This window comes from Acinetobacter sp. V89_7 (assembly GCF_029967895.1).
In the GTDB taxonomy this organism is placed as follows: Bacteria; Pseudomonadota; Gammaproteobacteria; order Pseudomonadales; family Moraxellaceae; genus Acinetobacter; species Acinetobacter soli.
Genome location: NZ_JASCAJ010000031.1, coordinates 115,343 through 293,301, shown reverse-complemented (window position 1 = coordinate 293,301; position 177,959 = coordinate 115,343). Strand labels below are relative to the sequence as shown.

The following is a 177,959-nucleotide window of genomic DNA, read 5'->3' as shown; positions in this document are numbered from 1 at the left end:
CTATCGTCTAGAGGCCTAGGACATCGCCCTTTCACGGCGGTAACCGGGGTTCGAATCCCCGTAGGGACGCCAAATTCGATCATTAAGATCATAAAAAAAGCCTCACAAAATGTGAGGCTTTTTTATTTTAGGTTTTAAATCTTAATTAGACCTAAAACCCTTAACTATGACTTATGCAGATTTTCTCGAATTCACACGTCCCTGAATTACCGCTTTAATATTGCCTTTGGCATAATTTAGAAAGACCAATAAAGGCGATAGTTTTGGATTTGGCGTTTTGCCTTTTCCAATGGTTTTAAACTGCGCGGCGTACCAGATAATTTCCATAATGGCCATTTTATCAACAAAGGGTAAGCCAGTTTTAATCGGTTTCACTGCATATCTTACATCCTGCCCTGCAATAAGACGCTGCGTCAAATCAGGCTCTACTGCAAACGGACGCGCAATCCCGATAAAATCACATGCACCGCTTTTTAAAGCTGCATTCATTCCCTCAACTGTACGAAAGCCACCAGTCACCATGAGTTTGCATGACACATGCTGACGAATTTTTTCTGCAAAATCTAAAAAGTAAGCTTCACGTGCAATGGTACTGGCTTTACGTTTATCTGCTTTTACTCCAGCCATTGCGGGTGCTTCATAACTCCCACCAGAGATTTCAATGATATCGATACCCGCAGCATCAATCGCCTTAAAGACAGCAATTACATCCTCTTCTGTAATACCGCCACGCTGGAAATCTGCTGAATTGAGTTTGACTGAAATAATGAAATCTTCAGATGTGGCCGCGCGTACCGTACGATAAATTTCAAGCAAGAAGCGCATACGGTTTTCAATGCTGCCTCCCCATTGATCTTGGCGTTTATTGGTGAGTGGCGATAAAAACTGACTGATCAAATAACCATGCGCACCATGTAGTTGCACACCTTCAAAACCTGCTTGCTCACACACCGAAGCTGCTTTGGCAAAGCGCTGTATAATCTCTTCAATTTCGTCGTGGCGAAGTTCACGCGATGTTGCAAAGAGTGGTGCCAATGCGGCGCTAAATGGCACTGCCGATGGTGCTACGGTTTCTTTGTTTAAACCTTTTGGACACTGACGCCCCGGATGCGAAAGTTGAATCAACTGCACCATGCCATATTGTTTACCAATTTGTGCCCAGTGCTTAAGCTGAGCCAGATCACGTTCATTTTCAATGGCCACAACGCCTGGCTCATTCTTGGCACGAATATCAACCATCACATTACCCGTTATGGCACAACCCAACTCACCTTTGGCCCATGCTTCATAGAGTCCGTAATGTAGAGTATTGGGCTGACCTGCCTCATTGGCCAGTGCTTCACTCATCGCACCTTTGATAATTCGGTTTTTAAAAGTGGTATTGCGTATTTTAAGTGGCTCAGCGATTCGATTCATGACATTGCTCGGCAAGTTGTAGCTGTTTTCTTATCAATTTAGTTTAAACAGGTCTACTGTCAAGCCAAAACCGACAAACTGACAACATATATTGTCAAATTATTAATACTGACTGGCTTGAATCAACTGCTGGGTATAGTCCGTTTGTGGTGAAACAAATAAAGTTTCAGTGTCTTGAAATTCCATCACGGTGCCATGCTTGAGCACCATCACCTGCTGGCAAAGCGCTCTGACCACTTGTAAATCATGACTGATAAACACATAGCTGATGTGTTCATCTGCTTGAAGCTGGCGCAGCAACTTTACAATCGCGCGCTGTGTGGTGCGGTCTAAGGCTGAGGTCGGTTCATCCAGCACAATCAGTTTTGGCTGAAGTATCAAAGCTCTTGCCAAAGCGATACGTTGTCGCTGCCCGCCAGATAACTGATGCGGATAACGATGCTTAAACGCTGGTGTTAGCTCAACCTTCTCAAGCGCAGTATCGATCAATGCTTCTCGCTCATGTGCGGCAACACGCTTTAATGCCAGCCCCTCTCCAACAATTTGTGCAACATTCATTCGCGGATTCAGGCTACTAAACGGATCTTGAAATACCATCTGGATCGATTGACGAATAGGCCGCAGTTGGCTTTCTTTCAGTTGATTCAGATTTTCTCCAAGAAATACAATCTCGCCATCACTTTCAATCAATCGCGTAATCGCCAGTGCCAATGTGGATTTACCCGAACCACTTTCTCCCACAATCCCAAGGGTATTGCCTTGCTGAAGCTGAAAACTCAGCGGTGCCAGTGCACTAAAGTAATTTTGAGTTCGCCAGAATAATCTGTTCTGAAGCGGATACTTCACCGAAAGATGATGAACGCCTAATAGCTCTTGATCAGATGACATCGGAAGTGCGCGTCCAAAGTCGTGATCAAGCAGATGACGTGTATAGGCTGTTTGTGGTCGCTCAAACAATTCTTTCGCTGTAGACTGTTCTTCGACCCGACCTTGATTCATTACAATCACGTCATCGGCATAGCGTTTTACCAAGTTCAGATCGTGACTGATCAAGATCAATCCCATACCAGATTGGCGCTGCAATGACTTGAGCAAATCCAGAATTTGCGCTTGTAAGGTCACATCAAGCGCTGTGGTGGGTTCATCGGCAATCAAAATTTCAGGCTGTTGTGCCAGTGCCATGGCAATCATGACGCGCTGGCGTTGCCCGCCAGACAGCTCATGCGGATAACGTCTAAGCTTTTGCTCTGGCTCTGGGATTCCCACATCATTGAGCAATTCAATCACACGCGCACGAACACGTGCTTTTGACCAGCCTCGAAGTCTGAGCATTTCACCCACGATTTTTTCAACTCGATGCAACGGATTCAGTGCAGTCATGGGTTCTTGAAAAATCATGGCAATTTTACTGCCCCGAAGCTGCTGTAACGCTTGAGTTGTGAGCTTAAATAAATTCTGACCGTGAAAATGTGCAGTGCCCGAAACTTGAAGATGCTCTGGAAGTAAACCCAATAAAGCCAGACTGCTAATCGATTTACCAGAGCCACTTTCCCCCACGATCGCCAAGGTTTGCCCGGCGTGTAAGTCGAAGCTTAAGTCATCGACTAAAAGCTGATGAGCATCTAGCGCAATGCGTAAATGCTTAACCTGTAATAATGGGGTATTAGCGTCTTGGGTCGAATGCATCACGCGTGGCCTCTCCGACATAAATCAATAATGACAAAACCAGCGCCAGCGTAAAAAAGCCAGAGAGCGCCAGCCACGGTGCATTGAGATTATTTTTCCCTTGTAGCAGCAGTTCTCCCAATGATGCAGCATCTGGAGGTAAACCATAGCCCAAAAAGTCCAGTGCCGTTAGCGCAGTAATATTGGCAGTAAGCATAAACGGCAATTGGGAGAGGCTTGAGCTGATGGCATTAGGTAAAATATGCCGGAAAATGATGGTCCGATCAGCTACGCCCAAAGCACGTGCAGCGCGTACATAGTCAAAATTTCGAGCACGCAAGAATTCAGCCCGCACCAACCCCACCAATGCCGTCCAGCCAAACAGCAGCATGATCACAAATAACCAGTAGATACTTGGGGTAAACATACTGACCAAGATCATGACCATAAACAGCATGGGTAATCCGCCCCACACCTCTAGCACCCGCTGGCCAATCAAATCGACCCAGCCACCATAATAGCCCTGTAGTGCCCCAATCAAAATTCCGATAAAGGCGGCACAGAGAGTCAAGGCAAATCCAAATAAAAGAGACACGCGCAAGCCATATAAAATACGCGCCAATACGTCACGGCCCTGATCGTCTGTCCCCAGCCAGTTTTGCTGCGACGGAGGCGATGGCACAGGCACAGCCAGCTCCAGATTAGGCGTTTGATATGAAAATGGAATCACAGGCCAAAGTGCCCATCCATCACGATCGATGAGTTGCTGTACGGCTGGATCTTTATAATCTGTTTCGGTTTCAAAGACCCCACCAAAAGTTGTTTCTGGATAGGACTGGATCACTGGAAAATAATAGGATTGTTGATACTTCACCACCAAAGGTTTGTCGTTGGCAATTAATTCAGAGAAAATCGCCAGTACAAAAATCACTGCAAAAACAATTAAGCAGATAAAACCTAACCGGTTTTGTTTAAAACGTGCAAGACGCTGCTGCATCACTGGAGACATTATTTTGCTCCTCGCGCGTCGAAATTGATTCTCGGATCGATGATTTGATACAGCACATCACTGACCAGTCTGAGCAGCAGCCCAAGTAAAGTAAATAAAAACAACGTGCCAAAAATCACCGGATAATCGCGCTGCGTAATCGCTTCAAAACCCAATAAACCAATTCCATCTAAATTGAAAATAATTTCAATAAACAGGTTTCCCACAAAGAAAATACCAATCAATGCTTCAGGTAAACCCGCAATCACAATCAGCATGGCATTTCGAAAAACATGCCCGTATAAAACCCGCGTTTCACTTAAACCCTTGGCGCGTGCTGCCAGCACATACTGCTTTCCGAGCTCTTCCATAAAGGCGTATTTGGTTAGATAGGTTAAACCCGCAAATCCGCCCAGCAACATGGTGGTTAAAGGCAATGCCATATGCCAGAAATAGTCTTTTATTTTATTGAGTAAACTCAAATCCTGAAAGTTTTCCGAAACAAGTCCTTGCAGTGGAAACCACTGAAAATATGAACCGCCCGCAAAAAATACGATCAACAGTACCCCAAATACAAAAGTAGGTACCGCATAACCAACCGCTAGCAAAATAGATGTCGACTTATCAAAGATTAATCCATGCTGGCGTGCCTTTCGAATGCCAAGCGGAATTGAAATCAGATAAATCAGCAAAGTACTCCATAACCCCAAAGAAATGGTGACCGGCATTTTCTCAAATAGTAACTGCGTAACAGGTTTATCTTTAAAAAAACTGGTACCAAAATCAAGACGCAAATATCCGTTCAACATCAGCCAAAAACGTTCTGGTGCAGACTTATCAAATCCATATTGCGCCTTAATTTTTTCGACCATTTCGGGCGTCAGACCACGCGCACCCTGATAATGGGTATCTGTACTGACAGAAGCAGTTTCTCCCCCGGTTTTTACACCTGAAAAACTTTCTGCCTGCTGAATAGCTTGCTCGACTGGTCCACCCGGTGCAATTTGCACCACGACAAAATTGATCAATAAAATCAGAAACAATGTCGGAATAATCAAGAACAGACGTTTAATAATATAAGCACCCATGCGCATACTCCTTGATTATTCTTGTTTACGCAAATAGCGGGCAACACGCTGTGCTTTTTCAGGATTGGACCACCAGTAATCATAACCTACCGATAACGCTGGCTTCACTTTAGGGCGTTCATACATGTCCCAGTATGCATACCAGTTACCCGCTTTTCCATAGGTCAAAATCTGGTAATAACCAGCGCGAAGCAACCGATCCAATACCTTGGTACTGACCACCAGCTCATCTCGTGAATTGGCATGAATTACACGCTGAATCACCGCATCAATGACAGGATCCTGAATTCCAGAATAATTATAATTTCCAACCTGATTGGCCGCTGCACTTCCCCAAAATTGCGCCTGCTCATTGCCCGGTGTTAAAGATTGTGGCAAGGCCATTGTGGTTAAATCGAAGTCATTGCGGCGCATGCGTTCCACATATTGTGGCGTATCGACCAAACGGATATTCACCGTAATGCCCAAGCGCTTTAAATTGCGAACAAAAGGCATCAGGGTGCGCTGTAAACTGTCCTGATGAATCAACAGCTCAAGCTGAACAGGACGCCCCTGTTTGTCTTTTAAAGTCTGATGCTGAACCGTATAGCCTGCCTCAATTAGTAACTGTCTTGCTTTAAGCAAGCTATTACGATTAAAGCCACTGGCATCGGAAACAGGATAACGCCAATTGGCCAAAACACCCTCACGCACAATCGGATCAAGTTTGGGTAAGAAAGGCGCTAGAATTTTTTGCTCTGCCGCAGATGGCGTTCCTGTTGCAGCCAGCTCACTGTTATTAAAATAACTCTGTAGACGTTGATATTGACCATAAAACAAAGCTTTATTTTGCCATTCAAAATCGTAGGCATAACTGATGGCACGTCTTAACTTGATATCGCTTAAAGGTCTGTGCCGCGTATTCATGACAATACTTTGTGTCGTCATGGGATTACGGTGCTCAAAGACATATTTTTTAATCATGCCGGACTTAAACGCCGGGAAGTCATAGCCTGTCACCCACTTACGCGACATAAATTCTTCATGCAAGGTGTATTGGCCCGACTTAAACCCCTCAAATGCAATGTCTAAATTACGATAATAGACATATTTTAAGCGATCAAAATTGTAGCGCCCCTGATTCACGGCTAAATCTTTAGCCCAGTATTTAGGATTACGTTTGTACGTAACACTTCGGCCCGGATCGATGCGCTCAATCAAATAAGGCCCCGACCCTAAAATCGGCTGGAGCGTGACTCGAGTGAAGTCCTTATGCTGCCAGTCTTTTTTTGAGTAAATGGGTAGGCTGGCCAAAATCATCGGCATTTCAAGATTACTTTTGGACTTAAAACTAAACTTGATGCGGTACTTCGACAGCACCTCGGTTTTGGCCAGATCTGCAATGTACATTTGCAGGCCCGGATTGGCCTTGGTTTGATACGTATCAAAGCTAAATTTGACATCTTCGGCAGTCAGAGCAGAGCCATCACTAAAACGTGCTTGCGGATTTAAATCAAAAATCACGAAGCTTGGATGCTGTTGATCAAAGGTGGCCGTTTTAGCCAGCAAGGGATACATCACCCCGGGTTCATCTAACGAGCTAGACATCAAACTGTCAAAGACATAATTAATACCGTCGGTCGAACTGCCCTTGCCATTCATGCTATTCAAATTATCGAAGGTGCCATTACTCGACTGAATTAAGATTCCGCCTTTGGGTGCCTTGGGGTTGGCATAAGGCATGTGCGTTAGCGTTTGATACTTGGGCTGGGTACGAATGGCGATATAGGGTGTGGTGGTAACGGCGGCAAAACAACTTAAAGAAAAAACACAAAGCCCCAATGCGAGGCTAAGTGTTTTCATTACATATGCATTCTTGGCGTGCATTTATCGTCCAGTAAAATTATAGATTGGGAACCTTAATCACATCTCCAATACGAAGTGAACTTGAAGGACGTAAATCATTTAGATCGGCCAGTTCAGCCAATGCCATGCCATACTTACTGGCAAGTCCAATCAGGGTATCACCGCGCTTGACCTTATACTCCGTGATTGTTTTTGGAACTTGTAAGGTTTGACCACGCTGTAAGCTCGCGCGGGCACTCAAGTCATTTAAATCGGCCAGCTCTTTAGATGACATGCCTAAACGACTGGCAATACTATTAAGCGACTCACCCGACTTGACCGTATAAGACTCGGTTTTGGTCGAGGCTTTGGCATTGGATTTTGCTTTTGGCTCGGCTTTGGCACTGACTTGTTTTTCAGTTTCACCGCTTAATTTGAGCTTTTGTCCTGCTTGCAGGCTAGAACTGCGTAGACCGTTGAGCTTCATCAAATCATTGGCATCGAGGTTATAACGGCTGGCAATGGCGCCCAGCGTATCACCTGATTTAACGGTATAGACCTCAGGAGCAGCCTGCTCCGCAGATTTCTTGCTTGAGCTTGATGGTACATCGCCCGTGAGTTTTAGCTTTTGCCCAACGCGAAGCCCTGCTGTACGGTTTAATCCGTTCAGCTCTGCCAAGTAATCCAGTTGTAAATTAAATTTACTCGCTACCGCATTTAAGCTATCACCCGATTGAACCGTATATTCTTCAGGTGTGGTCGAACCAGCCGGAATCTTAATGCTTTGACCAGCTCTCAAGCCAGAAGCAGATTTCATATTGTTTAGCTCAAGTAACTCACTCAAGCTCGTTTTTGTAGCGCTGGCAATACTCGATAAGGTTTCACCGCGCTGTACTTTATAGCTTTCGGTTTTAATCGAAGGAGCATTTTTGCTTGCCTTGGCCGCTACACTGCTCTCTTCCTCGGCAACTTCGTGCAATGGAACATTAATTTTCTGACCAATATATAAATTACTTCCTGCATTCAATCCTGTGGTCAGATCCGCTAGTTCCTGATTAGAGAGTCCATAACGATCTGCAATCTGTTTGAGATATTCACCACGTTTTACAGTGTAGAGTTTGGTTGGCGTGCGTTTGGTCGATTTCGTATCGCTATTGTGCTTAGCCGAGGCCGTCGTAGGATTGCCTTTTTTCTCTTTTAAGCTTAGTTTTTGGCCCACAAACAAACCACTGGTAACACTTAGCTCGTTTAGATCGGCCAATTGCTTAACACTCAAACCGAACTGTTCTGCCACTGCGGTCAGGCTGTCATTGGCTTTAACGGTATAGGTATCTGGAATCGTCTCGGTTTTAGAAGCAGATTCTGCTTGTGGTTTGGCATCATACAAATACAGTGTAGTGCCTGCATACAATGTACGATTCGGATCGATCTGGTTCCAGTTTGCAATGTCGCGCCAGCTCACACCGTTTTTCATGGCAATGATGGCCAGCGTATCGCCTGAAACAACCGTATAGGTAGAGCGCTTTCCTTTCGGCTGAACCACAACAATATCGGTATCCGTTTTGATATACGGCTTGTTGCTATTACGCTGTACATCCTGATCGCTGGCACTGACGGTTTCTGCCAATGCTTTCGGATACGCAAATTCTTTGGTGACTTCTTTGCCTTGCTGATCGGCAACGGATTGACTGGTCTGAATCGCGGTGAGCTTAATCTTACCATCTAGCGGATCGACAATTTGAGTGCCTTTCGGTGCCAATGCAGAAAGTTCGGCAACCACTTGATCTTTTTCTGCTTGAGTTGGTTGTGGCTCCAACGCTTGTGCAACAGTCTCCTTCTGACCTTCAGAACGAATCGCAGCAACAATATCAGCACGTTCGGTTTTTGAAATTGGTGGTTCAGTAGTCACAGGCTTCACATTGGCTTTTTGTGTCACTGCAACTGGAATACGCGGTGCACTCGGTACATCAGCACTCGCTGCAAAAGCAGCCAGTTCGTCTGCACCACGCGGAGTACTGATACGGCGCGTGGTTGTTGAAGCGACTGTAGTGGTCGTATTCTTTACCGCTGGCTTGGTGTTACTGGCAGTCAATACAGGGGTGGTCGAGGTGGTCACCGAGGACGTTCCTGTATTTCTTGGTGTTGTAGTGACCGTGACAGACGCTGGAGGTGCTGCGGTATTCGCGGTCCACATACCAGATGACGATGAAGGTTTTAACGCTCTGAGTTTGGTGTCAATCGATGGGCTTAAATCGGCCGGAATCAAAATCCGCATTGGGCTGGCTGGATCGATCACATCCCCCCGGTAACCTGGGTTAAGAGCATATAGCTCGGTACGGCTTAAACCGGTTACCGCTGAAATTTGATTGAGGTCTACCGGACCACTTAAGGTGACTTCACGAAAGTGCGGACGATTGGCAATTGGCGGCAATGACACACCATATGCTTTTGGATTTTTAATAATCTGAGCCACCGCAAGGAACCGCGGTACATAGTTCATAGTTTCCGCAGGCAGTTTCAGCGACCAGTAATCGGTTGGTAAGCCTGCCGCCTGATTTCGGTTAATGGCTTGTTGAATACGTCCCGGTCCGGCATTATAAGAGGCCAGTGCCAGCTCCCATGAGCCAAACTGGTTATACAAACTGCCTAAAAATTCATAAGCTGCACGTGTCGACTCAACGACATCACGACGGCCATCGTAGAGACTGGTTTGACGCAAGCCGTAAATACGGCCGGTACTTGGGATAAACTGCCATAGTCCTGCCGCCGCCGCACTACTGGTCGCAGCTGGATCGTAAGAACTTTCAATGACCGGTAACAGTGCAAGCTCGGTCGGTAAACCACGGCGTTCTGCTTCTTTTACGGTGTGGTATAAGTAGCGACTGGCACGTGCGCTCAAGCGGTCTAAATAAGGCTGACGCGAAATAAACCAGCTACGCTGTGCTTCAATACGTGGGTCCCAATGGGTTTCGTCCATCTTAAATCCGACGGTCATGCGTTTCCAAACGTCACCGTGCTTTAAAATTAATAGACGGTCGCCCTCTACTGCTCGCATGTCAGTCGCCGAAAGTAAATCTTCTAAAGAATCCAAGCTGCTGGCATCTAAAAAGCCTGAACCCATTTTATGCGTCGATTTGCTGTGTGTTTTTTCTGGAGTTGAAGAACATCCGGCTGTAAGACCTATGGCTGCGATTGCAGAACCAAGAACCGTATATTTGAAAAGTGAGGCGACTGAAAAAGGCCACATCATTGTGGTAGATTTATACATATAGATGTTCCAAACAACTCGCGTAAAGTTTAATTCTTTAAATATGCCATTGTAGTGAAGCATGCCGTCGAGACAAGGCAATAATTTAGCGTGATTTGAGTGGAAATGTTACAAGAAATTAAAAAAACACCCCTTAGAGCGCAGAGAATCGCTTCGTTTGCGTATACAATACCCATTGTTCCCTTTGTTTTACGTGTCGAGTCTGGTTCTTATGTCACAAACAATCACCCTTTATGTTGATGGCGCCTGTAAAGGCAATCCCGGCTTAGGTGGCTGGGGTGCGTATATCATTACCGAGCAAGGTGAGCATAAACTGTGTGGTGGCGAGCCAACCACCACCAACAACCGCATGGAACTGACCGCTGCAATTGAAGGCATTCGTTTTTGTCCACCAGATGCCAGCTTGATTATTTGGACCGATTCAAACTATGTCAAACAAGGCATTACCGAATGGATTCATGGCTGGAAAAAGAAAAACTGGAAAGATGTTAAAAATCCTGATCTTTGGCAGGCACTTGATGCGATCTGTCAAGGTCGTCAAATTGAGTGGAACTGGATTAAGGGTCACGCTGGCCACGCAGGAAATGAAATGGCCGATACGCTCGCAAACCAAGGGGCAGCCCAGATCGCCGCTGAGCTTCACACTCAATCTAAAACCACTGAAGATACTAAAAAAAAACCTGAAAATGACTGGTTGCTCGATGATCCGTTCGGTTTTGACCTCGATCAGGTAGAACCTGAAGAGAATATTGAGGCAGACGACGAGTCAGAACTGGACAATATACCAAGTGAGTCCGAGCAAAATCAGGTTCACCCGTTTATTGTTGTCACGCCTGCACAGGTGCATGCACAAGGCCCGCGCCAGCTCATTCTAGATACCGAAACCACAGGTTTTTATTATCAAGATGGCGATCGTATTATCGAGGTCGGTGCGATCGAAATGATCAACCGTAAACTGACGGGCAGCTCGATTCATATTTACATTAATCCAGAAAAGCCGGTAGGCGATTCGGTTAATGTCCACGGGATTACCGACGAGTTTCTTGCAGATAAACCCAAGTATGCCGAGATTGCGGACGTACTATTTGAATATCTGAAAGGTGCAGAGATTATTGCACATAACGCCACCTTCGATATGAACTTCCTGAATATGGAGTTTACCCGTGCAGGATTACCTGCATTGTCTGAGGTGTGTACAGTCACCGATACCTTGGCACTGGCCAAAAATAAGCATCCGGGGCAAAAAAACTCGCTCGATGCCTTGGTCAGACGCTACGAAATTCCGGCAAGAGACCGTACGTTCCACGGCGCATTACTCGATGCGGAAATTTTGTCGGATGTCTATTTGGCCATGACCGGTGGTCAGGTTTCATTTGATATGGATGCCCTATCACAAAGTGAAAATGAGCAAGGTCAGTCAAAACGTGCACGTGTCGATTTTCAGCTTCCAGTGATTCAACCCTCCGAAGAAGAATTGGCACGTCACAATGAATGGGTTCAGCGCTACGAAGAAAAAAATGGGGCCGCCTGCTTGTTTGCAAAATAAAACCCAAAAGTTTTTAACAACAGATGATGCAAGCCGATCAACTTGAGGTATAGTCAGGTTGATCTTTTAGTCGCGCCGTCTGGACGCTCATAACATTATAAAGTGGTGCAGTTTTTATGTCTTCACAAGTTTCTATTCGCTTCGACCCTTCTGCATTGTTAACGATAAAAAAAGAAATTGATGATTCAGTTCGGCGTGTTGAAATCGCAATCCAAACACTTCACGATGAGCAACAGATTCCATTTGAACTTGAAGAGACGCTTGAGCACTTTGACCAGTGTGCACAAGTTTTACAGCTGATTGATATGGGACATCTGTCGCAAATGATCGGCTATATTTCATTATTGGTCCGAAAAATCATGCAAGCGCCTGCCCTCACCGACGCCACCACGATGGCGGCACTTAGTGAAGGCACCACCATGTTAAAGCGCTATATCGAATTTACCGCTTTGCATGAAGTTAAAGCACCACAATTTCTGCTCGATACGCTGAATCGACTTGAGCTTGCTCTTGGCAAACCGCTCACGCAAGAAGGTCAACGACTCATTACCCGCTTAAATGCATTTAAAAGTGATTTATCCCTGCCTTTACCGCCTAAACTTGAGCAATCCGAATACGTGCACCAGTTATATAAGCACGCTTTGCACAAGCTCATCCAGCACAGCGAAACCACACTGGATTTACAAGCAATTAAGTTGATTGGTGCATATCTGGCCAACGCCGCTAAAAAACATCATACCAAGCAATATTGGCAACTGGTTTATGTGGCACTTGATCATATTGATCAGCTAATCTTGAGTGATGCGCGTCTAAGAATCTTGATTCAACTCGAAAGCAATATAGGTAAATTCTTTGAACAGCCAGATGAATTTCGAGCTTCTATCACCGATTTGGCCAATATTATCAGCCTGTGCGTGAGTCAGGACGATGCGATTTCCGAACTATTACGCCGCCAGCTACGTATTGGAGATGATCAACTGACCGATACCCAATTACAGGTCTTGAGTTCACATTTGTATGGTCCTGACTATGACACCATTCATGCAGTGTGCCAGTTAATCAATGAATCAATGACACAAATTCGCAACGAAATCGAATACAACTATTTAAGTATGACACCTGAAAAAATTCAGGAATTACAAGCTCAACTGTCTCATCTGGCTAATGTGTTTAAAGTATTAAACCTACACGAAGCCAATCGTGCACTGGCACAACAGGCCGAGCACCTTAATCAGCCAAATATTCTGACTCACGATGGCTATGCCCAGCAGCTAATGCGCAGTATTTTATCTGCCATGAATTCGATTGGTATTTTAGAGCGGAACTATACCTCTAATCGTTTGCAGCTACGTGCGCACAATATGAATATTTCACTCGATCGTTTAGATGATGCGCATGCCGCGCTGTTGCACGAAACCAAACTGGTGGTCAATGCCGCGGCACATGCGCTTGAAGCGACCCAAGCCACGGAGTCTACAGCACTGGACCTTGGCACCATGCAGCAGCAGTTAAATGAGCTTGCAGGCGCAGCACTCTTTTTAGGTGCAAAAGAATTACACAAGGCCTTACATGACAGTGCACAGTTTATGGGTGCGCTGCAAAGCAATCACAGCGATTTAAAACACGATGATATGAGCCGTTTACTGAATATTTTGGCCTGTCTGGATCTGTTCATCGATAATTTAAAAACCAAACAACCTGTCTTACGTGCCACCTTTGAGGTAGCATTAAGACACTCCTCTCACTTTCAATCAGCGGTTGCCTAATGTCTGAGTTATCACTAGCTTACATCTTTCATAATCAACAACTTCTCGTTGATGAAAACCATAAACTTCCTAGCGTTGAGGCCATGACTGGCGATTTAAAGCTGGGCACGGGCGACAATGTTATTGCGCGGGATTTAAAGACTGACGATCAAATTCCTGCCGGATTTAAGCTGGTGCCGATCCGTCAACTGGTTTCGACATGGTCGACCGACGAATTTTTGCAGGCAAGCCGTGCGGTCCAACTCCTTGAATGGCGCCGCAATCACAAGTTTTGTAGCCGTTGCGGGCATGAAACTGAACAGCATGCTACTGAATACACAATGACTTGCCCGTCTTGTCATTACAATCAGTATCCACGAATCCAACCGTGTGTGATTACGGTGATTACCCGAGGCGACAACGAAATTTTGTTGGCCAAAAATGCCAATAACAAGACCAATATGTACAGTCTGATTGCAGGCTTTGTAGAAATTGCAGAAACACTTGAAGAAGCTGTTCAACGTGAAACGCTTGAAGAGGTCGGACTGAAAGTTAAAAATATTCGTTACTTATCGAGCCAGCCTTGGCCTTTTCCAAGTAATTTAATGCTCGCCTTTCAGGCGGAATATGAATCGGGCGAGATCAAATTACAAGAAGAGGAAATTAGTGACGCACAGTTTTTCAAGTTTGATGAACTGCCAGAAATTCCATTTAAAGGCAGTATTGCGTACGCCATGATTATGCATGTGATTCATCAACAGCCAATGTAATTGGCTGTTTTTACTCAACGGGATGTGTCTCTTTAAGCAAATTGAGTAACGTTCGTTTGGTCTTGAAATAACGGCTAAACAAGCTCGACAATGTTGCAATGATGGTGATATGTCCCGTTTTAGGAATCACACTGATATGACTGTGGTTTCCAGCCTGTACCAACACTTGCTGCATATCTAAGCTATTACTTTGCTTGACGATATGATCGTTCTCAGCCAGAAACATATAATGCCGAATATGATTTTTTTTCACAAAATAATACGGCATGACCTCCTGATAGGGCACCGACTGATCAAAGGCATCTTCAGCGAGTGGGTCGCCTTTATAATCAAAATGATAAGGCCCAGCAAATCCAACAATTGCTTTGATCTGCTCATAACACTGAAGCGCAAGCCTCTGGGGATGGTACACCAGCGACATAATATTAAATGCGCCAGATGAGTGGCCCATCAAAATGATCTGCTGCGCTGAAATATTCAAACGCGCTTGATGTTGATCAAGATATTGGAGCGCCACGGCTAAATCATCGACAAACACAGGAAAAATAGATTGTGGCGCCAGATGATAATTGATGATCGCGACGTCGTACCCTTCACGCGCAAGGCTTTCACCTAAAAACACATAATCTTTTTTATCACCGTGCTGCCATGCACCACCATGCACAAAAACCATCAGTGGACGATGTGCTAAAGGTTTGTTGGCTCGGTACAGATCGAGTCGCTGACGCGCTTTCAAGCCATAAGCAATATTTTCAGTACAGCTATAGCTCGATTTAGGCGTAAGTCGGTTGAGCGCATAACTTCCAAGATCATAAACACGCACCGACTTACATTGCTCTTTCACCCATTCGACCTGCTTTCCAAGTTGCTCCAAAAGCTGATGTGGTTTATTGAGCATTGGTGGTTCCGTTTTGATTTGGATCAATCGCCACCGGCGTCTGTACTTCTGGCTGCACCGAATTGACCAGTGGTGTCGCAACAGTCGAGCTGGCAACTGTACCGGCTGATTGTTCAATGTTATCGATCAGGGTTACGATTTTAGTCACATTCCCGACTTTTTGTAGTACATCATTCAGATCATTAATTTCTGCAGTATTTAAACGCCCCATCACGTATAACACGCCATCTTCGGTTTGAACCAAGACTTTAGAATCTGAAACTACAGGTGCACGCACCAGTAGTCCACGGGTGTTTGCGGTCACGGCAGTATCTTGCATAATGGTACTATAGCCAATTTGCGGGCCAACCGTAATGTAGTTATGGACAGTTTTGACATCGCTCATGGCTTTAACATTGTCTTCAGCCAACTGACGTAATGATTCATCGGGAACTTGCCCTGTCAACAGTACATTGCTATGGAAGCTTTCAATGTTGACGCGTGACTGTTTAAAGCGAGGGTCTAGCTTATACAAATTAATGGTCGCTGTGCGCTTGATAGAAGAATCAATAAACACCTGCCCTAAGCTGCGCGCACCGCTCTCTGTGCCTACAGGTGCTGAACCTGTTCCACCCGAAATGAAACTTGCACATCCCGATAAACTTGCTACGCACAACATCAGTATTGAAATTCGTTTAACCACTGAGCAAGACTCCCTATACACTCTTTTTTAAAACAATCGGCGAACATTTACGGCATTTACATGCCCAAAGAGTAAATAACTCCAGTTACAAAGTAAACGCATTTTCGATCCACTGTCGATCATAGCGAAGATTAGAAAAATCTTGCTGTACTGTTTTTGCAATTTTGTAGGGGAAATCAAAACAAATCACATCGAAACGACAGTAAAACTGCTGATAATGTGGATACTTATTCAAAAAATACTGCGCCGTCTTAATGATTTTACGCTGTTGTGAGTACATGAGTACTTCGTTTGCCATCGCATAACTCCCTTGGGTGCGTGCTTTGACTTCAACAAAAACCAGCTCATCCCCTTTGGCCACAATTAAATCAATTTCACCACGGCGCGAGCGAAAATTTTGCTGCACCAACTGAAATCCATGGGCTTGCAGCAAGGTTAAAGCCGCTTGTTCTGCCCATACGCCCAAGTGGTGAGCATGCGGCTCAGCATGATGTGAAGACTGTGTCATTTGAGAACCACAAGCGAACGCTTGGTTTTTTGATAACAATGCACATTACGCTTGATCCGATCGCCCTGTGCAGTTAAATCGCCCGTACGGCCCTTGAGTCGAAAATCCTGTATGGCAGGATTAAGTACATATTGTTCAGTCAGCATCCACGCGTCTCCACCAAAGGCGATTAAACGCTGATACGGCATCGGTTCAGGTTTTTGCAAATAGGCATGGTACACGTCGTTCCATTGATGCTCGTATAAGGCAGGTACATCACAAAAGGTTAGCCCTTCTGGAATTGCTTTATTTTCTTCAATGGCAATGGCTTGTGCATATACCCCGCGTTTGGGTAGCTTGCCCAGTTGGTTGAGCCATGCAGAATCGCCCATCAGCATTAAACCCTGACCTTTTTTAAGCTTGGCCGGTAACGTTTGAATCGGTTCTACACGATGACCAAATTGCGAAACCAGCGAGATGTAATACAGTTCGGTATCGGCTTCTCTGCCATTTTGACGCAGCACCAAGAGATCCGTGATGTTATCTTTTTGCAATACATCGACCATCGAGCCTGCGTCATCTTGTTTCGACAAACTAAATTGAATCACGTTTTTTGCTTCGGCACCCACTTCATTGAGGGCCAACACTTTTACTTTGGGGTTGAGCTTCATCACCTCTTCAACATCTTGCCGAGCCAGTGGCCCAACCACCATTTCAGTTTTTTTGCCTACATGCTGCCTGAAAATAGACTTCATGTTTTGCTGATCTGAGTTAACAAATTTGATGGGTGTTTTGTGGTTTGATTGCGCGTAAGCGCTCAAAAAACCGTGCTTAATACTGGTCGCGGCTCGCGCCATAGGTCCGGTTTCAGGTAGAATGACGATCACTTCGGCGTGTGCCTGTGAAACAAAAGCTGCAAAAAACATCAGCAGCCAAGTCTTTTTATTATGTAGCATGGAGTAAAACCTTATGAGTGCTCAGTTATTTGTTGTAGCGACCCCAATTGGGCACTTAGATGACATGACGTATCGCGCCATCGAAACTTTAAAATCGGTCAGTTTGGTTGCCGCAGAAGATACGCGTCAGTCTGCTCAGTTATTTAAGCATTATAATATAACAACTCCATTGACAGCATGCCACGATCACAATGAAAATCATAAAATTAATGAACTGATTCAACGTTTAAAAGCGGGTGAAAATATTGCCCTGATCAGTGACGCAGGTACCCCGCTCATTAGTGACCCAGGTTTTAAACTGGTTCGTGCTGCCCAAGAGCACAAGATTCGCGTAGTACCCGTGCCGGGTGCCTGTGCAGCCGTTGCAGCCCTGAGTGCTGTCGGACTTCCGAGTGATCGCTTTAGTTTTGAGGGTTTTTTACCGTCTAAATCTTCTCAGCGCATGCTTCAGCTTGAAAAGCTAAAAGATGAAACACAAACCCTGATTTTTTATGAAGCACCGCATCGTATTCTAGATTGTGTCAAAGATATGATGCAGGTTTTTGGTGCCGAGCGACCTGTCGGATTCGCACGTGAAATCACCAAAACATTTGAAACCATAAAAAAAATGAGTTTAGGTGAGTTGGTCAGCTTTGTAGAGCATGATCATAATCAGCAAAAAGGTGAAATTGTACTGATTGTAGGCGGTAATCCAGTTGAAAAAGACATGGAGCAAGAAAAACTGGATCAGTTACTGACGCGTCTTTTACAGGATCTTTCTGTGAAGGCTGCCTCTCAGCTTGCCGCCGACCTGACCGGCATCAAGAAAAAAATTGCCTATCAACGCGCTTTAGAACTGACCCAGACCGATCTCAATTAAGCATAAAAAAAGCATCAATCATGATGCTTTTTTTATGGATTCAGATTAATCTCGGGCGTCTTCATCTGGCGGAACTTGGGTAATACTTCCGCCTTTTGCTAGAAATGCCGCAATTTCATCTTCAAGCGCTTGTCTTTGCTTTTGCTTGGCTGTCACTGTCAGCGTTTCAGCTTCTGCAAGATCTGCATCGTTTCCGCTTGATTCTTCATCGTTGGCACCATGTTCAGCAGCTTTGGCTTCATCTTCATCGACTGCCGCATCCTCTGATTCATCGTATTCATTCATATCCGTCATTTTTTTCTCCCCTCAATGACCGATTCATACATCATGAACGTTACTCATAAATTACGAAGAAATTTAACAATCTCTTGCGTATTCGCAAAGAGGCTTTTACACCAATTTCGTATTTTTTTAAACTAATTTGTAATCATTGATCAATGACTGATTAAAAATTACCGTTTAAGTCCTAATGTGCATAACGGGTTTTGGCGAGTAAACTCAATCCTGTGGCCTGCTGTAGGAAAGCATTTTTCAGATTTTCATGCTCATCAACAAATTTTAAGCCCGCGTTACGCGCTGCAATCACTGGAAATAGCGTTTGAGATTCCAGCCAGCCAATCACAGACATACCATGCATCATGGCATCGTTTTGCCCTTTACGCGCATGTTCATAACGTCGCAAGGTTTGTTCATGTGCCCATACACCTCGCGCCCGGTCATGTAGCAGCACATCACAGAGTAGTGCTGCATCTAAACAACCGATATTGACGCCCTGACCAGCCAGAGGATGAATCACATGCGCTGCATCTCCAACCAAAGCCAATCCCGGTTTGATGTATTGTTTTGCAGCACGGGCGATCAGCGGGAACGTTGCACGCGAACGTACCTCATGCACTTGACCCAACATATGCTGACTTTCTTGTGTAAGTAAATCCGCAAATGTCTGATCGCCTAATGCAGCATATTCCTCGGCATAATCTTCTGGCAATGTCCACACAATCGACTGCCAAAATCCCTTTTCATTTGGCTCGATACTGGCCATCGGCAAGAATGCCAATGGCCCGGTCGGCAAAAAGAGCTGGCGAGCCACATGCTGATGTGGCTGCGCCGTCTTCACGGCACAGCTAATCGCAGCCTGACGATAATCCAGCACATCCAGATCAATCATGGCTTGGTTACGCACAAACGAATTTGGACCGTCTGCACCAATCAGCAAACGAGTCTGCAAAACTGAACCATCTTCAAGCTCAAGCTGCCAGCCCGACTGTACAGATTCGATTCGCTTGACACGAATCTGCGTCCGATAATCTGCAATCACTTCACGCATTTTTTGCTGGATTGCAAAATTAACAATACTCGGTTCCACCATCGAACCCAATGCCTGATCCAGATGTGGTGTCTGCTCGCTCGCATGTCCGAATTGAATTTCACCGTAGCCATTTTTATTCCACACCTGCATGCCCGAATACGGCATATGACGTGAAATAGCACTCCAGACTCCAACGGTCTCTAACAAATGAATGGTGGCCTGACTCAAAGCCAATACTCGTGGATTTACTTCACGCTCAATGTGTTCACGTGAAAGTACAGGAGCAGCATCGAGGACGGTGACACGAACGCCACCTTGAGCCAACAATAGCGCTGTCAGTCCGCCTACCAGCCCACCGCCGACGATCACAACATCGTGCATTTGTGTCATGCTTTTAACCCCATCGCGTAATTGGCAACTAATGGCTTAATGCCCGGAATAACATCAAAAGCCACCAGCCCGGTATTTCGCAATAATTTGAGTACCGGATTTTGGTTACTAAAGCCACGCACCACCGAATCACAGAATTTAATCACGCGTTGCTGATCTTTTAATCGGGCTTGTTCATAAGCCAGCAGATTTTCTGGCTCACCGATATCGTCAGACTCACTCAATTGTTGTAACAGATGGCGCACCAGTACTTCAGCATCTCGTAGGCATAGGTTAAAGCCCTGCCCAGCGACCGGATGAATCGTATGCGCAGCGTTACCCATGAGTACCACACGACCTACAGCCTGCTTATGTGCCAATACTTGTGACAGCGGGTAACTAAAACGTCGTCCAGTTTTTTCAAAAGTTCCTGCCCGATCCCCATAGGTTTTTTGTAAAGCATCTAGAAAATGCTGATCGTTGTGCTCACCCAACCATTCGTCTTCGGTGCCTTTTTTTACAGGCCAGACCACAGAGCGTCGCGACTCGCCAGGCAAAGGCAATAATGCCAGTGGACCTAACGCACTAAAGCGCTCAAATCCGACCTGTTCGTGTGGTTTGGAGGTTTGTACCGTGGTCACAATGGCCACTTGATCATAATCTCGAACATCGGCACCCACGCCTAAAGCCTGACGACAAAATGAATCACGACCATCGGCGGCAATGACCAGTTTTGCTTGTAACTCAAGCTGCTCGTGTTCACGCTCGGCATTTAAATAGACAAAGTCCTGATCTTGTTTTAATGACGTTACTTTGACGCCATCAATCAGCTCAATGAGTTCATGCTGGCGTACCTGTGTAAGTAGTACACGCCCCAACCATGCATTTTCAATGACCTGTCCAAAGCTTTCGACTTTTTCTTGTGAGGCCACCAGTCTTGCTTTGCCAAAACTGCCTTCTTCGGTAATATGAACCTGTAAAATAGGCGTTGCGTGTTGCTGTAGCGCATCCCAGAGCTGTAACTTTTGATAAATTTGTACACTTCGGCGTGATAATGCCGTATTTCGTGCATCGAAACTTGAGTGATAGGGAGCCAGATTTTCGTCGTCGTAATCTGGATACTGAATGGCTTCAAGCAATTTTACTGCAATATTTTGTTTTGCCAGCATGAGCGCGAGGCTCAATCCCACCATTCCACCACCGACAATAATCACATGTTGCACTGCGATTTCTCCTTTACTCGATTTTTATCGTTTCGCTTGAGCCATAAGTGTTTCAATTGCATCGATTTCTTTAACCACATTTTGCGTCAGAATTAGTGGGCCATCTTCGGTCACCACGACATCATCTTCAATTCGAATGCCGATACCGCGCCATTTTTCATCCACCGTTTCATCATCAGGCGCAATATAAATACCCGGCTCAACCGTGACCACCATACCTGGCGCATAACTTCGCCATTTGCCAGCCACTTTGTAGGCACCCACATCATGCACATCCATCCCCAACCAATGTCCGGTGCCATGCATGTAAAATTGACGGTAGGCTTCTTTTTCGATGAGTTCATCGATTGCGCCGCGCATCAGTCCAAGCTGAAGTAAACCTTGTGTGATGATACGCACTGCGGCCTCATGTGGATCACGATACGACCGTCCGACTCGCACCTGATCGATCGCGGCATACTGTGCGTCTAGCACGATTTGATAGAGCGCGCGTTGCTCTGGACTAAAACGACCATTGACTGGAAAAGTACGCGTAATATCAGATGCGTAGCACTGGTATTCACATGCTGCATCGATCAGCACCAAATCACCATCATTGAGCGGCTGATTGTTTTCTACATAGTGCAAGATACAGGCGTTGGCTCCACCACCAACAATGCTGTTGTAAGACGGGACACAGCCATTTTGATTAAATACATAGTTCAATTCAGCTTCAAGTGCATACTCCTTCATACCCGGACGAACCTTTTGCATGGCACGAGTATGCGCTTGTGCACTGATGTCCGATGCGATTTGCATCAATTGAATTTCTTCTTCTGACTTAAACAGGCGCATTTCATCTAAGAGACGATCGAGTTGAAGCACTTGAGACGGCGCACCGTCGCCGCGTTTGTCTTGATCTTGAGCCTGTTTAATCCATTGACTTACGCGCGCATCAAATTCAGCTCGATGCCCGATTCGATAATAAATGGCGCCTTTATTGAATAACTTCTCGATGATTTCTTCGTCAAGCAAATCAATCGCAAAGGCTTCGTCTGCTTCATAATCTTCAACCGCACCATCGACACCTGCACGATAACCATTCCAGATTTCAAGCTCACGATTACGTTCACGACAAAACAGGCTATAGGTGTAATCTGCTGTACTTTCACCCGTTTCAATCACTGCTACAGCTTCAGGCTCGGCAAATCCAGTTAAATAAAAGAAACTACTATCTGCACGAAACTTATAATCCGCATCACGATTTCGATACGCCACTGGACTGGTTTCAATAATTGCAATACTGTTTGGCCCCATCTGCTCAGCGAGGCGGTCTCGACGACGTTCAAAATCTGCTTGGGTCAGTTTCATGTGCTCTTATAATCTATATGGATAATGTCTAAATGGTAAGGCAGCGCCCAAGCATTAGCTTGGACGATGTGGTGTAAACATTTCAACAATACTCTGATTTTCATCAGATTCAGATGTATTTTTCAACTTTGACTGAAAACTTTTAATCAATGAGCTTTCTGAAACAGGGATTTTTTTACGGCCAATCGATAAGCTGACCGGAATCAAACGAACGAACTCATACAGTTCTTCGTAACCCATTTCGCCTTCTTCATCGTTGTCTGATTCGTCAAATTCGACTGCTGCAACATCTTGGAGATGCTCAATCAATTCAACTTCATCTGAACGGATGTGTCCAGAAGCCAAACCAAAGCCGAGTACCACGCCAGCACACCAATCTGCAAGCGCCTGTACCCGCTCTTGCAAAAGATGCTCTGAATCTGGAAGCATAGGTAAATAGTCCAGCTCATCTTCGGCGAGCGCATGCGCAACGTCTTCAGCTTCATCGGACAGCACAGACAGCGCCTGATCGTTTAAAGTCGGTACATTTAGCGTTGCTAAAATTTGTAACCATTCATCTCTGGTCGGTGCTTCTGTCACACAAACTATACCTGTAAGCAAACCATGTAACTCACTAGGGCTTGAAATTTCCTCAATTCCTTCAAAATTTTGGTTCCACTCGTTCCAACCTGAAATATCGTCTTGCATTCGCTTATCCAATCTCTATACTTCGTATATATTACCTTTGATTGCAATTCTGTGCGACTACGTTATGTTAGAACAATTACAGCGACTTCAAGCGCATGTTGGCGTTTTAAAAACGCGTTTACTTCATTTAGAGCGTGACAACGAAGCGCTCGTAAAGACGAAAGATGAAACTGAAGCCCAACATCATAGTCAAATCGTGCAAAAAAATAGCATCATTACGGCCAAGCAAGAGGAAATTGAGACCTTAAATGATCAGCTTTCCCAACTTCAAGGCCAGTTTAAGCAACTTAACACAGATGCCACGGCACTTGCAGACCGATACAGCCGTTTGGAAAAAAGTTGTACAGATCTGAAAAATCGTTTTCAGGAAATTTTGGCAGAGCGCAACGACTTACGTGTTACAAAAGAAAAGTTACAAGCACATCAGCGCCAAACCCAGCAAGAGATTCAAGAGTTACAACAAGATCGTGATCGGTTGCTGAAAAAAAATGAACTGGCCAAATCAAAGGTTGAAGCGATCATTCAACGACTTGCAATTTTGGGTACGGCACAAGATCAACATGCTCAGGAAATCCAGCAACTCGCCGACCCTACTGAGGAGATTCATCCATGAGCGATCAAGTGGTCGTCGAACTACGTTTAATCGAACAAATTTTTCGTCTAAATACCACAGTTGAAAAACGTGATGAGCTTGAACGTGCTGCTGAAGTACTGAATGAGCGTTTTAATGAAATGCGCCGCAGTGCGCCGCGCGTTGAACACAACAAGCTGGTCATCATGGTCGCGCTTCAATTGACCCAAGAAGTACTCAGCCTCAATAAATCATTGCAAGAGTATGAACATTGCGAGCGATTGTTAGACGCAATTTTACAAGATGTAGAAAAAAGCCTATAGAACTGTGCATTTTCGCGCAAACGTTCACCACTTGAAAACTAAGTTTACATAACACTGTGGCAAGGGAATTGCCATTGAGTTCAGATCGGTTATACTGAATCTGTCTCTGGGATGCTCGCCAGCGCGTCAGAATCCCCTGAGCCGATACTATCACTTTAGGATAGCGTTCTGCATATTTAGAGTGTATGCCTACCGCGAGTAGGAAACCCAGCAAGTATGCGTCGCTTCCACCTTGAACTTAAGGGTTCAAGGGTAATGACAGGCAGCGGCATCTTCGGAGGCATTTATTTTTAAATTATAATAATAACTTAGCTTCAAATCGCACTTCCATTACCGTCCCTTAAATTTCGAATAGTCTTCTGTGTATGCGCTGTGTATACTCTAGAATTAGTGCTATTTGTTGTTTAATATGCGCTATTAGTGCAAAGACGGCGAAATGTTTATGACCAATGAAAAAATCAAAATTACCAAAACTTTCGTAGACAACGTCCCTCTTTCGCCTGAAAAACAGGTTATTTATCGAGATTCTGAGCTCACTGGTTTCGGTTTACGTGTTAAGGGCGTCAAGACCTTCATTGCAGAAAAGAAGCTCCCTAACGGCATGCCATGCCGCGTTACCATTGGCCAGTATGGTCTATGGACAGTCAATCAAGCCAAAGAACAAGCTAAAGAATATCTTCTCATGATCAGCAAAGGCATCAATCCTAATGCTGAGAAGAAAAATATACGACTCGCCGCAGCCGATCAGTTACTAACATCCAAAAGTATACCGACTATTGCAGAAGTATACTCACTCTACAAAGAGCGAAAATCATTATCCAGAGATTCAATCATCGCATATGACATCTGCGTAAATGATTATTTTGAGGACTGGCAGAACCTCAAGATTACTGACTTAACTCAAAAAGCATGTAGAGATCGTTTTGTTGTACTTACTGAACGTAGCCCAGCTCAGGCCAATCTTGCATTTAAATTCCTAAGAGCATTGCATAACTTTGCAAAGATCAATTATCTCGGGCCAGAAGATAAACCGTTAATCTCTGGCGAGAATCCCGCGGCGTTCATCGGATCTAAAAAGAATCAGAACAAGATTAAGAGACGGCGCACATACATTCGGGCCGATCAACTTCACGACTGGTCATATCATGTAGCAAATACTCACTGGCTTGGAAGCCAAAAAGACAACATGCATGCATACACGAATCAGGATTATTTATTTCTTACGATCTTAACCGGTTTTCGTAGAAGTGAGGCCGAAACCGTAGAGTGGAAAAATATTGATTTGAAGTACGGCACAATCAAAATCACTGATACCAAAAACGGCGAAGATCTACTTTTACCTTTGGGTGATATGTTGTGGCACATTCTCAGAGAGCGTAAGAAAAGAGCCGGTGACAATCAGTATGTTTTCCCTGATAAAACTGGTAAATCACATATTGAAGATCGTCGAGACGTACGCAAAAAAATTACTGAATTGTCGGGTATTGAGTTTACGTTTCATGATTTGCGCAGGACGTTCGGTACGATTGCAAACAGCTTGGCCATCGGTAGTTACACGATCAAGCGACTTATCAACCATACACTTGAAGATGATGATAACGATGTCACAGACGGTTATATTCAAGTCTCATTCGAAGAATTACGGAAGGCTATGAATATGATCGAAGAGAAAGTATTGTCTGAAGAAGTTACGCAATTAATTAAATTTAGAAAGTATATTTAACTTTTTTATTTATTCGAATCAGTAGACTTACACAAATAGTTATTTTTTATATATGAGATTTTAATTGAAAAAAATTAAACCTATCAGTTTCAGCTTTATCATAAGCCTTACAATATGTTTTTTATTCCTACTAATTACATTTTGGATTTTCTACCAATATTCTTGGAGTGCTGCCGCTGCAAAAGATGCATTAAGTACGACTGGGAGTTATTTTGGTGCAGTTGCAACGTTAGGCGCATCTGTCGTTGCTGCTTATCTATTTAACGATTGGAGGGAGCAAAAAGTATTTGACCTTAAAATTGAAGTTATCAATGAAATATTGACGATGATCGATCATTTAGAAAAAAATTTAAATGTGTTTTACAATGGAAATATTGGTGATTTTAATCGAAGTCTAAAGTATTTTTTTAAATTATATAAGATCATAGATCATAATAAAATCGGTTTAGATATTGATAAGAAATATAACGATCTTCATCAAGACGTATCTAAAATACTTTTAAACTCTCAAATTAACGGTCACAGGGAATTATGGATATCTGAGAGACATAAAATAATGGAATATAGAGGATATATAACAGGAAATTTAAGAAAAAATATTAGTGATAAAAAATTTGAAATTCTTGATGAAATATAAATTCCCCTTTTATTAAATGATCAAATTTAGAATCTCATTTCTATTTCTAAATTTGATATGTAGATTTTCCGACCAAATACACTCAATCCAGCGACAAGTTTTGACTTCTAGCTGTTTATCCACAATTTTTTAAATTTGAATTTGTTTTGACCAATTCTTATCATTAACTTGATTTTGTAACGATATCAAGATTGATATGAAAGAGCGTATTTTTCTTCTCATTGATGTGAACAATATGTATGTGTCATGTGAGAGAGTATTCCAGCCGCAACTGAACAATAGGCCCGTCATTGTTTTAAGTAACAATGATGGCTGTGCTGTTGCGCGTTCTCAAGAAGCCAAAAAACTTGGCATCAAGATGGGTGTCCCGCTTTTTAAGATTCGAGATATCATTCAGCAGCATAAAGTCGTTGTTCTATCGAGCAACTACGCTCTGTATGCTGAGATGTCACGCCGATTTCATAACATTCTCAAAGCAATGGTTTCAGAAAGGGATCATGAAGTTTATTCAATCGATGAGTGTTTCCTAGAACTGACAGCTTACCGTGGCCTTTATAATTTGAATGACTTTGCTCGGACTGCTAAAAAAAGAATTCTAGACTGGATCAATCTCCCAGTATGCGTTGGCATCGGCAGATCTAAAACTGAAGCTAAAATGATGAATCACATTGCGAAGACATATTCGCATTTAGATGGCGTTTGTAATGTGTTTGATCTGATGCAGGATGGTGTCCGGGATGTTCTGTATAAGCAGACTGATGTAAGTGAAGTATGGGGCGTGGGCAGGCAGAATGCGAAGAAACTTGAAATGATGAACATCACTAATGTCTATCAGCTGATGAATGCCCCGCCCTCATATATTGAGAAGATGTTTTCTGTAGTGCTTAAGCGCACTGTGATTGAACTCAACGGCACAGCATGTATTGACATTGAGCATACGCAGCCGACTCGTAAGCAGATCGTGGCTTCTCGGTCATTTGGAAATCGAATCACTGATAAATATGATTTAAAAGAAGCAATATCAAGGCGTACTCAAGAAGCATTTATGCGTTTACGAAAAGAACAGGTTTTATGTGGGTACATGATTGTTTTTGCTTACTCAAATCCATTCGATACAAAGAACAAGTTCTATAAGGGCGAGAAATCCACAGCTTTTAGTGTGCCCACAGATGACGTACGAAAACTCGTAGCTGCTGCCAATACGCTTACTGAGCAGATTTATATAAAAGGAATTGAGTTTAAAAAGGCGGGAATCATTTTAAGTGCATTAGAGCCTAAGGCTTCATACAACTATGATTTGCTGACTGACTATGCACAGCTCGAACTCACTGAGCACTTGATGAAATCTATTGAGAAGATACAAGAAAAGTATGGAAAAACAAAAATTGGATTTGGCGCGAGTATGTTTGAAAATAGAATCTGGACAATGACAGCGACATCAAAAACACAAAATTATTTTAACTTTCACAGCTTATTGTGTATTAATGACGCTCATATACGAGTGAAAATTCATTGAGAGGTATCGCGCATGCATCGTTATCAAGTCTGTTTTTACGCTGATGATTCTAAATTGACTTTAGAGAGAAAGATTTGTGTCTACGCTAATGATGGCAATAGTGCACTGAAGATTGCTAAGGAACAGTTTAATAAAAAAACGAATGTATCTCGCACTGTAATGCTCTGGGAAGGTCCAGATAAGTAAGCCCTCTAGCGAGGGCTTTTCTTTAATTAAATCACTACCCGATTATTAATCCATCCATAGAAAAACTGCTCTTGGCTTGGATTGCGTTCACAAATTTCAATGTAGCGCTGGCCTTGCATGATATTTAAAACACGCAATAACACACGCTCCCCTTCTTTGCCTCGCTTAACATAGTAAGTACGTAATGCATTCAACGTTGCAGGCCCATATATCCCGTCCACCGCAATGTCTGACCAGCCGCCTTTTCCTTGATTATTCAGTAAATTTAATGCGCGCTGTAATAACGGTCTTGCAAATGCTACGCCACAGTTTACGCCTGTATCAAGTAGTTCCTCTGCCACTGCAGATGTGATTGCATTCACATGATCAAATCGAGGCTCTATCCAGTACCGCTTCTTGTAAACTGAAACTGCAAAATCTAGGGGTAAATCACGCATATTACCTTTGTAGCCGTTTGCTCGAGCTACAGCTTCTGTAATGCCATATTTTGTTGGTCCACCACGATCCGCTGGATTGTTGACATATCCACCTTCACGGTCAATGAGTTCTTTTAAATATTGATCAACATTCATTCATTATTTTCCTATAGACAATAAAAAACCCCGCAATTGCGGGGTTTTTTACGTGAAAAAGTTACGACACTTTTCGCAGACGCGAAGCGTAGATAGTGTTGCGCATATCTCCTTTGAGGACTTGTCGCATACTTGGGGTTTTAGCACAAGCAGACAATACACATTGTGCAACCAATTCATTAACCTTTTGTTGTTTTCTTTCAGTTAATTGAACATGACTTTGCAATGAAATAACGTTCATAATTCCCACACCCGTTTAGAAGGTTTATTGACGTCTAAAGGCAAGCCAACGCTTACCTTCAAAATTTACTGTCAAACCAGCTCTATCTAATTCTGATTTAATTGACTCTGCTGCTTCATGCATTCTTTGTAAGAATGCCTGACTGTAGTCAGTACGTGCATATATCTTAGTAGCACTACCTGAACCATCAGCATGTTGCAAGAATTTTTGAATAATGAAGATCAAATATTCTGCGTATTTAGAATCATATTCCGAATCTTCTAAACTATCAAGCTTTGGACTTATGTAGATATCAAAAATCTTTAACGTTAGTTCACGGCCTCGTCGATGATAACCAACCTCAACAATCACGTTTGGATGATCGCAATCATCCTCGCAAATACCAATGTATGTATTTAGACTTTCTCTTGTTAAATAGTCTCCGTAGTCTTTACTTGCATGAATATGTTCGAAAAATTGCTCATTTAATTCAATTAACTCATCATCAAGATTTAGTGCAATTCCACAATCAACCCAATGTCGTGCAGTTGTTTTTAATAATTCTTCATCAAATGAAATGATATTCAATTTTATTCGTCTCTTACAAAGTCAAGACAAAATAAGATAACAAAATATAAAAACAATATAAAGAACGACATGATCGAATTATAAAAGTTCAATACCCCGCAGTAGATAACCTATTTAATATCTACTTAAAGATCGACCTGAACGTTTCCCTGACCTCAAGAACAATTTCAGCGAGTGACTTGCCTTTCATTAATTGTACGGCTTGGTAAACAATGCCGATGCATAGCATGCCAAATACCGCAAAGATCAGCATGACAAAGCCTTGGGCCATGTGTGAGTACATACTCAGGTCGTAATATTCAATGAATGCGGAACCACCGTACAGACTGATTGAAACGCTAAAAGCAAACTTCATAATCACACCAGGTGTGATTTTGATTCTTCCTTGCGTATCAATATCGCCGGAAAGGGTTAATGCAAAGATAGCCCCAACAATTGCAGCAAGAATTTTTAAAAGCCATGGTAGGCTTTTAAGTGAAATCGGATCATTCATATAATTTGTTCCCATGTTTATCTCCTTTTTCAAGGCAATAAAAAACCGCCAGAATTGGCGGCTTCGTTGTTTAAGTACTGCTAATCGCTTGTTGTAACGTTAATCTGATTTGAATAGTTCCAAGTCGCCTGTTTCCATTTATCACGTGCAGCCACACGAATATAGTAGTTGGTCGTTGTATCAAGTCCTGTAATCGTCGTTGCTGTTTCAGATCCAGACCAAACCGGCTGCGTAGTATCTGGATTGAAGCCTGCTGTCTTACTCAGCCAGATTGCGTAATCTTTCAGATCTGGTGCGTCTGAAGGATCCCAATTCACTGTGATTGAATCAGCACCTGCAGAAGCATGGACATTAATCAGTTGTTCAGGTACCGGATTACTTATGTTTAATTCAGTGAAGCTGCTCATCTTATCGTTAGCATAAGAAGCTACTCGGATCGTATAAGCACGTTGAATACCATCAATGGTGGCCTCTTCAATTAAATATGAATAATCTACATTCATGGTTTCAACTTCACGAAGCTTTACACCATTTGACCAGACTTGAACGATATATTTTGACGCACCTTGTACTTGCTGCCATTGAATTTTAAATGATGTGCCAATAAATGGCGATTGCAGTGATAAGCCAAGTACGCTGGCAGGCTGCCCACCGTTCAACGTATATGTATACGCTGCTACTTCATCAAGTCCCTGCTCTTTGGCTTGTAGTCCATTAAAGCTGGTAAATTTTAAGTAGATCGGTTTACCAATCAGATTTTGATTTAATGTATACCGAAAAATTGCTTTATCGAGTCGTACAAAGTTTTCACCTGCAGCATGCACTATCGGATCCTGAAAGCGTCCACGGATTACATTAGATAACTCATACAAACCAGGGCCAAGCAATGTTGCATCAACATAGTTGGCATATTCATCACCAACTTTGAAAAGTGTTGCATCGGCCTGAGCATCAATGACAGTACCAGAGAACATCTGATTATTAGATGTATTCAACTGTACTTGCAGAGCTGTTGCACTGGCATTGATCGAATTTACTAAATTGCCGTATCTCGCTGATCCATATATCGTTCCAATGCTTTCGTATGTCGTATTATCAAAACTGGCCCATACATTACAACCGCCCCAATCAGAACCGCCTGCAACGGCTATCCAAATCTGATTATCACCATTGGTTAAATCAAGTGGTGGCTCAAAAACAACTGGTGCAAACACATCGCCTGGTTCTTCACTACCACCTTGATAGCCATCGGAAGACTGTAGATCATATTCGATTGCCGAGCGTGTCCCTACGGCCAACTCTTCTGCAGATACATCCAGATAACCGTCTGCATCTTCTTCTATTGCTGTAATACGAACAGGAAATTGATTAAGTCCTAACGAATAATCGGTTAGAGTCACTATATCCATCGGCTCTAGGCGACAATGATTCCAGCCAAGCCGAAATTGATACGTATTGCGAACATACAACAATCGTTGTAACCGCAACTGAGCAGCATGACGCGCTATTTTAGGAACACAAAAGAAATCAAACTTGACGCTTTCTTCACTACGCAAGCCGAACATTTCGATATTCGCTTGATCCTTGGCTTCAACCGTTTCTGTATTGTATTGATTGTGACGATTTACATACTCGAGCTGAACATGATTGAAAGCATCTGTGTCACGACTTCGCTGCACCCGTAACGGTTCATTGTTATCCATAAAATCATCATCAGTTAAATGCGCGACGGGTGTTAGATCCGGTACAAATGTTACGCCATTGCCTGTGATTGCTGCATCACCATAGGTTTTGATTTTAAGGCCATCAATACTTGGAACGATTGCACAATTTACCGCTTCCACAATTTCATTGATAATCTCATGGGCGGGACGCTGCTCTGTGATTGCCGGACTAATCAAAAGATTTGCAGCTGCACAGTAGGTTCTAAACTCTTCAAGATTATTAATTTTAATGTCTGGTGCTGCGCCATAATGTGGATTTGTAATCAAATCATGAATGACATCCGCAGGATTCGCATCATGCACTGTTTCTGATAATGTGATATCTGAAATAATTTCAAAACTATGATTGGCAAGGCTTGCGCTATCACCCAGATCATAATTTGAAGCAGCAACAAAAGCGGTAAAAGGATAGTTCAGTGCCTGATCAGGATGATAGGTCTGTAAGTATCCCCATTTAGGATTATTGTCACCGTCAAAAAATTCAAAACCAAGTTGATCAATTGGTGAGAAAGTTATACCGCTTTCAATTTTATCGATAATCTGCTCTTTATCTTTCCAGATTAAACCGATCTTTCTGACTTTGTTGGCACACAAACCAAGCATCAAAGAAGCTGAATATGTATAAGTCGTATTCTGGGTTTTAACTTTGCCGCCTTTACCACCTGATTTCGTTGTTGTTGTATGGGCATTTGCTTTGAAATCCGCATACCAGAACATATTGGCCGAGATACGGTTTTTCCCATATACCAAGTATTGTGGTACGCCATAAGCCGAGGTTTGCACACGCATCGAATTGATACGTGTGTCTGAAGTGCTGATTGTCGGACTTTTAAATAATCCACTCATTTTTACAGCCCCTTAATACGATAAAACCCGACGATTCGCCGGGCTAAACTTCCTTTTGTGCCATCCGAGAGAATGACACCTTGCTTTAAATAAGCATGCACCATCATGGGCCACTCAGTGATAATGCCCGCATGACTGATACATTTTCCAAAATGATAGAGCACGATATCGCCTGGTTGTGGCTCATCAACTTTGTAGAAGAATTGCTCTACCCAATAGAGATATCGTTGCTCCATTTGATGAAGGTGCCAATCAGGTGGGTAAGGACGTGGATCAACATAAGGCATCAAACCAAGTTTATGAAAAACTTCAAGAATGATCATGCCACAGTCCGTACCAACCCCTTTGACACGGCCTTGATGATGATAAGGTGTTCCGAGCCAAGTCAGGGCTTCTTGAACTGCAAGATCGTTTTTCTGCATAGACTCACCTAAATTTTGGCAATAAAAAACCGCTTAATGCGGCCTTTTACATCATCTTCGTTTCAGACAAAGCTTCAGGCTTCGGGCGCTCAGCTTCATACTGCTCTTCTGAGATGAACTCGACGTTGTGAACTGTATTCAATTCATTTGATTCATTCAGTTCACCGTACATCAAAGTCGCACCCGAACTTTTGTTTGTGACTTTGAAGTACTGACCATCTGCTTTTGTATATTTTTTAACGCTCATTAAACTAATCCTCCATCCACAATTGTCCAACCCGCACCGATCAATCCGCTCACTGCTGCTTGACTGGTTGTCGATCGTTTTACCTGTGCATATACAGTTTTCGGACTTGTGCCGTTTGCCCATTCGTTTTGCCGTGTTGTTCCGACATCGAGCCAAAGCGCATTTAAATATTTATCGTAGTTTTCGGTTGACCAATTTGGTGCCGATGACACATCTGCCATATTAGAATTAACGTTGAATTTTGCAGCCCATGGCGACAAATCCTGATTGAACGATGTCGCGCCCTGTAAAAAACCTGTAAAACTCATGACGTTTCTAATATCCCAGTCATTGATAGGTTTATTAAAAGATGAAGCATTCCAGAAAAAGTATGCCATTGATACTACTGATCTAAAGCTCCCAGTGATTGTGTTGTTGAATTTAGGGTTATTAGAGAACCATCCAGAAACATCTCTTAGGCTAGGGGCGTTAAATTTAACGGGCGCATTGAAATTATTGTCAGAAAACAAATAGTATGCTTCTACTAAATTGGGCGTATTTCCGAAGTCCACAGGTTGGTTGAAAGACTTAGCGTAGCCAAATATATTGTTGATAAACAACGCTTTACTAAAATCAATTCCGATTAGCTGTTTGTTGAACTTCGCTGCTCCGAAAAACATCCCAGAAAAATTATCACATTCTGATGTGTCAATATTTAATTCAGAGTTGAAGGATACAGCCCCCTCAAGCATGAACGACACATTTTTTAATTTAGCCCCCCTGATATTGATATCCTTATTGAATTTCGCAGCATTCATCAAAAAATGATTAATATCTAATAATTTCGGGGCATCCCAATCCACCCTGCGATCAAAATTACCAGCTCCCGCAAAAGCATAAGCAGCATCAGTAACTTCACTCACATCCCATGAATTTACCCTCTGATTGTAGCTCCCCATTCTTATGCAAATACCATTAATCGATGTTACGCCATCGGCATGAATACCTAGAGAATAATCAGGATAAGCTCCAAAGAAATTTGACGCATCAGGTGGGTCAAACCCTAGGATTCGATCTTTGTCTTTCCATGATAAATAAGCGTAGTCGCGACCTTCATCTATTTTGAGAACAATTTCACTGGCTGAATTGAAGACCCCCTCTGTGGTCGGGTTTGTGATCCCTAGGGATGTACAAGTAAGTGTCCCGCCAACAACTTTAAACTCTTTAGCAAAGTCGTTACGAAACTTAAAGATATCGCCATTCTCGACATCATAATTTCGTACGATGCGGACGTTGCTAATATAGCCTTTTGGTGGAAAAACGTTGATCGATTGATCGACTGTATTTGTCGATTTAAACACTGTGCATGACATGATTGATTGCTCCTGCGCTTAAGCTGTGTAATTAAAATATGTGTCTAAAAATGCGATACGCTTTTTCGTCCATGTCAGAATTTGTTCTAAGCTGGTGATATTTAAAGAAGGACGAACCGGCCAACGTGCAAGTTCAAGATCGTAAACATCTCTTGAATACTTCAAAAAAAGATCAGTCGATAAGTTATAGATGTTCTCAACTGAAATGATTTTCAGATCACGCAATTGTTTGTATCTTGCTTCAACATCTGTGTTATACGCGACTTTGACTTTGCGCCAGAACGAACCAGATCCCGTTCCAATTGTCTGTGTACCACTGGTGTTGTCATACACAGCACCACCTGTCCAGTCCAAACCAAAAACGGTATCAAGGTCATAAGGCATAAACATAAAGCGCTTGCCGTCGTAACTCATGAATTGAAAGTTTTTTGCACTGTTGCCACCAGCACCATCCGCATATCGAACAAACTCAGCAAACAGCATAAAATCAATCGCGTTTTGCTTGTCGAGATAGACATTCGCTTGTGCTGTAAAGTTCGCATCGCTGAGCTGTGTAAATGCGTTCCAATTTGAAATTGCGGCCCATGTATCTGCTGTTGGGCTGCTTGGTGCTTTTAGTTCATAAAGCGTTGGATTGTTGACTTCAAGATTTGTGATGTCATTCCATCCGTCCATGCCAATTAATATCTCTTTCGGCTTATTTTTGGCAATGTTGTAGTTGGCACGCTTCTTTGCAGTTCCGAACGAACCAATGCCGTAGAACTCATCATTGATATACAGCAGGGCTGAGTAAAGACGTGGCACTCCGTTGGCACCATTTTGGAGTGCATCTTTACCCGTTTTTCCGATATAGACTTTTTCAGTCTCTAAACGCGGATAACCTGTTCTTGATGCTGTAAATTGTTCCCACAATCGATAGCACATTGCATTGCGAATATTAGTGTGATCAATCCAGTTTGATTTAAAAACTAACTCGTCGTGCGGCAGTAGATCACCGATTTTGACGTTCAGCGCTTTTGTTAAAGCTTGGTCTGAATAGAATGCGATGTTCCAGTTTTTCTTTGCATAAGCAGCGCTTGATGAACCTTGCACTTCCATTTTTACAAAGCAACTGAAAGACTGGCCGTCAAAATGAAACTCGCCCTTACATGAAATCACAGTGCCTTTTGCCTCAGGCAGCGCAGGCACATCTGTCAGATAGATCTGAATAACCGACTCAGGTGCTTTTACTGCGATTTGCTTGAGTGCTGTTACCGCTTGCGCTTTGTTCTTAAACTTCTTCAGCTCATTGATTTCATTTAAAACATCGACACCGTTAAAGACCCAATTGCCATATTTGTCGACGTAGCCCAAAAGATTCTTTTCAGCATCTTCAAATCGAATCAGTTTTGTGTCATCTGACTGCTTTGTTAGCTTTTTCAAATACTCAAGTGCATCAACAGCATTGTGAAGCCCATCGATCTGGCCAGAGCGCAGCATGCCGTTTTTTGTTAAACGTAGGACGATATTTCCGTCGCTATCGTCAAACGTATATAAATCACTTGAATCACTTGTCGCAAGCAGCTTTAACAGTACGCTGATATTGTTCAGATTCAGTTCATCAACAAACTTTTGGAGTTCTTTGATATCTTCTTGATTTGTGAGCAGTATCGAGCGTTTTGTATCTTCATCATATGAGACAAGCTGGCCTTTTTTATTAAGTGCAAGTACGACATTTCCAGCGTTATCTTTCCACTCATAGAGATTTTCAGAGTTTGAACTTTCAAAAAAATTGCTTTCCTTCGCTGGTGTGATGTTCAAGCCATCCCAAACATAAAGCCCAGCATCGTCCCCCTGTGCGATACGTATAGTAGAATTTGCCGGTACATTTATTTTATCTGCATCAAATAAGGCCATGGTTGCATAGCTATAGTTGCCACCTTGCGCCTCGACTAAATCAAGTGACATTTGACGAATATGATTGAGCAAAACGGTTAATGCATTTTTAAACTGTGATTCGGTGATGGTGTTCCCGATAAAATCGTAATCGCTCGGTACAGTCATTGGGTTACCCTCAAGAACAAAAAACCCCGCGAATGCGAGGCTTGAATTCATAAATATAATTAGACAGCGGTTTCTGGTACAGGTACAAAGGGCTCTCCACGAAACCGTTCAAGATTATTAAAACGGATACTGCAGGTATCCATGGTCTTATCACAACCAGGATAAACCTTGATGGATTCACCTACTTCGGGCATTTGTGTCAACGGCAATGTCAAAAGTAACGATCCATTTTCATGCAGTCGAATCGTACGCTTAATGCCTACATTTAAGCCAGCAGTGAACTCCACAACGCCTTGCGTAAAATAGCCTTGAGGTTTGGCAATATTGCAGACAATACGACTAAGTGAAGAATCTTGATCAACACTTGCTAAAACAGCATGTTCTTCACTAATTAACCCACAGCGCATATCAAACAACGTGTTTTTGCAAGAAGGTTGATACAGGTCTCGCGGCATTTGTACGCTCAAAACATCAAGATCAGACTTAACTGAAAACTGTAACTGATTGCGCGTGAAGTCTGGTTCAACAATCAAGCCGTCAAACAATTTGATTGTGCCAGCACTGGTATCAAAGGGATGTTTAGGATCCATAAATATCCTTTCGAGTTTGAATCTTGCACCATCCAACTGACCGTTGTGAACCGCTTGAAGAAACGGTAAAGAGCCAAGCATCACATCATCATTGATACTCACTGTTACGCTTAAGCTATCGAGCTCGATGCCAATTTTATAGCTTAAGCTGTCTCGCTCAATGATCGGCCCGTCAAACAAATATGCTTTTCCATCAACGATTAATGAATAATCATAATTTGTATAGCGATACTCGCTATTTTGTACCGTGGTGATTGTATAAAGCTCTGCAATAACAAACTGATTAGATTCAAGCAATGCAGCCATTTTGTCTGATACTTGTCTCATATCTTATTCCCAAATGAACCGATTAGATTGACTTGACCGCGCCACAGTTTGTATGAAAACAAGGTAAATTCTTGGCTGTCTTCTGCAAATCTGCAACGGTAGTAAAATGTACCCGTAATTTTTACAACTTGCCCCAACGCAGGTGGTGTATTGAAAATGACAGTACCGTCACTATTGACTTGATAGTAGTCATTTGACCACATCAGCATTTGAACATCGGTACTCCACATCAGCATTTGGTCGTTTGCATTCCACATCGACACTTTGCCAAATGCTTCAACGTGTGCAATCGGAATTCTTTGTTCACCGGTTTGCTTGTAAAGCTGAAAGATTGTTGTTACACCATCGCCTACAAACTCGGATTCAAATTCGTTATCCAGCGGTGCCTTAAACAAAAAACTATCGAATGAACCAAACCGATCTAAAAAGAAATTTTCAATTTTCTGAAGTTCTTTTTTACTCTCCCGCAAAATAGGTATCTGCAAACTGAACTCGTAACGCGGTACTGCATAGTGTCTAGCACGCAGCTCACGACCCGAAATAGAAGTCATGATATTTGTGCTAAACACTGGTTTGCGAACGAAATCATAGCCGATGCAAATTTCAGGAAATAAAACATCTGACATATTTTTCCCCTTATTTGCCGAAGTTTCGATTGTACTCTTTTAGTCCGTTTGCCAAGGCCTTACCTCGTTTCTTAAGCCAACGATCTGCATCTTTAGTATCAATAAAGCTGGCAGTTAGATGATAGGTATCACCAGTAGATCCATTTGATGTGCTTCGACCAGATGAACTTTTTGCTTCTGGAATATCTTTCGTAGAAAGGTACTTCTCAGGCGCAATCAATCCACCGTCTGCATACATATTTGGAAGCTTTCCTGTCTGATTCATGTAGTTCAAATTATCTAAACCGATCTTTTGAACAGCAGCTGCTTTTAACATGAACTCACCATTTGATGCCCAGATCGGGATGTCATCTGATGTGCCTGTGCCTGGTCCGGTAATGTGTCCACCAGTTGCAAATCCTGCGACACTGACACTTCCAACTTTTGCAGCTTGCGCTAATTGCAAACCAACAGCTGCACCAGCAAGAAGTGGCGCCATAAGCCAACCAACTAATGGAATTTGTGAAACAGAGGTATAAACGTTAGAGAACGTTGTAGGCGCATTCATTAAAACTTGCGCAACTGCATACGCTCTCTGCATTTCAAACATTGCTTTATAAGCTGTAGATTGTTCCCCAAAGATGGATGCCATCATATCCGTGGTAGTTTGAACTGCTGTAAATGCCTGATTTTGTCTCAACTGAAGTTCCGCTTGTGCGTAGTTCTGATCAAGCAGTGCTTTAGCCTGTAGATATTGCTCATGCACAGCGAGAAGTTTTTCATTTCTTGCTGTCTCATCATCTACAGTTTCAAAGATCCCCGTACGCTGTTCACGGTATTTAGAATCAAGATTTTCTTGGGCACCAAGACGACTATTTTCTAAACCCATTCGTGCAGCAGAATTTGGGTTATTTCTTTCGACTATAGCCTCAAGATTCTGCCAGCGGATATCGTCTATCGATTGCGTATTTTTTGTTAATACACTCGCAATATCCATATCCTTAGCTCGAAGTAGCTCGTCTCTGTATTCTTTGGCCAACTCATGATTTTCTTTAATTGCATCTCTTTCACGTTTATAACGCTTGAGAACAATTTCAGTTTCATTCATATATGCTTCAAACGCAGATTGAACTTGTTCTTGCTGCTCACGGCGAACTTCACTGATTTCAAAATCTCGCTTACGTTGTAAAGCTGAAATTTCTTTTGCACGCTCTTTATCATTCAATTCAGTATTGGTTTTAGCCAATTCGATTTGACGTGAATAATAATCTTCAAGCTGCTTGATACGATCAGTTTCAAATACTGTTAGATTTGCATAATCTTCTTCACGTTGAACTTTAAGTTTCGTAGTTTGATCAAGATAAAGTGCTGACTCTTGAGCTAAACGAACTTTAAGTTCCTTTGTTCCGGCATATGCATTATTAATCGCTTCAACTCGATCCTTATGCTCCTCAGCAAGTTTTTCAGACTCTTTGTAATACTGGGCATCAATTTTTTTTCGCTTTTCATCCATATCCTTCTGAGATTGTATAAGAGCAATCTCTTGGGACAATTGATCAGCTTGGGTTGGCATCATCAACGATGTATCTATAGTAGTCTTGCTATTAGCACCTGCCATATATTTCATTACACGTTGTGCATGATCCTGCATTTCTTTCGCTTTTGCTGGGGAAAGATATCCAACACCATTAATTTTTTGATATCCACCTCTCGCAGTTACTTTTTCAGAAATTCTCCCTTCCTTAAGTGCATCAACACCACCAGTTCCTCCATTGTAAGCCATGATTGCATCAAGCCAATTTCCATATTTCTTGAAGTTTTTTGCTAAATCATCTGATGCAGCTGCTGTTACTTTAGCTGTATCTTTAAAGTTGTCAGCAATGGTTAGACCATATTGGTTTCTAAAACCTTGAGTCGTCTGAAGAAAACCCTTCGCGCCAGTAGGACTTTTTGCATTAATATCGCCACCTGATTCAGTAGCGATCAAACCAGTGATTAAACCTGCTGGCAAACCACGAGTTTTTGCAACTTCTTCCAGTTTATCTTTGGCAACCAATGCTACTGCACCCATCAATTTCTTATTGTCATTAGCACTAAAGGAGTAATTTTTAGAATTAAAGTTTTTGATAGCAGCATCAACGACAGCCTGAGGCAAAGCCTGTTTGAATGCATTCGCACCATTTGCTTTACTTTGAGCATCAGCTAGAACATTTGCTTTATCAACACCTACTCCACGGTTAACCAATTCTTTGATGTAAGAATCGCGTAATCCATCCTGTTTTAGTTGGGTGATATATTCACGTTGAGTTTGAGTAAGGCTTTGCCAAGCTTTTGCTGACTCATTGACTAATGAGATCTGAGCTTTCTGTGAATTATTCACCTGATCTGCGGATTTCTTTAAAGCATCTTGAGCAACTTTCACTTGGTCATACTTAGTTTTACTTTCTCCATATACGTTTATCAAAGAACGAACTTTTTGCAGTTGATCATCTGTCATCCCATTGACATTTTTCACAGACAAATAAAATGCATCACTTGAAAGTTTTCCTGAGCGAAATTCTTGAGCCAATCTTGTATAGGTAGCTATTTTTTCATCTGAAATCGGCAAAGCTTCCATAAATGCAGATAAATCAGAGGAAGCAACCACAAATTTTGTGCGCAAATCATCAAATTGATCAGACAAGGCTTTAGTTTCATTATCTCGCTGTAACGTATTAAGTGATTTGTATTTACCAATAAGACTATCTAAGGATACTCCTTGCTCATCAAATGCAATAGTGGCTTCATTTGTTTTACGCGTCATTGCATAGTACGTACCACCTGCAATAGTGACTTGAATGCCAAGTGCGATTAAGCCTAAAGGCCCACCCATTAATCCAAGCATGGCTCCAGCTAGCCCACGTGTTGCAGTGGCTAACGTAATAGTTTCCCCAGCCATTCTTGCTAAAGCGACCTGGTAGCGACCATATTGGATCAGACTTAATGCAGCTTGTGTTCCTGCGATACCAAATGACAATGCTAATCTAGTTCCAAGAACTGCACTTAATGCTATAGCACCAGCCTCAACTTTATCCCAATTTTCAACAATGGTTTCGACGACAGGTATTGCACCATTAATAAGAGTTGCCTGCAGTCCTTGCCATTGCAGATCCATCAATTGAAGATTCTTTTTAGCTTCTGTAAGGCTGTTCACCATGTCGTTAGACATAATTGCACCAGCTTTTTCTGCTGCATCACCCCAGTATTTAAAGCCCTGACCATTTTTCTCAAGTAATGGGATTAACAAAGAAGAATCTGAAATTACCGATTCCATGTAAAACTTCATATCATTCGTGCTTGCACCGGCTTTTTCTAATGAGTTATAAAAAAGCTGTAGTGCTTCAGGTCCAGATAACTTCTGAAACTGCTGAATACTTACACCTACAAGGGGAGCAATATTCGTAAAGAAATCTGCTAGAGGCCCTCCACCAGTTTGCTGAAAATCACCGATTCGATCTTGCATGTCTTTCATCTTGTCTGCAAAAGACTCAAGTGAAATTCCAGCTGTTTCTGCACCTTTCGCATAGTATTGAAACTGACCTACAGAAGCATTGGCTAATTTCGCAAAGCGTTGAATATCATTTCCAGCGGTAATGACTTTTTCACTGTAAGCAATGACACTTCCTACGGACAAACCACCAAGCACTACGCCAAAACCTTTTACTGCTAGACTTGCTAAGTCAAAAGAATCAGTAATCGCTTTAGTAGACTTTTTGGTTTCACGCTCTGCACGGCTCAATGGCTCTGTGTATCCCGCTACTTTGGCAACAAGATCAAGTGTCAAGCGGCCTAATGATGCTGTTGCCATGGTCTTCTCCAATTTTTAGGCATAAAAAAACCCACCAAAAGGTGAGTCAATTTAAAACTTATAGTCAATTTTGGTCTTTGGACACTTTTTCTTGTTCCAAATCACTTATTGGTGCAGCAGATAGTGCGTCTTGTGCTGCTGCTTTAGCTGCTAATGCTGCGTCTTGTGCTGCATCTTGTGCTGCTGCTTTAGCTACTAATGCTGCATCTTGTGCTGCCGCTGTTGCTGCATCTGCTGCTACTGAATAATTCTGCACTGGATATTTAGCTAAATAATCATTATGACAATATTCTTTAGCTAAAATATCGAAATATTGATTATCAGGTGATTCATAAATAACTGCATTAGTATCCGGCCTTACTATGAACCTGCTGAAACCAACATATGCCCCCATTGCATTCTTTGCATTAACCTCGCCACAGTTTTGAATAACATTTCTAAATCGGGCAGATTCACCATCTCTAAGATTATATTTAACTAAATCCTCAATTCTTTTCATTTCAGCCTGCTGCTTTGCAAGCAGGGCTTGTTGTTCTTTTGCTTTTTGGGCTTGTATTGCAGCTTGTTGTTCTTTTGCTATTTCCTCTTGAGATTTACCACATGCAACTAATCCTAAAATAACAATCAGTAAAATTATTCTTTTCACAAAATACCCCCTAATAAGTACATATGCTGAGGGTAGACGAATTAAAAACCTAAATCTAGTTTAAAAATTATCTTGAACAACTTGAATTAATTACAACAGACTAAGTTTTTTTAATAAAATTATTCTTGATCAATTTAGAATACAATATGAATGAGTGAAATAATCAAAGACTTTGCAAAGCCAGAATTCAAAGATCCAATCATGGACATGTGGGAATTTTTCAACGACAACACCCATTATCGCCTTATAAGGTACGAACCCATTAAAAATGGAATTCGTACATTTTACATAATTGTAAATTAAAGTCCTTTTTCCATTGCCTCATCTAAAGACAATTCAATTTCTTTTGGCTTGTCCTCGTGGGGCATAAACATCACCGAGTCGACACGATCCTCAGGCTTAACTTTTCCGTTGTGATATAAGGCCATCAATCCACCAATAGCCTGTTCTATCCTTCGACCAATAAAAAGAGAGCCTCGCTTTTCCCGATATGCTCTCCACAGCATAAGCTCTTTATGACTTAGGTTTCGTTCGGCTTCTTCAAGTGTTCTTCCGCCGATTCCACAGGTAACGAGCTCGAAGAGGAGTTCATATCGCTCGAGCTCTTCTTCTGAGACTTTCCCATAAAGTTGTTAATCTCATCAGCCAATTTATACAGAGCATTAATAAAACTTGGCTCAGAGTCATAAACAGCTTCGAGATTATCAAAAAACGGCGTCCCGGCACTATCTACACAGATGGTTCCGCATAAATGTGAGGCTTGCAGTCGATCCGCATCAACTGATTTGATCTCGGATGCCTCAATATCTTTCACATTAATTTTCCAATTAAATGATTTTGAAGCGTCTCGTGCTGCCTTAAAGCTGAGTTTTTTGATGTAAACCTCAGCCTTGATATCAACTACATCACCGATTTGAACATCAGGATCGCCTGAAGTTTCACGAAGAAAATCTAAATTGTCTTCATTTGCGGCCTGCTGCCAGACCAACTCACGGCGAATGGCAGCACCAATTTTAGTTACGCGCTTAAGATCCTTAATATTTTTCATATTTCACCTTAAGGAGTAATCGTACGAATGGTTTCTTGCACCGAAGAACGGCGTTTTAGTGGGAATGAATAACCCACATGCTGGCCCTTTTCAAATGTTGGAGCTGCACGTTTGAGATAGCCGTCAAATTCCCACCAAGTACGTGTTGTCGGTAATGTAACTGTTCCTCCTGTTACTGTAGGCGGGGCTGCACTGTGAGATGAACCAAGGTACCAATGAACTGTTTTTTTCGGTACCGTTTTTGAGAGTTCAAGAATTTTAAGATGTGAAGAATTTTCATCATCAAAATCTACAGCCAATGAACCTTCACCCGGTGTAACCATACCTGCTTCAGTGTCGCCTTCTTCTTGATCAAGGCAAGTCACTTCAATATCTTCTTCACTGTCTTGACCAAGATCGATTGTCTTCGCACAAATAACAGGAACAATATTGGTACCATCAAAATAATACAGCTGAGTTTTTTGAACTTTAATACGCGCCATGAGCTTGCTCCTCATTTTTTTGGCAATAAAAAAGGCGCACAAGGCGCCATTAATTGGATTTTTTTTAAGCTTCAATCAACCAGCTACAAGTAAAAGTACCTCTGTACACACCTGGTATGATTGAACCGATATTCGGAAAGTTTTCGATAATAGAATGATGCTTGAGTACGTTCCGTACAGCTTTAAAAACAGTATCTCTTTCCTGCTCTGATTGGGCATACACATCTATCTGAACTTCAATGCTGTCATCAACTGCAGGCACATCTACATTATCAATTGCATAACCTGAAACAATGGTCCAGACCACATAAGGCAATTTAATCCCCTCACTTGCTTGATCTCTGTATACCCGCAAAACTCCATCACTTGCTTTTAATAGTGCAGTTACACTCGAAGCGCTGTTCAGAATTGTTCGAATTGGAATCATCAGACTTTATTTAACTCCTCTTCAATGCCTGCTTTGAAAACACTCGTGAATGTATCAGTGACGGAATCAATATTGTTATTCATCGCTGGGCGTAAAAAAGGAATCGCTCTTGAATGATCAGTACCGAGTTCTACGAACCACCAATACCAAGTATCGCCACCAGGATTATCTTTACTTCCGAGTGTCTTGTAACTTTTTCCAGCTCTGCCCGCTCTGACATTTTCTTTTGAAGAAACATAATGTCTTGCACCGCCACGGACACCGACCTTCATCACAATTTCATTTGAATTTCTGACTCGACCTGCGCGAACCATAATATTTTTAGAAATCTGTTCAGAAGTTTCTGGATCATCAATCAATCTGGAATTGCTGACAGCAGCCTTTTTGACAATATTCATTGCCTTTCTTGCTGCTTTGGATGCCAGTCTTTTTGCTATCTTGGGACTGGCCAGACGTTCAAGCTTTTCAGCAACATCATCAATCCCACTCAAATGTGCTATTGATTCCATTCTTTTAAACCCTCACTGAGTTCAATAGTGATATACGTCTTGCGATTGAACAAATCACGCTTTGGCTGGCCATTAATTTGGTAATAAACTCCAGCAAATACAACGCGCATATCACTCGTAATCGTTGCCGAAACACTACTAAAACGAACTACTGCACGTGCTTGAAGTGATGAGCCAATGGATTGTGCTTGTATGCTGTCCCGTGTTGATAGATCCTGAACGTCTGACCATAAGGTACAGTGATCAATCCAACCTCTTATAAGATATTCAGGATTACTATCATCCTGCGTTTCAACATACTTCTGAACAGTGATGCGATGTTTTAACTTTCCGAACTCCATGCATCACCCCACATTTAAAAATCGATGCCGATTCCATGCCCACAATGTAGATTTTGGCAACTTCTCCATGTTTCCAGTGGCTTCTGGATTTTCATGCCAGTAGCCGATTAGTGTGAGTGCGCCTTGAACAATCGAAGGCGATGCATGAATACCGTTAATTACTTCATCCGGTATTGAAGCACCAAGTTCAAATAATTTTCGATTTGTCACTTCTTCAAAAGTTGATAATGCAGCATCGATCAATAATTGAAGATCATCGTCCTCATCATCTGCATCAATTTTCAATCGGGCTTTGACTTGGCTGAGTGTCAGTATTGGCATTAGCTTTCACCTTACGCTTAGATACAGTTTTTGGCTCAGGCTCAGGCTCAGGCTCAGGCTCAGGCTCAGGCTCAGGCTCAGGCTCAGGCTCAGGCTCAGGCTCAGGCTCAGGCTGTTGCGAATTGGTTGGAGGGTCAATGTTTTCAGAATTAATTTCTTTGTGCGTTGCTACGCCTAAGATATCAACAGCAACCACGGCAATACGATCATCGACATCGTGCTCGCCCGGTTCAATTTCTATCACTTTGTTGCCGTTTTCTATCGCAATTTTGAATGTTTCATTCACGTAAATAATTGGTGGCATGAGAATCAATCCTTCCATTAAAAAAGCCCCGAGATTATCAGGGCTTTTGTATTGGTTAAGCGGCTTTAAGCGTTAGCACCTTGATTGCATTGCTATCAGTTAGCAAGCCACCCACACGCTTAGTTGTGTAAAACTCGATGTAAGGCTTCGCAGAATACGGATCGCGTAAAGTACGAACACCCATACGGTCTACAACTGCATAACCACGCTTGAAATTTCCGAACATAACTGCATTTGCATCTGCAGCGACATCTGGCATGTCTTCATTTTCAGCGATTCCATAACCCAATAAGCGTGATGGTTCATCTTCTTGAAGACCAGGTTGCCACAAGTAGTTACCTTCAGAATCTTTGAATTTACGAACTTTGGCTACCGTTAAACCATTCATCATGAATTTGGCACCACGGCGGTAGCCTTTTTTCAATCCATAAATCAAATCAAGAATGTCATCTGCATCAAAATTACCAGCCTGTCCAGACAAAAATTGCTGAAGTGTTCCGAATTGGCGTGTTTTATCATCAGTAGTGGCTAAGTTGTGTGCCAAGATGCCCTTTGGCTTTTTCACACCATTACCGAGCAAGAACGCATTGCCTTCTTGTTCTGAAAATTCTCGAGCAACTTCTTCTGCAAGCCAGTTTTCAACATTGAAGAACACATCATCCAAAGCCGTCTGTGTTGATTTTGGCTTGGAGTAAATCTCACCCATGGTTGCAATAATTTCTGCAAGCTTTGGTGAATTGGTTTCAGGTCGGTCTTCTGTTTCACCAACCCAACCCGAGCTGGCTCCACCTAAATTGACCAACTTTTTATAACCAGAAGCACTGATGATGATGGATCCACACTCTTCACGCATTGGGCTTTCGTCATGTAAGAGCTGAATGATATTTTTGTCGAGTTCTTCAGGAGCCGCAAAACCACCATCGGCATCAACACCCACCTGAACAGCCTTTTGTTGTAACTCGGCTAACCCTTCGTCTACACCCTTGCGAATAAACTGAGAGTAGGCAGCTTTGTGTTCATCGACATCTTTGCCACTGGTTGCACCTGGTCGTTTGGCTTGCTTAAGCTCCTTTTCAAGCTCAGTTTTGAGCTTATCAAGTTCACCCAATTTTTCGTTGAGTTTGTCTACGGCACCAGACAATTTACTTTTTTCGGCCTTAATGCCTTCAAGCTCTTTGTCATTTTTCTTTTTGAAGTCTTCAAAAGTCCCCTTGAGGTCTGCTGCAACTTCTTCGATGTCTTTCTTTTCAATAGGCATTGTCATGCACCTTCTATAAAAATGGATTTTAAGTCTTTAAAGGATTGAAGCGCGTCATTAGTCTGCTCAGTATTTCTCTGAGAACTAATTGCACCGTAGCCTTTCGCCATAAAGGCTTTGGCTTGAGGGAGAGAAAAACCAGCCTCTCTTAAGGCCCGTTCAACTTCAATTTCAGAAGGGATTTCCCCTCGATCTAACGCTGATTTCACTTCTGAAACTCGCGCCTCATCATTTGCGGGAAATGTCACAATCGATACTTCCCACAAATCAATGTCTGTTAATTTGTAAACACCCAGTTGTTTGTCATATTCGTAATCACGCAGGATGAAACCAATTGACATTCCACCAATGGATTTTGCTTTTAGATGTGCATGAGCACGGCGGGCCAAAGGGTCATCTTCAATAAGAAAACGGCCTCTTACAAAGAGGCCTTTTTCGTCTTCTTTCATCTCGGTGTAGGGACCTAGAGGTTCATCAGATTTGTGTTGCCAGAGCATCACGGGTAAACGTCCCTTTTTAGACCACTCCTCTAATGTGCGCTTGAACGCACCAGGCATTACCACATCACCATAACTGTCTTCTACTCCAAATACAGATGCATATCCTTCAAACTCGCCTGTGTCAGATACAGATTTGATTTCAAAAGGCACATTAAGACGCTTTATCTGCATCATCATTCTCCTCAGGTTTTGTTGTCATATTCATTGGAGTCAAATAAATGTCTCCACCCTCACGTGGATTAAGGTCCTCAAGCTCACGGCAGTCATTAGGGCTCAAGAAGCCCCATTGAATGCCTTTCCCATATGCCTCATAGCGAGTTTTCAAATCGCCACGGAGTAAAGCCCCAGCGTTAAACTTGGCATAGTGCGTTTTTCGATCTTCTTCATTTAAAAGACCTACTCGGATTCTCGATTCAATACGAGTCATATAAGGCACAAGCGAATAGTTCACAAATGACATACCCATATGCTCGATATTGTTCAGAGTCATTTTGTCCATGGCAGCAACAAGATGCGGTGGTACACGAAATAAGCCGCAGATTTCAGCCTTTTGATATTCACGAGTTTCTAAAAATTGAGAGTCTTCTAAATTCAAAGCAGTCGGTTTCCATTTCAGGCCCTGCTCTAAAATCATTGGTTTATATGTGTTGGCCAATCCCGTGTAGTTTTCGGTGAATTCATCCTTTAAACGATTGAAAGCAACATCCGAAAGACTTTCATCGGTTTCAAGAACACCAGAAGTGACGGCCCCATTTTTGAACAATTTCGAGCCATGCTCTTCAGTGTCCAGGCCGAGCGAGATACTCTTTCGCGCAAATGCGATAGGATTCAAGCCATTCAATCCATCTAAGGTGAACAGACGTACATGCCAAATTTCATTCTGCGAGAGTGTCTTTAAACCACCATTTTTGAAATTGACCTGATACTCAACTTCCCAATTGTCATTGAGTTTTGGCGTAACGGATGCTGGATCAAGCGGTAGTAACTCGACAACCTGACCAAGTGCATATACTTTGTAAGCATAGAAATTTCCACGTAAACAAAGACAGACCATTAAAAGCTCCCAGAACTCTTGAGGCGTCATGTAGTCATTTGGAGCCAGAGTTAACAAGTCATAAAGCTTATGATTTATTGCTGCTTCTTTCGTATTGCCCGTCTGTTTATACAATCGACAAGGCAGCATGCCCATCGATTCAGATAAAACCCGCACACATGAAAATACAATAGCAAGTTGCATTGCACGGATCGGCGTTACTGGTTGCCCGGTGCCGGTGACAAATTCAGCTCCAAAAATTCTTGCCAATTCGTCTGGGCTAGAAATGATTTGGGGAGTTGACTTGAAACCAAGTAACTCCCCAATTTTTGATTTTAGATTCATTACAATCTTCTAACCCCGTGTTTCTCCAAATGATCAGATAAGGATTCTTCTTTAATCGTACTGGTTAATGCCAAAACTCGACTAACCCCCATCATGCAGGCCACTGCACCATCAATCTTTTTGAAGGACTTTTCTTTATCTGGAAACTCAGTATCGTTTTTTCCAGTTTTTGAAATCACATTGCCGAACATCCAAGACAGTATTGGATGCCCATCATGGTGAAATCGTCCTGCAGCAATTGCCGCTTCCATTTCCTTCATCGCTGGTGAAAAAGTCTTGGTATTTTTTGGGATCTTGATGGAGGTATAACCAGCTTCATCAATCTGTTTAGATATTTGAAATCCACCCCATTCATCGTATGGAACCTCTTGAACCTTGAGACTTTCAGCATCTGAAGTAATATCCTCAGCAATTTCGTTCAAATCGTTTTCATATCCATCACAAACCGTTAAAAGATCTTGGTTAAGCCATTTCTGATAACGCTCAATTACCTGCTTTTCATCTCCGTTATAGACAGTGTCGTAAGGTAAATAGAACCTCGGTGCAATTGAGTAATAATGAATTTTTCCGTCGATGATCCTGTAAAACAGGTTGATACGTGCTGCGATATCGATCTTTGAAGATAAGTCGACACAGATCAAACATGCATCATTTATGAAATCTTCAATTTTCAAACTTGTGTCTTTGCATTTATTCCACTGTTCCATGTTGAAAAATGCAGATTTTGCAGAAACCCAAACGTTTAAATGCTTAGTTTTAAATGCATTTTGCTTTGCAGCGTTTTGAATTGCTCGACGCTGCTGTGAAATTAGATAGTCCTCATAAACCGAGACATCATAATTTGGGTTCGCTTTTACTAAAACTTTGGGATCAGTCCAATCATCACCCTCATCAATGGTCCATATCCATCCAAAAAGCTCATCATCAGGTACCGTGCCTAAAAGCATTTCCTGAACACGGATGCGCAAGTCATAGCATGGGCCCTCAATGTTGAAGCCTGCAGTCGTAATCGTAAAAATCAGAGGTTGACGGCGCGCACCCATTCCCGTTTGCATCGTGTCATACAGTCTCGCATCAGGATGTTCATGGTATTCGTCTACGATCGCACAATGTGGTGATTGGCCATCTGGTGGATCACCGATAAGCGGTTCAAACAAAGAGCCATCGGTTGGTATTTCTAAGCTACCTGCATTTACCAATATTCCAGCTGCTTCAATTAAATCTGGTGATCTGTTCACCATCAAACGCGCAGGCTTAAAGACTTCCCATGCTTGTTTTTCTGTAGTGGCACCTGAATAAACTTCTGAGCCGAACTCTCCATCATTGGCAAACATATTAAGTGCAACGCCAGCTGCAATTGCTGACTTACCGTTTTTCCGTGGCACTTCCCAATAGCTTTCACGAAAGCGACGATAACCATCTTTTTTACGCACCCAACCAAACGTGACAGCAAGCCCGAATTTCTGCCAATCTTCCAACTTAATTTTGAGTCGTTTTAGTGCCCATTCACCTTTTGTGTGTGGCAATAATTCAACAAAAAGTATCTTTTTTTCAGCTAATTTGGGCTCAAATTTGTATGGATAATCTCGTTTTTTTGAGTTTTTTAAATCATTAATGTGCCTTTCGCACGCCAATTTAACCCATTTACATGCTGGGACTTTTCCTGAGATAACAGATCGCGCCCATTTGTTGGCAGCGTCAACATTTGGGTAGCTGTTAGCCATTTAAATCCTCACATATCTAAAACTCCTGCAAATGAATTGCCTTTTTTCTTTTGGCCACCGCCTGTTAAACGTGCTCGAGAAGAAGGATCAAGTCCAAGCAATGAACCTAACGTCGCCATTTGCCGAACCGCTTCATTCATCGCAGTTAGAGCTGGATTCTTTACCGGTCCACCTTGAGATCCGGCAACAACGATGCCGTGCAAAGCTACTTCTTTCTGAGCTTTACGCCAGTTTTCATATGCAAGACAGAATCCTTCTACATTGTGCATATCAGTGATTCTGAGAATCTTATTTTTTAGAAGTTCTGGAACAATTGATTTCCAGATCATCGGTGCATATTCCAAGCTTTCCATGTAATCGGGGACATCAATATTTGTCACCTCTGAAAACTCTGGAACATGGTTATTGAGGGGACGTTTACCAGGATTGCCATTAGCGCGTTTTGTTTCCTGCGGCTTAGGCTTACGTCCGCGTCCTGGAACAGATGCTATTCCACCCATAATGTCAATCCACTAAATTTTTAATTTCGCGTGCGTAAAAATTTGACTTGGGGGTCGGTCATTTAGGCAAAAGGCCTGAACTTTTTTACCCCCCACTGGGGTATTTCAGCTCAATCTAATCGATCTGACTTATCCCTATTACATTTTCGGCACAAACATTGAGTATTGTCACGTGTGTGACATCCACCTTTAGATATTGGAATGATATGATCCAATTCTGGCGCGCTATCTTGATAGCTGCCACGCTCATGTTGTGGGGTTACACATCCACATATTTTGCAATGCCAGTCGTCGCGAGTAAAAATTTCAAAAGGATCAAAACTTTCAAAGTAGCTTGCTCCTCTTATTTTTGCCCGCCGTTTTGACTTACCTCGTCGCCTTGCTGCTTTGAACGAATCACTTAGCCTATAAATTTCTCGATAATTTTTTACTCGTTCGCTAACCCTTCCAGTAGCACAATCTTTGCATCGAACAATATATTTTCTAAGAAGTATGCTTCCACAATCTTTACAGCGTCTTTGCAGTCTGATTCGTTTTGAAATTGATCTTAATGCTTTAATCTCAAGTTTAACTATTAATTTAAAAACAGCATGGTACGAAGAAAATGTATATGAGCAGTTTCTAGAGCAAAACTTACCAGCATCATTTGTATGCCTTACTTTTCTATTGATGAGTTTCTGACAGTTTATGCAAGTAAAGCTTTTATATGCACTCACGTCTTACTATCCTCTTTTGCTGTCTTCTCTTTATGACACGGCGAGCATAGGCTTTGCAGGTTGCTCAGCTCATCAGTGCCGCCTGCATGCTTTGGAATGATGTGATCCACATCGGTAGCTTCAACAACCAAGCCAGCTTGTGCACACTTAACGCATAGATACTCATCACGGCGCAAGACTTGTAAGCGCAGCTTACGCCAGTCATGGCCATAGCCTCTTGCAGTAGTTGATCCGTTACGCTGTGGTCTATTGTTCCAGTTACTACGCTTATCTGCGTGCTCATCACAGAATCCTTTTTGATGCTGTGATGTGACTAGATTCGGGCAACCAAACTCTCTGCACGGTCTGGCCATAGTTAATCATCCAAAGATTGATACTGTTCTCGATCTTCATCATCACTCAACAAGCAAAGCAGCTCTTGAATCTGAGTTGATTGATTAAGATTGACTTGGATCAGTTTGTTGATTGTTTCGAGCAGCGCGTTTTGGTTTAGCGTTGCCTGTGTCATCTGCTTCTGAGCCTGTCGATTCTGCTGTTGTATCAGCTTCATCATCTGGTTGTTTTGCTGAAGCACCTGAGAGAGCTGCAATTGCTCGCTGGATTGAACTGATAGATTCTTTTGCTCGTTCACTTAACCATTTCCTCCGCCCATCACAGCCTTGGCAGTCGATAAACTTCATTGTGATTACCTCATCTGAGAATAAAAAACTATCCTAAGGTGGTTATTAACTTTATATTTAGATTAATTGGTGGTTCTGGCTGGATTCGAACCCGCATCAATCACACTAGAATTATGATGTCTTATCCAGTTAGACGAATGGCGTATAAATTAAAAAAGGGCGTGGCAAACTGCCACACCCTCGCCTTAGATTACGATGTTGATCAGCTCGGCAACTGACCTATCGCTACTCAACACTACAAACATTTCAAAGTTAGCTATTGATTAGTCCTGTGTCTTTCAAACTCTCATATTCGGGGAATCACCCCAACTTTTGACTCTATGGCTAACTCAGTGCTTGATGAGGTCACACTGGATTCAAACCGATTTATACGGCTGGTTTCTGCATCCCACCGTTTGTGCTTCTAGCTCGCCCTATTAGAGGAAGCGTCACAAATCGAAGTTGCCGAAATTTGGCTAACGTTCTTTCATGGCTTTACCCCACGCATAAAAAACCCCACCAGTGGCAGGGCATTCATTACTTAATCAGATATAAGTTTTAATTACTTAAAAAGTTATCCAAAGCTTTCTCTAGATGTGATATTTCCTGTCCATTCAGTACTCCTAGATCACCTTTAAGGTAGATCAAATATCTTGTATCAGCTCTGTCTATATGGTGAAAGTATTTTGAATTTTCACTAACTGTGCCAATTGCTAAATCATTTTTTGATTCATCAACTGTATTAGGATATTCAGGCGTTACCCCATTTTTTTCATTGAAATTTAATTGAAAATTATTGTACTGGTCACACGTTGCCTCGAGTCGAATGATCTTCATTTTCTATCTACTTTTGATTGTAATACTTTAATGTTCCATATCTGCTGTTCAAAATCAAATTCAAAAAAACAAAAAAGCCCGCAAATGCGAGCTTAATTATCAATCTGGTGCAGTACGACCAGTATATTGAAAATATACATCTATTTACGTTTAAACGAAATAGGCAGATTGTAAAAACTTTCTCATCAGTTTTTTAAAAGTTTTCGATACTTCTCAACCGCCGTTTCAATCTCCCAGCGAGCGCTATAAATCGCAAGCTGCATCTGCTTTTCGTACTTGATCCAAGACATTCTGTAAGCATCATACGATAAGCGTCCTTCTCCAATACCTGCAAAATATAGCCGGCCTTTAGCAGTAAAGTTAGATTCCAAGTTCTCATCTAAAGCAAACTCAAGAACCATACGAGCCATTAACAAACTAAGATCTTTCAAGGGAATATTTTTGGGGTCGCTTTTGCGATCCTTCTTTACTTGATCCAGCATGATGTTTGAAAGATTATCTATCAAATAATCGTATGACTGTTTGTCTTTGTGGCCCCAAACAAATAATGCCGCAAGACTTTTTGCTTGTTCTGTTTGAATGTGAGTGAATGCCCCGCAACGATCTTCCCAAGTGATCGGCTTTAAATTAGTGTCTTGAGTACACTGTTCTAAATTTGCTGTCTTTGCACGCATCTGCGCACCAAGCCATTCGATATTAGAAACTGGATTTTGCTTTAACTCTTGATTCATCGAAGGCCCGCCTTATTTAAAAAATTTGCATGAGTATTGAGTTCCCTTTACCCAATACACATCATGTGTTTTACATACTTGAATGGTGTTCCATCCATTTATCAGACCTGCTGCCAGTGCAAAAACAAGAAAGACCAGCACCCACAACCAATTATTATTTTGATGTCTCATACTTGGCCTCACATTTTGATTACGCATAAATCAAGCAAACCACCTTTAACAATCGGTCTGGCATGAACTATCAGGCTTTTTACTTGTGAGTCATCCCCAATCAAACCGCACTTTGTTAAAGCATCAAGACAAGGTTTTACGATGTTATCGATATCACGCACCTTGTTATCTGGCATGTGATAGTTAATCTCTACTCGTACATCACCACCATAATTAAGTGGTTGAGCAAATCTTTTGATTACCTCTACAAAATGATTTGCACGTTTGCTGAGTCGTTTGCATGCCTTACCAGAATCAAGCCAATAGTTGTTGATTGACGGCGGTACGATTTGAATACTGCAATTAAGTATTTCACCCCCTGAGCATTCAAATGTTTTGCCTTTAACCAGGAATGAAGGCACCGCTGGAATGTGATCTTTTTTTACTAACTTCTTACTGTCTTTTTTGTCAAAACTATGGCGATATGTTCCCCATTTTGGCTGTAGCATCATTTCACCCCTATTGGATTTTTATTGTTTAAGAACATTTGATTAACTGGCCCGATGTACCCGCACCATTCAAAGATTTCATCCCAGTAGTACCAATAGCCGTCGTTGTCCTTCCAATAGGTACCATCGTTATCTGTATGTGTTGCATCAGCTGGGATCGTCATACAGCACACTCTCTTAAGTTGATATAACGACAATCAAATTGATCACCATTAATGTGCTGTATGCGATGTATTGGGTTAATTCCTGTCATGTAAAAAACAGCAAGTCGTGAAGCTGTCCATTTTTCTCCTAACAACTGAATTACAATTCCCGTTTCACATCTACACCCTGCAACTTTTCCAGAATTTTGAGTATTTTGCGGAATTGAACGCCATCTAAAGATTCCAGTTAAAGGTGAGTAAGATAGTCTGCTAACAATAAATTGATGCGTTACTAAGCTATGCTTCGTCATACTTCACCACCTTTGAGTGCTTGTTCAGGCTCAAAACCACAAAGTGCATCATGTAGTTCATCAAGCTGTTTATAAATCACATCTGGCACATTTGATTCGGTAATTGCCAATATTGAAGCAATAGAAATCCATTTTGCTGTAGCTGCTTGAATTCGCGCCTGCAACTCATCAACTTTCGCATTAGCTAAAACGAAAGATCGTTCCATTGCTGCAATAGTGAAATTCCTTCCTTCTATTTGTTTTAGTTTTTCCTGAATAATATTTTTCACTCCCTTCTTGTAAGCAGCATGATCAAGTCTCAATTTCTCATTATTTTGATTAAGTTCATCAATCTGCTTTTGCTGTTCTTGCCATGCCCAGTCAAACCAGACTTTCTTACCATCAATATGAGTAAATCCACAAATTAGACATGCGTGATCAAAACCATGTTTACACTTATCCATTTCTCACCTCACACACAGCATTTAACTGATTTGAGAACTTATTAATTCCTTTTAATTGGCTCAAAACTTCAGGCGGACATGGCACAGTTTTTCGAGTAGTTGAAATAGCTTTAGGCTTTTCAGGTTTCACCCACATTTCTTGTGTTTTGCCCTTTTTTTGCGCTTGAGCAAGATAATCTTGATAGATATCTTTAAATGCGTAATGCGCAGCCTTTTGCCCTTCGTTGTCCAGAATGTGTTTCACCTCATCAAAAGCAGCCTTTGCCAATGTGGTCATCGGTAGAGAACTGTCATTGATAAAATTTAAAGCTTTCGCCCAGGCTTGATCAGCAGTCCACCAATCACCCGCCTGAACACACCAAGAGCGAAACTCTGGCAGCTTCGGGCACCACTTCTCAGTATTCATGCGCTGAATGCCGCGTTTAAGTTCAACTGGTGAGATACCATCGAGCACTGTGCATGCAAGCTGTGTAAGCTCATCATTCGACAAATGACCGTAGAGCTTTTGAAAATCAGCGCCGTGAATCATCTCAATGCGTGAAAGAACCATCTCAGCAACGTCAACTGGAAATGAAACAGTGAAAGCATCTTGGAAAACTTGAATATTGCTCATGCATGCTCTCCCGTTACATCGCGGATCTGTGGCGCTTGAGGTTGTGAGTTACCAAAACGGCGTTGGTACGGCTGATTTGTTTGCTGTGGTTGTGAAGAACGATTCTGTTCGTTGAAATACCATTGCGCCTCAAACGCTGCCCAAGGCTTTTGACGGTTCAAACAAAACTCAATCGCTTGTACGAAATTGAGATTCGCTTTATCGATCTGTTTTGAAAGAAGTGAAAATGCACGTTCTGTGTTTACACCGCCTTTGGCTTTGCGAACTTGCATGAACTCAGTAGCGAGTTTTTCAGAAACACCGTTTTCAATGAGTGCGTTTTTAAAATCAAACTTGTCTGATTTCTGACTCACTGATTTTTTAGATTCAGGTTGTTCAGCTGAATCTTTTTTATTTATTTTTTTATTACTTTGAGAGTTGTTTTTGATAGTGATACTTTGTGTGTTAAAAATTTTTACTAGCAGCGGTAAAATATTTTTACTAGCATGGTTAAAATTTTTAACTAGCAATGGTAAATATTTTTTACCACTCGACTTTGATTCATCTAGTAAAAATTCTTTACTAGGAAACTTTAAGACACAACCAATTGAAGTTTCATTTCCAAGTTTAAAAGTGTTCCCATGGATCGTGCTCTGCTCTTCCATAACAAGACCAACTTTGATCAATTCCTTGAGGCATTTCACAATTGTTGGACGACTTTTACCGGTGATTTCCTCAAACTGAGTTAGAGAAATTGAATCCATTTCTTTGTTCCAGCCGCGTGTCTTACGACAGATCACAAGGTAAATTTTGCATGCAGAGTCGGATATTTTGTCGAGTACTTCATCGACAAAGGCATTTGGCACCTGGAATGAGTTAGGGATAAATTTGCTCATACCACCTCGCTAAATAAATCATATTGATTTTCAGCCTGTGGATTAATCCAAAGAACTTCCTCACGTAGAACTGATCCAGACTGCCCAGCAGCAGCTACGGACTTTTTAACTTTCTTCCAATTCAGTGCTTCATAAATAGGGTGCTCGTATCCACATAAAATCACCATGCCCTTGCAGTGTTGTAATGTGCTTACAAGTTGCTCATGGTCTACATTGGTCATTTCATGTCGGTATGCTTTTCCACCCATATTTCTTGTGTCTAAAACATAAGGGGGATCCACAAAGAAAAGCGTGTCCTCTCGATCATGATCTTCAATGACTTTAAGAGCATCACGATTTTCAATAAGTACCTTCTTTAAACGAGCAGCAGCTTGAAGTATGACCTCTGGCTGTCGTTGCCAAATGGTCACGATGTCACTGCCGCCTCGAGCTGTATCTAACCGAAACCCAGTATTCCCTTTTGTGGCACCTGCCGACCCAAAACCCATTTGGGCGCGAATCACTAAACGTCTGGCCTGTTCTACTTTATTCAAAGTTTCAGCTCGAGCATTTAAAAACTCAGTTCGTGAATATGGGGTAAGTTCAATCTGCTTGGCCAATGCAATAGCAAGATCAGGATCTCTTAAAACTTCAAAGAAATTGACAACATCACTATCAAGGTCGTTATAAACTTCCATCCGACTTTGCTGTTTAGATAAAAGTACAGAAGCGCCGCCACCAAATGGTTCAACATAAGTTTCATGTTTTGGAAAATGGGAAATAATCCAGTCGGATAACCTAAATTTTCCGCCATGGTATCGAATTAAAGGATGATTCATTTCAAACCCGCCTTTTCAATAGCCGCAGTTAAGCGAGTCAAACCAAACGCCGTAATACGTGCCTGAGTAAACACTTTGTCACCATCATCACAAGCAACCACTTTTGAAACCTTATTGATCATGACTTTTTGTTCTACTCGATGAGCATAAGCGCACAAACGGCGATGCCTGCTGTTCTCTCGATACACCCACTGTTTTTTGAGCATGAAATCAATCAGCTTGGTTTCTTGAATGCCAATCGTTTTGGCACACTCACGGATGCTATAAGTGTTTGTCGTATCCGCAATCACATCTAATGCCTGCGCCTTAGGTTCAAGTACCTTGACTTGTTGCTCTAGCTCAATGGCTTTTTTCTCAGACTCCAAAGCAAGTTGCAGAATCTCCAACCGAGTTAATTCACGAGTTTGATTTTGCTGAGACTCAAGTTCATACCAACGCTTTACCAAAGCTGCTGTAAATTGAGGGCAAAGTTGTGCAACTACAGTAATGCTATCTAGTTTCCCAGTTTCACCAGAAAAGACATATACACCTGTCGGACGTGTCGCCGTTTTAATTTCCACAGACTGTGGAGATTCGATAACACCTTTACTTGCAAGCGTTTCAATAGTTCTCTTAACGCTGTCGTGACGTGAATGAACAAGCTCTGAAATTTCTAAGCTTGTCATTTGCATTTCGGTGTGATTAAATTTAGCCAACATGTTCATTTGATTTCCTTTTGGTTATCAACGTTAAAAGCCTGACTTCGCGGATCAGGCTTTTTCTGTTTGTAGGGCCGATAAATATTTTCCTGCCTCTGTTTCAATCGCTTTACGAAAGCTGGCAAGTTCTTGCTCAAGTGATTCAACCAAATGCAATGTGTCCGCAAGTTCTGACGGCGTGACCACACCATCTTCTAAAATGTCATGTACGTGCTTATTCATTTGACCGTTGCCAATATTCAAATGAAGTAGTGATTCAAGTACGCTCACTTGATGTTCTTTGTCTGTCGCCTGCTTTACCGGTACCAACATCAAACCCAACTTGTGCGCCCAAACCTTAATCACGGCTGGGTTTTGTGTGTACACAAGCGACGCTTCAAATGCCTTAAGACTCGGTAAATGCTGGTCCATGTTTGGATTTGCATAGTTCAATACCGTTTTGTGAGATACGCCCAACACATCTGCCACATCCTTAGGTGTGACGCCCTCAGAGTGATGAATCATTTTGTGCAGTGCGTTTTTTGTTTCTTTTGAAATTTCCATATGTGAATCCTTGATTTTTTTCACGTTTACCGATGCACGGCGTTTTGTGAGAATGAGTTATGCATTTCATCTTTAGAATTGCGCAGATAGGCGAAATCAGCATTAGGGCATAGTTCTTCACAAGCCACTTTTCCTTCGCTTTCACGGTCAATATCGATGGCAAGAGTTGCGCTACATTGACGAACACCAGACGTGATTAATCGCAAATATCCCAAAGATGTTTTGCAACGCTTGGCAAAATTCTCTTTTTCTTCTTTGCTTGATAGAGAATTTAGGTAGCTTGAAAGTGATTGCTTAGACGCAGTCATTGCTAATCCTATTGATAATTAATTTATCAAATTAGTTTATCTTTTGATAAATATATTTGCAATAGGATAATTAGCTAAATTTATCTTCGGTTGTTATCATTTGATAATTAGTTGGCTTATGAATATTTTGAACATGAACTTAAAAGAAATACGTCGTAAAAATCTACGTAAGCTTATAGATCAACTTACTTCTGATAGGATTTTTGATCGTCAGGAGGACTTTGCTGTAGCTGTTGGAATCGACAAAACTTATCTTTCTCAGATGCTTATGGAACCAGACCAAAAGGGATCAAGAGGTGTGAGTGAAGCTAAAGCTAGACAAATTGAAAGAAGCTTAGATCTTGAACTAAATTCTTTAGATGCACTTGATAATTCAAGTCCCTTTGGTGAAAGTAAGATTGAAAATGGCATCATTAAGCCGAGACAAATTGATGAACAGTCTGATTATGTAATTATTCCGATGTATGACGTACGTGCTGCTTGTGGTAATGGATATACCAATGAAGATGAACTCATAAAAGGCGGCCTTGTTTTCAAACAAAGTTTTTTAAGAAAGCATAATTTATCACTGAATCATAATGAGACTGGAATTCTCTGTGGTGATGGTAAGAGTATGGAACCAACTATTAATCATGAAGATGCTGTATTAGTGGATCTAAGAGTCAAAACAATAGAAGAAGTTCTCAGTGATAAAATTTACGCTTTCATAATTAATAAGGAATTGCGTATAAAGCGTCTATTTAAACTACCTAATGGTGATTTAAGACTTGTAAGCGATAACTTGGATAAAACTACATATCCTGATGAATTTATTCATGCAAAAGATTTAAATTCTGTTCAGATAACTGGGCGCATAAAGTGGCGTTGCGGAGAAGTATAAAAATTTACAAAATTTTGATAATTTGCCTGGCGAAAAGTCAGGCTTTTTTTTGTCATTAAAATATCTTTTAATTATCAATATTTAGCAATAAAGATAATTTAATTTATCAAATGCTATTGATAATGAAATTATCTTTTGATAAATTCATCTCACAGACAACAAATCCTCGCCACAACGATAAGCGAGGTTTAACTCAAGTGAGGCAATAACATGTCAAAACAAACTGATGCACCTCAATTCGTTGCTGATCTATCTGGCGGCAACTTCTCTCAGCAGCTTGGTATCGCTATTTCAGAAGTAGCCCAAGGCGTCGTAGCAAACGGCAAAAAGGGCAAAGTCCAAGTGACCTTGGATATTTCCAGAATCGGTGAATCGAACCAAGTCAACATTTCTCACACCTTGGCCTATGTGGAACCTACTGCAAAAGGCAAACGTTCAGAAGATACAACCTCAGAAACCCCTATGTATCTCAATACTGATGGCAGCGTGACAATCTTTGCCAATCATACAAGCCAGCTATTCAAAGAGCATGAACGCGCGTAAACGGCGCGTTTCAACCCCTCAAATCTATTTTTACAACAAGTAGGACAACTACAATGGAAAACACAGAAGCAAATGCAATCGCGACCTTGAGCACCCCTATCAAGCAACTTGCACGTGGCGATCTGATTGCTATCAACAAGGATTATAAAATTGCTGACCTTGAACAGTTCTTAGGTGGCCGTAATCGTCCACGTGGATTAATGCAAACATCTTCATTTGAAGACTTTCGTAAATATGTATTAGACAACACATTGATCGATCAACATGCACCTGTCTTCGTGAACCACAAAGATATGGAAGCGCTGGCGATTCTTAATTATTACGATGATGTCTACGATCAAGGCCATTGCGACCATAAAGCCAACTTAAAGCTTGAGCCAACAGTTGTTTGGACCAAGCTGCAAAATTTGAAAGATCGAAAATTGTCTCAGCGTGACTTTGCTGTTTTCTTAGAAGACTGGGTCAGTGTTTTAGAAATTACAGATGCTGAAGGTACATTGATCGGCGGTAAAGAAGCTCTGTCTGCTGTGCGCAACATGCAGGTAGGTGCATCTGTGAAGGTCGAAGCGAATGTTGGTAATTTATCTGAAAGTCGCTCTCGTTTCGAACAAGTTGAAGCACGTTCAAATGAAGCAGCAACACCAGCCTATTTTAAAATCATGGATTCAGCTTACAACGGCCTTGATGAACGCCTGATTGTTTTACGAATCATTGTTAATACAAATGATGAAAAGCCAGTGTTTGCCCTTCAAATTGTTAAAGAAGAATTGATTCTTGATGAAATTGTGCAGGACTTCAAATCCAAAGTGATTGATCTCCTACCAGATAATCAAGTTCACATCGGCACATTCACAGCCTAACAATAAAAAAAGCCCCTTCACTTGGACGGCGTAGGGGCTTTCTAAATAAACACTTGCATGTTCATGAGGCGATTATGAAACACAAAATGATTGAAAGTCAAACTAAACCGGTTCTGTATCAGCATCCAACCCAAGCCGAGCAGCGCCCATCTCGTAAACAGGTACTCATTGCAACAGCCAAAGAATTTCTAATATTTGTGCTTATTGCATTTGTGATATTTGCGGTAATCAACTACTGCATCAATTTAGGTAATTGAAACCCTTTAAAAATCATCAAATGTGAAATTATTTGCTCAAATTTGTTAAATATTAAAGATTTTGTGCATATTTATGCTCAAGGAAACAATCATGAAACATGAAATCAAACTTCCTATAGCTTTGTTAAAAGCAGCTCACTTATGTGCCTCAGATGATGATTTTATACGACCCATGCTTGAAAACATTGCGAATGCATCAGAAATCGAATCATTGATTTGCGATGCAAAATTTAAAGAAGCACGTTGGAGAAAATGAGCAACAATTTGCGCATAAATTCAAATAAATCATATTTATGCGCAAAATTATTCTCAAAGGATGAATTGATGGAAAAGTTATGGGCGGTAAATATCCCCGAGGAACCTGATTCAGCAGAAATGCTTTATCCAGTACCATGTAAAGAAGTTGGTGAAAAATTGGTTGAACGACTGAAGAATGAAGCACTTCAAGTATTTCCAAAAGTGGGCCAATGGATTGCAGATTCAATCACTTTAGAAGAGTGGAACGGCTCATCTGAAGAACACACTAAATACATGCTTGAAAATCAAAACTGGTGGGATGAAGAAACTTTTTTGGAGCCGAGCAATGATTGATTTAGAACTTGAACGGAAGGCTTTTGAAGAATTGTCATATAAAAATGGCGTTCGAAATTTCACAAAAGATGATGTAGATGGCGGGTACTGCTCTGCCGAACTAAATTATAACTGGCACATTTGGATTAAGTCTGCTGAATCAAAACAAGCAGAAATCGACTCACTCAAAGCTCAGCTTGAGCAATTAGACAAAGTCTGGATAAGTGTTGATTTTATGCTTCCCAATGAAGGTGAGAAAGTTCTTATCATGATTGGTGATGAGCAGACAGTCGCTGAAAAATGCAATGTTTTCGGATTTATTGACGTTATAGATCGAGAAGCATTACGAACAGATTTGATTACTTACTGGATGCCGCTACCAAAGGAGCCGAGACATGATTGATTTAGAAAAAGAGCGTGAAGCGTTTCAAGAACATTTTAATGGTGAGTATGAGTATTTTTTTGGAGAGTGCTTTAATCAAGAAAATGGATATTTTTATGAAGGAAAGCACGACAAATCTGCATACTTTGCTTTTGAAGCATGGAAGAAATGCGCAGAATCAAAACAAGCCGAAATCGACTCACTCAAAGCTCAGCTTGCGAAGATTGAGAGTGGCGAGTTTGTAGTTGTGCATAAATCAAAACTTAATACATGTTATTGGGATGAAGCTAATAATAGTGTTGGTTATTACGAACTGTTTGACACGCTCGAAGAAGCTAAAAAAGCAGCGGCACATTATAAAGCCACTATCGAAGCAGGATATTAATTAGCATGATTCCAAAATATTGCGATCATTGCTGGAACGGCGATGATGATAGCATTTTTCCATATTACGGCTTAGCCCCACACACTCATTACAAGCGTAATGGAAATATCATTAATACCGTATTTTTAGATGCTTCTGAATACCCTTCCAACTTTGAGCCAGATGAGGAATCTGGCAACGACCAAGGTATGTACACGCACTGTTTGCACTGTGGTGCTGGTGACTCTGAATTGATTAATAGTTTGAAGGAGATATCATGAATAAACGCCCTACTAAAATCGATAGAATGACACCAGAAGAAAAGCTGGTGCATACAAAACAGTTTTGGATCGCGCCGAATGATGCCGTCTTTCCACCCGAGACAATTGCAGTTGTTTTTAATGTCTCACTGTCCTGGTTACAGCTAAAAAGATGCACCGGTGAAGGTATCCCCTACACCAAAGGTGCACGCAAAATTAGCTATCAAAAATCAGATGTGATTGATTATTTTGACCGGCAAAAACTAAACAGTACCTCTATGCAAGCGGCCAATTGAGCCGCTTTAATTTTGTCGTTAGAATGCCAATTATGTGTATGCGCTGTGTATACCCAAACGTTAAATATCCGTGTATACCTCGTGTATACTAAAAAAATATTTATAGTTATATCTTATTGTTGTCAATTGTTGCTAAAACCAATAAGATATTGATTTTAATAAATTAAATATTGTCTAATGTTGCTTAATAATGTCATTAAATTATGGTAGACTTTGAACTTAAGGGTTCAAGGGTAATGACAGGCAGCGGCATCTTCGGAGGCATTTATTTTTAAATCATTTAATTATAATTTTTTTACGTTTAGTTCCTCTTTATTATTTTTCTTTATCATCGCAGCAATACCCAAATACAGGTTTTAAGCCCTTAGCCTTTTGTATGTAGTCAACATCTCCTTAAATCATTCCTTAATTGAGCGCGACATGCTCGCTTAACAAGCAAATATTAATTTCAGCTTTAATATCAAATTAAATAACACTTCTCATTAGATTCTATAAAGATTCAATTTTTTGCACTTAATTTAGGCTTAAGTCTTTGCCTCGATAGTCATCATTATACAAAACATGTCAGGTAACCCTGCTGCACATGTTTGACCGTTAAGATGAGACGAAGCAATGGCTAAAGTATGTTACTGTGCCGACGATTTTTCTATGCGTCCCGAAATTTCATCGGCGATTTTATCGTTGCTTGAAAAAGAGCGCATTCATGCCACCTCATGCATGACTCAATCACCCTCTTGGTTTCAAGATGCCAAAGTATTAACAAGTCTTGATACAACTGCCGAAATTGGATTACATCTAAATTTTACTCAAGCTTTTGGCGTTCAGGATTATACCGAGCGATTACCGAAACTCATGCTCGGCGCATGGACTGGCCAGCTTTCACAAACTAAAGTTCGCGACAGCATTGCTCGTCAGTGGGAATTATTTTGCTCTGCGACAGGTCGAATGCCTGATTTTGTCGATGGGCACCAGCATGTACATCAGTTTCCCGTTATTCGTGAAGCTTTATTTAAATTTCTCAATCAACAGCAATTTAAAGGCTGGGTACGCAGTCTGCGCCACCCTGTTTTAACGCCAAATACGCGAATCAAAGTCACGCTACTCAAATTACTCGGTGCTACACGTTTTAGCGAAATGTGTCAGCATTACAATATTCACCAAAATTCTACCTTTGCCGGTATTTATAGTTTTGATGCCCAATCTTATGCGCTTTTGAACCAGGAGTGGCTTGCTCAAGCGCAAGATCAACTTTTAATCATGTGTCACCCTGCACTTTCCCACAGCCAGTCTAGTCATGACCCGATTCATGCTGCACGTGTACGCGAGTTTGAATACTTCGACTCAGCACAATTTCAGCAAGACTGCCGACATCACCATATCCAGCTTGGTCCATTAGGAGCAATCTAATGCACACTTCTCCTTTTTTGTCTTGTGTTGTTCCGGCTTATAACGAAGCAGAGAACCTAAAAACATTTATTCCCGCGCTGGCAAAATCGCTGGATCAGCAACAATTGCATTATGAAATTATTGTGGTCGATGACGGCAGTCAAGACGATACGCTTCACGTCTTACAATCTATGGTGGATCATTACCCACTGATTGTACTCGAACTGTCGCGCAATTTTGGTAAAGAAGCCGCATTGAGTGCAGGCTTAGATCGGGTGACTGGTGAAATTACTTTGCTGATCGATGCCGATTTTCAGCATCCTCTAGATGCCATTCCGACCATGATTAATCTTTGGAAGAATGGTTACGATATGGTGTACGGCATTCGCAATCGAAGCAGTGAGTCTTGGTTAAAACGCATACTGACCAATCACTACTATAAAGTTTTAAATCTTAGCTCTCCAATCGATATTCCTGAAAATGCAGGTGACTTTCGATTGATGGACGCCAAGGTCGTCGATGCCATCCGCCGCTTACCAGAAAGAAATCGTTATATGAAAGGCTTGTATGCTTGGGTTGGATTTAAAAGTATTGGTATTCATTTTTCAGAACAAGAGCGTCAGCATGGCACGTCGACCTTCAATGCCAAGTCATTATTTCGTCTTGCCATGTCTGGTTTGACCGGGTTTTCAGATCTTCCCCTTCGTTTGAGTATTTATTTAGGGGCTTTAATGGCGCTCATTGCCATGAGTTATGGTGGATGGATTCTGATTGAAACACTGGTCGAAGGCGTTCGTGTACCAGGCTGGGCAACACTGGTCATTGCACTCACCTTACTTGGTGGCATTCAGTTGTTATTTTTGGGAATTGTAGGCGAATACATCGCCCGTATTTATGCCGAAGTTAAAAACCGCCCACGCTATATTGTGTCTGGCGAATTCTCGCAATTTAAGCATCCCCACACGTTACCCGAAATTAAACCGCATGCATCTGAACCCTAAAAATCAACATATCAGTGCGCAGTTTATTCGTTTTTGCCTCATTGGGCTGTGTGCTGCCGCCATTCATGTGGCAGTCGTGATCATACTTGAAAAGACACGGCTTGCGCTTGCTTGGTCGAATTTGGCTGGCTTTGGCGTGGCTTTTTGGATGAGTTATTTTGGACATCGCTATTTTACCTTTGCGACTTCAAATGCCCAGCATCGCCAAATGATGTTTCGTTTCTTGATGGTGGCCTGTAGCGGATTTTTATTGAATGAAGCACTGGTACTTAGTCTGAAAGAAGCCTTTCACTTGCCCACCGCTTTCAGTGTATTGACAGCAATTGGTTTTAGCTCAGTCTTTACTTTTTTATTGAATCGAATTTTTGCCTTTCAGCCAGAAGGATAGCCAGTATGCCGTCATGGTTACGTACCTCACCGATCAAGCTCGGTTTAATTTCTGTTTGGCTATTTGTATGCGCCACGGTCCGCTTTTTATCAATCCCCGATGAAGGCCGTTATGCAGATATCAGCCGCCATATGTTTGAGTCTGGCGACTGGCTTGTTCCACGTTTGGATGGTCTGCCCTTTATTCACAAACCCCCTATGCTGCACTGGTTGAGCAGTATTGCGATGCATATTTTTGGTGTGCATGTCTGGGTGGTGCGCTTGGTTCCTGTACTGGCGGCAAGCTTGCTTTTGATTGGAACCTACCTGTTTGTTCGTAAATATCTCTCTCAAAAAATTGCCGAACTGAGCATCTTGATGATGGCAACCAATTTGCTTTTCTTTGGGAGCAGTCAATACGTTAATCATGATTTACTGCTGGCAACAGGCATCACCTTATCGGTATTTTGTCTGGTCGATTTTAGTTTGTGCAATCGAAAAGCCATGCTGTTCTTGGGGTACTTTTTTGCCGCCTCTGCCTTTTTAACCAAAGGGCTGATCGGCATTTTAATTCCCGGAATGATTCTGCTTCCATGGCTGCTTTACACCCGGCAGTACAAGCGTATTCCGGCATTTTTTAATCCTTTTGCTTTGTTGTTTCTGGCGGCACTTACCCTACCGTGGCTGTATCAAATGCAGCAAATTTATCCAGATTTTTTGCATTACTTTTTTATCGATCAACAATTTAACCGTTTCCATTCTAATCAGTTCAACAACAAGCAATCGTGGTTTTTTTACTTGGTCATTTTACTGGTGAGCCTATTGCCATGGTTACTCACCTTAAGATGGACAGGCCTTCGCACCATGCTGCACCAACAGCGATTAAACCCGGTTGGGCAATTACTGATCTGGTGGTTGGTGTCTGTTGTCATCTTTTTTTCTATTCCACCGTCAAAACTTGCAGGCTATATTTTACCGGCACTCACACCACTGATTATCTTGTGTTCGGTAGCTTTTGAGAAATCAACTCTGAATACTCAACAACTGACCCGCATGCAAAAATACGCGCCAGCAGCTTTTGTTGGTTTGCTGGGATTTGTTCTGGCCGCTACGTTGTACTTCATTCCACTTGATTTTAATTTATCGAGTGTACAAAAGTGGCAAATTACCTTGATGGCAGCACTGCTGGTGTATTCTCCACTGTTATTTCTACAGCTACTCCATCGGCATAAACTCGAATATGCACATTATGTGACTGCCTGCCTGATTGTGCTGTGTAGTGTGGTGCCCTTCGCCACACGCATTTTTGATATTAAAAATAATCACGATCAAATCAATTTCACGGCGTACATTCACCCCAACACAAAAGTGGTGTTTTACGATCGTTACTACTACGACCTGCCTTTCTTACTCGACTTGAAAAAGCCTGTGTATGTGGTCACTGACTGGCAAAGCAATGTATCGGATAATTACGCACAGGAGCTCTCGGATGGTTTGCAATTTGAACCAGAGCGTCGGGCTTACTTATGGACTAGAGCGCAACTAAATGGCGCAATTGACCGTAAAGCGCCGATGATTGTGATTAGCTCATCGCATGATAATTCACTTGAGCAACAAGCCAAACAGATTATTCATAATCGAAATTTTGATGTGCTGATTTTTAATGAATGACATAACTAAAGGCACGCTTGATCAAAATGAATAAATACACGGGTCTGCTCACTCAGTGGCAGATCCAGTTTTAACGTACTTTAATTTTATGTAAGAGCCCGCTAAGCTATAAGCAATTATATGGCATGGCAAGCTGATCAAAACCTAAGCTCGGGATACATCCAATGACATCAGTTATGCCTCACGCTACAGCACCACTTTCCGGTTCAGCACTACAGCAACTACGCCGACACATTGCCAAACAGCGTCGGCAAAGTTCACGCTTTGCACAGCAACGTGCAGCGCAACGTGTACTGGCTCAGTTACGTTTTTTTCTTGATCGAACTCGTCAACCCATTATGCGTGCAGGCATTTACCTAGATGCCTTTGGAGAAATTCGAACACAAGCGCTGATTCAAGAGTGTTTCAAGCGAAACATTAAGGTGTTTCTACCTAAAGTCTGCGCCATGAATCAGCGACTGGTTTGGGTTGAAATTTCTAAGCATCAATATCAAAACCATCGTTTTACAAAGCATCGTTTAGGTATGTACGAACCTATGGCAACACGCGGGCAACCGATCTCCAAGCTTGATCTGGTGATAATGCCACTGGTGATTTGTGACACTACAGGCTCACGCGTGGGCATGGGTGGCGGGTTTTACGATAAAACATTATCCATCGCACCGAAGCGTCCAATCCGTCTCGGACTGGCACATGAGTTTCAGTATATTGCTGAAAATATTCAACGTGCACCGTGGGATCAATCACTTGATGCACTGGTTACACCCAAAAAATGCTATATTTTCAAACGCCCATTCAAAAAAACTATCAGCTTGATAAAAAAAATCTGAGCGATTTGCTCAATTTTTTGACATTTTCGATTGTCATGCCCTTGTAATTTTTAAAATACCCATCACTATAAAAACATGGCAACCTCGTTGTCACTCATTAGGAGTGCCCATGTCTGAAAATATTATGAATGTAGAAACCTTAGAGCCTCAGGTTCCAAGTGTATTACCGCTCTTAGCACTACGTGATGTGGTGGTGTATCCACACATGCAAATTGCGCTATTTGTAGGTCGTGAAAAATCGATCAATGCAGTTGATGTGGCTCGTAACAGTGACAATTTAGTATTTGTAGTTGCACAAAAGGATTCTCTCACAGAAGAAATTGATCACGACAACCTTTATCAATACGGTACCGTCGCGAAGATTGTGCAAGTTGTGAATCACGAAAATGATGAAAACTGTATCAAGGTTTTGATTGAAGGTTTATACCGCTCAAAACTCACAAAAATTATTGATGAAGACAGTTATTTGACTGCCGAACATCAATTGAGCCCAATGACGGTTGATAGCGATTCCGCGACTCAAGAAACGCGTTTGCAGGAATTACGTACTTTGTTTGCTCAATATGCTGAAGCAAAACTGCGTAATGCTCGTGAACTTGTTGCGGCAGCAAATAAAATTGAAGATTTGCTGCAACTGATGTTTTTTGTGGCAACACGCGTGCCATTAAACATTGATGTAAAACAAAAGTTTCTCGAGCACAACGAATTTGAAGCACACTTGCAAGAGCTGACCAGCTACTTGGTACAACAATCTGCCGAGCAGCAAATTGAGCAGACCTTGCATGACAGCGTCAAACGCCAAATGGAAAAGAATCAGCGCGAATACTTTCTCAATGAAAAAATGAAAGTGATTCAACGCGAGCTTTCCGATATGAACGGCGGCGCAGAAGACGATGTTGCAGAAATTGAAAAACGTCTTGCTGAAGCAGATTTGCCTGAACATGTGCGTAAAAAAGCAGAAGCTGAGTTTCGTAAATTAAAAGCAATGCAGCCAGCTTCAAGTGAAGCAGCGGTAGTGCGTAATTATCTTGAAGTGATTCTAGATACGCCATGGAACACTGCAAGCAAAGTCAGCATTAACCTGAAAAAAGCGCAGGAAATTCTAGATGCAGACCACTATGGTCTTGATGATGTCAAAGACCGTATTGTCGAATATCTTGCTGTTCAATCGCGTGTGAAAAAGTTACGTGGCCCGATTTTGTGCTTGGTCGGCCCTCCAGGTGTGGGTAAAACCTCACTGGGTGAATCGATCGCAAAAGCGACAGGTCGCGAGTTTGTGCGTATGGCACTTGGTGGTGTACGTGACGAAGCCGAGATTCGCGGACATCGTCGTACCTACATCGGTGCGATGCCAGGTAAAATCGTGCAGTCTCTAACCAAAGTGGGTGTAAAAAATCCATTGTTCTTGCTTGATGAAATCGACAAGATGGCACAAGACTATCGTGGTGACCCTGCATCTGCCATGTTAGAAGTACTTGACCCATCACAGAACAATAAGTTCAACGATCATTATCTTGACCTTGACCTTGACCTGTCTGAAGTGATGTTTATCTGTACTGCAAACAGCATGAACATTCCAGAAGCGTTGTTAGACCGTATGGAAGTGATTCGTCTTCCGGGCTACACCGAAGAAGAGAAAGTTAGTATTGCTGACCGTTACTTGGTTCCTAAAGCGATCAAAGATAACGGTTTACGTAGCAGTGAATTGACTGTTCATGAAGAAGCGATTCGTGACATTGTACGACGCTACACACGTGAAGCAGGTGTACGTAGCCTTGAGCGTGAAGTGTCTAAGATTGCACGTAAAGTGGTTAAAGAAGCGGTCAGCAAAAAGAGTAAAAATCTGCATATCGATGTGACTCAAGAAACGCTTCCAGAATATCTTGGTCCACACAAGTTTGACTTTGGTATTGCAGAAGAAGAGGCTCAGGTCGGTCGTGTAAACGGTTTGGCATGGACATCAGTCGGTGGCGAGTTACTCACCATTGAAGTTGCAGCCGTCAAAGGTAAAGGTAAATTCATTACAACAGGTTCGCTTGGTGATGTGATGAAAGAGTCGATTACTGCGGCCATGACGGTAGTGAGAACACGTGCAGACGAATTGGGTATTGAAGCCTCTCGCTTTGAAGAAACCGATGTTCACGTGCATTTGCCTGAAGGCGCTACGCCAAAAGATGGTCCGTCTGCTGGTTTGGCACTGACTACCGCACTTGTATCGGCATTTACTGGCATTCCGATCCGTGCCGACATTGCCATGACAGGTGAAACATCTCTACGTGGGAATGCACTGCGTATTGGTGGTTTGAAAGAAAAACTGCTGGCTGCCCACCGTGGTGGTATCAAGTTAGTCTTTATTCCACAAGATAACGTGCGTGATTTGGCTGAAATACCAGACAATGTTAAAGAAGGTTTAGAAATCAAAGCAGTGAAAAGCATTGATGAAATCTTACCTTTAGCTTTGACAGAACAGCCTAAACCTTTGGTAAAAGCACCTATTGTGAAGCCTGTTGAAGAATTAAAAGCAGCACGTCACTAATTCCAGTTGGTTATAAAAAAGAGAGCTTCGGCTCTCTTTTTTTACATTATTCAGGTTGAAAATTAACCAATAATACCCATAATAATCTTAAGGGTACTTATTATGATTGTTTCATTTTTCCAGTGTGGTCATCTGATTCTCCAGACAGGTGGCCCTTTTAACCGCAGTCCTTCACGCTTTTGGGCTGCGTTTTTTTACCTGAATTTCTTCGTGTTGTTTAGTGGCTAAACATTTGAATACGATCTGCACGGCGGGGCATGATCATTCGGGGCTTTATCGTTATACTGATACCGATGATTTCACCTGTGAGTATTGTAATGAAAATCCGTCTTCTCACCATTGGTCAAAAAATGCCAGCATGGGTACTCACGGGTTTTGAAGATTATTTCAAACGCATCCAACCGTTTGTTCAAACACAAGTGATTGAACTGCCTATGGCAAAACGGGGTAAAAATGACTCGCAGGCCGATATTTTAAAATACTGTCAACTCGAAGGTGAAAGTATTTTAAACGCCCTAAAACCAGGTGAAGTGCTGATTGCACTTGAAGTCGGCGGCCGTGAGTTAAGCACAGAAAAACTCGCACTGACCATGAAGGGCTGGATGCAAGACGGACAGGATATTGCATTGGCCATTGGCGGGCCTGATGGTCTTTCCGATCAGGTTCGTCAGGCTGCCGCGTGGCACTGGTCTTTGTCTAAGCTCACCATGCCACATCCACTGGTGCGTGTATTGCTGATCGAACAGCTATACAGAGCCATGAGCATTAACCACAATCATCCTTATCATCGGGCTTAATGCAGTTAAGTGTATGCCCCGATAAGTCGTTCAAATGAATCTGTTGCTGTACAGCAAACTGTGCAGCAGACTTGTCTACTAGGTACAGCATCATATGAGTCCACAAACACTCCCTGGCTTGTTTATCTCCCATGGCTCTCCTATGCTGGCAGTCGACCCCGAACAAGTGGGGCCTGCCCTGCACCGGTTGAGTTTTAACTTGCCAAAACCGAAAGCAATTGTGGTGATGTCTGCGCACTGGGAAAGTCAGTCGCTTGAAGTCAGCACATCAACCCGCCCCCAAACATGGCACGATTTTCGAGGCTTTCCGGCTGAGTTGTATCGTATTCATTATCCTGCACCTGGTGCACCGGAATTGGCTGAAGATATATTAAAGCGTTTAGCCGATGCACATTTGACCGCGCATGCCAACAGCACACGGCCACGCGATCATGGGGTTTGGATGCCGCTCCTGCATATGTATCCAGAGGCAGATATACCTGTCATTGAAATTTCGCTGCCCATGCAACTCAATTCAGATGAAATTTATGCAGTTGGACAAGCACTAGCACCGCTGCGAGAACAACAAATTTTACTGATCGGATCGGGAAGCATCACTCATAATCTGGCCGAATTGCGCTGGCAAGGCAATCTGCAAAATATTCCAGAATGGGCATCAGGCTTTCGAAACCATGTGGTGAATAAGCTGACCCACCAAGATTATGATGCCATCTTAAACTGGCCAGACTTACCTCACATCGAGCGCAACCACCCTACCATCGAACATTTTGCACCCTTGTTTTTTGCCATGGGTACAGGGAATCGCTTCTCTATCGTTCACAGTAGTTTTTCGATGGGATCTTTAGGGATGGACATTTACCGTTTCGATTAATCACTTATAGATTTGAATTAAACTTAAGCAAAAATTAAAACTTTGTAAGTTTAGGTGCCTTCTATGTTGCAAAATAGATACATTTATTACACTTAAAGCCTAATAGATGTGTCTTTTTTTCTGCAATAAATTCGTTAGGATTTAGGCCTTAAATTGAAAGAATGTTGTTCCATGAAAATTAAATATTTAATTCTTGCTCTTTTGCCATTTTCACTTATGGCCTGCCAATCAATGAATCAAACCCAGCCTGTTTCTGTTGTTCAAGAACAAAAAGTCGATGCCACTAAAGCCTTAACTGCTTATACATGGTCGTATCAACCTGAAGGTGCGCCACAGCCGATTATTTTAAGTTTTAGCGATCAGAACTTGAGTATTCATACAGGGTGTAACAACCAAGGTGGTTCATGGAAGCTTAACGACCAGCAACTCGTGACTTCAGCGCTGGCTTCTACCATGAAAGCATGTGAGCCAGCACTGATGAAAAATGAGCAGTTTGCAGCTAACCTTCTTAGCGACAAAAGCACTCATTTCAAACTCGATACTCGCTCAATTGAACAGCCAAGTCTGATGTTAACCAATGCCGCAGGACAAACATTTGAGTTTAAAGGCAGCATGACACCGGAAACCAAATATCAGTCTCAGGGCGAAATCATTTTCTTGGAAATTGCACCTGAAACTAAATCGTGTACAGGTGTTGCACCGCAAACTTGTCTGCAAGTTCGCGAAATTAAATATGACGATAAAGGGATTAAAACCCAAGTTGATAAAGACTGGTCATTATTTTATGACCAAATCGAGGGCTTTCAACATCGTGCAGATCAACGCGTAATTGTTCGTGTAAAACGCTATGAACGAAAAAATCCTGCGGCAGATCAATCTAAATATGTCTATATCCATGACATGACCGTTGAGCAAGAAATGGTGAAATCCAAATAAGCCAGCGGATGATTCAATCCAGACACTCAAAGGCCTGATCACTGCGATCAGGCCTTTTTTTGAATAATAAGTGTTACTGGATTACGGGATCATATAGCGACTTCTGTGCTAAAATGCCGGGCTTAAGCTGACGTTCCTTTTTGTACTGAATATTTTTCTCTTATGACCAATAACGCTTTTGCACTTTTACGCGAAATAGACCGTATTTTGCCGCAAACCCAATGTGGTTTGTGCGGACATCGAGATGGATGTCTGCCTTATGCAAAGGCCATTTTAGAAGGTGAAGCGGCAAATAAATGTATTCCGGGCGGTCAACCTGTTGCAGATGCTCTTGCAGCTCGACTCAACCGCCCGCCACTGCCTGCAGAAAAAAGTGTCTGGCCAATTCAGTCCGATGGGCGCCCGCAGCGTATGAAAGCAATCATTCGTGAGGATGAATGCATTGGATGTACCAAGTGCATCAGTGCCTGTCCGGTCGATGCGATTATTGGTAGCGGCAAGCTGATGCATACTGTTTTGACGGATCTGTGTACAGGATGCGAGCTTTGTATTCCACCATGCCCTGTGGATTGTATCGAACTGGTTGAAGATACTGCGCCGCTTCCTACTGCTTTGCAACAAGAACAGGAACAACAGCAACTTCGACAACGTTATTATGCGCACATTCAACGTGAAGAGCGCCGCCGTATCGACCGCAAAGGCCCGATTGTTCGTGCAGAAATTGACACCGAATTGTTTTCTCAATTTTCGCAGTGGATAGATGAACTGCCTTCAATTGAACGTATTGAAGCTGCAGCTAAAACAGTCACAAAACAGGATGCATCTATTACGATTGAACTTGCCAAGCTTCGCACCCAAATTAAAAAACTGGAAAAGCAATTAAGCGTTCGAGCAGATGCAAAGAAACAGCAGCAACTTGAGCAATTGCAACAACAACTGAATCTGCTTCAGGGGAATTAAATGCCAGTTAAAAACATGACCAAAAAACAGATCCAGACGTTTTTTGAGCGCCTTAGAGCACAGCGCCCTCACCCACAAACTGAGTTAAATTACAGTAATGCATTTGAATTACTGATTGCGGTCATGCTTTCGGCTCAGGCCACCGATGTAAGTGTAAACAAAGCCACAGACAAACTGTTTCCGGTGGCCAATTCTGCCGCACAAATTTATGCCTTGGGTGTTGAAGGCTTAAAAACTTATATAAAAACCATTGGCTTATATAATGCCAAAGCTGAAAATGTGATTAAAACCTGTCAAATCTTAATTGAAAAACATCAAGGCGAGGTTCCTCAAACCCGAGCAGAGCTTGAGGCACTTCCAGGTGTAGGACGCAAAACCGCAAATGTGGTGTTAAATACCGCATTTGGGCAGCCCACCATGGCAGTCGATACACATATTTTTCGTTTAGGAAACCGCACAGGCTTAGCCGTGGGCAAAAATGTGCTTGAAGTAGAACATCGTCTAATTAAAGTTATTCCAAAAGAATTTATTACCGATGCGCATCACTGGCTAATTTTGCACGGACGATATTGCTGTGTGGCCAGAAAGCCAAAATGCGCAGAATGTGTAGTATCCGATGTATGTAACTGGCCAGAGCGTTATGCTTATGGTGCAGAGCGCGCTGTGACCATTCAAGCAACACCTTAATTTTTTTCAAAATAAAAGTGTTTACATGAGCGATGCACTCACTTTTTTTGTTTGAGCTTTGGGTGCAGTATTTTGCGCTTGTTTTGCTGATTTAAACGTTTTTCAGCAAGCTCTTGTTTTTGCACTTGACGTAGCATTTTCTGGCTTTGATAGAGCAGAAACAACAAAACCAATAGACTTATCACCACCAAAAAGATTAATGCGATCTTTAGCAAACAGATATCCTCAAAAAAGAAAAGAGCCCTGAATGCTCAGGACTCTCTTATATTAGCAAAAACCAAACGAATTATTTAGTTTTGTCTAAAATAGCAAATAGATCTTTTTGTACAACATCGATTGTACGTAAGCCATCAAGCTTGTCATAGGTTGGTGCATTTTCGCCAGATGCCGCACGACCTTGATAGAAGCCAACCAATTGCTCAGTTTCGCTGTGATAAGAGCCAAGGCGCTTACGAATGGTTTCTTCTAGATCGTCGGGACGCTGTACCAGTTCTTCACCTGTTACATCGTCTTTACCTTCTACTTTCGGTGGATTGTATTCGATGTGGTAAACACGACCAGATGCTGGATGCTGACGACGGCCAGAAAGACGTTTTACGATTTCTTCGTCTGGTACCGCAATTTCAATCACGTGATCAATTGTGATCCCTTCTTTTTCCAGCGCTTCAGCTTGTGGAATAGTGCGCGGGAAACCATCAAAAATACAACCATTTGCACAGTCAGGTTGCGCGATACGCTCTTTTACCAAACCGATGATCAGTTCATCTGATACCAGACCACCAGACTCCATTACACTTTTGGCTTTTAGACCAAGTTCAGTTCCTTCACGAATTGCAGCACGGAGCATATCACCGGTTGAAATTTGTGGGATATCATAGCGCTTACAGATCAACTGAGCCTGAGTACCTTTACCTGCTCCAGGTGGTCCGAGTAAAATAATGCGCATAAGAAAGCATCCTCATTAAAAACAATCATCACGATGCTCTGGAGTATGACACCTCGTGTCACATCTACCAGCATCTAAATTATAAGAAAGCGACAAACAAATGTATTAAACCTGCAAAAAATCCGGTGACCCCACCAAGCACAATCAGTATCCACTCATCCTCTTGGAATGCCGGACGTAGAAGGTTTTGAAACTCTTTTGGAGTTAACTCACGAATACGGTCTTTAAACATCTGAAATATTTTTTGTGCACGGCTCGCATTGAACGCAGGGTCGCATACAGGCACCATCGTAATTTCAATTGAGCGATCAATCAAGTCTGTCTTGAGTTTAGCATATTCGCGTGGCCCTAAGGAGAGTTGAAGTGAGGTTCTTACCAATGGAGTTTCCATTATTTCATTGATATGGCGTTTAACTATACGACGGGTCTTGTCTTTTTTACTGCCATACATCATTTCAGTCATGATCGACTTCAAGGTAATCAGATCTTCAGTGACGACACTTGCAAATACATCCGATACTTCTTCTTGACGCTTCATGAAAGCGCCTTGAACATTATAAGTTCCCATCCGCGGCACGACGGGCACCACCCACGGAAATTTACGATCTTGCGTTAAGCGGAAAAACTGCGGATAACGGACATAGTGTGGCTCGACTGGATTAAACACCATCCAGATTGCAATCCAGTTGGTGAGAAAGCCCCAGATAGCCGCCCAGAAAGGCACTGTCCAGTGCCATGGCACCAAAAACCAGACCAGCATTTGAAACACACCAAAAAACATTCCAATTAGTGCACTGATATGCCAGATAAAGTTAATTTCCTTCTGACCTACTTTTAAAAACATTCTCACCATTAAACGGCGATCGCCTTCCATTTGGCTGACGACCATTTCACGCATATTCACCAGTGACTCTACATTTAAAGTCAACTCTGTAACCAATTCTCGGAGTACACCGGGTAACTGCTTATGGGCTTGAGCATAAATTCTGCGTTTAATCGAATAAGGTAAGTTTTCCCAGAGCACGGCATTTCGGTCAATCATGACTTCATCAATTAGGTGCTCAAGTTCAAAGCCGACTTGCTCACCAATAATTCTGGCCATATCTTCTGGGTCCATGGCCTCAAGAAACTCACGCAACGAACCCAATTTTGAAAGCGTGTTGTCGGTAATGATGCCAGAAATACGACCCGCTTTACGTGGCACAATTCCTTGCCAGCCCACGGGTAACGGACCTAGATGAAATCCCCAGAAGTTAATTGGATAAAAGACCATCTTTAAAGCCATCCACACATGTGCCCATGTCACAAATGCAGTCACTGGGATGATACTCATCACCGCCAAATGATCAGGTCGATTTAAAAAGGTTTGCCACAAATCACTGATGAAATCTAACATCCATTACTCTCGTATTTCTTTATTACTTGATGGGTGTATTTATGATGAAGAAATCTCGGCACTTTAAAGACCAAAACTTAGCGTATAAGCAAACTGTAATTGAGGTTTGGTATCAACTACAGTAGACCCATCTGTATTTTTTAACGCTTCTGCGGCACCAATGCCAACACTAAAGGTACTGATTCGATCTTTATTTAACCAAACATACGCCAAATCGACGCCACCACCCAATCGTGAGGTGTAATCATTGTCGACTCGGCGGCTTTCTAGCGTACCAGCATATACACCTAAGTAGTATCCATTTTGATTTTTGCCTGTGAGATAATATGGATAACGGAAGCCAACTTGCCCGCCAAAGGTATGATCGCCATTGAGATAGGCGCCTGCCTTTAAATAAGCAATGCCATAAGGATTGACCCATTCGCCATTCACATGTGCCAGTTGCTGGGTGACTCCCAAGCCGACATTGAACGGACTAACATCTTTGCCTTGCAACTTTGCTTCAGGCAAATAATCCTGAACACTTGCACATGTCACCGAACTAAAGGTTAAGAGAGCAAGAAAGGAATATATTTTTTTCATTATTTTCTCCGTGTTTCTCCAAACATCTTCAATTTAGAGCATTCCTTTAACTGTTTTGTGACTTTAACAGAAATAGTTTCGTTCTTATATACAGCACCTTACAATTTTGATGGCGCAAATGTCAAAAAACTGATCTCGATTGTGGATGAATACTTAAAATTTATCTCTGTTTTATAAGCGTGATAGGGTAAACTTTACGGCTATTTATTTGTGTCGTTCAAGTTAAAGTCTATTGGTATGAAGCAGCACTTTCCGTTAAAAGATAACCAGCAAGAAAAGCGTCTGTATCGAGGGCGAATCTTTTTTGCAATTGGCTTGGTGTGTTGCTGCTTACTGGTGTTGATGAGCCGTTATGCCTATTTGCAAATTGTGCATTTTGATGAGTTCTCTACAGCCTCTGACAAAAACCGGATTCGACTGCAACCTCTTCCTCCTGCTCGGGGTTACATTTACGACCGAAACGGCGTGTTACTGGCCGATAATTATCCGGTCTTTACGGCAACCATGAGCCGCGCAGATGTTGAAGATATCGATGGTACACTCGAACGACTCACCCCTATTCTTACCCTTACACAAGAAGATATTGATCGTTTTAAAACGCGAATTAAAACAGCACGTAAAACTGAGCGCGTATCGATTAAACTTAATCTGACCGAAGCAGATATTGCCAAGTTTAGTGAACAGAAATATAACTTTCCGGGTGTAAAAATTGAGACACAGATGACTCGCTATTACCCGCACGGGGATCTGTTTGCACATGTGATTGGTTACGTGGGGCGCATCAATGAAAAAGAGCTTCAAACGCTCAATAAAGACACCTACGCTGGAACCAACCTGATTGGCAAGATCGGAGTAGAAAAAACCTACGAAGACTTGTTACACGGAACACCGGGATACGAATCAGTCGAGGCCGATGCCCACAGCAATATCTTGCGTCATCTTGGGCGTAAAGAACCGGTACGAGGTAACGACCTTTATCTTTCAATCGATTACGGCTTGCAAGTGGTGGCTGCCGAACAACTGGTCGGTCGTCGTGGTGCAATCGTGGCGATGGATCCGCGTACAGGTGAAATTCTGGCGCTGGTATCTAGCCCAAGCTTTAATCCAAATTTATTTGTAACAGGGATTAGTCATGTGGACTACAGTGCCTTGCGAGACAATCTCGATCAGCCACTGTATAACCGTGCCTTACAAGGGGTCTATCCACCGGGTTCAACCATTAAACCAATGGAAGGATTGGGCGGCATTCATTACGGAACTGTAGACTGGTCGACCAGTATCTATGATCCGGGTTATTTCCATCTTCCGGGAGATTCTCATAAGTTCCGTGACTGGAAAAAAGGCGGTCATGGAATGGTGAATTTGCATAAATCGATTATCGATTCCTGCGATACCTATTTCTATGTATTGTCGTATCAGATGGGAATCGACAAAATGAATGCTTGGATGCGTCAATTTGGTTTTGGTCAAAAAACAGGGGTTGATTTACCGAGTGAGAGTGAAGGCCTGTACCCAAATCCAGAGTGGAAAATGCGCACGCGTAAATCGAAATGGCTCAAAGGCGAAACGATTTCTGTGAGTATTGGTCAGGGTGCATTTACTGCAACACCACTCCAGCTTGCAATGGCTACATCAATTATGGCCAACCACGGTGCTCATGTGACACCGCATGTACTTCGTTCTGCACATGGCGCCAAACCCTTTAAGGTACACAATGCACCGGACGGTAAAATCCAGTTTAATGGCACAGAACAGGACTGGGTCAATATGCGCGATGCCATGATTGATGTGATTCAAAGTGGTACAGGTCGCGGTATTCGTACACCAATGTATCAAATTGCAGGCAAAACAGGGACAGCTCAGGTTAAAAGTATTGCGCAAGGTAAACGCTACAACGAGTCAATTTTGTCTGAGCGCCAACTCGACCATGGTCTATTTGTTGGATTCGCACCTGCTGAAACCCCTGAAATTGCGGTGGCTGTGGTGTGGGAAAATGGTCGACATGGTGGATCGGCAGCTCAGCTTTCGCGCCCATTATTTGACTATTGGCTACTGACCCGCAAGAAAAATCCAATCCGACCAGCCAATCATCAACTGAGTGGCGGCTTGATGACAGCGGGTATTAAGCCAGGCGAGCTTCCTAGCGGAGCTTTACTTGAAGCAGATCCAAATGCCGTGTCAAATCGCAATAAACCACAGCAGAAACCAAACACTGCTGCCTCTTCGGTGAGTGCCGTATCTGCACCTGCCTCAGCAGAGATCTCAGAATAATGAAAAATCAGCTACGTATTATTGGTGGGCAATGGAAACGTCGACAGCTTCCATTTGCCAGTGTCGAGGGTTTACGCCCCACCCCAGATCGTGTTCGTGAAACGTTATTTAACTGGCTCATGTGGGATATTCAAAATGCGGCCGTGCTCGATGTTTGTACGGGTTCTGGCGCACTGGGCTTTGAGGCTTTGTCGCGTGGAGCAGCTTCGGTACTGATGATCGAGCCAGAAACGCTACAGGCCAAAATTCTCAAGCAGAATATCCAGTTACTTGAGGCGAAAAATTGCGACTTAAAAGTCGCCACCGCACAGCAGGTTTTACCTAGACTGAATCAACAGTTTGATGTGATCTTTCTAGATCCGCCTTACAGCCTAGATTTATGGGCAGAATTAGCTATTTTGCTTGATCCTCTAGCCCGTGAAAATGCCTATATTTATGTCGAAGCAGATCGGGAGTTGACTCAGTTGCAACTTCCCAACACATGGCAATTGCTTAAATCGAGTAAAGCCGGAACAGTACGCGCAGGGCTTTATCAGAAAAAATTATAGCGATGATTCGCCCGATAAGGCGTCAAAATCTTATTTGTACTTAAGCGGTATTATTTAATCGTGAACTCTTCTTGATCTATGGGTTTAATCATTCGATTAGTCAGGGCGATCTAAACATACCGGCCGCACGTCTCGCACTATTTCCTCTTCACGGCGCTCTCGGACGTCATCATCATCGAGTTGTTGTCTTGGTTGCAATGACCAGCGTGGTTGGTGCATATTCGACAGTTGATTTTGATATCCGGAAAAGCTTTGTGCTTGTACAGATAAGCTCGACATAAAACTCGTTACAGTTAAAAAAACAAAAATGAAAACACGAAGTCTTTTTAGCATCATCGACTGCTTCACTGTTAATAAGTGCGTTTAGTCTGATTTAAGGCCATTAAATAATGTTGAAGAAATTATAGTGTCTTCATCATCAATTGATGTGTCTTATGTTACTTAGGTAAAAAAAGATATCTCCAAACTTAAAAAGATCGAATCCAGAAAAAACGGATCAACTGTCCACGATCATAGGGAAAATTAGAAACGTACTCGTAGCCTAGCTTTGTATCATCTTTAAGTCGATAACTCATGCCATAACCAAACGAAATAGATAAATCGTGTAGACCAACCGCATCGGGAGCTCTCTCAATCATCTTACTTTTCAAATCATCCATGTTATACACCGTATAGTTATAAATACTGATTCGCTCATTTGCATAGAAAAGATTTTTAAGCACTTTATAATTGTTTTCTTCTTGATCATGTTGCTCGGCAAGGTGCTTCTGCTCCTGATTCAAGTCTTTATTTTCAAGATTTACATCCAGATTCACTGTGTTGTCAGGCATTGCTTGTGAGAAAAAATCATAAGCCTGTCCCCAGGATGAATAACAGCTTAATGCCAACAATACAGTCAGTCTTAATAAAACAGACAACCTCATCATTTTTTAAAAAGATATAGTAAAAAAGGTAGCATACGCTACCTTTTGACAAGATGAAACCGCTTAGGCTAAACCGATAATTGCGACCAATATAGCTAAAGCAGACAAGACTTTACGTCCGTACGGTACGTGGCGATTGATCAACTCACCTACCACCAAGCCGATGGTATACAACGTTGCCATACCGAGCACCATACCAGAGATCAAAGCAATGACGTGGCCTTGAGGTGCAAGCTCAACGCCATGCGCAGCACCGTGAAAGCTCGCCATTAGCAATGCAACAAATGGCAATACACGATAAGACTTACTCCACAGTGCAACAGCCAGTACAATTAACGATGTCACAATGCCATATTCAGCAATCGCGTCAGCGATAATATCGTTTGCGCCCAAAACAAAACCAAAAACGAGGCTTAAACTCAACCCCACAATACCTAAAACTTTCCATTGTTTTGCAACTGTCCAGAGCAATACGCCAAAGCCGATTGCCATGGTTAAATGATCAAGTCCAGTGAAGGGGTGAATAAATCCTGTCCAGAAACCTGCTTGTGAAGCATGTCCGGGGTGTGCCATCGCTGCAACAGGCAAAGCCGATATCAAGATGATGAGCAGTTGTTTTGTGATTGAGCGCATGGCGCCTCCTTAAGCCTTAAAAAGCCCTTGCTTTTCAATAAATTCAATAATTTGTGCTAAACCATCTTCTGTTTTCATGTTCGAAAATAAAAACGGTTTATCGCCGCGCATCCGCTTGGCATCTTGTTCCATAATGTCTAAATTCGCTCCAACCATTGGCGCCAGATCCGTTTTATTAATAATTAATAAATCAGATTTAGTAATACCAGGGCCACCTTTGCGTGGAATCTTTTCTCCACCGGCAACATCAATCACATAGAGTGTCAGATCTGAAAGTTCTGGACTAAACGTTGCAGCCAAATTGTCTCCACCACTTTCAATAATGATGAGTTCCAGACCGTCAAATTTTTCACAAAGATCATCAATTGCAGCCAAGTTGATAGATGCATCTTCACGAATAGCGGTATGCGGGCATCCACCCGTTTCAACCCCCACAATTCGGTCTGGTGTCATGGCTTCGTTTCGGGTCAGAAAGTTTGAATCTTCTTTGGTGTAAATATCATTGGTGACGACAGCCATATTGTATTTTTCACGTAAGGCACGGCACAGATTAAGGGTCAATGCTGTTTTACCCGATCCAACCGGACCACCAATGCCAACGCGTAATGGGCTACGTTCTGTCATGTTTATTTCCTTTAAAATGTCACATTTTGATTTGGCAGTTCAATTTTATTACTTTGCCAAATCAAGGGTTAAGATCGAAATAGTCTCGAATATTGGGTTTCATGTTGCATGCTTAGCATTGCATACTGAGGCAATGCACTACTGATTTGGTCATCTTGCAGTAACAACGCCTGCTCAACAGCTTGCGGCACTTTTTCATGTAAATGCCATAAAATTCGCTGGCCGCTCATTTGACCAAGTGGAACCGTTTTCACTGCGGCCAAAACCTGATTTTCAAGCACGCTAAAGGTATATGCTGTTAAAACCTCTGCCGGATTAAGTTCAAGGCGTCCACACAACTGGGCATATACAGGTACAAAACCAAACTGCTTTTTTACCTCTACAGGCATCTTGAGTACTGCCTTAATCCAAGCGTTCAAAGAAAATGCCAATTGTTGGGATTCTGCCAAGAGCTCTTTACTTTCACGGCTCGCTCTATAGAGATGCGCCCACTTTAAAAACTGCTCATCATCATTAAAATGTAGCATCAGCCGTTTGAGCAATGGCAGCTCAAAGCGCACCAGCAACATCTCAAGCACTTCTTCAAAATAAGCACTGCTGCTCTCTTCATCATGCACAAGCCCCACCTGAATGGCGCTTTCTACACCTTGTGAGTAGCAATAAGCCCCTACAGGCAATGCCGTAGAAGACAGTGTCAGTAGCTTGAGCAGTTGAGCAGCATTAATGGACATGATGCAATGACTTGATTGGGCTTAAACGATGATCGTGTGCATGCTGTGCATAAGCACCACTTTCAGGTTCAAACATATGTTCAACTTCTTTAACAACCAATCCCAAACCTTCAACCATTTCTGCCAGTACGTGATCTGGTTCGAAATAAAGCGCATAAGGCGTAAGCATTAATGGAACATGACGATTCCCTAAATGATAAGCCGCTTTGAGCAATTCAAAATCCGTTTTGGCCGTGACCTGCATTAAACGTTCTGGTTTGGCATCTACACGCAGAATATCACCATCATGGGTCGCAATAAATGAGCCACTGCGTAAAATACCCGTGCGCGGCAAGTCGGCACCAATATCAGTACCGTCTTTTAAGGTTGCACGAAAACGCGATTTTTGACGGGTATCAAAGTTCAGTTCGACCGTTTCAAACGTTTGGTCTGATGAAATTTCATCCAGACGTTGGGTATAAATTTTCATAAGATAAAACCCTATGCGTAAATAAAAAAATCTGTGTTCTGGATTGGATTATCAATCGTACGCTTACGAAACTCATTCATAAGATTTTTAGATAATTCTTGGTGTTCGAATGCGATCAATTTCAATAAAGTAAGAAATTGTCCATGACTAAATATCATTAGGTTTTTAACTTGATAAAGATATTTTAGATCATTCAATAGCCCAGAAAAATTTTCAACTCGCTGATAAAACTCAGCAAAAGACTCTGCATCTTCTGCATCTTTGTAATATGGATCAGCTAACGTCCAGTAAGCATCTACAAATGGCTTACGTTCCTCAAGTGTTGTATTTTGACATTTAACGTCAGACAAATATGAAAACTCATGAATATCGAAAACTTCTGGATTTAAATGATCTCTTACTGCAAGAGGCTTTGCAGTTTGCAACGTGCGCGTAAAGGATGAAATAAAAATTCGATCGGCATGCGGAAGTTTAATTGCAAGTTGCTCAGATTGTAATTTGCCCTGTTCGGTCAATTCAATATTGGCATGAGATGTACATCTCAAATTTACATTCGCTTTACTTTGTGCATGCCGAATCAAATAAATCACGTCATATTATCCTTAAAACAAGAAATAACGTTGAGCCATTGGCAGCACATCGGCTGGCTCACAGGTCAACAGTTCCCCATCGGCGCGCACTTCGTATGTTTCAGGATGCACATCCATCACGGGGCAGTAAGTATTATGTTTCATGTCATGTTTGGTAATGTTGCGCGTGTTTTTACACGGGCTGATCAACTTTTTAAGTTGCAGCTTCTGATCGACGCCTTCATCAATCGCCACTTGCGGCAAAAAGGTGATACACGTGTTATGTACAGCACGTGGATAAGAACCAAACATCGGACGATAATGCACAGGCTGTGGCGTTGGAATTGAAGCATTGATGTCGCCCATCGGTGCTGCGGCAATCATCCCGCCTTTGATAATCATCGAGGGTTTAACCCCAAAAAATGCAGGCTTCCAAAGCACTAAATCGGCCAACTTTCCTTCTTCTACCGACCCTACTTCATGGCTCAAACCATGTGTAATAGCAGGATTGATGGTGTATTTGGCGATGTAACGCTTAATTCGGTTGTTATCATGAAACTCATTGTCTCCTTCAAGTGCGCCGCGTTGCACCTTCATTTTATGTGCAGTTTGCCATGTCCGAATAATCACTTCTCCCACGCGGCCCATGGCCTGTGAGTCTGACGACATCATCGAAATAGCACCCAGATCTTGTAAAATATCCTCTGCTGCAATGGTCTCACGGCGAATACGACTTTCAGCAAATGCCACATCTTCTGCAATTGCAGGATCTAAATGATGACACACCATCAGCATATCCAAATGCTCATCGATGGTATTGATAGTATACGGGCGTGTTGGATTGGTCGAAGATGGCAGTACGTTGGCCTGCCCGATCGCTTTTAAAATATCGGGGGCATGCCCACCGCCAGCACCTTCGGTATGATAGGTATGAATGGTTCGGTTTTTAAATGCCCCGAGCGTTTCTTCCAAAAAGCCGCCTTCATTGAGTGTATCGGTATGAATAGCAACCTGCACATCAAACTCATCGGCCACACTCAGGCAGTTATCAATTGCAGCAGGCGTCGAGCCCCAGTCTTCGTGCAGTTTAAGCCCCACCACACCCGCTTTAATCTGTTCACGAATCGGATCGGGTAAACTAATATTGCCTTTACCCAGCAAACCAATATTCATGGGTAAATCGTCAATGGCTTGTAACATGGTACCAATGTGCCATGGGCCAGGTGTAACTGTCGTGGCTGACGTTCCTGCTGCCGGTCCAGTACCACCACCCACCATAGTAGTCACACCAGACATCAATGCCGTTTCTACCTGCTGAGGACAAATCCAGTGAATATGAGTGTCAATTCCGCCTGCGGTCAGAATTTGCCCTTCACCTGCAATGACCTCGGTTGCTGCACCGAGTGGAATGGTAATGTCTGGCTGAATATCTGGATTTCCAGCTTTACCAATTTTCCAGATACGACCATTTTTAAGGCCCACATCGGCTTTTACAATGCCCCACCAATCAACAATCAATGCATTGGTAATTACGGTATCTGCCACTTGATCTGCAAGTAACTGCGATTGCCCCATGCCATCGCGAATCACCTTACCACCACCAAATTTGACTTCTTCGCCATAAGTGGTGAGGTCTTGTTCTACTTCAATAAATAGTTCGGTATCGGCTAAACGGACTCGATCTCCCACCGTTGGGCCAAACATTTCAGCGTATGCACGACGCGACATTTTCATATTAAAAGGCCTTCCACATTGTTTTCATTCTGAGTCCAGTGCGCCCATCACACGACCGGCAAATCCATATACTTCGCGCTTGCCTGCCAGTGAAACCAATTCAATCTCTCGGTTTTGTCCCGGTTCAAATCGAACAGCGGTTCCTGCGGCAATATTTAGACGATAACCTCTGGCTTGTTCACGATCAAACTCCAGTGCATCATTGGCTTCTGCAAAATGAAAATGTGATCCAACCTGAATAGGACGGTCGCCAGTATTGGCAACACTGATTTTGAGCGTTGGTCGGCCGACATTGAGTTCAATAATACTATCGGGAGTGAGCACTTCTCCAGGAATCATGATGTTCTCCTCTGAATGATTAAACAATGGGTTGATGAACCGTCACAAGTTTTGAACCATCTGGAAAAGTCGCCTCGACCTGTACCTCAGCAATCATTTCGGCCACGCCATCCATCACATCATTTTTACTGAGTAAGGTGGTGCCGTAATGCATCAATTCTGCAACGCTCATTCCATCACGCGCACCTTCTAACAGTGCTGCTGAAATAAATGCGACTGCTTCAGGATAATTTAACTTTAAACCACGTGCCTTACGACGCTCAGCGACCAAACCTGCAGTAAAAATCAACATCTTGTCTTTTTCGGTTGGATTCAGTTCCATTTCGATATACCTAGTTTCATTAAGTGTCTTTAAAGCAAAATATGTGCACACATGTGGCATTGAAGCTTTGTTTATTTATCTTCTGATTGACAAACCCACTACTCGCCTACAATTAAGTGCGCCAAATTCGCGGAAATTCTTCATCTAAATTGAGCCAGTAACGACGCAATCGAGCGCGTATGGCAGCAAATGCATCATGACATTGCCGAACATCATCACCTAAATAACGGGCACAGAGCACATCATCGAGTAGAGTCAGTGTTACTGGTGCATCCATACGCATGATCAATTCTCGAATCAGCTCAACATGCTGCTCAAGATCGACTTTAGCGCGATGTGTTTCAGGTGCAACCGCCCACATACTGGCCATTACGGCGTGTCCGTTCATGCCTAAACATGATCGTAACCAGCGATCATTTCCTGTAAAGCGCAGTGTGTCGGCAACCAGTAGTTTCTGATCACGATATAACGTAAATATATTGCGATAAGCACCGTCAGAAAATGTCTCCGCGCGAGCCTGACGCCCAAGAACCAGCATATCCCATCCAATAAAACTGGCGGCTTGATCAAGATGAATGGTGGTTTCCGACTGCGCATTTGCACCATCGTAGAGCATGGTTTCCTGAGGAAGCCATTCTAAAATCGAACGTCCTCGTGCATTTAAATAAATATGTTGCGCAGCTGGTTTACCATTGGTGCGATACCATTTTCCAGCTCCTGGAGTCGTCACAACTGCATGTGCGCCTTCTTCTGTATATATCTGAAAAGTTAAATGATCTCCCCCCGCAATACCTGCCGGTGGATGCACCAATATTGCATGACATACACCCGTTTTTTCAGGCCATAGCATTTTTTGCACCCGAACAGGTCCGTGATGCTTTCTATGCTTCATAATGGTGCGCTCACCATCATCATGAAAGCCTAATTCGAGTTGGGCATACCACAAAGCTTTGGATCTTTGGATGTGAAAGTCCTGTGGCTGATTCATGCTGTTCCTTTATGCGACATGTTCTACTGGTCTGATCAGTTAAGCAATTTTTGCACCAAGAATTGGCAATTTTTTGAAAGTCTTACTTAAACGTTTATTTTACATACATTTCAATAGCATAATTTCTGGTACTTTTCTTGTGTTATTTTTTTCAATCAAGTGATTGAGATGATTTTGTGATATTGATTAGCCAAAATTTAGTCAATTTTCACAAATAATGACAAGGTTTTAGCGCCACAATACCGATAGAATAGCGGGCTTAACGACCACCCTAACCTAATTGTTCTGATAATGAAAACCCTGACAATATTAATAAGTTGTGCCGCACTCTCTGGTTGTGTAATCGGAAGCTCAAATGAAGTGAAACGTGCTGAAAAATTGCTGCAAAATTTCGAGTGTAAAAATCTCGAAACCACCGAAATTCCGCACAGTTCGATCAACAGCTTTCATCAGCAATCTCTAGCAACCAGTAAAGCCAAGGCCACAAGCTATGTTGAACAATTTAAATCGGGCGATGCAACATTTAAAATGCCACTCGATGAAGCCGTACAACAACAATTACAACGTTATAAAGCAGCCTGCCAGGCATTGGGTGGTATTAATCCTGAGTTGAAATAAACTGATACTTATGAGGGAATGTTCTACCTAATCTTACATTTCAATTATTTAACTGGCTTGATTTTTTTTATAGGCTGGGCATCCATTAAATAAATAATGATTGGGTAAAACATGAAAAAATCGTTATTAGCGCTTGCATTGACCAGTTTGGTTCTAGCCGCTTGCTCAAAACCTGAAAATAAAACAGATACTGCTACCGCTGAACAGCATAGTCAAGCCGCATCTGAGGTTAAACACGACCAGCATCAAGCCCATGATATGACGCATACTGCTGAAAATTCACTGGATTGGTCGGGTGATTATCAAGGTAAATTGCCGTGTGCCGACTGCGAAGGCATTCAAACTGAGCTTCAGTTAAACGATGACAAAACCTATGTACTTAAAGAAACGTATTTAGGTAAAGGCGATGGTAAGCCGTTTGAAACCAAAGGAAGCTTTACATTTGACTCAAAAAATCCATCGATGATTGTATTAGATCAGAAGTCTGAACAGCGTAAATTCTTTATTGGTGAAAATACTGCAACAGCACTTGATTTGGAAGGCAACAAAATTGACGGCAGTTTGGCTGAATATTATGTTTTAAAAAAGAAAAGTTAAATTTGCATCAAAAAACCCTGCGATTGCAGGGTTTTTTATTTCTTTACTCAATTAGTGAGCAGAGAACTGATTCATTGTATTTTTGCTTGCATCACCAGCTTTAAGTGCTTGCTCACCAGAGAAGATCTCTTTGTGGTCATCACCGATGTCAGAACCCGCCATTGCTTGGTGTTTCACACATGCAATACCGCCACGGATTTCTTTACGCTGAACACCCGCAACATAAGCCAACATCCCTTCTTCACCAAAGTAGCCTTTTGCCAACTCATGTGTAGACAATGCAGCAGTGTGGTAAGTCGGTAGTGTAATCAAGTGATGGAATACACCCGCTTCACGTGCAGCATCTGCTTGGAAGGTACGGATTTTTTCGTCTGCATCGGCAGCCAATTCCGTGTTGTCATATTCAGCGCTCATCAACTTAGCACGATCGTAGGCAGAAACGTCTTTGCCTTCAGCAGCCCAACGGTCATAAGATTGCTGACGGAAGTTCAGTGTCCAGTTGAATGATGGACTATTGTTATAGACCAGTTTTGCATTTGGAACCACTTCTTTCACACGATTCACCATGTGTGCAATTTCAGCTACGTTTGGTGTTGGTGTTTCAATCCACAGCATGTCTGCACCATTTTGCAAGCTGGTGACACAGTCAAGTACCACGCGGTCGATTTGTGTGCCTTCACGGAACTGATACAAGCCAGACGCCAAACGTTTAGGACGATGCAACTTACCATCACGCTTGATTAAGATCTCATCATCACTTGCTTCAGCAATATCGATTTCTTGTGTATCAAGGTAGCTGATGTATTGAGATGCCAAGTCGCCTTTTTCTTTCGAGACTGGAATTTTTTGAGTCAAATCCGCGCCTTCAGAGTCAGTACGTGCAACAATCACACCCTCATCAATTCCAAGCTCAATAAATGCAAAACGTACTGCATTGATTTTTGCAAGGAAATCTTCATGTGGAACAGTTACTTTACCTGCTTGATGACCACACTGTTTTGCGTCAGAAACTTGGTTTTCGATTTGGATCGCACATGCACCCGCTTCGATCATTTTTTTAGTCAAAAGGTAAGTTGCTTCTTCATTACCGAAGCCAGCATCGATGTCGGCAATGATTGGCACAACATGCGTTTCGAAGTTGTCAATTTGGGCTTCAATTTCTTTGGCTTTGGCTGTATCACCTGCTGCTTCAGCTTTTTGTAATGCACGGAACAAATCGTTCAGTTCTTTAGCATCTGCTTGACGCAAGAAGGTATAGATTTCTTCGATCAATGCAGGAACAGAGGTTTTTTCATGCATAGATTGGTCAGGAAGTGGACCAAATTCAGAACGAAGTGCAGCAACCATCCAGCCTGATAGATAAATATAACGCTTAGATGTCGTGCCAAAATATTTTTTGTTGGCAATCATTTTTTGTTGTGCAATAAAACCATGCCAGCAACCCAAAGACTGAGTATATTTGCTAGTGTCCGCATCGTATTCAGCCATGTCTTGACGCATGATGGACGCTGTATACTTGGCAATGTCTAAACCTGTACGGAAACGGTTTTGAACAATCATACGAGCTGCATCTTCTGCACGGATTGCATTCCACGTGCCACCTAATTTGTCCTTAACGGTACGAACGTGCTCTAAAGCTGATTGATATGTAGTCATGATATTGCCCTATAATCATTTTGGGTTGATCGAAGTTCCAGTTCAAAATCAGATTAAATTATTTGACTAGATTTTGTACTGTTCTTCGCTATGAATACAGCTTAGTAGTTGCAAAAAAATTAATCCAATATTCTAAGCTAATTTTCGGTATTTATTTAAAAAATACACAGATAAAAGTCGTAATATAATTAAAATACCACATACTAAGCTTTTGTTATTTAATAAATAAAAATAATCGTTAAGCTGATTTAAAATGACGCTATCGTGTTTATTTTGATATTAGACTTAAGTCGACTCCGCTATTTTAGATCAAATAAAAAACAAATTATCGATCAAAATTGCCAGTGCGATTGCATTTTTTATCAGATATAATTGTTGCACGTAGTAGATGCAACTGATCAATTTTTGTATTTTACTCATCATCATTATGTACTTGTCATTGAATCTGTACCGCGATGGTTCATGTTTTTATTGATGACTCGAAATTTCTGCTTTTATTCGATATGGTCTTTTTTGTGTTTACGTTGACACAAATCAAATGAACTGTGGCATAATCAAATATAATTTTCTTTTTTTATTCTCGGTATTTTTTTTATGAATCTAGAGCGAGTTGACCTCAATCTATTAATTTATCTTGATGTACTACTTCGCGAAAAGAACGTTACTCGTGCAGCTGAACAATTGGGTGTTACCCAACCTGCCATGAGTAATATTCTACGCCGTTTACGCAATTTATTTAATGATCCGTTGTTAATTCGTTCATCTGAAGGTATGACACCCACCGAGCGCGCGCTCGAACTTCAGCCGCGTATTCGCGATGCCTTATCTGATTTGTCGATGATTCTGGAACCGAGAACAGAGTTTCGCCCTTATACAAGCAGTCGCGTGTTTCGTGTCATGACCTCTGACTACGCCGAAGCAACGCTCATCCCGCGCTTGGTCAAAGCATTACGTTCAGAAGCACCGAATGTGGTGTTAGACTTTCTCACACCAAGTGACGTTTCATATCGTGACATGGAGCAAGGTAAAGTCGATCTTGCGATTAACCGTTTCAATGAAATTCCACAAAGTTTTCATCAGGTTCTGGTTTGGCGTGACAGTTTTAGCTGCTTATTAAATGACAAGCACCCTGCTGTTCAGCACTTAAATCTAAAAAGCTATCTCGATGCGCAACATATCTGGGTATCGAAAACCGGTATGGGCGTGGGATTTGGTGTCAACCCAGACAAGCAAGCGGGCTTAGGCTGGATTGATCAGGCACTTGAGCGAATCGGACAAAAACGTAAAATTTCAGTGTTTACTCGCCATTATCAGATGCCTGCATTATTGGCGCAAAATGTGGATCTGATTGCGACCCTTCCAACACGAATGGCGCGTTTGCAAGCACAAAATCCGCGTCTTGTGATAAAAGATCCACCGTTTTATATTCCAGAATTTGAATTAAAAATGGCATGGTGTCCGTTATTACATCATCATCCTGCACACCGCTGGTTACGCCAACTGATTCTTTTTGTTGCTCGACAAATGATCGAAGAAGAAAATCGTGAATTTATCACCAATAACTCACAGTTTTCTCATTACTAATTGAAATTTTTCTTAAATTCTTCTTTTTTCACGCTTATACTAATTTAAAACAGAGGTAGTCTGACTACCTCACTATTTTTATCTAAGTTTTCGCAAAATAACCAATACAACAGGTGAACTGTGAGTCTCTTTCAAAATGCCATCATCATCATGATGCTGATTGTTGCGGCTGGTTTTTTATCACTCACTGAAATTGCGCTAGCGGGCGCGCGCAAAGTCAAACTGAAAATCCTGGCCGAATCTGGTGATGAACGCGCCCAAAAGGTGTTGGATTTGCAGGCGCAATCTGCAGATTTCTTTGCCGCATCGCAAATAGGCTTAAATGCTGTTGCGATACTCGGGGGTATTTTAGGTGAGGCCGCATTTCGGCCATTTTTTGTCGAACTGATTGATCGCGTCTACAACGGCCCTTGGACCGAAACCATTGGCTTTAGCTTATCGTTTACCTTTGTTACCTCGTTATTTATTTTATTTGCCGACCTCATGCCAAAGCGCTTGGCCATGATTGCACCTGAAAAAATCGCGGTCAGTGTCATTGAACCTATTCAGATCTTTATTAAAGTCTGCAAGCCATTGGCGTGGCTGATTAATGCGATCGCGAATATGTTGTTCCGTTTATTTAAGGTCAATACCATTCGTGATGACAACATTACCTTCGATGACATTTCAGCAGTCATGGAAGCTGGTGCGCAGGCTGGTGTATTACAAAAACAAGAGCATCATTTTATTGAGAATGTTTTTGAGCTAGAAGAACGAACGGTTCCTTCGAGCATGACCACGCGTGAAAACATTGTGTATTTTACACTCGATGAGACCGATGAAAGCATTCGTCAAAAACTGGCTGAGTATCCGTATTCGAAGTTTTTGGTGTGTAATGCACATATCGATCAGGTGATTGGTTATGTAGATGCCAAAGATATTTTGGTGCGGATTTTGAAAAATCAATCTTTGATTCAACTCAAAGAAAATACCATCCGAACCGTTTTAACCATTCCCGATACACTCACCCTTTCTGAGGTACTTGATCGATTCCGATCGACCAAGGAAAAATTTGCGGTCGTTATCAATGAATACGCTTGGGTTGTTGGTGTCATTACCCTCAGTGATATCATGATTACTGTGATGGGTGATTGGGTCACTCCAATGGATGAAGAGCTACAAATTATTAAGCGCGATAATAATTCTTGGCTTATAGACGGTGGCACACCGATTGAAGATCTTAAACATGCGCTCGAGATCGATGAAATGCCTGATGAAGAAAATTATGAAACACTGGCAGGTTTTATGATGTATCAATTACGCAAAATCCCTCGCCCTGCCGATACAGTTGAATTTTCAGGATTCAAATTTGAGGTGGTCGATGTGGATCACTATAAAATTGACCAGTTGCTGGTCACGCGTATTCTTGAAAAACCAGAAGAGCATATTTTACTCGATCATTAATCTGGTTTCTAAGAAATCAAAAATGCCTCTTAAGTGAGGCATTTTTTATCATTCAAAGCGATCGCTTGTGATCTAGATGAATGTACCTGAATGTTTAATACAGTAGACACATTTCTCTAGATGTAGCAATTAAGCAAGTAATGCATCGATCAGTGCCTGATAATGAATCTGAATATCTTCAGCCAAAATTTTATATGCATTATCAAACTGAACCATTGGCCAGCCTTGTTTCCAAAATGGGAAAATATCGTGTAAATCTTTGGTCACAATACTGTCTTCACGCGTAATTGCTTGAGCAATTTGCGCCAAGACTTGTGCTGTTTGTGCACCATCTACGGCCATATAATCGATGCCACGTGCTTTTAAAATACGAATACGATCTTTTTTATACCGAATTTTTTTTGCTTGTGTAGAATTTAGGCCCAGTGCTAACGTTACAGCTTCTACAAATTTTTCTTCAAAGTTTTGATTTAAAGCCACAATTGCCTGTTTGTGTGCCTCTTGTCGCCCTGCCTTGCCCCCGTTACGAATAATCTCTTTCGCTTCGATATCTAGCTCGTCTTTTTTCATCGACTGTAAAATATCTAAAATTTCGATATCGCTTAAAGATTCATGAGACTGTTCTGTCATGGGAGTCCTTGGGAAAAATGAAAGATATATTGTCTCATAAAAGTCACTCTAAAACAGAATAAAACGAAAGGAAAAGCACAGTGTTTATTACGCCACTTTGTATATTCAATGCGCTTTTCAACGTCATATTTCACGTTGAAATATGAAAAATTCATCAATAGATTATGCGGCGTAGTGTATCGTTTTGAAATTTTTATATTTATCTTTGGTCAGAATATATCTTTTAAGCGCTCAAGTGATTTCTTTTGATAGGTTTAATCTATATCAGTGTACACGCGAGAAGTTGCGATGTTTTTGTTCAAAAAATGAAATAAGATGGATAAGCAGAATCATTCGAAATAATCAATGTTTTTGATCCTTTTACACGGATTCAGATAAAAACCGCACCAGTTGAGTGCAAAAATAATTTTAAAAATTACAGACTTATATTTTTTTTAAGACTTTAGTCGCATAGACACATTCTGCAATTGTACTTTTAAGAAAAATTAATGAATATACGCAAGTTCTAAAATTTTGAACAATTATATAAGTATTATTTTTTGGGCTAAGGATTGCGCACATGCTTACTTTTTTAGGTATCAGCATGATCATGTGTTTTATGTACTTGATCATGACAAAACGCCTCAGTGCAATGGTTGCACTTATTCTCATTCCTGTTTTGTTCGCACTCATCGGTTGGGGGCTGGGCTTTCATTTTGATAGTTTAAGCCACATTGAAATTACCAAATTAGGCGAAACCATGCTAGATGGTATCAAGAAACTCGCACCCACTGGTGTGATGTTACTTTTTGCCATCATGTATTTTGCATTGATGATCGATTCAGGTTTGTTTGACCCTTCAATCAAGTGGATTCTCAAAAAAGTAAAGGGCGATCCGCTTAAAATCACGCTTGGTACTGTTTTTCTGACCTTGACCGTTTCTCTAGATGGTGATGGATCGACCACCTATATGATTTGTGTTGCGGCCATGATGCCTCTTTATAAACGTATTGGCATGAATCCACTGGTGATGACGTGCTTAATGCTGCTTTGTAGTGGTGTGATGAATCTTACACCATGGGGCGGCCCAACAGCACGTGCTGCCAGTGCCTTGCAAGTCGATGCAAGTGCTGTCTTTATTCCAATGATCCCATCGATGGTCATAGCAGCAGCATGGTTATTTGCATTAGCCTATATGTATGGCAAATATGAACGTAAACGTTTGGGTGTAATTGAAATGGGTGATATCAGTCACGCAGACAATCTGACCATTTCAAAAGACCCAGAAGCACAGCGTCCACATCTTCGCTGGTTTAACGGAATTTTAACGATAGTTTTAATGGCAGCATTGGTCAAAGGTATTTTACCTATGGCTATTCTGTTCATGCTCGGTTTCTGTATTGCGCTTGTGGTCAACTATCCTGATCTTCAAATGCAGAAAAAACGTATCGCGATGCACGCAGATAGCGTATTGGCGGTTGTCGGGGTAATTTTTGCAGCAGGTGTTTTTACCGGTATTTTAACTGGTACAGGCATGGTTGAAGCAATGTCTAAAGGCTTTGTTGCTATTATTCCAGACAGCATGGGGCCTTATATGGCACCGATTACAGCCGTACTCAGTATGCCATTAACTTTCTTTATGTCTAACGATGCCTTCTATTTTGGTGTTCTTCCAATTTTGGCAGAGGCCGCAGGCCACTACGGCATTACACCAGTTGAAATTGCCCGTGCATCAATTGTTGGACAACCAATCCATTTACTTTCTCCGCTGGTTCCGTCTACCTATCTTCTTTGTGGTCTGGCTGCAGTTGAGTTTGCAGATCATCAGAAATTCACTTTGAAATGGGCATTTGTGACTTGCTGTGTACTTTTAGGTAGTGCTTTGGTATTTGGTGTATTTCCACTGGTGAGTCTGGTTTAATTTGATCTGGCTCCATAAAAAAACCTCCTGATCAGGAGGTTTTTTTTATGCGTTTTAAATTACAAACGAACTCGCTCAACCACTTGGTCAACGACTTCATCAAGTGAGGTTGCACTAACATCAGTGTCGATGGCGTCACTGACATTTGTCAATACAATAACACCCGTTTCACGTAACAAGCCAATCTGCTCAGCCGTTAAATCAGGCTTGGCAATTGCCACCACACCTTGTTGAATCAGCAAGCTTTCAAGCGCCTGAGATTGCGAAAGTACAGAAGCATCAATGCCGATCACAGCAGGCTTTTGCCCTAAACGCGCAGCTCGGTCTTCGGCAGTCACTGGTGTACTGTGTGCAGTCCACTCGACCGCTGCTTCGACCATACCCGCACCTACGGTGACGTTACTTAATCGGTCGATAAAAATAAACGAACCGGTATAACGCGAGTCTTGGTAACGATCAAACACTACAGCCGCATCGAACTCGACTGTTACATCGGCAATCCCGTTCAGTTCAAGCTCATCGACCTGAGAATGCTCAAGAGTATTCACATTCACACGATAATTAATCGCGGTGACTTTTGCAGGAACGGTTTGCGTACCAATTTTTACATTGTATAACTTACCTTTCACCAGTGGATGTTCATTCATCCATACCAGTGACGCGCGCACGCTACGTGAAATAAGTGGCTGTTCGCCTGCGCGAACCAACACATTACCACGTGAAATATCGATTTCATCGTTGAGTGTTAATGTGACCGCCTGACCAGCAAAAGCTCTGTCGAGGTTACCATCAAAGGTCACAATTTCTTTGACACTGGATTTTTTACCCGATGGCAAAGCAACAATTTCATCGCCTACATTAATTTCGCCTAACGCGATAGTACCAGCAAAGCCACGGAAATCGAGGTTTGGACGGTTCACATATTGCACTGGGAAACGGAACTCGTGCTTGTTCGACTCACGCTTGATTTCGACCGATTCAAGAATGCTCATCAAGGTTTGGCCGTTGTACCACGGTGTGCTGGCCGATGGGTTAACCACGTTGTCACCGTTTAATGCCGAGATCGGAACAAACTGGATATTTTCAGGACGACGATTGCCAAGCTGATTGACGAAAGCATCGTATTCCACCTGAATTTCATTGAAGCGTGCTTCAGAAAACTCGACCAAATCCATTTTGTTGATAGCCACAATAATATTGCGAATCCCCAAAAGGCTTGCAATAAAACTATGACGACGTGTCTGGGTTTGTACACCATAACGCGCATCAATCAAGATAATCGCAAGATCGGCTGTCGATGCACCTGTTGCCATGTTACGTGTATATTGCTCGTGCCCTGGGGTATCTGCAATGATGAACTTACGTTTTTCTGTCGAGAAATAACGGTACGCGACATCAATGGTAATTCCCTGCTCACGCTCGGCCTGCAAACCATCTACAAGCAAAGCCAAATCTGGCGCATCACCGGTGGTTCCCACTTTCTTACTATCGCGGGTTACTGCTTGTAATTGATCTTCATAGATCAATTTTGAATCGTAAAGCAAACGACCAATGAGGGTACTTTTACCGTCATCGACGTTACCGCAGGTTAAAAAACGCAATAAATCTTTTTGTTCGTGTTGCTTTAAATAAGCCAGAATATCTTGGCTAATAAGATCTGATTGATGAGACATTGCTCAAACTCCACACATTCTGAAATCTAGTTGCTTAGCAACGCTTAGAAATAACCTTCCTGCTTTTTCTTTTCCATCGAGCCGGCTTCATCATGGTCGATCATACGACCCTGACGCTCCGAACTGGTGGCCAAAAGCATCTCTTGGATAATCTCAGGCAATGTGTCTGCCTCAGACTCAACCGCGCCTGTAAGCGGGTAACAACCCAGCGTACGGAAACGCACTGATTTCATTTGCGGAACTTCACCTTCTTTCAGACGCATACGTTCATCGTCTACCATAATCAGTGTGCCACTGCGTTCAACCACAGGACGAACTGCCGAGAAATAAAGTGGCACGATGTCGATATTTTCGAGGTAAATGTATTGCCAGATGTCTAGCTCGGTCCAGTTCGATAACGGGAACACACGAATACTTTCGCCCTTGTTCACTTTACCGTTGTACAAGTTCCATAGTTCTGGACGCTGATTTTTTGGATCCCAACGATGTTTGCTGTCACGGAACGAATAGACACGCTCTTTAGCACGTGATTTTTCTTCGTCGCGACGCGCACCACCAAAAGCAGCATCGAACTGATATTTGTCCAGCGCTTGCTTTAAGGCTTGGGTTTTCATGATATCGGTATATTTCGAGCTGCCCTGATCGAACGGATTGATTCCCGCTTCACGGCCTTCCTTGTTTTGATGCACGATCAAATCAAAGCCATGTGTTTTGGCCATGTTGTCACGAAACGCGATCATGTCTTTGAATTTCCATCCAGTATCGACATGCAATAGCGGAAACGGTAATTTTGCAGGGTAAAAAGCTTTGAGCGCCAGATGCAGCATTACCGCAGAGTCTTTACCAATCGAGTAAAGCATTACCGGATTTTCAAATTCGGCAGCAACTTCGCGAATAATATGAATACTTTCAGCTTCAAGCTGCTTGAGATGGGTTAATCTATCTTCAGTCATGAGCACCACCTTTCCAGTCCGATTTATTCATCACGTCGCATAGTAGTTTTTCGCCACTACTTGCGCCACCATATGGAGGAACGAGTGCCATAACAACTCCAGTTTATAAATATCAACAGAACCAACCAGATTGGCTTTATGCTAGATCTGGGAATAGATATTCATTATAGTGATGTAAAAAGCTTTTGCTTTGCATGTTTTTTCATAAACATATCTAAATTCATCATATACAACATGCAATTTTGAGCTTAAACCACTATGCAGATTAAAAAAACCTATTATGCCGTAGCCCTATTCTGCTGCCTACCCGATTTTATTGATAAGCATATCAGCATGAGACATATTTCAGCTTTAAACGAGAAGTTATGACAACAAAAATTATGCTTGAGATCATGGTGATTGGTTTAAAAAAATAAAACCCCGAGCTACACAATATTTATGCAGCGTCACACAAAAGATACAGCGCCAGATTTAAATTAATCATAAGCTTAATTTTAGCTGAAATCTTTGCTGTATAAATGTAACCAATAATCATTTCATTTTTCAAACCCGCTAATATGCAAAGTGAAAACAAGATCACTCAAGGATTTCACCGTTCATGAAAAATACATTGAAAACAACACTTTTAGTTATTGCTGGTTCAGTCATGAGTGTTTCTGCTTGGGCAGAATTCAAACAAGCACCTTTGCCATATGCGACCAATGCGCTACAACCTGCTATTGATCAGCAAACCATGGAGCTACATTACGGCAAGCACCATAAAGCGTATGTAGACAACTTAAATGCTCAAATCAAAACCTACCCAGAACTGGATAAAATGGATCCGGTTCAGTTACAAAAGCAAATTTCAAAATACAATACGGCGGTACGTAATAATGGTGGCGGACATTTTAATCACACCTTTTTTTGGGAGAGCCTTGCACCTGCCAATAAAACAGGACAACCCAGTGCGGCTTTAACCAAACAGATCACTCAAGATTTTGGCTCTATGGACGCCTTCAAACAAAAATTCAATGAAGCTGCAACCGGACGTTTTGGATCAGGCTGGGCATGGCTGATTGTGAGCCCAGAAGGAAAGCTTGCGATTACATCGACACCAAATCAGGACAATCCATTGATGGATCTGGCCGAAACCAAGGGTCAACCTTTATTAGGACTTGACGTATGGGAACATGCCTATTACTTGAAATACCAAAACCGACGTGCCGACTATATTAAAGCGTTTTGGTCTGTGGTGAACTGGAATAAAGTGAATGAACGCTATATGCAAGCCATGAAAAAATAAGTTGAAAAAAAAGAGTTTCTACAAAGAAACTCTTTTTTTTGCTACGCAGAAAAACGCTTAGGCATCTTTACGGCGCATATGCGGGAACAATAAGACGTCACGGATACTTGGTGCATTGGCAAACAACATCACCAAACGATCAATACCGATTCCCTGACCTGCGGTTGGCGGTAAACCATATTCAAGTGCTTCAATAAAGTCTGCATCGTAATGCATCGCTTCATCATCACCCGCGTCTTTTTCTGCAACTTGTGCCAAGAAACGCTCTGCCTGATCAATTGGATCATTTAACTCAGAGAAACCATTCGCCAGCTCACGCCCCCCGATAAAGAACTCGAAGCGGTCTGTAATATGCGGATTATCATCATTACGACGAGCCAAAGGCGACGTTTCAGCTGGATATTCGGTAATAAAGGTTGGCTGACGCAACTGTGTTTCCACTGTTTCTTCAAACACAATTGTTTGCAATTTACCTAAACCAAAACTTGGCTTCACCTGTTCTTTTAACTCGTCTTTTACAAACTGAGCCAAGAACTCGCGATCCCCAACATTTTCAGCTGTGAATTGTGGATTGTGCTCCAAAATCGCATCAAACATTGAAATCTTTTTAAACGGACCTTTAAAGCTAAACACTTCTTCGCCATACGGCACATCGGTGCTACCCAAAATATCCAGCGCCAGTTTTTCCAGCATGTTTTCGGTTAATTGCATCAGGTCTTTATAGTCTGCATAAGCCTGATAAAACTCGATCATGGTAAATTCAGGATTATGACGCGTCGAAACTCCTTCGTTACGGAAGTTACGGTTAATTTCAAACACACGCTCGAATCCACCCACCACCAAACGTTTTAAATACAGCTCTGGTGCAATACGTAAATAAAGCTCCATATCGAGTGCATTGTGATGCGTAACAAAAGGTTGTGCTGAAGCGCCACCCGGAATTACATGCATCATTGGCGTTTCGACTTCCATAAAACGCTCATTGGTTAAGAAGGCACGAATGCCTGCAACCACTTTGGCACGGATTTCAAAGGTCTTACGCGTTTCTTCATTGACAATCAGGTCGAGATAACGCTTGCGATATTTCGCTTCGGTATCGGTCAGACCGTGAAATTTGTCTGGTAACGGACGAAGTGACTTGGTCAATAGCTCAAAACCTTCAAGGTGAACATACAAATCACCTTTACCAGAACGACCAATATAACCTTCAGCTGCAATAATATCGCCAAGATCAAGGTTGCTCTTAATGGTATCTAAGGTTTCTTGCGGCAAGCCTTTGCGGTCGACATAAAGCTGGATACGACCCGTCATATCCTGAATCACCATGAACGAGCCACGATTGAGCATGACACGACCCGCAACTTTAACGTAGGTCTTTTCGGCGCCTTCAATCTGCGCTTTGTCTAAATCTTTAAACTGTTCTTGCAAGTCAGCCGCATAGTGCTCACGTTTGAAAGTATTTGGCCAGACACTTTTGCCAGATGCCTTGGCATTGTCTTGAATCTGTTTTAACTTGGCATGACGCTGTGCAATTAAATCGTTTTCGGAAATAATAGGTTCGGAAGTCGATTGAACGTTTGGTTGCGTCATCTCTGCCTCGATAAGATAAAAAAATGAAGTCGTATAGCTTAACAGAACTCGTTACAATTTCGTATGTCTTCTTTACGCCCGCACATGAAAAAAGTTATTTCCGCTTACATTTTTGTTGAAAAATCGCGTAAATCTTAGACCAAACGCTAAGATAAATTTGAAACATCACTCGGTAAACTAATGATTATTCGATCAGGTCTGGATAGATCCAATGCCTTGAAATCTCTTTCGTTAGCATGAGTCTATATAATCATAATGATGTTACCGCGTTTAAAAATTTTATTTATGCATGGCCTAGATTCTTCGCGTGAATCGACAAAATTCCATGCTATTCAAAGTGACAATAAGTTCTGTATTACGATTGACTACCGTAACCTGAGCTATGAAACTGTTGCGGACTTTTATCAGAACATCGTACTGACCATCAAGCCTGACGTATTGGTCGGACATAATTTGGGCGGCTACTGGGCCTTAAAACTGTCTTCGCAGTTTAAGCTTCCTGCAATTGTGGCCAATCCGAGCATTGCGCCGAGCTTTCGTGAAGATTATCCAGCGCTGGCCTTACAAGAACTCGATAACGACAATCCCAAAATTGCCTATTTAGAGCTTGGAGATGAAACGCTCGACATGTATGAAATTAAAAATTTGCTCGAAGATTATATGTTGGTCGATGCCATTGAAGGCGGACATCATCGTTTAGAACATCCAGCGAAACTCAACACGCTCATTGAACATATTAAAAACGAGTATTTCCAGCCTTTACGCTAAAGAAATAGATAAACGTAACGAATAAAAACCAAACAAATCCGCCTGATAAAAGCTGGAATTGCCCAAATAACATCAGTTTTGTCCTGATCAGCCATTTTACTTTTATTATGAAAGATTAAACTCGTGTATTCACTTTACTTAGATGTCGAACTGCGCAAGAATCTAAGCCAATATGAACACCGGTAATGTTTATATTCAAAGTCATGATTAGATCATATGGAATTGTTTTACTGAAAGGCAGCTGACGCGAACTTATCAGGTTGGAGAATCAAATGAAAAAATATCAATGCATCGTTTGTGGGTGGATTTACGACGAAGCTGAAGGCTGGCCACAAGACGGCATTGCACCAGGTACCAAGTGGGATGACATTCCTGACGACTGGACCTGCCCAGACTGCGGCGTTTCAAAAGCCGATTTTGAAATGATCGAAGTTTGATTATTTATTTTAAAAGACCATGTCCGTTTACATGGTCTTTTTGATTGAATCTGTTTTATTAAGTTTTGGAGAAAAAGAATGCATCCTATCGTCATCATTGGATCAGGCATGGCGGGTTATACCCTTGCTCGTGAGTTTCGCAAGTTAAATCCTGAACAGGCATTGGTCATGATTAGTGCGGATGATGCAGTCAATTACGCCAAACCAACCTTATCGAATGCCTTAGCAGGTAACAAGGCACCTGAGCAAATTCCGTTAGGTGATGCAGCGAAAATGAGTGCTCAGCTTTCGATGGACATTTTGTCCGATACCGTTGTAACAGCCATAGATCCAGATCAACATGAACTGACTTTAGAACACAACGGACAAACACGCCAACAACCCTATTCCAAACTGATCTTAGCCGTAGGTGCCAATCCAATCCGTCTGGCGATTGGTGGTGATGCAAGCGATGATATTCATGTGGTCAATTCATTGATTGATTACCGGGCTTTTCGAGAACGCCTTGCACAGCGTGATGATAAACGTGTGGTCATTTTAGGTGCAGGACTCATTGGCTGTGAGTTTGCCAATGACTTACAGCATACGGGGCATCACGTTACCGTGATTGATCTTTCTGCACGTCCATTGGGCCGTTTGTTACCTGCACATGTAGCTGAAGCATTTCAGAGTAAGCTTGAAGCGAGCGGTATTCAGTTTGTTCTTTCGACCACCGTCGAGAAAGTTTCAAAAACGAATGACAATCAAGACTATGTGGTAACTCTCGCCAATGGACAAACGTTGCTTGCCGACGTTGTACTTTCCGCAATTGGTTTACAGCCCAATATCGATTTAGCCAAACAGGCGGGAGTGACCACTAGCCGTGGCATCTTGACCAACAGTTTGCTTGAGACCAATCAAACGGATATTTATGCCATTGGAGACTGTGCTGAGGTCAATGGGACGCTCTTGCCTTATGTCATGCCGATTATGCAACAAGCACGCGCACTGGCCAAAACCCTCAACGGCGAGACCACGCAAGTGCATTATCCAGCCATGCCTGTGGCGGTGAAAACACCAGCTGCACCGCTAACCGTTTTACCTGCGCCAGTCGACGTAGACGTGAATTGGGAAACTGAAACCTTTGAAGACGGTATGCTCGCTAAAGCGGTGGATAGCTCAGAAACGTTACGTGGTTTTGTTCTGCTTGGAGCAACTGCTGGTAAACAACGCCTAAGCTTAACCAAATTGGTACCTGACTTAATGCCTGCACAGGCTTAGATTTTTATTATCAGGGCATTCAGGGGAATGTCCTTTCTTTACGGAAATAAACATGAATCGTGCTTTGCAGTTTAGCGCTTCGCCGTATACCGCCTTTATGCATGAAACCAAAGTCAAACTCAGTAACGACTTGGAATTGCATGTTGAGGTGGGTGGTAATCCGGCTCATCCTCCCCTACTGTTAATCATGGGCTTAGGCGCCCAGATGCTATTCTGGCCCGATTTTTTCTGTAAATCCCTTATCGATCAGGGCTTTTACGTGATTCGCTTTGACAACCGAGATATTGGTCTGTCCTCTAAAATTCGCAATAAAGGCAAACGGCTAAACACCCTTAAGCTCATGGGACGTTTTGCACTCGGGCTTGAAAATCAAGGTGCACCTTACACTTTATATGATATGGCTGAAGATGTTGCCCTGCTTATCGAAGCCATGCATCTAGATCGGGTGCATGTGGTCGGCGCATCGATGGGTGGCATGATTGCACAGATTTTATCTGCCAAATATCCTGAGAAAGTTGAAAAGTTGGTCCTGATGTTTACCAGCAATAATCAACCTCTGTTACCGCCTCCATTTCCAAAACAACTATTTAGTCTAATTGGTAAGCCCAAAAGCACCGATGAAGATGGTATTATTAATCATAGTCTGAGATTATTCGAAATTATTGGATCACCGGGATATGTGAATCAGGTCGAAGCAATACAGACTGCGCGTAAACTGTATCAACGAAGTTATCACCCTGCGGGTGTACTTCAACAGTTTTTAGCAATATTATGTACGGGGTCCTTACTACAACTGGACAAACAGATTACTCAGCCCACCCTTGTGGTACACGGCTCGAAAGATCGGTTGTTACCTCCTAGTCATGGTAAGGCTGTTGCAAAAGCAATTAAAGGCGCTAAGTTTGAATTAATTGATGGAATGGGACACGATATTCCGCCCCATTTTATCCCTCAGCTTAGTCATTTAATTGCGAATCACTTTAGATCATAAGCATTAGGACATTATGGCTGCATTACCCTCCCTAAGACAGCTGTCATATTTAGTAACACTGTCGGAAACATTGCACTTCACTGAAGCAGCACGCCGCTCGTTTGTCACTCAATCGACACTGTCTGGCGGCATCATGGAATTAGAACGCTTGCTTGGTGGCGTACTGGTTGAACGAGATCGTCAAAACGTGCGTTTAACACCTTTAGGGGAACAAGTCGTTGCACGCGCCCGAGTCCTGTTAGCAGATGCTCAAGATCTGATGCGACTGAGCCGTGAAATGAGTGAACCGCTGACTGGTGATCTTCATCTTGGTATTATTCCAACGATTGCACCTTTTATCTTGACTCAACTACTTGAAGAAGTGCATAAGCAACTGCCAAAAATTCAGTTGCATCTGCACGAAGCACAAAGTGAAAAAATTGTTGAACGTCTTGAACACGGCAATTTGGACATGGTGGTGCTGGCACTACCGTTCGATACGCGTGGACTCAAAGTTGTCGATATTGCCAAAGAAAACCTGTTCTTGGTCTGCAACAAACACGATAAGCATGCATCTTCGGCGCAGTCTCTCGATGACCTCGATTTATCACGTTTGATGCTGCTCGAAGAAGGTCATTGCTTACGTGATCATGCACTCAGTGCTTGTCCGGTTGGTGAACGTAAAAATGACAATCGCTTAAAAGCCAGTTCACTTCCTACACTCGTAGAAATGGTGTCTTCAAATCTTGGCTTTACGTTATTGCCAGAAATTGCAATCAATACGCATATGCTCAAGTTTAACGATGACTTGATGGTGAAAGAAATTGAAAATGCACCAAGTCGTGTTCTTGCATTGATTACACGTAAGAGCACACCGCTTCAAAGCGAATTTGATGTGATTTTAGATATCTTAAAACGTATCACATCGTCATTAAGGGATTAATACACCCAGTTAAAATAAAAAAGGAGCCCGTTTAAGGCTCCTTTTTTTTATGAGAGATTAATTAAGCAAATAGTGAAATCAGGGTTTGTTGGGCATTATGCAGTTCTTCCCCTTCTTTTGCCTGTACGCGTATCCATGTCCCATCTCCTTGAAGTAACCATGCTTGCTGATTATCTTTGAGGTAATTAACCAGACCTTGCTGATAAATTCGCTTTTTCAGCGCTGGATCTTCAATCGGGAAACATGCTTCAACACGATTAAATAAATTACGATCCATCCAGTCTGCACTTGAACAGTAAATTCGGGCATCACCATTATTGCTAAAGTAATACACGCGGGTATGCTCAAGGAAACGGCCTACAATTGAACGCACACGGATATTTTCCGACAGCCCCGGTAAACCTGGACGTAAACAGCAAATCGAACGAATAATTAAATCGATCTGTACGCCTGCTTGTGATGCTTCATACAATTTATTGATCAGCTGCATTTCGGTCAGTGCATTGACCTTGACAATAATCTGCGCCGGCTTACCTGCCTTGGCATTGGCAATTTCATCGTCAATATAATTGAGGAGTTGAGCGTGTAAGGTAAAAGGTGCATGCAACAACTTTTTCAGTTTGGCCATTTTACCCATACCAGTGAGTTCCTGAAAAATGCGATGTACATCTTCACACAACTCTTTGTCTGTGGTCATGAGGCCATAGTCGGTATAAATCCGTGCATTACCAGCATGGTAGTTCCCCGTGCCTAAGTGCACATAACGTACCAGCTTGTTATTTTCACGGCGTACCACCAGAATCATTTTGGCATGGGTTTTATAACCAACAATGCCATATACCACCACTGCACCGGCTTCTTGCAACACATTTGCCACTGCAATATTTGACTCTTCGTCAAAGCGCGCACGCAATTCGATCACTGCCGTTACTTCTTTACCGTTACGCGCTGCTTCAACCAGCACTTGAACAATTTCTGAATCGGGACCACTACGATAAAGGGTTTGCTTAATTGCCAAGACCTGTGGATCACGCGCAGCTTCACGCAATAAATTAATTACAGGTGCAAACGATTCAAACGGATGATGCAGTAAAATGTCCTGTTTTTGCATGGCAGCAAAAACATTCTCAGACTTTTTAAGCACCTTTGGAATAACAGGTGTGTGCGAGTCATAACGCAAATGTGGACGTTTGAAGTTTGACAATAAACGGGCCAAATTGACTGGACCTTCCACCTTATAAAGCTGATCTTCATCCAGATCAAATTCTTCGAGCAGATAGTTATAAATATGTTTTGGACAGTTTTCTGTTACTTCTAAACGTACGGCTCGACCAAAGCGGCGGGAACTCAGCTCACCTTTTAGTGCTTTAGCCAAATCTTCAACATCTTCATTGAGTGCCAAATCTGCATTTCGTGTGACACGGAATTGATAACAGCCCGTTGCGGTCATACCCGGAAACAGATCAGACACATGTTCATGGATAATAGCAGACAACATCACATGATGTTCTTTACCTCCTGTAAGCTCGTCGGGTAAACGAACTACACGCGGTAGTGAACGCGGCGCCGGTACAACTGCTAAGTCAATTTGACGGCCAAAAGCATCTTTACCTTCGAGCGTAATTACAAAGTTAAGGCTTTTATTGACCAAACGCGGAAATGGATGTGCAGGGTCTAAGCTGATTGGGGTGAGTACTGGCGCAACCTGCTCTTGAAAATATTTTTTCACCCATGCCGATTGTGCAGGGGTAAGTTCGCCACGGCGCAAGAAACAGATATCTTCGTCACGTAGTTTTGGCAATATTTCTTCATTTAAGATACGGTATTGACGCTCAATCGCGGCATGTGCTGTTTGTGAAATTTGCTCGAGTACCTGTTTAGGCGTCAGACCATCGGGGCTTCGGCTTTCGTTACCCAAATCTAGCTGCTCTAGAATACCGGCCACACGAATTTCAAAAAACTCGTCAAGATTTCGTGAAAAAATCAGTAAAAAATTCATGCGCTCGAGCAAAGGATGGAGCGGATCAACCGCCTGCTCTAAAACCCGAAGATGAAAATCTAAAATGGATAATTCACGATTAATATATCGATCGTTGTAAGTATATTCTACTGGTGTCGTTGTTATCGCAGTATTCATGCGCCAACCCTATCTACAAAAGCTTCGTGATTGAATTAGTATGCTTCAAAATTATTTCAATTACATAAAAAAACGCACTAAAAGTACGTTTTTTATATTCATTACACATCTCGATTCTTAAGGAATTTGACTGTAGCGCATATATTTTAGTGTAAAGCGCTGTTTAAAACGAAATTTGGCATCGTTTCGGTTGTTTTGATAGTACTTTGGATTGGGTAGTAAGGCAGCCAAAAACGCAGCTTGTTCTCGGCTTAAGTTTTTAGCACTGCGGTTAAAGTAATATTGAGATGCCGCCTCTACACCATAAATATGTTCACCAAATTCAACCGAGTTCATATACACTTCTAAAATACGCTGCTTCGACCACATTCGCTCCATCATCCAAGTCGCAATCGCTTCTTGGCCCTTGCGCAAAAAAGAACGCTGATTGAATAAAAATAGATTCTTGGCCAACTGCTGCGAGATAGTCGATCCACCATTGACCACTTCACCTGATTTTTCATTTTTTTCCAAAGCGTACTGAATACCATCCCAGTCAAAACCATGATGCTGCAAAAACTTGCCATCTTCGGCAGCCACTACTGCTCGCTTGAAATTATTACTAATATTGTCGTAGTCACGCCAATGGTGTTGAAGCGGTTTAGAGGGCTCTGACCACGATGCAATGCGCATAAACATGCTGGTATTGACAGGCTGCGTGCGCCACCATACTAAACTTGCAAAAATCCAAAGTTGAACCAGAAGTACAACACTGACAAGTGCCAAAATAACACGTACAAAAAAACGTTTCATGTCAGCGCTTTTCTCCAGAGAGTTTGTAGTTTCATGCTAAGCTACTTTATCGCTCTTATTGAATGATTACAAAAGCATAGCATGACTGATCTAAGACCACCTCAGATGAATCGTAAACTTGACCTCTACAGTTGGTGGATTACAGCTGTACTGATCATGATAAACGTGGGTTTATTTGTCTGGCAGATCATGCATGGCGTAGATGCCAGTAACCCGACCACATCCGATGCCATTTACTGGGGAGCCGATTTTGCGCCGCTCACCTATCTTGAGCAACCGGCTCGTCTGTTTACCAGCATGTTTTTTCATTTTGGCTTGATTCATCTCATGCTGAACATGTGGGCATTGTATGTGTTTGGCAACATTGCCGAACAACTACTCGGACGCGGGTATTATCTGGGCCTGTATATTCTGGCCGGCCTAGCCGGGAGTCTGCTCAGTGGTTATATCGCCATTCGTGACAGTTATGCACTACTTGAAAACTTTGATCCAAGTTTACTGCCCCATGTGGGAGCCGGTGCCTCTGGCGCGGTGATGGGGCTTGGCGGCGCACTCACAATACTGGCAATATTACCTGCATTGCCGAGGCAACGTTTTATTCTCGACAAAAAAGCGTTGTTGATCATTATGGCGATTAACTTGGCCTTTGGTTTCATGGCAACCGGCATCAATAACGCTGCGCATATTGGGGGGATGCTCATGGGCGCATTACTGGCACTGATCTGGTATGTGGGGCAGCGCTTCGCCGTGAGCACAGTGGCAAAACTTGTCGGCTTAGCCACGGGGAGTGTATTGTGCTATTTAGCTTATCAATACTGTCTCAGTTTGTTGGCGCCTATTTTAGAACTGTGGCAACACATTCTGATGCAAATGAAAAGCCAGCTTAATCTATAAGCTGGCCCATTGAATCAAGATTGATTCAGCTCTCTTAGACTTTGCAGTGGCGGAATGTCACATAAATAACTGAGACGATAACGCCCAATCAGGGCACAGACCACCATCATTGTGAGTGGTAAAATCAACCAGATTTCAGGATGCCACTGAACTGCAATGTTCATCTTGTAACTGGCAACCGCACTAATCACTTCTGCAAATAAACATGCGACAATCCCAGACAACAAACCCATTAATCCGACTTCAAGCATCAGCAATTGTTTGAGCTTGCTTTTGGCAATACCAAACGAACGTAACACAGCCACTTCCTGACGCCGCTCATCCATTAAAAGATTCAAACACGCAATTAACACCAATAAGCCCGAAATACCGACCAATACGGCAAGTACAGTAATAATTTGCACCAAAACACCGACCAGTCGTTTGACTTCTTCCAAGATCAAGCTGACATCGATAAAGACGGTATTGCTAAATTGCTGAATAAGCCCTACCAGTTTGGCTTTGTCTTGCGGGGGAACATAAAAACTCCCTAAATAACTGCCTGAATTCTCATCGATGGTCGATGGTGAGAAAATAAAGAAGAAATTCGGGCTGAAACTTTCCCACTCCACGGTTCTTAGGTTAATCACTCGGGCAGACAACGGACCTTCAGGCAATTGAAAGGTCAGTTTATCGCCAATTTTAATCCCCAGCTCTTCGGCCAGTTTAGCCTCTACCGACACTTGATTGACTTGATTAAAGCGCGTTACCCCTGAAACAATTTTATTATCGTTTGGGAATGTGCGTGATTGAGTTAAATTCAGTTCACGGCGCAGTGCATTGTTTTGTTGGACTTGTTCGGGCGTAAAGGCGCGATCGTTTTTAGCCACCAGTCGACCACGGATATTCGGGTATAGCGGCGTGCTTTTCCAACCGTTTTGGGTTAATTGCTGTTGCAGCTGCGGCATGTCGAATGGCGGTAAACCATAAACAAATTGATTAGGCGTCCCTTCAGGCAATTGTTCTTGCCAGCGCTCAAGCAAATCGACCCGTAAGACACTCAGCACCGTAATCAGACTGATTCCTAACGCCAAAGCAGTAATTTGGATTGCACTCTGATGCGGTAAGCGCACATAGGCTGAAAGTCCGTTTTTAAGGCCTTTGATGAACTTAAGTACACTCCAGACCACCCCATACAGCAACAAACTTAAGAGTAAAATTGCAGCAAGCATAAGTGCGCTCAGTTGAAGGTTATCACTCAACACCAGACTGAACACAATTAGACTAATGATACCGGCAAGAAACATCAGCGCCAGTGAGCGCTTAGACCGAACTTCCTGACGAATCACCCGAATTGGCGGCGTATTTAACAGCTCCCACACACTCGGTAAGATAAATCCGAACAAAACCACCATGCTGGTAAAGATGGCCGTTGGTAATGGGCCAATCCAGATATCCCAGACTGAAAAATTCAGTTGTAACTGCGGCATTAACTGGAGCATGAGTTGCAGTAGTCCAAAGCCTAAACCGACACCTATTGCACTGCCCAGTACAATTGAAATGAAGCTTACAATCGCGAGCAGCCCCATATAAGCCCATAAAACCTGTGCCTTGCTGGCACCCAAGCATCGAATCAACGCGATGTGGTCTTGGTTTTGCTGTACATAGCGCTGACTGGTCAGGGCAATGGCAATCCCGCAGAGTAGAATGGTTAAAATATTTGCCAGTTGCAAAAAGGTGTCTAGATTTTCAATCGGTTTGACCAAACGAGTATTACCTTGCGTGGCATCACGTAGACGCAAGGTGGTTGCACTTTCAGAATCTGCTTGCTGTGCACTGCTGCTGTCCGTTTGTTGCAGACGCTTAAATTCATCTGCAAAGCGTTTGGTCTGATCTGGGCGGCCTGCAAGGAGCAACCGGTATTCGATCCGACTACCCACCTGAATGGCATTGGTTTTCGCGACATCATTCTGATTGATGATCACAGTCGGAGAAAAACCAGAAAAACCCAGCTCCTGATTGGAATCATGCGCAATGACACCTGCCACACGGAATTGACCATCGGCAATATAAACCGTGTCGTTCAGCTTCACTTTCAGCAATTCCATAGCCCGTGTGCTCAGCCAGATCTCCCCTATTGCTGGCGTTTTTTGTGCCGGCTGAATACGCAGTTCACCTCGTAATGGAAAGGCCGAATCAATTGCTTTTACATTGACCATCACAAAGTTTTGCTCGGTGCGTGCCATTGAACTAAACAGCGTGACACGCGATTGTTTGAGTCCATCTTGTGTCGCACGCTGTGACCACTGGTTTGATAAAGGGTCTTGATCGGAAAGCACCAGATCGGCCGCCAGCATTTGCGCAGCTTGTAGATTGACGGCTTGTTTGACCTGATTGTTACTAAATTTTAAAGCAGTGGTTGCGCTGATCGCCAACGATAAGGCAATGATCAATAAATAAAGCCCGCCCGTTCGTAAACTTTGCAACAATAACGGTTTTAAAAGTGAACTCATACATGCTCCACCTTTGCCAGTTCTTCATTGATACGTCCATCGACCAGATTAAAATGCCGCTGACATTGACTGGCCAGTTTTTGATCGTGCGTCACCAACACCAATGTAGTCCCGAGCTCCTGATTCAGTTTAAACAATAAACGTTCAATCTCTTTTGCGGTTTGGCCATCTAGATTGCCTGTAGGTTCATCGGCAAATACCAGTTTTGGCTCGGCGATGAGTGCACGTGCAATGGCAACGCGCTGCTGTTCCCCGCCAGAAAGAACTTTAGGTGTTTGCTCAACTTGACGCTCAAGCCCCACGCGTGCAAGCCATTCTCGTGCTTTCATCTCGGCATCTTTAAAGTGAAATGATGCCTGTAAGCGTAGCGGTAGCATCACATTTTCAAGTGCGCTCAAATGCGGCAGAAGCTGAAAAGACTGAAAAACAAAGCCAATATGCTCTAATCTTAAAGTCGCACGCTGCTCTTCCGACATTCCATGTACTGCCTGACCACACACCCATAGCTCACCCGAAGAAGGTCTATCTAGGGTTGCCAGCACTCCCAATAAAGTAGATTTTCCAGAGCCAGAACGACCTGTAATTGCTACCTGTTCCCCAGCAAAAATTTCCAAATTGATCTGATCTAAAATCGTTAACTGATTGTTATTAAATTGCACAGATTGTGTCAGGTGATGGGCAGAAATTATTGGTTGTGGCATGATGGTCAGTATCCCCTCTGGTGAAAGCATCGACGACTTACTATGCAACTGTATAACATGTTTTTAAACGGAAAATGGACAAAATGGTTAATTATTGGTTCATTTAGCATCATGCCATTTGCGGTTTCAGCTAAAACGATTTTAGTAGTCGGTGATAGTTTGAGTGCAGGTTATGGCATCAATCCTGAACAGGGCTGGGTTGCACTTTTACAAAAGCGTCTCGATCGGGACGATCCTAAACAGCATAAAGTCATTAACGCCAGTGTGAGTGGAGAAACCACCAGCGGCGCACTCGCACGACTACCCAAATTGCTGCAAACCTACAAACCGCAAGTTATGGTTGTTGAGCTAGGTGGCAACGATGCACTTCGCGGCCAACCCCCTCAGTTGATTCGTGCGAATCTTGAAAAACTGGTTCAGCAAGGTCAAGCTGCTCAAGCCAAAGTTGTTTTATTTGGAATGAAAATTCCACCGAATTACGGCAGTGCATACAGTCAGGCATTTGAAAATAATTATAAAGTGGTCAGTCAAAAGTATAAGGTCAAACTTTTGCCATTTTTTCTTGAAGGGGTTGCAGGCAATAAAACGTTAATGCAAAAAGATCAGATTCATCCAAATGCCAAAGCGCAGTCTATTTTACTCAAAACGGCATATCCATACGTAAAAGGCGCCTTATAAGACGCCTTTTGCCCAACCGTCTGCCGACGTATCAGGACTTAGAAATCAAAAAAATTAACTTCACCTGTCTCAAGTGAGTATTCTGCACCCACGACAATCATTTTGCCTTTGGCAATCAAGCTTTCAAGTACAGCAGAACCGTGTCTTAATTGATTGACCGATGCAAATACATTTGAACGAATGGCATGCATACAAAGTTTATTGTGATCGTGTTTTAAATCAGTTTGCAGCAAAATTTCAACTGATGGACGTACACGATTCACAATAGACATCAGGTTGTCAGAAGGTGGATTTTCTGGATTGAGCAAAGTATCTACCGTGGCTTGTATCGCACCACAATGACTATGACCGAGTACCACAACCACTGCACAATCATATCGTTCAGCAGCAAATTCAACACTACCTACTTGCGATGGTGCAACAACGTTACCTGCCACACGAATCACGAACAAATCACCTAAGCCTTGGTCGAAAACCATTTCAGCCGGTACACGTGAATCTGAACAGCCTAAAATAATCGCAAAAGGGTTTTGGCCTTCTGCCATTTCTGCACGCTCTTGATGGCTCACGAGAGTATGATTGGTGGTTTCACCTTTCATAAATCTCTGATTTCCAGCTTTTAGACGATCCAATGCTTCTTGTGCGGTTAACATTTTGTTCTACCATCCAACTAAAAATTTAGATAAGTTTAATCAGCTCCTTATAGAAAGTCACTGACAAAATCTCAACTCTTACAACAAATTTATATATTGTTATTTTGCAATCAATATAGTTCTAACCAAATGAATTTAAATCACTTTTTATATGATTGATATTTTAATTTGTGTATTTGAAATAGATAAATCATTTGCCATATTCCATAAAAAGGGTCATTTCAAATTGTGCGGATATCTTTTAGTATGAAGGCATTCTTTTCAAATTAAGCTGAACATGCAAAAACACCCAGTGATTGAACAATTGATTGACGCACATCTGGCATTTTTACAACACGAGTTTTCTGCACCCGAGACCATTCAAGCAGAGTTTTCAAGCTTCTATCATTGGTTCAAACAACAGCAGCTTCAGCACATCTGGTCATTTGAACAGATTCAGCAGTTGATTGAAAAACAAATTTTAAATACCCCTGCAACGGCGTTTTTGATTGATCAAATTGCAGAGCATATTCGTTTTGCTCTGATTCACCCGCTCAATGATCAAACGCTGATTCAAGATGTGATTCCAGTGCTCACCATCGATCGTATCGCACAATACATCGCCAGTAAAAGTGACCACCGCAAGGCATTAATCAAACGGGTCACCAACAATCCCGCGTTTTCGGCTATGGTGAGCCAGTTGATTCAACATGCGATACAAGATTACATGGACAATTCACTCATGGCCAAAAAAGTGCCGGGTGTAGGACGGTTCATGAAAATGGGCAAATCGGTACTTGAATCGGTCACCGATTCAAACCTAGATGCAACTGTCTCAAATTACTTGCACAAGAATATTTCCAAGCTGAGCCAGCTCAGTGAAAGTGTGCTCAATCAGCATTTTAGCGATGATAAGCTCTATCATTTTCAGGCCAATTTATGGCACAAGATCAAACTCCAACCGCTGAGTGTTTTACGCCACTATATTGAAGTTGAAGATTTACCCAACACCGTGTCGATGGGGCATGAAATCTGGCAACATCTTCGGCAGACCGATTACTTAAAACAGCAAGTGCATGATGGTATTTACGCGTGGTATGCACGTAATCAGGAACGTACCTTTGATCAATTGCTTCAAGATCTGAACATCCATGAACCGCTGATTGAACATGAGTTAAGTGCGCTCTTAAAACCTATTTTGAGTCAAATGCTCGAAACACAATACTTGGCGACACGAGCACGACATTACTTAGAAAAGTTTTACTACGCAGCTGAAACACAACAACTGTTAAAGCTATAAAAAAAAGCCGCTAATGCGGCTTTTTTTATTAAAATTGATATTTCAAGCTGGCGTAGTACGCTCGTCCTGGCTCGTTATAACTTTGACTCACTGAAAGATCGCGAAGTTTTTCTTCATCAAACACATTACTGACCCCCACACGGCCACTGAACTGATCAGTAAATTTATAGCCCATGTTAATTCCGGCGATGCCATAACTTTTGATACTTTCGGTCACTAAACCGGCTGTATTATCAATATTGGTTTCGACATATTGACGGGGTTTCTGACGACCATATTGCGTATAGACAAAGTTAACATCGGCTTTATCGGTGATCTTATAATTAAAAATCGAGTTGATGGTGTAATTTGGAATCACCGACAGCGGATTGCCAGTTTCTTTGTTCACCGAATCCATCATATAGGTAAAGTTGTTGGTCCAGCTGATATCTCCCCAATCTAGCGTCACACTGCCTTCAAGCCCTTGAACCAATGCTTTAGGAATATTGGTCCACTGCAAAACATTGTACGTGGTAGCTCCAATGACAACCTGCTGTGACACTTCGGTTCCTGAAGAAATTTTATCTTTATAGTCATTACGGAACCAAGCCAAGCTGGCATTGACGTTATCTTTTTGAAATTGAATGCCAATCTCTTTATTGACGGATGTTTCAGGTTTTAAATCGTCATTACCTTGAAGGACACATTGCGTTAGCCCAATCGGACAACCATTCCCCTTAGTTGCAAGCAAGTAACCTTCTGCATTTTGATACAAGTTTGGTGCTTTATAGGCACGTGCAATACCGCCTTTGAGCGTGAAGTAATCACCTAAACGCTGTGTGATATTTAAGCTTGGGCTCCAGTTTGAGCCAGATTTATTGTGATCATCAAAGCGCAAGCCCAAAACAAAGTCGGTACTGTCGGTCATTTTAAGGTTATCTTCCACGTATGCCGATGCAATACGTGAATTCATTTTACTGCGATCACCAGTAGTCAATGAATTCGCATACTCACCCGTTCCTTGAGTGGTATTTCCTGGGTCTTTAAATCGATCTTCAACCCATTCTGTACCCACAGTTAAATTTTGAGGCACATAGAAGTCGAGTGGAATATTCACCTCACCATTTAAGCGCAGTGTATCTAATGTCGACGTGGTACGATTATCCAAACTGTTGATTCGACCCTCTGATGCACCCGCAGTCCCTTCCACAAAGCGCTTATTTTTGGTTCGATCAAACTGCGCAATAATACGGCTATCGCCCCAGTCCCACTTGCCTTCATGGGTCATGGCATAGCTGTCTTTCCACATGGTATTGGTTTCTTTACCAATCAGTTGCGAGAGAATTTCATTTGAGATCGGATCCACATTACTATTTTGTGAATCACCTGCAAATAAATTGCCCTGACGACTCGAAGCCAAATCCAATAACAGCGTTTGACGATCGGTTGCCTGCCATGCAAATCGAGCGCTCAGATCTTTATTTTCTACCCCTTCACGACCAGCAGCTCGCGTACCACTTGGGGTAAGTGGATTAATATCCGCTGCATCATTATCCGTTTTATTGAAGTTCCCGTAAATACGGTAAGACAGCACATCTTGGATAATCGGACCGCTTAAATTAACACTCACACGATTGGTTGCACCTTCTTTACTGTTTTCAGGCTGATTGCTGAACAGTTCGACAGAACCATGCGTTTCATTGGTAATTTTTTTGGTTTTAATATTGACCACGCCTCCCATCGCGCCATTGCCATAGCGTGCTGCAGCTGGCCCTCGAATTACTTCAATCGATTCAATTGCATCGGCAGGTACCCAGTTTGAATCACCGCGTGTATCGCGCTCGCCACGCCATCCATAACGCACTGAATTACGTGAAGTGACTGGTTTACCATCAATTAATATCAAGGTATTTTCAGGCCCCATTCCTCGAATATCGATCTGACGGTTATTGCCACGCTGACCCGTTGAACTATTTCCAGTCAGGTTTACCCCGGGCATTTTACGAATATATTCAGATACATCATTGACCACCGGCATACGTTCCAAATCGTCTGCGGTAATCACAGACACACCCAATGATTGCTTGATCTGCTCTTCTGCCGTTAAAACGATTTTCTCAAGTTTGGTTGCATCTGGGTTAGATTGATCATCTTGCTGCGTATCTTCTGCATAAGCCACTGAGAACATACTACTGAGTATGGCTGCGGATAAAACTGTACGAAATAACGGCTTACACATTGACATCCCCTTTGTTACAAATATTAAATCAAGCTTAAATTGCGTGACAATTCTAGCAAAAAGAAATCAAATTACAAACAATATTGATAATAATTCTCAATATTAAAAACTAAAAAACCCCTGAGCCGAAACTCAGGGGTTTTCATTACAGCGAATTTATCAAAAGTTATTTGAAGTAAGCGCCTTCTGCTTGGGTGTGGTCGGTTTGATCCACAACGCGCTGAAGCTCAGGAATATGCTGGCGTAAAGTCGTCTCGACACCTTGTTTCAAAGTTACATCAATTGCAGAACAACCTTGGCAGCCACCACCAAATTTAAGTACAGCTGTTAAGCCGTGCTCTGCATCGTCTTGTACTTCGACGAGTGCACAGTTACCACCATGACCTGCTAAGCCCGGATTGATCTCAGACTGGAGTACATAGGTAATACGTTCTTCAATCGATGCATCTGGTCCAACACGTGGCACTTTAGAATTTGGCGCACGGAATGTTAACTGGCCACCAAAACGATCTTTGTTGTAATCAATCACAGCATCAAGCAGGTACGGAATAGATGGTCCGTCTACATATGCTGGAAAATCTGGATATTCTTGTTTGTAATCGGTGGCAACCACTTCATCCGGTGCACTATAGGCCATACAGCATTCTGCACGTGGCGTACCCGGGTTTTCAACAAAGATACGAACGCCAATACCCGGAGTATTTTGCTTTTCCAATAAATCCTTTAAATACTCTTGTGCAGTCGGTGTAATTAAAAGATTTGGAATTTCATCTGCAACGGCAGTGTTGGTGTTCTCAGTCGACATATCAATCATCCTCAAGCTGAAGTGCTTATCTTAACTGAAGATGCGGGGGATTTAAAAAAAATCAACCAAATTTGTCGGATTTGTTTTACTTTTGGTATTTATTCATGCTCAAAAAATGGCATGATGGACATCAAATAAAACTTTTTTCTCATCTTATGCTGCATTTACCGTTTAATCATACGATTACCCTGATCATCATTACCGTGATCGTTTCACTGTTGGCTTTTTCCAACCAAAATGTCATGAATCGTCTGATTTTTTGGCCACCCGCTATGCAACGCGGTCAGATTGATCGTTTCATCACCCATGGTTTTGTGCATGCCGATGGCACGCATCTGCTTTTTAATATGATTACGCTGTTCTTTTTTGGCAGCATTATCGAAAGCTTCTATAGACAGTATTTCTTTGATTTAGGCTTTGTGTTGTTTTATTTGGGCGGATTAATTGTTGCTATTTTACCCAGCTATCTCAAACATAAAAACGATACGCATTGGGCCAGTTTAGGTGCATCAGGGGCTGTCTCAGCGGTATTGTTTGCCTATATTTTGTTTGAACCGTGGAAACTGATTTTTGTTTTTTTCATCCCGGTTCCAGCGATTATCTTTGCCATATTGTATGTCGCATATAGCATTTGGTCTGGCAAACGTGGCAATACCAACATTAATCACAGTGCACATCTTTGGGGAGCAGCCTATGGTGTGGTCATGACGATTATATTAGAACCACGTCTGATTCAGCACTTTTTAAACAAACTCACCCAACTGCCTTTTTAAACGCAATGTACTGATGAATGGGTTTAACGCATTATCGCCTCACTATGAGGCGATAACGTAATAAAGCCAAGCGTTTTACAAAGCACGCATAAAGTCCAACTGACTTCACATGATCAAAATTAAATTTAACGATTCATTTCAAATTTGGTAGTTATTGCCACTCTTTGCAGGTATATACGGTAGATAATGGCAAAATGCTATTGATTAAAAATACATCGTGAGACTTTCTGCATGTCCAATTCACTAGACGGATTACAATTTCCCCTGCTCGAAACCACGCAAAAGCCGAGTACATCTCATACAGGCAAAGCGATCATTTCAGAAGCATTATCGATTGTCGATAACAAGCTCTCTCAGCAGGCGCTCAACGAAAAACAATGGCGCAAGCAGTATCCGGTGTATTTTCGAGCGTTGGTCGAGCATGGCATTCGTACCCGACATCAGAGCGTGAACATTGCCCAGCAAGGTTTACACAAAGCGCACCACAGCTTTGTATTTTACCGCGATGGCATTAAATACCTGCTCAAAGATGTCATGAATGTGGCAAACGTGTCTCCACTTCATAGCGTGACCATCAAAGGTGAAAGTCAGGATGATCCTGAATGGTACGTACCTTATGGCGGTAAAAAGCTGACGGGACAAGCTTTACTTACTCAGATTAAAGACTGGGAAACGCGCGGCATTATTGAACCAAGCCATGCAAAAGCGTTAAGACTGGCCAGCAGCCACCCTGAATGGTTTGATTTATCTGACCGTACCATGGTGCTGTTTGGCGCAGCCTCAGAAGCTGGCCCGCTCACTTGGTTGTCAAAATGGCGAGCCAATATCGTGGCCGTCGATCTGCCCAATCCAAAAGTATGGGAAAAAATTCTGGATACCGTGCGTAAAGGCAATGCCAAGCTGATAGCACCTTGTGTAGAAAATCTGGATGCTGGCGTATCCTCTGCTGATTTAAAACATAAACTTGGCGCAAATCTACTTACCCAGTTACCCGAAGTGGTCACGTGGTTAAATCAATTTAAATCTTCACTCGATTTGGCTGCGATTGCCTATCTAGACGGCGAAAAACATGTGCGGGTGTCTATGGCCATGGACACGATCATGAGCCTAGTGAGTGAACACAAACCAGATAGCTCACTTATGTTTATGTGTACGCCAACCGACATCTATGCTGTTCCTAAAGAAGTGGTCGAAGCAGCACATCAAAAAGCAGAGCAACGCTCAAACTTACAAAAAGTCTTGACGGCAGGTATTAAGAATCTGACCTTGAAACACTTTTTTCAATCGAGTGAACAAGCACTGATTCGCTCAGATAATGATAAACACTACGGTGTGGCAGACTGTCTAGTGCTCGAGCAAGGCCCAAATTATGCGCTGGCAAAACGTATTCAACAGTGGCGTGCTATTTTGGCTCACCAAAATGGTCAACGCGTGAGCATCAATATTGCACCCTCAACCACCACACACTCTGTCACCAAAAATCCAATCCTCAAAGCTGCGTTTAATGGTGCTTCATTGTTTGATGTTGAAGCCTTTGCACCTGAAACCACCAATGCCATTATGGCTGCGCTTTGGGTACACGATTTACGCAATGATGAATGTGCAGCGAATCCGCACACTTCAATTGATCATCCACTTGAGCTAATGATGGAAGGCGCTAATCATGGGGGTTTGTGGCGGGTTGCATATCTGGCACGTACTGCGCTACCCTTTGCGGCGCTTTATGGCTTTGCCTCGGATAAACTGCCTCTGCACTGGCTCAAAAAATAAGAAAAAGCCTGTCAAACTGACAGGCTTTTTCTTAGCTATGCATACTCAGGTACTTGGCCATTTCATCGGGAGGGACCATGCCACCGCCAGTGGCCCAAATGAGATGCGTGACATTTTTCAACTGCGAGTCACTCAACTGTTGTACTCGCTGATAATCCTGATTTTGAAGTACATGCCCAATTCCGAGTAAGCCTGCTATCGCTGAAGGCTCAAGCTGAATATTCTCAGTTTGATTGAGCAATTGAATAAACTGGAATAATTGTGTATCCGAGACCGTCACATAGGCATCGATCAGATCTTGCATGGCGCGACCGACAAAGCCAGAGGCGCGCCCTACCGCCAGTCCATCTGCCGCAGTATGATTATCTAGGCCAATATCTTGTACTGAAATCTGGTCATGTAATCCGGTATAAACACCCAAAAGCATACACGGAGAATGCGTCGGTTCTGCAAAAATACAATGCACATGCTCACCAAAAGCATGCTTTAAACCAAAACTGACGCCTCCTGGGCCACCGCCTACGCCGCAAGGCAAATAAACAAATAATGGATGCGCCGCATCGACCTTGATTTGATGATCGTTGAGTTGCTGTTTTAAACGCAAGCCTGCAACAGCGTAGCCCAGAAACAGGGTTTTCGAATTTTCATCATCTATAAAAAAACATAAAGGATCGTTTTCGGCGGCTTTTCGGCCTTGTTCGACCGCCACGCCGTAGTCACTGGCATATTCCACCACATTGACACCCAGCGAACGTAATTTGTCTTTTTTCCACTGCCGAGCATCAGCTGACATATGTACGCTCACACGAAAGCCAAGTTTGGCACTCATGATGCCTATCGATAAACCTAAATTTCCTGTAGATCCTACAGCAATTTGATGCTCCGCAAAAAATTGACGAAAAGGTGCTGAATCAAAGATTGTATAGTCATCATCTGGCTGAAGTAATCCTGCCTCAAGCGCCAACTTTTCAGCATGTGCCAATACCTCATATATCCCACCTCGTGCTTTAATCGAACCTGAAATGGGTAAGTGACTGTCTTTTTTTAACCACCATTGCCCTGTGGTAGGTAAATTGAGCGTAGCACAGGCATGTTTTTGCATGTTAGGGATAGACACCATCTCAGATTCAATCCGCCCATGTGAAGCTTCGAGCTCAGTAAACACCTTAGCCAGATAAGGTGCGAAGCGTGTTAGACGCTGTTCGGCATCTTCAATATCGGCACGGCGAAGACCAACCCCATTTAGACCGTGCTCACAATCCTTGATTTCAGGTGGATACCAAAAGATTTCTTGATAGTGTTTTAATGCATTGATTAACTGATCATGTTGTAACGCAGATGCAAGAGATGACATCATGACGGCAAAACCCTGTAAAGCTTATTGATTATCTGCTTTAAACTTATACGTGTTTGAGCGAAAAATAGAAATATTGCGACATAAAAAAAGGCCACCCATGTGACCTTTTTTAGAATAGCAGTTTAACCAACAAACTGTAAGAACACCCAGTATAAACCACCGGATAAACAGATTGTTGCTGGCAAGGTAAAGATCCATGCCGAAATAATGGTTTTTACTGTTGCAAAGTTCAAACCAGATTTGTTCGCCACCATGGTCCCTGCAACTGCACTGTTCAAGACGTGTGTGGTCGAAACTGGCATACCTAGACCATCTGCTGCTGCAATGGTGCTCATGGCAACGAGTTCAGCAGACATGCCTTGACCATAGGTCATGTGGTTTTTACCAATACGCTCACCCACAGTCACCACAATACGCTTCCAGCCTACCATCGTGCCCAAGCCAAGTGCCAAGGCAACCGCAACCTTCACCCAGTTAGGAATATACTGTAAAAAGCCATCAAGGTTGCTACGATATTCTTTTAAGGTATCTTGTTGCTGAGGGGTCATTGCAGGAAGTGCTTCAGCTTTTTCCAAACGTTTAAACGTTGTGGTGCTCAAGTACATATCATTACGAATTTCGCTGACTGCCTGCTCTGGAATATCTTTTAAGTCGCCATACTGTCCTACGCGCTCACCCAAGTGATCTGTAATGCTGGCCAATGCCGGTAAAACTTCAGGGGTTTGCTCTTTGGTCTGGATAAACTTGGTCAGTACAACACGCGCCTTTTCATCTTGCATTTCATTTTGGTTGGCATGCAAGACAATTGCCGTTTCACCTGAAAGTTGCTCAAACGATTTAAGATACTGTGCATCTAAGTTTTTATTGAGCGAGTACGCCAAAGGAACCAAGCCAATCAGGATCAGCATAATCAAGCCCATACCTTTCTGACCATCATTTGATCCGTGTGCAAAACTTACACCTGTACAGGTAAAGATCAAAATTGCACGAATCAATGGTGGTGGTGGCTTGTTGCCTTCTGGTGGCTGGAACAATTCAAGCTGACGGCGGAATACTTTTTTCACCAGCAAAAATAAGATCGCAGCAAATGCAAAACCGATTAAAGGAGAAAAGAGTAACGCTTTACCGACCTTGATCACCTGATCCATATCGATACCGCTGGTACCCGTCGATGCATTTAAAATGTGGTTCATGATGCCCACACCTAAAATCGAACCAATCAAGGTATGCGAACTTGATGCTGGGATACCCAAAAACCAAGTACCCAAGTTCCAGATAATCGCTGCGATTAGGAGCGCAAACACCATGGCAAATCCGGCACCACTGCTGACATTCATAATCAGTTCAACAGGAAGTAACGCAATAATACCGTAGGCAACTGCACCGCTGGCCACCATCACGCCGAGAAAGTTACAAAAGCCCGCCCACATCACTGCAACAGGTGCAGGTAAGGCGTTGGTGTAAATGACCGTCGCCACAGCATTGGCTGTGTCATGGAAACCATTTACAAATTCAAATCCCAAGGCAATAAACAATGCCGTTGAAAGGAGAATAATAGAATACAAATTTAAAGGTGGAACATGCGCTAAATCAGCATTGACCTGAAATCCAATATAAATCAGAGTCGCAACGATGACCGTAAGAAACACCGGCATAAAGAACTTCGGTGTCGGTACGTGTACATTCGTCGATTTCGCATGTGAAGGTTCCACAGGCTTTGAATCCGAAACAGGGGGAAGATTTGAATTCATGCAGACGGTTCAAGGGGATCAATAAAATCCCCTTATTCTTAAATTAAATTATGACAATTATATGACAAACGACGCCCTAATGAAGTCAATTTTTGCTCAATTAACTCCATTTTTCGCCTAAATTGCGCTATTTTTTTAACGCAAAATAAAACTATGTTTTTATATTTCAAAAACTTAATAGTTTTAATAAGTTTATGACAGGCTTATAATTTAATTTGTCATAATTGCCGAAAAAAATGACACTTAACTTAAATGAAGCGCTAAGCTGCTGCCTGTTTAAGCATTTTGAAAGTTAATTATTTCACTTTGATGAAATTTTCAGCGCTTAAAGTAAAAAATGACTCATCGCATTTTTTTGATCGCATCAGTTCTTGATGAAAATGACATCAAATACCATGGCTTCTGTTACAATAATGCGCATTTTTAAATCGTTAGGGGTTCTCCATGTCGACGCTAGTCACCCTCAAAGAGCTGCTTGCCAAGCGCATTCTCATTATTGATGGTGCGATGGGTACCATGATTCAGCGCCATAAGCTTGAAGAAGCAGATTATCGTGGTGAGCGTTTTGCAGACTGGGCACATGACCTCAAGGGCAATAACGATCTACTGGTGTTAACTCAGCCTCAAATTATACAAGGTATTCATGAAGCGTATCTTGAAGCGGGTGCCGATATTATCGAAACCAATAGCTTTAATGGTACTCGCGTGTCGATGTCGGATTACCATATGGAGGAATTGGTTCCCGAGATTAACCGCGAAGCAGCACGTTTGGCAAAAGCCGCGTGTGAGAAATACAGTACCCCAGATAAACCGCGCTTTGTTGCAGGGGTATTGGGCCCGACATCACGTACCTGTTCCATTTCTCCCGATGTCAACAATCCTGCATTTCGTAACGTCACCTTCGATGAACTTAAAAACAACTATATTGAAGCCACACATGCCTTGATTGAAGGTGGCTCGGATATCATTCTCATCGAGACCGTTTTCGATACCTTAAACTGTAAAGCGGCAATTTTTGCGGTTAAGGAAGTCTTTAAGCAGATTGGTCGTGAACTGCCCCTTATGATCTCAGGCACCATTACCGATGCATCAGGGCGTACTCTCACTGGTCAGACGGCTGAGGCATTTTGGAACTCTGTACGCCACGGCGATTTACTTTCGATTGGCTTTAACTGTGCACTCGGTGCAGATGCCATGCGTCCGCATGTTAAAACCATTTCCGATGTCGCCGATACTTTTGTTTCAGCGCACCCAAATGCCGGATTGCCGAATGCATTTGGTGAATACGATGAAACGCCAGAACAAACAGCGGCTTTCTTAAAAGAGTTTGCCGAAAGCGGTTTGATTAATATTACCGGTGGTTGCTGTGGTACAACGCCAGATCACATCCGTGCAATCTACAACGCGGTAAAAGATATTCAGCCACGTTCAGTGCCTGAAACAGTTCCTGCTTGTCGTTTAAGTGGTTTAGAGCCATTTAATATCTATGACGATTCCTTGTTTGTGAATGTCGGTGAACGTACCAATGTCACGGGTTCGAAAAAGTTTTTGCGTTTAATCCGTGAAGAACAATTTGCCGAGGCATTGGAAGTTGCACAGCAACAAGTTGAAGCAGGCGCTCAAATCATCGACATCAATATGGACGAAGGTATGCTCGACTCTCAAAATGCCATGGTGCATTTTTTGAATCTGGTGGCCTCTGAGCCTGAAATCTCTCGTGTGCCCATCATGATTGACTCATCGAAGTGGGAAATTATTGAAGCGGGCTTAAAATGTGTTCAGGGTAAGCCTGTCGTCAACTCCATTTCGCTTAAAGAAGGCTATGATGAGTTTGTCGAAAAAGCGCGTCTGTGCCGTCAATATGGCGCGGCTGTCATTGTGATGGCGTTTGACGAAGTCGGTCAGGCCGATACCGCTGAACGTAAGCGCGAAATCTGTAAACGCTCCTATGATATTTTGGTGAATGAAGTCGGCTATCCAGCTGAAGATATCATTTTTGATCCAAACGTGTTTGCGGTCGCAACCGGTATTGAAGAACACAATAATTATGCGGTTGACTTTATTGAAGCAACTGGCTGGATCAAACAGAATTTACCTCATGCCATGATTTCTGGCGGCGTATCTAACGTCTCCTTCTCTTTTCGTGGCAATGAACCCGTCCGTGAAGCCATTCACTCGGTATTTTTATATCATGCTATCAAGCAAGGCATGACCATGGGGATTGTCAATGCGGGCCAAATGGCCATTTATGACGATATTCCAAAAGAATTAAAAGATGCTGTTGAAGATGTGATCCTGAATCAAAATCAGGGCGAATCTGGCCAAAATGCTACCGAAAAATTGCTTGAAGTGGCTGAGAAATTTCGTAGCCAAGGCGGCAAGGTCAAAGAAGCCGAAAACCTTGAATGGCGAAATCAACCAGTCGAAAAACGTCTGGAATATGCCTTGGTCAAAGGCATTACCACCTTTATTGATCAAGATACCGAAGAAGCACGCCTGAAATCTAAACGCCCGCTGGATGTCATTGAAGGCCCGCTGATGGATGGTATGAACGTGGTGGGTGATCTGTTTGGTTCTGGAAAAATGTTTTTGCCGCAGGTGGTTAAATCGGCCCGTGTAATGAAGCAGGCGGTGGCATGGCTAAATCCGTACATCGAAGCGGAAAAAGCAGAGGGACAAACCAAAGGCAAAGTACTCATGGCCACGGTAAAAGGTGATGTTCATGATATTGGCAAGAATATTGTGGGCGTGGTGTTGGGTTGTAATGGTTACGATATTGTCGATTTGGGCGTGATGGTGCCCGCCGAGAAAATTTTGCAAACTGCGATCGATGAAAAGTGTGACATTATTGGCCTATCTGGACTGATTACGCCGAGCCTGGATGAGATGGTGTTTGTAGCCAAAGAAATGCAGCGTAAAGGCTTTAGCATTCCCCTTCTCATTGGTGGAGCAACCACTTCAAAAGCGCATACCGCAGTCAAAATTGAACCACAGTATCAAAATGACGCCGTGATTTATGTCGCAGACGCCTCACGTGCTGTGGGTGTCGCCACCACCCTGCTTTCTAAAGAAATGCGCGGTGCATTTATTGAAGAACAACGTGCCGAATACGCCAAAATTCGTGAGCGTCTCGCCAACAAGCAGCCAAAAGCCGCCAAGCTTAGCTATTTAGAAGCAATAAAAAATGGCTTTAACATTGACTGGAATGCCTACGTACCACCTAAACCAAATCTGCTTGGCGAAAAGGTCATTAGCCAGTATCCGCTTGAAAAACTGGTGCCATATTTCGATTGGACTCCGTTTTTTATCTCGTGGAGCTTGACCGGAAAATTTCCAAAAATTCTAACTGATGATGTGGTGGGAGAAGCCGCGACTGATTTATATAATCAAGCTCAGGCGATGCTTCAAGATATTATTGAAAATAAGCGCTTTGATGCCCGAGCTGTATTTTCGTTATACCCTGCCAAACGAACGGGAGATGACACGGTTTCTGTTTACGATATGCAAGGTAACGCCACACATCGCTTTGAGCATTTGCGTCAGCAGTCCGATAAAGTGACAGGTAAACCAAACTTGTCACTTGCAGATTTTATTAGCCCAGCCGAGCAACATACCGATTACCTAGGTGGATTTACCGTCTCGATTTTTGGTGCAGAAGAACTCGCAAATGAATATAAAGCCAAAGGAGATGACTATTCTGCAATTCTGGTTCAGTCATTGGGAGATCGTTTTGCCGAAGCCTTTGCCGAACATTTGCACGAACGGATTCGTAAAGAATATTGGGGCTATCAGCCAGATGAAAATCTCGACAACGATGCCTTAATTAAGGAAAAGTATGTCGGAATTCGACCTGCACCCGGTTACCCTGCATGCCCAGAGCATTCAGAAAAAGCAGTGTTGTTTGACTGGTTAGGTTCAACAGATAAGATTGGAACCTATTTGACCAGCAGTTTTGCCATGTGGCCACCTTCAAGTGTCAGCGGCTTTTATTATAGCTTGCCGCAATCTGAATACTTTAATGTCGGTAAGATTTCTCAAGATCAGCTTGAAGACTACGCCAAACGTAAAGACTGGACACTGGATGAAGCAAAACGTTGGTTAGCACCAAATCTAGATGATTCGATCAACTAAAGTAAAAAAATCCCTCGTTGAAGAGGGATTTTTTTTAAATCATTTATTTTTAAAATTTGAGAGTAAAGCCGACGTAATCGTCGTGTTATTTTCCACTGCACGTGATTTTTTAGCTTTTGCAGACTGATCGACCACACGCTGAATTTTAACCGCTTTAAACTTACCGTTATTTTCAACCACCATAAATTTCACACGTTCATTGCGCTTAGGCTCACCGTCTTCAAGTGGAAAGTCTGAAATATGAAAAAAGACATCTTGCTCTAGGCCGCCAATAAAACCATAGCCTTTAGTGGCGTCGTATTGCTTGATTTTGCCCTGATAAACTTCAGATTTCATAAATTATGCCCGTAGCGTTACTCAATCCTCCATTATACCTCAAACTTGAATCAGCGCGACAATCAAGCACGAGCGTTCTGTGCAGATATACTGATTGCTCTATATGGATTAAAAAGAAGCGCAGCCTGAATGCTGCGCCTGATGACAAATGCGGGATTGAGTTAAAACTGATAATTTAATCCGACCTGCAACAAACGTGTTTGACCTGGATATACATAAGCATTAAAGGCACTATCATCATATTTTTTATCGAAAATATTTTTCACGCTAGCATTTAAGCGCAGTGCTTTTGATACGTTGTAGTAAGCGATTAAATCTGTCACAGCATATGCTTTCATATTATAAGTTGTGTTCGATGTCTGACCTTTGCGATCTGAAATAAAGCGCTGATTAATTCCAAGCCCCAAACCATTCAAGATGCCTGAATCAAAGTCGTAAACAGTCAATAGATTCAGCGTATTCTTAGGAATATTCGCCAGACGCGTTCCTTTCAATAAAATATTGTCTTTCACCACTTCAGTATCTGAATAAGTATAATTGGCAATCGCTTTCCATTGTGGTGTGATATGACCACTCAGATTGAGCTCAAAACCTTGACTTTGTACCTCGCCCGCTGCCACTGATTTATTGATATTCACTGGATCTGGTGTCAGCACATTTTTCTTTTTAACAAAGAAAATAGCACTATCGAATGCTAAGCGATCATCTAATAATTGTAACTTCGAACCAATTTCATAAGACATACCTTTCTCTGGATCAAAACCTTGTCCGAAACGGTCTGAACCAGTATTCGGTTTGAATGACTGACTGATATTGCCATATACATTCCATTGATCTGTCAATGAATATACCAATCCGATACGTGGCACCAGTGCATTAAAATCTTTGGACCACTGGCTTTGATTTAAATGATTTGTATATTCATGTTGATAATGCTCGTATCTCATACCAATCAATGTTTTAAGTCTGTCATTCAAATCAATCTGATCTTGTACAAAATAGGCAAGGCTACGTAATTTCTCGCGATCATCAAGTGCTGGGCTGTCTAAAGCAGGCAACGATGCGCCATAAATTGGATTTGTAATATCAAGATCAAAATTATTGCCCGATGAACGGATGATATAAGATTTATAGTCGTACTGTTCAGCCTCAACGCCAGTGACCAGCGTATGCTGCATGTTAAATAAATTAAATTTTCCTTGTACATTTGCCTGAATATTTTTATCAATCCAGTCTAATCTTCTCCAGTTATAGTTACGCTTGATCACCTGACCATCGGTATTTGCTTTGAGCCCGCTGGCTTCAACCGCATAGCCATATAACTCACCATTTAGATATTGTCCGCCTACATTTAGCGTCCAGTCATCATTGAGTTGATGCTCCAGTCTGAGTTGTAACATATCATTATTGTTGTAAAGTAAATTACGCTGCTTGCCAGATTCCCACCAATATTCTTTGGAATCAAAATACGTGGTTTGCTGATTTGGATATCGGGTAAAGCCACGATCTAGCGGATGACGGTTACGTAATATGTCGGCTTCAAATGTGAGCTTGGTATAGTCAGATGGTGTCCACTGAAGTACTGGTGCAATACTAAAACGCTTGGATTTTACATGATCACGATACGTCTCACCGTTTTCACCTGCAATATTTAAACGATAGGTCAGCGTCTTATCTGTATTCATTGCGCCAGTCGTATCAAGTGTAGCCTGATACAAACCTTCACTGTCTAAACCCGCACCTAGAATTGTTGTGTGTTCTGTATTAGGTGTTTTACTCGTTATATTAAATGTTCCCCCGGGGTCAGTTCGTCCATACAAACTGGATGCAGGACCTCTGAGCACATCAATTCGCTCTACGTTATATGGGTTAGGCGCGTTTGGATAGCCGCGATTAATTGGAAAACCATTACGAAAATATTCACCACTGGTAAAACCGCGTACGGTGTAGGTGGTCAGTCCTTGTCCTCCAAAATTATTGCCACGCCCTACGCCGACCACATCAAGCGCCTCTGTGAGTCGTGATGGCGCCAAATCTTTTAATATAGCAGCACTAATGACACTGACCGACTGGGGTGTATCCTTGAGTGGAGTATCGGTTCGAGTTGCAGAATCAGATGTTTTTACGTGATATGCATGTGCTTGATCACTTTGTGACTGCAACATAATGACAGGCAATTGATTAATTTGATCTTGAGCATGGGTATGGCTATACATGCCGACAGATAGGAGACAAAGATACTGAAAACTGACTTTAAACAAGAGGATTCTTCCTTGAAATAAGAACCGATTATATTAATAATACAAAAATTAACAATAACCATTATCAATTATTTATTTAACAATTGACTCAGATGAGAGTTATTATTGGCATTCATGACAAAACGACAGGAAATTATTAGAAATTTGAATGCTAAAATCGCGTTTCAACATATATTGATCAGTTTTTATATTGATACAGGATTGATCCAATAAGAATATCTTACAAAACCCATGGCTATTATTGACACCTAAAATTGATTTAAAAAATATATCTAAAAGAGGAACATCGAGTGATTTTTAAAAAATTAGCTTATTTGAATCTGTTCAGTGTGTTGTTTGCTTCAACGACCTTTGCAGCCACATTAACACAGCAGCCCTATGGTACGACAAAAGATGGACAAGCTGTCCAATTATATACCATGCAGAATGATCGAGGTACATCGGTATCGTTTATCAGCTTTGGTGGCGTCATTACTCACATCATGACACCCGATGCTCAAGGCAAAAAAGACAATATTGTATTAGGGTTTGATAACTTACATGGTTATGAAGTGGTTGATACTGAACAAGGCATTCACTTTGGTTCGTTAATTGGACGTTATGCCAACCGTATTGGGCATGGTTCGTTTACCTTAGACGGCAAAACGTATCATTTAGAAAAGAATAATGGTCCCAATACGCTACATAGTGCAGGCTTGGGCTACGATAAACGCGTATGGCAGGTGCAACCGCTTATTTCTAAAGGCAAAGAAGTCAAAGCTTCGTTAAAACTGACCAGTCCAGATGGAGATCAGGGATTTCCGGGGAAACTTGATGTAGAAGTTATTTATAGTTTGTCGGATGACAACGCCTTTACAATTGAATATAAAGCGAAAACAGATAAACCGACCGTGATTAACTTAACCAATCACAGTTATTTTAATCTGTCGGGCGCGCAAAATAGTCCTTATGGTGTGATGAATCATATCGTACAACTCAATGCTGATCGCATTTTGCAAACCGACAAAAACTCTTTACCCACTGGCGAGATTAAAAGTGTAGCAGGCACTCCTTTCGATTTCAGACAACCCAAAGCCATTGTGAAAGATATTCGACAAAATAACCAGCAATTGGCGTTTGGTTATGGCTATGATCAAACATGGATCATCAATTCAGGTCAAGATAAGTTACAACGTGCAGCATTTGTCTTCGACCCTCAATCTAAACGGACTTTAGAAATTCTAACGACCGAACCCAGTATTCAGATGTACACTGCCAATCATTTGTTAGGTCAAATTGCAGGCGCGAACGGCGTCCTGTACCGACAAGGAGATGCTGTTGCACTCGAAACACAGCATTATCCGGATAGTCCGAATCAAGCACATTTTCCTTCGACGCGTCTAGATCCGCATCAAAGCTTTCAAAGCAAAACCGTCTTTAAATTTGGTCTGCAAAATTAAGCTTTTATCGTGGCACCCTTTGTTGCTCAAAACAATAAAGGGTGCTCAGCGAATCAAGTCTTATCTGGTTTTAGGCAAGAAAAATGCTGCTAGCCCCAATAGCGGCATAAATGAGCACAGTTTAAATACCCATTCAATTCCGTTTATGTCGGCTAAATACCCCAGCCCTGCGGCTGCAATTCCGCTCACACCAAACATCAAACCAAACATTAAACCTGAGATCATGCCCACACGCCCCGGAACTGCCTCTTGTGCATAGACCACCATGGCGGCAAAAGCAGATGAGAGTATGAGCCCTGCAAGAATTGAAAGTACAGTAGTCCAAAATAAATCGGCATAAGGCATGATCAATGCAAAAGGTGCCATCCCCACAAAAGACACCCAAATGACAGCATTACGGCCAATTTTGTCTCCAATCGGTCCGCCAGCAAAGGTTCCTACTGCTACAGCAGCCAGAAAAGCAAACAAATGGAGCTGCGCAGTTGGTAAACTGATTTGAAATTTATGAATAAGATAAAAAGTAAAATAATTACTAATACTGGCAATATAGGTAAACTTGGCAAACATCAGTACGCACACCGTACCAATCGCCATAAAAAGCTGACGCCCATGTAATTTGTGAAGAGTACTATTGGTTTTGGTCGCCACTTTAGATTTGGCATGCTCGATAGACCAGCGGCTCACCCGAGATAAAATACAAATCGACAAGATACTTAAAGCCACTAACCATGCCAGTGCATGCTGACCAAAAGGCACAATAATTAAAGCTGCCAAAACTGGCCCGATTGCCGTTCCTGAATTTCCGCCCACCTGAAAAGTCGATTGTGCTGTACCAAATCGGCCACCCGATGCAAGACGTGCCACACGCGATGCTTCAGGATGAAAAGTTGCAGAGCCCACGCCAATCAATGCAGCAGCAAGTAGTAACACCATAAAATTTGGTGAAAATGCCAACATTAATACACCACTTAAGGTCACACCGGCTCCGATCGGGAGTAAGTAGGGTTTAGGATGTTTATCGGTGTACAGTCCAACCCAAGGTTGCAGCAACGAACCCGTAATTTGATAAACAAACGAAATCAGCCCAACTTGTGCAAAACTCAGGGCAAAATTGGCCTTGAGCATTGGATAGATTGCAGGTAAAACAGCTTGAATCAAGTCGTTCAGCAAATGGGCAATCGCCACGGCACCCACAATGTGAATGATCATTTTTTGTGGTTGTATCGGTGCGGTATTTAAATTGGGTGTGTCTTTCAACTGTACAGAAGACGTCATCCTTAAAAACTCCAAAAACAGAAGCAGAACAACTATTGTAATTTGTCATTTAGACGTTTATCTTCCAATAATTGTTGTCTAAGTGACATCTTAAACATTAAGTATGAAATCTAATAAACTGGTGATTGGCTTATATGCCGAGCGCTCTTATAAAGAAGTGTCGTATCCGCACATGCACTTACGTGCGCAGCTCCTGTATGCTTCACACGGCACCATTCAGGTATTGTGTAACGATCAGGTGTGGATCGTACCGCCCAAATGCGCTGTGTGGATTCCAGCACGTGTAGAACACAGTATGGTTTGTTTGAGTCAGGTTAAACTCAATACCGCTCTCATTGATGCACAAGCTGCGGCAGTGATGGGGAATTCATGTTTTTTAATCCGAGTCAGCGATTTGCTCCACGAATTATTGATTCGGTTAAATCTGTTGGAAGCTGAATCTGCAGCCAACCAAACTCATGCAGAAGCTTTATTAAATGCACTGGAAATTTTGATATTTGATGAGATTCAAACCGCAAACTCGCTCCCTATTCAAATTCCATGGCCCAAAGACAAACGTTTAAGCCGTATATGTGAGCTGATGATGCAATCTCCCCAGCATACGAAAGATTTAAACACTTGGGCAGACGAAATGGGAACTAGCTCGCGCACACTTATGCGTCTATTCAAAAAACAAACAGGGTTATCATATCGTGGCTGGATACAGCAAATGCATATTGCACTGGCATTGAGTAAAATCGCAGATGGTCAATCTATGTCAAGTATTGCCGAAGCGCTGGGTTATAGTAGCCCGAGTGCATTTAGTGCCATGTTTAAACGCCATTTGGGTATTACCCCACAACAATTCAAAAGTTATGAAATGATGGAAGATCAGAATTTAATCACTGCTCGTAACACGATCGACAAATAAAATTCCATCCAGATGATCAATCTCATGCTGAATGATGCGCGCAATAAAACCTGTATACGTCGCCTCTATAGGCTGGCCTTGTAAAGTAAAATAACGAAGTTGAATCTGCTCTGCACGGGCAACTTGTGCACGTTGATCGGGTACGCTTAAGCAGCCCTCTTCACCCAAACGAAGGTGTTCAGATTGTGCATAAATCTCAGGGTTGATCATGACCACGGGCTGCATTTCGGGTGCATCGGGATAGCGCGGATTTGGGCGAGAAGCCACAATAATGACGCGCTTCGACACATAAACCTGAGGTGCAGCAATGCCGACGCCGTTTCTGGCCAGCATAGTCGCTTGCAATGCTTCTGCCAAATGCAGTAGCCATGAAGAATTAAACTCAGACTCTGCAACTGCTGCTGCTTTGAGTTTAAGTATCGCCTCTCCTCGCTGCGCTACTGGCAAAATTGGCTGCATTAAGACATCGCCTCGGGTTCACAAAAAAGATCTTCAGAAAACCCTTTCGATTGCAGCACCAGATCAATAACATCGAGCACGCCTTCTTCTTCGTTGCTTCGAGCATGAAATTTGGCTACTTTTTTTAGCGCAGGAATTGCATTTTGCATGGCAAAGCCGTACCCCGCTTTTTGAACCATCTCGATGTCGTTGTTGTTATCGCCAATGGTCAGCATGGCATCATCTGAAATGCCCCATTTTTTTTGCAAAAATGATAGGCCAAATGCTTTGTGCTTGTTTGGGATAATCAAGTCAATAAATCCAAAACCGCTTGAGACTGCTTTGGTCAGCTGATTTTGCACATAATCTTGCTGGTTTAAATACTGCTCCATGGTCTCAAAATCGTGCTCAACAGTGGTCAGCGTGACTTTACCAATTGGCTCCTTAACATCGAGGAGACTATCGACCTGCTGAATACTTTTGAAGTAGATATTTAATTTATCCAGTATTTTTTGCGATACATCCGAGCGAACATACGCGCAAGATTTAGCACATAAAATCACGCTACTGCCGTACTCAGATTCTAAGTCACGCACCATGCGCTCTAAAGTGTCAGGGGCGTATGCACTGTAATGAATTTCTTGATTTTGATCGGTCACATACACGCCATTTTCTGCAACAAAAGCGATTTCATGTGCGATTTCGGGAAAGTAAGCTTGAAGGGTATAGAGCGGGTTGCCACTGGCAGCAACGAACTTGATTCCGCGTTGTTTGAGCTGCGCGTATTGCTTTAAAAAGCGCGCTTTGTTGTATTTCTTCTCTGAATTTAAAAACGTTCCATCCATATCGACTGCGATAAGTTTGACTGGCATTTATACCTCATGGTTGAGTGTGATGTTTATTTGTTGTTTCGCTATTATCTTAACAGTACATCACAGTTTTATGAAATCAATCACAAATTTATTTGGTATAATTTGTTTGCAGATTATTTAACCAATTGAAGTAGTTTCTCGCGTGAAATTTAGCAACTCCGCGTATTCACAAGCTTTTTGCTATTTTTTGTACCCACAGAAGTTATATTTTTTATTACATTAAATATGAATAAAAAGCTCTGCCAATTATCTTCTAGATCAAATCTTTTTTTAGATAATCTACATGATAGCGATCGTGATCAACGCTGATATTGATCTTTTTCTGCTTATATTCAATGACAGCATAAAAACACTCAGCGCCATCATCTAAGCCTGTCGCTGAAAAAGCAGTCCCCTGCGGGAAATCGTTGAGCCACACAGCCTTATAAAAATCTGCAACCGAATCAAAATCCAAATAATACGCAGGATTTTTAATGATTTTTTCGGCCATGTGTTCAAATTGCTGCATCTTGTATGCTTCTAAATCCAAAATTGTCATGCAGATCTGTCCACATCTTGTTTACTTTTTACGCGCTCCCATTGCCACCAACCAAAAGCAGCGAGTCCCACAAAAGCAGCATAAAGCACCGCAGTAAGAAACAGCGCTTTATAAATAAACATCCCCACATAAACAATATCAACCACCACCCACAACATCCAGGTGGCAATATGTTTACGGCTGGTCCAGTAGGTGGCCAGCAAACTAAATGCAGCCAACTGAGCGTCTAACATCGGCACTGCAGCATCGGTAAAATGTTTTAATATTAGACCAAAACTTAAGCCAGCTACTGCTGCTATCAACATTTGAAATAATGCTGTTTGCGGCGCAAGTGGTTCGATGCGAATATCGTGATCGGTCTGCTTCCCTTTAAGCCAGTAGTAAAAGCCATAAAAATTGACCACCACAAAAAATGCTTGAAGAATCGTTTCACCATATAGTTTATAGGTATAAAACAAATAGCCATAAAGCAAAAATGCAATAAAGTTGAACCACCAGCACCACATGTTACGTAAAACAGTCAGTGTCACGCCAATCACACTGATCAAGACAGCAACAATTTCAAGAGTAGACATTATCGTCACCCACACCCATAAAGAAAAAAACAGCCACTAACTTGCACATTCGAATGGCTTGTCGTTAAGCGCCTGCCCAATATTGCGCTAGTTTATTACTGATAAAAATTGCAAAACGATCTACCACGCGACTGTATATATCAGAGCAAATCAGTATCGCAACTAAAAAAACCAAAGACGCCACCATGAATGCACTGTCGTAATTAAAACCATGTTGTACACAGTAATTAAAGACAGGTAAACAAACGATATAGAGTAACATCAGATGTAATAAATATACCGAAAATGATAATTTGCCTAAATAAACAAAAACTGGCCGATCCAACATACGAGACAATAGCGGACTCATTAAAATGCTGTACACAATCAGACTTCCCGAAAGAAAATTACAGTAATCGTAGGTTTTATCGCCTAAAAATTGATAAATTCCCTGATAAGCCAAGCTGGAGTTATGCGCCCCGGCAAGGTACAACCCTAAAGCCAGAAGTAGCCATGCCCATGCATTTGAAGCAATACGGCGCCCATAGAAAAAAATAAGCGATCCTAAAAGAAAGCTGATTAATCCCAAGTACAAATCCATATTTTTAAATAGTGCAAAGCTTAGGGGAAACATTAGTACAAGGGTCAAAAACAACCCTGAGCTATATTGTTTAAGGTACAACAAGGCAAACAAAACCACAGACCCAATCAACTCAACTTGCATGGTCCAAAGTACCCAATTGACACTTGATTCAGCGAATAAAAACGAACCGATCGTGCCTTCGTATATAGCCTGCCCAAAACTTGAGTTTTGCTGAGCCAGTACTTGTAGCCAGTACTGTACTTGCGAGCTATCAATATCACTAAAATACAGCGCAGCCCAGAGTAAAATACATGAAATGAGTGCCGGAATGGCCAGTCGTGGATAACGCTTGATGAGCATTGATTTAATTTTTTGCTTCGGTGCGCGGCTATTGCCAATCACATAAGATAAGATAAACCCGCTCAGCACGAAAAAAACATAAACTGCCGCAGTTCCCGAATACCAAAACGTAAACGGTGAATGATGAATCCAATAGACCAGCGCATTTGTGGCCTGATCATGGTTGTCAAAATGATGTAAATACGGATAAAAACTCAAGCTTAAGTGCGAAAATACCACGGCCAGACAGGCTAAACCGCGAATACTTTCCACAGCATTTAATTTGCTTGAGTGTTGCATAAGGTGGGTCTCTTTTCCGATTCGTCTGTCAGCACAATGCCGCATTGATGAACGTTAGCGATACTGTTGCACACATGCAGGATGATTTTGATATGCCAAGAACATGAATGCCAGCTCACGGGGGTAAACTGGCATAATGATATGAATAATTCTACTGAACAGCTCGGCTCAGATCACTCGATATGTGTGATCCGTCCAGTTTCATCATGATGAATCACCGCTACCTTTTGAGCTCTACCTTGCTGAATTTCATGCTGGGTCAACTCAAAATAACGCGCATAATCGTCAATTTCTTTCTGTTTGGTCTTTTTTACACTTTTTGCTGGAATAAAATTACTCCACAGTAACAGCGCTATACAGCATACAATCAATGATGTAATGCCGTGCTCAACCCCAACACTCATTGCACTAAAGACACGGTGCACCAAATGAGTTTTTTGTAACTCGACCAACAACCAAACCAACAAAAACGGACGCCACAACAACAACCAACCTGCCCACATCATGGCAGTCGTAGTCGTTGAAACATAACGTTTATGCCAAGGCAGTTGGCGACGCAAATCGATAATCAAATTATTTGATTTCATGAACATCTACTCAGCAATATGCTTAATCTTGTATACGAATACCACGGTCAGGGCTAACCCATCGCGCACGTTTTTCACTTCCACGACGCAGGACTTTTGGAAAGGCCACAATTGTAGCGGTAATGGTAATCAACCAAAATACAAACGGGTACCAAATCATCCAGTAATAATTTCTGCCTAAGTTTGGCTCATAGCGACTGTCCATCCATTTGCTCAGCGCAAATTGAATCAGACAGGTTGCCCCAAGCAAAATTCCACTTCCATACGGCAAGAATGGAGAGCTGATTCCTGATAGCTGACCTAGCGGGAACACAAAATGCACCACCCACAAGATCGCCAACAGCAACATCAAGTATGACCAGACCAATGTCAGGCAAAGCTCAAACATCAGCGGCCATAAAAAATTGAGTTTAGGTTTAAAGAATACATCCAGATTTTTAAGCAAAACCTGTGCACCGCCCATGGCCCAGCGTAAACGCTGCTTCCAAAGCCCGGTAAAGGTTTCTGGCATTAAAATCCATACCAGTGCATTCGGTTCAAAACGTATATCCCAACCTGCACGCTGCAATTTCCAAGTGATATCGATGTCTTCGGTCAGCATGTTGGGTGACCAGTAATTCACTTCATGTACCGCAGATTTACGAAATGCCGTGATCACGCCAGATACTGTAAATAAGCGCCCGAAGCTACGCTGCGCACGTTTGATCATGCCCACAATCGAAGAAAACTCTCCCACCTGAATACGGCCAAGCAAGGTCGAGCGTGTACGAATACGTGGATTTCCCGTGACTGCGGCTACGGTTGGGTCTTGCTGGAAATGACGCACCATCCAACTTGCCGCGTGTGAGTCCAGTAAGGCATCACCGTCGATTCCAATTAGAATTTCGGCTTCCGTCAGCAAGCTACCCGCTTGTAACGCCATGGCCTTGCCTTGGTTTTGAGCCAAATGAACCACACGCAGTTTTTCATGTTGTTCAGCCAGACGATTCAGTACCTCAGCAGTATTGTCCGAGCTACCATCATTAATGGCAATTACCTCAAAATTTGGATAATCTAGTCCAAGTGCATGGGTAATGGTTTCCTCAGCATTATCGCCCTCGTTAAAACAAGGGACAAGCACAGCCACCATTGGATACGATTCCAATGCTTTTGGCTGTTGATATGGAGGATCTTTGCGCTCTTTCCAATAAAATATGAGCGCACCCATCATCCATAAATAGGACATAAACAGCGGATAATAGAATACAAAATTCAGCGCTGTCTGCCACAAATGATGTAAAGTCGTTGACATGGTCAATTCCTGTTACGGGACTAACTTGGACGGTTTAGTCGCAAATACGTCGTGCATGGTTTTGGTGTCAGGATGATCTTTAAACGGATCATCTGGGTAATACCCCACGTGCATGGCACCCTGCTGGTAAAGCGAGCGAATGGTATCTGCCATTTCCTGTGAAGGAACAGGCTTGTTGGTTCGCCAGTTGGTTGCTTGTAATTCAAACACCGTTTTCTTGATACCATTTGGGTACTGTTTGACACGTTTTACAATGTCTTGATAAAACTTGGTCGGATCTTCAGCCTGCTCCATATAAGGCATGGCCATAATCGCAGTAAAATCGTAACGCTTGAGTGACTGCTCCAACGACTGTGAATACCAGTTTTCGGCATAAGGAGACAGAGCAACTTGCGCATACAAGTTACGGGCAGTCATCAAGAAAGGTTGATAGTAACGAACGTCTGAAACAAGTTTCATCGCAAAATTATCGATGGTTTTGATTTTAAAATCAGTCCATTTCGATAATAGCGCATCGTTGTTGCGGATCTTTTCAAGATCAGTCGGCAAACCCGCTTTGGCATAGGCCTTTAACGCGTCTGGACTGGCATCTTCGTAATCCGATAGCGTTGTGTCGTCGTGGAACAGTATACCATCAAACGTAGATGACTTGGCTAAATCTGTGTAAATGCCTTCAATCACTTTACGCGCTTCAGGCGAATACGGACTTAAACGGATATAACCCATGTTTAAATGATCGGAGCTTTTTGGCTGCTGAGTAACCACCAGCTTTTTGGAAACCGGATTCGATTTTGGCAATTCCCACGCCATTAATGGCATCCACGCATAGACACGATTCACACTGGTGCGTGTCGAAATTTGCCAAGCGACGCGGTTGAACAAATCAGCTCGCATTGGAAGATAGCGGTTTGGAAAGTACACCATGTCGGCAGAGCCATTGGCATCTGGGTCTGAAAAGGCCTGTAAGTAAACCGTATTAACTCCCATTTCTCGAATTCGATCGAGCAAATGACCTAAGTTACGCTCAACTTGTTCTGGATTTTTATCATAAATATAGTCCAGATCGACATGCATGATTTTTTGCGGACGATTATTATCGGTCAAATTCATTTGACGGTTAATAATGTCTTGTGCCAGATCGTCTGTACTTTCGCCTTTCATCACTAAAATTCGGTTTAAATGCCCGAGCGATTTGGTCACATGATCTGGACCATCATCTAGAGTAATGGTAATTGGCATGCCCAGTTTTTTGGCAATACGCACCGTTTCCAGATTATAGCGTCCATACGGCCAGACCATTACACGTGGCGCACGGATACCATTCTCTTTAAACGTTTCAATATTTTTCTTTAAATCATTGGTGATACGTTTTTCATAAGCACTATCTGATTCATACGTTTTGGTTTTAGGATCGTAAATACGAGTAGTTGCCGCAGGTTCTGAGTTGCCTTGTGGATTACCCATCACCCCATGGTGCAAGTCAAAGCTATGGCTGCCAATTTCGACAATGCCACTGTCTTGCATTTCCTTGATTTCAGCCCAAGTTAATAACTTGTTTCGCGCAAGCTTGTCGTCACCAAACTGTACCATTTGATTTGGCTTGACGTTCAGCCATTTACCTACCACGGCAAGTACGGCTGGAATTTTACGTGCCTTTAAAATCGGGTACGCATAGTCATAAAATGATTGATAGCCATCATCGATGGTCAGTAAAACCGGTTTTGGCGGTAATTTTAATTTGCCTTCATTTGCTTTAATTAATTGATCAACACTAATAAAGTGATAACCATTTTTGACCAGCCAATCCAAATGCATTTCAAAGCGCTGTGGTGTTACGGCGTAATCTGGAATAATCGCTTCTTTAGAGGTAATTTCATGATAACCAATGATGGTCAGCGTAGACACATCAATTTTAGGTGCTTCTTCAGCTTCTTCACCAGTATGCGGATTGGTCACAAGCGGAATCTCCTTCACCACAGGATTTTCAGTGTTTGAAGCTAGATTCTCAGCATGTGCAATTGCGACTGTCGTACTTAAGACAATGGATACACTGAATGCGAGTTGTTTCAGAAGAAAGCGAGTAAGCATATATACCATCTTTTCAAAAAAATATTTTCTGAATACCTTTTACAATCAATTTAAAGCATTTAAAAATACTTTTATTTGATGATTAACTAAAGCGATCAGACGATTAGATAGTTTACGTTATACCGCAACAAACTGAAAAAATTCTTAAAAATTTTGGAAGTTAATTAAATATTTATGATGAACATATTCGACTAATTCACTATGGTTATTTAAATTTAGCCGCTTGACATTTTAATAAAAGATTAATTTTAAATTAATAAAACAGAAACATAGTAAATTTATAATAACAAAATATCATATTATAAGAATTTTACATATTATTATAATCGAATATTAAAATCATATTCATTCAATAAACAAATAAAAAGCCCGAAACGGGCTTTTTTTCTTCTCTAGTCTCGTGTTTTGACATCAAATAGTTCAATTTCAAAAATCAAATTGGAGTTGGCAGGAATGATGTTACCCATTTTGCGCTCACCATAAGCTAAATGTGCAGGCACGTTCAGCTTGCGCTTACCGCCAACTTTCATGCCGATAATCCCTTGATCCCATCCCTTGATCACACGACCAGTACCAATGACACATTCGAAGTAATTACCACGATCAATCGATGAATCAAATTTGGTACCATCTTCAAGCCAACCCGTGTAATGGGTCGTAATCAAAGCACCTTTCACAGCCTCTTTACCTTCGCCCACTTTTAAATCAATAATTTCTAATTCGTTCATTTCGATACCTATTTATACTTTAAACCATCTTTCAGACAGCAGCCTTGGTGCATTATTGCAATTTTGTCCACGAAATCTCAACCTGTTCATGGTCATTCAGTAAAGTCCATTCACCATCCATGACATTGAGTTGCAGTTGCATGGTGCGTTCACATAAGTTTTGAATTTGGGCCGTTGTTTCGGGTGCCAATTGCCAAACCTCGACATTACTCAATGTTTTCACTTTACTGTTACGTTTCCACCACTCGTCGACCTGCTGACCATAAGTCACGACCGCAACCCGCTTACAACGCGCACTGGCTTTTTTTAACTTATCTTCAGAGGGCTGCCCCAATTCGATCCACTGTTCAAGTTGCCCAGTCAAATCTTTTTGCCATAGCGCTGGTTCGTCAGTTTCAAATAGATCTTTGGTAAATTGCAACTGTTCATCTGCAAAACGAGCAAAAGCTAAAATACGCACCATCAAACGCTCAATCGTCTCAGACGGATGCATAGCCAAGGTGAGTTGATAGTCTGCATAATGGTGGCTATCCATATCTGCAATATTTAAATCTGCTTTATAAATAGTAGCTTTAAGCGCCATAAAAAACCGTCCTCCAGAATGGCGCCTAGCATACTCGATTTTTGATGACTGACCTATATATAGGCTGATATTTCTATCCTGCCCTTACGCTGCTCAACTTCAAAAAGGATCAGCACCCCAAAAAATTTCAGGCAAATGTCAAAGTTGGCGAGTTTCTTGCACTGGTCTGACCAGTCTTATTGGATTGATGAACAGAAAATGTGGCAAAAACTGAAGTCTAACTTGTTCCTGCAAGTCATCATCGCGCTGGTGTTAGGTATTTTAATTGGTGTCAGCTTTCATGATTTTTCTTTAAATTTAAAGCCCTTAGGTGATGGCTTTATTTCACTGATTAAAATGTTAATTGCACCGATTGTTTTTTGTGTGGTGGTGCTTGGCATTTATGGTGCAAATGACATTAAAAAAATGGGTAAAGTTGGTGCAAAAACGATCCTGTATTTTGAAATTGTCACCACAATTGCACTCATTTTAGGCATTGCGATTGCTTATATCTTTAAACCTGGCGCAGGAATGAATATTGATCTGTCCAAACTCGACGGCAAAGATTTAACGGTTTATACCGAACGTGCCCATGAAATGAGTTCAGGTTCAGACTTCATTTTACACATCATTCCTAAAACCCTTTTTGGTGCTTTTGCAAACGGCGATATTTTACAGGTCCTCCTGATTGCAATCTTGTTTGGCGTCGGGATGTTACTGGTTCCGCGCCATCTAGCAGAAATTGTTCGGCAGGCACTGGAAGCATTTTCAGAAATTTTCTTTAAAATGATGGGACTGATTATCCGATTGGCGCCACTTGGGGTATTGGGTTCTGTGGCCTACACCACGGCCAAGTTTGGTATCGACTCTTTGGTTCAACTGGGCTACTTGGTGCTTTTATTCTATGCCACATGTATTGCATTTGTGGTGATTATTCTCGGTGGAATTTTAAAATTCACTGGCCTTAATATTTTCAAATTTTTGAACTATTTTAAAGCAGAACTTTCGATTGTACTCGGTACAGCCTCCTCAGATTCGGTACTTCCGCAAATCATGAAAAAGCTGAAACAATTAGGAATTAAAGACTCTACGGTCGGTTTAGTTATTCCAACCGGATATTCATTTAATCTGGATGGTTTCTCTATTTATCTGACCTTAGGTGTTATTTTTATTGCGCAGGCCTGTAATATTGATCTGTCTATGCATGATCTGATTATGATTTTGCTGGTGTCACTGGTTACGTCAAAAGGTGCACACGGCATTCCCGGATCAGCATTGGTGATTTTAGCCGCCACCTTATCCGTTATTCCAAGTTTACCTGCCATTGGTCTGGTGCTGTTGTTATCGGTTGACTGGTTTATCGGGATTGTTCGTGCATGCACCAATCTGATTGGCAACTGTGTTGCAACTGTTGTTATTGCACATTGGGAAAAAGACATCGATCATGCTCAAGCCAAGGCCATGCTTGAGCAAAAGCACTAACAAGAAGTTTTCTAATTGAACACATGATCAGAAATAGCACAGATCTGCGTTATTCCTGATCATCTTCATTACAGCGGCAAGCCAGCAAGGCTTGTTCAAAGGCGAGCCAGTCTTGTGACAATGGAGTAATGATCTCAATACGATTGTCTGTATTGGCCTGCCCTGTTTTGTAATTGAGCTGTGCTGGATTGAAATTAAAGGTGATCCAGCCTTGGTTGGTATGAAAAATCGCTTTGATTCTTAACCAGCCCTCTAGGCTACTCAGCAAATCAAATAAATCATCAAAATCAAATTGCCAGTGACGTGAAAACTTCCAGCCAGCCACGCTATATTCTCCATTACTTTCAACATAATGATACGGCAATTGTTTAATCTCTTGTGGCGCCTGCTTGATCTCGATATTACGCTGCTGTTGTACCAGAAGTGGTTGCATGCGTTTTACCGTAGCCAGTGAGGGCCGATCAATTGCAGCCAAAGCCAGTATTCCATTGGATACCTCAAACCATGTTTGGGCATAAGGTGCGTACTCTTGCTGAAGCTGCTCTAATGCTTGCTCATCGGCATGGGTCATCTGATCATGATGTGACACCACCACCAATTGTGCAGCTTTGAGTTGATCTTGATATAAATGTTGCTCAACCCAAGCTTGATCGTGTAATCGACTGCCATCAACTACTGTGATCAATGCACGCATTTGAATACTGCTGTGCCAATGCGGTTCTGAAAGCTGTTCAAGTAACTGAGCAGGATGTCCAAGTCCTGTCGGTTCAATAAACAATCGATCAGGTTTCGTTTCGCTGAGCAACCGGGCAAGTGCGATGTGTAAGGGCAGCTGACTACTACAACACATGCAACCACCGAGCAATTCTTTCACTTCATAGCCAGATTCATTGGGAAGTATTTGCTGATCGATACCAATCTGCCCAAATTCATTCATCAATACCGCCCACACTTCATGCTTGGGTTTTTGTAGCAAAAGCTGCTGAAGCAAGGTAGTTTTTCCAGCACCGAGAAAACCAGAAATAATATGTGTCGGAACCGCTTGAGGAATGACCAGTTTCACGTCGAATACGCACTCACTAAAAGTTATAGTCTAACGTATTTCATATATTGCTGCTGTCTTCGAAAGAATAGAAATGATCATAATTTGAATCAGCGTAAAAGTTGCTATAGCCTTACCAAATGGCAAGATCTATGCGACTTTCATCACTTATTTAAATGGATAAAAAGATTAAGATAATTATATTTAATGGGAAAAACAATTTTGACAGTAGGCTCAGCCCACAGTGACATGTTTTGCTTTGGTAAATATACAGATTAAAAAATAACCAAAAAGAAATATCTTCAAACAGTTTTTGGCGATTTTTTTCTATTTTTTTTACATGAAACATACACAGGATTTATATGTGTGAACGCTGTGTAATCCAGTCTGTTTCACTTTGTTGGATTGATTGTCATATCCAGATTTGGCTTTTAGCATGATCAACAAGTCGACAGCCAAACTTAAACTATAGGCTGCGATGGTCATAGTGTATTTTAAATTACCAAAGGATGCCTCCTATGAAACTTGTAAAAACTTTACTTGCAACAACATTTGCTCTGACTGCTGCAACTACTACGTTTGCTGCTTCAGCTCACGATAAACATCAAACTAAAGCAGATGAAAAAGTTGTAGTGTCAACTCAAGAATTACCTGATGCAACCTCTTCGAAAACCTCGGCTGCAACACAACAACCAGCTGCAGCACAACCTAGCACTGAAAATGCAGCTGAATCAGGTAATGCACCAATTCAACCGGCTCAGCCTGCTCAATAATCATCAGCTAAACAATCAAGCCGCTCATTCAATTGAGTTGATTAGCATATCTTGATTGCAACAAAAAAGAGCTAACCTCTTGCTGCGGTTTAGCTCTTTTTTATGTGACCTAACAACCAGACCACTACTCAGCCATAGCGCTTTATGCCTGCTGGCTCGTTTTAAATAGGCTGCAAGACGGGCCAGAATTGTCTTGTAAACGGCGTTGTTTACGCTGCTCTGCTGCCTCAAAACGACAGCGTTTCCACTCGGTATCGAGCTTTAAGGCTGGCACGGCTTTCGGTTTGCCATTTTCATCGACTGCCACCATGGTGAAATAGCAGCTATTGGTATGGCGTACTGTACGCTTTTGAATATGTTGTGCTTCTACACGAATCCCGATTTCCATCGAGGTTTTACCCACATGGTTCACACTGGCCAGAAAAGTCACCAGCTCACCCACATAAATTGGCTCTTTAAAGGTGACTTTATCGACCGACAGCGTAACCACATAGCTACCCGAGTAGCGGCTTGCACAGGCGTAAGCCACCTGATCGAGCAATTTTAAGATGGTTCCCCCATGGACATTTCCTGAAAAGTTGGCCATATCTGGGGTCATCAAGACCGACATAGTCAATTCAGATTGTTCTTCAGAAGTTTGTGTAATTTGATCTAATGGAGACATAGTGTTCTTTCGCTCTACACGGGAAAACGTTATGGCGTTCATTATGAAACAATTTACTCTAGATAACCATGTCCGTTTCGGCAAAAGCTTATCTGTGTATGAATTTCAGATATGTACTCCTCACTTCTATATACAGCGCTTGTATAAAACAGACCATGGCGTCAATCTGAAATACATCCTGATCAATAAAAAACGGGAGCATATCGCTCCCGTTTTTTATTTGCTTAAAGCCAATTAACCCAGCGGTATGTCTTTGACTACCCCCGTGATTCCGGTAATCATCATATCAATCGCGATGGTACCAATCAGTAACGCAGATAAACGCCCGACAATATCTACATAACGATCGATATATTTGGCATGTTTATAGCGTAGATGATCGTGTGCAAATTTCATTAAAATGAGCAAACTACAGGTCACGGTCAGTGTTAAAGCAATAATCAGCGCCGCACCACCAATAGGAAGTCCGATTCCGGTCACTACAGCCGCACTGATCGTACCCGGGCCAATCATAAACGGCATTGCAATGGTGCCAGCCAAATGTTCAGGCGCACCACGCATTTCACCAATGGTATCTGCACCCTGAAACACATAGCGATAACCAATCACCAAAAAGATAAGCCCACCAAAAATCTGGAATGCTTCAAAACGTACATTCAAATATTTGCTAAAAATGGTTTCGCCACCCCAAGCAAATAAAACAAAGACAATAAATGCAATCATACAACCTTGTATCAATGCTCTATTAAAGACCTTTGCTTCAGAATTTCGGATCATACCGATCATGTAAATGCTCATCAAAAATGGATTGAGCAACGAAAAAAACAAGGCAAAGGAATGAATATACGGCGTCAACATTCAACGGCTCCCCTTAGGCTTTAGGGTCTGGAAATAGTGGTCGGTTCCCCGGACTGATACGATTGATATGCAAGAATGTCATATGGCGCTCGTAACGATCCAGAATGTCATTAATCACCTGTTCCTTGGTATAACCTACAAGGTCGTTTCCTTGAGATCCTTCATATAGATAGGTCTCTAAACGATAATAGAACTGTTTGCCACGTTTACCGCGTTCACTAAAGTTGGGCGCAATATAACGGACAGGCCAGATCTGGTAAATAAAGTTTTGTTCCTCTTCAAGGTGAATCGTGATATCCAAATGATAAAGCTCTGGATCTTCTTCAAGTTCAACCTCCTGCACATCGACAGTGACTGCACGCTTCTCAAGCTCATCGGCAACTGCCTGAACCGCAGGTTTACAGATTTCGTTCAGCATACGCTTGGTTTCTGAAGTTCCCGGATGATGCATCACGCGTGACAAACGCTTTTTCCAGTTCAGAATGTCCACGTTCCCCACCACTGGGGCTGCATTGAGACTGGCACTGGCCTGCCGGTAATCTTCTAGCCGCAGCGACTTGTACAAACCTGCCATCACCAAAAACATCACAAAACTAAAAGGCAAGCCCATAATAATGGTGGCGTTTTGCAGTGCGGTAATCCCGTTGGTCATGAGCATTGCAAGCGTGAGCAAACCAATCGCCACCGCCCAAAAAACACTGAGCCAGCGCGGTGCATCATGATCGATGTTGGTAAATTGTGTAGTAAAGTTCCCCAAAACCAGTGCACCTGAATCTGCCGACGTGACATAAAAGAGCAAGCCGGTAATGGTAGCGACACCCGCAATAAAAGGAAACCACGGATATTGTGCAAGCAAGTCGTAAAATCCATGCGCAGGATTGACTAGAACGGTTTGCGCCAGTGCAATATTGCCATCGAAAATGACATTATGGAGTGCGCTGTTTCCGAAAATAGACAGCCAAGTCAGGGTAAATAACAATGGAATGATTAAAGTTCCACTGACAAACTCGCGAATGGTTCGCCCACGTGAAATACGTGCCAAAAATAGCCCCACAAAAGGAGACCATGCCACCCACCACGCCCAGAAAAAAAGCGTCCAGTTGTTCATCCATTCTTTCGGTTGAGTAAATGCAAAAGTTTCCAGTGCCAAAGTAGGAAAACGACTTAAATAGTCCCCCACATTTTGTACCAGTGCATTTAATAAGAACTCAGTATTGCCTAAAAACAAGATAAACAGCATCAGGCCAACAGACACATAAATATTGACTTCCGATAAAATCCGTAAGCCCTTATTGACACCAGACGTTACCGAAATAATGGTGATAATGACTGCCACCAAAATTAATGCGGTTTGAACCCATAAGTTTTCAGGTAAATCAAACAACACATGCAAGCCATAATTGAGCTGCACCACCCCAATACCACAGGTGGTGGCAATCCCGAAAATGGTCCCGATTACGGCCGCAGTATCGACACTATGGCCAATGGGTCCATTAATTTTTTTCCCAAAAATAGGATATAACGCTGAACGAATCGTAAGTGGCAAATTATAACGATAACTAAAATAACCTAGAGCCATTCCGACCAGTGCATACATACACCAGCCAGTGAGTCCATAGTGAAACAGTGTCCAGACCATCGCCTGACGTGCTGCTTCATAGGTCTGGCCCTGCCCTACAGGTGGGTTCATATAATGAGACAATGGCTCTGCCACCGAGAAAAACATCAAATCGATGCCGATCCCTGCCGAGAACAGCATGGCTGACCAGCTTAATAGACTAAACTCTGGTTTGGAGTGTTTGGGCCCTAACTTGATATTGCCGTAGCGCGAACAGGCAATAAATATCACAAACACCATATACAGCGTTGCAGCAAGCAGGTAGTACCAACTAAAAGTGGCACTCACCCAGCCAAGCACAGCACTCAGGATGTGATTGGCAAACTCATTGAATAAAATCGTCGTTAAAGAAAATATTAAAATAATAAGCGCAGAAACGTAAAAGACCACACGATTTAAACGATCTTTCGGATGAGTCGTTTGATCATCAACTGCTCTTGGATTATCTGTTGCCATACAATCCTCAAGAAAATAAAAGAAAAAGAAAAGTACAAAAGCCAATCTTTCAGCACCTGCATGAGCTGCTCAAGGATTGACTAAACTACACTGTTGTTTTTGCCTGAACCGGTCAGGAATAAAACATTGCCATCTACAATTACACGGAGCTGGTTTCTTTGGCTGGTTGTGCAGATGCTCGCGTTTGGGTCATCTGTGCCTCAGCGTGCGGTTTGTGTGTTTCTTCTTGCTTTAATGCTTTCGCAAGCCCAAACATATAAAGCAGTAAAATCACGGAAAATGGTAAACCACATAACACCACCGCACTTTGCATGGCACTAAAGCTGCCCGCGAGTAATAGTCCGATACTCACGATGGTGATCGTGACGGACCAAAAAATGCGTAACCAAACCGGTGAATCACTATCGCTTGTGCCACCTTGAGATGACAAGTTGGCTATCATCAGTGTACCAGAGCCCACTGGGGTTAAAAATAAAACGAAACAAATCACCACAACAATTCCAGCCACATACGGATGAAAAGGCAAATATTCAAGTAACTTAAACAAAGACATGGCTGGATCTTTGAGTACCAAAGTTCCCAAAATACCCTGACCTTGATTTAAAATTAAATCAATTGCCGTGTTGCCAAAAATCGAAATCCACGCCAGTGTAAAACCTAACGGAATGAGGCATACACCCAAAACCACTTCCCGAATGGTACGCCCCTTTGAAATACGGGCAATAAACATGCCCACAAATGGCGCCCAAGCAATCCACCATGCCCAGTAAAAAATCGTCCACGATGCCAGCCAGCCTGTGGCTTTTTTATCATACAAATACAGATCAAAACTTTTTTGCACGAAGTGACTTAAGTAATCTCCAGTATTTTGCATCAGCCCATTTAACAAATGATTGGTTGGTCCGGTAAAAAACACAAAAGCTAAAAGCAGATAAAGCAAGCGCAGATTCACTCGTGACAACCACGCTAAACCTTTTTCAATACCAACCACGGTGGTCATGGTGGCCACCACCATCATTAAAACAACTGTGGTAATGAGCGTTAGGCTGGAGTTTGCAATCGCCGGAAACAAGTAGCAAATTCCTGATACTAAAACCAGCGCACCGATCCCCAGATTGGTCACCAAAGAAATGATCGTGGCCAAAATACCAAAACCATCGACCATATGACCAATCAAGCCATGAATTCGTTCGCCAAAAATAGGATACAGTGCCGAACGTAATGCCAGAGGCAAATCACGCCTGAAAGCAAAATAACCCAGTGTGACACCCACCAACGCATACAACACCCAGCCATGTATGCCCCAGTGCAAGAAGCTGTACATCATGGCATTTTGAGCGGCTTCAACGGTGCCGCCTTGCCCTTCAGGAGGTCGCAAAAAATGATCGACGGGCTCAGCCACGCCGTAATACAGTAATGCGATCCCGATTCCGGCAGAAAAAAGCATGGATGTCCATGCCAGATAGCCAAATTCAGGACGGTCATGTGCTTTACCTAAAGGAATTTGCCCGACTTTGGAAAAAGCCAGCCAAGCAACAAAACCTAAAGAAAGTACCACCACCAGCATGTAATACCAGCCAAACAACTGGTTTACCTGCTGTTGAATCCACGTCAGTCCATTTTGGCTGGCACTAGGAAATAGCACAAACAACAAGCCGAAAAGACTGATACTGATTGCCGAACTCCAAAAAACGAAAGGATTCAGGCGAACCGGTAAGATGACGTTTTGTGTGTTACGTTTTGACCACATAACATTGCTCCTTGCACGGATGTGATTCGTCATTATTGATACTGCTGGCGCGCATCTCTCATGAAATTCCATCCCACGAGTTTGCTAAATGCTGGCGACTTTTAAATTTCCGTATATTCATAGAAATAACGGAAATTTGCATAATGATACTTTTAATTGATTGAACGTTCAATCAATTAAAAGTATCATAAAAAGGTGCTATCATGTTCTGTAGATCATTTATTGAAGCAAAACCTTATATTTTTAAGGACATACATGAACAAACGCAGAGTAAAACCCGAGCACGTGCGTCGTGAAGAAATTGTAAACGCCGCATATGACGTGATTTTTGAAGTGGGGTTATCCAACACCACCATGGCTCAAATTGCGAAAAAAGCCCAACTCTCGGTGGGTATCGTCAGTCATTACTTTGGCGACAAACAGGGTCTCATTAACGCTTGTATGCTAGAGATGCTCAATGTACTACGTCGTAAAACGGCGCAGTACAAAGCTGAAGTAAATGAGTTACAACCCGAGAATATGATTAAAGCAATTATTGATTCAAACTTTGATATTAGTCAGGTCAATCAAAGAGCAATGCGTATCTGGCTTGATTTCTGGTCTGCAAGTATGCACATGCCGGAACTTAGCCGATTACAGCGCATCAATGACCAGCGGCTCTACTCCAATCTGAAGTTTCACTTTCTGGAGTTAATGCCCAAGGATCAGGCCAGCATTGCAGCACGCGGTTTGGCCGCATTGATTGACGGACTCTGGTTACGTGGCAGTTTAAGTGGAGACACTGAATTTGACAGTGCACTTGCTCGAACCATTGCATATGACTATGTCGAGACTCAGCTACGGCTGGTAAAGCAAATTAGGCAGGAGAGACAAAATGAGTGATGTTCAACTTCATCGTTTATACATTCATGGACAATATGTTGATGCAACCAGCGGCAAAACCTTTGACAGTATCAACCCTGCAACAGGTGAAGTGATTGCCACGATTCAGCAAGCCTCAAAAGAAGATATCGATGCCGCTGTAAAAAGTGCACAGCAAGGCCAAAAAGAATGGGCTGCTAAGACTGCCATGGAACGCTCTCGTATTTTACGTCGCGCAGTCGATATTTTACGTGAACGCAATGACGAGCTTGCTGCACTTGAAACATTAGATACCGGCAAAGCCTTGAGCGAAACACGCAGCGTCGATATTGTCACAGGTGCCGATGTCCTTGAATATTACGCTGGACTGGCCACTGCCATTCAAGGTGAACAGGTTCCTTTACGTGAAAGCAGCTTTTTTTATACCCGCCGTGAGCCATTGGGCGTAGTGGCTGGAATTGGTGCGTGGAACTATCCAATCCAGATTGCTTTATGGAAATCTGCCCCTGCCTTGGCCGCAGGCAATGCCATGATTTTTAAACCAAGTGAAGTCACACCACTTACTGCATTTAAACTTGCAGAAATTTATACCGAAGCTGGTTTACCTGCTGGTGTTTTTAATGTCGTACAGGGCTCAGGACGCGATATCGGCCCTTACCTGACCGAGCATCCTGTGATTGAAAAGATTTCATTTACCGGTGGCGTGGAAACTGGCAAAAAAGTTATGGCCAGTGCCGCAGGCTCAACCCTCAAAGACGTGACTATGGAACTCGGTGGAAAATCACCGCTGATTATTTGTGATGATGCCCAGCTTGATCGTGCTGCTGATATTGCCGTTATGGCTAACTTTTTCAGCTCAGGCCAAGTTTGTACCAACGGTACGCGTGTTTTTGTTCCTGAACAGCTTAAATCAGCCTTTGAAGCCGCTGTGGTTGAGCGTGTAAAACGCATTCGAATGGGTGATCCGCAGCACGATGATACGAATTTTGGTCCAATGGTGAGTTTTGCACATATGGACAAGGTGTTGTCTTATATTGCTTCCGGTAAGGAACAAGGTGCAAAAGTACTCATTGGCGGGCAGCGCGCCACGCAAGCAGCGCTTAAAGACGGCGCTTTTGTAGAGCCAACTGTATTTACCGACTGTACTGATGATATGAAAATCGTACAAGAAGAAATATTTGGGCCCGTCATGAGTATCTTGACTTATGCGACAATTGAAGAAGCCGTTCAACGCGCCAACAGTACTGTTTTTGGTTTGGCAGCAGGTGTGGTCACTCAGGATATTTCCTTGGCACATCGCATTATTCACCAACTGGAAGCCGGTATTTGCTGGATTAATACGTGGGGAGAATCCCCAGCCGAAATGCCAGTCGGTGGTTATAAAGAATCGGGCGTAGGGCGTGAAAATGGTATCTCGACGCTCAACCACTATACCCGAACAAAATCGATTCAAGTCGAAATGGGCGATTACCAGAGCGTGTTCTAAAACACGCGACGCCCTTTTTAAAGTTTCCTCATAAATCTGATGTCACTGCTGCTATCACAGCGTGACGCATACAATATTAAGGAATAGCAATGACGACTCAATCTTACGATTATATTATTATTGGCGCAGGCTCTGCAGGTAATGTGCTGGCCGCGCGTTTAACTGAAGATGCCAATACATCGGTATTACTTTTGGAGGCTGGCGGCCCCGATTACCGTCTGGATTTTCGTACGCAAATGCCAGCGGCTCTCGCCTTTCCGCTTCAAGGCCGACGCTACAACTGGGCTTACCTCACCGAGCCTGAACCTCATATGAATAACCGTCGTATGGAATGCGGTCGTGGTAAAGGACTGGGTGGCTCATCACTGATTAACGGGATGTGTTACATTCGCGGTAATGCAATGGATCTCGATGGCTGGGCCAAGCTTAAGGGTTTAGAAAACTGGACCTACGCCGACTGTCTACCTTATTACAAAAAAGCAGAAACGCGCGATATCGGTGGTAACGATTATCATGGCGATAGCGGACCGGTTAGTGTTGCAACGCCTAAAGCAGACAACAATGTCTTGTTTCATGCCATGATTGAGGCTGGTGTTCAGGCTGGTTATCCACGCACAGACGATTTAAACGGCTATCAGCAAGAAGGCTTCGGCCCGATGGATCGTACCGTCACCAAAAACGGTCGCCGCTCGAGTACGGCACGTGGCTATCTGGATATGGCCAAAGGCCGACCGAATCTGACCATTGTTACGCATGCCATGACCAATAAGATCTTGTTTAGTGGCAAACAGGCCATTGGTGTGGAATATATTCAAGGCGCCAACAAAAACGATCTGAAAAAAGTCCTTGCCAATAAAGAAGTGCTGTTATGTGCTGGTGCGATTGCTTCACCGCAAATTTTGCAGCGCTCAGGCGTGGGTCAAAGCACCTTTTTAAAATCGATGGACATTGATGTGGTTCATGATTTGCCAGGTGTAGGTGAAAACTTACAAGATCACTTGGAAATGTATTTACAGTACAAGTGCAAACAACCTGTGTCACTTTACCCTGCACTGCAATGGTATAACCAGCCAGCAATCGGTGCAGAATGGCTGTTTTTAGGTAAAGGTATCGGTGCCAGCAATCAGTTTGAAGCAGGTGGCTTTATTCGTTCGTCTGACGAGTTTGAATGGCCAAACATTCAGTATCACTTCTTGCCTGTTGCCATTAACTATAACGGTAGTAATGCAGTAAAAGAACATGGTTTTCAAGCACATGTCGGTTCGATGCGATCTCCATCACGTGGGCATATCAAACTCAAATCGAAAGATCCGTTTGAGCATCCAAGCATTTTGTTTAACTACATGTCGACTGAGCAGGACTGGCAAGAGTTCCGCGCCGCCATTCGTATTACCCGTGAAATCATGCATCAGCCTGCGCTAGATCCTTATCGTGGTGAAGAAATTAGTCCTGGTAATCAGCTTTCGACAGATGCACAACTCGACGATTTTGTTCGTAATCATGGTGAAACGGCTTATCATCCATCGTGCAGCTGTAAGATGGGTGAAGATGAAATGGCTGTGGTGGACCATCAGGGACGCGTGCACGGCATGCAAGGTTTGCGTGTTGTAGATGCCTCAATCATGCCGCTGATTATTACAGGCAATCTGAATGCCACCACCATTATGATGGCAGAAAAAATTGCCGATCAAATCCGTGGTCATGCCCCACTCCCGCGTTCTACTGCTCCGTATTATCGCGCATCGTAACGCTAATTTTTTCAAGTTGTTTTCGAACACGATGCATTTTGTATCGTGTTCGAATATCGTCATATTTGACTATCTAGCGTACATTTTTTTCTTTTTAGGTATTTTTGAGGTCTCTATTTGATTATTTACAATTCACTTTATATGTGATGTGATGCTTTTTTTATCTGTTTTTGAATAAATTTAAGCATTTTACCAAATGTTAAAAAAATTATAAGCAATTGAATTGATATCATTTATTTAACAATATAACTAATATTTATTAAACTAATTTCAACATTTCAAATAAAAATTATATTGTCAATACACAATTCATCTACAATATGCCTCCGATGGAAATGTATGGTCAAATTTAAAAAGTGAATTGATCCATTTGCTGTATGGATTAAGACATTTTACTCCCTCTCTCTGAACTTAAATTTGCCATCATTTCCAGAGTCGATTTCTCTCTTGATTTAGTATTTTTCTTTATTTCGCCTTTACGCGATGCTAATCACCTACCCCAAGGTCCTTTATCGCATGAAAAAGTTTCTACGATACCTTTTGGTATTGATTGTTGTTCTTTTAATTGCAGCGATCGCCTTCCTTTTTAGGCCAATTGCTTCCAAAAAAATTCAAACCGCTGCTAGTGAGCCTGTTGTAGATGTGGTTCTGGTAGGTGGTGGTATCATGAGTGCCACGCTTGGAACCTATTTGACTGAGCTTGAACCGAACTGGCAAGTTCGTATGTACGAACGCCTAGACAAAGTTGCTCAGGAAAGTTCAAACGGATTCAACAACGCGGGTACAGGCCACTCTGGCTTCATGGAAATGAACTATACCGAAGAAAAAGACGGTAAGATGGACATTTCTAAAGCTGTAAAAGTTGCAGAACAATTTGAAATTTCAAAACAGTTCTGGGCCTATCAAGTGAAACAAAACGTACTTGGCAAGCCATCTACTTTTATCAATCCAGTTCCGCACCATGCTTTTGTATGGGGTGACAACGTTGCGTTCCTTGAAAAGCGTTATGCAGCAATGATTAAAAATCCATTGTTCTACGGTATGCAGATGACTGAAGATGCAAACCAGATCAAACAATGGGCACCGCTCACCATGGAAGGCCGTGATCCTGCACAAAAAGTGGCAGCAACACGTATGGAAATTGGTTCTGATGTAAACTATGGTGCGATCACCACGCAACTGGTAGATAACCTCAACAAGCATCAAAACTTCAAGCTTTCTACGTCTACCGAAGTGACTGGCATCAGCCAAAATGACGACAAAACCTGGACTGTTTCATTTAAAAATATGAAAACTGGCCAAGCCGATCATGTAAAAACACGTTTTGTATTTATCGGTGCGGGTGGTGCAAGCGTTAAATTGCTGCAAATGACTGGTTTACCAGAATCGAAGCAATATGCTGGCTTCCCTGTAGGTGGCGTATTCTTAATGACGGACAATCCTAAAATTGCCGCAGAACATACAGCAAAATTGTATGGTCGTGCTGATCTAGGTGCGCCGCCAATGTCTGTTCCACATATTGATACACGTTATATCGACGGTAAAAAATATGTGTTATTTGGACCATTTGCGACTTACTCGAATAAATTCTTGAAAGAAGGTTCTCAGTTTGATTTATTGGCATCGACCAATAAAAACAACGTATTGCCAATGACTGCTGTTGGTATGGAAAATCTTGATTTGGTGAAATACTTGGTGAGCCAAGTCATGATGACCGATGAAGACCGTTTTAACGAATTGAAAAAGTACTATCCAAATGCAAAACGCGAAGACTGGCGCTTGAACCAAGGTGGTCAACGTGTTCAGGTCATCAAAAAAGAAGAAGGCAAACCAGCCAAGCTTCAATTTGGTACTGAAGTGTTTGTATCTAAAGATCGTTCGGTCACTGCATTGATGGGTGCGTCTCCGGGTGCTTCAACTTCTCCTTACATTATGTTGAGTTTGCTTGAAAAAGCCTTCCCACAACAAGTGGAAGGTGAGTGGAATCCAAAACTGCACGAGATGGTAAAATCGTACAAACAGAAGTTAAGCGAAGATCCAGTATTGCTTGACCAAGTACGTCAGTACACCAGCCAGACTTTAGGTTTGCACTATACACCGCTGACACCAGCAGACTTTGCTAAGCTTGCTGCATCACAATCGAAGTAATTTTTAAAGATTCAAAAAAGGATGAGCAATGGCTCATCCTTTTTTATCTCCTCTCCTTCATTGATTAATGTGCTGTATTTATCATGTCATCATCTTCTGATTTTTTTGCTGCACTGCGCCACAGAGATTTTTCGCTGCTCAGCCTGAATCAGTTGTGTCTAACCTTAGCCATTTTAATTCAAGAAGTCGTCGTCGCTTATTCGCTCTATCAAATCACGAAAAACCCGCTCATGCTTGGTCTGATCGGTCTAGTCGAACTCATTCCTTTTATTGTTTTGTCGTTGTGGGGCGGTTATATCGCCGATTATTTCAACCGGCAGACCATTTTAAAATTGGGCTTTGCCCTGACCTGTCCTATTCCGGCATGTTTGGCACTGCTATTTTTTCTGCACGCCCAACAAAGTATAGAGCTTCCTCTTTTTTTACTTGGCGTTTATGGCTGTATTTTTGTTTTAGGGCTGTTAAGAGGCATTTATAGCCCCTCATTTAACTCTTTACGACCTTTTTTGGTTCCTGAGAAAATTTACAGCAATGCCAATACATGGACAGCATTGATTTGGCAAATTGGCGCCATGCTTGGGCCGCTTCTTGCGGGCGTGATGATGGGACAGTTTGGCATTTACATTGCACTGAGCATAGCCTTACTGTTGCTGTGTGTTGGTAGCGGTGCTGTGGCCATGATTGGTCCACGATGCTTTCCTGCTGTGGCACGACAGCCCATGATTCAAAGTATGCAGCAAGCGATTCAATTTATGCTGAACAATCGCATGATTTTTTGGTCCATGCTGCTTGATTTAAGTACGGTACTATTTGGTGCTTTACTCACATTACTGCCTATTTTTGCTGAGGAAATTTTAAGAAGTGGCGCTTCTGGACTGGGGCTATTACGTGCTGCGCCTGCTATTGGCACATTGTGTATGACCTTTGCGCTGATGCGCTATGATCTGACACAACATGCATGGCGTAATATGCTGGTTGCAACGCTCGGCTTTGGTCTGTGTGCTGTGACTTTTGCCTGCTCACGCTCATTGGTGTTGTCCTTTGTGCTTTTAATTGGACTGGGTGCATTTGATAGCATGAGCATGATTATCCGCCAGACATTGTTGCAGTTACTTCCGAGTAAATCACTCCTTGGGCGTGTCGCTGCCTTGAATGGAATTATCGTCACATCAGGTAATCAGATCGGTGCCTTTCAGGCCAGTCTCTTTGCACGGTTATGGACGGTTGTACCCGCTACATTAGTGAGTGGTGGCGCCTGCCTCATGATTTCACTCGCAATTGGCTTATCACAACGAGATTTACTCAAATCAAAAATAAAGCAGCATAAACATACATTTCTTACATCTCATAAGTAGATATGAGCTGTCAAAATTCGTATGCTAAATTCACGTTTACATGTAATGGAGAATTCTTTTTTTATGGCCAATACAAGAGAAACGTCACATAAAATTTACTCGACTTTATATGTGCTCGTACTAGTCGTGATCGGCATGTATTGTGTGCTCAATGCCACTTATACGGCTATTATTGGTGGAACGACCTTTTACTTTTTTGCGAGTGTAATTTTATTTGTGCAGTCAGTGATGGCTCTGCGCCCCTCTGAGCATACGCGTAATCTGGCTGGCTTTGGCCTGATCGTGCTGGTTGCGGTCTTACTTTATACTCATGGTTTAGGTTTTTTGAGTCATTTAAAAGCAGTCGCGCTATTGCCTGCCATTGCGTTAACGCTTTTTGGACTACCCGCTTTATCAAATGAACCAAAAAAACTGAATGCCTTAAAAACCATTTTATTGATGTCTTTTATTATATTGGCTGCAGTTCAATACTATGAATTGGACTACTTAAAAGGTTATTACGATTCACTGCATAATGGTGAAACGTGGCAAAAATATGGTGCCCTATAAGTTCACTTATTAAGTGGTAAACAAGGGCACACGCCTAGCCAGTTAAAAATACTTTAGCCAAGTGATTTGTTTGTTTTGATGTTTAAATGCCGAGAACCACGCTACAACAGGATAGAGCATCACGGTCAGTAATGCAGTAATCCCCCAAACACTACGCATGGAATCTACCGCAAAATAATTGCCATCTGTATAACCGAATATACTCACGCACACCACGTAGAATAGTTTAAGTACATACAAATGAATCAGGTAAAAAAACATTGGTACTGAACCCAGTACTACTAACGGTTTAAGACCTTTCCAGTGATTCAGACGCTCAAATATCGCCAATATCATTAGCCCTATTCCAGCATTGAACAGAATAAAAAATAAAGAAGGCGGATACTTGGTCAGATTCATAAAGCTCATGAACGTCATGAGAGATGAATCATAATCAACCCAAGGCTGATCACCATACACATTGATCAAGCGCAACAGCACAAATAAGGTAATACTACCTAAGCCAAGGCCGAGTAAATAACGTTGACGCTGAGCTGGACTAAAGCGTTGTTCAAAGAAGTAGCCCAACGCATAGCCGACAAAAATCACGCCAAACCATGGTAAAACCGGGTAAGAGGTCCGAATTTTAATAGCGTCGAACTCTATCCAGCTACGCTCATGTAACACATACCAGAGCTGCTCTAAACCCCAAATACCCCTAAAAGTCATTGTGTCTAGTAGATTATGTCCAAAAATGATCAATAATCCGGTTGCAAGTAAAACTTTTCTAGGCAGACCCACGCATAAGGCCAACACCACCATGCTGATACCAATCGCCCAAATCACTTGTAAATAAATGACATCGGGTGGGAATTTGGCAGTCCATGCAAAATTGACCAAGGTGAGCTCTAACACGATCAAAAACAAGCCACGTTTAAGTAAAAAACTGCGTGTACTTGCTAGCGTGTTTTTCATTTGATAAAGATACGCTGAAAGCCCCGTGAGTAACACAAAAACGGGGGCACAAATGTGCGCCAAAGCACGACTTCCAAATAAGGCCGGCTCGGTTTCCAAAATGTTCATCGGATCAGTGACTTGTTTATTTAGATAAAATGTTTCCCGAACATGATCGAGTAACATGATCACCATGACGAGCCCTCGTAGGGCATCGATAGATTGTAATCGAGAGAATGTTTTAAGGTGAGACATAATGACTGTAAAACTTAAATCTGTAATGTTATAGTATTACAAATATTAAATTTTGTCTCTACGATTGAGCCGTTTTTATGCAACGCACATCTTATTTAATTTCGTCTGTTTTGGGGCTTTCTTTTTTTCCAGGATTAGTTTGGGCCGACGATAAATCGAGTAACGTTCTCTCCACCATTACTTTGCAAGCTGCTACCGAACAGGAAACCGAAAAGAAAACCTCGGCAACAACTAAATTTGCGCATGATATTGTAGATGTGCCATTTAGTCGCAGTTTCTTATCTGAGGAAATTTTGAAGCAACAAGATGTCCAGCGCATCGATGAAGCGATTCAGCTGGTGACGGGCGTTTATGCGCAAAACAATTACGGCGGTGGATTCTGGGATAATTATTCCATTCGTGGTTTCACCACCGACCCAAACGTGAGCGCCACTATTATTCGAAATGGCTTAAGTGTGAACCGTGGTTTGAGCGCGCCGCGCGATCTGGTCAATATTGCCTCCATCGATATTTTAAAAGGCCCTGCTGCTGCGCTGTATGGTCGCGGCGAAATGGGAGGATTAATCAATATCACTACCAAAAAACCGCAGTGGCAACCACAAGGTGAAATTAACCTGAGAGCCAATACAGAAGAAAAATATCGCGGCAGTTTTGAATATACGGCACCGATTAATGATCAGGTCGCTTATCGATTGGCCGTTGCACATGAAGATAATCAAAGCTTTCGTGATTATGTCAACAGTGACCGCTGGTTCTTTTCACCTCAATTAAGCTGGAAAATTTCCGATCAAACCCAGCTCAATTTTGATAGTGAAATCACGCGCCAAAAAGGCATATTTGATCGTGGTATTAGTGCTTATAAAGGTCAGATTTTAATGGATCGTAAAACCTTTACAGGTGAACCTTCAGCAGATGAAAATGAAGTCAGCGATCAGTTTTATCAGTTACATCTCGCGCATAGCTTCAATGATGACTGGACACTCAACAGTGCCATCAGTTACAAGCAAGGTAAGATTGCTGGAAGCTCTAACGAGCCGCGTAGTTTTGAAGCGGATGCCCAAACATTAAATCGTCAGCGCCGCCAGCGTTATACCTACACCGCCGACCGCTTGGCCCAAACTGAACTACTTGGAAAAATTGACAGTTCATGGGCAAAACACGAAGTTTTAGTTGGCGCAGAAGTTGGCACGCTGGTGTTTAACCAAGGCCAGCTTCGTTGTGATAACGGACGTGTTGGAAAAAAGAATGGTGGGTACGACGATCTGAAACGATATTGTGTGAACCAGATTAATGTCAACCATCCACAATACGGCACCTATCCCAAAGACATGGGGCAATTCATTAGTACCCATGAAGTGCAAGACTACGCAGCACTTAATTTACAAGACCAAATGTTTTTCAATGACCACTGGAGTGTTTTAATCGGCGGACGTTTGGATCACATTAAGCAAAGCCTTGATAATCATTTAAAAGGCTCAAATTCATCAGAAATATTTAACGAAGTATCGCCGCGCTTTGGCTTAAATTATAAATTCAATGATCATTTATCATTTTATAGCAACTATGGCCGGTCATTTGCACTAAATACGGGCACCAATGCCAATGGCGATGTGTTTGCACCAGAGAAAGGTGAAAGCTATGAAGTGGGAAGCAAATTTCTACCCAACGATACAAGCCTTTTAAGTGCTGCGCTGTTTCATATGAAAAAGCGTAATGCTTTAACGATCGATCCAAGTAATACGAGTTTTCAATACGCAGCTGGTGAAGCGCGTAGCCAAGGGGTGGAATTAACGGCACAAACACAATTATGGTCAAAGCTCAATGTACTGGCCAATTACACCTATACCGATGCCATTATTACCAAAGACACCCAAATAGCCAAAGGTACGCGTTTAAATAGTATTCCCAAACACAATGCCAATCTGAGTCTGGACTATTTATTACTTGATGATGGTCAGCGTAAAGCTGGTATAGGTGGCAATATCGTCTATGTGGGCCAACGAAATGGTACCCAAAATGATCAAGGCAATTTAATGTTACCGGCGTATACCATCATGAATTTGAATGCCTACTACGCACCAAATGATCAATTTCGTTACCAATTCAGTTTAAATAACGTATTTGATAAAACTTATTATGTCGAGAGCTACAATGAAATGTGGATTCAACCGGGCGATCCAATTAACGCTTCACTTTCTATGCAGTGGAAGTTTTAAGCCTTATTGATGATCAGAGTGGCCCAATTGGGTCACTTTTTTTATGTTTGAATATTTTTATTTCGATTAGGTATTCGGCAACGTTATGAGTAAAATGCAAGAAATTAAGGTCTGTGTTGCTAAACGGATCTTTAATTCATTTAGAAAAAATCTGAGTTTGAGCTGATTCATGACTTCCTCATTTACCCCACGCTTGCTAGATCAAGACAACCTACAAGCAGCACAAGCTTTTGCCATTCGAACCCGACAGTTATTGTTTCCTGAGGTTTATCAAACCAGTTTACCACATGATCTCACCCATTTTGATGAAACTTATGTGGTAAGCCCGATGGGTGCCTGCTTCATCATAAAAGACGGCGAGTCCATCGTGGCAATGGTGGCTTATCGAAGCTATGATGCCAGATTTGATCTTGAGTTACCCAGCCCATGTGTAGAAGTGGTCAAACTATTTGTTGAGCCTCACTATCGTCGGCAAGGATTGGCAAGCAGATTATGTCAGGCGCTTTTTGAATATGCGCGCACCCAAAATATCAGACATTTTTATCTGCATACCCATCCATTTTTACCAGCAGCCGAATACTTTTGGCAGCAACAGGGCTTTCATTTAATTCGGCGCGAATGGATACAGGATTACGACACCCTGCATATGCTCAAATCGATTTAAAGACGTTGCCGGCGCAGCAGAATCAGCACAAGCGCGACCAGAATACTCAGACCAAAAATAGGCAAACACAAACTGGTTACTCCCAAAAGGAGTATCAAGCCAATGCGCTGACTCATACTACCCTTTTGCCAAATCGTGAGGCTGTGTTGGGAAAACATAATCGTGCTTTCCTTAAAGTTTGATGTTTTCCACCATGCGCGATAGGCCATCAAAATCGCAGCACATAAACCCAGTGCAAAGAGCACCAAAAGCAATTGATTGGGCCAGCCAAACAACACCCCCATGTGGGCATCTACTCCCCATCGGGTTAATTTGGCCACCAGCGGAAACCGCTCGAAGTCAACATGATCAATTACACGCTGCTGCTGTAAATCAATCGCTACGCTATTGACCTGAGTTGGCCAGCCACGATCAATTTCTTCCACTATCCATGCTTGATTAGGCGCCGCAGGTGGACGAATTTGAATTTTATTTGCGCTAATCCCTTCGCTTCGTGCCAATTTTAACGCGAGCTCAAAATCATGCGCACTGATCATACTGTGCATTTGCATGACCATACCTTGGTGGTGTTCATGATGTGCCGCATGTGCATCGGTAGCTGTTTGCCCTGACAATGCTGTATTTAAGCTAGGCGTTTGCCAGCCCAAAGCCTGACGCAAGCTTAAAATATTAGAGCCTGCCCAGTTTGACCACGTCAGACCAGTAATCGAAAAAAATAGCAGCAATGGCAATAAAATTAGTCCAATCCAGCGGTGCCATTTAAGTAATTGAGCACGTGTACCAGAAACAGCACCCGAAGTATTTTTACGACGAATCATCCAGTGATAAAGGCCCGACAAGGCCAAAAGCCCCATCCAGCTCGCGGCCAACTCACTATAAATACGTCCCCACTCGCCAAGCAAAAGATCTCGATGCAAACGATCGAGCTGTGTACGTAATGGTAAAATCCCACTGGTGCCATACACGCCTAGCTCACCTTTTACGGCTAAAGTATTCGGATCGACAAAGACGGCCTGATTATTGATCTGGCGAGTTTGATCGCTGTACATTACGCGAGTGGTATCGTGAGGTGTCGGTGCAGGACGTACTGCAACGATTTGTGCGGTGGGTGGCAGTTGCGCCTGAGCCACCTGAATTTGCTGGGTGAGCGTGCCGGCACGGTGGCCATCGGGTTGGCTATACAGTACATCTCGATAGACATACTGCTCTAGCTGCGGCGTGAGTACGTAAAGCAGCCCTGTTAGGGCAGCAATAAATATAAACGGCGCAATAAAAAGCCCGGCGTAACGATGCAATAAAACAAAAAAATCACGCCAAAAACGAGGAGAAGAATGATGGACAGCCATAACGCGACATACAGAAAATTACCTCGTTAGTATAGTTGATTTTGTATACAACAGCCTAATTTCAACGATAAAAAAACCACAAACCCGGGCTTAATGGTTTTGTGGCTATAAACTTTAGATCAGATTTTCTATTTAAAAATTGAATCCGAAATTTAAGTTGATCCGGTACAACCATTTGTCACTATTTTGTGAGCTTGCAGAAGTATAGCCAGTGCTATTGGTCGATCCACCAATAAAATTGGCATTTTTGCCCCATGTATAATCCACCCAAACCAGAAACGGTGATGCAATCAGCATCATGCCCGTGGTGTTGAGCTGAGAGGCAGACCAGTCACTGCGTTCTTTATCGAAGTAACTATAATCGTTGTAAAATTTAATTGCCTTGAGTTTCCACAGGTCTTGAACGGGTAAGGTATAAGCCACATTAAAGCTCGATACAGTCCCTTCAGAGGCAATAAAATAAGATGGTGTCAGGCCGTTCGTTCCCATTAAAGTCATGTCATTACTGACGCCATCCGGATTTTTTGCATCGTATTTATAGTGAATCACAGATCCTTGCACATTCCAGCGATTCATATTGGTATTGGCATGTAGGCCTAATGCATAGTATTTGCCATCATCATCGGTCACTTTATTATGAAGTTGAGAAACCGCGCCTGAAAGCCCTACTTCCTGCTTGCCTACTGGGGTGTCAAACTTTTTAACGAATCGCGCATTCACCTGATTACGTTTTTCGTTTTGATAGGCACGCTGATTTGGAAAGATATTTTTCAAGTCATCGTAGGTGCCACTTTCCGGCGAGTAACGCATATTGGTCTTTAGCATTTCCGGGTAATAGCCGAGTTTGATGTCCCAGTCTTTATCGGTGTAGTTCCAATTGAGGCCCGGCGCAATATTATTGCCATAGCCTAAAAAGAAAGGAATATGATACGTCCAGCCGTTTTGCGGGTACGGATAAATCGCGAAGGGTTTATAGACCAATCCTGCCTCTACGCTATTGTTGCTATTAAATTTATAGCCAATATAGGCTTTTTCGATTGATGTAAATTCTTGATCTTGCAGTAGAAAGCTCGAATTTAAATAAAAGTTATCGTAGGTTCCCTTTAAATCTAGACGAAATACATCAAAATCTGCTTTACCAAAACCTCGATTTTGACTTTCTTTCCAGCTTTCATAGCGTTGCTGAACACGAATCACGCCGCCCACCTTAAATGAAGCAGTACCATCATCGCTTTTCCACTCCAATGGAGAATCCGCTGCCCATGTGGCTGTGTGTCCCCCAAGACAACATACTGCTAAACTTAACATGCGAATCATATTTTTTTTCATCACCAAAATCCTTATTACTGATGCTGTGTCGAGCACAGGCACATTTTGTTTTACATACAAAACATTGTTTAATTTAATTTTTAACTAAAAAAAATTTGTGCCTTTTATTATGGGGACGTGTCTTTCCTTAACACCCTCCCCATGACCCATTATCATTTTTTAGTTAAGATCACTTTGCTGCCTGAGCAGCAAAATGACCAATCAGTTGTCGGGTTGTAAAAATGTCTTAGTAGAGTTTTTTCTGCGGCGGGCCTGCAAAATTGAGTGGACCAATTGCGTGCATATCGAGCTCAATTACGGCTGGTCCTTTAAACTCAATGGCTTGTTTGATTGCAACTTTAAATTCATCGGCACTGGAAACTTTCCAGCTTTTTACCCCCATAGATTCACCTAACTTTTGATAGTCTGGTGTATGGAGTTCATTAAAGTACTGACGCCCACCAAAGTAGTTATTTTGGATGCCTCGCATCACGCCATAACCGCCATCATTCATGATCATCAGCACTAGATCTGTTTTTTCTTGCGCCATGGTCGCAATTTCACCAATTCCAAGCATTAGGCCACCATCACCGACCAACCCCACGACTTTTTTATCTGGGTTGGCAATACTCGAACCTATCGCATGTGCAAGCCCAAGCCCGATCGCACCGGCAAGCGAGTGAATATTGCGGTTAGGTGCTTGAACCGGAAATAAACGGCTGCCCCACGTGCTGCCCGACATGGTAATGTCACGTACGAAAATGCCATCTTCTGGGAGCGCCTCGCGTAAGTGATCGCAAATCAAAGCATACTGGTCGAGCTGTTTGCGAAGTGCTTCAACTGCTGAGGTTTTAGCTGCCGCAATGGCTTGATCATAGTCAGAATCGACTTTTGAAATACTCGATAATTTACTCAATGCACGGGTCAAAATATCTTTGGCATCTGCACAAATAAACCGATTAACTTTATAGTTACGCTGCTGTGCAACTGGATTGGCATCGATTTGAATGAAATTGGCCGGAAATTCAACCGAATAGGTTTTGGTTTCATTACTGCGAAGGCGCGAACCCACTACCACGACTAAATCAGCCGCTTTTAAAAGTGCTTCTACATGCGCCGAATTATGAAATGCCCCCAAACTGCGTGGATGGGCATCGGGTAAAATGCCACGTCCATGCGTTGAGGACACCACGGGAATCCCCAAATCTGCAATCGCTTTTATTTCGTCTACACAATCGAGTGCACCTCCACCGATCCAGAACACGGCGCGTTTCGCGCTTTGCAACTGGCTCACCAAATAATCGACATGGCTTTCATCGACCTGTGGAAGCTGTAGTGGCTGTACAGGTGACAAATCGTGAGGTAAATCGATTTCAGCTGCCTGCATATCAATGGGTAACTCCACACTTACTGGCCCCATTGGCACTGTGGTTGCCACGCGAATGGCTTCACGGATGATACCAATGGCATGATCTGGGCTGGTGATACGAAATGCCGCTTTGCTTGAAGCACGTAAAAAAGTTAATTGATCTTTGGTTTCATGAATAAAGCTGGCATCACGATCGAGATATTCTCGTTCAACCTGTCCGGTTAGATGGAGTACTGGACTACCTGCATTCATGGCTTCAATTAATGACCCTACGGCATTACCAGCACCTGCGCCTGTACTGGTTAATGCAACGCCTAAGCCTTTAAAACGGGCATGTGCATCGGCCATGGTCACTGCACCTGCCTCACCACGTGCCGCAACAAAGCGGATTTTTTCACGGCGCCCTACCGCATCGGCGATTGGTAAGTTATGAATAGAAATCACGCCATAGATACTATTCACCGCATGTGCTTCAAGTAAACGGGCAATTGCCTCTCCAACATTGACACGTTCTGTCATGAACATCTTCCTCTGAATTTTGTATAAAATTTTGTTAAATAAATATCTTGGCTAAAATTGGCTTAATCTGCCCACGGGTTTGGCTGTTCATTTAGCCCCATATAAATACTTTTTTGCTGCATATAAGACAAAATGCCTTGGCGTCCTTTTTCACGACCGATTCCGCTGTCTTTAAATCCACCAAACGGTGCTGAAATAGAAAACTTTTTGTAGGTGTTGATCCAAACCGTTCCTACTTCAAGTGCGCGAGCCATACGCCATGCTTTACGGTAGTTTTCTGTCCAGATGCCTGCGGCCAATCCAAAGCAGCTGTCGTTGGCTTGTTCAAGCAAATCCGCTTCGTTGTCGTATTTCATTACTACCAGCACTGGCCCGAAAATTTCTTCTTGACAGACTTGTGCATGATTTTTTAGGCCAGTGATAATAGTCGGCAAATAGAAGCTGCCCTTTGCAAAATCGCCTTCGGTAAGTGCATGACCACCCGTGACAATCTCGCCGCCTTCTTGAATGGCAAGTTGTACATAACGATCTACCGATGCCAGATGCGCTGCGTTAATGAGTGATCCCATATGTACATTGTTCTGCTCAGGATGACCTACGCGAAGGCCTTTAGTGATTTCGACCAGACGCTTTAAAAATTGATCGAAAATGCTGCTATGAATAAATAAACGTGAACCTGCGATACAGGCTTGACCGGCAGAGCTGAAAATACCGTAAGCAATACCTTTGGCTGCAAGTTCGATGTCGGCATCTGGCAAGACAATCGTAGGTGATTTGCCACCTAATTCAAGCGATGTGGTGATCAGTTTATCGGCTGCAATATGCGCTAAATGACGACCTGTGCTGGTTCCCCCAGTAAATGAGATTTTACGCACCAGTGGATGTTTCACGATCGCGTCGCCAACCACAGACCCTTTGCCGACCAAGACACTTAGCAAGCCCTTGGGCAAACCCGCCTCTTCAAATATTTTGGCGAGCTCCAATGCAATTAATGAGGTGGCTTCAGCGGGTTTTAAAATCACTGCATTACCGCCTGCCAAAGCAGGTGCAAGTTTTTGTACTTCACTGGCAATCGGAGAATTCCAAGGCGTAATTGCAGCCACCACACCAACAGGCTCATGCACACTAAAAGTCATAAAGTCTGCGGCACGCTGCGTGGTCATGTCATCATTCATGGTTTCGCAGGCAGCCGCAACATAGCGGGCTGTAGCAGCGGCGCTCATGACCAGCGCTTTGGTTTCGGCTAAAGGTTTACCGTTATCGCGAGTTTGCAGCTTCGATAACCCTTCGGCACGTGCCTCAATCAGCTCGGCAACCTTGTACAGCACTTTGGCACGCTCATGTGGCATTCGCTCACGCCACTCAGGTGACCGCCATGCCTGATCGGCTTTAACAATCGCTTCTTCAATATCTTCAGGACTTGCCGTCGAGATTTCTGCATTTACCGAATTGTCTGCCGGAAAGATGCTTTGAATCACTTTACCTCGGCCCAAACGCCATTCACCTGCAATATAAAGTTCCTTGACCATTTTGAGCTCCTTTTAAATCTGAATAGCTTCAACACTGTTACGGCATGCACGAATGACACTCAAAGCAGCCAGTGTTGAGGTTTTTGGATTTGATGCCAGCGGCACTCCAATCATTTCAACGGTCATTTGCCCGAATCGGCCCTGTGCCACGATGGTGTGTTTGTTTTGTTGAATTGCCGGATCGACCATGAGTTCGACTTGGGTCTGGTCCATTCCTACACCTGCCAGTGCAATGGTTGCGGCCACATTCGCATTGGCCGGAAATTTAAGTGCTGCCTCACGTGCGCTTCCGCGATAAAACACTGTAGGTGCCTGAACCTGATCGAGATCAATCAACTGTTCTGCATAACTCCCTCGCCAGCTATTCGGGCTTTTGCAGCCTTTATAGGTGACCTGTTCAAGCCCACCTTCTTTGGCCGCGGCTATGCCATCGATACCTGCAATTGCCCCTGCAAGCAAATGCAGATGCGCACCATTTTTTTCGGCTGTTTGCTGCAAATCAGTAAAAAACACGCTGTCGGCCAAGGTACCCACAGAAATGAGTCCAATGGTCCAACCATGCTGCAAGACTTTCTTGGCATGTTCTTTTACCGCTGCCTGACCGGCCACTTCAATCACATAATCTGGCGTGCCTTCACACTGATCGATATCGGAAATCACCTGAATATCGGCACTGACTTTTTGTTTAACACTGTCAATACTTCCCTCAGGAACCACAATCCATTTCAGCGCTAAATCATGGGGCAAGTGCGCATAAACCTCAGAAGCCATTGCACCAAATCCAATCATCATTAATTGCTTCATTGCATTCACCTTATAAATGCTTGTTAAATCCGCCAGAAACATCAATTGTTGAACCTGTGGTATAAGACGCTAACGGCGATGCAAGAAATACCAGTGCGCGAGCAGGCTCCTCAGGCTTACCTAAGCGCTGCATTGGAATTCCGCGTTTTTTGGCAATATTGGCAGTCCACTCTTCCCAAGATTGTTCTTGATCTGAACGGTTGGCATAACGACGCTTCCACTGCGCCGATTCGACCATGCCCAGTAAAATTGAATTGACCCGCACCTTAAGCTGATTAAATTCATGTGCCAACGAATGGGTTAAATTAAGCAGAGCTGCGCGTGCAGATGAGGTTGCGATCATGTGAGGTTCAGGCTGTAACGCCAGTAAAGAATTCACATTGGTAATTGAACCGATTTCCGAGCGTTTAAGATCGTCTAAAAAAGCGCGTACGGGATGCAGTACACTAAAGTATTTCAACTCGATTTCTTTCATCCAGTCTTCATCTTGAGTATCTTCAAAACTCGAGACGCGCCCCTGACCCGCATTATTGATCAGCATGTCGACATTGCCCAGTTCACGATGTACCGTTTGCGCAAACTGTTGAACATCGTGTTTGTCTAAAACATTACAATTTTGTGTGTAAATTTGTGCGCTTGGAAACTTCTCTAAAATGTATTGTTTTGAGTTGTCTAAACGTACTTGATCACGCCCACACCATGCCACTTTGGCACCTTCTGCAACTAAAATTTCCACTGCAGCCAATCCGATACCAGAAGAGCCACCTGTGACTACTGCTACTTTTCCTTCAACTTGGAAGCTCATAGATTATCTCTCGTTAATATGCTGCTTGACGGACAAAACAATTTGATTAAATGATTCAACCTGATCGACATAGCTCAAATGCCCTGCCGCTTGAATCTCGATGTAGTTTCGACATTGAATTTCTTGTGCCAGCTTTTTAATTGCTCCAGCAGGTGTAATGCTGTCGCATTGACCCGCAATCACGGTGCAAGGCACCTTTAAATCGTTTAAGTAATTTCGAATTTCGTCATATGCCAATAAATAAGATGCGTGTGTGAATCCTTCGAGGTGCAGGTTCTGCATGACCTGTTCAATCAACTCTAGAATCACTGGCGTTTTTAAAAAAGTGAGATGCGGCCCACGTGTCTGAGCCAATCCTGTTTGACCTAGCTCGACCAATAATTTTGGCCGTTTGTGATATACATCAGCCTGTTGTTCGGCGCTGTAACGCTCATAACCCTGCGCCACATTTGCAATGATGAGTTGTTCCACACGATCGGGATAACACTGGGCAAATGCACTGGCCTGCAATGCACCAAGCGAGTGGCCAACCACAATCGCTGTATCGATGTTCAGACCATCCAGAAGTGCTTTTAAACGCTCGGCATAATCTGTTGCTTTGGGCTCGGCCGTGTTTAAAGGATCTGATAATCCATACCCCGGTGCATCCCATGCAATAACGCGAAAATGATGACCCAGTGTTTCCAATTGCTGCACCCAAGACCCCGAACCTGAGCTGATGCCATGTAATAGCACCAGCACTTGTTCACCTGAGCCAGACTCACGATAGGCTTGCGTAGCACCAGAAATCTCAAGCATCTGAACTGGAAAATGCTGTAATTTTTCGACAAGTGTCATCATGATTTCCCGATATAGGGAACTTTTGCACACCAAGGAGTGCGTCGAGTTCCCGTTTTGAAGATTGATGTAGCTGCGCGCTATATCTGCATTTAGTTACGTTTAATTTGAGACAACGGATGCTCAGGCGGATAATTCGGAATCGTCGGCTTACCCGCACCGAGCATCACACACATCAAGGCATCGTCTTGACCCGGATTAAACAGACCTCGGTAAATTCCTGGTGGAATCGAAATCAGATCACGTTCTTTTAAACGCGTACTAAATTTTTCACCGTTATGCTCGATAAACAGGTCAATTTCACCACGCAACATAAAGAACACTTCTTCCACATCGTGATGAATGTGCAATGGCCCTTCACATTGTGGCGGCAAGACCATGGTCGAAAAGGTAAAGTTTTCGGCAGGAACCGTATTGCTGTCTTGCCCTACGCCTGTTGCACCAGACCCCATGTAACGCATCTGTGCACGGCGGTATTTCGGGTCATAATCGGCCTGAAACTTGAGCGCGTCGAAATCGTATTCACGTGTCTCGAATCGGGCGATACGGGTAGTTAACCATTCTTCTAAACTGGTTCCTTCTGGTTGATTCCATGATTCAAATTGTTGAGTACTCATGACTGACTCCTACTTAAAATTGAAAATGAATTAGTAACGTTTGAGTAATGGGGTGAGAAAGAACGATCCCACAATTGCCACCACGGCCAAGAACGTGATTCCCAAGTTAAAACTGCCTGTTTGCATCACAATCATGCCAATCAGAACTGGAGCGGCCGCACTGGCAAAATTTGCCAAACCATTAAATATTCCCCCTGCGGTTGCACCCACATCGGCAGTGGTGACACGCGCCAGTAGGGCAAAAATAGCCGCTACGCCAAAGCCCCATGCCATTGAACTGACCGACATGGCCGCAATAATGAGAAGTGGACTGGTCATCAGCACCATGACGTAAAGCGAAATTCCGGCTATTAGTAACCCACCAAAGACCTGAACAGCACGCTTCCCCAATTTGTCTGAAAATATCGCACCGACAATTTCACCAATTAGCATGGCTATAAATGGTAAGCTCGAATAAAAACCGAACTCTTTCAGATTGAATCCCTTGTCTTGAATTAAGTAAGACGGCACCCAGCTATTGAGTCCCCACAAATAGGTCATGAGGGCGATATTGAACAAACACACCAACCAAAAAGCGCCGTTTTTTAGCAATACTTTGGTATTTTTGAGGTGTCCCTGAAAATTGACACGTTTACCGGTCCCTTCGAGTTCGATCGACTTACGTAAATTAAGATTGCGTAGCCCCACCAACACCAACAGCATGACGATCAGGGTTAAGCCAGCCATTACAAAAAAGGTGGTGTGCCAGTCATGCTTGGCCAAAACGGCTGCGGTAATTGGGAAGCCTAGAAAAGCGCCAATCGGTGTTCCCAGCAAAAACATGGTCGATGCACGCGCTTGCTGACGATCTGTATAGGTTTGTTTGACAATTGCATAGGCCAAAGCAAACAACGGACCTTCTGCAATACCTAGCAGAACTCGCAACAACAGCATGGTGCCGTAATGGGTGGTAAAACCCATGATAAACATCAGCACACCCCAAGAAGTGACGCTCCAAAACAGCATCTTTTTCGGATTAAAAATATCTCCGAGAAAACTTAAGAAAATCGATGAGAATCCGTAGGCCAATAAAAAGCTGGTCATTAACCAACCCAGTTTTGCCTTATCCTGTGCAATCCCCATGGCATCTTGAAAGTGCGGATCTGAAAACAGCACGGCAATACTAATCTTGTCAAAGAACGCCAGTACCACGCACGCCATCAGTACAAATGCGGGTATCCAGTGTTTGAATCCTTTTTTTTCATCTACATCATTTAACATGCAAACGTTCCTTCGATTTGGCTAAAGATCTGAAAATGATTGATCTGGCTAGACGTCGTGAAGCTTTATTAAGGTTTAAGCTTCATGACATTAAATTCTGGATTTGTCAGTTGCGCTGGATCGAGTACGGTCCCATTTTGAATCCAACGCTTGGCTAGCTTGACCAGCTTGGCGTCGTTGACTGAAATCATGTTGATCAAGCGCTGCTGTGCATCCAGATACAAATAACTGATCTGGGTATCACTACATTGACGCACCACCAAGCTCGGATTTAACTCGGGTTGATAGGTGCCCAAAATTTGAATATTGAAGTGATACTGATCGGACCATAACCATGGAATGTCGGCATATTCCGTTGCCACACCCATCATGGATTTTGCTGCCGCGATTGCTTGATTTTGTGCATTGGCCCAAGACTGGATGCAATACCCCAAGACCGGATGAATCGCGACATCGCCGGCAGCATAAATATTTGCATCGGAAGTTTGTCCGAAACGGTTCACTACTATGCCGTCTTTTACCTCTAAGCCAGCATGAACGCCCAACTCTTTGGCAATTTCGGCACCTGCTCCCACCACCACGCAGTCGTAACAACGCGATGGTTCAGGATGATTGAGCACATTAACGCTTCCGTTAGAGGCTTCGATCAAATGCAAGTTTTTACTGTTTAAGTGAATATGTGTGCCCTGTGCGGTGTGAATGTCATACAAAAACTTAGACACTTCTGGACTAACGCTACGGGCACATAGACGTTCAGCATATTCAAATACATCTACAGTTTTGCCCTGTTTACGTGCGGTTGCCGCAATTTCAAGCCCGATCCATCCGCCACCCACAATGGCCACAGACTGTGCTGTATCGAGTAGTTTTGCTAAACGCTCGCAATCTTGGACATCTCGTAATGTCACAACATTTGGTATATCTTTCCATGTATTGGCTGGAACTCGTGCACGGCTCCCAGTGGCAATCAGTAATTTGTCATAGGCAAGGACTTTGCCACTTTCCAAAGTGACTTGCTGACTCACACGATCAATTTGTGTAGCACGGTCAGGTTTGTGTAGATGGATTGAGAAAGCATCAATTTGTTCAGGAGAAAATAAATTTAGACTGTCGTAGGTAGCTTCTTTCGACAGCACTTGCTTTGATAGTGGTGGACGCTCATAAAAAATCTGGTTTTCGTCTGAAACCACATGAATTTCGCCAGTAAAGCCTTCTTGTCTAAGCGTGCTTACAGCCCAACCTGCTGCCTGCCCTGCTCCTACCACTACGATTCTCTCCATGTCCTCTCTCCTTTAATCCTTTTTTAATGCGATACAGGTTTCACCTGACGACGCGTATCATGATCAAGCCCACCTTCAATCGCCCACTCAGTAAAAAGCTCCAGACGATGTTCTTCAAAACGTGGTTGCCATGCCTCAGTGAGATAATCGTCGTTGGTGTAATACTCAAATGCACCGCCCAATGGAGAATTCACATACCAGAAGTACGCCGAAGAAATTGGATGACGCCCCGGCCCGATGAAGGTGGACCACTGCGAACGATTCATGTGTAGACCACCGCCAATCACCTCATGGATATCACGTACC

Annotated in this window: 173 protein-coding genes, 1 tRNA gene and 1 other RNA gene (1 of these 175 cut by a window edge); 63 read left to right on the top strand and 112 right to left on the bottom strand. The window is 42.6% G+C overall.

The window, feature by feature from the left end:
* Window positions 1-171: 171 nt before the first annotated feature.
* The 6 genes from QLG00_RS12725 to QLG00_RS12700 all read right to left on the bottom strand — a co-directional run bounded on the left by QLG00_RS12725 (window position 172) and on the right by QLG00_RS12700 (window position 10,249).
* Window positions 172-1,416: an NADH:flavin oxidoreductase/NADH oxidase family protein gene (locus QLG00_RS12725; RefSeq protein ID WP_282471142.1), complete on the bottom strand. Its 1,245-nt coding sequence runs from the start codon at window positions 1,414-1,416 to the stop codon at window positions 172-174.
* Between the two features lie 102 nt (window positions 1,417-1,518).
* Window positions 1,519-3,102 carry a dipeptide ABC transporter ATP-binding protein gene (locus QLG00_RS12720; protein WP_282471148.1) on the bottom strand — a complete coding sequence of 528 codons (1,584 nt, stop codon included), beginning with the start codon at window positions 3,100-3,102 and terminating at the stop codon, window positions 1,519-1,521.
* Window positions 3,080-4,090: an ABC transporter permease gene (locus QLG00_RS12715; protein ID WP_282471141.1), complete on the bottom strand. Its 1,011-nt coding sequence runs from the start codon at window positions 4,088-4,090 to the stop codon at window positions 3,080-3,082. Before QLG00_RS12715 ends, QLG00_RS12720 begins: the two co-directional genes overlap by 23 nt.
* Window positions 4,090-5,157 carry a microcin C ABC transporter permease YejB gene (yejB, locus tag QLG00_RS12710; protein WP_104124403.1) on the bottom strand — a complete coding sequence of 356 codons (1,068 nt, stop codon included), beginning with the start codon at window positions 5,155-5,157 and terminating at the stop codon, window positions 4,090-4,092. Before yejB ends, QLG00_RS12715 begins: the two co-directional genes overlap by 1 nt.
* Before the next feature lie 15 nt (window positions 5,158-5,172).
* Window positions 5,173-6,999 (bottom strand): extracellular solute-binding protein, encoded by a 1,827-nt coding sequence (locus QLG00_RS12705; RefSeq protein WP_282471140.1) that lies wholly within the window; start codon window positions 6,997-6,999, stop codon window positions 5,173-5,175.
* 40 nt (window positions 7,000-7,039) lie between these two features.
* Window positions 7,040-10,249, bottom strand: coding sequence for a LysM peptidoglycan-binding domain-containing protein (locus QLG00_RS12700; protein WP_282471139.1), 3,210 nt, complete (start codon window positions 10,247-10,249; stop codon window positions 7,040-7,042).
* Window positions 10,250-10,460: 211 nt separating this feature from the next.
* Between QLG00_RS12700 and dnaQ the strand changes: the two genes are divergently transcribed.
* The 3 genes from dnaQ (at window position 10,461) to nudC (ending at window position 14,310) form a co-directional block, all read left to right on the top strand.
* Window positions 10,461-11,795, top strand: coding sequence for a DNA polymerase III subunit epsilon (gene dnaQ, locus QLG00_RS12695; RefSeq protein WP_111812046.1), 1,335 nt, complete (start codon window positions 10,461-10,463; stop codon window positions 11,793-11,795).
* Window positions 11,796-11,911: 116 nt separating this feature from the next.
* Window positions 11,912-13,561: a chemotaxis protein gene (locus QLG00_RS12690; protein ID WP_282471138.1), complete on the top strand. Its 1,650-nt coding sequence runs from the start codon at window positions 11,912-11,914 to the stop codon at window positions 13,559-13,561.
* A complete protein-coding gene (gene nudC, locus QLG00_RS12685; protein WP_004936241.1) occupies window positions 13,561-14,310 on the top strand; it encodes an NAD(+) diphosphatase in 750 nt (249 codons plus the stop codon). Before QLG00_RS12690 ends, nudC begins: the two co-directional genes overlap by 1 nt.
* Before the next feature lie 10 nt (window positions 14,311-14,320).
* Here nudC and QLG00_RS12680 read toward each other — a convergent pair whose 3' ends face one another.
* From QLG00_RS12680 to QLG00_RS12665, 4 genes are all read right to left on the bottom strand, one after another.
* Window positions 14,321-15,208, bottom strand: coding sequence for an alpha/beta hydrolase (locus QLG00_RS12680; RefSeq protein ID WP_282471137.1), 888 nt, complete (start codon window positions 15,206-15,208; stop codon window positions 14,321-14,323).
* The gene (locus QLG00_RS12675; RefSeq protein WP_004946240.1) at window positions 15,198-15,890 is read right to left on the bottom strand and encodes a BON domain-containing protein; all 693 of its coding nucleotides are present in this window, start codon (window positions 15,888-15,890) and stop codon (window positions 15,198-15,200) included. Before QLG00_RS12675 ends, QLG00_RS12680 begins: the two co-directional genes overlap by 11 nt.
* An 85-nt stretch (window positions 15,891-15,975) precedes the next feature.
* Entirely contained in the window at window positions 15,976-16,398 is a 423-nt protein-coding gene (locus tag QLG00_RS12670; RefSeq protein WP_004936234.1) for a YraN family protein, read from the bottom strand.
* Window positions 16,395-17,333 carry a penicillin-binding protein activator gene (locus QLG00_RS12665; protein WP_004936232.1) on the bottom strand — a complete coding sequence of 313 codons (939 nt, stop codon included), beginning with the start codon at window positions 17,331-17,333 and terminating at the stop codon, window positions 16,395-16,397. The genes QLG00_RS12670 and QLG00_RS12665 overlap by 4 nt, the downstream gene beginning before the upstream one ends.
* Before the next feature lie 13 nt (window positions 17,334-17,346).
* Here QLG00_RS12665 and rsmI point away from each other — a divergent pair, with 13 nt between their 5' ends.
* A complete protein-coding gene (rsmI, locus tag QLG00_RS12660) occupies window positions 17,347-18,192 on the top strand; it encodes a 16S rRNA (cytidine(1402)-2'-O)-methyltransferase (protein ID WP_048764162.1) in 846 nt (281 codons plus the stop codon).
* 45 nt (window positions 18,193-18,237) lie between these two features.
* Here rsmI and QLG00_RS12655 read toward each other — a convergent pair whose 3' ends face one another.
* The 5 genes from QLG00_RS12655 to QLG00_RS12635 all read right to left on the bottom strand — a co-directional run bounded on the left by QLG00_RS12655 (window position 18,238) and on the right by QLG00_RS12635 (window position 23,130).
* Window positions 18,238-18,486, bottom strand: coding sequence for a hypothetical protein (locus QLG00_RS12655; RefSeq protein WP_004936225.1), 249 nt, complete (start codon window positions 18,484-18,486; stop codon window positions 18,238-18,240).
* Window positions 18,487-18,658: 172 nt separating this feature from the next.
* A complete protein-coding gene (locus tag QLG00_RS12650) occupies window positions 18,659-19,891 on the bottom strand; it encodes an FAD-dependent monooxygenase (protein ID WP_282471136.1) in 1,233 nt (410 codons plus the stop codon).
* Window positions 19,888-21,093, bottom strand: coding sequence for a 2-octaprenyl-6-methoxyphenyl hydroxylase (gene ubiH / locus QLG00_RS12645; protein ID WP_282471135.1), 1,206 nt, complete (start codon window positions 21,091-21,093; stop codon window positions 19,888-19,890). The genes QLG00_RS12650 and ubiH overlap by 4 nt, the downstream gene beginning before the upstream one ends.
* Before the next feature lie 24 nt (window positions 21,094-21,117).
* A complete protein-coding gene (gene pepP, locus QLG00_RS12640) occupies window positions 21,118-22,443 on the bottom strand; it encodes a Xaa-Pro aminopeptidase (protein ID WP_119689673.1) in 1,326 nt (441 codons plus the stop codon).
* A gap of 54 nt (window positions 22,444-22,497) precedes the next feature.
* Window positions 22,498-23,130: a UPF0149 family protein gene (locus QLG00_RS12635; RefSeq protein ID WP_004946229.1), complete on the bottom strand. Its 633-nt coding sequence runs from the start codon at window positions 23,128-23,130 to the stop codon at window positions 22,498-22,500.
* A gap of 64 nt (window positions 23,131-23,194) precedes the next feature.
* Here QLG00_RS12635 and QLG00_RS12630 point away from each other — a divergent pair, with 64 nt between their 5' ends.
* From QLG00_RS12630 to QLG00_RS12600, 7 genes are all read left to right on the top strand, one after another.
* A complete protein-coding gene (locus QLG00_RS12630; RefSeq protein ID WP_004936212.1) occupies window positions 23,195-23,743 on the top strand; it encodes a hypothetical protein in 549 nt (182 codons plus the stop codon).
* Window positions 23,740-24,024, top strand: coding sequence for a cell division protein ZapA (locus QLG00_RS12625; RefSeq protein ID WP_004936208.1), 285 nt, complete (start codon window positions 23,740-23,742; stop codon window positions 24,022-24,024). Before QLG00_RS12630 ends, QLG00_RS12625 begins: the two co-directional genes overlap by 4 nt.
* 100 nt (window positions 24,025-24,124) lie before the next feature.
* A non-coding RNA gene (gene ssrS / locus QLG00_RS12620) (6S RNA) lies at window positions 24,125-24,309 on the top strand.
* A 157-nt stretch (window positions 24,310-24,466) separates the two neighbouring features.
* Window positions 24,467-25,747 (top strand): integrase family protein, encoded by a 1,281-nt coding sequence (locus QLG00_RS12615; protein WP_282471134.1) that lies wholly within the window; start codon window positions 24,467-24,469, stop codon window positions 25,745-25,747.
* Window positions 25,748-25,811: 64 nt separating this feature from the next.
* A complete protein-coding gene (locus tag QLG00_RS12610) occupies window positions 25,812-26,384 on the top strand; it encodes a hypothetical protein (RefSeq protein WP_282471133.1) in 573 nt (190 codons plus the stop codon).
* Between the two features lie 196 nt (window positions 26,385-26,580).
* The gene (locus QLG00_RS12605; RefSeq protein WP_282471132.1) at window positions 26,581-27,900 is read left to right on the top strand and encodes a Y-family DNA polymerase; all 1,320 of its coding nucleotides are present in this window, start codon (window positions 26,581-26,583) and stop codon (window positions 27,898-27,900) included.
* Between the two features lie 12 nt (window positions 27,901-27,912).
* On the top strand, window positions 27,913-28,086 hold the full coding sequence (locus QLG00_RS12600; RefSeq protein ID WP_155858624.1) for a hypothetical protein: 174 nt from the start codon (window positions 27,913-27,915) through the stop codon (window positions 28,084-28,086).
* 26 nt (window positions 28,087-28,112) lie between these two features.
* Here the strand turns inward: QLG00_RS12600 and QLG00_RS12595 are convergent, their stop codons facing one another.
* The 39 genes from QLG00_RS12595 to QLG00_RS12405 form a co-directional block, all read right to left on the bottom strand.
* On the bottom strand, window positions 28,113-28,658 hold the full coding sequence (locus QLG00_RS12595) for an N-acetylmuramidase (protein ID WP_282471131.1): 546 nt from the start codon (window positions 28,656-28,658) through the stop codon (window positions 28,113-28,115).
* Window positions 28,659-28,923: 265 nt separating this feature from the next.
* A complete protein-coding gene (locus tag QLG00_RS12590) occupies window positions 28,924-29,466 on the bottom strand; it encodes a hypothetical protein (protein ID WP_282471130.1) in 543 nt (180 codons plus the stop codon).
* A 121-nt stretch (window positions 29,467-29,587) separates the two neighbouring features.
* The gene (locus QLG00_RS12585; protein ID WP_282471147.1) at window positions 29,588-29,959 is read right to left on the bottom strand and encodes a hypothetical protein; all 372 of its coding nucleotides are present in this window, start codon (window positions 29,957-29,959) and stop codon (window positions 29,588-29,590) included.
* A gap of 80 nt (window positions 29,960-30,039) precedes the next feature.
* Complete coding sequence (locus tag QLG00_RS12580; protein ID WP_282471129.1) at window positions 30,040-32,529, bottom strand: phage tail protein; 2,490 nt, start codon at window positions 32,527-32,529, stop codon at window positions 30,040-30,042.
* A 2-nt stretch (window positions 32,530-32,531) separates the two neighbouring features.
* Window positions 32,532-32,951: an NlpC/P60 family protein gene (locus QLG00_RS12575; protein ID WP_151820841.1), complete on the bottom strand. Its 420-nt coding sequence runs from the start codon at window positions 32,949-32,951 to the stop codon at window positions 32,532-32,534.
* Window positions 32,952-32,997: 46 nt separating this feature from the next.
* Complete coding sequence (locus QLG00_RS12570; protein WP_282471128.1) at window positions 32,998-33,198, bottom strand: hypothetical protein; 201 nt, start codon at window positions 33,196-33,198, stop codon at window positions 32,998-33,000.
* Window positions 33,198-34,550, bottom strand: coding sequence for a BspA family leucine-rich repeat surface protein (locus tag QLG00_RS12565; RefSeq protein ID WP_282471127.1), 1,353 nt, complete (start codon window positions 34,548-34,550; stop codon window positions 33,198-33,200). Before QLG00_RS12565 ends, QLG00_RS12570 begins: the two co-directional genes overlap by 1 nt.
* An 18-nt stretch (window positions 34,551-34,568) precedes the next feature.
* Window positions 34,569-36,593 carry a CotH kinase family protein gene (locus tag QLG00_RS12560; RefSeq protein ID WP_282471126.1) on the bottom strand — a complete coding sequence of 675 codons (2,025 nt, stop codon included), beginning with the start codon at window positions 36,591-36,593 and terminating at the stop codon, window positions 34,569-34,571.
* A gap of 59 nt (window positions 36,594-36,652) precedes the next feature.
* Window positions 36,653-37,510, bottom strand: a complete 858-nt coding sequence (locus QLG00_RS12555; RefSeq protein WP_282471125.1) for a DUF2163 domain-containing protein — start codon at window positions 37,508-37,510, stop codon at window positions 36,653-36,655.
* Window positions 37,507-38,136 carry a DUF2460 domain-containing protein gene (locus tag QLG00_RS12550; RefSeq protein ID WP_282471124.1) on the bottom strand — a complete coding sequence of 210 codons (630 nt, stop codon included), beginning with the start codon at window positions 38,134-38,136 and terminating at the stop codon, window positions 37,507-37,509. Before QLG00_RS12550 ends, QLG00_RS12555 begins: the two co-directional genes overlap by 4 nt.
* A gap of 10 nt (window positions 38,137-38,146) precedes the next feature.
* Entirely contained in the window at window positions 38,147-41,962 is a 3,816-nt protein-coding gene (locus QLG00_RS12545; protein WP_282471123.1) for a transglycosylase SLT domain-containing protein, read from the bottom strand.
* Window positions 41,963-42,026: 64 nt separating this feature from the next.
* Window positions 42,027-42,608, bottom strand: coding sequence for a hypothetical protein (locus tag QLG00_RS12540; protein ID WP_282471122.1), 582 nt, complete (start codon window positions 42,606-42,608; stop codon window positions 42,027-42,029).
* A 299-nt stretch (window positions 42,609-42,907) separates the two neighbouring features.
* Window positions 42,908-43,114, bottom strand: coding sequence for a hypothetical protein (locus tag QLG00_RS12535; protein WP_282471121.1), 207 nt, complete (start codon window positions 43,112-43,114; stop codon window positions 42,908-42,910).
* A 14-nt stretch (window positions 43,115-43,128) separates the two neighbouring features.
* On the bottom strand, window positions 43,129-43,656 hold the full coding sequence (locus tag QLG00_RS12530) for a phage tail assembly chaperone family protein, TAC (protein WP_282471120.1): 528 nt from the start codon (window positions 43,654-43,656) through the stop codon (window positions 43,129-43,131).
* 8 nt (window positions 43,657-43,664) lie between these two features.
* Entirely contained in the window at window positions 43,665-44,138 is a 474-nt protein-coding gene (locus QLG00_RS12525; RefSeq protein ID WP_025094325.1) for a phage tail tube protein, read from the bottom strand.
* A 64-nt stretch (window positions 44,139-44,202) separates the two neighbouring features.
* Window positions 44,203-44,565, bottom strand: a complete 363-nt coding sequence (locus QLG00_RS12520) for a DUF3168 domain-containing protein (protein ID WP_282471119.1) — start codon at window positions 44,563-44,565, stop codon at window positions 44,203-44,205.
* Window positions 44,565-45,074: an HK97-gp10 family putative phage morphogenesis protein gene (locus QLG00_RS12515; protein WP_282471118.1), complete on the bottom strand. Its 510-nt coding sequence runs from the start codon at window positions 45,072-45,074 to the stop codon at window positions 44,565-44,567. The genes QLG00_RS12520 and QLG00_RS12515 overlap by 1 nt, the downstream gene beginning before the upstream one ends.
* Window positions 45,062-45,415, bottom strand: coding sequence for a phage head closure protein (locus QLG00_RS12510; protein ID WP_053469743.1), 354 nt, complete (start codon window positions 45,413-45,415; stop codon window positions 45,062-45,064). Before QLG00_RS12510 ends, QLG00_RS12515 begins: the two co-directional genes overlap by 13 nt.
* 3 nt (window positions 45,416-45,418) lie before the next feature.
* The gene (locus QLG00_RS12505) at window positions 45,419-45,736 is read right to left on the bottom strand and encodes a head-tail connector protein (protein ID WP_119689691.1); all 318 of its coding nucleotides are present in this window, start codon (window positions 45,734-45,736) and stop codon (window positions 45,419-45,421) included.
* A complete protein-coding gene (locus QLG00_RS12500; protein ID WP_282471117.1) occupies window positions 45,690-46,040 on the bottom strand; it encodes a hypothetical protein in 351 nt (116 codons plus the stop codon). The genes QLG00_RS12505 and QLG00_RS12500 overlap by 47 nt, the downstream gene beginning before the upstream one ends.
* Window positions 46,041-46,095: 55 nt before the next feature.
* Entirely contained in the window at window positions 46,096-47,298 is a 1,203-nt protein-coding gene (locus tag QLG00_RS12495) for a phage major capsid protein (RefSeq protein WP_282471116.1), read from the bottom strand.
* A 2-nt stretch (window positions 47,299-47,300) separates the two neighbouring features.
* On the bottom strand, window positions 47,301-47,969 hold the full coding sequence (locus QLG00_RS12490) for an HK97 family phage prohead protease (protein WP_208478068.1): 669 nt from the start codon (window positions 47,967-47,969) through the stop codon (window positions 47,301-47,303).
* A complete protein-coding gene (locus QLG00_RS12485) occupies window positions 47,950-49,176 on the bottom strand; it encodes a phage portal protein (RefSeq protein ID WP_151839917.1) in 1,227 nt (408 codons plus the stop codon). The genes QLG00_RS12490 and QLG00_RS12485 overlap by 20 nt, the downstream gene beginning before the upstream one ends.
* Window positions 49,176-50,900 (bottom strand): terminase TerL endonuclease subunit, encoded by a 1,725-nt coding sequence (locus QLG00_RS12480; protein WP_048764977.1) that lies wholly within the window; start codon window positions 50,898-50,900, stop codon window positions 49,176-49,178. The genes QLG00_RS12485 and QLG00_RS12480 overlap by 1 nt, the downstream gene beginning before the upstream one ends.
* A gap of 8 nt (window positions 50,901-50,908) precedes the next feature.
* The gene (locus tag QLG00_RS12475; RefSeq protein ID WP_048764976.1) at window positions 50,909-51,400 is read right to left on the bottom strand and encodes a phage terminase small subunit P27 family; all 492 of its coding nucleotides are present in this window, start codon (window positions 51,398-51,400) and stop codon (window positions 50,909-50,911) included.
* A gap of 712 nt (window positions 51,401-52,112) precedes the next feature.
* Window positions 52,113-52,469, bottom strand: coding sequence for an HNH endonuclease signature motif containing protein (locus QLG00_RS12470; protein WP_053469735.1), 357 nt, complete (start codon window positions 52,467-52,469; stop codon window positions 52,113-52,115).
* 2 nt (window positions 52,470-52,471) lie between these two features.
* Window positions 52,472-52,747: a hypothetical protein gene (locus QLG00_RS12465; protein WP_053469734.1), complete on the bottom strand. Its 276-nt coding sequence runs from the start codon at window positions 52,745-52,747 to the stop codon at window positions 52,472-52,474.
* Between the two features lie 116 nt (window positions 52,748-52,863).
* A tRNA-Arg gene (locus tag QLG00_RS12460) sits at window positions 52,864-52,932 on the bottom strand.
* 401 nt (window positions 52,933-53,333) lie between these two features.
* Window positions 53,334-53,612: a hypothetical protein gene (locus tag QLG00_RS12455; protein WP_053469733.1), complete on the bottom strand. Its 279-nt coding sequence runs from the start codon at window positions 53,610-53,612 to the stop codon at window positions 53,334-53,336.
* 185 nt (window positions 53,613-53,797) lie between these two features.
* On the bottom strand, window positions 53,798-54,343 hold the full coding sequence (locus QLG00_RS12450; RefSeq protein ID WP_053469732.1) for a hypothetical protein: 546 nt from the start codon (window positions 54,341-54,343) through the stop codon (window positions 53,798-53,800).
* Window positions 54,344-54,522: 179 nt separating this feature from the next.
* A complete protein-coding gene (locus tag QLG00_RS12445; RefSeq protein WP_282471115.1) occupies window positions 54,523-55,002 on the bottom strand; it encodes a RusA family crossover junction endodeoxyribonuclease in 480 nt (159 codons plus the stop codon).
* A gap of 160 nt (window positions 55,003-55,162) precedes the next feature.
* Complete coding sequence (locus tag QLG00_RS12440; protein ID WP_282471114.1) at window positions 55,163-55,456, bottom strand: hypothetical protein; 294 nt, start codon at window positions 55,454-55,456, stop codon at window positions 55,163-55,165.
* The gene (locus tag QLG00_RS12435; RefSeq protein ID WP_282471113.1) at window positions 55,453-55,899 is read right to left on the bottom strand and encodes a hypothetical protein; all 447 of its coding nucleotides are present in this window, start codon (window positions 55,897-55,899) and stop codon (window positions 55,453-55,455) included. The genes QLG00_RS12440 and QLG00_RS12435 overlap by 4 nt, the downstream gene beginning before the upstream one ends.
* Window positions 55,892-56,512 carry a restriction endonuclease gene (locus tag QLG00_RS12430; RefSeq protein WP_282471112.1) on the bottom strand — a complete coding sequence of 207 codons (621 nt, stop codon included), beginning with the start codon at window positions 56,510-56,512 and terminating at the stop codon, window positions 55,892-55,894. Before QLG00_RS12430 ends, QLG00_RS12435 begins: the two co-directional genes overlap by 8 nt.
* On the bottom strand, window positions 56,509-57,387 hold the full coding sequence (locus QLG00_RS12425) for a replication protein (protein WP_282471111.1): 879 nt from the start codon (window positions 57,385-57,387) through the stop codon (window positions 56,509-56,511). The genes QLG00_RS12430 and QLG00_RS12425 overlap by 4 nt, the downstream gene beginning before the upstream one ends.
* Complete coding sequence (locus QLG00_RS12420) at window positions 57,384-58,205, bottom strand: DNA adenine methylase (protein ID WP_282471110.1); 822 nt, start codon at window positions 58,203-58,205, stop codon at window positions 57,384-57,386. Before QLG00_RS12420 ends, QLG00_RS12425 begins: the two co-directional genes overlap by 4 nt.
* Window positions 58,202-58,909, bottom strand: coding sequence for a phage antirepressor KilAC domain-containing protein (locus tag QLG00_RS12415; RefSeq protein ID WP_282471109.1), 708 nt, complete (start codon window positions 58,907-58,909; stop codon window positions 58,202-58,204). Before QLG00_RS12415 ends, QLG00_RS12420 begins: the two co-directional genes overlap by 4 nt.
* 45 nt (window positions 58,910-58,954) lie before the next feature.
* Window positions 58,955-59,446, bottom strand: coding sequence for a phage regulatory CII family protein (locus QLG00_RS12410; protein WP_282471108.1), 492 nt, complete (start codon window positions 59,444-59,446; stop codon window positions 58,955-58,957).
* Between the two features lie 26 nt (window positions 59,447-59,472).
* Entirely contained in the window at window positions 59,473-59,754 is a 282-nt protein-coding gene (locus QLG00_RS12405) for a transcriptional regulator (protein WP_282471107.1), read from the bottom strand.
* A gap of 133 nt (window positions 59,755-59,887) precedes the next feature.
* On the opposite strand from QLG00_RS12405, the gene QLG00_RS12400 reads away from it, so the two are divergent.
* The 21 genes from QLG00_RS12400 to nth all read left to right on the top strand — a co-directional run bounded on the left by QLG00_RS12400 (window position 59,888) and on the right by nth (window position 76,207).
* Window positions 59,888-60,634, top strand: a complete 747-nt coding sequence (locus tag QLG00_RS12400; protein WP_025095265.1) for a S24 family peptidase — start codon at window positions 59,888-59,890, stop codon at window positions 60,632-60,634.
* A gap of 210 nt (window positions 60,635-60,844) precedes the next feature.
* Window positions 60,845-61,177, top strand: coding sequence for a hypothetical protein (locus tag QLG00_RS12395; RefSeq protein ID WP_025095264.1), 333 nt, complete (start codon window positions 60,845-60,847; stop codon window positions 61,175-61,177).
* A gap of 53 nt (window positions 61,178-61,230) precedes the next feature.
* Window positions 61,231-62,037: a DUF2303 family protein gene (locus QLG00_RS12390; RefSeq protein WP_282471106.1), complete on the top strand. Its 807-nt coding sequence runs from the start codon at window positions 61,231-61,233 to the stop codon at window positions 62,035-62,037.
* A 74-nt stretch (window positions 62,038-62,111) separates the two neighbouring features.
* Window positions 62,112-62,294, top strand: coding sequence for a hypothetical protein (locus QLG00_RS12385; RefSeq protein WP_053469724.1), 183 nt, complete (start codon window positions 62,112-62,114; stop codon window positions 62,292-62,294).
* Between the two features lie 91 nt (window positions 62,295-62,385).
* Window positions 62,386-62,550, top strand: a complete 165-nt coding sequence (locus tag QLG00_RS12380) for a hypothetical protein (RefSeq protein WP_282471105.1) — start codon at window positions 62,386-62,388, stop codon at window positions 62,548-62,550.
* A gap of 68 nt (window positions 62,551-62,618) precedes the next feature.
* Window positions 62,619-62,885, top strand: a complete 267-nt coding sequence (locus QLG00_RS12375) for a hypothetical protein (RefSeq protein WP_282471104.1) — start codon at window positions 62,619-62,621, stop codon at window positions 62,883-62,885.
* Window positions 62,878-63,267, top strand: coding sequence for a DUF551 domain-containing protein (locus QLG00_RS12370; protein WP_282471103.1), 390 nt, complete (start codon window positions 62,878-62,880; stop codon window positions 63,265-63,267). The genes QLG00_RS12375 and QLG00_RS12370 overlap by 8 nt, the downstream gene beginning before the upstream one ends.
* Window positions 63,260-63,631: a hypothetical protein gene (locus QLG00_RS12365; protein WP_282471102.1), complete on the top strand. Its 372-nt coding sequence runs from the start codon at window positions 63,260-63,262 to the stop codon at window positions 63,629-63,631. The genes QLG00_RS12370 and QLG00_RS12365 overlap by 8 nt, the downstream gene beginning before the upstream one ends.
* A gap of 5 nt (window positions 63,632-63,636) precedes the next feature.
* Window positions 63,637-63,891 (top strand): hypothetical protein, encoded by a 255-nt coding sequence (locus QLG00_RS12360; protein WP_282471101.1) that lies wholly within the window; start codon window positions 63,637-63,639, stop codon window positions 63,889-63,891.
* A complete protein-coding gene (locus QLG00_RS12355) occupies window positions 63,888-64,166 on the top strand; it encodes a DNA-binding protein (protein ID WP_282471100.1) in 279 nt (92 codons plus the stop codon). Before QLG00_RS12360 ends, QLG00_RS12355 begins: the two co-directional genes overlap by 4 nt.
* Before the next feature lie 612 nt (window positions 64,167-64,778).
* A complete protein-coding gene (locus QLG00_RS12350) occupies window positions 64,779-65,573 on the top strand; it encodes a ChbG/HpnK family deacetylase (RefSeq protein WP_282471099.1) in 795 nt (264 codons plus the stop codon).
* Window positions 65,573-66,553, top strand: a complete 981-nt coding sequence (locus QLG00_RS12345; RefSeq protein WP_025095256.1) for a glycosyltransferase family 2 protein — start codon at window positions 65,573-65,575, stop codon at window positions 66,551-66,553. The genes QLG00_RS12350 and QLG00_RS12345 overlap by 1 nt, the downstream gene beginning before the upstream one ends.
* Window positions 66,537-66,941, top strand: coding sequence for a GtrA family protein (locus tag QLG00_RS12340; RefSeq protein WP_282471098.1), 405 nt, complete (start codon window positions 66,537-66,539; stop codon window positions 66,939-66,941). Before QLG00_RS12345 ends, QLG00_RS12340 begins: the two co-directional genes overlap by 17 nt.
* A 5-nt stretch (window positions 66,942-66,946) precedes the next feature.
* On the top strand, window positions 66,947-68,590 hold the full coding sequence (locus tag QLG00_RS12335; RefSeq protein WP_282471097.1) for a glycosyltransferase family 39 protein: 1,644 nt from the start codon (window positions 66,947-66,949) through the stop codon (window positions 68,588-68,590).
* Window positions 68,591-68,754: 164 nt separating this feature from the next.
* The gene (locus QLG00_RS12330) at window positions 68,755-69,420 is read left to right on the top strand and encodes a 5-formyltetrahydrofolate cyclo-ligase (RefSeq protein WP_282471096.1); all 666 of its coding nucleotides are present in this window, start codon (window positions 68,755-68,757) and stop codon (window positions 69,418-69,420) included.
* Between the two features lie 109 nt (window positions 69,421-69,529).
* A complete protein-coding gene (lon, locus tag QLG00_RS12325; RefSeq protein ID WP_282471095.1) occupies window positions 69,530-71,956 on the top strand; it encodes an endopeptidase La in 2,427 nt (808 codons plus the stop codon).
* Between the two features lie 317 nt (window positions 71,957-72,273).
* Window positions 72,274-72,753: a 23S rRNA (pseudouridine(1915)-N(3))-methyltransferase RlmH gene (rlmH, locus tag QLG00_RS12320; protein WP_004936183.1), complete on the top strand. Its 480-nt coding sequence runs from the start codon at window positions 72,274-72,276 to the stop codon at window positions 72,751-72,753.
* A 94-nt stretch (window positions 72,754-72,847) separates the two neighbouring features.
* The gene (locus QLG00_RS12315) at window positions 72,848-73,624 is read left to right on the top strand and encodes a class III extradiol ring-cleavage dioxygenase (protein WP_004936181.1); all 777 of its coding nucleotides are present in this window, start codon (window positions 72,848-72,850) and stop codon (window positions 73,622-73,624) included.
* Between the two features lie 171 nt (window positions 73,625-73,795).
* On the top strand, window positions 73,796-74,560 hold the full coding sequence (locus QLG00_RS12310; protein WP_282471094.1) for an META and DUF4377 domain-containing protein: 765 nt from the start codon (window positions 73,796-73,798) through the stop codon (window positions 74,558-74,560).
* A gap of 162 nt (window positions 74,561-74,722) precedes the next feature.
* Window positions 74,723-75,520 carry an RnfABCDGE type electron transport complex subunit B gene (locus tag QLG00_RS12305; protein ID WP_004946203.1) on the top strand — a complete coding sequence of 266 codons (798 nt, stop codon included), beginning with the start codon at window positions 74,723-74,725 and terminating at the stop codon, window positions 75,518-75,520.
* Window positions 75,521-76,207 carry an endonuclease III gene (gene nth / locus QLG00_RS12300; RefSeq protein ID WP_048763648.1) on the top strand — a complete coding sequence of 229 codons (687 nt, stop codon included), beginning with the start codon at window positions 75,521-75,523 and terminating at the stop codon, window positions 76,205-76,207. It begins immediately after the preceding gene.
* 286 nt (window positions 76,208-76,493) lie between these two features.
* Here the strand turns inward: nth and adk are convergent, their stop codons facing one another.
* The 3 genes from adk to QLG00_RS12285 all read right to left on the bottom strand — a co-directional run bounded on the left by adk (window position 76,494) and on the right by QLG00_RS12285 (window position 79,131).
* Entirely contained in the window at window positions 76,494-77,153 is a 660-nt protein-coding gene (gene adk / locus QLG00_RS12295; protein WP_004946198.1) for an adenylate kinase, read from the bottom strand.
* 79 nt (window positions 77,154-77,232) lie between these two features.
* Complete coding sequence (locus QLG00_RS12290) at window positions 77,233-78,549, bottom strand: hypothetical protein (RefSeq protein WP_004936167.1); 1,317 nt, start codon at window positions 78,547-78,549, stop codon at window positions 77,233-77,235.
* A 63-nt stretch (window positions 78,550-78,612) separates the two neighbouring features.
* Window positions 78,613-79,131, bottom strand: a complete 519-nt coding sequence (locus QLG00_RS12285; protein WP_004936164.1) for a hypothetical protein — start codon at window positions 79,129-79,131, stop codon at window positions 78,613-78,615.
* 237 nt (window positions 79,132-79,368) lie between these two features.
* On the opposite strand from QLG00_RS12285, the gene mrdA reads away from it, so the two are divergent.
* Together mrdA and rsmD are read left to right on the top strand one after the other, a co-directional pair.
* Window positions 79,369-81,402, top strand: coding sequence for a penicillin-binding protein 2 (gene mrdA, locus QLG00_RS12280; RefSeq protein ID WP_004946192.1), 2,034 nt, complete (start codon window positions 79,369-79,371; stop codon window positions 81,400-81,402).
* The gene (gene rsmD / locus QLG00_RS12275) at window positions 81,402-81,950 is read left to right on the top strand and encodes a 16S rRNA (guanine(966)-N(2))-methyltransferase RsmD (RefSeq protein WP_216198120.1); all 549 of its coding nucleotides are present in this window, start codon (window positions 81,402-81,404) and stop codon (window positions 81,948-81,950) included. Before mrdA ends, rsmD begins: the two co-directional genes overlap by 1 nt.
* 96 nt (window positions 81,951-82,046) lie before the next feature.
* On the opposite strand, the gene QLG00_RS12270 is transcribed toward rsmD, so the two are convergent.
* The 11 genes from QLG00_RS12270 to QLG00_RS12220 all read right to left on the bottom strand — a co-directional run bounded on the left by QLG00_RS12270 (window position 82,047) and on the right by QLG00_RS12220 (window position 89,282).
* A complete protein-coding gene (locus QLG00_RS12270) occupies window positions 82,047-82,229 on the bottom strand; it encodes a hypothetical protein (RefSeq protein ID WP_025095247.1) in 183 nt (60 codons plus the stop codon).
* A 188-nt stretch (window positions 82,230-82,417) separates the two neighbouring features.
* Entirely contained in the window at window positions 82,418-82,876 is a 459-nt protein-coding gene (locus QLG00_RS12265) for a hypothetical protein (protein ID WP_025095246.1), read from the bottom strand.
* 60 nt (window positions 82,877-82,936) lie between these two features.
* A complete protein-coding gene (locus QLG00_RS12260) occupies window positions 82,937-83,506 on the bottom strand; it encodes a HupE/UreJ family protein (protein WP_282471093.1) in 570 nt (189 codons plus the stop codon).
* Window positions 83,507-83,515: 9 nt separating this feature from the next.
* Entirely contained in the window at window positions 83,516-84,130 is a 615-nt protein-coding gene (ureG, locus tag QLG00_RS12255) for an urease accessory protein UreG (protein ID WP_004936147.1), read from the bottom strand.
* 68 nt (window positions 84,131-84,198) lie between these two features.
* Window positions 84,199-84,861, bottom strand: a complete 663-nt coding sequence (locus QLG00_RS12250) for an urease accessory UreF family protein (RefSeq protein ID WP_004936129.1) — start codon at window positions 84,859-84,861, stop codon at window positions 84,199-84,201.
* The gene (gene ureE / locus QLG00_RS12245) at window positions 84,851-85,330 is read right to left on the bottom strand and encodes an urease accessory protein UreE (protein ID WP_004936128.1); all 480 of its coding nucleotides are present in this window, start codon (window positions 85,328-85,330) and stop codon (window positions 84,851-84,853) included. The genes QLG00_RS12250 and ureE overlap by 11 nt, the downstream gene beginning before the upstream one ends.
* An 11-nt stretch (window positions 85,331-85,341) precedes the next feature.
* On the bottom strand, window positions 85,342-85,920 hold the full coding sequence (locus tag QLG00_RS12240; protein ID WP_282471092.1) for a phosphoglycerate mutase family protein: 579 nt from the start codon (window positions 85,918-85,920) through the stop codon (window positions 85,342-85,344).
* 12 nt (window positions 85,921-85,932) lie between these two features.
* Entirely contained in the window at window positions 85,933-87,633 is a 1,701-nt protein-coding gene (gene ureC, locus QLG00_RS12235) for an urease subunit alpha (RefSeq protein ID WP_004936120.1), read from the bottom strand.
* Window positions 87,634-87,657: 24 nt separating this feature from the next.
* On the bottom strand, window positions 87,658-87,972 hold the full coding sequence (locus QLG00_RS12230) for an urease subunit beta (protein ID WP_151794729.1): 315 nt from the start codon (window positions 87,970-87,972) through the stop codon (window positions 87,658-87,660).
* Window positions 87,973-87,991: 19 nt separating this feature from the next.
* A complete protein-coding gene (gene ureA / locus QLG00_RS12225) occupies window positions 87,992-88,294 on the bottom strand; it encodes an urease subunit gamma (protein WP_004936114.1) in 303 nt (100 codons plus the stop codon).
* Window positions 88,295-88,406: 112 nt separating this feature from the next.
* The gene (locus QLG00_RS12220) at window positions 88,407-89,282 is read right to left on the bottom strand and encodes an urease accessory protein UreD (protein ID WP_282471091.1); all 876 of its coding nucleotides are present in this window, start codon (window positions 89,280-89,282) and stop codon (window positions 88,407-88,409) included.
* Window positions 89,283-89,573: 291 nt separating this feature from the next.
* Between QLG00_RS12220 and QLG00_RS12215 the strand changes: the two genes are divergently transcribed.
* Both QLG00_RS12215 and QLG00_RS12210 read left to right on the top strand, forming a co-directional pair.
* Complete coding sequence (locus tag QLG00_RS12215; RefSeq protein ID WP_004936107.1) at window positions 89,574-89,900, top strand: hypothetical protein; 327 nt, start codon at window positions 89,574-89,576, stop codon at window positions 89,898-89,900.
* A gap of 111 nt (window positions 89,901-90,011) precedes the next feature.
* On the top strand, window positions 90,012-90,497 hold the full coding sequence (locus tag QLG00_RS12210) for a copper resistance protein NlpE (RefSeq protein ID WP_104124427.1): 486 nt from the start codon (window positions 90,012-90,014) through the stop codon (window positions 90,495-90,497).
* 51 nt (window positions 90,498-90,548) lie between these two features.
* Here QLG00_RS12210 and QLG00_RS12205 read toward each other — a convergent pair whose 3' ends face one another.
* Entirely contained in the window at window positions 90,549-92,153 is a 1,605-nt protein-coding gene (locus tag QLG00_RS12205) for an isocitrate lyase (protein WP_004936104.1), read from the bottom strand.
* A 594-nt stretch (window positions 92,154-92,747) separates the two neighbouring features.
* Here QLG00_RS12205 and QLG00_RS12200 point away from each other — a divergent pair.
* Window positions 92,748-93,737 (top strand): LysR family transcriptional regulator, encoded by a 990-nt coding sequence (locus QLG00_RS12200; RefSeq protein ID WP_004936102.1) that lies wholly within the window; start codon window positions 92,748-92,750, stop codon window positions 93,735-93,737.
* A gap of 120 nt (window positions 93,738-93,857) precedes the next feature.
* Window positions 93,858-95,180, top strand: a complete 1,323-nt coding sequence (locus QLG00_RS12195) for a hemolysin family protein (protein WP_282471090.1) — start codon at window positions 93,858-93,860, stop codon at window positions 95,178-95,180.
* A 129-nt stretch (window positions 95,181-95,309) separates the two neighbouring features.
* Here the strand turns inward: QLG00_RS12195 and QLG00_RS12190 are convergent, their stop codons facing one another.
* Window positions 95,310-95,810 carry a hypothetical protein gene (locus QLG00_RS12190; protein WP_004936095.1) on the bottom strand — a complete coding sequence of 167 codons (501 nt, stop codon included), beginning with the start codon at window positions 95,808-95,810 and terminating at the stop codon, window positions 95,310-95,312.
* A gap of 559 nt (window positions 95,811-96,369) precedes the next feature.
* Between QLG00_RS12190 and QLG00_RS12185 the strand changes: the two genes are divergently transcribed.
* Complete coding sequence (locus QLG00_RS12185; RefSeq protein ID WP_004936090.1) at window positions 96,370-97,710, top strand: CitMHS family transporter; 1,341 nt, start codon at window positions 96,370-96,372, stop codon at window positions 97,708-97,710.
* A 59-nt stretch (window positions 97,711-97,769) separates the two neighbouring features.
* Here the strand turns inward: QLG00_RS12185 and cysN are convergent, their stop codons facing one another.
* Window positions 97,770-99,383, bottom strand: coding sequence for a sulfate adenylyltransferase subunit CysN (gene cysN / locus QLG00_RS12180; protein WP_048763631.1), 1,614 nt, complete (start codon window positions 99,381-99,383; stop codon window positions 97,770-97,772).
* Window positions 99,384-99,427: 44 nt separating this feature from the next.
* Entirely contained in the window at window positions 99,428-100,336 is a 909-nt protein-coding gene (cysD, locus tag QLG00_RS12175) for a sulfate adenylyltransferase subunit CysD (RefSeq protein ID WP_004936081.1), read from the bottom strand.
* Window positions 100,337-100,934: 598 nt separating this feature from the next.
* Here cysD and QLG00_RS12170 point away from each other — a divergent pair.
* Complete coding sequence (locus QLG00_RS12170) at window positions 100,935-101,621, top strand: superoxide dismutase (RefSeq protein ID WP_025095238.1); 687 nt, start codon at window positions 100,935-100,937, stop codon at window positions 101,619-101,621.
* A 57-nt stretch (window positions 101,622-101,678) separates the two neighbouring features.
* Here QLG00_RS12170 and lysS read toward each other — a convergent pair whose 3' ends face one another.
* Window positions 101,679-103,211, bottom strand: coding sequence for a lysine--tRNA ligase (gene lysS / locus QLG00_RS12165; RefSeq protein WP_004936075.1), 1,533 nt, complete (start codon window positions 103,209-103,211; stop codon window positions 101,679-101,681).
* Between the two features lie 255 nt (window positions 103,212-103,466).
* Here lysS and QLG00_RS12160 point away from each other — a divergent pair, with 255 nt between their 5' ends.
* The 5 genes from QLG00_RS12160 (at window position 103,467) to oxyR (ending at window position 107,589) form a co-directional block, all read left to right on the top strand.
* Entirely contained in the window at window positions 103,467-103,979 is a 513-nt protein-coding gene (locus tag QLG00_RS12160; RefSeq protein ID WP_233746598.1) for a YqiA/YcfP family alpha/beta fold hydrolase, read from the top strand.
* A 272-nt stretch (window positions 103,980-104,251) separates the two neighbouring features.
* Complete coding sequence (gene rubA / locus QLG00_RS12155; RefSeq protein ID WP_004946157.1) at window positions 104,252-104,416, top strand: rubredoxin RubA; 165 nt, start codon at window positions 104,252-104,254, stop codon at window positions 104,414-104,416.
* 78 nt (window positions 104,417-104,494) lie between these two features.
* The gene (gene rubB, locus QLG00_RS12150; RefSeq protein ID WP_282471089.1) at window positions 104,495-105,676 is read left to right on the top strand and encodes a rubredoxin reductase RubB; all 1,182 of its coding nucleotides are present in this window, start codon (window positions 104,495-104,497) and stop codon (window positions 105,674-105,676) included.
* Between the two features lie 52 nt (window positions 105,677-105,728).
* On the top strand, window positions 105,729-106,667 hold the full coding sequence (gene estB, locus QLG00_RS12145; protein WP_004936062.1) for an esterase EstB: 939 nt from the start codon (window positions 105,729-105,731) through the stop codon (window positions 106,665-106,667).
* Window positions 106,668-106,680: 13 nt separating this feature from the next.
* Window positions 106,681-107,589 carry a LysR family transcriptional regulator OxyR gene (gene oxyR, locus QLG00_RS12140; RefSeq protein ID WP_282471088.1) on the top strand — a complete coding sequence of 303 codons (909 nt, stop codon included), beginning with the start codon at window positions 106,681-106,683 and terminating at the stop codon, window positions 107,587-107,589.
* A 61-nt stretch (window positions 107,590-107,650) separates the two neighbouring features.
* Here oxyR and ppk1 read toward each other — a convergent pair whose 3' ends face one another.
* Window positions 107,651-109,726 (bottom strand): polyphosphate kinase 1, encoded by a 2,076-nt coding sequence (gene ppk1 / locus QLG00_RS12135; protein WP_004936054.1) that lies wholly within the window; start codon window positions 109,724-109,726, stop codon window positions 107,651-107,653.
* Between the two features lie 117 nt (window positions 109,727-109,843).
* Window positions 109,844-110,518 carry a monofunctional biosynthetic peptidoglycan transglycosylase gene (mtgA, locus tag QLG00_RS12130; RefSeq protein ID WP_004936051.1) on the bottom strand — a complete coding sequence of 225 codons (675 nt, stop codon included), beginning with the start codon at window positions 110,516-110,518 and terminating at the stop codon, window positions 109,844-109,846.
* 81 nt (window positions 110,519-110,599) lie between these two features.
* Between mtgA and QLG00_RS12125 the strand changes: the two genes are divergently transcribed.
* Window positions 110,600-111,412, top strand: coding sequence for a rhomboid family intramembrane serine protease (locus tag QLG00_RS12125; protein ID WP_088458724.1), 813 nt, complete (start codon window positions 110,600-110,602; stop codon window positions 111,410-111,412).
* A gap of 14 nt (window positions 111,413-111,426) precedes the next feature.
* Here the strand turns inward: QLG00_RS12125 and QLG00_RS12120 are convergent, their stop codons facing one another.
* Together QLG00_RS12120 and QLG00_RS12115 are read right to left on the bottom strand one after the other, a co-directional pair.
* Window positions 111,427-113,904, bottom strand: a complete 2,478-nt coding sequence (locus QLG00_RS12120; protein ID WP_282471087.1) for an FtsX-like permease family protein — start codon at window positions 113,902-113,904, stop codon at window positions 111,427-111,429.
* A complete protein-coding gene (locus QLG00_RS12115) occupies window positions 113,901-114,605 on the bottom strand; it encodes an ABC transporter ATP-binding protein (RefSeq protein WP_004946140.1) in 705 nt (234 codons plus the stop codon). The genes QLG00_RS12120 and QLG00_RS12115 overlap by 4 nt, the downstream gene beginning before the upstream one ends.
* A gap of 48 nt (window positions 114,606-114,653) precedes the next feature.
* Here QLG00_RS12115 and QLG00_RS12110 point away from each other — a divergent pair, with 48 nt between their 5' ends.
* Window positions 114,654-115,283: an arylesterase gene (locus QLG00_RS12110; protein ID WP_282471146.1), complete on the top strand. Its 630-nt coding sequence runs from the start codon at window positions 114,654-114,656 to the stop codon at window positions 115,281-115,283.
* Between the two features lie 38 nt (window positions 115,284-115,321).
* On the opposite strand, the gene QLG00_RS12105 is transcribed toward QLG00_RS12110, so the two are convergent.
* On the bottom strand, window positions 115,322-115,936 hold the full coding sequence (locus QLG00_RS12105; protein WP_004946131.1) for a carbonic anhydrase: 615 nt from the start codon (window positions 115,934-115,936) through the stop codon (window positions 115,322-115,324).
* 277 nt (window positions 115,937-116,213) lie between these two features.
* Between QLG00_RS12105 and QLG00_RS12100 the strand changes: the two genes are divergently transcribed.
* A complete protein-coding gene (locus QLG00_RS12100) occupies window positions 116,214-117,215 on the top strand; it encodes a hypothetical protein (protein ID WP_004936031.1) in 1,002 nt (333 codons plus the stop codon).
* A 28-nt stretch (window positions 117,216-117,243) separates the two neighbouring features.
* On the opposite strand, the gene QLG00_RS12095 is transcribed toward QLG00_RS12100, so the two are convergent.
* Both QLG00_RS12095 and nfuA read right to left on the bottom strand, forming a co-directional pair.
* On the bottom strand, window positions 117,244-119,433 hold the full coding sequence (locus tag QLG00_RS12095; RefSeq protein WP_282471086.1) for a TonB-dependent siderophore receptor: 2,190 nt from the start codon (window positions 119,431-119,433) through the stop codon (window positions 117,244-117,246).
* 166 nt (window positions 119,434-119,599) lie between these two features.
* Window positions 119,600-120,238 carry a Fe-S biogenesis protein NfuA gene (gene nfuA / locus QLG00_RS12090; protein WP_004936028.1) on the bottom strand — a complete coding sequence of 213 codons (639 nt, stop codon included), beginning with the start codon at window positions 120,236-120,238 and terminating at the stop codon, window positions 119,600-119,602.
* A gap of 155 nt (window positions 120,239-120,393) precedes the next feature.
* Between nfuA and QLG00_RS12085 the strand changes: the two genes are divergently transcribed.
* Window positions 120,394-121,011 carry a rhomboid family intramembrane serine protease gene (locus QLG00_RS12085; RefSeq protein ID WP_119025511.1) on the top strand — a complete coding sequence of 206 codons (618 nt, stop codon included), beginning with the start codon at window positions 120,394-120,396 and terminating at the stop codon, window positions 121,009-121,011.
* Between the two features lie 231 nt (window positions 121,012-121,242).
* Entirely contained in the window at window positions 121,243-122,781 is a 1,539-nt protein-coding gene (locus QLG00_RS12080; protein ID WP_282471085.1) for a hypothetical protein, read from the top strand.
* Between the two features lie 31 nt (window positions 122,782-122,812).
* On the opposite strand, the gene QLG00_RS12075 is transcribed toward QLG00_RS12080, so the two are convergent.
* A complete protein-coding gene (locus tag QLG00_RS12075) occupies window positions 122,813-124,138 on the bottom strand; it encodes a D-serine ammonia-lyase (RefSeq protein WP_282471084.1) in 1,326 nt (441 codons plus the stop codon).
* Window positions 124,139-124,260: 122 nt separating this feature from the next.
* Window positions 124,261-125,889, bottom strand: coding sequence for an inorganic phosphate transporter (locus QLG00_RS12070; RefSeq protein WP_004936016.1), 1,629 nt, complete (start codon window positions 125,887-125,889; stop codon window positions 124,261-124,263).
* A 444-nt stretch (window positions 125,890-126,333) separates the two neighbouring features.
* On the opposite strand from QLG00_RS12070, the gene metH reads away from it, so the two are divergent.
* Window positions 126,334-130,020, top strand: a complete 3,687-nt coding sequence (metH, locus tag QLG00_RS12065) for a methionine synthase (RefSeq protein ID WP_282471083.1) — start codon at window positions 126,334-126,336, stop codon at window positions 130,018-130,020.
* Window positions 130,021-130,059: 39 nt separating this feature from the next.
* Here metH and QLG00_RS12060 read toward each other — a convergent pair whose 3' ends face one another.
* Together QLG00_RS12060 and QLG00_RS12055 are read right to left on the bottom strand one after the other, a co-directional pair.
* Complete coding sequence (locus tag QLG00_RS12060; protein ID WP_004936009.1) at window positions 130,060-130,356, bottom strand: cold shock domain-containing protein; 297 nt, start codon at window positions 130,354-130,356, stop codon at window positions 130,060-130,062.
* Window positions 130,357-130,517: 161 nt separating this feature from the next.
* Window positions 130,518-132,572 (bottom strand): TonB-dependent siderophore receptor, encoded by a 2,055-nt coding sequence (locus QLG00_RS12055; protein WP_151809245.1) that lies wholly within the window; start codon window positions 132,570-132,572, stop codon window positions 130,518-130,520.
* Window positions 132,573-132,931: 359 nt separating this feature from the next.
* Between QLG00_RS12055 and QLG00_RS12050 the strand changes: the two genes are divergently transcribed.
* Window positions 132,932-134,056, top strand: a complete 1,125-nt coding sequence (locus tag QLG00_RS12050; RefSeq protein WP_282471145.1) for an aldose epimerase family protein — start codon at window positions 132,932-132,934, stop codon at window positions 134,054-134,056.
* Between the two features lie 60 nt (window positions 134,057-134,116).
* Here the strand turns inward: QLG00_RS12050 and QLG00_RS12045 are convergent, their stop codons facing one another.
* Window positions 134,117-135,331, bottom strand: a complete 1,215-nt coding sequence (locus QLG00_RS12045; RefSeq protein WP_048763607.1) for an MFS transporter — start codon at window positions 135,329-135,331, stop codon at window positions 134,117-134,119.
* 103 nt (window positions 135,332-135,434) lie between these two features.
* On the opposite strand from QLG00_RS12045, the gene QLG00_RS12040 reads away from it, so the two are divergent.
* Window positions 135,435-136,241, top strand: a complete 807-nt coding sequence (locus tag QLG00_RS12040; protein WP_151795789.1) for a helix-turn-helix transcriptional regulator — start codon at window positions 135,435-135,437, stop codon at window positions 136,239-136,241.
* Here QLG00_RS12040 and def read toward each other — a convergent pair.
* The 10 genes from def to QLG00_RS11990 form a co-directional block, all read right to left on the bottom strand.
* The gene (def, locus tag QLG00_RS12035; RefSeq protein WP_282471082.1) at window positions 136,209-136,700 is read right to left on the bottom strand and encodes a peptide deformylase; all 492 of its coding nucleotides are present in this window, start codon (window positions 136,698-136,700) and stop codon (window positions 136,209-136,211) included. The two genes, QLG00_RS12040 and def, sit on opposite strands and share 33 nt — an antisense overlap.
* The gene (locus tag QLG00_RS12030; RefSeq protein WP_004946085.1) at window positions 136,700-137,551 is read right to left on the bottom strand and encodes a Cof-type HAD-IIB family hydrolase; all 852 of its coding nucleotides are present in this window, start codon (window positions 137,549-137,551) and stop codon (window positions 136,700-136,702) included. Before QLG00_RS12030 ends, def begins: the two co-directional genes overlap by 1 nt.
* Window positions 137,552-137,804: 253 nt before the next feature.
* Complete coding sequence (locus QLG00_RS12025) at window positions 137,805-138,089, bottom strand: hypothetical protein (RefSeq protein WP_282471081.1); 285 nt, start codon at window positions 138,087-138,089, stop codon at window positions 137,805-137,807.
* Window positions 138,086-138,664 carry a nicotinamide riboside transporter PnuC gene (gene pnuC / locus QLG00_RS12020; RefSeq protein ID WP_282471080.1) on the bottom strand — a complete coding sequence of 193 codons (579 nt, stop codon included), beginning with the start codon at window positions 138,662-138,664 and terminating at the stop codon, window positions 138,086-138,088. The genes QLG00_RS12025 and pnuC overlap by 4 nt, the downstream gene beginning before the upstream one ends.
* A gap of 64 nt (window positions 138,665-138,728) precedes the next feature.
* The gene (locus QLG00_RS12015; RefSeq protein WP_282471079.1) at window positions 138,729-139,865 is read right to left on the bottom strand and encodes an acyltransferase; all 1,137 of its coding nucleotides are present in this window, start codon (window positions 139,863-139,865) and stop codon (window positions 138,729-138,731) included.
* 173 nt (window positions 139,866-140,038) lie between these two features.
* Window positions 140,039-140,452: a poly-beta-1,6-N-acetyl-D-glucosamine biosynthesis protein PgaD gene (gene pgaD, locus QLG00_RS12010; protein ID WP_004935979.1), complete on the bottom strand. Its 414-nt coding sequence runs from the start codon at window positions 140,450-140,452 to the stop codon at window positions 140,039-140,041.
* 22 nt (window positions 140,453-140,474) lie between these two features.
* The gene (gene pgaC, locus QLG00_RS12005) at window positions 140,475-141,743 is read right to left on the bottom strand and encodes a poly-beta-1,6-N-acetyl-D-glucosamine synthase (protein WP_004935977.1); all 1,269 of its coding nucleotides are present in this window, start codon (window positions 141,741-141,743) and stop codon (window positions 140,475-140,477) included.
* Window positions 141,744-141,755: 12 nt separating this feature from the next.
* Window positions 141,756-143,831 carry a poly-beta-1,6-N-acetyl-D-glucosamine N-deacetylase PgaB gene (pgaB, locus tag QLG00_RS12000; RefSeq protein WP_104124443.1) on the bottom strand — a complete coding sequence of 692 codons (2,076 nt, stop codon included), beginning with the start codon at window positions 143,829-143,831 and terminating at the stop codon, window positions 141,756-141,758.
* 392 nt (window positions 143,832-144,223) lie between these two features.
* On the bottom strand, window positions 144,224-144,559 hold the full coding sequence (locus QLG00_RS11995; RefSeq protein WP_004935971.1) for an FKBP-type peptidyl-prolyl cis-trans isomerase: 336 nt from the start codon (window positions 144,557-144,559) through the stop codon (window positions 144,224-144,226).
* A gap of 52 nt (window positions 144,560-144,611) precedes the next feature.
* Window positions 144,612-145,142 carry a YaeQ family protein gene (locus QLG00_RS11990; RefSeq protein ID WP_004935969.1) on the bottom strand — a complete coding sequence of 177 codons (531 nt, stop codon included), beginning with the start codon at window positions 145,140-145,142 and terminating at the stop codon, window positions 144,612-144,614.
* Window positions 145,143-145,340: 198 nt separating this feature from the next.
* On the opposite strand from QLG00_RS11990, the gene dctA reads away from it, so the two are divergent.
* On the top strand, window positions 145,341-146,603 hold the full coding sequence (gene dctA, locus QLG00_RS11985; RefSeq protein WP_039909870.1) for a C4-dicarboxylate transporter DctA: 1,263 nt from the start codon (window positions 145,341-145,343) through the stop codon (window positions 146,601-146,603).
* Between the two features lie 49 nt (window positions 146,604-146,652).
* Here the strand turns inward: dctA and QLG00_RS11980 are convergent, their stop codons facing one another.
* Window positions 146,653-147,666 carry a GTP-binding protein gene (locus QLG00_RS11980; RefSeq protein ID WP_119690294.1) on the bottom strand — a complete coding sequence of 338 codons (1,014 nt, stop codon included), beginning with the start codon at window positions 147,664-147,666 and terminating at the stop codon, window positions 146,653-146,655.
* A gap of 497 nt (window positions 147,667-148,163) precedes the next feature.
* Here QLG00_RS11980 and QLG00_RS11975 point away from each other — a divergent pair, with 497 nt between their 5' ends.
* On the top strand, window positions 148,164-148,418 hold the full coding sequence (locus QLG00_RS11975; RefSeq protein ID WP_004935962.1) for a hypothetical protein: 255 nt from the start codon (window positions 148,164-148,166) through the stop codon (window positions 148,416-148,418).
* 142 nt (window positions 148,419-148,560) lie between these two features.
* Here the strand turns inward: QLG00_RS11975 and QLG00_RS11970 are convergent, their stop codons facing one another.
* The 4 genes from QLG00_RS11970 to QLG00_RS11955 form a co-directional block, all read right to left on the bottom strand.
* On the bottom strand, window positions 148,561-149,082 hold the full coding sequence (locus QLG00_RS11970; protein WP_004935959.1) for an acyl-CoA thioesterase: 522 nt from the start codon (window positions 149,080-149,082) through the stop codon (window positions 148,561-148,563).
* A 234-nt stretch (window positions 149,083-149,316) separates the two neighbouring features.
* Window positions 149,317-149,940, bottom strand: coding sequence for a MarC family protein (locus QLG00_RS11965; protein ID WP_004935953.1), 624 nt, complete (start codon window positions 149,938-149,940; stop codon window positions 149,317-149,319).
* Between the two features lie 13 nt (window positions 149,941-149,953).
* Window positions 149,954-152,014: a choline transporter gene (locus QLG00_RS11960; protein ID WP_004935950.1), complete on the bottom strand. Its 2,061-nt coding sequence runs from the start codon at window positions 152,012-152,014 to the stop codon at window positions 149,954-149,956.
* 139 nt (window positions 152,015-152,153) lie between these two features.
* Window positions 152,154-153,764: a BCCT family transporter gene (locus QLG00_RS11955; RefSeq protein ID WP_282471078.1), complete on the bottom strand. Its 1,611-nt coding sequence runs from the start codon at window positions 153,762-153,764 to the stop codon at window positions 152,154-152,156.
* 255 nt (window positions 153,765-154,019) lie between these two features.
* Here QLG00_RS11955 and betI point away from each other — a divergent pair, with 255 nt between their 5' ends.
* The 6 genes from betI (at window position 154,020) to QLG00_RS11925 (ending at window position 161,911) form a co-directional block, all read left to right on the top strand.
* The gene (gene betI / locus QLG00_RS11950; protein ID WP_004935942.1) at window positions 154,020-154,646 is read left to right on the top strand and encodes a transcriptional regulator BetI; all 627 of its coding nucleotides are present in this window, start codon (window positions 154,020-154,022) and stop codon (window positions 154,644-154,646) included.
* Window positions 154,639-156,111, top strand: a complete 1,473-nt coding sequence (gene betB / locus QLG00_RS11945) for a betaine-aldehyde dehydrogenase (protein ID WP_004946066.1) — start codon at window positions 154,639-154,641, stop codon at window positions 156,109-156,111. The genes betI and betB overlap by 8 nt, the downstream gene beginning before the upstream one ends.
* 89 nt (window positions 156,112-156,200) lie before the next feature.
* Window positions 156,201-157,859: a choline dehydrogenase gene (betA, locus tag QLG00_RS11940; protein WP_048764208.1), complete on the top strand. Its 1,659-nt coding sequence runs from the start codon at window positions 156,201-156,203 to the stop codon at window positions 157,857-157,859.
* A gap of 516 nt (window positions 157,860-158,375) precedes the next feature.
* Complete coding sequence (gene mqo / locus QLG00_RS11935; RefSeq protein ID WP_004935935.1) at window positions 158,376-160,007, top strand: malate dehydrogenase (quinone); 1,632 nt, start codon at window positions 158,376-158,378, stop codon at window positions 160,005-160,007.
* An 83-nt stretch (window positions 160,008-160,090) separates the two neighbouring features.
* Complete coding sequence (locus QLG00_RS11930) at window positions 160,091-161,362, top strand: MFS transporter (RefSeq protein WP_282471077.1); 1,272 nt, start codon at window positions 160,091-160,093, stop codon at window positions 161,360-161,362.
* 63 nt (window positions 161,363-161,425) lie between these two features.
* A complete protein-coding gene (locus tag QLG00_RS11925) occupies window positions 161,426-161,911 on the top strand; it encodes a hypothetical protein (RefSeq protein WP_004946059.1) in 486 nt (161 codons plus the stop codon).
* Window positions 161,912-161,953: 42 nt separating this feature from the next.
* On the opposite strand, the gene QLG00_RS11920 is transcribed toward QLG00_RS11925, so the two are convergent.
* A complete protein-coding gene (locus QLG00_RS11920; RefSeq protein WP_282471076.1) occupies window positions 161,954-163,099 on the bottom strand; it encodes a heparan-alpha-glucosaminide N-acetyltransferase domain-containing protein in 1,146 nt (381 codons plus the stop codon).
* 77 nt (window positions 163,100-163,176) lie between these two features.
* On the opposite strand from QLG00_RS11920, the gene QLG00_RS11915 reads away from it, so the two are divergent.
* Together QLG00_RS11915 and QLG00_RS11910 are read left to right on the top strand one after the other, a co-directional pair.
* Entirely contained in the window at window positions 163,177-165,315 is a 2,139-nt protein-coding gene (locus tag QLG00_RS11915; RefSeq protein ID WP_282471075.1) for a TonB-dependent siderophore receptor, read from the top strand.
* A 169-nt stretch (window positions 165,316-165,484) separates the two neighbouring features.
* A complete protein-coding gene (locus tag QLG00_RS11910; protein ID WP_151868428.1) occupies window positions 165,485-165,979 on the top strand; it encodes a GNAT family N-acetyltransferase in 495 nt (164 codons plus the stop codon).
* Here QLG00_RS11910 and QLG00_RS11905 read toward each other — a convergent pair.
* From QLG00_RS11905 to QLG00_RS11855, 11 genes are all read right to left on the bottom strand, one after another.
* On the bottom strand, window positions 165,976-167,325 hold the full coding sequence (locus QLG00_RS11905; RefSeq protein WP_282471074.1) for a PepSY-associated TM helix domain-containing protein: 1,350 nt from the start codon (window positions 167,323-167,325) through the stop codon (window positions 165,976-165,978). The two genes, QLG00_RS11910 and QLG00_RS11905, sit on opposite strands and share 4 nt — an antisense overlap.
* A gap of 132 nt (window positions 167,326-167,457) precedes the next feature.
* A complete protein-coding gene (locus QLG00_RS11900) occupies window positions 167,458-168,642 on the bottom strand; it encodes a hypothetical protein (protein ID WP_282471144.1) in 1,185 nt (394 codons plus the stop codon).
* Window positions 168,643-168,880: 238 nt separating this feature from the next.
* Window positions 168,881-170,521 (bottom strand): thiamine pyrophosphate-binding protein, encoded by a 1,641-nt coding sequence (locus tag QLG00_RS11895; protein ID WP_282471073.1) that lies wholly within the window; start codon window positions 170,519-170,521, stop codon window positions 168,881-168,883.
* Window positions 170,522-170,583: 62 nt separating this feature from the next.
* Window positions 170,584-172,050 carry an aldehyde dehydrogenase gene (locus QLG00_RS11890; protein ID WP_282471072.1) on the bottom strand — a complete coding sequence of 489 codons (1,467 nt, stop codon included), beginning with the start codon at window positions 172,048-172,050 and terminating at the stop codon, window positions 170,584-170,586.
* Between the two features lie 12 nt (window positions 172,051-172,062).
* Window positions 172,063-172,854, bottom strand: a complete 792-nt coding sequence (locus tag QLG00_RS11885; RefSeq protein WP_004935905.1) for an aspartate dehydrogenase — start codon at window positions 172,852-172,854, stop codon at window positions 172,063-172,065.
* Between the two features lie 10 nt (window positions 172,855-172,864).
* On the bottom strand, window positions 172,865-173,659 hold the full coding sequence (locus QLG00_RS11880) for an SDR family oxidoreductase (protein ID WP_282471071.1): 795 nt from the start codon (window positions 173,657-173,659) through the stop codon (window positions 172,865-172,867).
* 3 nt (window positions 173,660-173,662) lie between these two features.
* The gene (locus QLG00_RS11875; protein WP_282471070.1) at window positions 173,663-174,499 is read right to left on the bottom strand and encodes an alpha/beta hydrolase; all 837 of its coding nucleotides are present in this window, start codon (window positions 174,497-174,499) and stop codon (window positions 173,663-173,665) included.
* Between the two features lie 89 nt (window positions 174,500-174,588).
* Window positions 174,589-175,113 carry a cupin domain-containing protein gene (locus QLG00_RS11870; protein ID WP_004935895.1) on the bottom strand — a complete coding sequence of 175 codons (525 nt, stop codon included), beginning with the start codon at window positions 175,111-175,113 and terminating at the stop codon, window positions 174,589-174,591.
* Window positions 175,114-175,143: 30 nt separating this feature from the next.
* Window positions 175,144-176,373 carry an MFS transporter gene (locus tag QLG00_RS11865; protein WP_004946034.1) on the bottom strand — a complete coding sequence of 410 codons (1,230 nt, stop codon included), beginning with the start codon at window positions 176,371-176,373 and terminating at the stop codon, window positions 175,144-175,146.
* A gap of 68 nt (window positions 176,374-176,441) precedes the next feature.
* On the bottom strand, window positions 176,442-177,653 hold the full coding sequence (locus tag QLG00_RS11860; RefSeq protein ID WP_151815391.1) for an FAD-dependent oxidoreductase: 1,212 nt from the start codon (window positions 177,651-177,653) through the stop codon (window positions 176,442-176,444).
* A 23-nt stretch (window positions 177,654-177,676) separates the two neighbouring features.
* Window positions 177,677-177,959 carry the 3' portion of a VOC family protein gene (locus QLG00_RS11855; RefSeq protein WP_104124459.1) on the bottom strand. It continues 653 nt past the right edge of the window, so only the last 283 of its 936 coding nucleotides appear in the window; its start codon lies off the right edge, out of view — the gene reads right to left on this strand; its stop codon occupies window positions 177,677-177,679.

Bases quoted from the DNA above. Each gene is read 5' to 3' on its own strand.
- QLG00_RS12725 (WP_282471142.1), bottom strand. From the start codon at position 1,416: ATGAATCGAATCGCTGAGCCACTTAAAATACGCAATACCACTTTTAAA.
- QLG00_RS12720 (WP_282471148.1), bottom strand. From the start codon at position 3,102: ATGCATTCGACCCAAGACGCTAATACCCCATTATTACAGGTTAAGCAT.
- QLG00_RS12715 (WP_282471141.1), bottom strand. From the start codon at position 4,090: ATGTCTCCAGTGATGCAGCAGCGTCTTGCACGTTTTAAACAAAACCGG.
- yejB (WP_104124403.1), bottom strand. From the start codon at position 5,157: ATGGGTGCTTATATTATTAAACGTCTGTTCTTGATTATTCCGACATTG.
- QLG00_RS12705 (WP_282471140.1), bottom strand. From the start codon at position 6,999: ATGAAAACACTTAGCCTCGCATTGGGGCTTTGTGTTTTTTCTTTAAGT.
- QLG00_RS12700 (WP_282471139.1), bottom strand. From the start codon at position 10,249: ATGTATAAATCTACCACAATGATGTGGCCTTTTTCAGTCGCCTCACTT.
- dnaQ (WP_111812046.1), top strand. From the start codon at position 10,461: ATGTCACAAACAATCACCCTTTATGTTGATGGCGCCTGTAAAGGCAAT.
- QLG00_RS12690 (WP_282471138.1), top strand. From the start codon at position 11,912: ATGTCTTCACAAGTTTCTATTCGCTTCGACCCTTCTGCATTGTTAACG.
- nudC (WP_004936241.1), top strand. From the start codon at position 13,561: ATGTCTGAGTTATCACTAGCTTACATCTTTCATAATCAACAACTTCTC.
- QLG00_RS12680 (WP_282471137.1), bottom strand. From the start codon at position 15,208: ATGCTCAATAAACCACATCAGCTTTTGGAGCAACTTGGAAAGCAGGTC.
- QLG00_RS12670 (WP_004936234.1), bottom strand. From the start codon at position 16,398: ATGACACAGTCTTCACATCATGCTGAGCCGCATGCTCACCACTTGGGC.
- QLG00_RS12665 (WP_004936232.1), bottom strand. From the start codon at position 17,333: ATGCTACATAATAAAAAGACTTGGCTGCTGATGTTTTTTGCAGCTTTT.
- rsmI (WP_048764162.1), top strand. From the start codon at position 17,347: ATGAGTGCTCAGTTATTTGTTGTAGCGACCCCAATTGGGCACTTAGAT.
- QLG00_RS12655 (WP_004936225.1), bottom strand. From the start codon at position 18,486: ATGACGGATATGAATGAATACGATGAATCAGAGGATGCGGCAGTCGAT.
- QLG00_RS12650 (WP_282471136.1), bottom strand. From the start codon at position 19,891: ATGACACAAATGCACGATGTTGTGATCGTCGGCGGTGGGCTGGTAGGC.
- pepP (WP_119689673.1), bottom strand. From the start codon at position 22,443: ATGAAACTGACCCAAGCAGATTTTGAACGTCGTCGAGACCGCCTCGCT.
- QLG00_RS12635 (WP_004946229.1), bottom strand. From the start codon at position 23,130: ATGCAAGACGATATTTCAGGTTGGAACGAGTGGAACCAAAATTTTGAA.
- QLG00_RS12630 (WP_004936212.1), top strand. From the start codon at position 23,195: ATGTTAGAACAATTACAGCGACTTCAAGCGCATGTTGGCGTTTTAAAA.
- QLG00_RS12625 (WP_004936208.1), top strand. From the start codon at position 23,740: ATGAGCGATCAAGTGGTCGTCGAACTACGTTTAATCGAACAAATTTTT.
- QLG00_RS12615 (WP_282471134.1), top strand. From the start codon at position 24,467: ATGACCAATGAAAAAATCAAAATTACCAAAACTTTCGTAGACAACGTC.
- QLG00_RS12605 (WP_282471132.1), top strand. From the start codon at position 26,581: ATGAAAGAGCGTATTTTTCTTCTCATTGATGTGAACAATATGTATGTG.
- QLG00_RS12600 (WP_155858624.1), top strand. From the start codon at position 27,913: ATGCATCGTTATCAAGTCTGTTTTTACGCTGATGATTCTAAATTGACT.
- QLG00_RS12595 (WP_282471131.1), bottom strand. From the start codon at position 28,658: ATGAATGTTGATCAATATTTAAAAGAACTCATTGACCGTGAAGGTGGA.
- QLG00_RS12585 (WP_282471147.1), bottom strand. From the start codon at position 29,959: ATGAATGATCCGATTTCACTTAAAAGCCTACCATGGCTTTTAAAAATT.
- QLG00_RS12580 (WP_282471129.1), bottom strand. From the start codon at position 32,529: ATGAGTGGATTATTTAAAAGTCCGACAATCAGCACTTCAGACACACGT.
- QLG00_RS12575 (WP_151820841.1), bottom strand. From the start codon at position 32,951: ATGCAGAAAAACGATCTTGCAGTTCAAGAAGCCCTGACTTGGCTCGGA.
- QLG00_RS12570 (WP_282471128.1), bottom strand. From the start codon at position 33,198: ATGAGCGTTAAAAAATATACAAAAGCAGATGGTCAGTACTTCAAAGTC.
- QLG00_RS12565 (WP_282471127.1), bottom strand. From the start codon at position 34,550: ATGTCATGCACAGTGTTTAAATCGACAAATACAGTCGATCAATCGATC.
- QLG00_RS12560 (WP_282471126.1), bottom strand. From the start codon at position 36,593: ATGACTGTACCGAGCGATTACGATTTTATCGGGAACACCATCACCGAA.
- QLG00_RS12555 (WP_282471125.1), bottom strand. From the start codon at position 37,510: ATGAGACAAGTATCAGACAAAATGGCTGCATTGCTTGAATCTAATCAG.
- QLG00_RS12550 (WP_282471124.1), bottom strand. From the start codon at position 38,136: ATGTCAGATGTTTTATTTCCTGAAATTTGCATCGGCTATGATTTCGTT.
- QLG00_RS12545 (WP_282471123.1), bottom strand. From the start codon at position 41,962: ATGGCAACAGCATCATTAGGCCGCTTGACACTTGATCTTGTTGCCAAA.
- QLG00_RS12535 (WP_282471121.1), bottom strand. From the start codon at position 43,114: ATGCTGTGGAGAGCATATCGGGAAAAGCGAGGCTCTCTTTTTATTGGT.
- QLG00_RS12530 (WP_282471120.1), bottom strand. From the start codon at position 43,656: ATGAAAAATATTAAGGATCTTAAGCGCGTAACTAAAATTGGTGCTGCC.
- QLG00_RS12525 (WP_025094325.1), bottom strand. From the start codon at position 44,138: ATGGCGCGTATTAAAGTTCAAAAAACTCAGCTGTATTATTTTGATGGT.
- QLG00_RS12520 (WP_282471119.1), bottom strand. From the start codon at position 44,565: ATGATTCCAATTCGAACAATTCTGAACAGCGCTTCGAGTGTAACTGCA.
- QLG00_RS12515 (WP_282471118.1), bottom strand. From the start codon at position 45,074: ATGGAATCAATAGCACATTTGAGTGGGATTGATGATGTTGCTGAAAAG.
- QLG00_RS12510 (WP_053469743.1), bottom strand. From the start codon at position 45,415: ATGGAGTTCGGAAAGTTAAAACATCGCATCACTGTTCAGAAGTATGTT.
- QLG00_RS12505 (WP_119689691.1), bottom strand. From the start codon at position 45,736: ATGCCAATACTGACACTCAGCCAAGTCAAAGCCCGATTGAAAATTGAT.
- QLG00_RS12500 (WP_282471117.1), bottom strand. From the start codon at position 46,040: ATGCCACCAATTATTTACGTGAATGAAACATTCAAAATTGCGATAGAA.
- QLG00_RS12495 (WP_282471116.1), bottom strand. From the start codon at position 47,298: ATGCCTATTGAAAAGAAAGACATCGAAGAAGTTGCAGCAGACCTCAAG.
- QLG00_RS12490 (WP_208478068.1), bottom strand. From the start codon at position 47,969: ATGCAGATAAAGCGTCTTAATGTGCCTTTTGAAATCAAATCTGTATCT.
- QLG00_RS12485 (WP_151839917.1), bottom strand. From the start codon at position 49,176: ATGAATCTAAAATCAAAAATTGGGGAGTTACTTGGTTTCAAGTCAACT.
- QLG00_RS12480 (WP_048764977.1), bottom strand. From the start codon at position 50,900: ATGGCTAACAGCTACCCAAATGTTGACGCTGCCAACAAATGGGCGCGA.
- QLG00_RS12475 (WP_048764976.1), bottom strand. From the start codon at position 51,400: ATGGGTGGAATAGCATCTGTTCCAGGACGCGGACGTAAGCCTAAGCCG.
- QLG00_RS12470 (WP_053469735.1), bottom strand. From the start codon at position 52,469: ATGGCCAGACCGTGCAGAGAGTTTGGTTGCCCGAATCTAGTCACATCA.
- QLG00_RS12455 (WP_053469733.1), bottom strand. From the start codon at position 53,612: ATGAAGATCATTCGACTCGAGGCAACGTGTGACCAGTACAATAATTTT.
- QLG00_RS12450 (WP_053469732.1), bottom strand. From the start codon at position 54,343: ATGAATCAAGAGTTAAAGCAAAATCCAGTTTCTAATATCGAATGGCTT.
- QLG00_RS12445 (WP_282471115.1), bottom strand. From the start codon at position 55,002: ATGCTACAGCCAAAATGGGGAACATATCGCCATAGTTTTGACAAAAAA.
- QLG00_RS12440 (WP_282471114.1), bottom strand. From the start codon at position 55,456: ATGACGAAGCATAGCTTAGTAACGCATCAATTTATTGTTAGCAGACTA.
- QLG00_RS12435 (WP_282471113.1), bottom strand. From the start codon at position 55,899: ATGGATAAGTGTAAACATGGTTTTGATCACGCATGTCTAATTTGTGGA.
- QLG00_RS12430 (WP_282471112.1), bottom strand. From the start codon at position 56,512: ATGAGCAATATTCAAGTTTTCCAAGATGCTTTCACTGTTTCATTTCCA.
- QLG00_RS12425 (WP_282471111.1), bottom strand. From the start codon at position 57,387: ATGAGCAAATTTATCCCTAACTCATTCCAGGTGCCAAATGCCTTTGTC.
- QLG00_RS12420 (WP_282471110.1), bottom strand. From the start codon at position 58,205: ATGAATCATCCTTTAATTCGATACCATGGCGGAAAATTTAGGTTATCC.
- QLG00_RS12415 (WP_282471109.1), bottom strand. From the start codon at position 58,909: ATGAACATGTTGGCTAAATTTAATCACACCGAAATGCAAATGACAAGC.
- QLG00_RS12410 (WP_282471108.1), bottom strand. From the start codon at position 59,446: ATGGAAATTTCAAAAGAAACAAAAAACGCACTGCACAAAATGATTCAT.
- QLG00_RS12405 (WP_282471107.1), bottom strand. From the start codon at position 59,754: ATGACTGCGTCTAAGCAATCACTTTCAAGCTACCTAAATTCTCTATCA.
- QLG00_RS12400 (WP_025095265.1), top strand. From the start codon at position 59,888: ATGAACTTAAAAGAAATACGTCGTAAAAATCTACGTAAGCTTATAGAT.
- QLG00_RS12395 (WP_025095264.1), top strand. From the start codon at position 60,845: ATGTCAAAACAAACTGATGCACCTCAATTCGTTGCTGATCTATCTGGC.
- QLG00_RS12390 (WP_282471106.1), top strand. From the start codon at position 61,231: ATGGAAAACACAGAAGCAAATGCAATCGCGACCTTGAGCACCCCTATC.
- QLG00_RS12385 (WP_053469724.1), top strand. From the start codon at position 62,112: ATGAAACACAAAATGATTGAAAGTCAAACTAAACCGGTTCTGTATCAG.
- QLG00_RS12380 (WP_282471105.1), top strand. From the start codon at position 62,386: ATGAAACATGAAATCAAACTTCCTATAGCTTTGTTAAAAGCAGCTCAC.
- QLG00_RS12375 (WP_282471104.1), top strand. From the start codon at position 62,619: ATGGAAAAGTTATGGGCGGTAAATATCCCCGAGGAACCTGATTCAGCA.
- QLG00_RS12370 (WP_282471103.1), top strand. From the start codon at position 62,878: ATGATTGATTTAGAACTTGAACGGAAGGCTTTTGAAGAATTGTCATAT.
- QLG00_RS12365 (WP_282471102.1), top strand. From the start codon at position 63,260: ATGATTGATTTAGAAAAAGAGCGTGAAGCGTTTCAAGAACATTTTAAT.
- QLG00_RS12360 (WP_282471101.1), top strand. From the start codon at position 63,637: ATGATTCCAAAATATTGCGATCATTGCTGGAACGGCGATGATGATAGC.
- QLG00_RS12355 (WP_282471100.1), top strand. From the start codon at position 63,888: ATGAATAAACGCCCTACTAAAATCGATAGAATGACACCAGAAGAAAAG.
- QLG00_RS12350 (WP_282471099.1), top strand. From the start codon at position 64,779: ATGGCTAAAGTATGTTACTGTGCCGACGATTTTTCTATGCGTCCCGAA.
- QLG00_RS12345 (WP_025095256.1), top strand. From the start codon at position 65,573: ATGCACACTTCTCCTTTTTTGTCTTGTGTTGTTCCGGCTTATAACGAA.
- QLG00_RS12340 (WP_282471098.1), top strand. From the start codon at position 66,537: ATGCATCTGAACCCTAAAAATCAACATATCAGTGCGCAGTTTATTCGT.
- QLG00_RS12335 (WP_282471097.1), top strand. From the start codon at position 66,947: ATGCCGTCATGGTTACGTACCTCACCGATCAAGCTCGGTTTAATTTCT.
- QLG00_RS12330 (WP_282471096.1), top strand. From the start codon at position 68,755: ATGACATCAGTTATGCCTCACGCTACAGCACCACTTTCCGGTTCAGCA.
- lon (WP_282471095.1), top strand. From the start codon at position 69,530: ATGTCTGAAAATATTATGAATGTAGAAACCTTAGAGCCTCAGGTTCCA.
- rlmH (WP_004936183.1), top strand. From the start codon at position 72,274: ATGAAAATCCGTCTTCTCACCATTGGTCAAAAAATGCCAGCATGGGTA.
- QLG00_RS12315 (WP_004936181.1), top strand. From the start codon at position 72,848: ATGAGTCCACAAACACTCCCTGGCTTGTTTATCTCCCATGGCTCTCCT.
- QLG00_RS12310 (WP_282471094.1), top strand. From the start codon at position 73,796: ATGAAAATTAAATATTTAATTCTTGCTCTTTTGCCATTTTCACTTATG.
- QLG00_RS12305 (WP_004946203.1), top strand. From the start codon at position 74,723: ATGACCAATAACGCTTTTGCACTTTTACGCGAAATAGACCGTATTTTG.
- nth (WP_048763648.1), top strand. From the start codon at position 75,521: ATGCCAGTTAAAAACATGACCAAAAAACAGATCCAGACGTTTTTTGAG.
- adk (WP_004946198.1), bottom strand. From the start codon at position 77,153: ATGCGCATTATTTTACTCGGACCACCTGGAGCAGGTAAAGGTACTCAG.
- QLG00_RS12290 (WP_004936167.1), bottom strand. From the start codon at position 78,549: ATGTTAGATTTCATCAGTGATTTGTGGCAAACCTTTTTAAATCGACCT.
- QLG00_RS12285 (WP_004936164.1), bottom strand. From the start codon at position 79,131: ATGAAAAAAATATATTCCTTTCTTGCTCTCTTAACCTTTAGTTCGGTG.
- mrdA (WP_004946192.1), top strand. From the start codon at position 79,369: ATGAAGCAGCACTTTCCGTTAAAAGATAACCAGCAAGAAAAGCGTCTG.
- rsmD (WP_216198120.1), top strand. From the start codon at position 81,402: ATGAAAAATCAGCTACGTATTATTGGTGGGCAATGGAAACGTCGACAG.
- QLG00_RS12270 (WP_025095247.1), bottom strand. From the start codon at position 82,229: ATGTCGAGCTTATCTGTACAAGCACAAAGCTTTTCCGGATATCAAAAT.
- QLG00_RS12265 (WP_025095246.1), bottom strand. From the start codon at position 82,876: ATGATGAGGTTGTCTGTTTTATTAAGACTGACTGTATTGTTGGCATTA.
- QLG00_RS12260 (WP_282471093.1), bottom strand. From the start codon at position 83,506: ATGCGCTCAATCACAAAACAACTGCTCATCATCTTGATATCGGCTTTG.
- ureG (WP_004936147.1), bottom strand. From the start codon at position 84,130: ATGACAGAACGTAGCCCATTACGCGTTGGCATTGGTGGTCCGGTTGGA.
- QLG00_RS12250 (WP_004936129.1), bottom strand. From the start codon at position 84,861: ATGTCCATTAATGCTGCTCAACTGCTCAAGCTACTGACACTGTCTTCT.
- ureE (WP_004936128.1), bottom strand. From the start codon at position 85,330: ATGAAAATTTATACCCAACGTCTGGATGAAATTTCATCAGACCAAACG.
- ureC (WP_004936120.1), bottom strand. From the start codon at position 87,633: ATGAAAATGTCGCGTCGTGCATACGCTGAAATGTTTGGCCCAACGGTG.
- QLG00_RS12230 (WP_151794729.1), bottom strand. From the start codon at position 87,972: ATGATTCCTGGAGAAGTGCTCACTCCCGATAGTATTATTGAACTCAAT.
- ureA (WP_004936114.1), bottom strand. From the start codon at position 88,294: ATGGAACTGAATCCAACCGAAAAAGACAAGATGTTGATTTTTACTGCA.
- QLG00_RS12220 (WP_282471091.1), bottom strand. From the start codon at position 89,282: ATGAATCAGCCACAGGACTTTCACATCCAAAGATCCAAAGCTTTGTGG.
- QLG00_RS12215 (WP_004936107.1), top strand. From the start codon at position 89,574: ATGAAAACCCTGACAATATTAATAAGTTGTGCCGCACTCTCTGGTTGT.
- QLG00_RS12210 (WP_104124427.1), top strand. From the start codon at position 90,012: ATGAAAAAATCGTTATTAGCGCTTGCATTGACCAGTTTGGTTCTAGCC.
- QLG00_RS12205 (WP_004936104.1), bottom strand. From the start codon at position 92,153: ATGACTACATATCAATCAGCTTTAGAGCACGTTCGTACCGTTAAGGAC.
- QLG00_RS12200 (WP_004936102.1), top strand. From the start codon at position 92,748: ATGAATCTAGAGCGAGTTGACCTCAATCTATTAATTTATCTTGATGTA.
- QLG00_RS12190 (WP_004936095.1), bottom strand. From the start codon at position 95,810: ATGACAGAACAGTCTCATGAATCTTTAAGCGATATCGAAATTTTAGAT.
- QLG00_RS12185 (WP_004936090.1), top strand. From the start codon at position 96,370: ATGCTTACTTTTTTAGGTATCAGCATGATCATGTGTTTTATGTACTTG.
- cysN (WP_048763631.1), bottom strand. From the start codon at position 99,383: ATGTCTCATCAATCAGATCTTATTAGCCAAGATATTCTGGCTTATTTA.
- cysD (WP_004936081.1), bottom strand. From the start codon at position 100,336: ATGACTGAAGATAGATTAACCCATCTCAAGCAGCTTGAAGCTGAAAGT.
- QLG00_RS12170 (WP_025095238.1), top strand. From the start codon at position 100,935: ATGAAAAATACATTGAAAACAACACTTTTAGTTATTGCTGGTTCAGTC.
- lysS (WP_004936075.1), bottom strand. From the start codon at position 103,211: ATGACGCAACCAAACGTTCAATCGACTTCCGAACCTATTATTTCCGAA.
- QLG00_RS12160 (WP_233746598.1), top strand. From the start codon at position 103,467: ATGATGTTACCGCGTTTAAAAATTTTATTTATGCATGGCCTAGATTCT.
- rubA (WP_004946157.1), top strand. From the start codon at position 104,252: ATGAAAAAATATCAATGCATCGTTTGTGGGTGGATTTACGACGAAGCT.
- rubB (WP_282471089.1), top strand. From the start codon at position 104,495: ATGCATCCTATCGTCATCATTGGATCAGGCATGGCGGGTTATACCCTT.
- estB (WP_004936062.1), top strand. From the start codon at position 105,729: ATGAATCGTGCTTTGCAGTTTAGCGCTTCGCCGTATACCGCCTTTATG.
- oxyR (WP_282471088.1), top strand. From the start codon at position 106,681: ATGGCTGCATTACCCTCCCTAAGACAGCTGTCATATTTAGTAACACTG.
- ppk1 (WP_004936054.1), bottom strand. From the start codon at position 109,726: ATGAATACTGCGATAACAACGACACCAGTAGAATATACTTACAACGAT.
- mtgA (WP_004936051.1), bottom strand. From the start codon at position 110,518: ATGAAACGTTTTTTTGTACGTGTTATTTTGGCACTTGTCAGTGTTGTA.
- QLG00_RS12125 (WP_088458724.1), top strand. From the start codon at position 110,600: ATGACTGATCTAAGACCACCTCAGATGAATCGTAAACTTGACCTCTAC.
- QLG00_RS12120 (WP_282471087.1), bottom strand. From the start codon at position 113,904: ATGAGTTCACTTTTAAAACCGTTATTGTTGCAAAGTTTACGAACGGGC.
- QLG00_RS12115 (WP_004946140.1), bottom strand. From the start codon at position 114,605: ATGCCACAACCAATAATTTCTGCCCATCACCTGACACAATCTGTGCAA.
- QLG00_RS12105 (WP_004946131.1), bottom strand. From the start codon at position 115,936: ATGTTAACCGCACAAGAAGCATTGGATCGTCTAAAAGCTGGAAATCAG.
- QLG00_RS12100 (WP_004936031.1), top strand. From the start codon at position 116,214: ATGCAAAAACACCCAGTGATTGAACAATTGATTGACGCACATCTGGCA.
- QLG00_RS12095 (WP_282471086.1), bottom strand. From the start codon at position 119,433: ATGTGTAAGCCGTTATTTCGTACAGTTTTATCCGCAGCCATACTCAGT.
- nfuA (WP_004936028.1), bottom strand. From the start codon at position 120,238: ATGTCGACTGAGAACACCAACACTGCCGTTGCAGATGAAATTCCAAAT.
- QLG00_RS12085 (WP_119025511.1), top strand. From the start codon at position 120,394: ATGCTGCATTTACCGTTTAATCATACGATTACCCTGATCATCATTACC.
- QLG00_RS12080 (WP_282471085.1), top strand. From the start codon at position 121,243: ATGTCCAATTCACTAGACGGATTACAATTTCCCCTGCTCGAAACCACG.
- QLG00_RS12075 (WP_282471084.1), bottom strand. From the start codon at position 124,138: ATGATGTCATCTCTTGCATCTGCGTTACAACATGATCAGTTAATCAAT.
- QLG00_RS12070 (WP_004936016.1), bottom strand. From the start codon at position 125,889: ATGAATTCAAATCTTCCCCCTGTTTCGGATTCAAAGCCTGTGGAACCT.
- metH (WP_282471083.1), top strand. From the start codon at position 126,334: ATGTCGACGCTAGTCACCCTCAAAGAGCTGCTTGCCAAGCGCATTCTC.
- QLG00_RS12060 (WP_004936009.1), bottom strand. From the start codon at position 130,356: ATGAAATCTGAAGTTTATCAGGGCAAAATCAAGCAATACGACGCCACT.
- QLG00_RS12055 (WP_151809245.1), bottom strand. From the start codon at position 132,572: ATGTATAGCCATACCCATGCTCAAGATCAAATTAATCAATTGCCTGTC.
- QLG00_RS12045 (WP_048763607.1), bottom strand. From the start codon at position 135,331: ATGACGTCTTCTGTACAGTTGAAAGACACACCCAATTTAAATACCGCA.
- QLG00_RS12040 (WP_151795789.1), top strand. From the start codon at position 135,435: ATGAAATCTAATAAACTGGTGATTGGCTTATATGCCGAGCGCTCTTAT.
- def (WP_282471082.1), bottom strand. From the start codon at position 136,700: ATGCAGCCAATTTTGCCAGTAGCGCAGCGAGGAGAGGCGATACTTAAA.
- QLG00_RS12030 (WP_004946085.1), bottom strand. From the start codon at position 137,551: ATGCCAGTCAAACTTATCGCAGTCGATATGGATGGAACGTTTTTAAAT.
- QLG00_RS12025 (WP_282471081.1), bottom strand. From the start codon at position 138,089: ATGACAATTTTGGATTTAGAAGCATACAAGATGCAGCAATTTGAACAC.
- pnuC (WP_282471080.1), bottom strand. From the start codon at position 138,664: ATGTCTACTCTTGAAATTGTTGCTGTCTTGATCAGTGTGATTGGCGTG.
- QLG00_RS12015 (WP_282471079.1), bottom strand. From the start codon at position 139,865: ATGCAACACTCAAGCAAATTAAATGCTGTGGAAAGTATTCGCGGTTTA.
- pgaD (WP_004935979.1), bottom strand. From the start codon at position 140,452: ATGAAATCAAATAATTTGATTATCGATTTGCGTCGCCAACTGCCTTGG.
- pgaC (WP_004935977.1), bottom strand. From the start codon at position 141,743: ATGTCAACGACTTTACATCATTTGTGGCAGACAGCGCTGAATTTTGTA.
- pgaB (WP_104124443.1), bottom strand. From the start codon at position 143,831: ATGCTTACTCGCTTTCTTCTGAAACAACTCGCATTCAGTGTATCCATT.
- QLG00_RS11995 (WP_004935971.1), bottom strand. From the start codon at position 144,559: ATGAACGAATTAGAAATTATTGATTTAAAAGTGGGCGAAGGTAAAGAG.
- QLG00_RS11990 (WP_004935969.1), bottom strand. From the start codon at position 145,142: ATGGCGCTTAAAGCTACTATTTATAAAGCAGATTTAAATATTGCAGAT.
- dctA (WP_039909870.1), top strand. From the start codon at position 145,341: ATGTGGCAAAAACTGAAGTCTAACTTGTTCCTGCAAGTCATCATCGCG.
- QLG00_RS11975 (WP_004935962.1), top strand. From the start codon at position 148,164: ATGAAACTTGTAAAAACTTTACTTGCAACAACATTTGCTCTGACTGCT.
- QLG00_RS11970 (WP_004935959.1), bottom strand. From the start codon at position 149,082: ATGTCTCCATTAGATCAAATTACACAAACTTCTGAAGAACAATCTGAA.
- QLG00_RS11965 (WP_004935953.1), bottom strand. From the start codon at position 149,940: ATGTTGACGCCGTATATTCATTCCTTTGCCTTGTTTTTTTCGTTGCTC.
- QLG00_RS11960 (WP_004935950.1), bottom strand. From the start codon at position 152,014: ATGGCAACAGATAATCCAAGAGCAGTTGATGATCAAACGACTCATCCG.
- QLG00_RS11955 (WP_282471078.1), bottom strand. From the start codon at position 153,764: ATGTGGTCAAAACGTAACACACAAAACGTCATCTTACCGGTTCGCCTG.
- betI (WP_004935942.1), top strand. From the start codon at position 154,020: ATGAACAAACGCAGAGTAAAACCCGAGCACGTGCGTCGTGAAGAAATT.
- betB (WP_004946066.1), top strand. From the start codon at position 154,639: ATGAGTGATGTTCAACTTCATCGTTTATACATTCATGGACAATATGTT.
- betA (WP_048764208.1), top strand. From the start codon at position 156,201: ATGACGACTCAATCTTACGATTATATTATTATTGGCGCAGGCTCTGCA.
- mqo (WP_004935935.1), top strand. From the start codon at position 158,376: ATGAAAAAGTTTCTACGATACCTTTTGGTATTGATTGTTGTTCTTTTA.
- QLG00_RS11930 (WP_282471077.1), top strand. From the start codon at position 160,091: ATGTCATCATCTTCTGATTTTTTTGCTGCACTGCGCCACAGAGATTTT.
- QLG00_RS11925 (WP_004946059.1), top strand. From the start codon at position 161,426: ATGGCCAATACAAGAGAAACGTCACATAAAATTTACTCGACTTTATAT.
- QLG00_RS11920 (WP_282471076.1), bottom strand. From the start codon at position 163,099: ATGTCTCACCTTAAAACATTCTCTCGATTACAATCTATCGATGCCCTA.
- QLG00_RS11915 (WP_282471075.1), top strand. From the start codon at position 163,177: ATGCAACGCACATCTTATTTAATTTCGTCTGTTTTGGGGCTTTCTTTT.
- QLG00_RS11910 (WP_151868428.1), top strand. From the start codon at position 165,485: ATGACTTCCTCATTTACCCCACGCTTGCTAGATCAAGACAACCTACAA.
- QLG00_RS11905 (WP_282471074.1), bottom strand. From the start codon at position 167,325: ATGGCTGTCCATCATTCTTCTCCTCGTTTTTGGCGTGATTTTTTTGTT.
- QLG00_RS11900 (WP_282471144.1), bottom strand. From the start codon at position 168,642: ATGATTCGCATGTTAAGTTTAGCAGTATGTTGTCTTGGGGGACACACA.
- QLG00_RS11895 (WP_282471073.1), bottom strand. From the start codon at position 170,521: ATGACAGAACGTGTCAATGTTGGAGAGGCAATTGCCCGTTTACTTGAA.
- QLG00_RS11890 (WP_282471072.1), bottom strand. From the start codon at position 172,050: ATGGTCAAGGAACTTTATATTGCAGGTGAATGGCGTTTGGGCCGAGGT.
- QLG00_RS11885 (WP_004935905.1), bottom strand. From the start codon at position 172,854: ATGAAGCAATTAATGATGATTGGATTTGGTGCAATGGCTTCTGAGGTT.
- QLG00_RS11880 (WP_282471071.1), bottom strand. From the start codon at position 173,659: ATGAGCTTCCAAGTTGAAGGAAAAGTAGCAGTAGTCACAGGTGGCTCT.
- QLG00_RS11875 (WP_282471070.1), bottom strand. From the start codon at position 174,499: ATGATGACACTTGTCGAAAAATTACAGCATTTTCCAGTTCAGATGCTT.
- QLG00_RS11870 (WP_004935895.1), bottom strand. From the start codon at position 175,113: ATGAGTACTCAACAATTTGAATCATGGAATCAACCAGAAGGAACCAGT.
- QLG00_RS11865 (WP_004946034.1), bottom strand. From the start codon at position 176,373: ATGTTAAATGATGTAGATGAAAAAAAAGGATTCAAACACTGGATACCC.
- QLG00_RS11860 (WP_151815391.1), bottom strand. From the start codon at position 177,653: ATGGAGAGAATCGTAGTGGTAGGAGCAGGGCAGGCAGCAGGTTGGGCT.